This is a genomic window from Flavobacterium sp. NG2 (assembly GCF_034119845.1).
Classification (GTDB): domain Bacteria; phylum Bacteroidota; class Bacteroidia; order Flavobacteriales; family Flavobacteriaceae; genus Flavobacterium.
In genome coordinates this window covers 1,135,760-1,366,445 of sequence record NZ_CP139420.1, presented here as the reverse complement: position 1 = coordinate 1,366,445, position 230,686 = coordinate 1,135,760, and the positions used below count along the sequence as shown (strand labels likewise).

Here is a 230,686-nt window from a genome sequence, read left to right as displayed (position 1 = left end):
TTATTTACTCCTTTATTTAGTTGTGCATCTTGGATTATTACTGTCTTCCATATAGAATCGCTCGCTGTGGCGGGTAATATTATACTTGATTTCCTTTTGTTATTTATTTCAAAAAATAATTTCCCATCTTTTTTTGCATTTGAATAGCGAATGGCAACATCATAAGTATCAGCTGTTTTTGATTCTACTGTGTATTGCAGCCACTCACCGTTTTCGATAAAAGAAACTTGAAAGCCATTTGAAACTTCATCGGTAGAAGGCAAAATATCAACGCCATCATTTCGCATGGTATCTCCTTTATTCCAAGCTTCAAAAATTCCAGTATCTACTTTGTAATTGGCTACATCTTTATCGAAATAAGCAAAGCCATTGGTACCCAAATCATAGTCCGTAGCAAATACTTTAGCTGGTAAAATATGTTTTTTATAAGCTTTGGTTTCATTTGTTTGGACTTGCCTGAACATCGCGTCAATAACATCACGCTTGATGGTTAGGTTTTCCATTTTGTAATTATCCGCCATTTGCATCAAGGCATTTTTAGCAAAATCTGGACTCGGTTTCTCACCACCATTTTTCCAGTATTGCAATAGGACTTCATAATCAGGGGTTTTAGTCACTGATGTAATTCCCGCTGTATTTTCTATTTTCTTCATTGGCCAAAAAGCCCATCCAATATTATTTGATTCTACTAATGAAATAGCCTCTTTGAACCATACATTCGAATTTTCGCCACTTTCTCCCAACCAGATTGGAACGTTATATTGCGCTCGGTAATCCAGCATTTTTTGAATAGCTTTTTGATTGTTGTAATTCCAATATTTATGAAAACTTAATGCCATATTATCATCCCAAAGCGGAAAGATTCCATTGTAATTATTTCCCCAGCAATTACCCTCAATAAAAATTATATGATTCGTGTCGACTTCTCTTATTGCCTTTGTAATATTAAGTTGAAGCGCTCTTAAAGGTGCATTTGACGTTTCATCGCATCCATTATCATTGGTTCCTGTAAAGTTCCAATTGGGTTCATTGATAATGTCATACCCCCCAATCCATGGATTATCTTTATAACGAAGGGCTACTTTTTTCCAAAAAGCAATCATTTTATTTTGATTGGCTTTGCTTTCCCATAAAGAAGGTTTAGTGGTGTCGTAATCCGATATATTAGCATCTTTTCCTTGACCTCCGGGAGCAGCATGAAGGTCTAAAATCAAATAGAGTTTATTAGCTTCACACCATTTCAATAGATTATCTGTCATGGTAAACCCCTCTTCAAGCCAGGTGTTTACTCCTGCTACTTTTTCCTGTTCGATTGGTAAAGTATAGAGATTATAATGCATAGGCAATCGAACAGAGTTAAATCCCCAAGCTGCTAGCGAATCGAAATCTCTTTTTGTAATCCCATTTTCTTTGTACGCTTTATAGAAATCATCAGTAGCTTTTTCACCAATTAAATCGGCAATTTTTTGTTTGATAGCATATTGTGGTCCGGCAAATTTATCGGTCTTCAGCATATAGCCTTCTTGAACCATCCAGCCTCCTAAACCTAGGCCTCTCAGAATTATATTTTGCTCATTTCCATCTACGATATTTTGCCCCTTTCGGTGCAAGAAACCTTGACCAAAAGAGCTAATTGAAAGGAATATGGATATGAATAAAGTTAATTTCTTCATTTTTTTTTAATTTATTGTGGTTGCCATGTCATCACCAAGTGTAAGTGCCTACTGAACCCCCATCTAAGGAAGTGGTAATCCATTTTCCATTAGACTTAATATTAAATACCTCAGTGGTAGTCCCGTCATTTTCTACTAGTAGCACTTTTTTTCCTGTAGGCGTGAGAAAAGCTACATTGTTTAAGTTTCCACTTACATTGCTACCTATTCTGATAGAACCAGCAGGAACAAATTTTGAGGCATGAGCAATAATGTAATAAGCCACATTGCGTTCAAAGTTTTCGCTAGAATGTATTGTCAAAGCTCCTTTGCATGTGGTACAGCCGCCAGGCGTATGTGGACCAAAAGTGCGCGAATTGGCTAAATTCCATTCCAATGCATTTTTGCTCCAATTACGCATAGAACCAATAATCACATTTTTTAAATGCCATTTTAAATCCCCTTTAAAATCGCCATTGGAAGCGGTGAATTGTTCCGTGAAATATACATTCTTAGCAGGAAACGCATCGTGAAGCGCAGTTAAGGCACTAATGTCACCAGCGTATAAGTGAAAAGCCGTTCCATCTACAAAAGTGGATGCGCTTGTATCACTCAGCACTGCAGTAGCATATTGAATCGTATCACAATTGTGATCGTAAGCAATAATTTTTGTATTAATATTTGCTGCCCTAAAAGCAGGCCCTAAATTGTTTTTTATAAAATTGGTCTGTTCTAACGCAGACATCTCCATGCTCGGATTATTACCGCCGTGCAAAGGTTCGTTTTGAGGTGTAACAGCATCTATGGTTATACCCTCGGCTTTCATTTGTTGAATGTATTTTACAAAGTATTGGGCATATACCTCGTAATATTTTGTTTGCAAATGACCTCCAATAAAACTAGCATTATCTTTCATCCAAACAGGGGCAGACCAAGGGGTCGCTATTATTTTAATAGTTGGATTAATCAATAGAATTTCTTTTAACAGTGCAATAACCCCAATTCTGTCAGGATCTAAACTAAATTTTGATAAACTCAAATCCGTTTCTCCATTAGGTAAATCATTATACGTAAATGGAGAGGAGTTCAAGTCTGAAGCACCAATACTAAGTCGGAGATAACTCACCCCAATTGAATTGTCATTGTTACCAAATAATTCTTGAAGAAGCTCTTTTTTCTTAATAGCCGTTAGTTGGTTAATCACTTCAGCGCTTCCGCCTGTTAGTGTGTATCCAAATCCATCAACGGTTTGGTATTTTTGTGATTCATTTACTTCGATAGTGGCATAACCATTCACACTATTGCCAAAACCCAAAACTCCTGATTGTTTGCTCAGTTTTACGCTTTGATCTCCTTTAGTTAACCAAAAATCAACATCATTCGTTATTGTTACAGGAGGGATAGTCTCTACGATAGTATCACTAGCAGATGAGCAGTTTATTTGCAAAAGGATAACTCCTAGAAATAAGGTTTTTCTAAACAACAGACTTAGATTTTGATTCATTTGGATAGTTTTTAGTAAATTAAAGTTTGAATGGCATGTGCTGGAATCTCTAGCACCGTTTTCTCAGAACCAACAAATAAACTATAAGTGATTTTTTTATCAGATTGATTCATTACTACAGTAACCATTTTACCATCAGTATTAAGGAAAGACGTACTTAACAAACTACTTCTACTAACTGCCGAGTTTACTCTTTTGGCATTAGGACGAATGAATTTAGAGAAATGACCTAAATAGTAATAAGAAGGAGTATAGATTAATTCTCCCGTGTTAGTATCAGCATGAATAGGTGCGAAACATAAATTACCTACATGATTTGGACCTCCGTTTTGGTCTAATAAAATATTCCAGTCTGTCCAACCTACCGTTCCGTTATTGAAATCATTAATCATATCAGTACCGTATCGCTCTGCATTAGGCCAGTATTGGTATTTTTTTGCATCAAATTTTTCGATACATCCTTCGGTGAATAAAATATTTTTTGATGGAAAAGCTTCATACACTGCTCTCACATTGTCAAACATTTGTGTTCCACCTGACCATTTTTCATACCAATGGTACCCAATTCCCCAAGCGTACTTTGAAGCTTCAGGATCAGAAAAAATAGTATTGGCTCTGTGAGTCATCAAGTCGCGGTTATGATCCCAAACAATAATTTTTTTATCTGCCAAACCTTCTTTTTTCATGGTTGGCCCTAAATGATTTTTAAGAAAATCTCTTTCAGCCTCAGCACTATAAATGCAAGACTCCCAGATTTGAAGAGCCATTGGCTCATTTTGAATGGTAAGCCCCCAAATTGGTACGCCTTCTTTTTCATAAGCCTTGATAAATTTAGTGTAGTAGTTAGCCCAAGTTTGGTAATATTCCGGTAACAATGTACCCCCTTTTAGCATATCGTTATTGCTTTTCATAAAAGCAGGTGGACTCCATGGCGAAGCATAAGTAAGTAATTTTCCGCCAGCAGTTTTTATAGCTTCCTTAATCATCGGAATGCGATATTGCTTGTCATGCTCTATAGAGAAGGTTTTCAATTCTTTATCACCTTCTTTTATATAGGTGTGACTATGACTACTGAAATCTGAACTGTGGATGGTTGTTCTTAATAAAGAATATCCAATTCCTTTTTCTTTGTCATAATAGGCATTTAATAATTCTTGTTGTTTGGCTTTGTTTAGTTTGGCAAAAACTTCTGCACTAGCATCAGTTATGGCACCACCAATTCCTAAAAAAGTTTGGAATGTTTTTGACGGCTCAACAAAAACACAAACCTCTGTTTCAAGTGGCTGTTTTGCCGGTGTAAAAACCAGATTGTCAGTATGAGCTAATCTTAAGTTTGTGCTATCTGCAGTGGTATAAACAGTTATTTTTTTTCCATTAATAACATAAGCTTGCTGTTCCTTTTTAGACAATTGCTGTTGAGCAAAAGCACTAAAGGAAAAAAGCAATACCATGATTTTTAAGCTATTATTTTTCATTTATTTTAAATTTAACACCTAATTATTCGTTTGTAAAATTTTGTAAACGAGATATTTAGTGTATGGTTAAATGTTAATGAGTCGTTGAATTTTGAAAATAGCCTATATCTAAAAAGAGTATAGGCTATTTAACCAACTAACCACAAACTAACTAATCTTAATTACTACCTCTCATTTCAACATTAGTAATTGAAATTCCTGTAGTACCTATGTTTTCACCTCCGCATTTAATGACTAAATAAACAGTTCCTGCTTCTGTAAAACGAACGGTGTTTCCAGATCCAGTACAACCCACTACGGATAATTTTCCTGAAAATGGAGCATTACCACATCCGTCCCAAGTACTTAGTCCCATTCTTTTACCATCGGCACTATAATCCGAATTTTGAACAGGAGCCGTTTTGGAAACAAATACTTCAAACCAAGTGTTTGATGCGCCACTACCAGATACTTTCATATCAATTTTGTAATCTTTATTGGCCTGAACTTGAACAGCTTGGTAAATCCCTTGTTGACTCCAACCTCCGCCTTTTATGGTAGCACTACCATTATTAAACGTCCAAGCCGCTCCTGAAGCACTTATGTTCAAAATTGTCCATTTAGCATGGTCTGTGGCGCTTTCAAATTTTCCTCCTTGAATTATATTCCCAGCCACAGGATCTGAAGTTGCCACTACAATCTGCTTAGTAGCTGTTTTTGTTGCTCCACCTTTACCAATTGCAGTATGAACGATTGTATAAGTACCAGCGTCAGGGAAGGAAACGGTTTCAATCATTTTACCTGCATATTCACCCTCGCCAACATCCCATTTTGAAGCCAGTACATTATTAGTCTGAGCACTTAGAGTATATTTATTTACTGCTCCCGCAACAGGAGTTATAGTGAATGAGGCATCCACATTAGCATCTGTTAACCCGTTGCCATTACCTACTTCATCAGGTTGACAACTATTAAGTATACCTAATGTTGCCAAAGCAAACATTAGGTAAATTCCTTTATTTAAAACTATTTTTAATTTCATCTTCTTTAATTTTTACGATTAGTTGTAATTAGGATTTTGAACAATTTTAGTGTTTTCCAATTCTTTTAAAGGAATAGGCCAAATTTCATTTTTCCCAGCTGTAAAACCTCTACTTGCTAATGCTGTAGCTGCTTTTCCTGTTCTCACTAAATCAAACCATCTATGACCTTCTCCTGCCAACTCTAATCTTCTTTCTGCTAGGATAGCATCCATAGAAACAGGTACAGATGACAAACCAACTCTAGCTCTAACAGCATCTAACAAAGCCTGTGCTCTTGTTCCTGTTGCACCAAGCGCTTCGGCTTCCATCAAATAAGTATCAGCCAAACGCATAGCGTATATATTTTGCTTATAATTTAAAGCAGAGGCTCCACCACCTGTTGAAACATCAGAGTTTAATGGCATAAATTTTTTCAAGAAGTAACCTGTATCTTTATACCCAGGAGAATAATCTGCTTGTCCAGCATCTTTTAATGCTTTCATATCCATAATAGTCGCATCAAAACGAGGATCTGATTTTAAAGCATCGTATAAATTTTGAGTTACAGGGTTAAAACTCCAACCTGAAGCATAGTCTGGTGCAGTAGAGCCTGATGTTCTAGAATAACTTCTAGGTCCTACCATTACATTTACAGTATTTCCTTCATCGGCTCCTGATCCCCAAAAGCCCCAATCAGCATTACTTTTGTCAGTATGAGTAATTTCGATAATAGATTCAGTATTAAACTTGTTGCTAATAGTCCATAAATCCGAAAATTTGCTCAACAATTTATATCCATATTGACTGGTACCACCTGGTGTTCCATTTACAGCAGCTAAGGCAGCAGCAGCTTCAGTCTTTTTCCCTTCATACAAATACACTTTACCTAATAAAGCTTGAGCAGAACCTTTAGAAAAACGTCCCCCTTCAGTAGCTACATTAGTGATGGTGTTAGGTAAATTAGGCAATGCTTCATTCAAATCTTTCTCTATTTGAGCATATACTGCAGCAGGAGTTGCTTGTACAACATTGTATATTTCAGTCGTTGCAATTGGCTCTGTAATTAAGGGTACATTTTTAAAAGTTCGAACCAACTCAAAGTAATAGTAGGCTCGCAATACTTTAGCTTCAGCCGTAAATCTTACTTTAGTGGCCTCATCCATTGGTACATTTGGCAATTTTTTAAGCAAAATATTGGCTCTAAAAATACCTTGGTAAAAATCATTCCAATAACTTGCAGGAATAGTAGATGGACTAATAGTATAATCAGAAAAAGATTGAATTCCTGTTCCGTCAGTAGCACCACCACCACCAGCAAAAAAGTCATCAGAACCTGCATTTAACATGGTAAGCATATTTTCAAATCCCCTAGATTGTTTTCCTATAACATCATAAACGGCAATAAGTCCAGAATAAGCTTCCGATTCGTTTGTATAATAATTGTCCTCTAATGCAGTCCCTTTTGGCTCCACATTCAAAAATTCCTCACTGCATGAAGTTGCTGTAAAAAGCACAACAGAAGCAATAAGTGAAAATTTTATATTTTTAAGTTTCATAATATTATCTTTTTTAAAATTGTAAATTAACACCCAACATAAATGTTCTAGCTTGCGGATAAAATCCTCTATCAATTCCCATTACACTTCCTCCAATTTCAGGATCATATCCAGAATATTTTGTAAAAGTGAATAAGTTCTCCGCTGTTAAATAAATTCTAGTTTTATTCAAACCTACTTTGCCAATTGCATCTGTTGGCAAAGAGTATCCTAATTGAATCGTTTTAAATCTTAAATAATCACCATCTTCTAAATAAAAATCTGACGGGTTATTAAAGTTTTTATTCGTGTCATTAGTTGTTAATCTTGGAAAAGTATTTGAAGTTCCTTCACCTGTCCAACGTCCTAAAGCAGTAGTTTGATAATTAGCATTTCCAATATCTAGTCTGCGCAATCCTTGAAAAATTTTATTTCCACTAGCCCCTTGAGCAAAAACTAGCAAATCGAAATTTTTATAATCTAAATTGATTGTGAAACCAAAAGTATATTTAGGTATTGGACTTCCTAAAAATTCTCTATCATCAGATGTGATTTGACCATCTCCATTAACATCTTTCCAACGGAAATCTCCAGGAACTGCATTTGGTTGAATCAACCCACCAGATGTATTTTTGTATTCGTTAATTTGTGTTTGATTTTGAAAAATACCTTCTGTTTTAAAACCATAAAAAGCATTATAAGGCTGTCCTACTTGAACTCTTGTAATAGGATAAGTACTCGATTGAATGGTTTGTCCACCAGATAAGAAATCAATACCATTTCCTAAGTTAGTCACTTTGTTTTCTAAATAAGATACATTGGTATTAACCGACAGATTTACTTGTCCGATTTTTTTTCGGTAACCCAATTCTAAATCAATTCCTCTGTTTTGCATGTCGGCAACGTTCCCAACAGGATTTCCAGTTGAACCAACATAACCAGGGATGGTAACATCTTGCAAAATTCCGCTAGTTTTTTTATCATATAAATCTACTGCTAGATTAAAATCATGAAAAAGTGTAGCATCAAAACCAATATTAGCTTGACTAGTCTCTTCCCATTTCAAGTCAGGATTTGAAGGAGCATTAGGGCTGTTTCCAATAGTTACAGATCCAGAAGTACCAATGGTGTAATTTCTTCCTCCACCTACAGTAGCTAAATATCTAAAATCTCCAATAGCATCACTACCTGTAACTCCATAACCTCCTCTAAATTTCAATTGATTGATTACGTCATTATCTTTCCAAAATGCTTCTTTTGAAGGCACCCATCCTAATGAGAATGATGGAAATGTCCCGTACTTATTATTTGATCCAAATCGTGAAGACCCATCTCTACGAATAATACCTGTAAACAAGTATTTTTCGTTATAATCATAATTTAATCTTGAAAACAATGATGTCACTATGTGCTCTGAACCAGTATAGGCATAAGCGCTAATTTGATCTGTTGGAACACTAAAATTAAACGAAGCATCTTCATGACTAGTAACTGGAATATCAAAATAAGTTACACCACTACCGCTTGTAATATTATCAACATAAGCACCTTGACCTACTAAGACACTAAAATTATGATCTTTAATACGTTTTGAATACGAAGCGATATTTTCTATATTCCAACCAAAACCAGTATTTGTGTTTCTTGAAATATTATTTTGGGCTGTAATATTTGTAGCGTTTAAGTAGGATACAGGTGTAAAACTTTCACCACCCCAATACGCTAATTTCCCTCCAAGAGTAGACCTGAATTTCAAGCCACTTATTGGCTCATATTCTAAATATGCATTTCCAACAAAATTATCAGACCATCCGTAGTTACCTAATCTAGTTTGAACATACGCCAGTGGATTTGACATTTCTTGACCAACAAGAGACGAAATTCCGTAAGGATTACCATTAGCATCTCTAATAGCACCATTATTAGTATACGGTGATTGATTAGCAACAACAGGATCTGTCACTACAATAGGAGTTAATGGATCAAGATTAATTGCAGAACTCAATGGACCTCCAAACTCACTATTGGTATTCCCTAATCCAACATTTTTTTCTCTAGAATACCCTAAAGTTTGTCCCAAAGTAATTTTTTTACTGATTTTGTGAGTAGAGTTCAATCGAATGTTTTTTCTGATATAATTTGAAATATCAGTAGTGACAATACCTTCTTGGTCTAAAATCCCAAAAGACAAATAGAATGTTGACACATCATTTCCACCACTTAAACTTAATTCATGTCCAACTCGTTTGGCACTATTGTTAAAAATAGCGGACTGCCAATCCGTTCCTTCACCATAAGAACTTGGGTTTGGGAATTTTATAGCTCCACCACCTGCAACCGAAGCCTCATTCATCAAAGTAGCATACTCACTTCCATTTAACAAGTTTAATTTCCTAGCTGGAGCAGATACTCCAGTATAGCCACTGTAACTCACATTGATTTTTCCTGATTTTCCTTTTTTGGTTGTTACAAGTATAACACCAGCCGCAGCTCTTGCACCATAAATAGCTTGCGAAGCAGCATCTTTTAATACTTCTATCGAAGCAATATCCGATTGATTAAGGAACCCAATTCCTCCAGCATCAACAACTACTCCGTCAACAACCCATAATGGTTCATTGCTTCCAAAAGTAGTAACACCTCGAACCCTAATGGTTGAAGACGAACCTGGTTGCCCCGAATTAGCAGCAATTGTCAAACCTGAAACCCTTCCTTGTAAGGATTGCTCTACTCTAGTAATTGGTAGATCTTCTAAATCAGTAGCTTTTATACTAGAAATAGCTCCAGTTACGACACTTTTCTTTTGAGTTCCATAACCTACAACCACAATTTCCTGTAAACTTTCGGTTGATGGTTTAAGTTTGATGTCAATCTTAGTTCTTCCATTGACTACCTCTTGGGCTTTGTTGTAACCCAAATAAGTAAATTCTAAAGTTGCTTTTGCTAAAGCTTTAATCTTATACACTCCATCAAAATCAGTTATTGAACTGGTAGAGGTTCCTTTCACTAATACCGTTACACCTGGTATAGGAAATCCGTTTTCGTCATAAACTTTCCCGCTTACAATTACGTCCTGCGCATGCAAGTAAACTGAGAATAGAATAAATAAATAGCAAAAGAAGTGCTGTTTTGTAAATTTCATATTCATAAGAATTTTGGTTAATTATTTAGTAATTCCTTGCAATACTACATGCTTTTTTACGGAATAAGTAATTTTTAAATATTACAAAAACACATCAAAAGCAATTTTTAAACCATACAAAAACACATCAATTAAATTACAAAACACTGTTTAACAATATATTATATATTTACAAGCATTGTTATTAATTTGTTAATAGTCAACAAAAAACACTACATTTATCTAATACTTATAAAATCTCGATTTTGTTCATAATGAGTAATGATATAGTAACAAAACCCGATTTTTTTAATTTTCCAAACAACAACTCAGTCATTGAATTATAATTTAATTATGCGTTTATCTGTATTTATCATTTTACTTCTAGTAAAAACAACTTGCCTTTTTAGTCAAATTAAAAATATTGGCTTGCCTGAAATAACAAACTATAAAAGGTCTGAATTTAAGGGGGCAGCACAAAATTGGAATATCAACCAAGACAAAAACGGCAATTTATATTTTGCCAACAATAGTGGGCTATTACAGTTTGACGGAGTCAGGTGGACCAAATATCAATTACCAGTAATACCTGTTGTGAGAAGTTTAAAAATAGCTCCTTCAGGAAAAATATTTGTAGGGGGATATAATGAATTTGGATATTTTGAATCAAATTCGAATGGAAAATTAATATACCAGTCTATTTCAAATTTGATAAAAAGCAAAAAAAACGAAGTACTTGATATGATATGGAAAATACATTTTTACAAGGATGAGGTGATTTTCCAGACATTTAATGCAATCTACATCTATAAAAATAATAAGTTACGCACTCTAAAAGCACCCAATAAATTTCAGTTTTCCTTTCAGCTAAAAAACAAAATTTATGTTCAAGATGTCGTTCAAGGGCTAATGGAATATAAACAAGGTATCTTATTTCCTTTAAAAGGCACTACAGCATTAAACAATACTGAGATATGGGGAATATTCGAACAGCCAAATAATGAATTATTAATAGCTACACTTGATAGAGGGCTTTTTACATATAAAGATTCCAAGATAGAACCTTGGAATACAGATGTCAATGCATTCATCAAAAAGAACAGCTGTCTTGGAGGTGTTAGAATAAACAAGAATCAGATTGTGATCAATTCTATTTTAAATGGTGTTGTCATTTGTGATAATAACGGAAAGATAATTCAACATATCAATCGCGAAAAAGGGCTTCAAAACAATACAGTACTTACTTCATTTGTTGACAATAGGAATAATTTATGGCTGGGTCTCGACAACGGAATATCCTTTGTAAATGAAAGTTCACCCTTTACTTTCATGGACTATAGTTTCGGAATCAGTACTGTTTATGCTTCGGTGCTTCATAATGGATATTTGTATGTAGCAACTAACCAGGGGCTTTTTTATCATTCTTGGAACGAACAGTTTAAGGAAGACGGTTTTGTTCTTGTAGAAGGAACCACGGGACAGGCATGGAATATTCAAGTAATAGACAACCAATTAATATGTGCTCATAACAGAGGTGCCTTGGTTGTTTCGGGGGGAAAATCGACTAAAATAGGTGATGATGTCGGTTATTGGACATTTAGAAAATCGGCAAATAATCCTAATTATTTAATAGGCTCGTCTTATAATGGCTTCTCTGTATTCGAAAAAAAATCAAATGGTTGGGTGTTTAAAAACAGAATAAAGGGATTCAACAAATCAGTTGAAACTTTTGAAATTGATGAGAATAGTATTTGGTTAAAAAAAGATGATATTGTTTATCAACTTATGTTAACAGCTGATTTTAAAATTAAATTAGTCAAAAAACACCAAAACCTATCGCCTTCCACAAGAGGCATTCAAAGTTTTCAACGATTAAATGGAGCTATCTGTTTTCAAAAAAACAATCAATTTTTCAAATATTCGTATGAACAAGAATTATTCTACGAAGACAAGGGCTTGACTAAATTATTCAAAAATATTTCCCCTATAGATTATTTTCATGAAGACAGACTAGGTAACATATGGTACATTTTTAAACAGTCATTAGGGGCATTGATGAAGAAAGAAAAAGGAATTTATAAAAATGAACTCGTTCCCTTTTCAAATCTTACAGGCAATCTAGTTCCGGATTTTTTATCCGTAAATACTATTGACCCAGAGAATATTTTAATAGGTTTAACCGATGGTTTAGCACATTACAATTCTAAGGCTTCAAATAATTTTATTGCAAAACCCAAAGCTTTTATACGTACGCTTACCGTTCCTTCAGATACGTTATATCTAAGTAATATTAACCCAAAAATGGAAGACTTGAAGTTTCCATATAGTTCAAACCAAGTTAAATTTACCTTTTCCTCACCTGCTTTTGAAAACCTTCAAAACATTGAATTCTCATATAAATTAGTAGGTTTTGATAAAAAATGGAGTGCTTGGTCAACAAATTCAATTAAGGAATATACTAATTTGAGAGAAGGTAATTATTTGATGAAATTGAAAGTAAGGAACAGTTATGGTATTCAATCGGATGAAACTACTGTTGAATTTGCAGTTTCCCCACCTTGGTACCGACATTTTTTGGCTTATATACTCTATTTGGGTCTTGCCGTAGCTGCAGTAATTCTTATTCGTAAGCGAATAAAAATGAAAATAAGGAAAAACAAATATTTTGAAAAAATAGAACAGCGAAGATTATATTTGGAGAAAGAAACCAAAATTTTACAGGAGCGCTACAAGCTTGTCAAGGAAATTGAAAAATTGGAAAACGAGAAACTTCAGATGAAACTTCTTGCGAAAGACAAGGAGCTCGTAATGAATTCATTACAGTCAGTTAAAAAGAACAAAATCTTGAATGGCATCATCAGTAAGCTAAAAGATTTTAACATAAATTCCTTTGATGAATCAACCAAAACTCAATTTAGCAGATTAAATAAAAGTATTGTCAAAGAGGTTAATTCAGATAAAAGTTGGAAAGATTTGGAAAAACATATTAAAAATGTACACTTTGATTTCTTAAAGCGACTAAAAGAAAAATATCCAACAATTTCACCTCGTGAATTAGATCTTGCTACCTATCTACTCATGAATATGTCAACCAAAGAAATTGCCGATGTGATGAATATTTCGACTGGTGGTGTAGAATTGGCGCGTTATAGATTAAGAAAAAAATTAGAACTCAACAAGAAGGAAAATCTAACCGGATTTTTAATGAGTATTTAACCTCTAAAAAAAATGGGTCCTTTATTTAAAAACAAAAGACCCATTTTATAACTAAAAGAAATATCTATTCTCCTAAAAATTCCAATGTGCGTTCTAATGCCATACCTCTAGAACCCTTAATTAAAATTATACTATTTGTTATCGAAGTATTTTGAAGATACTCTTTAAAGTCTGAAAAAGTCTTGTAAAATTTAAAATTAGGTTTGCTATTTCTACTTTCATAAAAAGCTTCACCTATAAAATAACATCCAATTTCTCCGTCAATCAAATCGGATTCGACAATAGCCTTGTGTTCTTTTAGACTATCGACACCTAATTCAAACATATCCCCCAGAATCATCACCTTATTTGATTTTCCTAGCTGAACAAAATTTTGAATAGCAACCAACATACTACTAGGATTTGCATTATAAGCATCCAAAATAATTTCATTCGAACCCTTAGTTAATAATTGCGAACGATTATTCTCAGGAACATACCCTTCTAAAGCCTCTTTTATTGCCAAATCATCCACCTTAAAATACTTTCCTATAGTTAGTGCTGCATTTAAGTTGTTTGCATTATACAAGCCAATTAAATGAGAGGTGATTTTTATATCTGAAAAAACTACTTCTACAAACGGATTGGCTGCAACCGAATCAATATTAACATCTGCATTCTTCTTCCCTACTCCAAAAGTGTATGAATTTAAATGCCTTGTTTTTTCAACCTGAATAGTGTCTTCTAAATTTACAAATGCAAGAGCTTTACTCTTCAATAAATATTGATACATTTCACTCTTCCCCTGAATTACTCCTTCAACACCACCAAATCCTTCCAAATGTGCTTTCCCAAAATTTGTGATATATCCATAATTAGGCTTTGCTATCTCACAAAGAAATTCAATCTCTTTCTTGTGATTTGCTCCCATTTCGACAATACCAATTTCAGTTTCAGAGTTAAAACTTAGCAAAGTCAATGGTACACCAATATGATTATTTAGATTGCCAATTGTTGCTTTTGTATTATACTTTTTCGAAAGTACTACTTGAATTAATTCTTTAGTTGTTGTTTTACCATTACTTCCTGTAAGGGCTATAATAGGTAATTTCAAAAAATCTCGATGAAAACTAGCCAACTGCTGTAAAGCAACCAAACTATCTTCAACTAGGATTGTTCTCTCATCAATATAATAGGACTCATTATCTATTATTACAGATGACGCACCTTTTTCTAAAGCTTCTTTCGCAAAAGTATTAGCATCAAAACGCTCACCCTTAATAGCAACAAACATTGAATTCACTGCAATTTTACGCGTATCAATTGAAACCCCACTAGATTCCAAAAACAAACCATGAATGTAATTAATATCCATTTAAAACATATTTAAAAAAATAAAAGCCCTAATCAAAGGGCTTTTTATTAATACTATTGTCTAACTTATTTTAATTTCTAGCAGACTTTCTTTTTTCAGACTTAGGTCCTACTTTAGACATCGCACATCTAAATCCGATATAATCAGTAGCCATATCTTGAGGGAAATACCTTCTTTGTGCAGGATCTAACCAATAGGCTCTATCTCTCCATGAACCTCCCTTATAAACTCTTACTTCATCATTTATTAAAGTTGTTCTTTTACTAGACCTATCATACTTCCTAACCATTGACCCTAAACTATCTACTGTTACATTATGCTTAGGAGAATTATACATGTCTGTTTTTGACTTGTCAGTATTAGCTTCAGAAGATCCAAAATTATAATATATTGAAGATTGTTTATCTCCATCTCTATAATTAATATTATTACTTCTGTCAAAATTTTGTCTCAAGTAAGTTTCTTGTTCATCAACCGGAACCTGTGCAATTTGACCTGGAAAACTTCTTGACATAATTTTTCCGTTACTCAAAGTATCGTACTTAATACTCTCCTTAGTTACGATTTCAACTTTTCCATCTTTACCTATTTTATTTTTGGTATACATATTACCTCTAAAATAGTTAAAATCATTAGCTTCGTTATCAATAATAGGACGATAAACATCCGCAACCCATTCTGCAACGTTACCAGCCATATCATATAAACCAAAATCGTTTGCTGGATACTTTTTTACCTCATTAGTAATATCCGCACCATCATCAGACCATCCAGCTATACCACCGTAGTCACCATTACCTTGTTTAAAATTGGCTAACTGATCACCTTTTGATTGTCTTTTTCCTGAGCGAGTGTAACTTCCAGACCAAGGATATTTTTTCTGACCTTTATATGTATTGTATTCTCTTTGACCTACATCTGCAGCTGCGGCATATTCCCACTCAGCTTCAGTTGGCAACCTATATTCAGGCAAAACAATTCCTGAAGAACGAGTTGCATATACATTCTTTTGCTCTTCTCCTTTTTTGACCTGTCTTCCTTGTGGTCTCTTTAACACTACCCCATCATTCTTAGCTCCATAAGCTGAAGTCGGACTTATTATATAGGTTTCTGTATCAAATATACTTTCTGCATCAACTTCATCTGTTTTTGCATTTTTCTTCAGATAACCACTTTTTTCTAAAATCGCTTCATTTACACGATTAGTTCTCCATTTACTAAACTCTACCGCTTGAATCCAATTAACTCCAACCACCGGATAACTAGCATAAGCTGGATGCCTTAAATAATTATTAGTCATCGTTTCATTATAACCTAAACGATTTCTCCAAACTAAGGTATCAGGTGATGCTCCAAGATAGATATGCTTATAGCCTTCTTCAGTTGGTGGAAACACTTTTTTAACCCAATCCAAATATTCTAAATACATGAAATTTGTAACTTCAGTTTCATCCATGTAAAAAGACTGAACGTGCTGTTGTGTTGGAGTATTATTCCAATCATGCATAACATCATCCTGAACTTTACCCATTGTAAAAGTTCCTCCTTCAACAAACACTAAACCAGGACCAGCAGTTTGTTTTTTGCTACTAGCCACTTTTTTCCCACTAACATCCCATCCAGTCGCTCGAGAAGCACTACTAGAACTTGACTTTTTACTACAACTAGAAAAGCCTACAACAATCAGCGCCATAGACAAAACAAATCGCACGATTACATTCTTGTTTACTTTCATACTTTATTAAGGTAATATTTTAATGTGCTGCAATATAATAATTAACCATTAACTGACAACACTAATAAAAAAAAATTATCAGCTATACTTTGATAAATCAAAATACACTAAAACAACGCAAAAATATACTATTTATTATTTAATTTCACATTAAATGATTTATTTTTACCCATTATTATCATTTAAGAACAACAATAAATTTAACGGTAAAATGAGAAAATTACTCACTATATATATATTCTTCTTCACATTTTCTGTTATTTCACAGTCAAAAGGAGATATTAACATCAATTGGCTAGACAATACAGAAGTAGATTACGGTCAATTCAAAATTAATATACCCAATTTTTCAGGAAATAATTTTCAATTTGATTTTACCAACAAATCTATCCATTATATATTAAAACTACCTGAAAACGTAGCATTTGACGAAAACAACATACAAATAACGAACTTAAGTTATGAAAACATTAGTCTTTCCCAACTTGGCGAACTCAATCTTGAAAACATACCTACCAAAGTATCCGCTACTATAAACAACACAATATCAAGAGATATCATTCAATCTTTTTTATCTATTTCACCTATTATAAAAGACGACTTTGGATATAAAAAAATAACATCTTTTACCTATAATGTAAATATACAAAACTCTTTTTCAAAAAACAGCCTAACCAACAAAACAACCACCAGCAATATCATTACAAACTCAGTACTAGCATCCGGAGACTGGTACCGTTTTTATATTGAAAAATCAGGGGTATACAAAATAGACAAAAACTTTCTTCAACAACTTGGCATCAACTTAAACAACGTAAACCCAAAAAACATTAGATTATTTGGTAACGGAGGAAGAATGCTCCCTTTATCAAACCAAACCTTTTACCCATTAGACCTAACAGAAAACGCCATCCAAATTATTGGAGAAAATGACGGTAAATTCGACAATGATGACTACATACTTTTTTACGGAGAAGGAACAGACACCTGGAATACTGAAAGCCAAACATCAATAAATATCTACGACAACAAATCCTATTACTACATAAATATTCAAGGAGAAGAAGGCAAAAGAATACCCGAAACCACACAACCTACAGGTAATTCCACACTAAATATAACCAACTTTGATGATACACAATATCATGAACTTGATTTAGTTAATATTGCTAATTTAGGACGACAATGGTTTGGAGAATCTTTCGAAATAAAGAACACTCAAGAATTCTTATTTAACTTCCCAAATATTGACAACTCAACACCCGTAAGTCTAAAAGTTTCTGTAGCTGCCGTAGCATACACCGCCACTTCATTTAAAGTTTCAGCTAACAACACTGACATTGGAACGATTAATTTATCGTTGATTTCAGGTCCATTTAGCGATACTAAATACACATTCAACACACTTAGCTCCTCCTTTAGTGGAACTGAAAACGTAAACATAAAACTCACCTACAACAACAATAATGCTGCAGGTTCTAAAGGTTATTTAGATTACATCCAACTTACCGCCAAAAGAAATTTAACTGGAATTGGAAAACAATTTCATTTCCAAAACAATTCATCAAGTTCAAATTTAGGTATTGCAAACTACATCATCTCGAATGCAAAAACTATTTCACAAGTTTGGGACATTACAGACATCTACAATGTTAGCAAATACAGCAACAACAACCAAGAATCCTTTTCTTTTAAGTCCAACATGGGAACACTTAAAAAATTCATTGCAGTTGACAATGATTTCTTAACTCCATTAAAAGAAAATAACTCAAAAATTACAAACCAAAACATTAAAGGAACTATATTCTATGACAACAAGGGACAATTTCAAGATATTGATTACGTTATAATAACACCTAATTTCCTAGTTAACCAAGCTGAAAAACTTGCTAATTTTCACCGTTCTTACTCTAGTTTAAACGTAAAAGTCATTAGCTTAGAATCAATTTATCAAGAGTTCGCCTCAGGCAAGCAAGATATCGCAGCTATACGTAATTGCATAAAATACATTTACAAAAACAGCTCTTCAAACAATAAAAGATTAAAATACATTAACTTATTTGGAGACGCCTCTTATGACTATAAAAACAGAGTTTTAAACAATACAAATATCGTCCCAATATACCATGCTTTAAGAGGACACACAATTGGCGAAGCTTCATTTGCCTCTGATGACTTTTACGGCTATATGGACGACAACGAAGGAAATGTAACCAATTCATTTGGAGGTATCGACATCGCTGTAGGAAGAATGATTTTTTCTGACACAAAAACAGCAGAAGAAATGGTAAACAAAGTAATTGAATACCATGATGAAAAATCATATGGTAACTGGAGAAACAATTTCGTAATGATTGCCGATGATTCAGACAGAACAACCGATATTACATTACAATCTCGCCAAAATAACCTAACAGATGTTATTAGCTCAAAAAAACCTTTTTTAAACCCTACTAAAATATTTTTAGACTCCTACACACAGGAAACTTCCTCTGGAGGAAATAGATACCCTAAAGCAAGAACCGAATTTTACAATGCTTTCGAAAAGGGAGCACTAATATTTAACTACCTAGGACACGGAGGAGAAGACGGTTTAGCAAGTGAAAGAATCTGGGAAAAATCAGACGGTCAAAACTTACACAATCAATACAAATACCCATTATTCGTTACAATCACTTGCGATTTTTCTAGATTTGACAATCCAAGTCGACCTACTGCAGGTGAATACACTTATTGGAACCCTAAAGGAGGAGCAATAGCTATGCTTACCACTATCAGAGCAATTTCCCAATCAACAGCTGAAAACTTTAACGACATCATATTCAAATATCTTTTATCCTATGATTCTGATCAATATACAACTATTTCAGAAGCCTTACGATTAGCGAAGAACAGCAGCCCAAGCTCTTCTTCAAATGTTGTTTTTTACATTGGAGACCCTGCTCTTATGCTAGCTATACCAAAACCTAAAATTCGATTAACAAAAGTAAACGACGTACCAATTTCACAATCTACAGAAAATTTTAAATCATTAGACAAAATTAAAATAACTGGAGAAATAACCGACGAAAACAACATCCTACTTTCAAATTATTCCGGGGAGGTCTTTACTAAGATATTCGATAAAACAATCGTAAAAAAAACACTCAACAACGACGGAAACAGCCCCCCTATAAACTTTAACACCCTAGGTGAAACTATCTTTAGAGGAAACTCATCTATTTCAAATGGACAATTTGAATTTAGCTTTATAGTCCCTAGAGACATCCGGATTCCAATTGGAAAAGGAAAAATTAGTTTTTATGCTAAGAAAAACCAACAATTAGAAGACAAAGTAGGCTACGACTCTACTATTAACATTGGAGGAGTAAACGAAAATGCACCTGCGGACAATATTAATCCAGTTGTTAAGTTATATATGAATGATCAATCTTTTGTTTCTGGTGGAATCACAAACTCATCTCCCTTTATATACGCTATACTTGAAGATGAAAACGGAATAAACACAGCAAGCGGAATTGGTCACGATATTACAGCCGTTTTGGATGGTGATGTAAGCAACCCATATATATTAAACGATTATTATCAAACTAATTTAGATGATTACACAAAAGGCTCTGTTCGATTCCAGTTGCGTGACCTCGCCCCAGGATTGCATACAATTACATTTAAAGCTTGGGACGTCTATAACAATCCTACAACTACAGAAATACAATTTCTAGTAGTAGGTGACGAAACAATAACATTAACTAATGTATTGAATTACCCAAACCCTTTTGTAAATTATACTGAATTTTGGTTTACACACAATAGACCTTTTGAACCTTTAGAAGTTCAAATTCAAATATACACCATAACAGGAAAAGTAGTCTGGACAAAAAACCAAATCATCACAACTCAAGGTTTTTTATCAAAAGAAATCACTTGGGATGGTAAAGACGATTTTGGTAACAAAATAGGAAAAGGTGTATACGTTTATAAACTAACTGTTAAATCAAGTTTGACGAATAAAAAAACTGAAAAAATCGAAAAACTTGTGATACTTTAATAAAATACTATATTTGTCAAATAAATTTTTACATTAAAATGAGAAAATTAATTCTTCTAACTACTTGCTTATTTGCCTTTTCATTCAATTATGCTCAAGACAACAGGGTAATCACTACAGGTGTTCCATTTTTACTAGTATCAGCAGACGCAAGAGCCGCAGGTATGGCAGACATAGGAGTTGCAACTTCCGCAGATGCATTTTCTCAACAATGGAATCCTGCAAAATATGCTTTTGCAAGAGACAAACAAGGAGTTTCACTAAGTTACACTCCATACCTAACTGATTTAGCTAACGACATCGCTCTTGGCCAATTAACATACTATAATAGAATCAATGAACGTTCTGCTTTTGCGACTAGCCTTCGTTACTTTAGTTTTGGAGAAATTGAATTAAGACAAACTGGAGAGCCTAATGAAATTACGAGAAACGTTTCTCCAAATGAATTAGCGCTTGACGGATCTTACTCATTAAAACTAAGCGAAACTTTCTCTATGGCTGTAGCTGGTAGATACATTCGTTCAAACCTTAAAGTTGCCGATGCAAACAATGATGCTTCTGCCGCAAGTTCATTTGCTATAGATGTAGCCGGATTTTATCAATCCGAAGAATTGGCTTATAGCGATTTTAACGGAAGATGGAGGGCTGGTTTTAACATTCAAAATTTAGGCCCTAAAATAAGTTACGATAACGACGATATAAGTTCTAACTTTTTACCTGCAAATTTAAAACTTGGAACTGGTTTTGATTTTATTTTTGACGATTATAATAAAATTGCATTAAATTTAGAATTCAATAAATTATTAGTACCAACTCCACAATTTGGCATTGACTTAAACAATGATGGGATTGTAGACTCTGAGGATACTATAATAGCAAATGAAAATTACAGATCAATTGGATGGTCATCTGGAATCTTTAAATCATTTGGAGATGCTCCTGATGGAATTAAAGAAGAGATGAAAGAAGTAACTTACGCACTTGGTGCTGAATATCTATATCAAGACTCATTTGCAATGCGTTTAGGATATTTTAACGAAAGCGCTGTAAAAGGTGCTCGTAAATATTTCTCGCTTGGAGCAGGTTTTAAATACACCACTGTTAAAATTGATGTTTCTTATTTATTCTCAGCTTCAAAAGTTAAAAACCCACTTGAAAACACCTTGCGTTTTTCTTTAACACTTAACTTCGGAGACAAATACGATGAGTATTAATCTTAAAGGATAAAACGAATTCAAAATCCAAATTTCACATAAATGAAATTTGGATTTTTTATATACTTAAATATGAAAGAATTAAACATCAATAGCCAGTTTACCATCTACGAAAACATTAATGAATTACCAATCCAAGTTCAAAACATATTAAAAGAAGCTGTCAAAATAAGAGAAAAAGCGTACTCACCCTATTCACAGTTCAAAGTAGGAGCAGCAATTTTATTAGAAAACGGAAAAATAATTCTAGGTTCTAACCAAGAAAATGCCGCTTACCCTTCAGGTCTTTGTGCTGAACGTGTTGCCATTTACCAAGCAGGCTCCCTTTACCCCGACATAACAATTAAAACCATAATAATATCTGCCGCTTCTGACACAAAAGAAACATCCACACCTATCCCACCCTGTGGTGCTTGCAGGCAAGCAATTGCAGAATACGAAATAAAACAAGAGGAACCAATTGAAATATATTTTACTGGAGAAACAGGTGCAATCTACAAATCTGCATCGCTAAAAAACTTACTCCCGTTATTATTTAACAAAAACCTCTTGTAATAATACTAAAAATCAGCATTAAAATTTTAGTTCTTAATTGTAATGTCCTATTTTTGCAATTCGCAAATTTGTTCGATTAAACTATTTTGCGATATGTTTAACAATTGACAACACAATAAAAACTTTATCAAAAGAATAATTTAGATGAAAGAAGTTACAAAAGAGGTTTATTTAAAGTGGTATGAAGACATGCTACTTTGGAGAAAGTTTGAGGACAAACTTGCGGCATTATACATTCAACAAAAAGTTAGAGGTTTTCTACACTTATACAATGGTCAAGAAGCAGTACTTGCTGGAGCTCTTCACGCAATGGACTTAACCAAAGATAAAATGATTACCGCTTATAGAAACCACGTTCAACCTATCGGAATGGGTGTTGACCCAAGAAGAGTAATGGCTGAACTTTTAGGAAAAGCAACGGGTACTTCCAAAGGTATGGGAGGTTCTATGCATATTTTCTCTAAAGAACACCGCTTTTACGGAGGACACGGTATCGTTGGAGGACAAATTCCTGTTGGAGCTGGTCTAGCTTTTGGTGACAAATACAACAACACTGGAGGAGTAACAATGACCTATTTTGGGGATGGAGCTGCTCGTCAAGGTTCTTTACACGAAGCTTTCAACATGGCTATGCTATGGAAATTACCTGTAGTTTTTATTGTTGAAAACAATGGTTATGCTATGGGGACATCAGTTGAAAGAACTGCCAATCATACAGACATTTGGAAATTAGGATTAGGATACGAAATGCCTTGTGGTCCAGTTGACGGAATGAATCCTGTAAAAGTAGCTGAAGCTATGACAGAAGCTATCGAAAGAGCTCGTCGTGGAGATGGCCCAACTTTCTTAGAAATGAAAACATACCGTTACAGAGGACACTCAATGTCTGATGCTCAATTGTATCGTTCTAAAGAAGAAGTTGAAGAATACAAAAAAATAGATCCAATTACACAAATATTGGATGTTATTAAAGATAAAAAATACGCTACAGAAAGCGAAATCGAAGTTATTGACCAAAGAGTAAAAGACTTAGTTCAAGAATGTGTAGATTTTGCTGAAAACTCACCGTATCCAGAAATACAACAATTATACGACGTAGTGTACGCACAAGAAGATTATCCATTTTTACCTCATAAACTATAAAATCAATTATGGCTACAATTATAACAATGCCTCGTTTGAGCGATACAATGACGGAAGGAACGGTAGCGACTTGGCTTAAAAAAGTAGGTGATAAAATAAGCGAAGGAGATATCCTAGCTGAAATTGAAACTGACAAAGCTACTATGGAATTTGAGTCTTTCAACGAAGGAACTCTTTTACACATTGGTATTCAAGAAGGAGAAACAGCTCCTATCGATTCATTATTAGCAATAATAGGAAGCGAAGGCGAAGATATTTCAGCTCTTATTGCAGGCGGCGCTTCAACTGAAGCAGCTCCAGCAGCAGTCGTTGAAGAAACAAAACAAGAAACACCTAAAGCTACTGCAGCTCCTGCGTCTTTACCAGCAGGTGTAGTGGTAGTAACCATGCCTCGTTTGAGCGATACAATGACGGAAGGAACAGTTGCTACTTGGTTAAAAAAAGTAGGCGATACTGTAGCCGAAGGCGACATTCTTGCTGAAATCGAAACAGACAAAGCAACAATGGAATTTGAGTCTTTCAACGAAGGAACTTTATTATACATTGGAATCGAAGAAGGTAACAGCGCTCCAATTGATAGTTTATTAGCTATCATAGGACCTGCTGGAACTGATATTTCTGGCATAGCAGAAGGATTTACTGTAGGAGGTGCTGCACCAGCAGCTACTGCTACCAAAACAGAGGAAGTAAAACCTGTAGCTACTGCTGCAAAAGCTCAAGAAACTACACCAGCAGCAAACACAACTACTAATGGAGGAAGAATTTTTGCTTCACCATTAGCTAAAAAAATTGCAAGTGACAAAGGTGTAAATTTAGCACAAGTAAAAGGATCAGGTGAAAACGGACGTATTGTAAAAAGCGACATCGAAAACTTCACTCCTGCTGCCGCCGCTCCTGCTGCACCAGCAAAAGGGGAAGCTACTTCTGCTCCACAAGTTTACGTTCCTGCTGGAGAAGTAGTAACCGAGGAAATTAAAAATTCACAAATGCGTAAAATCATTGCGAAACGTTTAGCTGAATCTTTATTTACTGCTCCTCACTATAACTTATCTTTAGAAGTTTCTATGGACGAAGCTATGAAATCAAGAGCTATTATCAACACAGTTCCTGACACAAAAGTTTCATTCAATGATATGGTAATCAAAGCTTGTGCAATGGCTTTGAAGAAACACCCAAAAATCAACTCTCAATGGAGAGAAGATGCTATTATCATCAACCACCACGTAAACATTGGTGTTGCTGTAGCTGTTGAAGACGGTTTAGTTGTCCCTGTATTGAAATTTACAGACACCATGAGTTTATCTCAAATTGGCGGAAACGTTAGGGATTTAGCAGGAAGAGCTAAAAACAAAAAACTAGGACCTGCAGAAATGGAAGGAAGTACGTTTACTGTTTCTAACCTTGGAATGTTTGGTATTACTGAATTTAATTCAATCATCAACCAACCTAACTCTGCAATCCTTTCAGTAGGAGCTATCGTGGAGAAACCAGTGGTTAAAAACGGCCAAATTGTAGTAGGAAACACAATGATGTTATCATTAGCTTGTGACCATAGAACAATTGACGGTGCTACTGGAGCTCAGTTCTTACAAACATTAAAACAATACATCGAAAATCCAGTTACTATGCTAGCTTAATTTTCAATTAATATTCTTAAAAAGCCGTTTTGATAAATTCAAAACGGCTTTTTTATTGCCATTATTTTCTGTTTTTTTCTTCAATCCATCGAGACATATACTTCGTACTTTGCAACGAATGATGCATCAACATAGTACCCATAAAATTTTGCAAACGGTGAGTTTCCATATTTTCTAGCAACAAACTAATCGTTGACATAAAATTAGTGACATAATCAAGCTTAGAATAACAGTGATTCACAATATCAATTCCTTTTTTCTGACTTTTTAACCACAAATATTCATCCTCATATAAAGCTATTGCCGCTTTCGCAAAAGACTGACTTTCATCTTCAATAAAACCATTCCAATCCAAATTACCTCGCATAGCCTCAGCTCCAACTGAACTCGTTAAAGTAGGCGTTCCATAAAGCATCGCTTCGACCAATTTCCCTTTGAGACCTGCCCCAAAACGGATGGGAGCCAAAAGCACTCTTGCTTTTTGAATCACTTCTTGGGCATTTTCCGCTCTTCCTTTGATATAAAATCCTTCTTTAGGATTGTGTAACTGTAATACTTTTTGTGAAGGATAAGCCCCGTAAACATTTAATACAGCATCAGATTTTTGCTTTCTAATTAAAGGCCAAATTGTTTCTTTCAAATACTGAACTGTATTCCAATTCGGTTCATGCAAAAAGTTACCTATAAAAACAAAATCTTTTCTATCGTGAAATGAAGGTAGCTTTGCTAAATCTTTTACATTCATAGTATCCAACAGAAAAGGCATATAAAACAATAAGCCAGAATCAATATTAAAAATAGTGGTCAATAATTCTATTTCGTACTTTGAAATCATAATCGATACATCTGAACGCAAAATACTCGCTATTTCACGTTTAGCAACCTCTTCTTTCAATAACAAATCAGTTGTAAACTTTACATTCGCTTTGAATGCTTTTTGTCTTGCTAATCGCAAGCAATGCAAATCTTCTGTATCCAATATTCGTAAAGCTTTAGGGCAATTCTCGGCTACTCGCCAACCAAATTGCTCTTCAGTCATAAAACGATCAAATAAGACCACTGAAGGCTGTAAATCTTTTATAAAAACATCAAAACTAGAAGCATTCAATTCGATCGCTACTTTTTCAATTACAAAATCATCAAGTGCAACCATGTGCTCACTATCAGAGGCAGCACTTGCAAATACTATCTTATACCCATCTTGTTTGAAACATTGTATAATTTGTAGCATTCTTGTTCCGGCAGCAGAAGAATTTGGCTCTGGCCAAACAAAACCTATTACTAAAAGCTTTTTTTCTTGAGTCATAAAAATCAATTAATTCGAATACAAAATAATGCTATTTATATCGTAATACTCACTAATCAACTATTTTTATCTAATAAAACCGTAATTTTGCAATTACAAAAAACAAAATATGTTAGGATTAAAACTAGCTACAGATCCAAGATGGGTCAACATTGTAGAGTCAAATATCGAAGAGATTTTAACCGACCATGCTTGGTGCGAGCAAAAAGCGGCCTCAAACGCTATAAGTCTTATTACCCAAAACTCAGAAAAAGAAGAATTGGTTACTGAGCTAATGCTTATTGCTCAAGAAGAAATAGAGCATTTCAAAATGGTTCATGATCTTATCAAAGAAAGAGGACTTATTTTTGGACGCGAACGCAAGGATAGCTATGTAAACGAACTTTTTAAATTCATGAAAAAAGACGGAAGCAGAAATGACGCCCTATGTGAGCGCTTACTGTTTTCTGCCATGATAGAGGCACGAAGTTGTGAAAGATTCAAAGTACTATCAGAAAACATAAAAGACCCTGAATTAGCCAAATTTTATCGTGATTTAATGATAAGCGAAGCAGGACATTATACTACTTTCTTAAATTTCGCAAGAAAATATGCTGACAATGTAAATGTAGACAAAAGATGGAAAGAGTGGATTGATTTCGAAACCTCCATAATTACCAATTATGGAAAAAGCGAAACAGTTCATGGATAACAAAAAAAAGGCGAATTCTAATTTTAGAATTCGCCTTTTTCATAAAAATAATAAAACTATTTTTTCACGATAATAAATTCGGAACGTCTATTAATAGCGTGCTGTTCCTCGGTACAATCTTTACAATCTATTTTTAACTCTGATTCACCAAATCCTTTCCCTGAAATTCTATCTGTACTAATTCCTTTTGAAATCACATATTGCACTGTAGAAATCGCTCTACGCTCAGATAGATTTTCATTGTATTTTACAGAACCTCTTGAATCCGTATGAGATTTAACAGATATAACTAAGTTTTTATTTTGTTGCATCACATATACCAACTTATCCAATTCAGCAGCCCCTTCACGAGTAATATTGTTTTTATCAAATTCAAAATAGATTGGATTCAATACAATTTCTCCGTCCTTAACAATAACATCAATCGGTTCTAAAGCAACATTAACAACCACTTTACCTTCCATAATTTTATCAACAGAAATAGCTTTATAAACAAAGCCATCTTTATATGCTTCAAGTTTATATGATTTTTGTGTATCAACATCGTATAAAACTTCACCTACTCCTGATGTAAACTTATTATCTAATACATTATTAAACTCATCTAAAATCACCACTTTAACATCCGTCAAAAGCTCCTGGGTTTTAGCATTAGTTACAACAGTTAATATTTGTGCGCTTTTTACAGGGACAGAACTATATATATGATCATTCCCTAAACGATTACTAGATAAAAACCCAATGTTTTTTTCTTTATTAAAAGTAAAAGCGAAATCATCTTTCTCTGAATTAACAGGTTTACCTATATTTAATGGCATCCCATTATTATTTAAATCAACCGAATAAACATCAAATCCTCCAAACCCTATCAAACCATTAGATGCATAATATAAAATATTATCATCTGATATGAAAGGGAAACTTTCATCTCCAACTGTATTAATCTTATCACCTAAATTTTGTGGTACACCATAACTTCCATCAGCACCGATAGTCACTTTCCAAATATCAATCCCTCCTATTGAACCAGGCATATTAGAAGAAAAATAGAGAGTTTCACCATCATTACTTATAGAGGGATTACTTGTTGAATACTTACTACTATTAAAAGGAAGAGGCTCTACTTTTGACCATTTTCCATTAACTTTTGTTGCTTTAAATAAATTAACTTGTCCAATCTTTAATTTTTTTAATTTATCTTTTTCAAACAATTTATCATTAAAACTTTCACTTGAAAAGTAAATTGTATTTCCATCTTTAGAAATTGAGACAGGACCCTCATGATATTTTGTGTTTAATTCATTTACTAGCGAAGGACTTCCAAAACTTCCGTCCTCATTATAACTAGAAAGATAAATATCTAAATAGGGCTCATTTTTCCAACCATAAACAGCATTGTTTTCATTTCTTGAACTCGCAAAATACAATTGGTCCCCAAATAACAAAGCACCAAAATCTGACTTGTCAGTTGAATTAATAGCAATTTTTTCAATATCAAATAATTTATGAATATCCTTTAGCTTAGGTAAATAATCTGGATTCTTATTAAAATCAATTGCTCTTTCATCTGTTGGTTTCATCGATGCAAAAATTTTCATTTGCTCATTAGATTCAGCATATTTTAAATTTGACTTCAAAATTTGAGCGTAACGGTAATAGGTTTCTGCATCCTGTTTTGACTGCAATGCTTTTGCATACCAATTCTCGGCTTCAACCGTATTGTATATATTATAATAGCAGTCTCCTAATCTTTTATAGACATAACTATCAGCCTTACCCTTTTCAGTCAATTGAAGATATTCATTAATCGCATTTACATATTCAAACCTGTCAAATAATTTATCTGCAACCTTTGTATCTTTATTTTGTGCTGAAATTATATTTATAAAAAGCACAAATAACAATAGTAGTATATTTTTTTTCATTAATTAGAATTTTAAATATTAGAAAAACCTAGGAGAACGAGATACTTTTTTAGATGAAAATATATCATACAAAATAATAAACTCATGTGATGAAGGTGCTGTTGTTTTTAGATCAGATATAATATGATCATAAGCATAACCTATTCGTAACTCTGGAGATACTGCAAAATTAACCATTGCTCCATAACTATCTTGAAGTCTATATGTTGCTCCAATTTCAATTTTTTCATTATATAAAAAATTAGCAGAAAGATCTAAAGATGGAGAAACATTAAATGCTGATTTCAACATAAAAAAGGGCTTGAATTTTAAATTACTATTCAAATCAAAAACATATCCCCCTGTTAAAAAATAATGTAATACATCTGAGCCATATTCCCTACCATTGTAATCAAGATGAGCTGAAGCCATCATATTAGGAATAGAAAAACCTAAATAATATTTTTCAGCATAATAAAACACCCCTGAACCAAAATTAAAAGTAACATCATTTATATCTTGACCAAAAATTCCCTCGTTGGGATCTGGCAAGGTAGATTGAATATCCCTTAATCCAACTCTTTGAAAAGTAGCTCCCGCTTTTAATCCAAAAGCTAAACGATGCGTATCATTAAGTTTTAGTGTATATGAAAAATCCCCATAGACATTTTGTTCTTCAATAGGACCAATTTTATCAGAAATAAATGAAACTCCTAAACCTACATTACGTCCAGCTTTTCCATGTCCTGCAAAAGTAAAAGATGTTGGTGCATCTTCTATATTAACCCACTGTTTACGATATAACATCCCAAGTGAGATTGATTCTTTTGAACCTGCATAGGCAGGATTCATAACATTCATATTATACATATACTGAGTATAATGCGGTGTTTGCTGTGCCATTCCTTCGACATAGCTGATCAGAACCAATAATGAAATTAATAATATTTTGTTCATACCAATTTGTTTATTCATTTTGTCAACATCTACTTATTAACATAAATCTATTTAATTCACTTTTATCTTATCAGATATATCCAACCTGTTCTAGATTTTCCATTATTGAAATCAATCACATAGTAATAGGTAGCACTTGGCAATTCCTCTCCTTTATTTGATTGCCCTTTCCATTGATCTTTATAATTATGTTGATCATAAACTCGAATACCATATCTATCAAATATCTGTAAATAACTAACATCCATAAATTTCAAATCAAAGAAATCATTTGAACCATTACCATCAGGTGAAATACCTTTTTGAATATTACAAAATACAGATTCGATTGTAACATTATTTACTGTTGAACACTTGGTCAAATCAGAACTAACCTTTAATGTAAAAGTCAAAGGATAATTTACCGCCCCCGACATAGAATTCACCACATCGGTAGCATTCAAAACATTTGAATTAGTACCAACTATATTTCCTAAATTATCCTTCCACTCATAATTAACGGTACTCGCATCATATGAATTATTGAATGGACTAGCTGTCAAAACATAATCTTTATCTATACAATCTCCTGTGGATTCAAATTGAATTTGTGGAGGAACTGGATTAACAGTAATAGTTGCTGAAGAAGAACAAGCTCCTGACGTAGCCGTAACAACATAAATACCTGAAGGTGCAGTTACCATATCAACAATCCTTACAACTCCTGTTGATGGGCTTATTGTATACGAATAAGACGCATTATAATTAGTAATCTTAAAACTTCCAGTTGAAGCAATACAGCTTGGCTGAGCATCAACACTTAAAATTGGCTGAACTGGCAAAGGAAGTACCGTATTAGTTATTGCCGTACTTATCGATGTACAACCAGAAGCATTAGTAACAATCACATCTACAAATTGACCATTTGTTAAGGTTGATGTAGTGTAAACAGCTGAGGCTCCATTTTGAACACTTGAATTATTCACTCTAAAATTATAATTAACACCTCCACTAGCCGTAAAAGCAACCGATGTACCTGAACAAAATGTATTATCAGAATCATTACTAGATAAAGTAGCTATTGGCAAAGCATTCACAGTAACTGTTTGTGTGATTTTACAGCCGCTACTATTGGTATATGTGATCAAACTCGTACCAACCGAAACTCCTGTTACAACTCCAGAATTATTTACAGTAGCCACACTCGGAGAAGCAGATACCCATGGATTAGTAGCATTAGGTGTACCTGATCCTGTTAATGCCGTTGTTAGACCAATACAAACGTTTGGAGTTCCTGTTATTGTAGGTAACGCATTTACTGTTACTGTTTGAGTAGTGCTACAACCATTACTATTTGTGTAAGTAATTACACTCGTACCAGCTGAAACTCCTGTCACAACCCCTGAACCGTTAACTGTAGCTACACTTGGAGAAGCTGACACCCATGGATTTGTTGCGTTTGGTGTAGCCGAACCTGTTAATGTTGTTGTTAAACCAGCACAAACAATTGGATTACCTGTAATTGTTGGCAAAGGATTTACTGTTACTGTTTGAGTTATTGTACAACCATTATTATCAGTATATCTTATTATACTTGTTCCTGCAGAAACCCCTGTTACAACACCGGAACTACTTACTGTAGCAACACTTGGTGAAGCTGATGTCCAAGGATTTGTTGCGTTTGGAGTACCTGAACCTGTTAACGAAGTTGTTAAACCAATACAAACAGTACTATTACCTGAAATCGTTGGTGTAGCATATACCGTAAAAATTTGATTCACTGAACATCCATTACTATTGGTATAGGTAATTACACTCGTACCGCCAGAGACTCCTGTAACAACTCCTGAATTATTTACAGTAGCCACACTCGGTGTCGCTGACACCCAAGGATTTGTTGAACTTGGTGTACCTGAACCTATCAATGCCGATGTAAACCCAATACATACTGACGGAGTACCAGTAATCGTTGGCAACGCATTTACTGTTACTGTTCGATTTACTGTACATCCATTGCTATTCGTATAGGTTATTACACTTGTACCAGCTGAAACTCCTGTTACAACTCCAGAATTATTTATTGTTGCAACTGATGGGTTAGCTGAAACCCATGGATTAGTTGGATTTGGCGTACCAGAACCCGTCAATGTAGTTGTTAGACCTACACAAATAATTGCATTACCTGTAATAGTTGGTAAAGGATTTACAGTAAATGTTTGAGTAGTACTACAACCATCACTATTAGTATAGGTTATAATACTCGTTCCCACAGACACCCCTGTTACAACTCCAGAATTTGTAATATTAGCTACACTAGGCGAAGCAGATACCCACGGATTAGTTGCGTTTGGTGTACCTGAACCTGTTAATGTCGTTGTTAAACCAACACAAACGTTTGGTGTACCTGTTATTGTTGGTAACGGATTTACTGTTACTGTTTGAGTAATGCTACAACCATTACTATTTGTGTAAGTAATTACACTCGTACCAGCTGAAACTCCTGTCACAACCCCTGAACTGTTAACTGTAGCTACACTTGGAGAAGCTGACACCCATGGATTTGTTGCATTTGGTGTAGCCGAACCTGTTAATGTTGTTGTTAAACCAGCACAAACAATTGGATTACCTGTAATTGTTGGCAAAGGATTTACTGTTACTGTTTGAGTTATTGTACAACCATTATTATCAGTATATCTTATTATACTTGTTCCTGCAGAAACCCCTGTTACAACACCGGAATTATTTACAGTAGCTACACTCGGTGAAGCTGATGTCCAAGGATTTGTTGCACTTGGAGTACCTGAACCTGTTAACGAAGTTGTTAAACCAATACAAACAGTAGAACTACCAGAAATCGTTGGTGTAGCATACACCGTAAAAATTTGATTCACGGAACATCCATTACTATTGGTATAGGTAATTACACTAGTACCACCAGAAACTCCTGTTACAACTCCAGAATTATTTACAGTAGCCACACTCGGTGTCGCTGACACCCAAGGATTTGTTGAACTTGGTGTACCTGAACCTGTCAATACCGATGTAAACCCAATACATTCTGACGGAGTACCAGTTATCGTTGGCAACGCATTTACTGTTACTGTTCGATTTACTGTACATCCATTGCTATTTGTATAGGTTATTACACTTGTACCAGCTGAAACTCCTGTTACAACTCCAGAATTATTTATTGTTGCAACTGATGGGTTAGCTGAAACCCATGGATTAGTTGTGCTTGGAGTACCCGAGCCACTTAAAGTTGTTGTCAAACCAACACATACAGTCAAAGTGCCTGTAATCGTAGGTAAAGGATTCACTGTAAATGTTTGAGTGATAGAACAGCCTTCACTATTAGTATAGGTTATCAAACTCGTTCCTACTGACACTCCTGTTACAACTCCAGAATTACTTATAGTTGCAACTGACGGAGAAGCAGAAACCCAAGGATTAGTTGCGTTTGGCGTACCTGAACCTGTTAATGTTGTTGTTAAACCAACACAAACGTTTGGAGTACCTGTTATTGTTGGTAACGCATTTACTGTTACTGTTTCAGTAGTGCTACAACCATTACTATTTGTATAAGTAATTACACTTGTACCAGCTGAAACTCCTGTCACAACCCCTGAACTGTTAACCGTAGCTACACTTGGAGAAGCTGACACCCATGGATTTGTTGCATTTGGTGTAGCCGAACCTGTTAATGTTGTTGTTAAACCAGCACAAACAATTGGATTACCTGTAATTGTTGGCAAAGGATTTACTGTTACTGTTTGACTGATACTACAACCATTACTGTTCGTATAAGTAATTACACTTGTTCCAGCTGAAACTCCTGTCACAACCCCTGAACTGTTAACCGTAGCTACACTTGGAGAAGCAGACACCCATGGATTTGTTGCATTTGGGGAACCCGAACCTGTTAATGTTGTTGTTGAACCAATACATACAGATGTTGTACCACTAATAGTTGGTAGAGCAACAATATTCATCACCATACTATCTTCGCTATAACAAGGTACTAAAGCATCAGAAGAAACAACAACTGGATTAGGAGTTGCAAAATTATAATCTACAGGAACATTTCCATAATCAGAACCATTTGTTCGTTCAGGACTTAAAAAAGAATTAGTAACACTAAAGTTAGCTTCATTATCATCTCTAACTGTGAAACCAAAGAACTTAATATCTCCTACTGAATAACCTAATAGCGTTTTCAAAACGCCTATTTCAAAACCTTTATCATAATCTGAAACACCAGCATTTGTTGCATCTACCCCAAATAAAGAAGGAAGAGAATTTACAGCAGTATTTCCTAGGTTTATTTTAGTTGAACTACCCGTTTTTAATTCGATTAGATCTGCAAAATAACCACTACTACTAACATTAGGGGAAATTGCCAAACAATAATCGGCAAAGAAATAAGAATCAAAAGTACTAGGTGTGGTTGGATTATTATTAAAATAGTTAAATCCATTCACAACAGAAGAACTAGTATCATCACCAAAATTAGACACATTAAAACCTCCTGGTTTTGTATCTAAAAACAACAACATACTTCTACCAGTACCTAATTTACCAGAAATACCAAAGACTAATTTATCTTCAGTAGAACTAATTTTTATCGAGTTCATATACCCATCAATAGCCGAAGATGATAAAGATGCAGAAAGCATATTGTCTTCCATATTACCAGTACCCCATGCAGCCTCTGTTATCAAACCATCATAAGAAACATCATATCTAGAACGAACTTTTACAGTTTGACCATTTGTCAAAGTACTTGTGGTATAGGTTCTTGATGTAGACATTGGCTGGACAACCACCCCATTAACAGAAAACTCAAACAAATCTGCTCCGCCAGAGGCCGTAAAAGTAACAGATGTACCTTCACAAAGAGGAATCGTGGACGGATTAGCAGTTAAAACAACAGGAGATGGATTTGTATACACTGAAGCAACTACAGGAACCCTTATACTAAAATCAGGGCCAGAATGCGTTTGAACATAAAAAGTAGTTGTCTTAGCTACTTTGGCTCTATAAATAGAACCAGTATACAAAATAGTTGTAGATGTTTGACTATCGAACCACTCAATTAAATCACCGCTACCACCCGAAGCGTTTACAAACACATCAACAGTAGCATTAGCTGGTAGAGAAGCATCTTTACATGCACTTCCAGCAGTAGTCAAAGGAGGCGGAATAATAGCATTAGTTTTAGCTGTTATCCCTTTCTTTTTCACGGTGTCTAAAGAAACTAAACCAACTACATTATCACTAATGTATTTTTTTGAATTGAAAATATTACTCGAAAATTTAGCATTTAAAATATTTCCAAAAAACGTACAAACAAGTAAAAATAATAGTAATTTATTTTTCATAAAATGAAGTTTATTATTTAATGTAATAAATTTAACATTATAAACCATCAATAAAACCCAAATACAATAAAAAACTTAACAAATAAATGTTAATAACATTACAGCATAAAAAATCAACAAACCGAGAATCTTGTCAAAATGTTTAGAGAAATATTAAAATGTAATAATTATGTTTTAAAATAAATACAAATAAAAGACTCCTTTGCTGATCTTTTCAAGTTATTGTTACTAGAAATTGTCGTCTACCAGCTTGAACTTGTTCTGACAAAACAAATAATCCTCATCAAATACATAATAAGGATTAATAATACTTCCGTTTAACAAAAATGCTATAAAACAAAAAACCCTGTTTCGTTAAAAACAAGGTTTTCAAAGACTCGAGGGCTTATCCCTACTTCCCTTAAAAGAAAGGCAACGATATACTATCCCACAAAATGCAATACAATCTGCGCAGGCAGACATAACTACTCTGTTCGGATTAAATTTTACCGGATCAAGTCAAAAAGTTGTGGGGAAATATTAAATTTCGATATTTGTGTTTTAAATTAAATGCAAATGAAAGATTCCTTAGTTGAACTTCTCAAGTTATTGTTGCCAGAAATTATCGTTGATTATTTTGAACTTACTTCTTATGAAAAAGGTGAAGAAATTCTTCATTTATACTTAAAAGAGATTAATTCGATTCCAAAAGAATACCGTCAAAACAAATTAAGTTCAAAAGGTTTTTTTGATGAGATAACTGTTCAAGATTTTCCAATACGTGGACATCAAGTGTACCTACACATTACTCGTAGAAGATGGCTTAACGAAGATACTGGACAAGTTGTATTTAGAGATTGGAATTTAGTAGCAGACGGAACTCGGGTAACACAGGAGTTTGCGTCTTTTTTAAAAGAAATCAATAGATTCAAAGCCTAATGATTGTAATGCTATCGCCTCTTTCTATGGTGTCAAAGGCAAAAACCTACTATATCAATACAAGGATTTCTTAAGTGATTTTAAAATCTGGAATCAAAAAGCACATGCGAAACAATGGCTTATTTTTCCTGAAAACATTGGAAAACGGTTATCTATTGATGAAACCTCTCTTTCTAATGGCGAGCTTTACACCGTTTTAACAAACAAAGCTGCTAACGGTAGAAAAGGCACTATAGTAGCGATGGTTGCTGGAACAAAAGCAGAAACAGTAATTGCAATTATTGAAAAAATCCCTCTTAAACAACGAAACCTAGTTAATGAAATAACATTGGACATGGCTGGTAATATGGGATTAATTGCTAAAAAATGTTTTCCTAAAGCAATACAAGTGACCGACCGCTTTCATGTTCAAAAACTTGCCACTGAAGCTTTGCAAGAGATCAGAATTAAACACCGATGGAAAGCTATAGACCAAGAAAACGAAGCAATGGAACAAGCTAAAAGCAGCAAAACGAAGTATGAACCAAAAATATTAACCAACGGCGATACCCTCAAACAACTACTAGCTAGGAGTCGTTATTTTTTATACAAAAACAAATCAAAATGGTCTCAGAACCAAAAAGAACGTGCGGACTTATTATTCAATTTATATCCCGATATTCATAAAGCATACAATCTAACACAAGACTTACGCAATATCTTTGAAAACACAACTGATAAAATAATTGCTTTTACTAGACTGGCCAAATGGCATGAAAAAGTAAATCAATCAGGATTTAAGTCTTTCAACACAATATCTCGAACCATAACCAATCATTATCAAAACATATTAAACTATTTTGACAACAGAAGTACTAATGCTTCGGCAGAATCCTTCAATGCCAAAATAAAAGCTTTTAGGTCGCAGTTTAGAGGAGTTAGAAACATTGAGTTTTTCCTTTTTAGGCTAACTAATATTTATGCTTAATTTTTGTCGCTCCACAGGTTTTAGGATTGATCCTTTTTACCTTATTTTTTTAAAAAATAAAACAAAATGCTATAAAACAAAAAACCCCGTTTCGTAAGAAACAGGGTTTTCAAAGAAAGGCGACGACATACTCTCCCACAAAAATGCAGTACCATCTGCGCTGGCGGGCTTAACTACTCTGTTCGGGATGGGAAGAGGTGAGCCCCGCCGCAATAACCACCTTAAGGTCGTTTTGCAATGGGTAACTAGCTTGAGCTAATCAACATTACACAATATCTTAACATACTGAGATAAAGAAAAAAGTATTTGTATTATTAGAAAGTTTCCCCAGTCCGCCTTAGCGGACTGGAAAGGTGTACATAAGCTTACGGATTATTAGTACTACTCGACTATGACATTACTGCCTTTACATCTATAGCCTATCAACGTGGTCATCTCCCACGATCCTTAAAAGAAATCTCATCTTGTGGTGGGTTTCGCGCTTATATGCTTTCAGCGCTTATCCCTTCCAAACGTAGCTACTCTGCAATGCCACTGGCGTGACAACAGATACACTAGAGGTTTGTCCAATTCGGTCCTCTCGTACTAGAATCAGATCCACTCAAATTTCTTGCGCCCACAGTAGATAGAGACCGAACTGTCTCACGACGTTCTGAACCCAGCTCGCGTGCCACTTTAATGGGCGAACAGCCCAACCCTTGGGACCTTCTCCAGCCCCAGGATGTGACGAGCCGACATCGAGGTGCCAAACCCCCCCGTCGATATGAGCTCTTGGGGGAGATCAGCCTGTTATCCCCGGCGTACCTTTTATCCTTTGAGCGATGGCCCTTCCATGCGGAACCACCGGATCACTATGCTCTACTTTCGTACCTGATCGACCTGTATGTCTCTCAGTCAAGCTCCCTTATGCCATTGCACTCTTCGCACGGTTACCAAGCGTACTGAGGGAACCTTTAGAAGCCTCCGTTACTCTTTTGGAGGCGACCACCCCAGTCAAACTACCCACCAAGCAATGTCCTCCGCATCGCGGAGTTAGGCCTCAGATAAACAAAGGGTTGTATTTCAACAATGACTCCACAACGCCTAGCGACGCCACTTCACAGTCTCCAACCTATCCTACACATCATTTATCCAAGGTCAATACTAAGCTATAGTAAAGGTGCACAGGGTCTTTTCGTCCCACTGCGGGTAAACGGCATCTTCACCGTTACTACAATTTCACCGAGCTCATGGCTGAGACAGTGTCCAGATCGTTACACCATTCGTGCAGGTCGGAACTTACCCGACAAGGAATTTCGCTACCTTAGGACCGTTATAGTTACGGCCGCCGTTTACTGGGGCTTCAATTCAATGCTTCTCCGAAGATAACATCTCCTCTTAACCTTCCAGCACCGGGCAGGTGTCAGGCCCTATACTTCATCTTACGATTTTGCAGAGCCCTGTGTTTTTGATAAACAGTCGCCTGGACCTCTTCACTGCGGCCAGCATTGCTGCTGGCGACCCTTCTCCCGAAGTTACGGGTCTATTTTGCCTAATTCCTTAGCCATGAATCTCTCGAGCACCTTAGAATTCTCATCTCGACTACCTGTGTCGGTTTGCGGTACGGGTACTATTAACCTGAAGTTTAGAGGTTTTTCTTGGAAGCCCTTAGGTACACTATCTCTTTGTCCGAAGACGCCGAGTACTATCGTAATTCCCCAAGCCGCGTGGATTTGCCTGCGCAGCCTATAGGTACATACTTCAACGAACTATTCCGTCAGTTCGCGGTACTTTCATCACTCCGTCACCCCATCACAGTTAACAGTAGTACGGGAATATTAACCCGTTGTCCATCGACTGTCCCTTTCGGGTTCGCCTTAGGTCCCGACTAACCCACAGCTGATTAGCATAGCTGTGGAAACCTTAGTCTTTCGGTGTGCGGGTTTCTCGCCCGCATTATCGTTACTTATGCCTACATTTTCTTTTCTAACCAGTCCAGCATGCCTTACGACACACCTTCAACCCTGTTAGAATGCTCCCCTACCACTTTGTATTACTACAAAATCCATAGCTTCGGTAATATACTTATGCCCGATTATTATCCATGCTCGTCCGCTCGACTAGTGAGCTGTTACGCACTCTTTAAATGAATGGCTGCTTCCAAGCCAACATCCTAGCTGTCTAAGCAGACAAACCGCGTTCTTTCAACTTAGTATATATTTGGGGACCTTAGCTGATGGTCTGGGTTCTTTCCCTCTCGGACTTGGACCTTAGCACCCAAGCCCTCACTGTCGTGAAACATTATATAGCATTCGGAGTTTGTCAGGAATTGGTAGGCGGTGAAGCCCCCGCATCCAATCAGTAGCTCTACCTCTATATAACTTATGCACGACGCTGCACCTAAATGCATTTCGGGGAGTACGAGCTATTTCCGAGTTTGATTGGCCTTTCACCCCTACCCACAGATCATCCCAAGACTTTTCAACGTCAACGGGTTCGGTCCTCCACTTTGGGTTAACAAAGCTTCAACCTGTCCATGGGTAGATCACACGGTTTCGCGTCTAACACTACTGACTAAAGCGCCCTATTCAGACTCGCTTTCGCTACGGATCCGTGGCTTAACCACTTATCCTTGCCAGCAACGTTAACTCGTAGGCTCATTATGCAAAAGGCACGCCGTCACCCAACGAATGGGCTCCGACCGCTTGTAAGCGTATGGTTTCAGGATCTATTTCACTCCGTTATTCACGGTTCTTTTCACCTTTCCCTCACGGTACTGGTTCACTATCGGTCTCTCAGGAGTATTTAGCCTTAGCGGATGGTCCCGCCAAATTCAGACAGGGTTTCACGTGCCCCGCCCTACTCAGGATACCACTATCCTTTACAGTCATTACTTATACAGGGCTATCACCTTCTTTGGCTTTACTTTCCAGTAAATTCTAATTCTTCATGCAAGAAATGTCGTGGTCCTACAACCCCAGCATTGCCGTAACAACACTGGTTTGGGCTAATCCGCGTTCGCTCGCCACTACTTACGGAATCACTTTTGTTTTCTTCTCCTCCGCCTACTTAGATGTTTCAGTTCAGCGGGTTTGCCCACCTATCGGTGTACTATGTCTTCAACATAGTGGGTTGCCCCATTCAGGTATTTACGGATCAACTCTTGTGTGCAGATCCCCGTAACTTTTCGCAGCTTATCACGCCTTTCATCGCCTCTGAGAGCCTAGGCATCCCCCATACGCCCTTATTTTGCTTATTGTACCAATCATAAATTTAATTATGACCGTTTTTGTTTGTTTTCTACTATAAATAGTAAAAACGCTTTCTACTTTTTATATTTTTCTTATCTCAATATGTCAATGAACTTTTTTCTAGTGTTCAGTATTCAGTTTTTAGTATTCAGTTAAACTGATTACTATCTTTCTGTGGACTGACCACTGAAATTGTGGAGAATAACGGAGTCGAACCGTTGACCTCCTGCGTGCAAGGCAGGCGCTCTAGCCAGCTGAGCTAATCCCCCATTCTTTAGTGTACAGTTAACAGTTCTCAGTTAACAGTACTTAGGACGGTTAGCCAACCTCTAAAATTTCCTTTTCTTAAGTTTAAATAGTAGTCCCGGGCAGACTCGAACTGCCGACCCCTACATTATCAGTGTAGTACTCTAACCAGCTGAGCTACGAGACTCTGTTTTACTTAAGTTTTATTCTTTTTTTTTAAATTAACAGCAAGAGTAATATAATGTCTAAATCTAATCCCAATAGTTCTTTTCGTCTTTTTCCTTAGCGTGCTTACGCTAACACTAAGGCTCTAGAAAGGAGGTGTTCCAGCCGCACCTTCCGGTACGGCTACCTTGTTACGACTTAGCCCTAGTTACCAGTTTTACCCTAGGCAGCTCCTTGCGGTCACCGACTTCAGGCACCCCCAGCTTCCATGGCTTGACGGGCGGTGTGTACAAGGCCCGGGAACGTATTCACCGGATCATGGCTGATATCCGATTACTAGCGATTCCAGCTTCACGGAGTCGAGTTGCAGACTCCGATCCGAACTGAGAACGGTTTTATAGATTCGCTCCTATTTGCATAGTGGCTGCTCTCTGTACCGTCCATTGTAGCACGTGTGTAGCCCAAGGCGTAAGGGCCGTGATGATTTGACGTCATCCCCACCTTCCTCACAGTTTACACTGGCAGTCTTGTTAGAGTTCCCGACTTGACTCGCTGGCAACTAACAACAGGGGTTGCGCTCGTTATAGGACTTAACCTGACACCTCACGGCACGAGCTGACGACAACCATGCAGCACCTTGTAAATTGTCTTGCGAAAGTTCTGTTTCCAAAACGGTCAATCTACATTTAAGCCTTGGTAAGGTTCCTCGCGTATCATCGAATTAAACCACATGCTCCACCGCTTGTGCGGGCCCCCGTCAATTCCTTTGAGTTTCAAACTTGCGTTCGTACTCCCCAGGTGGGATACTTATCACTTTCGCTTAGCCACTGAAGTTGCCCCCAACAGCTAGTATCCATCGTTTACGGCGTGGACTACCAGGGTATCTAATCCTGTTCGCTACCCACGCTTTCGTCCATCAGCGTCAATATATTAGTAGTAACCTGCCTTCGCAATTGGTATTCCATGTAATCTCTAAGCATTTCACCGCTACACTACATATTCTAGTTACTTCCTAATAATTCAAGCCCTACAGTATCAATGGCCGTTTCCCCGTTGAGCGGGAGATTTCACCACTGACTTATAAGGCCGCCTACGGACCCTTTAAACCCAATGATTCCGGATAACGCTTGGATCCTCCGTATTACCGCGGCTGCTGGCACGGAGTTAGCCGATCCTTATTCTTACAGTACCGTCAAGGCTCTACACGTAGAGCGGTTTCTTCCTGTACAAAAGCAGTTTACAATCCATAGGACCGTCATCCTGCACGCGGCATGGCTGGTTCAGACTTGCGTCCATTGACCAATATTCCTCACTGCTGCCTCCCGTAGGAGTCTGGTCCGTGTCTCAGTACCAGTGTGGGGGATCTCCCTCTCAGGACCCCTACCCATCGCGGTCTTGGTAAGCCGTTACCTTACCAACTAACTAATGGGACGCATGCTCATCTTTCACCGTTGTGACTTTAATTATAAAATGATGCCATCCTATAATACTATGAGGTATTAATCCAAATTTCTCTGGGCTATCCCTCTGTGAAAGGTAGATTGCATACGCGTTACGCACCCGTGCGCCGGTCTCTAGTTCCGAAAAACTATACCCCTCGACTTGCATGTGTTAGGCCTGCCGCTAGCGTTCATCCTGAGCCAGGATCAAACTCTTCATCGTATATTGTGCGTCCGCCGTGGCGGACTATTTATTTTTGACTGAAGTTCTAGTGGTTCGTTTCAAATCTATCGATTCTATTACTCTTATTCTTTTGTTCTTAAAATCTCTTCTAAGAACGGCTGTCAATTCAATATGCCTAGGAACGTGTTCTTCTTATTTTCTCTTCGTTTTCACAATATTTGTGTTTCTCGAAGCGGGTGCAAAAGTACAACTTCTTTTTAATCTCACAAGAAAAATTTAAAGTTTTTTTTATTCTTTTTTCAAAGATTAAAACCTTATTTCTCTTGTCAGTATTTCAAATAACTTAACGCTTTTGCGGGGTGCAAATGTAAAACGTAAATTCTTTTCTCACAAGCTTTTTTTGATATTTATTTTCAAAGATTTTATTCCTCTTTAACATCAATCGCTTGTCAGTATATCAGTGAACGTCTTGCTTGTTGCGGGTGCAAAAGTACCGCCTTTATTCAATTAAACAATACCTTTTCGTAACTTTATTTTAACCTTTTTTCCAACACACTGAAAATGTGAATATTGTTTTTAAAGAGAATTATGGTTTTGTAAGAGTTTAGGCTTACTTAAACACAAAGAACACCAAGGAAGCACTAAGATCACAAAGCAATTAAACACAGATGGCTCAGATTGAATACACTTTAATAGGGATTTCACAAAGATACACAGAGGAAACAGGAAAGATATGAATAGTTTGAACACAGATGGCTCAGATTAGCACAGATTAAAGACACTATAAAAAGGGATTTTATGAAGATGCACAGAGGAAACAAGGAATACATGAATAGTTTGAACACAGATTTCTCAGATTAGCACAGATTAAAGACACTATAAAAAGGGATTTCACAGAGAAAACACAGAGATACACAAAGGTTTTAACGCAGATTTCGCAGATTGGCACAGATTAAAGGGATACTGGAGCGGATTTTACTAAGATTAACAAAGAGACGCACTAAAATTTTAATACAATATAATAAAGACACTCTTTCGTATCTACATATAGTATCAAACACTCTTAATAACGGAATCTTCCTGAAACCACCTCTGCCCTAGCCCTGATAGTAGCGGCATCCTTGTGGCGGCGGGCATTTATGCCGCCACAAGATATAGCGGAAGATTGACACAGATTGAAGGGGCACTGGAGAGGATTTCACTGAGATTAACAAAGAGTCACACAGAAATCTTAATACAATATAAACGAGACTTCGGGACATACACTATAATACAGACACCCTTTCTTACCTATATATAGTAGCAAACACTCTTAATAACGGAATTTTCCTAAAACTACCTCTGCCCTAGGTACTATCTTTAAAACCTAATTTATTTTGATTAATTTTTCAATATATTTGTTTTAGCAGAGAGGAAGCATACTGCGGTTTTTCGTTGAATGTTTACCTTGTTTAGCCTCAACTTGTTTGGGGCTAATTTTTTTATCCATTTTTGCGTTTGTGCCTTTTTCAAAGGCAAGCAGAGAAGAAAGCTCCTGTTCCTTTTCTTGAATATTTATTCGATAATCAGTATCGTATCGTTCATTTTTCTTCCACAAATGATAGACCATTACTAATAATTTTTTCTGTACCGCTACATAACTTTTCATTTTTATGGCGTGTTTTTCAAAAGTCCTATTATACAAATCTAAAAACGGTTTTTCTTTACATGTTATAACTATTAAAGACGGCATATGAAGAGCTCTTCTTATTCTTGAATTCCCTTTTTTAGATATCTTAGTCTTTCCAACCCTAGTTCCTGATTGAGCTTCAACAACATCATAACCAGCATAAGAAACTAATTGCTTATAGTTTTTAAATAGCTCAAAACCATTAGTTTCTGCTATTAGAGTTGCTATAGTTAAGTATCCTATTCCTTTAATTGCCAAGATATTTAAGCATTTATTATAAACTACAGCATCAGATTTAAGATGTAATTTCATTTTTTTATCTAATTCTTTCAACTGAGCATCAAACAGAGCTATAGTGCTTTTAAGTTGATCAATCAATAAATCGGAACGATACATCGAGTGTTCTAATGCATGGATTTGATTACTTATGACCGTTTTTAATTCTTGTATATTTTGATGCTGTCTGGTGTAGTGACGTAATTCATAATAGTAGCGTCCTAATGGCTCCCAAAGGCTTAAGCATTGTTCAACTCCCATTTGTGCCAATCCTCTAGCGTCAATACTATCATTCTTAGATTTTAAACCCAAACATTCTAAGTATTTCTTTGCCTTATTAGGTAAAACTATAGATAGTTTATATCCTTTTTCAAATAAATATAACGCACAATTTTCATGATAGACACCTGTGGCTTCCATACAAACAACCAAAGGCAAATCCATCTCTTTATGCCATTTTGTTATCCAAGAGTCTAAACTTTCAAAACCAGAAACAGTGTTGTTAAAGGTTATTTTTGACTTAAACTGAACTTGTTGGTTCTCATCAATGACACAAATTGATCCATCAATTTTGCTACTAGAAACATCTAATCCCACAGAATACTTTAAAATCATAACTTTTTGATTTTTAGATAAACAAAAAACTACATGGGTCTTGGCTCATTAGTTATACTGCATCTAAATTAAAAACCTAGTGCTTAAGTACTATTGCGACTTGAAATGTAATTAAAATGAAGTTGATTAACCTAGCTTACAATATCGTATTAAACGTATCTGGCCCCGATAGAATTTTGCAACTTCATTTTGTTTATCAATTATTACTATTTTAAAGATACGTATTTTATCATTTTGTAACTATAACAAAGATATGAGCCCTGATAGTAGTGGAAATCCTTGTGGCGGGGGGATTTATCCAGCCACAAGATTGTAACGAATAGCAGGATTAGCTCCTAAAAAAAACTAATCGAAACGAATCGCTTTGACTGGAGATATCTTGGTAATAATATACGAAGGAATTAACAGAACAACAAAACACACGCCAACTGTAAGCAGATTCAACAATAATATATAGACTATGTTGATATACACAGGCGCTTCGTTGACATAATAGTTCTCAGGATTGAGTTTTATCACGCCAAAATACTGCTGAGCTAAAAGGAATCCGATGCCAATTAGGTTTCCCCAAAACAGTCCTCGGAAGATTAGATAGGTTGCGTTATAAAGAAAAACCTTTCGGACACTCCAGTTATTTGCACCTATTGCTTTTAATATACCAATCATTTGAGTACGCTCAAGAATAAGGACCAACAAAGCCACCACCATATTGATGGTTGCAACAATAATCATTACTACTAAGATAACAACTATATTGAAGTCAAATAGTTTCAACCACTCGAAGATGTAGCTATACTTTTCGACAATTGTTTTTGAATTTAAAGTAGAGCCTATGTGTTTGTAAACTGCTTCGCCAATCTGTTCAATCTGGTCAAAATCTTTAACAAAAATTTCAAACCCACCGACTTGTTCCGCAGTCCATTTATTAATTCGTTGAATATGCCTAATATCACCTATAATATAAGTCGCATCGAACTCCTGAAAACCTGAATTAAAAATCCCGACAATTTCAAACCTTCTACTATTAGGCATTTTGTTTTGACCGTCTTTCATAAAGAAGGTATTAAAAGAGTCCCCAACTTTGAAATTAAGTCGTTTTGCTAAATATTGAGAAATTACAATCTCCTCATTTAGACTTCCAGAAAAATCAGGTAATTTACCTGAAATCAAATACTCTTTAATATTATCCCATTTATAATCTCTACCCACTCCCTTATAAACGATACCTTCGAAAGCATTTTCGGTTCTTATTATACCTGCTTTACTAGCTACGCCTTGAATATGCTCAACATCTGGAACAGAAGAAAATTTTGGGTAAAAATCCTGCCTGATTGAAATAGGCGTAAGTGTTGCGTCATATTCGTTGGTATCAAAATTTGAAATCAAAATATGTCCATTAAAAGCAGATACTTTTTCACGGATTTTTTGCTGCAATCCAATACCTGTTGCTACAGAAACAATCATCATAATCATTCCGATTGCAATAGCAGAGATGGCAATTTTGATTATGGGAGCTGAAATACTGCTTTTGTTATCTTTTGCAGTTACAAGTCTTTTGGCAATAAAGTATTCTAAATTCAAAATAATATTGGTTTAGTAATGTAGAAATAATTGATATGACTAAGAATATTCATGAAAAAGTCAAGCACTAATTACACAAATAACAACTTCTTCTAGCGAATTAAAGTGGTAACTTTTTCTTCATCTCTTCAACTATATTATAAGCTGCTGGACAAACTGGAATATTCTTCAAAGTAAGATCTGTTATTTGCTGAAACTTTTTTCTATCTGTATGAGGGAATTCGCGACACGCTTTTGGCCTTACATCATAAATAAAACAAGTGTTATCTGTATCCAAAAAATGACAAGGCACCGTTTGCAGCACATAATCTTTATCTTCATCAATGCGCAAGTATTGCTCAATGAACTGTTGTGGTTTTTGTTTGAGATATTTTGAAATTCGCTCAATATCAGCCAATGTAAATAAAGGCCCTGTCGTTTTACAGCAATTGGCGCAATCCAAACAATCTGTTTTTTTAAATTCAGCCTCGTGAAGATCCTGCATTATATAGTCCAAATTTTTTGGAGTTTTCTTTTTAAGCTTATCAAAATACTTTTTGTTTTCTATATGCTTATCTTTGGCTAGCTTTTCAAGTTCGTTTAATGCTGGTTTCAAAAGTGATTTTTAAAAGTTACTTTGCAAAGTTAAACACTTTTTGAGCTTGTACTTCAACTTTAAAACAAAAATAATGAAAGACCTTTTTGGCCAAGCCATATATGATTTTCAAACCAATAATAATCCAGAAGACTTAATCACCTCGACTTCGATATCCGAAGAAGACGAAATGAGTGTTGCTTATCTTTTTAGGACTTTTAGTGAAATGCCGAAAATCGAACAAAAGGCATTACAACTAGCCAAAGGAAAAGTACTCGATATTGGTTGTGGCGCGGGGAGCCATAGTTTGTATTTACAAAATGAACGTAAACTAGAAGTTACTGCTATAGATATTTCAGAGAAAGCAATTGAAACTTGCCGACTTCGAGCTGTTAAAAATGCTTTCGTCCAAGACTTTATGTTGCTAGAGAACCAAAAATACGACACCATATTATTAATGATGAACGGAACAGGAATATGTGGGAAACTCAAAAAACTTCCTGTATTTCTAAATAAACTAAAATCATTATTAGCACTAGGTGGACAAATACTAATTGACAGCTCTGACATTATTTATATGTTTGACGAAGATGAAGATGGCGCTTATGAAGTACCCGCTAATGGATATTATGGAGAACTTATTTTTGAAGTTTCCTATAAAGGACAAAAAGAACTTCCTTTGGACTGGCTGTACTTAGACTATAATACACTGCAAAATGCTGCCTATGCAAATGGATTTCAGCCAGAGTTAATTCTTGAGGGAGAACATTATGATTATTTAGCGAAACTTAGCATCTAAACACTAGCTTTAAAAAAAAAGCCAGACACAAATAGTATCTGGCATTATATTTTTAAGGTATATTTAAGTACTTATGCGTCTGTAAAGAGACTCTCCACTTAGGATGAGCCATTACATAATCAACAATTAAAGCGGTCATTTCTTCTTTTTTACTCCATTCTGGTTGTAAAAAAAGAATCGCATTATCATTTACAAGTTCAGCTTGTTCTTCTGCAAAAATGAAATCATGCTTGTTATGAATAATAACTTTCAACTCATGTGCAGCTGCATAGACCGTATCTGTAGGTAATTTATTTTTTTTGGGAGAAAGACATATCCAATCCCAATCACCAGTTAAAGGATAAGCACCTGAAGTTTCAATATGTGTTTTACGATTGTTTTTCTTTAATTTTTGAGTTAACAAACCCATATCCCATGTTAAAGGCTCTCCTCCTGTCACAACAACAGTTTCAGAATATTTACTTGCATTTTCGACAATAACATCAACTGCCGTAGGGGGATGCAATTCGGCATTCCAGCTTTCTTTAACATCGCACCAATGACAACCTACATCACAACCACCAATTCTTATAAAATAAGCCGCAGTCCCTGTATGATAGCCTTCGCCTTGGATCGTATAAAACTCTTCCATCAAGGGCAACATAGCTCCTTTATTAACTTCTAATTGTACTTCTTTTGATAGCATTCTAAAATTTTGAATGGCAAAGATAGGCATAAAAAATAAAGTAGTTTGAAATAAAAAAACCGATAACAAATGTTACCGGTTTTAAACCTATAAAATACAAGCTCTTATTTCAATGCTTTTATTGACTGATTAGCATAAGCATTATTAGGATCTATCGCTAGAGTTTTATTAAAATATTCAATAGCTTTCGGCTTATCAGTATTAGCATAACCAGCTGCCATTGTATTAAAAGCTTCTATTAATTTTGACTTAACATTTGCCTTAGACATTTCTTCAGGACCTTTTTGAGTCACTAAATCAACATATTGTTGGTAATATTTAATCATCATTTCATCATTATCTAATAACGTTTGCGTTCTTGCACGATACACATACGCATCAAGAGTAGCTGGCGAAGCTTCGATTACGTTTCCAAAAGCAATATCTGCTTTTTTAAGAGCAATAGTATCTTTTACAGCGCCGCTTCTTGTATTATCAAAGTAAATTGAATTCCCTAAATAAAAGTTATCCAATAAAAAGCTTTTAGATTGTTTGTTAGATGTAGCAATTTCAAAAACGGCAGCAGCTTCTTTAAACAATTTTTGTTCATATAATTTTTTACCAATATCACCTAAATCACTAGTAAGAGTTGGCTCCATATCTACACCTTTTCTCATAAATTCAATACCTTCATTAAAAATAGGTAAATCTAAAGAACCGTCAGCTTTAGTTGCTTTATTGATTTTTGCCAAACCTAAATACATCCAATCTTGAGCAATAACTTTATTAGCCGGATTATTTACAAAAGTATTTAAAGAATTTATTGCTGAATCAATATTACCATTCTCATAAGCAGAATACCCTAAATATCTATAAATTCTAGGATTTACTTTATCTAACTCCTTCATTTTATTAGCTTCAATTTCTAACGCTTTGTAATCTTTAGCTAGGATAAGAAAATCTGCATGTCTCATACGTGAAGCCAAAGAATAATCTGTAAGACTCATATACTTTTCATAAAAACTCAAGGCTTTCTGTACATAAGAATCATAGTTTTTAGGCTCATTAGCTCCCCAATAATAATAAGTTTCGGCTAATTCTCTGTAAACTGGACCATAATTAGGCTTAATAGCAATTACTTCATCAAAAGCACTTACTGCTTCAGTATAAGCCTTAGCTCCTTTTAGCAACACCCCTAATTGCATTTTGGCCCTAATTAAACTTGAATCGTTTTGAAAAGCAGCTCTATAGTTTTTAAAAGCATTATTTTGATCTTTATTCCCATAATAAGCATCCCCAAGTGCCAACAAAACCTGAGCCTCTTGACTACTTCTTTCGTTTACTGAGTTTAAAACATTAATAGCCTCTTGGAAATTTGGATTAGAAACATTCATATAAGCACGAGCAATATAAATTAACTCCTCATAGTCTCTTTTTCTCATTTCATTTTTAGCCAAATCAAACTTTGCTTTAGCCTCAGCAACATTACCTTTCTCAAGGCTAACTTGACCTAAACCAATATGATTGAAATGTTGGTCATCTTTTGCCTTTAAACCGTTATTGTATGCGATTTTAGCTGAGTCAATTACATTTTGATTCATGTAAACATTTCCTAGTAAAAAGAAAGCTTTACCATTACCTGCATCATTTTTAACAATTGACTTTAAAGTATTCTTAGCTTTTTCGAACTGCTCTGCATCTAACTCTGACTTAACTTGATTTATATCTTGAGCTTGAATTACAGACATTGTCGCAAAAAAAGCAACGCTTAAAAATTTAAATTTTATCATTTTAACATTATTTAATTTATTCATTTTCATTTTCACTTTATATTTTTCCATTGATGAGAATCTTACGACCTGGTACACGAACAGGTAATAGACCTGACTTTAGAATAATCCTTTGACCAATATCACCAGCTACAAAAGATGCAAATCCCATTCCTAATCCAGAATACCCTTGACAATTGATAATATACAAATCTCTAGACATAGGATAAGTACCTTCGGCAATGTTATTCTGAGTAGGAGCATAAAACTCTTTTCCTCCAATCCCTTTTAAACTCATCACACTTACATTCTTCAAATACTCTTTGACATCGGCCGTGGGTTGATATAACCAATTTAATCCAACAACGCCAATCATTCCATCATTTTCAGCAACAAACTTGACAACTTCACTATTGTTCTTAAAAGAATAAACATTCTTTTCAGGTAAAGATGTGATTCCTGACAATTCATTCAAATACCGTACCGTACTTGAATTTGGATTGTCAAAAACAATACCTTTAACCCTATTCTGAGGAGTTCCTTTCAAAAACTTAACCACATCTTCTAGTGCTAATAAAGTATCTTTATTTTTTTTATTTGTAATAAATGTAATAGCATCAGTCCCAATCTTAGTAGTCTTTGGAGTTATTTTTAATTTTTCAAAATATTTTAATTCGGAATCATTTAAAGTTCTAGACAAAACAATTATTCGAGAAGTATCTTTAATAAAAGCTAAAGAAGCTTCTTTTTCAGATTTTGCATCTAAAATTATTTTGGCGTTATACTCACTTTCAAAAACGGCAATTTGATCTTCAATAATTGGTGCTAAAGTCTCATCTACCAAAATAGTCACACCCCCTTTTAATATTGTTTCATTATCACTAGTAGCTTTTTTACAGCAAAAAAACAAACTTGTAAGAACAACAACAAATACAAGAGTAAAACTTAACGGTAATTTCATAAAGGTAAAATTTATTTTTATAGGGAATTATTTTTTCGCCATCTTTAATTATTGAGATGACCCAAAGAAACTTAACATCAATCTACACCTAATATTCAATCTTTATTATCACTAACAATACGTACAAACCTTATAAAAGCATAAACAATCAATAATACTCCAAAGGCTATTCTATAATTAATGCTCATATTAATTGGAAATTTATCGATAAATATAATAAATAATCCCAATACAAAGTATAGTAAAAAAAACAAAACACCTATAAAAAAAAGAAATCGCTCTTTGAGCGATTTCTTCTTAATATTTCTAAAAATTTTACTCAACATTAGTCAGCAGTTTGAATGGTAATTGGCAAAGAATAAAGTACCCTTACCGGCTTTCCATTTTGCACTCCAGGGTTCCATTTAGGACATTTACTTAAAACTCGAATTGCCTCTTTTCCTGTTCCATATCCAATATCTCTTAGTACTTTAATATCAGTTAACGAACCATCTTTTTCAACAACAAAAGTCACATAAACTTTTCCTTTTAAACCTTCTTCTTCAGGAGCTCTGTAATTTTTACCTACGTATGAATAAAACTTATCCATTCCTCCAGGAAATTCAGGTTTCACCTCAATACCAGCAGTGTTGTAAATTTGATTATCTTCCTCAACAACTTGAGCTACTTTTGGTCCTGTTCCAACAGGAGCAACAGTCAAGACCGCATCAGGATCTCCTTTGATTGTTTCACTACCAATTTTCTTTTCTTTGATCTCAACAATCTTAGGCGGTTCTTCGGTAACCTCTTCTGCCTTAGCCACAACTGGCTTAACAAATTTCACCTGATCTACTTTTGGAGGAGGTGGTGGAGGCGGTGGAAGTAATTTTTTAATTTCTTCTTTTGGCTTTGGAGGCAATTTTACTGCCGTGATTTTGATATCTCTATCAATATCTTCCTCTTGCTTCTCAGGCAGTAAACTCATCAGTAATGGTGTACTTATAGCTAAAGCAAAAAGAACAGCACCTATAATAAGCGCTTTAATGGTAGTTTTACCATTTTCTTTTCTTAAAACATAAGCACCATAACTTTTATTACGCCCTTCAAAAACAATTTCCAGCCAATGGTTTTTTAATATATCTAATTTCATTTTTCTTAATTATTAGGTTATAAAGAAAGTAAGATTACTCTTGTTTTCCTTCTAACAATTTTGTTTCCTCAGGCGTAAAATCGTTAACAATTGTGTAAGTAGGAATACTAGAAATTGCCATCTCATCTAAAATATCAATTACATTTCTGTAATTTGATTTTTTACTAGGCTTGATAATAACAATCATTCCTTGATCAGGCTTTCCTTTTGCTGTTGAATAAGCTAAAACTTCCTTCTTTCTTTTGATTAACTCTTTACGAATCCCATCTTTTCCGTAAGCAATATCATCAGGACCAGCAATAGGATTATTTAACAATCCCATATAAAAAACTAATTTATCATTATCCCCCAACATAATAGTCATAGTTCGATTTTCATCAACTTTCATGTCTTTGGAATCCTCTTTAGGATCTTTATCTGGCAACCCCAAGCTCATCGATTGAGGTTTTGACAACGTAGTAGTAAGCATAAAGAACGTGATTAATAAGAAAGCCAAATCCACCATAGCAGTTAAATCTACTTTCGAGTTTTGCTTTTTACTTCTTACCTTGCCGCCTTTACCACCACCACTGTCGCCGGTATTTAATTCAGCCATTTTAGTGTATTTTTTTTAATTAAAAATCTTTACCTCTTAAACCAGTAACTAAACTAAAGCTATTGATTTTTTGATCTTGTAAAATATCCATCACTTTTCTAATAATAGGATACTCTTCTTTTGCATCACCTTTGATAGCAATTTGCAATTCTTTATCATTCACCTCAATATTCGCTATACGCGCATTATAAACCCATTCTTTCAATTGGTTATCTAATGAATCTAACGGAATACCAGGTTGTCCTGCTTTGTTTCTCTCAGATGATTTCATCTCTATAATTTGTTTTAAATTTAGAATTGGAACTCCAAATCCATCCATTAAAGCAAATTTAGCTTTCTCATCTTCTGAAAACTCAACATTATATTTCTCCCCCATCAACTCTAAAGTCCTAACACGAACTTCTCTTCCTTTCAAATCAAAAAAGACTTTTTTATTACCACCAATTGTTAAAGTAGCAAGGTCAGTTTCTGGTAATTTTGTTTGAACTGTTGAAGAAGGCGTATCCACTGGTAATGCCTCTGGAACTTTAGCAGTAGCAGTCAAAATAAAGAATGTAAGCAAAAGGAACGCAACATCACACATGGCAGTCATGTCGATTGATGTTGATTTTTTTGACATTTTTTTAGCCATAATTTCTTTTATTTTTATTTTGATATATCCCTATATCAAAAATTATTATTGTTTCAAACTTCCTCTAAAGTGTCTGTAGGTATTTACAATTGTAGTACCTGCCTCATCGATAGAGTAAGTCAAATCATCAATTTTTGAAGTAAAGAAATTATAAGAAATAATTGCCAATACAGAAGTAGAGATACCAGTAGCAGTATTAATAAGTGCTTCAGAAATACCATTCGCAAGAGCAGCTTGATCAGGAGTACCAGCAGAAGCTAATGCACCAAACGCTTTAATCATCCCCGTTACTGTTCCTAACAAACCAGCTAAAGTCCCCAAAGATACTAATGAAGAGATAATAGTCATGTTTTTCTCTAACATTGGCATTTCAAGAGATGTAGCCTCTTCGATTTCTTTGTGAATTGTTTCAGAAGCTTCTTCACTATTGAATCCTTCTTTTTTAACATCTTGATATTTAACTAAAGCTGACTTAATAGCATTTGCTACAGAACCTTGTTGTTTATCACAACTAGCAATAGCCTCATCAATATTACCTGCTTTAATGCTTTTTTGTACAGCATCCATAAACTTATCTAAGTTTCCTTTTCCTGCTGCTTTTGTAATCACAAAGTATCTTTCAAAAGAAAATACAATAGTCATCAATAACAATCCCATCAAAACTGGTACAATTGGACCTCCTTTGTATACCATCGCCAAATAGTTTCCTGGTAGTGGGTGACCTGTATTAACACCACCTTCAAAATTCGCTCCATTACCCATAATAAAATTCCAAATCAACCATCCAACAAATACACATGCCACAATGATGATTCCCGAAACCATTCCTCCACCTTTTGAAGTGTTTTCCTTTTTAACTTTAACGTTTGCCATTTTTTTTTAAATTTTAATGTTTTAAATAATTTATTTCAGTTGTAATTAACTTGTCGTGTAGCAAATTTATATGTTTAGTTCAAATAAAAAAATTTTTTTTTATTTAAAATGTAATTTTTCAACCGTAAAAAAAAAGATTTTATCATATTACAAGACATTTAAAAAGATATTCACAATATACATTCAATATAACCGCAAATACGCTACTTTTTTGAGCATTTTTACACTAATTCAATAAAAAATACATCCCTTGTTAATTAACCCATAATTTTTATTATTAATAATAAAAAACAATAAAAATTGCAGTAAACACTAAAATTACCTATTTTTAAAATCTACAAAATCCATGTTAACACAACATTAAATTTACATTATGAATAGAAAAGATAGCTTCTCAAAACATATAAATGACGGGTATTCTAGCAAGGGTGACAGCATAACAATTGGGGGAGGAATCCTGGATAATGAACCTATTCTTGACACCCATGTCAAAATCCCTCTAAAGACATTAAATCGACATGGTTTAATCGCAGGTGCAACTGGAACAGGTAAAACCAAAACTATCCAAGTCCTATCCGAGCAGCTATCTTTGGCAGGCATCCCAGTTCTTATGATGGATATCAAAGGGGATTTTAGTGGAATAGCCAAAGAAGGGGAAGAAAAAAGCTTTATAACAGAGCGCCATACTAAAATCAATCTGCCTTATACTATTGCAAAATTCCCAGTAGAATTACTTACTCTTTCTGAGCAAAATGGCGTACGACTTCGTGCCACCGTCTCTGAATTTGGACCAGTATTATTCTCTAGAATTTTAGATTTAAATGACACCCAATCAGGTGTTGTTTCCATCATCTTTAAATATTGTGACGACAACAAAATGCCTTTATTAGATTTAAAAGACATTAAAAAAGTCATTAACTACATAACTGAAGAAGGGAAAGAAGAAATTACAGAGAGTTATGGTAAAATATCTACATCGACCACAGGAACTATTTTAAGAAAAATAATCGAACTAGAACAACAAGGGGCAGAATTGTTTTTTGGAGAAAAATCATTCGAAATTGATGATTTAATGCGTATTGACGAAAACGGAAAAGGCTACGTGAATATCATGAGACTTACCGACATCCAAGACAAACCCAAACTATTCTCTACATTCATGTTGAGCCTAATGTCTGAAATATACCAGCAAATGCCTGAACAAGGAGATTCTGGAAGACCGGAACTCGTTATTTTTATTGACGAAGCACATCTTATATTTAAGGAAGCCAGTAAAGCTTTATTAGATCAAATCGAAACTATTGTAAAATTAATTCGATCAAAAGGCATTGGAATCTACTTTATCACCCAAAACCCTATGGATGTTCCTAGTGGAATCCTAGCGCAGTTAGGACTAAAAATTCAACATGCTTTAAGAGCTTTTACAGCAAATGACAGAAAAGCAATTAAACAAACTGCTGACAACTATCCTAGTTCAGAATTTTACGATACTAGTGAAGTATTAACGAGTTTAGGGATTGGAGAAGCATTGGTGACTGCACTAAACGAAAAAGGAATTCCCACCCCACTAGTTGCTACTATGCTAAGAGCTCCAATGAGCAGAATGGACATTTTAACTGAAAGCGAAATCCAAGAAATAAACAATCAGTCAAAACTGGTTAGAAAATACAGCGAACTCATTGACAGAGAAAGCGCGTATGAATTACTAAATAAAAAAATCACAGCGATTGAAAAGGAAGCTGAACAACAGGCACAAAAAGAGGCCGAAACTAAAGTTGTTAAAAGAAAAACATCAGCTGGCCCAAGTACTACTGAAGTCGTAGGGAAATCTGTTTTAAAAGTCTTAACCAGCGCTACTTTTATAAGGGGCTTTTTTGGTGTTTTATCTAAAGTAATGAAAAAATAAAATTTTCTATCCAAACAAAAGACCGATATCTTCTTTCAAAACATATCGGTCTTTTTGTTTATTATTGAATTTTACAATTCTTCCATTAATTCTAAAATCTTATTCTCTACCAACTCACTATCCCAGAGCTTTTCGATATCTTTCATTTCGAGAATTTTTTTCATTATCTCATCTTGCCTATCTCCAATTGCAAGAGCTTCAGTATAAGGCCTATCACTAAAAGTAACCCTACTATAAAGAGGCACCCATTTTTCTGGATATTTATCTGAGAAACGTTTTTCTATTTTTTTCTGTAAAAGAAATTTTTCGTCAGCGGTTTTGGTACCCATCTCAATAAAATTGCGATAAGACAATTCAGCTATAGCATCGGCATCTGGTTTTCTAATATTTTGATATTCAGAAAAAATCATTTCCCAGTCATCACCATATTTTTCAATTATTTCATACAGAACTGTAATATCCTCAAATCCCGCATTCATCCCTTGCCCATAAAAAGGAACAATAGCATGACAAGCATCACCAATTAGAGCCACTTTATCACCATAAGTCCAAGGAAAACATTTCATTGTTACTAATGTACTTGTTGGGTTTTTGAAAAAATCTTCTGTTAACTTAGGTATCACTTCAATAGAATCAGGGAAATTCTTAGCAAAAAATTCAGCTACATCTTTTTTATCTTTAAGCAAATCAAAAGAATTCTCTCCCTCAAAAGGCATAAAAAGGGTACAAGTAAAGCTTCCATCTAGATTTGGCAAAGCAATCAACATATAATCACCACGTGGCCAAATATGAAACGAAGTACTATCTAACTTATGAGAACCATCTGGATTAGCTGGAATATTCAATTCTTTATACCCCAAATTCAAAAATTCTTGTGAATAGTTGAACATACTTTGGCGTTGCATACGATGACGAATTCTTGAAAAAGCACCATCAGCACCAAAAACGACATCATATTTAAGTTCGTCCCAAATACCTCTTTCTGTTTCACCTACATGTAAAGTGGCTTCTTTTAAAGTAACATCCCAAATTTTTTGTTCAAAGAAAAATTCCGCACCGGCTTCTTCTGCCAAATCAATCATCTTACGATTCAATATTCCTCTAGAAATTGAATAGATTGCTTCTCCTTCTTGTCCGTAATTTTGAAAATTAAGTTTGTCGACCAAGTGAATAGCCCTTTTATCCATAGGCAAAGCTATCTCACGAACCGCATCTCCTACTCCCACACCATCTAAAGCTTTCCAGCCACGATTAGACATCGCTAGATTAATAGATCGACCTGAAAATTCTATTTGTCTAATGTCAGGACTTCGGTCGTAGACGTGTATAATATGACCGGCTTTACGTAAGTAAATAGCTAGTAAGGAACCTACTAAACCCGAACCTACAATAGCTATCTTTTTGGGAGTTTGCATTATTTTAATTAAAAGTTAAGCAAAATTACAATTTTTAATTTTGAAGGGTTTACAAATGTCTTGTTTTTATAAAGTTTAATTAAGAATTTTTGTTTCGATTTTCACATTTTCACTATTATCCAATTCTAAATTGCGAAATAATCATCAATTTTAAAAGCAAAAAGTGTTTAAATCTCAAAACAAGACTTAAACACTCTTAATAAAATCAGTTAAAAAACTTTACTTCTTTTTACTTTCATCGATAATAGCTCCTGTACCAGCACCAACACCAGCACCAGCCAGACCTCCTATTATAGCACCTTCTCCTTTTTTATCACTAATAGCTGCTCCTGTTACAGCTCCAACACCTGCCCCAATTAAGGCTCCTTTAGCGGCTCCACTCATTTTTTTTCGTTCGGTAACAGTAGTTGTAGCCGTAGGCTGTTTAACTACAATAACTTCTTTCTCAGCTTTAACTTTATTCATTTCAATTTGCATGGAATCAATCACTCTTTGCTTTTCAATAGCAATTTTCATTGAATCTACAGTTGCCTGTTTTGCTTCTTCAACGCTCATTTCTCCTTGATTTTTACAAGAGAAAATAACCAACGACAATAAAGTAATATACAATAGTTTCATGATTTATAATTTTTAAAATTGACACCTATAAAATTACATCATATTTCGACTATTTTTTTATACTATTAATGCTCATTTTTATATAATTACAACCTCTCAAAAACTGTCAATCTATTTATTGATTCCTTCTTTTAAAATCTGACCAAAATCATACATATCTTCAAAAGAACAATATAATGGTACTGGTGCTAAACGAATCACATTGGGCTCTCGCCAATCGACAATCACACCATTCTTCATTAAGTAATCAAACAAATCACGTCCTTCTCCATGAAGAAATACTGATAACTGACAGCCTCTTTCCTGTGGATTTGATGGTGTAATAATTTCAAAATTACTTGCAACCTCTTTGTCAATTTCGCTAAGTATAAATTCCAGATAGGAAGTGATTTTATCTCTCTTTTCAATTAAAGCTTCCATTCCAATTTCATCAAACATTTCGACTGAAGCCAAATAAGGTGCTAGTGAAAGCACAGGCAAATTACTTACTTGCCAACCATCAACCCCTTCAATAGGGTCAAAAACAGGCTCCATTTTGAAACGCCTTTCTTTATTATGTCCCCACCAGCCCGCAAAACGAGGCAATTCTTTATCCGCATGGTACTTTTCATGCACAAAACAACCCGAAGCATTTCCAGGCCCTGAATTCATATACTTATAGCTACACCAAGCTGCAAAATCGACATTCCAGTCATGTAATTCTAATTTCACATTCCCAGCAGCATGGGCTAAATCCCAACCAACTTTGGCACCTACAGCTTGACCAGCAGCAGTAATTGCTTTCATATCAAAAACTTGACCCGTATAATAATTAACTCCTCCAATTAAAACCAAAGCCAACGCATCGCCTACTTCATTAATTTTAGCAATGACATCCTCTGTACGAATGTTGTGCTCTCCATCACGACGTTTTATTTCGACAATAGCATCTTCTGGCTTATACCCATGAAAATGCACTTGGCTTTGAAACATATATTGATCAGAAGGAAAGGCTTTTTCCTCACAGATAATTTTATATCGTTTTTGAGTAGGACGATAAAAAGATACCATTAATAAATGCAAATTAACTGTCAATGTATTCATCACCGTAACTTCAGAAGGTAAACAACCTACTATTTTACTTAGTGGTTTTGCAAAACGTTCTTGATAATCCCACCAAGGTTTGTGGGCGTAAAAATGTCCTTCGACACCAAGCTCCGCCCAATCCTTCATTATTTCGTCTATATAAGACTTGGTTCTTTTGGGTTGTAAGCCAAGAGAATTTCCTGTAAAATAAATCACCTTCTTTCCATCTACTTTTGGAAATATAAATTCATCTCTATAGTTATGAAGTACATCTTGGGAATCGAGTTCTTGTGCGAATGCTTTAGTATTTTCGAAAGTCATTTGTGTTTATTTATATAGGTAAAAATAGTGAAGATTTTTGATTGTTGATTAACGATTTTTGTTTTTTGATTTGCAAAAGACCGCCCATCTGAAATGCTTCGTCAGTTCTAGCTCTGCTCTCGTTTCAAAAACCGTCAATCAAAACTCTAAATCATTGTACTAGAAAAGGAATTGCGTTAGGGATGGAAATGGAAAGCTTTATGGTGTAAATCTTTAGCAATACAGCAAGGAGGAAGCGACCAACGGAAGCTACCGGACTGCTAGTATTACTTAGATTTACATCATAAACTTGAAATGTACAGCCCGTAAACGCCCATAAAAAAATCTCGCCATTGCTGACGAGATTTAGTGAATTAACCTTTAGGTGTTTGATTAGATGATTAACATCGCATCACCATAAGAGTAAAATTTATATTTTTCGGCGATTGCTTCTTCGTAAGCTTTCTTCATTAAATCATGACCACAAAATGCTGAAATCATCATTAACAAAGTTGATTTTGGTGTATGGAAATTTGTAATCATACAAGTTGCCAAACTAAAATCATGTGGAGGAAAAATAAATTTATTTGTCCATCCTTCGAATGGATTTAAGGTCCCATGAGAAGAAACTGAACTTTCGATAGCACGCATAGAAGTGGTTCCAACGGCACAGATGCGTTTCTTTTTGGCTTTGGCAGCGTTTACGACATCACAAGCTTCTTGAGTAATTTTCAACTCTTCAGAATCCATTTTATGTTTCGACAAATCTTCAACTTCGACTGGATTAAAAGTACCTAAACCTACGTGTAAAGTTACTTCAGCAAAGTTCACCCCTTTAATTTCAAGTCTTTTCAACAAATGTTTAGAGAAGTGCAATCCAGCAGTTGGAGCCGCAACAGCACCTTCTTCTTTGGCGTAGATTGTTTGGTAACGGTCTGCATCTTCAGGAGTAACCTCTCTGTTGATGTATTTTGGAATTGGCGTTTCACCAAGCTCAGTCAATTTATTTCTAAATTCCTCGTACGAACCGTCATATAGGAAACGTAATGTTCTACCACGAGAAGTCGTATTGTCAATCACCTCCGCCACTAATGAATCATCATCACCGAAATACAACTTGTTTCCGATACGGATTTTACGAGCTGGATCAACTAATACATCCCATAAACGCTGTTCTGCGTTTAATTCTCTAAGTAAAAAAACTTCAATTCTTGCTCCCGTTTTTTCCTTGTTACCGTATAAACGTGCTGGAAAAACTTTGGTATTGTTCAGAATCATTACATCACCATCATCAAAATAATCGATAACATCTTTGAACATTTTGTGTTCGATAGTTTGTTTTTTACGATCAATAACCATTAAACGGGCTTCGTCTCTATTTTCAGCTGGAAATTCAGCTAATAGTTCTTTTGGTAAATCAAATTGAAAATGTGATAATTTCATTCTTAAATTTTTAAATTTTAGATTTAGGAGTCAGGATTCTTTATATAAATCCTTACTAACTTTTAAATCGTGTACAAATATACTATTGTGAGATAGGCGTTGTCAAGTGTTTTGAAGTTTATTTTTGTTAAAAGACACTTAATCAATCCTAAACAGTCCAAAAGACCAACAAACTATCCTTTTTATTTTTAAATTTCGGTTTCGTTAAAACCTAGTTTTTTCATATCCTCCCAGAAATCAGGGTATGATTTTGAAACTACTTCGGCATTTTCGATGATGATTGGCACTTTTAAAGCTAAAGGTGCAAAAGCCATTGCCATACGGTGGTCATTATAGGTTCCGATTTTGACATTGTGATTGATCGTTTTTGAAGCTACTAAAGTCAAACTATCATTAGTTACCGAAATGTCAGCTCCTAATTTAGTCAACTCGATACGTAATGCTTCTAGTCTATCGGTTTCTTTAATCTTTAAGGTATGTAAACCTGTCAAGTGACACCCTATTCCTAAACCTAAACAAGTAACTACGATGGTTTGTGCAATATCTGGTGTGTTGTTCAAATCAAAGTTTAAAGTTTCAGGTTTAAAGTTAGGCTCTTTGGTCAAGGTTAACGTATTGTTTTCAAAGTGCGACTTTACACCCATTTGTCTGTAGATTTCAACCAAAGCTGAATCTCCTTGCAAACTATTTTCTTTATAACTACTAATGGTTATCGAAGCTGTTTTAGACAAAGCCACTAAACTAAAAAAGTAGGAAGCTGAACTCCAATCTGATTCTACCACCATTTCTTTGGAAGCAACTGTTGCCTTAGGAAACACTTTGATAGTATTACCTTCGAAACTCGTTTGAATATCCAAATCGTTTAGCAAAGCCAACGTCATTTTGATATAAGGGATTGAAGTAATTTCTCCAACTAAATTAATTTCGATTCCGTTCTCTAATTTTGAAGCGACTAATAAAAGTGCTGAAATATATTGACTACTTACATTAGCTGGAATATTCACTTTTGAAGCAGTGATTTTTTGTCCTTTGATACGAATTGGCGGATACCCCTCTTCTTTCTCATACGTTATTACAGCGCCCAATTGTGTTAAGGCTTCTACCAAAACTTTAATCGGTCTCTCTTGCATTCTTTGAGAACCAGTTAAAACCACTTCACGTCCTTCGTTTACAGCAAAATAAGCTGTTAAAAAACGCATAGCTGTACCTGCATGATGAATATCTACTATTTCATCATTCCCTTTTAAGGCTTTTTGCATCACTTCGCTATCATCAGAATTGGAAGTGTTTGCCAAACTAATATTAGGAAATAAAGCTTGTAATAATAATAAGCGATTTGTTTCGCTTTTGGAACCAGTTACTGCAATAGTAGCTTGTAAATCAGCATGTGAGGTTTGTAACAGTAAATTCATTGTGAAAGTTATGAGTTGTGTGTTATGTATTAAAGGCTAAGGATTCTGTATCAACTAAAACCTAAACAATTAAAACAAATATTTTCGGGGCGCAATTTACCACTCCTCCTTCACAAATCATAATTCACAACTCAGAATTATTTTAATTTTTCATTGTTTTTGTGTCGGTCTTTATCTCTAACCGATTTCAAATCCATTTTTTTATCAAAAGCGGCTTGTAAATCAATCCCCGTTTGATTAGCCAAACACAATACCACAAAAACCACATCGGCTAGTTCTTCGCCTAGATCTTTATTTTTATCGGATTCTTTTTCTGATTGTTCTCCGTAACGACGAGCAATAATTCTAGCGACTTCGCCTACTTCTTCGGTAAGTTGTGCCATGTTTGTCAATTCGTTAAAATAACGAACACCATGTTCTTTTATCCAAGTATCTACGTCGAGTTGTGCGTTTTTAAGATTCATTATTATATTTTTTTTGCGGTGAAAACAACTTAATTTAAAACCTTTTTTTGATTATAAATCACTCATCAAATAGCAGTGTTTACTATTTAATCTTTTAATCTAATATTTAGAATAAACCCTAAGTGAATGAATGTAGTGCCTACAAAATTATTAAATAGCCGATGATTGTTCGTTTTTTTTCCTTAATTCCCTTAACCAAATTATAGCTTCTTCTTTACTTGTAAACCCCTTCAAAGGAACTATAGGTTTTTTCATTAATATAAACGTATTAAGAATTATTTTAGCTATTAGAGTGTTTAATACTACTGCACAAGCATATAAATGATCTTGACCATATTTATCAGCATAATCACGAGCAGCTTTATCATGTGATTTTATTCCATTAAAATCATAGCACCAATATTGTTTTTTACCTTCTGATATTTCTGTACGTAAATCAATAATTTTTTTTAGCGTTTCCTTGGTACCGTTTATTGGTTTTTTAAATTTAGAATAAAGTATATCATCTTCTATCCAAAATTTAACAAAATCATTTTCAACTACTTTCATATTCAATAATTATTTATCAAAATCTCACTACAACCTAATGAAATATTGTCACGCCAAATAAACAGCATTTACTCTCGACTCATACTATCCATTACAATAGTCACGGGACCATCATTAACGAGACTAATCTTCATATCAGCACCGAAGATTCCTGTTTGAATTTTTTTATTCATTTCAGATTCCATTTTCTGAATAAACTTTTCATACATGGGAATGGCAAAATCAGGTTTTGAAGCTTTAATATAGGAAGGACGATTTCCTTTTTTTGTTGCAGCATGAAGTGTAAATTGACTTACTACGATAATATCTCCATCAACCTCTTGAACCGAGCAATTCATGACACCATTCTCATCACCAAAAATTCTCATCTTGGTAATCTTGCCAACTAACCAATCAATATCGTCATGAGAATCGGCATCTTCAATTCCCACTAAAACCAATAACCCTTTTTGTATAGAAGCTACAGTTGTATTATCTACTTTTACAGAAGCTTCAGCGACTCTTTGCAAAACAACTCTCATTAGCCTCTCAATTCATCACTCTGTTTACGATCTTCATCATAAATATCAGTACGGTAATGTTCATCATCACCTTCTAATATTTTCAAATAACTATTGTATCGCGACCATGCTATATCATCGTTTTCCAAAGCTTGTTTTACAGCACATTTTGGTTCTTCTTTATGCAGGCAGTTGTTAAATTTACACTTATCTTTTAATCTAAAAAACTCAGGAAAATAATCACTAATTTCAGATTTCTCCATATCTACAATCCCAAAGCCTTTAATACCTGGCGTATCGATTATTCGAGCGCCAAAAGACAAATCATACATTTCAGCAAAAGTAGTGGTATGCTGTCCCTGTTTACTTGCTTCCGAAATATTTTTGGTTTTCAAATGTAAAGAAGGCTCCATTGCATTCACTAATGTTGATTTCCCAACACCCGAATGCCCTGAAAACATACTCACTTTATCTATCATTAATTCTTTTAGCTCTTCAACTCCTTTTCTTTCTGTTGATGAAACGCGAAGGCATTGATATCCTATTTCCTGATAGACATGTTGCATATACAATTGTTCATCAAGGGTAGCCTCATCAAAAGTATCAATTTTGTTGAAAACTAAGACAGTTTCGATACCGTAAGCTTCCGCCGTGACTAAAAATCGGTCAATAAAGTTAAAAGTGGTAGGTGGATTATTTATGGTAATTAATAAAAACACACAGTCAATATTAGCCGCAATAATGTGCATTTGATGTGATAAATTCACTGATTTTCGAACAATATAGTTCTTCCTATCATGGATTTTATGAATAGTTCCAGTAATTGCATCCGAGGACTCTTCTAATTCATAATCAACAAGATCGCCCACAGCTATAGGATTAGTACTCTTAATACCTTTCATCCTAAACTTTCCTTTTATTCTACACTCTATAAAATGGCCTTTATCAGATTTTACAGTGTACCAGCTTCCTGTTGATTTATATACAATTCCTGTCATAGGACAAAGATAAAATATTGTTTCAAGTTTAAAGTTTAAAGTTTAAAGTTTTTCGAAGTTGACAAATGCATAAAAAAATCCCCATACTCAAAAGCATGGGGATTAGAATTTTTAAAATCAAAACAGAATTATCCGTTGATGATTTTTTCTTGGTGTTCGATACTTTCTTGGTGAATACCTTTGAATAATTTTACAATAAATTCTTCAGACAAACCTTTTTTAGCACCTGCAGCAACCATTTTCTCTTGGATTTCATTCCAACGGCTATGTTGTAATACTGCCACGTTATTCTCTTTCTTAACTTGACCAATTTCGTCAGCTACAGCCATACGTTTTCCTAACAAATCCAAAAGGTTTTGATCCAATACATCAATATTAGCTCTCAATTTTGTCATTTTGTTTTCGAAATCGCTATCACCGCTTACTTTTCTAACTTTCAAATCTTTGAAAATTTGTTTCAAAGCATCTGGAGTAACTTGTTGTGCAGCATCACTCCAAGCGTTGTCTGGATCGATATGCGTTTCGATGATCATACCATCATAGTTCAAGTCCAAAGCTTCTTGAGTAACTTCAAGAATCATTTCACGGTTTCCAGTGATATGAGATGGGTCAATGATTAATGGTAAATCAGGGAATTTATTTTGTAATTCAATAGCAATTTGCCATTCTGGAATGTTTCTGTATTTAGTTTTTTGGTAAGTAGAAAAACCTCTGTGGATTACTCCTAGATTTTTGATACCTGCCATATACAAACGCTCTACACCACCTAACCATAAAGCCATATCTGGATTTACTGGGTTTTTGATCAAAACGATTTTATCAGTACCTGCTAATGTATCCGCAATTTCTTGAACTGCAAATGGATTAGCTGTTGTACGAGCTCCAACCCATAATACGTCGATATCATGCTCCAAAGCTAATTTACAGTGTGCTGCAGTAGCTACCTCAGTACCCATCAACAATCCTGTTTCAGCCTTAGCTTTTTGTAACCATTTCAATCCAATTTCTCCAACACCTTCAAATCCTCCTGGACGTGTTCTTGGTTTCCAGATACCTGCTCTGAAAACACTTACATCAGAATCTTTTAATTCATGTGCAATTTTCAATACTTGATCTTCAGTTTCAGCACTACATGGTCCTGCAATTACAAATGGGTGATCCAATTTGAATGCATCTAACCAATTTCTCATTTCTTTTTTATTCTCCATTTTTTCTTGTTTTTAGTTCTCCTTTACATCCCAAATTCGATGAAAAGGGACACAAAAGTATTATTATTTATTTGATTATTTTATTTATTCTACTATTATCTAGCTATTAAGCTTTATTTTTTTAATCCGTTAAGGATTTCTTTTATTTTATTTACACTTTGCATTTCGCTGAAAATGGCCTCATAATTTTCCTGAACCAAAAGCTCCTTAAACTGTGTCAGATTTAAAATATACTCTTCCAAAGTTTCAATTACCTGTTCCTTGTTTTGCTTAAAAATAGGTGTCCACATCGCTGGGGAACTTTTGGCCAATCGCACCGTACTTTCAAAACCAGAACCCGCCATATCAAAAATATCTTGCTCGTGCTTCTCTTTTTCGATTACCGTTTTCCCGAGCATAAACGAACTGATATGCGATAAATGCGACACATAAGCAATGTGTTTGTCATGTGATTTTGGATCCATATATCGAATGCGCATTCCCATCGCCCTAAACAAATCCAAAGCTTTCTCTTGTAATTTAAAAGTCGTTTTCTCGACCTCACAAATTATATTTGTTTTTCCTTGAAACAATCCTTTGATTGCCGCTGAAGGTCCTGAAAACTCAGTACCTGCAATAGGATGTGCTGCAATAAAATTTCTTCGTTTAGGATGATTTTCCACCGCTTTGCAAATCGGATTTTTAGTCGAACCAACATCAAAAACAATCGATTGTTCTCCTACCAAGTCCAAAATTTTTGGTAACAAACTCAAAGCCACATCCACTGGAACCGATACAATCACAAAATCAGCATCGGCAACTGCTTCTAGGCTTGCCACTTCATCTACCACTCCCAAAGCCAAGGCTTCTTTCAAGTGATTTTCATTACTATCCACTCCATAAACTGTAGCTTCTGGGTATAGCGCTTTGATGTCCAATACCATCGAACCTCCAATCAATCCAATTCCTACTACGTATACTTTCATCAAATTCCAATATTTTAAATTCCAAATCTCAACTTGAAATTTCATTTGTAGCTATTCCTGCTATCCGCTATATCTCTTGTTCCGCTATCGCTTCACAAGAGGATGCCGCTTCTATCAGGGCTAGGCATCTCGTAAATCAACACATTTTATTTCTAAATTCAAGATTTTCAAAAATCTGCAATCAAAAATCGTTACTCTAAAATCTACTAATCGCTTCTTGAATCTTTTCTTCTTTCACACACAAAGCAAATCGAATGTATCCTTCACCATTACTGCCGAAAATCGTTCCTGGCGTGATGAAAATTGATTTTTCGTGTAATATCTTATCAATAAAATCCTCCGATGATGTGATTCCTTCAGGCAATTTTGCCCACACAAATAATCCAACACCTTCTTTATAAACTTTACAATTCAACTTCTCAGCTAATTGCTCTGTTAAAATTCTTCGTTTAGCATAGACCGCATTCATCGAATCAAACCAAGTCTTGTGACTTTTCAAAGCTTCAATCGCTCCTTTTTGAATCCCGAAGAACATTCCACTGTCCATATTACTTTTTACTTTCAACACAGCATCAATACATTCCGCATTTCCTAACACCATCCCTACTCGCCATCCTGCCATGTTGAAGGTTTTAGACAAAGAGTTCAACTCTAATGCTACATCTTTTGCACCTTCTACTTGCAACAAGCTCATTGGATTGTCATTTAACACAAAACTATATGGATTATCATTTACCAATAGTATGTTGTGTTTTTTGGCAAAAGCAACCAATTTTTCAAACAAAGCCAAACTTCCTCTTGCTCCTGTAGGCATGTGCGGATAGCCTATCCACATGATTTTTACTTTCGATAAATCTAATTTTTCTAAAGCGTCAAAATCAGGTTCCCAATTATTAGTTTCTTTTAAATCATAATACACTGGAACGGCACCTACTAAATTCGTTACCGAAGTATAGGTTGGATACCCTGGATTTGGAATTAAAACTTCATCTCCTTCGTTCAAAAAAGCCAAAGAAATATGCATAATTCCTTCTTTTGACCCCATTAAAGGCAAAATTTCATTGGTTGGATTTAATGCAACACCAAAATTATTTTGGTAAAAATCAGCCATACTGCTACGCAATTCTGGCAAACCCTGATAACTTTGATACCCATGTGCATTTTCATCTTGCATCGCCAACTGAACCGCATCAATCACTGATTGTGACGGATTCAAATCTGGACTTCCAATTCCCATATTGATAATTGGTTTCCCTTCAGATGCTAATTGCCTTACCTCTCTTAATTTAGAGGAGAAATAATATTCTTCAACAGTATTCAGACGTTTTGCTAATGTGATCATTGATGCTCTTAATTTCTTTTGTAACTCTTAATTATTAGCCGTTAACGGCTTTGTATTTTTATATTCCCCTAACACTTTGAAATATTCTGCCATGATGGTTATCAACGATTTTGCCTTGGCAAAATCAGCATAATCTTCAAAAGTCACATCTACAAAAAATGAATATTTCCAAGGGGTTTCAATTTTTGGCAACGACTGGATTTTGGTCAAATTCATTTTGCAATCACTCATCACATTCAAAACCGCAGCTAGACTTCCTCTTTTATGATCCAATTCAAATTTGATAGAAGCACGATTAATATCCTTTTCAGCCACAAACGAATTTTCTTTATTAATAATCACAAAACGTGTCATGTTATTTTTTATCGTTTGTATTTCAGGAGCTAATATCTCTAAATCATACATTTCAGATGCAACTCTACTTCCTATTGCCGCAATACCTTTCAATTGATTCGTTTGAATTCTACGAGCAGTTTCGGCCGTATCCTTATCCTCAACAATCTTAATATGTGGATAGGTTTTTAAAAAATCCATACACTGCAATAACGCCATAGGATGCGAATGAACTTCAAGAATATCTTCCATTTTTTGACCTTTCAAAGCCATCAAATTTTGATGAATACTCAAATAATGCTCTCCTATAATGTGTAAATTATTCTTATCTATCAAAGCATAATTTGGAATAATTGGCCCTGCAATTGAGTTTTCAATCGCCATTACCGCTTGGTCCGACTTCCCTGAAAGCAAGCTACTTACTAATTCTTCAAAAGACAAGCATTCGTCAATTTCAACAGCTTCATCATAGTACTCACGTACCACCTGATGATGGAAAGAACCTTTTATTCCTTGTATTGCAATTTTTGCTCCCATAAACTCAAAAAAAAATCCTGATTTTCATCAGGATTGTATATTATTTTTATTTGTTTTTTTACTTTTCAAATAACCATAGCACAACCCTTACTTCTCGTTAAAGAAGAAAAAATAAGTGTTGCTAAAATAAAATCGGTTATTAGACATTACTATCTTTTTTATTAAAAATTCTACGCAAATGTATAAATAATTTTTTATTAACCCAAAAAAAATATTTTTTTTATCATTCTAAAAAAACAACTACCATTTACCATAGTTGTTAGCTATAAAAAAACTAAAAATTAAAGATTAAACTTCAGTTGATCTAACTGTTTTTTAATAATGAATTCTCCAAAATCAACTTTCTTTACCTAGTCACCCTTGAAGGACTATCTTCTCCATTAATTATACTTTGCGAACTAAGTGCTATCGCTTCGATTATTTCAGTCATATTATCTAAATCCAATGTCCCTACCTCATCTGACACCTTATGATAATTAGGCTCAATATCCATTTTAGATGTTGATATTGTATGCGCTGGCACACCTAAGGCAGCCAACCTAGCATTATCAGATCGATAAAAGAGTTGTTCTTTAGGATAAGGGTCTGGATAAAACTTAAAATTAGAGTTTAATAAATTCCGCTGTAAAATTAAACCAAAATCAGACTTTTCAAAACCTGTTATATATGCCGATTTTTTACCCCATTTACTTTCAGTTCCTATCATCTCAATATTAAACATCGCCACCACCTTCTTAGCATCTATGCTTTTTGAAAAAAAATTTGAACCTAACCCTCCTATTTCCTCACCTGTAAAAGCTACAAAAATAATCGTCCTTTGATTTTGATTCTTCTCTTTAAAATAATTCGCCAAAGCGATGACAGCCGTCGTTCCTGAAGCATCGTCATTGGCTCCGTTGTAAATCCTATCTTTCCCACCTTCTTTTAATCCTAGATGATCATAATGAGCCGAAAAAATCACATATTCATCAGGCTTCGTTTGTCCTACGAGTACGGCTACTACATTATTTGCAGATTTCCCCTTGACATCAAACTCTTGTCGATAGCTTTGCAAATCTTTATAAAAAGAAAGACCAATATTCTTAAATTCATTTTCAATAAAAGCAGAAGCTTTTGCTATCCCAGGTGTAAAAATCGCACGACCTTCCATATCATCAGAAGCTAATATGTTTTCTATCCTACTAACATTTACTTTTTCAATCTTTGCTTTTTCTTGTGCTTTTGAATAAAATACCAAAAAGAAAAACAATAAAACAATTGATTTTTTCATATTCAAAACTTTGCTTTTAAATTAACATAATGAACCAAATATACAAATCCAATCAACAAGCTTTAAAAAAAAATAAAAATATATACAGCAACAAGCTTCATTAGCATCTAAAAACAAGAAAGCAAGCAATTTTCTTTTTACTTTTGCAAACAAATAGGATAGGATGTCAATAGCAGTAAATAATATATCTAAAAGTTATGGTGCTCAAAAAGCACTTGACAGTATTTCATTCTCAGTACAAAAGGGAGAAATCGTGGGTTTCTTAGGCCCTAATGGCGCTGGAAAATCGACTTTGATGAAAATATTAACCACTTATATTGCTGCTGATGAAGGCGAGGCTAAAGTAAACGGACAGGATGTATTGGAAAACCCAAAAGCAGTTCAACTTTCCATTGGTTATTTACCCGAACACAATCCCTTGTATTTAGATTTATACGTTCGAGAATATCTAGAATTTAACGCTGATGTTTATAAGGTTCCCAAAACCCGAATTGAAGAAGTAATACAACTCACAGGATTGAGTCCTGAAAGTCATAAAAAGATTAACCAACTTTCCAAAGGGTATCGCCAACGTGTGGGATTAGCCAATGCTTTGTTACACAATCCTGATGTTTTGATTTTGGATGAACCTACCACAGGACTCGACCCTAACCAATTGATGGAAATACGTAATGTAATAAAGAATGTAGGTAAAGATAAAACGGTTTTTCTATCCACACATATCATGCAAGAAGTCGAAGCTATCTGTGATCGCGTCATTATTATTGACAAAGGAAAAATCGTTGCCGATAAAAAATTAGACCACCTCATCTCCACAGACAAACAACAAATCATCGAAGTCGAATTTGATTATAAAATCGAAGAACAAGCGATTGCTAAAATTGAAAATTTGGTTTCATACAAAAACACCCACGACATGACTTGGGAACTGACTTTTCAATCTGAAAAAGACATGCGTCCTGCTGTTTTTGACTTTGCTACCGAAAATGGACTTAAAACCTTGCAATTGAATCAGAAAAATAAAAATTTGGAAGCTATTTTTAGGGAGATTACGAAGTAAATACTTTATGTTCAGAATTTAGTCTTCAGCTAGCAACTATATTAAAACGAAAAAGCATCGTTCCTTTATCAGGACGATGCTTTTTATATTATGATAATACACTATTAAAAAACCTCTTTAGCAATATTATAAATATTATCCGATTTTCCCATCGAATAATAATGCACACAAGGCACACCAAACTCAATCAATTCCTTAGATTGTTGAATGGCAAACTCAACACCTATTTGACGAACAGCTGTATTATCTTTGGCTTGTTCGATTGAAGTTATCAAACTCTCAGGCATGTCTAACCAAAATACTTGTGGTAATAATTGCAAATGACGCTTCACAGCAACAGGTTTAATTCCTGGAATAATCGGCACTGTGATTCCGATGGCGCGAGCTGCTTCGACAAATTTAAAATAACGTTGGTTATCAAAAAACATTTGCGTCACCACATAATCGGCACCCGCATCTACTTTTTCCTTTAAGCGTTTCAAATCGGCTTCCAAACTTGGTGCTTCGATATGTTTTTCTGGATAACCTGCTACACCCACACAAAAATCAGGGGCACTCGCCATAGGCAAAGTATCATGCAAAAACTTCCCGTTATTCATCGCTTTGATTTGTTTCACCAATTCAGAGGCATAGGCATGACCTCCCTTTGCAGGTTCAAAATATTTTTCGCCTTTCATTGGGTCTCCACGAAGGGCAACCAAATTGTCAATTCCTAAGTAATGACAATCAACCAATAAATATTCTGTTTCCTCTTTAGTAAATCCACCGCACAACACGTGCGGAATAGCATCTACACCATATTTGTGCTGAATAGAAGCGCATATTCCCACCGTACCCGGACGCATACGCGTAATGCGACGGTCAAAAAGTCCGTCCTTTTCGATATAAACAAACTCTTCTCTCGAAGTTGTGACATCAATAAAAGGAGGTTTAAAATCCATCAAAGGATCGATATTGGCATACAAATCATTGATATTGCTGCCTTTTTGTGGTGGTACTATTTCAAAAGAGAACAACGGCTTCCCTTTGGCGTTTTCTATGTGTTGTGTTACTTTCATTATATATGTTTCAAGTTTCAGGTTTCAGGATTCAAGTTACTCGAGCAACTTGAAACCTGAAACCTGAAACAAAATTCTTAATCTGCTATATTAGGACTCAACCATTTTGTGGCTTTGTCAGTCGAGATGCTTCTACGTTTTGCGTAATCAATTACTTGGTCTTCTTTGATTTTTCCAAGTCCAAAATACCTACTTTCTGGATTGGCAAAATAATAACCTGATACAGATGCCGCTGGCCACATCGCCATACTCTCGGTCAAAGTTACACCAATTTCTTCTTCTACTTTTAATAATTTCCAAATCGTTGGTTTCTCCAAGTGATCCGGACAAGCTGGATATCCTGGTGCAGGACGAATTCCAGCATAAGTCTCTTCAATCATCGCCTCAGTTGTCAAAGCTTCATCAGGAGCGTAACCCCAAATTTCTTTACGAATTTGCTCGTGCAAATATTCCGCAAAAGCTTCGGCTAAACGGTCTCCTAAGGCTTTCACCATAATCGAATTGTAATCGTCTAAGTTATCTCTATATTCATCCGCCCATTCATCAACCCCAAAACCTGTTGTTACACAGAAAGCTCCCATATAATCGGTTACGCCATTGTCTTTGGGTGCAATAAAATCAGATAAGGCGATATTTGGTGCTCCTTTGGTTTTTTGTGCTTGCTGACGTAAGGTCAAGAATTTCTCCAATTCTTTTCCGTTTTCGTCATACAACTGAATATCGTCATCGTTCACCTGATTCGCTGGGAAGATTCCGTAAATTCCTTTGGCTACAAATTTCTTTTCTTTTAAGATAACTTCCAACATCGCTTTAGCATCTGCAAAAACGGATGTTGCTTGTTCTCCTACTACTTCATCAGTCAAAATCGCTGGGTATTTCCCAAACAACTCCCAAGTTCTAAAAAACGGAGTCCAGTCAATATACGGCACTAATACCTCTAATTCCACTTCAAAACTTTTTGTCCCGATGAAATTTGGTTTTTTAGGGGTATAATTTGCCCAATCCAACTGCAATTTGTTCTTACGAGCATCTTCAATTGTCAAGAAATTTTTATCTCTCGAACGGTTCAAGAACGACTCTCTAAAAGCATCATAATCGGCACGAATTCCAGCAGTATAGGTTTCTTTATTATCATCCAATAAATTCCCTGCCACCGTCACCGCTCTCGAGGCATCATTTACGTGCACTACTGTTGCTTTGTATTGTGGTGCAATTTTCACTGCAGTATGCGCGCGCGAAGTCGTTGCTCCACCTATCATTACCGGAATATTCATTCCTCTTTTGTCTAATTCTTTGGCCAAAAACACCATTTCGTCTAGCGAAGGTGTAATCAAACCACTTAAACCAATAATATCTACCTCATGTTCAATAGCTGCTGCGATAATTTTCTCAGGCGCTACCATCACACCCAAATCTACAATCTCATAATTATTACAAGCCAATACCACCGAAACAATATTTTTCCCAATATCGTGTACATCCCCTTTTACGGTTGCCATCAATATTTTTCCGTTTCCTTCTTTGTCTCCTGCCTGTTTCGAAGCTTCAATAAATGGCAACAAATACGCCACGGCTTTTTTCATCACACGTGCTGATTTTACTACCTGTGGCAAAAACATTTTACCTGAACCAAATAAATCCCCCACGACATTCATTCCTGCCATCAAGTTGATTTCGATTACCTCGATTGGTTTGGTTGCCGCTTGTCTTGCTTCTTCCACATCTTCTTCAATAAAGGCATCTACTCCTTTTACAAGTGAGTGTGTGATTCTTTCTTGAACCGTTCCCAAACGCCATTCTTGAATTTCTTTCTCAGTAGCTTTTGGACCGCCTTTTACGTTTTCAGCAAAATCTAACAAACGCTCTGTAGCATCATCACGGCGATTTAGAATCACGTCTTCCACATGCTCTAATAAATCTTTTGGGATATCGTCATAAATCGTCAACATCTCTGGATTCACAATTCCCATTGTCATTCCTTCCTTGATGGCATGGTACAAGAAAACCGAGTGCATCGCCTCACGTACTACATCATTTCCTCTAAACGAGAACGACACATTACTCACACCACCACTAATGTGTGCGTGTGGCAAATTCTCACGAACCCATTTGGTTCCTCTAAAGAAATCCAATGCGTTCAAACGGTGCTCTTCCATTCCCGTTGCTACCGGAAATATATTCAAATCGAAAATAATATCCTGCGGAGGAAAGTTTACTTTATTCACCAAAATATCATACGAACGTTGACAAATCTCTACTCTACGCTCGTAATTATCGGCCTGACCTACTTCGTCAAAAGCCATGATAATCGCCGCAGCTCCGTAGCGCTTAATCAATTTGGCATGATGGATAAACTGCTCTTCGCCTTCTTTCAACGAAATTGAGTTCACCACACATTTTCCTTGTGCTACTTTCAATCCTGCTTCGATAATATGCCATTTCGAACTGTCAATCATAATTGGCACACGAGCAATATCCGGTTCAGCGGCAATTAAGTTCAGGAATTTCACCATCGCATATTCACCATCAAGCATTCCCTCATCCATATTAATATCGATGATTTGCGCTCCACCTTCAACTTGCTCCTTCGCAATACTCAACGCCTCATCGTATTTTTCTTCCTTGATTAATCGAAGGAATTTTCTAGAACCTGTAACATTCGTACGCTCTCCAACGTTCACAAAAACACTGTCCGGCGTAATAATCAACGGTTCTAATCCCGATAAAACTAAATTTCTTCTTGGTTCTACTGCTGCCATTTTTTTTATTTTGAGTTACTAAGGTTCTAAGATTCTTAGGTCCTAAGTATTATTCTATTCTTATTTTTGGGCGTGTCCCTCCCGAAAAAGGTCGGGTCGGGCTATCCGCTACAAGTCCTCGCTCTTCCTTCGTCAGGCTGTGGGCTTTTCGCTGCTATCCCTCACGCGGGCATTGTGCATTACATCAACTTCTTTTGTTCTATTTTCAAAAGCGAAGTCATTTGTTCAATCCCCATTTTATTTAATCTTAATGCTCGTTCGTTTTGAGACAATCCTAATTTGATTAACTCTGCATTCATACTTTCCATATTTACCAAAACAATCAACTGATGATAGCTTGCCTCATCACGAATATTTCCTTTACTATCAGGATTCTGTTTTCTCCAATCTTTGGCTGTAATACCAAACAAGGCTACATTCAACACATCAGCTTCACTTGCATAAACAATGCCTTTGAGTTTTTTACTAATATCAGATGGAATTATATTTTCTTTTATTGCATCTGTATGAATTCGATAATTTATCTTAGATAACTCTCTACTCAAATTCCAACTTAAAGATAACCTACTATTTTCATCTCCCTTAAGCCTTTGATAATCTTTAATTATATACAATTTAAACTCTGCCGATACCCAAGAAGCAAACTCAAAAGCGATATCCTTGTGAGCAAAAGTCCCACCATATCTCCCCGACTTTGATACTAACCCAATAGCATCTGTCGTGCTTATCCATTTTTGAGGTGACAAAGTAAATGCATTTGTTCCCGCTTCGTTTTTAAACCTATCGAATTCGATAGGTTTAAAATTAGGATTGTTCAATTGTTCCCAAAGACCTATAAAAAGGATTGTATCCTTACTCCTTAGCCAATTGTTAACAACAATAAAAGCATCATCTGGATTTTTAAACTTAGCAATATCGGTCAATGAAAGATAATCATTATCATCTCCAAAATGCAAAACAGCAATATTTGCTCCATTGGCATTCAATATTACTTTTTGTTTAATTTTATCCATAGATTACTTTTCTATATTTCGCTTTGTTCTGATCTAATCTGTCCAACGGGTTAAAACCCGTTGCTACAAAATGTATCGTTCCTACGGCCAACGGGTTAAAACCCGTTGCTACAAAATGTATCGTTCCTACGGAACTATTATATTTATTTTATTCGCTAGTGCGAGCGTCACGTTCGTACACATTCCTATTATTAATATTAAAAAATAACAAGACAAGGGGATAAAACCTTGCAGAAATGTACTATAACGTCGCCGTTGAAACCCTAGGCTTATATTTTGCCGCAGCCTCAGCAATCAAACGGATATGATCTGGAGTCGTACCACAACAACCACCAATGATGTTTACCAAATTATCATCTAAATATTCTTTAATGAAAGCTTGCATTTGTTCTGGTGTTTCGTCGTATTCTCCAAAGGCATTTGGCAATCCAGCATTTGGATGTGCGGATACGTTGAATGACGTATTTTGAGACAAGGTCTGTAAATACGGTTTCAATAAATCGGCTCCTAAAGCACAATTGAATCCCACACTCAATAATGGAATGTGCGAAACAGCAATCAAAAACGCTTCTACCGTTTGTCCAGAAAGGGTTCTTCCTGAAGCATCGGTAATGGTTCCTGAAACCATGATTGGAATATCAATGCCGCGTTCTTCTTTTACTTCTTCGATAGCAAAAAGGGCAGCTTTAGCATTTAAGGTATCAAAAATAGTTTCTACCAATAACAAATCACTTCCGCCATCCATCAACGCTTCCACCTGTTGCTTGTAAGCAATACGCAAATCATCAAAAGTTACGGCTCTGTATCCTGGGTCGTTTACATCAGGTGACATACTTGCTGTTCTGTTTGTTGGTCCGATAGAACCGGCAACAAAACGAGGTTTGTCTGGATTTTTGGCGGTGAATTCATCGGCTACTTGACGGGCAATTTTTGCCGACTCGTAGTTCAACTCATACACCAAATCTTCCATATGATAATCCGCCATACCGATAGTGGTCCCTGAGAAGGTATTGGTTTCTACAATATCTGCTCCTGCTTCAAAATAAGCAGCGTGAACCTCAGCGATAGCTACGGGTTGTGTTAACGACAATAAATCGTTATTCCCTTTTAGAGAATGAGGAAAATCCTTGAAGCGTTCGCCTCTAAAATCTTCTTCGGAAAAATTGTAACGTTGCAACATGGTTCCCATGGCGCCATCGAGAACGAGGATTCTTTTTTTGATTTCTTCTTGAATGCTTGGCATAAGTTTCTTTTTACCGCTAAGACGCTAAGGCGTGAAAGCTTTTTTTTATATTCTATTTTTTTTAAACCGCTAAGGCACGAAGGCGCTAGGAGTTTTTTTTTAATTTTCCTTAAAAGCACTTTCGTGGCTCTTTAGCCCCGATTGAAGCGGAAATCCTTTTTATTTTGTCATACTGAGCTTGTCGAAGTACAAAATAAAAAGATTGCAGCGAAAAGCGGGAACTGACTTCACTAAAAATGCCTAATGCTGTGCTCCTTATCTTTCGTTTTTTAGGAAATGCAAAGTAAAGCAATAGCCTTACCACTTGCAAGTTTTTTTAAGTTGCTAAGTTTCTAAGAATCTAAGTTAGAAGTTAATTAAAAAAAGGCTCTAAGCAAAAACTTAGAGCCTTAGTAACTTAGTATCTTAGCTACTTTAGTTTATCGCTTTTACGACTGCTTTTGGCGCTTCTTTACGAGTACCATCGAATCCGTCAACACCTGATACAGTTGTGTATTTCAATACATAACGTTTTCCTGGGTTGATGATTTGGTACGCTGCTTGACACATCAAAGTAGCTTCGTGGAAACCACAAAGAATCAACTTCAATTTCCCTGGATAGGTATTGATATCCCCAATAGCAAAAATTCCAGGAATGTTAGTTTGATAGTCTAAAGCATTGTTCACTTTGATCGCATTTTTCTCGATTTCTAATCCCCAGTTTCCGATAGGACCTAATTTAGGAGTCAATCCGAAAAGTGGAATGAAATAGTCACAAGGAATGTTACGGTGTGCTCCGTTTTCGTCCAAATCGATAGACTCCACGTGCTCTGCTCCTTTGATTCCAACTACCTCAGCTGGAGTAATCATGTGGATTTTTCCAGCGTCTTTTAATTCTTGTACTTTTTCAACAGAATCCAAAGCTCCACGGAATTCGTTACGACGGTGAATCAAAGTCACTTCAGAAGCTACATCAGCCAAGAAGATACTCCAATCCAAAGCAGAGTCACCTCCACCTGCGATAGCTACACGTTTTCCTCTGAATTCTTCTGGGTCTTTGATAAAATATTTTACTCCTTTATTTTCGTAGAACTCGATATCTTCAATTAATGGTTTTCTAGGCTCAAAACTTCCTAATCCACCAGCAATAGCGATTACTTTGGCATGAAATTCAGTTCCTTCGTTAGAAGTTACGATAAATGTACCATCTTCTTGCTTAACGATAGTTTCTGCACGTTCTCCCAAAGTAAACCCTGGCTCGAATTGTTTGATTTGTTCCATCAAATTATCAACTAAATCTCCTGCTAATACTTCTGGAAATCCAGGAATATCATAGATAGGTTTCTTTGGATACAATTCAGACAATTGCCCACCTGGCTGTGGCAATGCATCAAGGATATGACATTTTAATTTCAATAATCCTGCTTCAAAAACGGCAAATAAACCAGTTGGACCGGCTCCTATAATAAGGATATCTGTTTCAATCATTTTGTATTGACTTTGGGCTTTGGCTATAGGCTCTTTGCTTTGGGCTGTGAGCTGTGAGCTTTGGGCTATTGTTTATTTATTAACTTTATTCTTTTTCTTTATTTTTTAATGAGGCTGTAATCTCATTCATCTTTTGCACTTTCTCTTCAAAGTCACCTTTGAGTGTGTTGCGATAATCGTTTAGATTTTGCACCATTTGATTGATGTTTTCTGGAATTACTTCTTCGAAAAATTCTCGCAATCGCTTAGCCGTTGTAGGTGATTTTCCGTTGGTCGAAATCGCAATCTTGACATTGCCTTTGGTTACAATTCCTCCTAAGTAATAATCACATAAATCAGGTGTATCAGCGATGTTGCAAATCAAATATCTTTTTCGAGATAATTCATACACTCTTTTATTGACCTTCAAAACATCTGTACAAGCAATGACCATGTTGCGTTTCTTCAACATTTTTTTCTTGAATCTTTTTTTAGTCAATTTTACTGTGGGATGAGCCTCAGCAAGAGTAACCAATTCAGGAATAAAACGTGGTGCTACCACTTCAACATTCGCATTAGGACTTGATTTGAGTAAAAAAGATAGCTTTTCTAAACCTACATTCCCTCCACCTACAATAAGTACACTAAGGTTGTGTAATTTTAAAAATATAGGATACAACTCGTTGCGCTCTTGCGTTTCGACTTCTACACTATTGTTGTTTATCTCTTTGTTTTCACTCATGATTTTATGATTATGCTTTAGCTAAATCTGCTGCTCTGTATGCTTCTAATTTTTCAAAAAACGTAATCGCTTCTTGAATATATTGTTTAGCAAACGCTTCTGTTGGTTCGTTTTTGTTGATTTGGTACACTAATTCTTTGAAAGAAGTTCCCAATTCAATTTTATTACTTTCTACAAATACAGTCTCAAATGAATCAATGATTCCTGCATGAGTATTTGTTTTTTGTTTTTCAGCTAATAATAAAGCTTTCGCTCCATTTACAAAACCTGCGTAAGCTTGGTAGATTGTGTCTGACCATTTTCCTTCTGCAAATGATTCTTCAGCATTGGTTAGTTTATCTTTAGCTTCGTACAATAAAGTAGCAACTAAGTCGATAACTACACCTGCACATTCTCCAACACCAACAGCTTTCACATAGTTATCAGCATTACCCCAGTCAACAAAATCAGCTTCGGTAAGGTTGGTAACATCCGCTAATGGTTTCAAAAATTCGTAGAAATACTTTTCTCCTTGAGCATCATAATAATCTAAGAATTTGCTTCCGTTAGCATTTGCTTCAAAATCATTCAAGATTAAACGCAAGGCTTCTGGTCCACGACGGCTAGGGATTTTGATTACTTTATCGGCAAAACGACCGTTTCCGTTTCCTAAAATTCCACCACCTAATAATACTTGTAACGCTGGCGCAACTAATTTCCCAGAATTGATTGACATTCCCTGGAAACCTATCTCAGCCATATTGTGTTGTCCACAAGCATTCATACAACCACTAATTTTGATTGTAATTTCTTTATTATCTGCAAATTGTGGGTATTCTGCTTTAAGTACTCTTTCTAATTCATCAGCAATACCAGTACTAGATGCAATTCCTAAGTTACAAGTATCTGTACCAGGACAAGCGGTGATATCACCAATGGTATCATAACCTAACTGAACCATGTCTAATTTGGCTAACTCTTGGTAGAAGAATGGTAAGTTTTCTTCTTTAATGTTACGAATCACAATGTTTTGACGCAATGAAAAACGCAATTCATTTGCTCCGTAGTTTTTAATCAAATCAGCTAACAATCTTGCTTTATCCGTATAAAAATCTCCTAAAAGTACTTTTACACCAATCGCTACATATCCAGCTTGTTTTTGAGCAATTACATTTGATTTTTTCCAAGCTTCGAATGCTTCAACATCATCAATAGTTACTGTTGGCACTTCTAATAAAGGCTCTGTGATTGGTCCTTCAAAAGCAGTAGTATCTATTTCATAAGAATGGAAAGGCAAGGCTTTTTTCTCTTCTTCAACCAAACGCAAGAACTCATCACGTCCTAAATCTTTAATCAAGAACTTCAAACGTGCTTTTAGACGTTTTGCTCTTTCACCGTAACGGTCAAAAATACGAATCACTCCTTCGGCAGTTGGAATAATTTGGTTTACAGGTACAAAATCAGAAAGCAATTCGGCATGTGCAGGTTGAGAACCTAATCCACCACCTAACATGATTTTGAATCCTTTTTGCCCATCTACAATTTTAGGAATGAATCCTAAATCGTGTAAATAACTCAAGGCTGTATCTTTATCAGAAGATGAGAAAGAGATTTTAAATTTACGTCCCATTTCTTGACAGATCGGGTTACGCAATAAATATTGGAATAATCCGTGAGCATAAGGAGTTACATCAAATGGCTCATCAGTATCAACACCTGCTAGTTCACTTCCTGTAATATTACGAACTGTGTTTCCACAAGCTTCTCTCAAGGTAATATCATCTTTGGCTAATTCAGACCACAACTCAGGAGTTCTATCTAAACTTACGTAGTGAATCTGAATATCTTGACGCGTTGTAATGTGCAAACGACCCGTAGAATATTTATCTGAAACCTCAGTAATTCTTTTTAGTTGTTCACTCGTTACTTTTCCGTAAGGTAATTTAATACGAATCATTTGCACGCCTTCTTGACGTTGACCGTAAATACCACGAGCTAAACGAAGACTACGAAAACGCTCGTCATCTATTTGTCCACCACGGAAGGCGTGAATTTTTTTCTCTAAATCGATAATCTCTTTTTGGACAATCGGGTTTTCTATTTCTGATCTAAAAGTTTCCATATCTCTGATTTTCCTCCCCCTAGCCCCCTCCGTAGGAGGGGGAAACTTGGTGGATGTTGATTGTGTTATAATCTGACTTTAAACTTCATTTACAAAGTTTATTTATAATCTCTCCCTCTTCGCCAGAGCGAAAGGGAAGGGACGGGTATTATTATCTAATAAATCCTACTCCAGCGGTTGTATTTGTTGCTGGATCGATTAAGATAAAAGCTCCATTTGATTTGTTATCATCATAAGCATCAAAATATAATGCTTTACTTAACTTAATAGACACTTCACCTATTTCATTAATTGCCAACTGAGTAGCGGGTGTAGTTCCAGAATAATCCGTTGCAATTACATTCTTAATACTATCCACTTTTGCTAAAACTCTATTAGTATTGTGTTGTACTAAATATTTAGTTCCTGCTACTAATTTTTTGCTATCCATCCAACAAACAGTTGTTGTGATTTCTTTTTCAACTTTTGGCAATTCATCTGATTTTACAATCATATCACCTCTAGTTACATTGATGTCATTTGCTAATTCCAAAGTAATAGAAGAACCTGCCACTGCCTCATCAAATTGCTTGTCAAAAAAGTGAATATTAGTTACTGTTGATTGTGTCAAAGAAGGCAATACCGTCACTGCATCTCCTACTTTAATATTATTTCCGTATAATTTACCTGCGTATCCTCTAAAATCGTGATATTCCTCAGTTTTAGGACGAATTACCGTTTGCACAGGAAAACGTGCCTGACCTTTTTCATACACATCCTTTGGCTCTAAATCCTCTAAATGCTCTAAAATTGTTTGCCCTGTGTACCATGGCATAGCAGTTGTTTTCTCAACCACATTATCTCCTGTCAAAGCACTTAATGGAATATAGCTCACCACTTGCTCTTTGAAAGTACTTTTAGCATTCAATGCTTCAAAATCAGCTTTGATTTTATTGAAAACCTCTTCTGAGTAATCAACTAAATCCATTTTGTTTACTGCCACAATCACTTCTTTTACTCTCAACAAATTATTGATAAAAAAGTGTCGGTATGTTTGCTCAATAACTCCTTTACGAGCATCAATCAAGATGATAGATACTTGTGAAGTTGAAGCTCCTGTTACCATGTTACGTGTATATTCTACGTGACCTGGAGTATCAGCAATAATGTAACTTTTCTTAGCAGTAGAAAAGTAAATATGAGCCACATCAATAGTGATTCCTTGTTCTCTTTCAGCAACTAATCCATCAGTAGCCAAAGAAAAGTCTAGATAATCATATCCTTTTTGCTTACTACTTTTTTCAATTGCTTCTAATTTATCTGTTGTTAACGATTGTGTATCGTATAATAACCTTCCGATTAGTGTACTCTTTCCGTCATCTACACTTCCTGCCGTTGCTATTTTTAAAACTTCCATTCTTGTTTATAGTTTAAAGTTTAAAAGTTTAAGGTTTCAAGTTTTTATATCGACCTTTTGAATAAACTTCTAAATCTGAATATTTTTTTTAACTTCTAAATTTTACTTATAACTTATTTACTAATAACTTATAACTTCCTATTAAAAGTACCCTTGTTGTTTTCTTTTTTCCATGGCTGCTTCCGAACGTTTGTCGTCAATTCTAGCCCCTCTTTCAGAGATAGTTGAGGATCTAATTTCGCCTACTACTTCAGAAATGGTAGCTGCATAAGAATCAACCGCTGCTGTACAACTCATATCTCCTACCGTTCTAAAACGTACAATTCTTTCTTCAACAATTTCGTCTTCTTCTTGATATACGTGTGGAGAATGTGACCAAATCATTCCATCTCTCAAAAACACCTTACGTTTGTGTGAAAAATAAATCGAAGGGATTTCAATTTGTTCTTGTTCTATATAACTCCAAACGTCTAATTCAGTCCAGTTTGAAATAGGAAATACACGTACGTTTTGTCCCATCTCAATTTTTCCATTCAATAAATCAAACAGCTCAGGACGTTGATTTTTTTCATCCCATTGACCAAAATCATCACGAACAGAGAAAATACGTTCTTTAGCTCTTGCTTTTTCTTCATCACGACGCGCACCACCAATACAAGCATCAAATTTAAATTCTTCGATAGCATCTAACAGAGTTGTTGTTTGCAAACTATTTCTACTTGCATATTTTCCTGTCTCCTCAACCACTTTCCCTTGATCGATAGCATCTTGCACATTACGTACTATAAGCTCCAATCCTAATTCTTTTACCAATTTATCTCTAAACTCAATAGTTTCAGGAAAATTATGCCCCGTATCTACGTGTAATAACGGAAAAGGAATTTTGGCTGGAAAAAAAGCCTTTTGTGCTAATCGCACCAAAGTAATCGAATCTTTTCCTCCTGAAAAAAGCAACACTGGCTTTTCAAATTGAGAAATCACTTCTCTAAATATGTAAATCGCTTCGCTTTCTAAAGCATTTGTTTTTAAAACTGAACTCATTCTTTTTTTTGTTTAAAAGTTTAAGGTTTAAAGTTTAAGGTTGTTACTCCTTTTCTATAACCTCTTAACATTTTCTATTTTCTATGTATCTCTTCTATTTTTCAACTAACCGATTAAACAACTAACCGATAAACTTTTATTTTCCGTGCAAACCACATTCTTTATGACTTGATTCCCACGACCATCTTCCTGCTCTGATATCTTCTCCAGGAAGAATCGCTCTTGTACATGGGGCACAACCTATACTTACAAATCCTTTTTTATGCAAGCTGTTTTGTGGCACATTATTATCGTCAATGTATTTTTGAACCTCTTCTAATGACCATTTTAACAAAGGATTGAATTTAATGATTTGGAAATTAGCATCGTATTCAAATAAATGTAAATCACTTCTGTTCTCCGACTGCTCTGCCCGCAAACCTGTAATCCATACTTCATTTCCCGCCAAAGCTTTCTTAAGCGGTACTACTTTACGAATAAAACAACATTCTTTTCTATTCTCAACTGATTCGTAAAAGCTATTTGGCCCTTTCTTCTCTAATAATTCCTCTACTGCTTTCGCTTCCGGAAAATATACTTTAATTGGTGTTTTGTATTTCTTTTGAGTTCTATGAAAAACATCATAAGTCTCTTGAAACAAACGACCTGTATCTAAAGTAAAAATTGTCACTGGAGCACCACTTTTTTCAATTAGGTCAGTAATCACCTGATCTTCCTGCCCAAAAGAAGTGGAAAAAACCACTTTATCTTTATATTCATTTGCTAAAAAAACAAAAGCCTCTTCAATGGAAAAGTCTTTTGTTTTTTCAATTAATGCATTCACTATTGTTGTACTCATTTGTTTTCTTTTTCTATAAAATCTATTACCCTATCGGTTTAGTAGATTACTCCGCAAAATTACTACTTATTTCCAAATAACAAAACATTATATTCATTTTTTTTAATCACCCTAGATTCTAATGTATTGAAAATCCGAACTTAAGCCTAATACCACTTCTCAAAACACCAATTTCAAATAAAACTCAACTTTAACATAGCTGCTCAACCCTTGCAAAACCTCAAATTCTGCGCAAAGATACATTAATTTTTTTTAATTTATTTTTTAAACTCTACTTTACCTATAGGATTATTATAAAATAGTTATTAGATTTGCCAAAAAATATATCAATATGGACTTTCAATTAGGATTAGTTATTGCTGGTTTAGCAGTAGGATTTGTAGTAGGATTAACAGGTGTAGGTGGTGGTTCCTTAATGACCCCTATTTTATTGTGGTTTGGAATTCCTCCCACCACAGCTGTAGGTACGGATTTATTATATGCGGCATATACTAAAATGGCCGGTATATTTGTACATCATAAAAAGAAAAACATCAATTGGAAAATTACTGGATGGCTTTCCCTAGGAAGTATCCCTGCGGCGCTAATCACATTATGGATTTTAGATAGCATCAAAACCGATATTTCGGCCGTGAATGCTGTTATAAAATACAGCTTAGGTTGGGCTTTGCTGTTCACATCAGTAGCAGTGCTTTTCAAAAAGAAAATCATGGACTTCTCTAAAAAACACTCTGGTGATAAATTCCACAAGGAAAGTAACACGCAAAATATGTTAACTATTGCAATAGGCGTAATGCTTGGTGCAACAGTAACTTTAACTTCGATTGGTGCTGGTGCATTAGGAACAGTAACCTTATTTTTCCTTTACCCTCTTTTACCCACTCCCAAATTAGTAGGTACCGAAATTGCTCACGCTGTACCCTTGACCTTGGTAGCAGGTCTTGGACACGCCACAATGGGAAATATCGATTATTTGCTATTAGGACAATTGTTAATGGGTTCTTTACCTGGTATTTTTATAGGAAGTATGTTAAGCGGTAAAATTCCTGATTTGTATTTAAGAAATGCTATCGCCATCATGTTGTTTTTTGTGGGATACAAATTAATTTTTTAAATATATAAATTTGTTACAATTTAGCAAAACAAACAAAAACGACCCTTTCCAAATGTACAGTGGAAAGGGTCGTTTTTTATTTGGGACTAAAACTTTTAAAAAGCAATATCAGCTAAACTATTATTTTCTAAAATCATCAAAGTATTATCACGTACTTCAGTCATCAATTTTCGAACCGCACAACTGGCTTCATCTGTGCAATCATCGCAAGGCTCATAAAAGTTATGACTAGCACATGGTAATAAGGCTATTGGCCCTTCAAGAATGCGATATACCTTAGCCATGTTAATATCCTTAGGTTCTTTGATTAAATAGTAACCGCCACCTTTCCCTTTTTTGGCTCCTAAAAAACCTGAATGACGCAACAACAACAAGATACTTTCCAGAAACTTAATCGAAATGTTTTCAGACTTTGCAATATCAGCAATAGCCACAGGTGTTTGATCTTCCTGTCGTGCCAAAAAAGTCAACGCTTTGATTCCGTATTTTGTTTTTTTAGATAACATTTTGAATTAAGGATTTTTTATTTGGAAATTAGCATTTAAGATATCCATGTATCTTCAATTTTATCAATTTCCCAAACACCATTTATTTCTTTTACATAGACATTGTAACCTCGTCCACATCTTCCACAATAACTAAAACTAGCTTTAAATAAACCTTTCGTTTTTTCTTTATCAAATTGAATTCTAGAAATAGTAAAAATCCCAGAAAACACAAAGTTATAATTTCGTTCAAATAGAAGATAAGGATGATTGTCTGTATTAGGAAATTCTGAAATATTTTTTAATTTAAATTTATTATTTAGCTTGATTTTACTATAATCAAACAGAAATTGCCTTAAGGTATCTTTACCTTTGACTGAAAATTCTGAAATTGAAAATTCCTCTAATAACTTTTTGTCAAAATAAGGATTAAAATCGTTTTTAATCCAAGGATTGAAGGCTAAAATTATTTCAGAAGTATCTTTTTTTGCAACTTCTCTCCTTGTTTCCCATTTTTTATACCTAATTTCTTGCTCTTCTGTTATTTTAGTAGAATCCAAAAAAACATCTCCTTTTTTATCAGTAACAAATTCACCTAACATTGGAGAAGGTTCCACCATCCTACTATCTACACAAATAGAATCAACTAAACTCGGCAAAATTTGAGTTAAAACCGCTTTTTCTAATTCAAATTCATCTTTGTTACTTTCACAATATACAGTTGACAAAAATAAAAGTAAAGTACTAATTGAAACAACAATTTTAATCATAGTAGAATAATTAAAATCAAATATGATAAAAAAATATGAATAAAAAAAAAACGATTTTTGATTTACAGAAAATCTGCAATCAAAAATCGTTAATCTACAATCTCAAATATTTATAACAATGCCTGCTCCAAATCAGCAATTACATCTTTTACGGTTTCTAAACCAACAGAAACACGTACTAAACCATCGGTTATACTAACTGCTAATCTTTCATCTACAGACAATTTACTATGTGTTGTAGACGCGGGATGGGTTACAATCGTTCTAGTATCTCCTAAATTTGGCGAAAGCGAACACAATTTAATTTTATCTAAAAATGCTCTTCCTGCTTCCAATCCTCCTTTAATCTCAAAAGCTACAATATTACCACCTGCTTTCATTTGTTTTTGAGCAATGGCATATTGAGGATGCGACTTCAAGAACGGGTATTTGACTTTATTCACATTAGGATGTTTTTCTAAAAACTCCGCTACTTTCAAGGCATTCTCACAATGTCTGTCTAAACGAATAGACAATGTCTCTAAGCTTTTGGACAATACCCAAGCATTAAAAGGCGATAATGACGGCCCTGTAAGACGTGAAAACAAATAGATTTTCTGAATCAATTCAGCACTTCCTACCGTTACCCCACCTAAAACTCTACCTTGTCCGTCCATTAATTTAGTTGCAGAATGCACTACTAAATGCGCGCCCCATTTGATAGGCTGTTGCAAATAAGGTGTTGCAAAACAGTTATCAATAATTAAAATCAAGTTATGCTTTTTAGCAATATCCCCTAGTAATTCCAAATCAATAATATCTACCCCTGGATTTGTTGGTGACTCTGCAAAAAGAATCTTGGTATTGGGTTTGATGCAACTCTCAATAGTCTCCGGCTTATCAATATCAAAATAGGTCGTTTCTATTCCCCATTTTGGAAAATAATTAACAAACAAAGAATGTGTAGCTCCAAAAATACTTCCTGCTGACACTATATGATCACCTGAATTCAATAAAGCAGCCAAAGTCGAATAAACAGCAGCCATACCTGATGCAAAGGCAAAACCTGATTCGGCTCCTTCCATTTTGCATACTTTCTCAACAAACTCGTTGTTGTTCGGGTTGCTGTAACGGCTGTATATATTTCTATCTTTTTCATCCGCAAACGAAGCACGCATGTCTTCGGCATCTTCAAACACAAAACTGGAAGTCAAGTACAAAGGCACTGAATGCTCTAAATATTGCGTTCTTTCTAATTGGGTACGTATCGCTTCGGTTTCAAAACCAAATTCTTGTTCGTTCATTCTATTATTTTTAAACACGAATTGCACAGATTTGCACAAATTCTAATTGTTGTAAATTTCACTAACTAATTCATTAGTTAATCTATAATCCTATTCGATTTCAATAAAAAAGCTAAAATTAAATCTTCGCTAATTCTGCTCCATTCAAAACCACTTTGTAATGAATAGTTGCTGTAGGTTCTACTGTTTTAGAAACCGAGCAGTATTTTTCAAAAGACAATTGTGCCGCTTTAGCCGCTTTGTCTTCTTTGATGTTTCCTTCTAAAGAGAAAACCAAGTAAATATTTTTAAACGGTTTTGCATCTCCTACTTGTTGACGTTCTCCCTCAACCTCAGCTTTAAAAGAAGTGATTTCTTGACGTTGTTTTTTCAAGATCGAAATCATATCAATAGCACTACATCCTGCTACTCCCATTAATACTAACTCCATTGGACTTGGTCCCATATCATTACCTCCAAAATCTGGACGCGCATCTACATTTACTATATGTCCACGATCGTTTTTTAATTCGAAGTGGAAGTTTTCATTTACTCTGTTTAATGTTATTTTCATATTTCCCCTCCCCAACCCTCCCCAAAGGGGAGGGAGCCAAGACCGAAGGTAAGTCCCTTTTAAAATTATATATTTACTAAATGCGGATGAAACGGATTTTATTTTCTTTTATATAAAATGCTCAAAAACTGAATACTAAAAAAATTCTTCCTGAACACTGAATACTACAAAACTATCCTTTATCCGAGATTCTCAAAATATCTCCAAAAACACCTCTTGCTGTAACAGCCGAACCTGCTCCTGCTCCTTGAATAACGATTGGACGATCTCCATACGATTCGGTATAAATTTCGAAGAACGAATCCGAGCCTTTCAAACCGCCTAACGCAGTATCCATTGGAACAGAAACTAATTTCACCTCTAAAATCCCTTTATCGTTTTGTAAATCTCCAGACAATTCCCCTATGTAACGCAATACGTGATTGGGTTCTTGTTCTGATTTAATTTTGTTGTAAATTGGGTCAAACTCTTTTAACTTGGTCAAGAAATCTGCCGCACTACCTTCACGTAAATGTTCCGGAATTAAATTTTGAATAGCAATTTCTTCAAATTCATTTTGCAAGTCTAATTCACGAGCCAAAATCAATAATTTTCTACCTACATCATTTCCGCATAAATCCTCACGAGGGTCTGGCTCGGTATATCCGTTATCAATTGCTTCTTTTAATATTTCACTAAAAGGAACATCTTTTGCTGAAAAATTATTAAACAAATAACTCAATGTTCCAGAGAACACCCCTTTGATTTTAGTAATATTCTCACCCGAAAGATGTAATAATTTGATCGTATCAATTAATGGTAAACCTGCACCAACATTGGTTTCGTATAAATAGCTTTTTTGATTTGTTTCCAAGGTGTTACGCAATTCTCTGTAGAAATCATAACTCAAAGTATTAGCTACTTTGTTTGACGAAATCAAATCAAAACCATTTTCAGCCAAAGAAATATAATTTTCAACGAAAGCCGCACTTGCCGTATTATCTACCGCAATTAAATTTGCCAGATGATGCTCTTTTGCGTAAGCGATAATATCGTCGATCGTATAAATGACACCATTATTTTGAATTTCATTTTTCCAATTTGGTGAAATCCCGCTTTTATTCAATAGAACATTATTTGAATTTGCTATAGCAAATATATTCAAGCGTACTCCTTTTCTTTTTTCAATTGCATCAGCAGACTCAAGGATTTGATTAATCATTGTTCCTCCCACTAATCCATGTCCAAAAACAGCTATATTGATTTTTTTAGCAACACCAAAAATCTCTCCGTGTATTACATTTAGAGCTTTTTTAAGTTCTGATTTTTGAACAACCAAACTCACGTTTTTACCCGTTACGGTATTATTAAATAATATAGGCACAATGTTATTGCGAATCAAAGCGGTATAAGGCTTGTGAAATGTACTCAAATCTTGACCAATAATCGAAATCACCGAAACATCATCAGTTACCGATATTTTGTTGACATCCTTAGAATAAAAATCATTTTCAAACTCTTTTTCTAATTCAATCATCGCTTTGGTTGCTTTATCAGCATCAACCACCAAACCTATTCCTCTTTCAGACGAACCTTGCGAAATGATACTCACACTGATATCATTATCGCCCATTACTTTAAAAATACGGGCATCAACACCTGTTTTCCCAAGTAATCCACGACCTTCTAGGTTTACCAAAGCCACATTTTCTAATACTGAAAGTGTTTTAATCCCTTCTTTATTAGACTTGGCAGTAATAAGAGTTCCTTTGTTTTCATTGTTAAACGTATTCAAAATACGCAAAGGAATGTTTTTTTCTAATAATGGAATAATCGTTTTGGCGTGTAATATATTCGCACCAAAATTAGCCATCTCATTCGCTTCATTGTATGATAAATGCTCAATCTTTTGGGCATCTAAAACCAGTTCAGGATTAGCAGTGTATATTCCATCAACATGCGTATAGTTTTGTAATTCCTCCGCATTGATATAATTAGCTATCAATGAAGCCGTATAATTACTACCATTTCTACCCAAAGTAGTGGTTTCTTTCTTGGTGTTTGAGCCAATAAAACCTGTCACTACAAGAACAGCATCCTTGTTGTCTTTGAAAATCTGGATGACATTCTTCTTTGACACAGCATCCAAAGGTTGTGCATCTCCAAAATTAGAATCCGTTATAATTAATTCTCTTGTATCTGCTAACTTAGCAGGAATGCCTTTTTTATTCAACAAAAACACCAACAACTTAGCCGAAAGCAATTCACCTTGAGCTAATATTTGGTCTTGAATCTTGGCACTAAAATCACCAATCAAACTAACTCCTTCAAAAAGTTTATCTAGCTTATCAAATTCTTGTGAAAAATCAACATCGTCAAAACCATCTTTTTGATAGGCTTTAAAACTTTCTAGTAAAGGCTTATAATTTCCGTTTTTGGCAGCAATTGTAAGGATATCATCCAACTCATCCGTTGCATTTCCTCTTGCAGAAACCACAATAGCAATCTTTTCCTCTTTCTCTATTTTACCAACAATAATATCCAAAACTTTATTGATACCTTCACCGTTGGCCAAAGATTTACCGCCAAATTTTACTATTTTCATCTGTTTTTTATTTTTGAAAACAACTTCTAATAAATTGTCTAATTGTTCGTATTCCATCAAAAAGGCATCGTGCCCGTGTTGTGAATCAATCTCACTATAGAATACATTATCTTTAAATTTTTTAATCTCGTTATAGGTCTCACGATTCTCCTTTGCCGTAAAAAACAAATCCGAATTGATTCCTACAATGTATATATTAGCATCTACTTTTGAAATAACCGATTCTAATGACTCTCGATTCCGAGTTATATCAATCGTTTTCAAAAGCTGATTCATCATTTTATAAGCCGAAAGCTGAAAACGCTTTTCTAATTTCTCACCATGATAATTTAACCAACTTTCAACCTGAAAGGTTTCCAGTTTTTCAGTGGTTAATCTATTGAATTTTTCTTTGAAAGATTCCGGCGTTCTATAACACAGCATAGCGTGAATACGCGCATCTTCGATTGGTTTTTTTGAATTGTTAAGAATTTGCTCTTGCAAATAACAATTAGCAATTAACCAATCCGTCGATTTCCAATCTGTAGCAATAGGAATAAAGTTTTGTGCCAATTTAGGTTCCAAAGCCAAAATTTCCCAAGCTATTCCACCACCTACAGAGCCTCCAATAAGTGCAAACAAATCATCTATTTTCAAAAACCGAAGTCCTTCGATAAAAATACGAGCGATGTCTCTTGCGATAAAATCTCTATAATTCTCTATTGTATCTGAGTTGAAGCCATTTCCTGGTACATCAAAGGAAACGATGGTGTACTTTCTAACATCAATCGTTTTATCCACTCCAACCAAATCGTTCCACCAACCTGTTTCTCCGATGACTTGTGAATTTCCTGTCAAAGCATGATTGATCAAAATAATGGGTGCTGTATGCAAAGGCGCACCAAAAATTTGATACGAAAGATTTAGAGACGGATATTTTGCACCGCTTTCAGTGACAAAATTAAATATGGTAAGGCTTGATGGTTTATTTTCCAACTTCAAATCGTGTTATTAATGATTTGTATTGGAAATATTGTAAAGAAAATTGAACATAAACTAGAAGATTTTGCGTTGTTATCTGCCCACAAAGTTGCGGTAGAATGCAGCACCTTCTTCGATGAATCGAAGGGTTGCTAAGGCATCATCGGGTCTAATCCCTCGTCCTTTCTTTATAACATTTCAATACGTTTATGAACATTCAAGGCACAAAGAAACTACTATTTTTTCAAACAAACAAATTTTGCTGGTTCAGATTTACTGCTACAGCAAAGCAAAGCAAAAAACGCAAGTCAAAACTGAATAAAACCACTCAGAGATCACTTGCGTTTGCCATTTACTTTTTCGAAATAAGAACTATATAAACAATGTTTCATTTTCTTTAGAGTACATTAATAAAAGTGAATTCACTACATTTTTTTGTTTTTCTAAACTTGCTCCTCTAGTGGTGCTAAATCTAGTATTTGTCAATTCTTCTTTGTTTCCAGGAGCTGGAGTTGCACTTCTTCTATTCCTTAAAAATCCTAAGGCGCCAGTAATAATTCTTCTTGTGTTCATGATTTTAATTTTAATTTGTTTGACTTTATTTATTTGCTTATTATTTTTTTATTATGATGTATAAAAAAACCCTTTTGGTTTATTTCCAAAAGGGTTTATGCTATATATAAACGATACTTTTGGATATCAACAGACTGACACTTGTGCACAAAACACAATCATCGATACTTGTTTCAATTTTTTAGTGGTATTACTATTCATTTTTATTGTTTTATGAATCTTATTTTTTGTTCCTATTTATCAAAAAAGCCTCCTAATTTCTTAGGAGGCTTTTGCTATATTTTAGTCTTATTTGAATAAAAATATTAAGCTATCGCACTCCTGCGGATTTCTTTAGATTGAACCATAGATTTTATACAAATAATAAAATTCATTTTTGTTTTTTTTTACAGCCACAAAGATAGAAATTTTCTTTGATTCTCCAAGCTGATTTTTTACTATTTTTTGGTTACTAACCAAATTAACAGTTAATTATGATTTATAAATTGATTTTAACATTAAATTCTAAAAAGCAAATCAGACAAGAGCTTTTTCTGCAAGCCGATTTAAAAAAATCAACTCTATTCCACTCTTATGATTTGACATGTCAAAGATACAATCGAAATCCAATTTTGATGTTATCACAATCTTAAATAAAGATTATTATAAAGTATCAAAAACGGCTTTTAAATCTGCTTTCAAGTCATCGATATCTTCCAATCCTACTGAAAGACGGATTAAATCTTTAGTAACACCTGAAGCGACCTGTTGATCGTCTGACAACTGCTGGTGTGTTGTGCTTGCTGGATGAATGATTAATGACTTTGTATCTCCAATATTTGCTAAAAGCGAAAACAATTTAGTATCATCAGCAACTTTTTTAGCAGCATCAAAACCAGCTTTCAAACCGAAAGTCACTAATCCGTTTTGTCCTTTAGGTAAATATTGTTGTGCTAAATCATAATACTTACTTGATTTTAATCCTGGATAGTTTACCCATGCTACTTGATCTTGAGATTCTAGCCATTGTGCCAATGCCAATCCATTTTCACTATGTTTTTGAACACGCACCGCCAAAGTCTCTAATCCTTGAATAATTTGAAAAGCATTATACGGACTCAAAGCTGCTCCATAATCACGTAATCCTTCGATTCTCACTTTGGCAATAAAAGCGGCCGCCCCTAACGCATCGTGATAAACTAATCCATGATAACCTGGATTTGGCTCTGTAAACTCAGGAAAACGCCCACTGCTCCAGTCAAAAGTTCCTGCATCAATAATAACACCTCCTAATGAAGTCCCGTTACCTGCAATGTATTTGGTCAAAGAATGAATCACAATATTAGCTCCATGCTCAATAGGATTCAATAAATATGGTGAAGCAACGGTATTATCAACAACGAAAGGCACCTTTAAAGAATTAGCCACTTTTGAAATTGCTTTTAAATCCAATACATCTAATTTTGGATTCCCTAAACTTTCCACAAAAATCACTTTAGTATTTTCGTTCGCTGCTTTTTCAAAATTCGCTGCATCAGAAGGATCCACAAATGTTGTTGTAATCCCTAATCTTGGCAAAGTTGAATTAAACAAGTTGAATGTCCCACCATACAAACTACTCGAAGCCACAATATGATCTCCAGTTTTCAACATGCTTAATAATCCTGTAGCGATTGCCGCTGTTCCAGAAGCCGTAACAACTGCTGCAATACCACCTTCAAGAGCCGCCAAACGTTGCTCTAAAATATCATTTGTTGGATTATTTAATCGCGTGTAAATGTAACCTGATTCAGCCAGTCCAAATAAATTAGCCGCGTGTTCTGAATTGTTAAAAACATACGATGATGTTTGGTAAATTGGAACAGCTCTCGTTCCTGCATGTTTAGTTACATCATGCCCTGCATGCAATGCATTCGTTTCAAATTTTAAAGTGCTCATGTTTATTTATTTTAATTATTTATTTGATAAAAAAAGCCTCCCAATTACTCGGGAGGCTTTGCTAAATTTATTATTAAAGTTTATGCAATAGAGTACCCGCAGAATAATTTCTGTTTTATCATACACATATTTGCTTTAAAAAAATACATTTTTCTTTTTTTGGGTTATCAAATTTGAGAACTAAATCTGATTTTTCCAAATCATTACAGATTAATTAACATTTGCGACTTTCCAATTTTCGACCTACTAGAAGAGCAAACGCTTCTTTGTTTAAGATAATATAAAAAATTAGTTAAGTTTAATTTACAATTCAAAATGGTTTCATACCTTTGCACCTCAAAATACAAGAGGAAAAATTTGAACTGATTGCAACCTCTTCATAGTGAACATTATTCATTATGGATGCTGAAAATTTTTCAGTAGAAAAAAATGCTAAAGCAGAAACTCTCCTTTAGTCCATTTTGCAATTACTTTTCCTCGCCTAATTTAAAAAAAAATTATATTATGGCTTATTTATTTACGTCAGAATCTGTGAGCGAAGGACATCCAGACAAGATTGCAGACCAAATCTCAGACGCATTAATTGACAACTTTTTAGCATTTGATGCTGATTCGAAAGTAGCATGTGAAACTTTAGTAACTACTGGTCAAGTAATTTTGGCAGGAGAAGTAAAGTCAGACACTTATCTTGATGTACAGCAAATTGCTCGTGATGTAATTAGAAAAATTGGTTACACTAAGAGCGAATATATGTTTGAGGCTAATTCTTGTGGAATTCTTTCGGCTATCCACGAGCAATCAGCAGATATCAATCAAGGTGTTGATAGAAAAAACCCTGAAGAACAAGGAGCGGGTGACCAAGGAATGATGTTTGGTTATGCTACTAATGAAACTGAAAACTTCATGCCATTGGCACTGGATTTATCTCATAAATTACTACAAGAATTAGCCGCTTTAAGACGCGAAAATAATGAAATCACTTATTTACGTCCAGATGCTAAATCTCAAGTAACTTTAGAATATAGTGATGACAATGTACCAGTACGTATTGATGCAATTGTAATCTCTACTCAACACGACGATTTTGACGCTGAAGAAGCAATGCTTGCTAAAATCAAAAAGGACATCGTTGAAATTTTGATTCCAAGAATTATTGCAAAGAATCCAAAACACGCCCATTTATTCAATGACAAAATTCAATACCATATTAACCCAACTGGGAAATTTGTGATTGGTGGTCCTCACGGAGATACTGGTTTAACTGGTAGAAAAATCATTGTAGACACTTACGGTGGTAAAGGAGCTCACGGTGGTGGTGCTTTCTCTGGAAAAGACCCATCTAAAGTAGATAGAAGCGCCGCATATGCAACACGTCATATTGCTAAAAACTTAGTAGCTGCTGGTGTAGCTGATGAGATTTTAGTACAAGTATCATACGCTATTGGAGTTGCTCAACCAATGGGTATTTTTGTAAATACCTATGGTAAAGCTAAAGTAAACTTAACCGATGGTGAAATCGCTAAAAAAGTAGAAGCTATCTTTGATATGCGCCCTTACTTTATTGAGCAACGTTTGAAATTAAGAAACCCAATATACAGCGAAACTGCTGCTTACGGACATATGGGACGTACGCCTGAAACCGTTACTAAAACATTCTCTGCTCCAGGTGGCGAATCTAAAACTGTTACTGTTGAATTGTTTACATGGGAAAAATTAGATTTTGTTGACCAAGTAAAAACAGCTTTTGGATTGTAATCCAATTGCTTACTAAATATAAAAACCGGACTAAATTTGATTTTAGTCCGGTTTTTTTTAGCCTTGATAAAAGAAGCAGCCTTGTGCGGTTCGAATTTATTCCGCCACAAGATCTAACTGCCAACACATAGGTATAGCTGCCAGCAGGATTCGCTACAAATTATACTTCATCGAAAAAATCACATATCGAGGTTGCACGGTATATTGTGCTGTTCTAGTTGAAAACTGAGAAAAACTATCATCGTTTAACGAAGTCGTATTTAAAATATTAGTCGCTGAAAGTTTGTATTCCATTTTAGCATTTTTCTTTTGGTAAATCATACTCGCACTCAAGAAATCATACTCGTTTTGAACAGTTCTCGAATCATTGCGATAGTTAAAAAATTCATATTCCGAAACAAAAGAAAAGGCATTAAGAAAGTAATAATCTAACTTAACTGATGGTTTATCAGTATAAAATGTAGTTCCGTTATACTCATTGATTGTATACGCATAGCCTAGTTCTAAGTTGGGCAACTTTTTATAATTGGTAGAAGCTTTAACAGAATAATTCTGCGTAAGACTTTCGGTTGTAGTAGGTCTATTGTTTTGAATATTGTTGAATTTAGACCAATTGACACTGGCACCAATACTAGCCTTGTAATTCTTTAAAAATGAACGGCCATAATTTCCAGAACCTGACAATGTCTCATCGGCTAAATTTGAATTGTAGGGCAATGAGGTTTGATTAATCCCTGAAAAAACAGAATTAGTTTTTACAGCGTCTACCTTCTTTGTATAGGTCGCATTTGCGAAAATATTTTCTAGATTATACATATTGTACTTAAAATAACGCAATGAATGCACTTGCGAAGTCGCATTCTCAAGTGTTCTATTTCCTAATGAAAGACTGTTATAATTTGAAAAAACATAACCTTCGACTAGCTTATTAATATCCGTAAAACTATTGGTTAAGGAATAATTATAGGTCAAACTTTCGGATTTCTTGATTTGGTACAAAGCAAAAACATCTGGTAAAACTCTAACAAAGCTTTGTTGAAAATCTGTTCCTAATTGCTGATTATTCATATCATAATAATGCAAACTAACTCCGGGATTGAAAGTGAATTTCCCTGTCAAAATCTTATAATGTAAGCCTAAATAGACATCGTTAAAAGCATAATTGACTTGGTTATTATTTTCGACAGCGTTCAAATCATTAACCGACTGATTGTCGAGTATTTGAAAAATATGAGAGTTAAAATTTTGGTACGAATAGGTATCTCCTATCGTTAAATTGATATTACTCTTAGGTGTTACCATATAGTAGTAATCTAATTTTGCATCTATTTTATTTGTTTTCACAAAACGATCTTGATTCAAATCATTCCGATTTTGCCCAGATACATAATCAGTTAAATTAAAGGGCTGACTTTGTAAATTCGCATTATAAAATGGGTTTTCGTCTTGATATAAATGTTGTGCTTCAAAAGCCAAAATATTTTTATCATTTAAGGTATAATACAAATTCAGGTTTTGATTATACGATATAGGGTCTTGCTTTTTGGTGGTAAAAATATCCTCTGTATCCGAAACTGAATTCACTATCGATTCTCTATAAAGTGAAGCAAACTCATCTTGTTTTGAAATCTTAGCCAAGACATCATAATCAAATTGCAATTTTGTATTGGGCTTATAGCTAGAACTTAATTTAAATAGTCCAAAATTACTTTTTTGAGCGGCTACCTCTTGACTTTTTTGTTGGTCACCAGAATCCAATATGGTCGTCTGTGATTTGGTTTCTAAATCAGTAGTTGAACTTGTGAAAATCCCAAAACCACTAAGATTCCATGTCTTATTTACATTATAAGAGAAATTAGTCGCACCAAATTTGGTCTCAATAACTTTGGCTCTATTATTTCGCAAAAGCGAGATTCCTAAATTATTAGAAGAAACATCAAAACTACTACCTCCTTTATTAGAAACACCTCTAAAACCACCTGTCATTTTGAAATAATCTTGAACAGTCAAAGGCAGTTCGCCTATATTATTAAAGTTTGAAATCACATTAACACTATATGTAGGACTGTAATAAAATAATTTTGGATTAATCAGATAGCGACTTTCTTCATGAGCAACTCCAATTCCAGCATTTATATCACCAAACCAAAAATTCTTTTTACCAGATTTTAGCTTGATATTCATCGCTACATTATCCTGATTATTCTCGACTCCCTTAAGCGCACCTACTTCACTGTAGTTACGCAATACTTGGATTTTATCAATAGCATCTGCTGGAATATTCTTAACCCCTAATTTAGTGTCTCCGTCAAAAAAATCTTTTCCTTCTACCATTAATTTGGAAACTTTTTTTCCCTCTACTTCAACTTCACCATCATCATTTACCTCAACTCCAGGTAATTTTTTTAAAACATCTTCTAGTTTACGTTCCGTTCCTGATTTGAAAGAATCAGCATTATAAACAATTGTATCTCCTTTGATAGAAACAGGCATTTCACGAACTATTTCGACACCTTCTAGTTCAATTCCACCAGCTTCCATTTCAACAGTTTTGGTGATGTTTTCCTGAGCTGTAACAATTTCGACAATTCTGCTTTTCATCCCTAGATAACTAATATTAATACTATAAGGAGTATTCATATTCAGCGAAAGGTTAAACTTTCCTTTATCATTTGTAATTGCATAGGAGTCCATCGCATTAGTATTACGATTTACAGCCATAATATTCGCCATTTCTAGAGGATGCCCCTCAGTATCTTTTATAAACCCATCTAATCGAATGGATTGTGCAACAGAAATCAAGGAGCACATAGACAAAACCACCAAAAGTGCTTTTTTCATAAGTTATTGTTTTTAGTATTGTATTTATTGATGAATTCATAAATTAACCTCTTCCGCCACCAGGTCCTCCTGGGCCTCTACCACCACCAGGTCTTTGATTAGACTCCATAAATTCTTTTGTCTTTTTGACTACTATTTCATCATATTCTTTTTGGGAAACAACCTTTCCAGAGGTTGATGGTTTTATGACTGTTTTTTCTTTAGGGTTTAAAACAATTTTAGAACACAGAATAACCGTCTTACCATCATTTATTTCTAAAATCAAACCTGGCAATCCCCAATATTTATCTGGCCCCTGATTTACTGGAATCTCAGGAGTATACCATGCCGTTATCACTGCTTCTTTTGGCACCATTAAATTATCGAATAGGTTTGTTTTCTTTTCTTTAGCTTCTTGCTCTTCTTTCTTTTTTTCCTCATCTGATTTTGGTCTTAATGCATTAAAATCCAACTCTGTTACTGACAAAACTGCTGTGGCTTTAAAACAATTATACCCTCCAATTAATCTTGTTTCACCCTCCATTTTCCATTGTAACTTAGGTAGAGAATCTTTAACCAAAAACTGCTTACCCATAAATTCTTTATCGATGGTATAGGTCTTTTGTTTTACGTTTTTATAGTAAGCACCGCCTGTCCCCATCATCGAACTCATCATTCTTGCCCTACCTCCGCCACCATCTTGACCTGGAGTTTCTAGTTTTTCTTCCTCTTTATATAGTGATGCCGATTTATCAAAATTAAGAATGAATGTTTTTTCAAACATAGATTTCATACGGTCCTCCATCCTTTTTTGCATTTCAGGAGTAATATCTTTATTTCCCTTCATTCTCTCTTTGAACTCAGCCGAACTGGTTTTGGATTGATACACCGCCATTCCCTGAAATTCCTGAGCTTTCACGCTTAAATAAGCAGTCAAAACAAAAACCAGTAGTAAAACTCTTTTCTTCATCATATTTTTATTTATTGTATTTTCAATTAATTTCTGTTTCTTTTTTATGTTTCATATGTACCGTTTTTTTGTAATTTGCAACGCTATGAAAAATACTTTTTTACTTATCTTATTCTTTTTATTTTTTTCAATTAGTGCTCAAAATTCTAAAATAATTGCTTCAAAAATCAATTCGGTTTCAAGCAACAATAAAGAATTTGTGGGCAGAGACCAATTTGGTTATAACTACTATATAGACAATGCTATCTTTTACAAAATAAAAAACCAAGAACACTGGGAATACAAAAATGTATCTTTAGGTGCTTTAACTAAAGTTGACCTCAACAACCCATTAAAAATTGTTCTTTTTTACGAAAACTTTAATACTGTTGTTATTTTAGACAATCAATTGAGTGAGACCCAAAAAATAAATTTTTCAGAAAACACAAATCCTATTACTGTTACAGCAACTGGAATTGCTGGACAAAATCAGTTATGGATTTACAATCGCTTAAACCAACAAATAGGTTTTTATGATTATTTAAAAAACACTTATAGAACAATCTCGACTCCATTCCCTGAAACGATGATTTATTATCAATCTGATTTCAATCACTTCTATTGGATAGACGATAAAAAGAATGCGTTCGTGTGCTCTATTTATGGAAAAATTTCGAATTTAGGAAAAGTCTCTGATTTTGAATGGTTTGAATTCATCAATGAATTTCAATACATCTATAGCAAAAACAAGCAATTATTTCTGGTAGATAGCACGAAAAACAAAAAATACGAAATCGAAATTTTAGAAAAAACGTTTGATAAATGCTATTACAAAGACCAAATTTTATCTATTTTTACAACAGAAGGAATTACAAATTATAAAATCATAACACCGTAATGCACATAGCAATAGCAGGAAATATAGGTTCAGGAAAAACAACATTAACACAATTACTCTCCAAACATTTCAAATGGGAGCCTCATTATGAGGACGTGGTTGACAACCCTTACCTAGACGACTTTTATCATCAAATGGAGCGTTGGTCATTTAATTTGCAGATTTACTTCTTAAATAGCCGTTTTCGACAAGTAAAACAAATTCGCGAAAGCGGAAAAAAAGTAATCCAAGATCGTACGATTTATGAGGATGCTCATATTTTTGCGCCCAATTTATTTGCCATGGGATTAATGACTCATCGTGATTTTGACAATTACACTTCTTTATTTGAATTAATGGAATCGACAGTTAAAGCTCCAGATGTATTGATATACCTGAGAAGCTCTATTCCGAATTTGGTAGGACAAATACACAAAAGAGGGCGTGAATATGAAACCTCAATTTCTATTGACTATTTAAGTCGTTTGAACGAACGATACGAAGCTTGGATTCAATCTTACGACCGTGGAAAATTATTAATTATAGATGTAGATAACATAAATTTTGTAGACAACCCTGAAGACTTAGGAAACATTATAAATAAAATTGATGCCGAATTAAATGGATTATTCTAAAATACAGATAATTACGGTTTATCCATATAAAAATGCCTCGCAATTTCCGAGGCATTTTTATTTTTCACTACCTTTATATAAACCTTAATCTATTATAGTAAGAGTCACCTATTAATTGGTTTTCTGAATAATAATTTAATTCAAAAAATCATGAAACGCTTTGACTTTAAAAAGAGAACAATTTGCCATTTATTGGCTATTTTATTTACATTACAAAGTTGTAGTATTTATAAAAAAACATCCATAACATTAGACGAAGCCGAAAGGACAAATCTAAAAACCTTAGTTGTTACTTCTGATAATAAGAAGAATGAATATTTTCAAATCGTCAAGATTGACAGCAACTATTATGGTGAAAAAAAATTAAACGGTAAAATTGAAAAAATACCTTTATCAAAAGCAGAAATAAAAAATATTCGTGTACTTAATAAAACAGCAACTGTTCTTGTGAATACTGCAATTTTGGCGGGAACAGCAGGAGCTATTCTATTAATTATTGCTCTAAAAGAACTTGATGATTGGAATCCAGGGGGATTTGGAGTTAACAGTTATTAATATAAATTAAAATGCCCCGCAATTGCGAGGCATTATTTAATTGTAATCAAAGATATTATTCCCAACTAAGGCTATTATAGGTAAGCTTAGCTGTTCCATCAGACTGGCAATACACACCTGTTTTAAAATAATAGGCATTATCAAAAGCAGATCCCCATGCATCTTCAATATAAAAAGTACGTTTTTCACCATTCACAGTAGCACTAATATATTTATTTCCTGTAAGTTCTAAGGTAATTTGCAACAACTTACTTGAAGGCAAAGTAGTTGTAAAAGCACCATTGTTAGTCAATGAAGTCCCCTTTACAGGTTCTTTGTTCACTTTATAATAAATTGTGTTACCCGTAACTGAAACTCTTAAAACAGGCAATGTTGCATTTTGATTGTGTAATTGAGCTAGTGTAACTTCACCTGTAGGCTGGCTTACTAAGTTAGCACTAATAGTCATTTTACGTACAGATGTTTTATTAAAATTATCCGTTCTACGAAGTTCAGTTCTAGTTGAAGCCCCTCCATTATTATACAGTACCATCTTGCCGCTACTTAAATAGAAAAAATAAGAAGCATAAGAAGATAAATCTGTTACATCTGAGGTAAGATAATCCGTCTGTAATTTACATTTTGCCAAAGCTGCTGAAAAAGTACTGCTTGAACCAGGCGCAACATACGTTTTAGCCGTTAAACTTGTTGTTGACTCCGTTAGAACTTCAGATGATTCTACTGCACTAGACACTTCACTATCCGAAGTACAAGAAAAAGTTGCAGCCAATGCTGCACAACAAATAGTCATTTTTACTGACTGTAAAGAAATCATTTTTTTAATCATTTTAATTTGGGGTTAGGTTAGTCTTATTGGTTCACCATTTTGGTATACCAATTGTTGGTTCAGCAAACATAACTAAAATTATTAATAATACGATATATTAACATTAAAAATATAATTTACACATAGCAAAACCCCTTATAACAAAGAATGCCTCACAATTGCGAGGCATTCTTTGTTATAAAAAATATTCTGTATTTTACTATGAAGCTTTTAAATTTTAGTACAACATGATTTTCCTTTTGTATGAACAAACTTTCCATTTTTATCAAAATGAGACAAACATACTTTCTTTTCTTCAGCAGAACATCCATTATCATCACACATTTTAGCACATTCCTCTTTGGTCATTTTTTCACATTTTGACATATCGCAGCCTGTAACCTTAGCAGGATGATGTTCGCATTTTTTATTAGTACAACCATTTGCCACACATTCTTCTTTTGACATCGAAGTACATTTACCATTTGCTGCACAACAAGCAGCCATTTCTTGATGATGTTCGCAATTTACATTAGTACAACCTTTAGCTACACATTCCTCTTTAGACATTGACGTACATTCACTAGCAGTAATACAACAAGAAGCCAAATCACGGGATACGGTATGACTACCATTTCCTAATATCGGAGCCATCACCAATCCAATCAAACAAGTCAATTTAATCAATATGTTCATAGAAGGCCCTGAAGTATCTTTGAATGGATCACCAACTGTATCACCAGTTACGGCCGCTTTATGCGCATCTGACCCTTTATAGGTCATTTCTCCATTAATCATTACCCCAGCCTCAAAAGATTTTTTAGCGTTGTCCCAAGCTCCCCCTGCATTATTTTGAAAAACAGCCCATAATACTCCTGAAACCGTAACACCAGCCATATAGCCCCCTAACATTTCAGCAATTAATTGATTGTTATCACTATAAACCAACTTTCCGAGAAGCACTACCGCAATAGGAAAACCAATAGTCAAAGCACCCGGCAACATCATTTCGCGTAAAGCTGCCTTAGTCGAAATATCAACACATTTGGCATATTCAGGCTTACCAGTCCCTTCCATTATTCCTGGGATTTCCTTAAACTGACGACGCACTTCGTAAACCATATCCATTGCAGCCTTCCCTACTGAATTCATCGCTAAAGCTGAAAAAACAACTGGTATCATCCCACCCACAAAAAGCATCGCTAAAACAGGCGCTTTAAAAATATTAATTCCGTCAATTCCTGTGAAAGTCACATAGGCCGCAAACAAAGCCAAAGATGTTAAGGCTGCCGAAGCAATTGCAAAACCTTTACCTGTTGCTGCAGTTGTATTACCGACAGAATCTAAAATATCGGTACGAGTACGTACTTCTTTTGGTAATTCACTCATCTCAGCAATTCCACCAGCATTATCTGAAATAGGACCAAAAGCATCAATAGCTAATTGCATGGCAGTAGTTGCCATCATAGCCGAAGCTGCCAAGGCAACCCCATAAAATCCTGCTAATGCATAAGAAGACCAAATTGCAGCTGCAAACAACAAAACCGTTGGAAAAGTAGAAATCATTCCCGTTGCCAATCCTGCAATTACATTGGTTCCCGCACCTGTACTAGATTTTTGAACAATAGCCATTACTGGTTTCGTCCCCAGACCCGTATAATATTCCGTAACCGAAGAAATCACACCACCCACTATCAAACCAATAATAGTTGCAAAAAACACTCGCATCGATGAAATATCTTGAATCCCTTCGCCAAAAAATTCCATTTTCATATTTTGAGGCAACATATATTCCACCAGAAAAAAGCATGAAATTGCAGTTAAACCAATCGAAACCCAGTTCCCAATATTTAAAGCCTTTTGCACCTCGGCTTCCTTAGCATCATCATTTGATATTTTAACTAACATTGTTCCAATGATGGAAAATAAAATTCCAAAACCAGCAATTGCCATAGGTAATAGAATTGGACCAATTCCACCAAAAACATCTTGAATCGAGCCTCCCATGTCTTTAATCACATAATTACCCAATACCATAGCCGCCAAAACTGTCGCTACATATGACCCAAATAAATCGGCTCCCATACCCGCAACATCCCCTACGTTATCACCCACGTTATCCGCGATAGTTGCAGGATTACGTGGATCGTCTTCAGGGATTCCTGCTTCGACCTTACCTACTAAATCAGCACCGACATCGGCAGCTTTAGTATAAATACCTCCACCAACACGAGCGAATAGCGCAATCGATTCTGCTCCTAAAGAAAAACCTGCTAATGTTTCAAGTACGATGGTCATTTTTTCGGTCCCATCAACTCCCCAGACACCATCCATAAAATAATGAAAAAAGAAAATAAAGAAACCGGTAAGCCCTAAAACAGCTAATCCTGCTACGCCAAGCCCCATCACCGTACCTCCACCAAAAGAAACTTGTAAGGCTTTTGGCAAACTAGTTCGTGCCGCTTGCGTAGTTCTAACATTTGTTTTGGTTGCTATCTTCATTCCCATATTCCCAGCAAGAGCTGAGAAAAAAGCTCCAAATACAAAAGCAACCACAATTAATATATGAGTAGTAGGAACTATGAAAGATATTATTGATAGTGCGATACTTGCACCAATAACGAAGAAAGTTAATAATCGATATTCGGCTTTAAGAAACGCCAAAGCACCTTCATAAATATAATCTGAAATAGAAGCCATTTTTCCATCACCTGCATCTTGCCTTAAAACCCAAGCTCTTTTGACTCCCATAAAAACAAGTCCAATAATCGCCATGATTATTGGTAAGTAAATCATAATTGTATTCATAAATTGGTTCGGTTAAATGTTAATACTAAATTGTGTACCGAACGAATTTAACAAAAAAAGCAATACTCTTTTAGGAATATTGCTTTTTTATTTATGTTTTAAAGAGAAATTTACAATTTAATAGTAAATAAACCTTCTGGTTTGTTAGGAATATCATTAAAACGTTTTTGACATTCTTTGATAATTGCGAATGCCTCATTTACATCTCCCCAACCTTCAACATCAACTTTCTTGTTCTCTAAATCTTTATATACTTGGAAGAAATGTTCGATTTCTTTCACTAAGTGAGGATTGATGTCAGATAAGTTTTCTAATGAATTCCAAATTGGGTCAGAAACGGGTACACAGATAACTTTTTCATCTGGTCCTTTATCATCTGCCATGTGGAAAACACCAATTGGCTTCACTTCCATTACACAACCTGGAAAAGTTGGTTCGTTTACTAAAACCAATACATCTAATGGATCTCCATCAAGAGCTAAAGTTTCTGGAATAAAACCGTAATCGGCTGGATACATCATCGAAGAGAACAACATTCTATCAAAACGCATTCTTTTAATTTCGAAATCATATTCGTATTTATTTCTACTTCCTCTTGGAATTTCGATTAATACATCGAAAGTGGTTATTTTGTCTGCAGTCATTTTTTAATATCTTAAGTTCTTTTTTATGCGTTGGCAAAAGTAAGCAAAAACATTTTTATTACAAGAAATATCTCCCTTAAAACACTTGATTATATCTGGTTTACAATTCACTTGTAAATCAGCTATTGATTTATCACTAAAACAATTAGGCATTAGAGCAAAAAATTCTAGAAATAAAAACCAAAGGAACCTTTAATTGTGAATTTTTGAGCATCAGGTGTATTCAAATAATTTCCTCTCCAAGCAAAATCAATTCGAAATACTTTAAAAATATTACCAATACCAACATTATACTCCCAATATCCATTTTCAGGAGCAACATACACTAATCCTGAAGCATTAATTGCCTTAGTTTCATCAGAGACAGAACCATACACTGTTTTCACTCCTACCATCTCCCTCCAATTCAATTTTCGTAAAAACGGAACCCTTCCTAACAAACGTCCCCCGAAATTATGATTCCACTGGATTGTGGCATATTGATCCGTTACAAACTCATAAAAATTCAAGTTGCTAAAAGTATTTTCAATAGTAAAATAAGTCTGATTACCCGGAACCACACTCAATAATCCTAATGGAATTTGCCCAAAGGTCTTTCCAACTTCAACAATAATATTAGTCCTTCCTAATGGCCCAATAATAATAGGTTGCTTATAATACAACTGTACTTTTTCATACTCAAAATCACTATCAAGCAATCCTTTAAAACCATGGCTGTAATTCACAAAGAAACGACTAAAAGGACTGTCCACCTCTCTTCTTTCAACACCGAAACCAATGGTTTTACGATTAGGCGTGTATTCTACCTGCAAATTAACTTCCGATTGTTTTACTTCACTTTTTGTCGTCGTCTGACTTGCATCTGTATAATAATCCAAGCTAAAAGTATTAGATGCTGACTCAAGTGTACGGTATGAAAATCCGGTTTGAAAAGTCAAATTCTTAACAGGCTCAATCTCAACAGAAATATTACTTAAATTAATATTTGTTAATTTTCCATTATTCCCTGTTGAAAAAAGTGCCGACGAGGCAAAACTTCTACCCAATACATCATTTGTACTTGTCAAACTTGCACCAATTTGCTCTACATCACGCCTATTCCCTCCAGAAAGAATAAGCCTTTTTTTCTTGTTTACCATCCATTTTCCTGATAACCCATACTTGAATTTATCATCTTCAAATCCATAAGCAGTATACCCTTGTAGTCTCCATGGGTCATCAGGCCCAAAATAGGTTCTTCCTCCAACTCTCAACCGAATTCCTTCGACATCATTGTTACCAAATGTTGAAAATATAGGTCCATAATCAAAATTTCCAAAAGGAACATAACCACTCCCTATAATAGAAACGAAATTGTACAATTGCTTGAATTTCTTGACTGTTTGCAAAGTATCAAGCATTTTATAAATCCCTCTTTCGTCTTTATTTAGATTCTCAAAACGATTTTTATCCCAAAACTCCTCTGAGCGATTATAAACTTCATTATCAATAAAGTTTACTTTTTCTTTATAAAAGCTAGCAGGTTTTTCGATATTGAATTGATGATTTTGGTACAATGTAGTCCTCTTACCGTACATCCCTTTAGATTCTTCTTTTTTATTTAAAGCAAAATCCGACATCATATAATCACGAGTCAACAAAAAGATAGAATCATTTTGAACCTCAAACTCTTGTTCTATATAAATATCTTTTACCCAGTTAATATTAGCACTTTTGGTAACTGCCATATTAATTTTCTTGATTGCAAAAGTGGTATCGCTCACCCAAAAATCACCTTTAAAGGTCAATTCATTTTTACGACGTGGATAAAACAATATATTATAACACCATTTTTTATCCACAAAGGCACTGTCTCTCAATACATAATTGTAGACATCTATCCCTGTTCTTGACAATGGACTAGTAAAACTTTTATCAAAAAAAGTCATATGATTATTATAAATGTCGTAATCAGAATACAAATCTTTTATAAAAGACAAAATTTGCTGATTCTCACTAAACCCAGAATTTTTATTCGCTTTTAAATTCTCTTTTACTTTCTTTTCTTTATTATTACCATAAACATCATATAGCGATTCATTTATAAAAATAGGCAAATAGGTTTTCCCAGTAACTCTCGAAGTATCAATATGATTAAAAATGAATTCCATCCCTTTAAAAAACTTTCTTTTCATGAAAGCGCTATCAATAGTATTCATATCAAACTCGACTTTCTCATATTTTTCCATTTGATAATAATCAAATTGAGTTAGTCCGTTTTTACGTTTTCTTTCCCATATTTTTCGAAGAATTACTAATGCTGGATTATCTTTTTTAGACGTTTTCCCTGTATAAATAGTAACTTCTTTTAAAATTTCGGCCGAGTTTAGCACAACTTTAAAATCATAATTGATAGGTTTCAACAAAGTTATTTCCTTATCAGAATACCCTACAGAGGTGACAATTAAACCCGTATAATTTTTAGAAGATTCAATATAAAAACGACCATCTTCATTAGACATTGTTCCTATATTCGAATCTTTAAAAACAACATTAGCAAAAGGAATAGGCTGATTTGTATTATCCAACACCATACCACTGACTTTTGTTTGAGCCAAAAAACTATTAGTAATTCCAAAGAAAACTAACATTAAATATAATATCCTTTTTTTCATAATTGTCTTTAAAAAAAAACTTCATCATACAAACGCATGATGAAGCCTTAATAGTATTAGTATTAAAATTTATTTATTCAATACTTTTTTAACCGCTTTTACAACATCAGCAGCATTTGGCAACCACTCTGCTAATAAAACAGGAGAATATGGCGCTGGTGTATCAGCTGTAGTAATTCTTTGGATTGGTGCATCTAAATAGTCAAAAGCACGCTCTTGTACTAAATAAGTGATTTCAGAAGAAACACTTGCAAATGGCCAAGCTTCTTCAAGAATTACCAATCTATTTGTTTTTTTAACCGAAGCTAAAATAGCATCAATATCTAATGGACGAACTGTTCTTAAATCGATAATTTCACAAGAAACACCTGCTGCAGCTAATTCTTCAGCAGCAATAAAAGCTTCTTTGATAATTTTACCAAAAGAAACGATTGTTACATCAGTACCTTCACGCTTCACATCAGCAACTCCAATTGGAATAACATATTCTCCGTCTGGCACTTCACCTTTGTCACCGTACATTTGCTCTGATTCCATGAAAATAACTGGGTCATTATCACGAATAGCTGCTTTCAAAAGTCCTTTTGCATCATAAGGAGTAGATGGAACTACTACTTTAAGACCTGGAGTGTTTGCAAACCAGTTCTCTAATGCTTGTGAGTGTGTTGCTCCTAATTGCCCTGCAGAAGCAGTTGGCCCACGGAAAACGATTGGCACATCAAATTGACCACCTGTCATTTGACGCATCTTAGCAGCATTATTTATAATTTGATCTATACCAACTAAACAAAAGTTGAAAGTCATATATTCTACAATTGGACGACAACCGTTCATTGCTGAACCTACTGCAATACCTGTAAAACCTAATTCAGCAATTGGAGTATCAATTACTCTTTTTTCTCCAAATTCTGCAAGCATACCTTTTGAAGCTTTGTAAGCACCATTGTATTCGGCAACTTCTTCACCCATCAAGTATACAGACTCATCGCGACGCATTTCTTCACTCATTGCTTCACAAATAGCCTCTCTAAATTGTATCGTTCTCATATTATATCTTGTATATGTATATTTTTCGAAAAGCAAAAATAAATATTTAAAATCATTTAACAGCTCATTTCTATTAAAATAATGATGTGTTATTTCCAGTTATTTGTTATATCTTGCTATTTCTGTTAAAGAAAAATCAATCCTTTTAAACTTCAAAAACAGATTTCTTTAATTATTTTATTCTAATTTTGTAAATGAAATCAAGAAATATAAAAACTCATCAATATGAAAATATTAGTTTGCATCAGTCATGTTCCTGATACTACTTCGAAGATTAACTTCACCAATAACGACTCTGAATTCGATACTAACGGTGTACAATTTGTAATAAACCCAAATGACGAATTTGGATTGACACGTGCCATTTGGTTTCAAGAAAAACAAGGAGCAACCGTTACTGTTGTAAATGTGGGCGGACCTGAAACTGAACCTACTTTAAGAAAAGCTTTAGCTATAGGTGCAAATGACGCCATACGAGTTAACACTACACCTACTGACGGTTTTTATGTTGCTAAACAATTAGCCGAAGTAATCAAAAACGGTGGATACGATTTGGTTATCGCTGGAAAAGAATCTTTAGATTATAATGGCGGAATGGTTCCTGGAATGATTGCAGGCTTATTAGGATTCAATTTCATCAATGCATGTACTGATATCTCAGTTGAAGGCACAAATGCAAAAGCAGTCCGTGAAATCGATGGCGGTAAAGAAACTGTTTCAACATCACTTCCTTTAATCATAGGCGGACAAAAAGGATTGGTTGAAGAAAAAGACTTACGCATTCCAAATATGAGAGGAATCATGACCGCAAGAACCAAAGTCTTGACTGTCGTTGAACCGATTGAAGCTGCTACGAATACCAAAGCAGTAAAATTTGAAAAACCAGCGCCAAAATCTGCAGTTAAATTAATTCCAGCTGATAATTTAGATGAATTAATCAACTTATTACACAACGAAGCCAAAGTTATCTAGTAAACAGCATCCAGTTTTTAGCTTTCAGTTCCAAAAACTGAAAACTAAAATCATTAATCTAAAATCTAAAACCATATGTCTATATTAATATACGTAGAATCTGCAGAAGGAAAATTCAAAAAAGTAGCTTTTGAATTAGCTTCATACGCAAAAAAAGTAGCAGAAACTCTTGGAACAACCGTTACAGCTATCAGTTTCAACACAGCTGACGTTTCTGATTTATCAAAATACGGTGTTGACAAAGTACTAAAAGTAAACAACGAAAAACTAACAAACTTTAACGCAAAAGCCTATGCAGATGCGATAAAACAAGCTGCTGAAAAAGAAAGCGCTAAATTAATTTTACTTTCTTCCACAACCGATAGCAATTACTTATCACCACTACTAGCTATTTCACTTAATGCTGGTTTAGCAACAAATGTTGTAGGATTACCTATTAGTACTTCTCCTTTTCAAGTAAAAAGAAATGCTTTTTCAAACAAAGCATTCAACACTACTGAAATCAGCACTGACATAAAAATACTTGGATTAGCTAAGAACTCATTTGGAATCATAGAAACCTCTTCGACTCTTGCAGAAGAAGACTTCACTCCAAGCTTAAATGACGCTGATTTCAACATCCAAATAGAATCTACAGAGAAAGCATCTGGAAAAGTATCCATAGCTGATGCTGACATTGTAGTTTCAGGAGGACGCGGTCTAAAAGGCCCTGAAAACTGGGGATTAATAGAAGACTTAGCCGCGGTTCTGGGAGCAGCAACTGCTTGTTCCAAACCCGTTTCAGACTTAGGATGGAGACCTCACGGAGAACACGTAGGACAAACGGGAAAACCAGTAGCAGCAAACTTATACATTGCAGTAGGTATCTCTGGTGCCATTCAACATATTGCTGGTATCAACGCGTCTAAAGTTAAAGTTGTTATCAACACAGACCCAGAGGCACCTTTCTTTAAAGTAGCTGATTACGGAATCGTAGGAGATGCTTTTGAAGTTGTCCCTCAATTAATTGAAAAATTAAAAGCATTTAAAGCACAATAAGTTTCAAACTTATACTGCCATACTATTTAAAAGAGCTATTATGATTAATTTCATAGTAGCTCTTCTCGCTTTAAATATCCACTTATTTTTTTCCTTTTATACTCTAGTTTACTTTTGAAGCTACGAAAAGTTTTTGTTTCTTTGTAGGCTAATCATTTCCTTTTTTGTACTTTCAACTAAGAAAGTAATTATTGGAATAATTCTTTGATTTTAGTATCTAAAATCTAAAACATAAAATTAACATGAGCTTAGTTAAACTATCTATAAAAGGCATTTCATACAGTCAAACTCAAAACGGAGCATATGCTTTAATTTTGAATGAGGTTGACGGAGAAAGAAAACTACCTATAGTCATAGGAGCGTTTGAAGCACAATCTATCGCTATCGCTTTAGAAAAAGAAATCAAACCACCACGTCCTTTAACCCATGATTTATTCAAAAATTTTGCCGAGCGATTTGATATAATAGTAAAACAAGTAATCATTCACAAACTTGTAGATGGTGTATTTTACTCGAGTATTATTTGCGAAAGAGATAAAATAGAAGAAATAATAGACGCTAGAACTTCGGATGCCATCGCATTGGCATTGCGTTTTAATGCTCCTATATTTACTTATAAAAATATTCTTGACAAAGCCGGAATTTATTTAAAAGCCAACCCCCAAGAAACAGACAAAGATTCTCAAGAAATTGACGATGTCCTTTCTAATCCAGAAACTTTCGGAAACGAAGACGAAAGCCAGACTTCTGGACGCCCTTATATCAAACACAGTCTTCAAGAACTAACCGAACTATTAGAACAAGCGGTAAGACACGAAGACTACGAAAAGGCTGCCAAAATCAGAGATGAAATTTCAAAAAGAGAATCTTAATCGATAAATTATCTTTTTGACCTTAGACTTAACAGAATAACCAAAAAACTCATGAAGCAGTATTTAGATTTAGTACAACATGTAATGGAAAACGGAAACCAAAAAGGAGACCGTACAGGAACAGGCACTAAAAGTGTTTTTGGCTACCAAATGCGTTTTGATTTAAATGAAGGTTTCCCTATGGTTACCACCAAAAAACTACATCTAAAATCTATCATTTATGAATTATTATGGTTCCTAAAAGGAGACACTAACATTGAGTACCTTCAAAAAAATGGAGTTAAAATATGGGATGCTTGGGCTGACGAAAATGGCGATTTAGGACCCGTTTATGGACACCAATGGCGCAACTGGAATAGTGAAGAAATAGATCAAATCAAAGACCTAATCAACGAGTTAAAAACCAACCCGAACAGCCGTAGAATGTTGGTTTCGGCCTGGAATCCATCCGTGTTACCTGACACAACAAAGTCATTTTCAGAAAATGTAGCCAACAACAAAGCCGCACTTCCACCCTGTCATGCTTTTTTTCAATTTTATGTTGCAGACGGAAAACTATCTTGTCAATTATATCAACGAAGCGCCGATATTTTTCTTGGTGTTCCATTCAATATTGCATCATATGCATTACTCACCATGATGATTGCTCAAGTATGCAACCTTGGTCTAGGTGAATTCATTCATACCTTTGGAGACGCACACATCTACAACAACCATTTTGAACAACTTGAATTACAATTATCACGGGAACCAAAACCATTACCAAAAATGATACTGAATCCCGAGATAAAAGATATATTTGATTTTGACTTTGAAGATTTCACCTTAATAGGTTACGAACCTCATGCCGGAATCAAAGGAAATGTAGCAGTATAATTAAACTACTAAAACTCCATTTTCAGTACCAGCAAATTCATTCCATTTAAAAGAATCAGCTTCTTCATCATTTATATATGCACCATCAACTACATATTTAAACTCATATGAAGCATTAGTATCTAAATTAAATACACCCTTAAAAGTTCCGTTTTTTAGTTTATTCAAAGCCCCTTCTTCGATGCTCCAATTGTTAAAATCTCCAACTACAGATGCACTAGTAGCATCTTTAGCCTCGATAGAAAAAGTAACTTTACAAACTGGTTTTGACTTTATAAATTGTTTCTTGATTGACATAACTATTTCATTTTTAATATTATGAGACAAAGAAAATAAAATAATTTTAACTTTGCACAAAAGTTAGTCGAATTAGGAGAATGGCATTCAGTATGTTAAATTTTAACACATTCAACAAAAATTACTAACTAAATTTTAACATCTTAAAAAAGAAATCGTTTTCTTAATAATTAATAACTATCCAAAAGAGCATCTTATCAAATTATATTTTACCTTTATGCTTTAAATTTCAACCTATGGAAAGAGAACAACACGAATTATATGAATACGCACGCAGACGAATACAACAAAAAAAAAGGCTTTATTTCCATTTTGTTATCCTAATATCTTTCAGCTTATGTCTCTTTATATCTACTAAAATATTTACAACCGAAATAAACCAAAACTGGCTTATTTTTGGAATTACATTTTGGGCATTCTTATTCCTACTACATTTCATAAAAGTTTATATTACCGATAGATTTATGAATAAAAATTGGGAACGCGAACAAATTGATCGTTTAGTGAGCTTACAAGAAAAAAAAATAAACGAATTACAAAAAAAAATAAACGAAGATCCTACTCCATAAATTAACATCAAATGACAATAATGATTGCTGCTGCTGCAGAAAATAATGCTTTAGGAAAAAACAACGAACTTGTTTGGCATTTGCCAAATGACTTTAAAAGATTCAAATCACTTACCACTGGACATCACATTATTATGGGTAGAAAAACTTTTGAAAGTTTTCCAAAACCACTACCAAATAGAACACATATTGTCATCAGTCGTCAAAAGAATTATAACCCTGACGGCTGTATTGTAGTAAAAGACATTAAAGAAGCGTTAGCAATCTGTCCTGAAAATCAAGATAATTACATCATTGGAGGTGGTGAAATATATGCATTAGGATTACCATATACTGACAAAATCGAACTAACAAGAGTACATCATAGTTTCGAAGCAGATGCGTTTTTCCCTGAATTAAATGAGTCTGAATGGGAACTAATTCAATCCGAATTCAACCCTAAAGATGAAAAACATCTTTTTGAATACACCTATCAAACCTACATTAATAAAACAAAAACACCCTAGTATAACTAGGGTGCTTTATTTCAATGATTAAGATTAACAGTCAATCTTATAATAGTATTTGACAACTTAATATAAATATCACAAATGTTAAAATTGCTCCAGTAATGAAGATAATAACATTTGATGTTTTTTGAGAGTACATCTCAAAGTAGCCTTTAATACCAAATACCACGAAGATACTAAAGACAAAGAAAATTAAAATTTCCAAAAACAAATTTAATCCTAAGAACGTATTTTGCGTCAATAACATACTACTGCTTCTAAAAACAGCACCGTCAAAACTACTTACAAGAACAAACGATATAATTAACGCAAAAATCAACCATTTAATTCGACTTGTAAACCTTTTTAAAATCATTGAAAATAAATATTAATATTTACACTGTAAAAGTCGGCATAATTATAATAGTGCACAATACCCACTTTTAGTGATTTTTTCAATTATTTAAAACTTTTATTTTTATAGCTAATTCCAACTCTAAAACAAAAGTTCGAAATAGATTGTATTATATTTGTGAAAAATTACCAATACAATGTCAAAAAACATAACTCCCTATAAAAATTCAACTTTAAGCAAAAAAGAACAGGTCGCAAAGATGTTCGACACTATATCAGGAAATTACGATAACTTAAATCGTGTAATTTCATTTGGAATAGATGTAAAATGGCGCAAAAAAGTATTGAAAATTGTAAACAATGCTAACCCTTCAACAGTTTTAGATATTGCCACAGGTACAGGTGACCTAGCCATATTGATGGCTCAAACTAATGCTGAAAAAATAATAGGACTTGATATTTCGGCTGGAATGCTCGAAGTTGGAGAAAAAAAAATCGAAGCAAAAGGACTTTCGAAAACTATCGAAATGGTATTAGCAGATTCTGAAAACATTCCATTTGAAGATAATTTTTTTGATGCCATCACAGTCGCTTTTGGAGTTCGAAATTTTGAAAACCTTGAAAAAGGGCTATCTGAAATACTTAGAGTACTAAAGCCGAATGGTGTTTTTGTAATTTTAGAAACTTCAGTACCAGACAAAACTCCCTACAAACAAGGTTATAATTTTTACAGCAAAAACATTTTACCATTAATTGGGAAGTTATTTTCAAAAGACGATGTTGCTTATGGCTATTTATCAGAATCAGCTTCTCAATTTCCTTATGGCGAAGAACTAAACAATATTTTACGAAAAATTGGGTTTATAGATGTTGTAGCAATGCCTCAAACTTTTGGCGTAGCAACAATTTATTCAGCATCAAAAAAATAAACAGACCATTCATTAGGCAATAACATGAGAAAAATAGCGACATTTTTACTTTTAATCACTTTATCGCTTAAAGGAATGGCTCAATCAGGCACCAATATATTTGGAAAAGATCCAATAATCCACCTAGAAAACTTCCAGAAACAAAGACTCTATTTTGGGTACTACCTTGGCTTCAATTCATTTGATTTCAAAATAGACTATAAAAATGTTGGACCCGACATTCAAACGCAAAAAACAACAGGTTTTAACGTGGGAGTTGTGGCTGATGTAAAACTCCAAGAATATATTAACTTGCGATTTGAACCAGGATTGTATTACGCTAAAAGAAATTTATCTTTCCCAGGTTTTACCAATCAAATTGACATCCAAAGAGAAGTCAACAGTACTTATATCCACTTTCCATTATTATTGAAATTTTCATCAATGAGAACAGGAAACATAAGACCTTTTTTGGTAGGTGGTGTTTCAACAACCTTAAATTTATCAGGAAACTCTAAAACAAAAGATGACAATTACGAGCAAAAATTTAGAGTAAAGCCATGGACTACTAATTACGAATTAGGATTTGGTATTGATATATTTTCAGAGTATTTTATTTTCTCTCCCTCTGTAAGAGGCGTTTTCGGACTTAAAGACGAATTAATTCGAGACAACGACCCTAACAGCCCTTGGACAAGCAATATTGAATCTTTAAAAAGCAGAGCCATTTTAATCAACTTTACTTTTCATTAAACCATCACCCACGTCTAAATTCGCTTAAAATAATAGCTGTAGCAGTTGCCACATTCAAACTTTCAGTTTTTTGAAGATCTCCAAATCGAGGAATAGTAAGCTTGTCTGAAACTATTTTCTCCAACTCAGGTGAGATTCCATTCGCCTCATTTCCCATAATAATGATTCCTTCTTGAGGCAAACTCGTTTTATAAATATTTTCCCCATCCATAAAGGTTCCAAAAACAGCAACTTTTGATTTTTCGATATAAGATTTCAGATCTATATAATTTACATTAACCCTCGCTATAGAACCCATTGTTGCCTGCACTACTTTTGGATTATAAATATCTACTGTTTCCGTTGTACAAACTAATTGCTTAATTCCAAACCAATCACAAAGCCTTAGAATTGTCCCCATATTTCCTGGATCACGAACAGAATCAAGCGCCAAAATTAACTCTGACTCTACAATTGGCTTTTCAGTTGCCATTTTAAAAACTGCCAAACAACTGTTGGAGGTTGCTAATGCAGAAATTCTCTTCAAATCTGTTTCCGAAATAATTGTTTTTTTAGAAGAGTGAACTTCTTCGAAATCATTCTTTGTAGTGTACAAATTAACCAATTCAAAATTAGAGTTCAATAATTCTTGAATCACTTTTATCCCTTCAGCAAAAAACATTTGATGCGCTATTCGATACTTTTTCTGCTGTAAACTAGTTATAAGTTTTATTTGGTTTTTACTAACCATAAAAATATGTACTTTTGAATTAAATATTTTAGAACCCTTGAAAAAAATTTCAACAAAAATATCACTTATTATTCTAATTGGGATAATTATATCTGCATGTAACGCTGAAAAAAGAGTTCCACAAGACAAACGCTTACTTACCAAAAATAAAATCATCGTAAATGGGAAAAAGACAACAGAAGAAAGTGTAACTGATCAACTGTATCAAAAACCTAATGGTACCCTACTAGGATTCAAGCTAAGACTTAACCTATACAACTTAGCAAACCTAAACCCTGACTCTACCTATCAGGCTAAATTTATTGCCAATCCCGAAAAATACAAACGTAAATCCAAATGGCTATCCGCCAAACAGGTCAACCAACTAGGTAAATCATTTTGGTATCATGGCATCCACGATTTCTTAAAAAAAACAGGTGAACCTCCTGTAATTATTGATTCAACCAAAACTGAAAAATCGGCCTCTAGACTTAAATATTACTATTTCAACAACGGTTATTTCAATATTAAGGCGAACTATAACATAGACAGCATTAAACCTAAAAGAGCTCAAGTAAGATATCATATCACCACTGGAAAGCCCTATATTCTAGACTCCATTAGTGCTTCCATTGCAACCCCTATTTTGGACTCTTTATACCAATCTAGGCAAAATTACAGCTTCATAAAATCTGGAAAACAATATAAAACAATTGATTTCGAAGAAGAAAAAAACCGAATCGCTACTCTTTTTAGAAATAATGGAATTTATTATTTCCAACCCACCTATATCAATTTCAATATAGATACTATTCAGAAACAAAACAAGGCCAACGTAAACCTAATCATCAACGACTACTCCTATCAATCAAAAGACTCTACCATAACTGAGCCTTTCAAAAGATACAAAATAAGCGATGTAAACATCTACACTGATTATAGCTCGAATAACAACAATAAAAAAATCACTGACAGTACTACTTACAAAAACTTCAATCTATACAGTCATAGCAAATTAAAATACAAACCTTATGCTATAACAGATGCCGTTTTCATAACCAAAGGGAGTTATTTTGCAGACAACAAAACTGTTCTAACAGCTCGTTACTTAAGTAATCTTAAAATATTTAACTACCCAAGTATTCAATATGCAGTTGACAAAAGAGACAGCACTTACAGTTCATTGATTGCAAATATTTATTTAACACCGAGAAAAAAATATAGTTTTGGTTCATCGGCTGACGTAACACATTCCAACATTCAAGATATTGGTATCTCTTTTAGCCCTTCGCTAAATATTAGAAATATATTTAAAGGTGCCGAAACATTAGAGATTTCCGCTCGTGGAAACATTGGTTCTTCAAAAAGCTTAGCCAATCCCAACAATCAGTTTTTTAATGTTTCAGAATATGGTTTAGATTTCAAATTAAGCTTCCCTAGAATACTGATCCCATTTGGTACTGAAAAAATAATTCCAAAAAGCATGATTCCGTCTACACTTATAACCACTGGTTTTTCAAGACAGAAAAACATAGGTCTAGACAAAGAGAATTTTACAGGGGTATTTTCATACAATTGGACACCTAAAAAGAACAACACAGCACGTTTTGAATTGCTTAACGCCCAATTTGTTCGAAATTTAAATCCACAAAATTATTTTAATGTATATAGCTCCTCATATAGTGCGCTAAATGAAATTGGTAAAAACTATAATATTAATTCTTCTTATGTTGATTCAGATGGAGATTTAATCATCCAAGACGGAACTTCAGGATTCACTAATGATGTTATTGCTGGAAACACGCAATTAAATTCTGATGACGATGATTACAAAACAGTAAAAAGTATCGAAGAAAGAAGAGTCCGACTAACAGAGAATGACTTTATTTTGTCCACAAGCTTTACTTTTTCAAAAACTACTAAAACGGATTTACAAGATAACACCTTTTACCTTTTTAAAACCAAAATAGAATCGGCAGGCTCCCTATTATCAATATTTTCAAGAGCTACAAAACTAGATTCAAATTCAAATGGAAAGTATGAAATATTCAATCTAGAATACTCCGAATACATCAAAACCGAATTCGATTACATCAAACATTGGGATCTAACAAAAGAAAAAGTACTTGCCGTGCGTTCGTTTTTCGGAATCGCCATACCTTTCGGAAATGCGAGCAACATCCCCTTCTCACGAAGTTATTTTGCAGGAGGCTCAAATGACAATAGAGCTTGGCAACCTTATAGCTTAGGTCCAGGAAGCAGTGGAGCAACCAATGATTTCAACGAAGCCAACATGAAAATTGCTTTAAGTTCAGAATTTAGATTTAAAATTCTAGGACAATTAAAAGGAGCAATTTTTGCTGATGCTGGAAATATTTGGAATATAAATGACAATGTAGAAGACGAAAAATACATATTTAAAAACTTTTCAAGCTTAAAAGACATAGCGCTAGGAAGTGGATTTGGTCTTAGATACGATTTAAGTTTCTTTATTATAAGATTTGATTTTGGTTTCAAAACCTACAATCCTGCCAATAAAACAGGGGAAAAATGGTTCAATGAATACAATTTTTCCAACTCTGTTTTAAATTTTGGTATAAATTACCCTTTCTAATGCTATTTAATTCTTATTTTTGCTGTCTTAAACTAAAAGCTAGAAATAACTAAAAACAATTAAAATGGGACACAACATTAAACCGGGCGTAGCTACTGGAGATCAAGTTCAAGAAATTTTTAACTATGCAAAAGAAAAAGGTTTTGCACTTCCAGCGGTAAACGTAACTGGTTCAAGTACTATAAATGGAGTTCTTGAAACAGCAGCAAAATTAAATGCTCCTGTTATCATTCAATTCTCTAACGGTGGTGCACAATTCAATGCAGGTAAAGGATTATCAAATGCAAACGAAAAATCAGCTATCGCTGGTGGTATTGCTGGAGCTAAACACGTTCACGCTCTTGCAGAAGCATACGGAGCAACAGTTATCTTACATACTGACCACTGTGCTAAAAAATTATTACCTTGGATTGATGGTTTATTAGATGCTTCAGAAGAACATTTTGCAGCAACTGGAAAACCGTTATATTCTTCTCATATGATTGACTTATCAGAAGAGCCAATCGAAGAAAACATCGAAATTTGCAAAACATACCTAGAAAGAATGAGCAAAATGGGTATGACTCTAGAAATAGAACTTGGAATTACAGGTGGTGAAGAAGATGGTGTTGACAACTCTGATGTTGACAGCTCTAAACTATACACTCAGCCAGAAGAAGTAGCTTATGCTTACGAAGAGCTTTCTAAAATAAGCCCTAAGTTTACCATTGCTGCTGCATTTGGAAACGTTCATGGTGTTTACAAACCAGGTAACGTAAAATTAACTCCAAAAATCTTAAAAAACTCTCAAGAGTTTGTTCAAGAAAAATATAAAACAGGAAACAACCCAGTTGATTTTGTATTCCACGGTGGATCAGGTTCTACAATTGAAGAAATTAGAGAAGCTATTGGATACGGAGTTGTTAAAATGAACATTGATACTGACTTACAATTTGCTTACACAGAAGGTATTCGTGATTATATGATAAAAAATATTGAGTATTTAAAAACTCAAATTGGAAACCCAGAAGGTGATGATGTTCCTAACAAAAAATACTATGACCCAAGAAAATGGGTACGTGAAAGTGAAGTTACATTCAACACAAGACTTGAGCAAGCATTTGCTGACTTAAACAACGTGAATACACTATAATAAATTGTTCCGTATACAGTTTTAAGTATTCAGTAATCATTACTGAATACTTAAACTGAATACAAACACTGACCGATTACTTGATTACTGAACACTGAACACTTAAGAAATGGCTTGGTTTAAAAGAAAAGAAAAAGGAATTACTACGGCTACCGAAGACAAAATGGATGTTCCAAAAGGTCTATGGTACAAATCTCCAACTGGAAAAATTATCGACGCTGATGAGCTTGAACGCAACTTATTCGTAAGTCCAGAAGATGGTTTTCACGTTAGAATTGGTAGTGCTACCTACTTTGAAATTTTATTCGACAACAATGAATTTGTTGAATTGGATAAAAACTTAACATCCAAAGACCCTTTACACTTTGTAGACACAAAGAAATATGTAGATCGTCTAAAAGATGTTATGGAAAAAACCCACCTTAAAGACGCTGTTCGTACAGGTGTTGGTAAATCTAAAGGAAAAGAATTAGTAGTTTGCTGTATGGACTTTGCCTTTATTGGTGGATCTATGGGGGCAGTTGTAGGTGAAAAAATCGCTAGAGGAATTGATCACGCTATCCAAAACAAACTTCCATTTGTAATGATTTCAAAATCAGGTGGAGCAAGAATGATGGAGGCTGCTTATTCTTTGATGCAATTAGCTAAAACCTCTGTAAAACTGGCACAATTAGCCGATGCAAAACTTCCTTACATTTCTTTATGTACAGATCCAACGACAGGAGGAACAACAGCTTCATACGCTATGTTAGGAGATATTAATATCGCTGAACCTGGAGCCTTGATTGGCTTTGCTGGACCTCGCGTTGTACGCGATACCACTGGTAAAGATTTACCTGAAGGTTTTCAAACAGCTGAGTTTTTATTAGAGCACGGTTTCTTAGACTTTATAACTGCTAGAAAAGAGTTAAAAAACAAGATTAACTTGTATATCGATTTAATTCAAAACAACGAAATTAGATAGTATACAACAATCATAGAATTACAAAAAATCCCAAGGAAAATCATTTCTTGGGATTTTTTTTTGGATCATACAGGTACATTCAGAAGTAAGTCTACTTTTTTCAAACCCTTCCCAATTAGTTTGTTTAATTAGTATAATCTTAATTTGAAAACCAACTCAAAAACTACAACCCCGTTCTAATAGCCTCAACAGGATCTAATTTTGAAGCCGTGATTGCAGGAATGATTCCTGAAATCAAACCTATCAACGCAGCTAATCCCGTTCCTAACAACACATTTCCCAGCCCCAGCACAAATTCAAAATCAACAACCTTTGTCATGACAATTGAGATAACCCATACAAAGAACAAACCTATCATTCCTCCAAATAAAGAAAGTAAAATAGATTCAAATAAGAACTGAAACAATATAAAATGATTTTTAGCTCCCAATGATTTTTGAATACCTATCAAATTCGTCCTTTCCTTTACAGAAACAAACATAATATTAGCAATTCCAAAACCGCCAACAAGCAACGAAAACCCACTAATAATCCATCCCACAACATTCATTTGACTAATAATTCCGTCAATCAAATTAGTAAAACCTGAGAACACATTAATAAAAAAATTATCAATTTCACCATCTTTAACCCCTCTAAAATTCCTCAATTTACTCGACAACTCTACCTTGTAAGCCTCCATATCTACACCGTTTTTTGGTTTTAAAATAATTACCGGAGTCATCGCATCATTATTATCCCCATACATTCGTCGTAAAAAATTAACTGGCAAAAAAACAGAAGTATCATTACTATCCCCAAATAAACCTGCACCTTGTTTTTTCAACACACCAATAACCGTAAAGCGTTGTCCATACAGGCGAACCTTCTTCCCAATAGGATCTTCCGTTCCAAAAAGATTTTCTGAAATATTGGCACCTATTACAACCACGGCCTTTCCAGAATTTGCTTCTGATTCATTATAAAACCGACCATTATCAAATTCTAATCCTTGAATTTTAATAAACTCGGCAGAAACAGGTACTACATTAATATCACTTACTATTCGATCCTCATATTTCACTGATTCACGCCCCACAAACAACTGAAAACCTACCTGCTCTGTATTATTCAATGAACTTTTTAAATATACATACTCATCGTATTTTACATTTGGAAATTGTTCCCTTTTCCATTGAGGGATTTCCGTTGGACCAAATGAAAAACGCATCAAATAAATTGTATTCTTATCTAAATTACTCAAGTCCTTCGTGATTTTTCTATCTAATGAATCCACTGCAGCAAGCACTGCAATAATCGAAAAAATTCCAATAGTAACCCCAAGCAATGACAATAACGTTCTTAACTTGTTATTTGTCAATGCATGTAAAGCAAACACAAAGCTTTCCCTTAACAACTGGAGATATAGAAACATTTTTTGTAGAATTTTTAAGATTAGTAAAATTCAACAAATTATAATCAAAAACCTAAAAATAAATACAACAACAGCAGAATGAAAAACTATACACACAAAATCAAAAAAAATTAATCAAAAATCCAATTTATCTTTTTCTTCAAATAGCTTAGTTTTCAGTTTAAAAAACTATTTTTGCACTTTCAAATAATAACTTAAGATGAGCACAACAAAAACAATTCAATCAGCATTAATTTCCGTTTTTTCTAAAGATGGCCTTGAACCTATTGTAAGACAACTACACAGTCAAAATGTAACAATTTACTCTACAGGTGGAACAGAAGATTTTATAAAAAACTTAGGAATTCCTGTTGTACCAGTTGAAGATGTTACTTCTTATCCATCTATTTTAGGAGGAAGAGTAAAAACATTACACCCAAAAGTTTTTGGAGGAATTTTAAATCGCCAAGACCATGAAGGAGACATTCAACAAATGGAAGAATTCAACATTCCTCAAATTGATTTAGTTATTGTTGACTTATACCCTTTTGAAAAAACTGTTGCTTCAGGAGCAAGTGAAGCTGATATTATCGAAAAAATTGATATTGGTGGAATTTCATTAATTCGTGCAGCTGCCAAAAACTTCAAAGACACTGTTATTGTTGCATCGATGAATGAGTACAACTTATTCCTAGACATGATTACAAAACAAAACGGAGGAACTACACTTGAAGACAGAAAATTATTAGCAACTAAAGCTTTCCACGTTTCTTCTCATTACGATGGTGCTATTTTCAACTACTTTAATACTGACGAAACATATTACAAAGAAAGTATTGAAAATGGGCAAGTATTAAGATACGGTGAAAACCCTCATCAAAAAGGATTTTTCTTTGGTGATTTTGATGCTATGTTCAAAAAACTACACGGTAAAGAATTATCATATAACAATTTATTAGACGTAGATGCAGCCGTTAATTTGATTAACGAATTTAAAACAGACGGACCTACTTTTGCGATTTTAAAACACAACAATGCATGTGGATTAGCTTCAAGAGAATCAATTAGCGAAGCTTACAACGCTGCTTTGGCCTGCGACCCTACCTCTGCTTTTGGTGGTGTATTGATTGCAAACAAAACAATTGATGTTGCTACTGCTACTGAAATCAACAAATTATTCTGTGAAGTTGTAATTGCTCCTGCCTATGAAGATGCAGCACTAGCAATCCTTCAAGAAAAGAAAAACAGAATCATATTAGTTCAAAATGATATCGAATTACCACAAAGACAAGTAAGAACTTGCTTAAATGGATTATTAATTCAAGACAGAAATAATATCACAGACAATAAAGCCGACTTAAAAACCGTTACAATAACAACTCCTACTGAACAAGAGATAGAAGATTTAATTTTCGCTTCAAAAATTTGTAAAAACACTAAATCAAACACGATTGTTTTTGCCAAAAACGGAACATTAATATCTTCTGGAACAGGTCAAACTTCAAGAGTTGACGCCCTACAACAAGCGGTAGAAAAAGCAAAGCATTTTGGTTTTGACTTAACAGGTGCTTCAATGGCGAGCGACGCTTTTTTCCCATTCCCTGACTGTGTAGCTCTTGCAAAAGAAGCAGGAATCACAGCTGTTATTCAACCAGGAGGTTCAATTAAGGACGAATTAAGCATTAATTATTGCAATGAAAATAATCTTGCAATGGTATTTACTGGAACTCGTCATTTCAAACATTAATTTGTTTAACTTTGTGCGCAATTATATTTATAACTTTTAACCCAAAATAGTATATGGGATTTTTTGATTTCATGACCGAGGATATCGCGATAGACCTTGGTACCGCTAATACCTTAATTATCCATAACGACAAAGTTGTTATTGACAGTCCATCGATAGTTGCTAGAGATAGAATTTCAGGAAAAATTATCGCTGTTGGTAAAGAAGCCAATTTGATGCAAGGTAAAACACATGAAAACATTAAAACAATACGTCCTTTAAAAGATGGTGTAATTGCAGATTTTGATGCTTCAGAGAAAATGATAAGTATGTTCATCAAAAGCATACCAGCATTAAAGAAAAGAATGTTTACACCTGCCTTAAGAATGGTAGTTTGTATTCCTTCTGGTATTACTGAAGTGGAGATGAGAGCCGTTAAAGAATCTTGTGAGCGAGTAAATGGTAAAGAAGTTTACCTAATCCACGAACCAATGGCGGCAGCAATTGGTATTGGAATTGACATTATGCAACCAAAAGGGAATATGATTGTTGATATCGGTGGTGGAACAACTGAAATTGCAGTTATTGCTTTGGGAGGAATTGTATGTGATAAGTCTGTAAAAATTGCAGGAGATGTTTTCACAAATGATATCGTTTACTATATGCGTACACAACACAACCTTTTCGTTGGAGAAAGTACCGCTGAAAAAATAAAAATCCAAATAGGTGCAGCAATCGAAGACCTAGAGACTCCTCCTGAGGATATGTCTGTACAAGGTCGTGATTTGCTTACGGGTAAACCTAAACAAGTAGAAGTGTCTTATAGAGAAATCGCAAAAGCATTAGACAAATCAATTCAACGAATTGAAGATGCTGTAATGGAAACTCTATCTCAAACACCTCCTGAACTAGCAGCAGATATCTACAATACTGGTATTTACTTAGCAGGTGGAGGGTCTATGTTAAGAGGTCTAGATAAAAGAATCTCTCAAAAAACAGATTTACCAGTTTATATTGCAGAAGACCCATTAAGAGCAGTTGTTCGTGGTACGGGAATGGCACTTAAAAACATAGGTAGATTTAAAAGCATCTTAATTAAATAAGATTTTCTTATATGCTACTGAATTTTATACAGCTTACTTAAGTGGTTATAAAATTCAGTTGCTTAAGCCTATTTCGAAACACATAATCAAATAAGAGAATGCAGCAAATCTTTAATTTTATATTCAAAAACAGTAATCGACTACTGTTTTTGCTGTTATTATGCATTTCGTTATTGCTTACGATACAGTCGCACTCCTACCATAAAAGTAGAATCATTAGTTCAGCGAATTTTCTAAGTGGTGGTGTGTATGAAAAAATGAATAATATAAGCGAATATTTGAATTTAAGAACTCAAAATGAGGCTTTAGCTTTAGAAAACGCAAGGCTAAAAAGTATCTTATTTAACACAAAAGATACAACTGAGATTAAAAAAATAGAAAATCTTAAAGGTGTCGCTCCTGATGATATTGTAGTTTCAAAAGTCATCCACAACGTATATAATCAACACGAAAACTACCTGACATTAAACTCTGGTTCACTTGAGGGCATTAAGACTGACATGGGGGTAATAAACAATCTAGGAATCGTAGGTATCGTTGACAAAACCTCACCAAATTACTCGACAGTCCTAAGCATCCTGAATGTACGTTCACAGATAAATGCAAAAATCAAAAAATCAAACCATTTTGGTTCTTTAGTTTGGAATGGAAAAAGCACTGGTTTTGTCCAATTAATTGACGTTCCTAGATTAGCTTCAGTGAGAAAAGGTGACACTATCGTAACAGGAGGACAATCGGTAATTTTTCCTGAAAACATTAACATTGGAACGATTGACAAAATTTATATTGACAATCAAACGAATTACTACACATTAAACATCAAACTTTTCAATGACATGACCAATTTAGGCCATGTATACATTATAAAAAGTAAAAATAGAGACGAACTGAATAACCTAGAAAAACAAAATATAAAAAATGAATAGCACTTTGTTAGTCAATGTTTTTCGGTTTATATTATTATTAGCCGTTCAAATTGTTATTTTTAACAACATGACCTTTTTGGGATTTATCATGCCGCTTCCCTATATTTTGTTCATATTGTTATATCCTGTCAATGGAAATAAATCAGGTTTACTTGTCGCAAGTTTCTTATTGGGAATAACGATGGATTTTTTTTCAAATTCTGGTGGAATTCACGCTACAGCTTGTTTGATATTAGCCAACTTTAGACCCTCTATCTTCAAGTTTTCCTTTGGTGTAAGTTATGAATACCAAACCATCAGAATAAATGACTCCTTAACACCTGAGCGATTTTCATTCATATTATTAGCGGTATTAATACACCATACTACCCTGTTTATTCTTGAAGCTTTTCAAGTAAGTTTTATTTGGGACATCCTTCTTAGAACCTTATTAAGTGCCTTATTCACTCTTATTAGTTGTATTATTTTAATATACCTTATTAAGCCTGTAAAACGATGAGAAAACTACTGCTGCCTTCATTAATTATCATTGCAGCATCATTGCTTGTAATTCGCGTATTTTATTTGCAAGTTATCAATGATACCTTCAAATTAAAATCAGAAAACAACGCGATAAAAATTAAATATGACTATCCTGAGAGAGGCTATATTTTTGATCGAAATGGTAAATTATTAGTAGCCAACCAAGCTTCTTATGATATCATGGTTATTCCTAGAGAAATGAAAAACATTGATACTCTAGAATTTTGTCACCTTTTAAACATTACCAAAGAAGATTTTATCGAAAAAGTTGAAAAAGCGAAGGTCTACAGTCCTAGACTCCCGTCCGTTTTTTTACCTCAATTAAACAAAAGTGAATTTGCCGCTTTTCAAGAAAAAATACGAAAATTTGAAGGTTTCTATTTTCAAAAACGTTCCTTACGTGATTACGAAGTTGACTTTGGAGCCAATATTTTTGGTTTTATTACCCAAGTAAACGAAAGAATCATTGAAAAAAATCCGTACTACAAAAGTGGAGATTTAATTGGACGACAAGGTGTTGAAGAATCTTATGAAGAAATTCTTCGAGGAATCAAAGGAGTAAAATACATCCAAAAAGACAAATACAATAGAGAAATCGGCTCATACAAAGATGGAAAATACGACACTATCGCTGTACAAGGTGAAGATATAAACCTAACCATTGATGCTGAAATTCAAAAATATGGCGAGCAATTAATGAACAACAAAAGAGGAGGTATTGTTGCCATAGAACCTAAAACTGGTGAAATATTGGCTTTAATTACAGCTCCATCTTACGACCCTTCCATCTTAGTAGGAAGACAACGTTCAAAAAATTACACCTTATTATATCGTGACTCTATCGCAAAACCACTCTATGACAGAGGACTTTTGGCTGAGTATCCTCCTGGATCACCTTTTAAGATCTTAACTGGTTTAATTGCGCTTCAAGAAGGTGTGATTGATGAGCAGACAACTGTAATGTGTCACCATGGTTTCAGCTATGCTAGAGGTAGATTCATGAAATGTCACGGTTTCGGACCACATCAATTACATAATGGTATGTACAATTCTTGTAACGCCTACTTTGGAACTGTTTATATGCGAACTATAAACAAATACAAGAGTCCACCTTATGCTGTTGATGTATGGAGCAAACATGTTAAAAGCTTTGGACTTGGGCAATTTATGGGATACGATCTACCAACTGGAAAAAGAGGAAAAGTCCCTGATTCAAAAACATATAAAAGAATGTACCCAGATTGGCGTTGGGATAGCAAAACAATTGTATCGAATGCCATTGGTCAAGGTGAGGTGCTGATGACTCCTATTCAATTAGCTAATATGATGGCGGCTGTAGCCAATGAAGGCTATTACTATACCCCTCATATCATCAAAAAAATCAAAGGGGGAACTATTGATAAAAAATTCACGACTAAGCACTATACTACAATTGACAAAAAGTACTTCAAACCAGTTATAAGTGGGTTATTTGATGTTTACAATTTAGGTACTGCTAGTTCCCTCCGTGTTGAAGGAATCGATATCTGTGGTAAAACAGGAACTGCTGAGAACTTTGCCAAAATTAATGGCGTCCGAACAAAACTAGAAGATCACTCTATCTTTGTCGCTTTTGCACCCAAAGACAATCCAAAAATCGCCATCGCTGTTATGGTTGAGAATGGAGGATTTGGAGCAACAATAGCGGGACCTATTGCCAGTTTAATGATTGAAAAATATCTAAGACACAAAATAACGCGAACAGATTTAGAAAAGAGAACTTTAGAAAGAAGTTTACAAGATCGATACGCTAAATTAGGTGGACTTTCAGAGGCCGTTAAAATGCAATTAAGAATTAAAGATTCTATTTTGAAAGCGAAAAACACTATTCCAGTTGTAAAAAAGGATACTATTAAGAAAACTAACTAGAGATTCATTTCAATGAAAAATCAAAGTTTAACAAGCAATATTGACTGGATTTCCATAATCATCTATAGTTTATTAGTAATTATGGGATGGCTAAACATCTATTCTTCTTCGTTATCCTCTATGGAAGGAACTTCTGAAAAACAACTTCTTTTCATTATTTTAACAATACCCTTAATTTTCATTTTACTTTATGTAGACGGTAAATTGTACGAAAAATATGCTAGTTTGATTTATGTAATTGGATTATTATCGCTAGCAGGTTTATTTGTATTTGGTAAAACTATTAAAGGGCAAGCAAACTGGTATTCCTTTGGTTCCTTCGGAATACAACCTTCTGAATTTGTTAAAACTGCCACAGCATTAGCCTTAGCCAAATATTTGAGTGATGCCCAAATCAACCTAAAGGATACAAATAGGCAAATACAGGTTTTAGGCATTCTAGGCTTACCCATTATGCTTATTGTACCTCATGACCCTGGAAGTGCTTTAATCTATTGCTTTCTTATTATAGTATTGTATCGTGAAGGCTTACCTGCTTGGTATATTTGGACTGGATTTATTGCCATAGTATTGTTTGTTATGACCTTAATATTAGAACCTCAATATGTTATTCTTATTGCTTTATTGGCAATTATATTAGTCTATTTTAAATCCCGATTAGGCGATAGAAACATCGTTTTAAGCTCCATTATTTTTATTTTAATTTCTGGATTTGTATTATCTGTTAGTTACGTTTTTGAAAATGTTTTTAAACAACATCACCGAGACCGTTTCAATATATTATTAGGTAAAACTGTCGATATGAAAGGGATTGGTTATAATACAAATCAATCTGAAATTGCTGTTGGCTCCGGCGGCTGGTTTGGCAAAGGATTTCTTGAAGGAACACAGACAAAAGGAGGTTTTGTTCCCGAACAACATACTGATTATATATTTACTACTGTAGGTGAAGAATGGGGATTTGTTGGCTCATTATTTGTCATCATCATGTTTGTTTGTCTACTACTACGTATTATATACTTAGCAGAGCGTCAAAAAACGAAATTCAGCAGGGTTTATGGCTATTGTGTAGCAAGTATCCTATTTATCCACTTCTTTGTAAATATCGCAATGGTATTAGGGATATTCCCCACCATTGGAGTTCCTTTACCTTTCTTCTCGTATGGAGGATCTGGACTTTGGGGTTTTACAATTTTGCTTTTTGTTTTTATTAAAATGGATGCCAATAAAGTAAATGAGTGGTAAAATAAATCGATTGTTAATTAAAAATCCAAGATTTATAATCTGTACTTTTCTCTAGGCTGTTTTCAATTTTATCATCTAAATTTGGAAAGAAGTCAATTCCTGTTATTTTTTCGATACTATCAACTGGAACTACATATTCATAAAGGGCTTTATTGCTTTTAACTGCTGGCATCAAAAAGGCAATCATCTTATGCTTGCCTAACTCATTTTCAAAAATAATTTTATAAAAGTAATTTGGCACAACTACCTTTTCATTACCAATAGTTTCCGATGTATTCTTTAATACACCACCAGTAATTACGACAACACCATCATATTTTTGAGCCCAAAATCGAACTTTTTGCTCTAACCTATTCCAAATTCCAGAATTAAATTCGTGGTTTTGAGGTGAAATATTTGAAGTATAAAAAGTGTCGTTATAAGCCTTTAAATCAAACTCCATATCACCCGCTGGACAGAGATGACCTTTATCATAACCTGAATTTTTATAATTCCTCCAATCAGCTGATTGAGTTACAACTTTGGGATCTTCGATAAAATAAGGCCTTTTAAAATCATTATTTTTCACATATTCCTTTTTCAACTCATATGCAACCCATTCTGCTTGTTCTGCTTTCTCATTATATGACAAACTATAATATTGATGATGCACTAGTTGATTCGTATTTTTTTTGGGTAAAAAATAGGTCCAACTCTTCTCTTTACCTAAATCTACCGCTTGAAAGTCTTCAATTGAATTGGCAACGACCTTAGTTTTAGTTTCACTTTTACAAGAATATAAAAATGTAAAACTAAAAACGCTCCAAAAAATCAGGCAGATTTTTTGGAGCGTCAAAGCGAATATTGATTCGGTTATATTATTCATTCAAAACGTTATGATTTTACTAATTTATCTTTTTTCGAACTTACATTTTTTTTAGAAATGGGTTTTGTTTGCAAATCATCCAATACATTTAATGCTTCTTCAACATAAATATCTTTGGACAATGCTTCATGCCATCTTTCTCTTTTCTCCTTCAAGACTACATCCTTGTTTGTCTGCTCAACTTCATAAGGCAATGAATAAAACTCTAAATTGTTCTTATACTGAGATATAGGCTTGTACTTTTTAGCTTTTTCCTCAATCTCTTTTTGAGCTGCTCTAAATTTATCCAAATTCAAACTATAAGTATTATCTGCAGAGCGACTATCAATCCATTTAGCGTTTTCATCAATTAACTTGAAATTTTCACTAGTTGCAATACGGTTTCTACTATTTGTAATAGCCTTATTGAAATTTTCATTCTTATCCCAAACTTTATATACCGCAGCATCGATTTTATCCCATGGCATGGCGTTTTCAACATCACGCTCACCCATCTTAAGATAAGCATATCTATCAGGCATAACCACATCACTGCTCACTCCTTCCAATTGAGTAGACCCCCCATTAATTCTATAAAACTTTTGAGTAGTTGTTTTCAATGCCCCTAGGTCACCAACAGAACTATTACGTACAAACTGATTTAAATCTATCACATTTTGAACAGTACCCTTACCATATGTTTGCTTGCTACCAATAATGACACCTCTTTTATAATCTTGAATAGCTGCTGCCAAAATTTCAGAAGCTGAAGCTGAAAAATTATTGACCATAATCACTAAAGGTCCATCCCATTCAATTTTATTATCTCTATCGTATAACACTTCTTTTTTTCTACCAGCCGATTTGATTTGAACTATTGGTCCTTCATCTATAAATAACCCCGCTATATCAACAACTGTTGACAATGAACCACCTCCATCATCACGAACATCAAGAACAATTCCGTCAATTCCTACCTTTTTCAATCTATCAACTTCTAGTGCGATATCTTTACCAGCATCTCTACCGTTTTTGTTTTCAAAGTCAATATAAAATTTAGGCAAATATATTACACCGTATTTAAGACCGTTCTTAGTAACGATACTAGATTTAACATAGGTTTCCTCAATTTCAACAATATCTCTTATGATTGAAATAACCGTAATTGTACCATCCACTTTCTTTACCGTCAAACGAACTTCAGAACCTTTTGGCCCTTTTATTTTTTTAACGACATCGTCCAAACGCATTCCTACAACATCAACAGGCTCTCCATCACCTTGAGCAACTTTCATAATAACATCACCAGCCTCTAATTTTTTCCCTCTCCAAGCTGGACCTCCTGATATCAATTCAGAAATCTCAGTGAAATCATTTTTCTTTTGTAGTCTAGCACCAATACCCTCAAGCTTTCCACTCATACTTACATCAAAACGCTCTTTTTCATCAGGAGCAAAATAATTTGTATGTGGATCAAAACGAGCCGTAATCGAGTTGATATAAACCGAAAACCAATCATTTCGATTCAAATCCTTCATGAAACCAAAATATTCGTCTAAAGATTTTTTAGAACTTTCTCTAGTTTCTTTCTCTAATTCCGCGAAACTTTTAAGTTTTTCATGGTCTTTTGTTACTGGTTTTTGTACCGTTTTTGGCGCTTCTTCAATTGATAACTGTCCATCCTCTACTTCATCTTCTGACTTTGCTTCCTCAACAATTCCTTTGGCTTTGTTTTCTTGAATCTTTATTCTATCAGTCAATGATGAAAGTGTAGATAATTTAATTTGCTTGCGCCATCTTTCCTTAAGCTCAATTTCGTTTTTTGCATAAGGTGCCTTTTCGTAATCTGTATTAAAGCTTTCATCAATTGTAAAATCAAAAGGTACCTCCAAAATTGCTTGATACAATTTCTTGCTCTCCTCCATACGCTTCATCAAACGCTCATAAGTCAAACTAAAAAAAGTTAAATCTTTGTTTAGTATTTGGTCGTCTATTTGTGTTTCATATTTAGAAAACTCATCAATATCTGATTGTAGAAAAAAACGTTTAGAGGGATCCAAAGCTTGAATATAATCTTTATAAACTCCTTTTGAAAAGCTATCATCTATGGCAGCTGGACTATAATGTCCTTTTTCAATCACAAATGTTAACAATTCCAAAAGCAACCTGTCTTTATCAGGATCAGATTCGTTTTTAGATTTAATATTAAAGGCAAACAACGTCACTGAAAGCACGACAATTGTAAGAAGTATTTTATAATGTCTTTTCATAAAGTTAATTATAGCATTCATTCAAAATTTTTAAACTAAGTTAAAGGAAAAACTATGCCATCATCGGTAAAGCTTACATAATTTTTTGTTAAAGATATAAAAATGTTTTTTGTTTCAGCTTTCACTAACGAAATCAAGAAAATTCGTTTCCTTTGTTTATTCGAAGAAAATAACAGCTTTAGATTATTTTTCCATTCAAAAACAAGATAGAAAAACAAAACCATGAATAATTCGAGACCTTTAATTTTAGTTACAAATGATGACGGGATATCAGCACCTGGAATAAGAACACTAATTGCTGTCATGTCCGAAATTGGAGACGTTGTAGTTGTTGCTCCAGACAAACCTCAGAGTGCTATGGGGCACGCTATCACAATCAACAGTACTTTGTATCTAAATAAAACATCAAAAGAAGGAGCAGAAATACTAGAATACAGCTGCTCTGGGACACCTGTAGACTGTGTAAAATTGGGAGTTAATGAAATTTTGAAAAAAAAACCAGACCTATGCGTTTCGGGCATCAATCACGGCTCCAATTCCTCGATAAACGTCATTTATTCAGGAACCATGAGTGCCGCTGTTGAAGCAGGTATCGAAGGCATTCCTGCTATTGGATTTTCGCTTTTGGACTACAATTGGGATGCTAATTTTGAAGAAATAAAACCATTTATCAAAAAAATAACAATTGAAGTTTTAGAAAAAAAACTCCCTAAAGATGTGGTTTTAAATGTCAATTTACCCAAATTAAAAAGAGACGAAATCAAGGGCATTAAAATTTGCCGTCAAGCCAAAGCTTTATGGGTAGAGAAGTTTGACAAACGTACTTCTCCTTTTGGTAAGGAATACTACTGGCTCACTGGTGATTTTGTAAACGAAGACAAAGGCGAAGACACTGACGAATGGGCCTTATCCAATGGCTACATCTCTATTGTACCCGTACAATTTGATTTGACTGCTCATCATGCCACACAACAATTAAACACTTGGAACTGGAATGAATAAAAGCCATTTACTTTTAGGTATACTACTTGGTTTTATAAGCACTTTTATTGGTAGTTTTATCTTTATTACCTTTTTTACTGATTGGGACTTTATAACAGGTATCCAAGTCATGCAACAAAAAGGACACTTAGGTAAAATTATTACTTTAGGCTCTATCCTTAATTTGGTTGTTTTTGCGCTTTTATTAAAAGTAAAAAAAGACATGATAGCAAGAGGTATCGTTTTCTCGATTATTCTAATGACCATTTTAACTTTATTTCTATAAAAACAAATCATTATTTTTGAATTTAGTTATTATCCCAACTTTCACATATTCATAACGAATGAAATATTATATCATAGCTGGAGAAGCATCAGGCGATTTGCACGGTTCTAATTTGATCAAGGAAATCTTGAAACAAGATAAAGACGCTCAGGTTCGTTGTTGGGGAGGCGATTTGATGAAAGAAGCTGGTGGCGATCTTGTTTCGCATTACAAAGACAGAGCCTTTATGGGATTTGGTGAGATTATCAAAAACCTCTCTAAAATCCTTGGCTTCATCAAAACATGCAAAGAGGACATAGCCGCTTACCAACCCGATGCTTTGATTTTTATTGACAATTCTGGATTCAATCTCCGAATTGCCAAATGGGCCAAACCAGCTGGATTCAAAACTTTTTATTACATCAGTCCACAAGTTTGGGCCTCAAGAGCTGGGAGAGTCGAAACCATTAAAGCGACCATTGACCATATGTATGTGGTATTGCCTTTTGTAAAACCCTTTTACGAAAAATATAATTATGAGGTAACCTACGTTGGCCATCCTTTAATCGACGCCATTGCGCAACGTCCTAAAATTGACACAGCCACTTTCAAAACTGAAAACCAATTAAGCGACAAACCAATAATCGCCTTATTACCAGGAAGCCGACAACAAGAAATCACCAAAATGCTTTCGGTGATGCTTAGCGTTGTAGATGACTTTCCTGATTATCAATTTGTCATTGCAGGTGCTCCAAGTCAAGAATATTCGTTTTACGAACAGTTCATATCTAAGAAAAATATCAAATTCATTTCGAATAAAACCTACGGATTGTTACAAAACGCAACCGCAGCGCTAGTAACTTCTGGAACAGCAACACTAGAAACCGCTTTATTCAAAGTTCCTGAAGTTGTCTGCTATAAAGGGAGTTGGCTTTCGTACCAAATTGCAAAACGCATCATTACTTTAAAATACATCTCGCTTGTCAACCTGATTATGGATGAAGAAGTCGTAACAGAATTGATTCAAGACAATTTAAACACCGCTAACATCAAAAAGGAATTGACAAAAATCCTAGAGCCTCAGTATCGCCAGAGCTTGCTTGAAAAATACGACTTGCTAGAACAAAAATTAGGTGGTGAAGGTGCAAGCGAAAAAACGGCTAGGTTAATTGTAACAGAATTAAAAAAATAAATTTTCAAAACACAGATTGCACAGATTATCACAGAAAATTTGTGTTTAAAAAAGCTTAGTGACCTTAGTGTCTACTTTGTGCACTTTGTGGTTAAAAAAACTTTGTGGTTAAATCTTAATAACGCTCTTTTGAAAAAAATTATCCCCATCCTCCTTTGCATAGTTTTATTCGCTTCTTGTAAATCGACTTCGAAAATTGTTACTAAAAAAAGTAACACACTAGCCGACCAAATCATAGATACTGCGATAGAAAACATTGGTGTACCTTATAAAATGGCAGGTACAACTAAAGCTGGTTTCGATTGTTCTGGACTGGTTTACAACACTTTTGGACAGTTTGACATCAAACTTCCAAGAACTTCCTATGACCAAGCCAAAACTGGAATTGATTTAGGGAAAAATACTTCTAAAGCGCAAAAAGGAGACTTAATTTTCTTTAAAACCAATAACAGTTCCCGCATCAATCATGTTGGGATAATAACCGAGGCTAACGATGATGAAATAAAATTCATTCACTCCTCTACTTCAAGAGGGGTCATCATTTCTTCGACTAAGGAATCCTACTATCAAAAAAGTTTCACTCAACTGAATAGAGTTTTAGAATAAAAAACGAGAATTTTATAAATTACTATTAGACACTCATCTGTGAATATCTGCTAAATCTGCGTAAAAAAAAAGCACGCAGATTTAGCAGATATTCGCAGATTTTAAAAATTGATGATACTCTAAAAGAGTTTGATTAAATCAAAGCTTATTTGAAATATATCAAAGCTTATTCTGATCAAAAAAAGAATAATGACCACGATTATATTCAGAAAATTAGTACTTTAGAATTATGAAAGTACTGCAATTCCCTTTAACCCGAGTTGTGATTGGATTCGTTCTCGGAATCCTATTCGCTTTTTATTCCAAACCCAGTATTACGGAGGGATTTGGAATGATTATTATCTGTTTTTCGGTTTTCCTTATTAGCTATTTGTTCCAAAAAAACAGCTCAAAAAAAGGAATATTTTTCGGTCTAGCGACTTTCTTCCTATCGTTTTCCATTGGTTCAACTAGCCTAGTCACGCATAACGAATCCAATCAAAACAACCATTACACCCATAATTCAAATTACTTTGAAACCGAGAATTTAATTGCGGTAACCATTCAAGAAAAAATAAAAAGCACTACTAAGAATGACCGTTATATAGCAACTGTTTCTACCATCAACGACAGTATTGTTACGGGCAAAATCTTATTGAACTCACCTAAAGAAATTGCAATTCAAAAACTCGAAATAGGAGCGCAACTACTCATCAAAGGCAGATTAATCCGAAATAAAATTCCCTTCAACCCCAATCAATTTGACTACGGAAAATATTTAGAAAACAAACAAATCTACAGCCAACTCTATTTGAATAACAAGAACCACCTTGTGAGTCCCGTTGTTCACAAAGACCTTAATTACTACACGGCTAAACTTCGTTCGACTATCATCCACAATTTGGAACAAGCAGATTTCAATCCCAAAGAATTGAATGTTGCTGTCGCACTCATCCTTGGACAAAAACAAGACATCTCACGCGAGGTCATGCAAGATTACCAATTTGCGGGAGCCATTCACATCTTATCCGTTTCAGGACTCCATATTGGATTCATTTTACTATTCTTAAACTTTGTTTTAAAACCCATTCCCAATACTAAAAAAGGAGCGTTTTTAAAACTAGCACTCACAATTGGTTTATTATCTCTTTTTGCCTTAATCGCAGGATTAGCACCATCAGTAGTTCGAGCTGTGACTATGTTTTCGTTTGTCGCCGTGGGCTACTACCTCCGTCGCAGTACTTACATTTACCACACCATAATCGTTTCTCTCTTTCTAATCTTACTATTCCAACCTTATTTTCTGTTTGACGTAGGATTTCAACTGAGTTATATCGCCTTGTTTTTCATTCTTTGGCTACAGCCTTTAATTGTAAGTCTTTGGAAAACTGAAAACCGAATCCTAAAAGCTGGTTGGGAAATTATGAGTGTTTCAATAGCCGCACAAATTGGAACATTGCCTCTGAGTTTATATTATTTCCACCAATTTCCAGGGTTGTTTTTCATTACTAACCTTATTGTGATTCCTTGTTTAACTATCATCATGATTTATGGAATTGTCGTCATGATTTTGGCTGCTTTTCATATTACACCTACTTTTATCATCAAACCTTTCGAATGGAGTATTTATGGGCTCAATCAAGTCATCAACTGGATCGCATCCTTCAAATCCTTTGTCCTTCAAGACATCCCTTTCAATATTTATCTTTTACTAAGCACTTATTTGTGCATCATAACGATAACACTTTGGTTCCAAAAACCAAAATTTAACCGTCTGGTATGGGCGTTAATTGCAATCATCAGCTTTCAATTGGTACATATCAAAACGCAATGGGAAATACAAAACGGACAAGAATGGATTGTGTTCAACCAAAACTACAATAGCTTAATTACTCAACGAATTGGCAAACAAATTACCGCTTTCACCCAAGACAGCCTTGCAAGTCGCAACAATATTCAATCATACCTAGTTGGTAACTTTAGCGAACTAAAAAACACCTCCAAAATCAACAACTTCACTTATTTTAATAGAAACAAAATCTTAATTCTGGATAGTACTGGTGTTTATCCACCCAACAGTCGTCCCGATATTCTGGTTTTAACGCAATCGCCCCCAATCAATCTAGAACGCATTATCAAAACCACCCAACCCAAAATCGTAGTTGCCGATGCTACCAATTACAAAACCATCCAAAAAGCATGGAAACAAAGTTGTGAAAAACAAAAAATCCCTTTCCACGCCACCGCGGAAAAAGGATATTTTATACTTCATTAAAAAAGAAATCCAGAGGATTTCAATGTTTATAGAATAGATTTAATAGCATGATATACGACCCCAACGGGGTCGAACAAATCTGCTAACCGTTTTTCTATAAACATTTGACCTTTCCAAGGTCAACAACATCTTTAATGTATAAGTCATCTGCTGTTCACTTCATTCCAAAAAAAAATCCCATTTCAAAGCTGAAAAGGGATTTTACTATATATAAAATAATCGTTTATATTTTATTCTTCAAAAAACCATTGGCTTCAGCCAACCAAGCTTTAGGACCTCCAGCAACATAACCTGTTTTTCCTAAGGCGATGAAATTCAACCTACCATCTTTATTTTTTTCTACATTCGTAAAAAATACTGTTGGATACCCTTGCACTCCAAAAACTTGTTGTAATTCAGCGTTTTGTTGTTTGATTTCAGGTAATTGTGGCGTTCTTTGTGGAAAATCTAGTTCGACTAAAACTACATTTGTTTTTGCCCAAGCTTTAAATTCAGGTGTCAACAAAACTTCTTTTTGCAAACGAATACACCAACCACACCAATCACTTCCCGTAAAAAACAACATCATTGGTTTCTTTTCTTTATTGCTTACCGCAATCGCATCTTTGATATTTGTATGCCATTTTAATTCTTGTGCTTGACTACTTACCGTAAATAGGATAAGAAACGCTAGTACTATTTTTTTCATCTTCTTGATTTTTCTAAACAATTAAACAAATATAATGCCTTAATTCTATTTTACACCGTGCATTAACTTTTTCATAAGAGGATTTAATGCAATTACTAACAAACCCGCCACGGTAGGAACAATCGTAAAAATTAAAAAGAAAGTCGATAGCGAATAGGCATTAGTTATATTTTCAATTTGTCCGCCTAGTACTGCTGCCAATTTATTCCCAATAGCAATCGCTAGATACCACATCCCAAACATAAAGGCTATCATTCTTGCTGGAACTAATTTGGATACATAGGAAAGCCCTACTGGAGACAAAAATAATTCCCCAAGCGTATGAAATAAATATGCCAAAACCAACCAGAGCATCGAAACTTTGACACCAGTAGCCACACCATAAGAACCATAAGCCAACAATCCAAAACCGATTGCCATAATGATTAAACCCAATCCGTACTTAACCGCTGCTGATGGATTGTATTTACTATCCCAAAGTTTTGAAATCGTAGAAGCCAAAGCTATAATAAAAAAGGAATTCAAAATAGAAAACCAACTCGGGTCAATTTCTGAAGAGTCTTTACTAAACTCGTTATTCAACATCCATAGTGAAATTGCCCATACTATAACGAAGGTTATTGCCAAAACAATATTGGAAGCAGTAATCTTTTTCCAAGTTTGTTTTGCCAATAAAAACAAAACCCATGAAATAATCACCAAAGGAACAACGGTCAATAACGTATTAATCGTATTAAAAACCGTCAAAGAAGTTCCTACTAACGTTCTATCCACATTATCACGTGCAAAAATCACTAATGAAGAGGCTCCTTGTTCAAAAGCCATCCAGAAGAATATCGTAAAGAATGCAAATATGATTACGGCAATCATTCTGTCTCTAACAACCGTAGTATAGCGTAACAAACGAGAGATAACCAAATATAAAAACAATGCCAATCCCACAAGCACAACAAAAACAGAACCATCAAGTCCCCAAACTGTAAAATCAAAAAGATCGAAACCTCCAATTTTAGAAACTGGATCATTGAAAGCGTATAACAATCCAATTATCGTACTAATCCCAATTAGTGAATAATCGATAAGAGTATAAGGATTTGGTGTATCTTCAGGATTGTTTGAAATGTCTGTTTTTGCAATTGCGGCTTCTCTTTTTTCTTTGGTTGGCACATCACCTACGCTTCCAAACAAAGGTTTTGCCATCCAAAACTGAAGCGTTCCCAATAACATAAAAATACCTGCTAAACCAAAACCCCAACGCCATCCTAAATTAGAAGCCAAATACCCGCAAAGCATCATCCCAAAGAACGCACCAGCATTTACTCCCATATAAAAAATAGTATAGGCTCCGTCTTTTTTATCAGGATATTCTTTGTACATCTCAGACAAAATCGAAGTCATATTTGGTTTGAAAAAACCTGTTCCAATGACTAGTAAGCCCAATCCCACATACAACATAAAAGGTGTTTCTAAAAACATGGCAACATGCCCCAACGTCATTATAATCGAACCTACAACAACCGCCCAACTATAGCCAATATACCTGTCGGCAATGATTCCTCCAAAAATGGGTGTGATATATAACAACAACGCATAAGTTCCATATAACGAACCTGCATTTTCTGCATTCCACCCCCAACCTGGATTATCTCCTGTTATAGAAGCCGTCAAAAACAAAATCAATAATATTCGCATTCCATAGAACGAAAAACGCTCCCACATTTCAGTAAAAAACAAAACGAACAATCCTGCAGGCTGTCCTAATACTGGGTTTTTAAAAAATTGATCTTCTGATGTATTTTGAATCATAAAATGGAATATTAAATTTTATATTTTACACAAATTGACACGAAACACAAATTATTTAAATTCCACGAATCTGCCGTCGGCCGATAAAAATTAGTGCAATTCGTGTCTAATTATTATAGTTGAGTCGTAAATTTAATTTAAAAATTAGATTATAAAGACTCTTTGATAAAATTTGTCATTTTAGTATACAATTGAATTCGGGTCATTCCACCATAAATGCCGTGATTCTTGTCTGGATATATCTGGGAATCAAATTGTTTATTGGCCTGAATCAAAGCTTCGGACATTTGCATCGAGTTTTGAAGGTGTACATTATCATCAGCACTTCCGTGAATGAGTAAATATTTGCCTTTTAACTGAGAAGCAAAATTAAGAGGCGAATTGTTATCATAACCCGTTGGGTTTTCCTGTGGGGTTTGCATGTATCTTTCGGTATAAATAGTATCGTAAAAACGCCAATTGGTCACAGGAGCAACTGCTATCGCCATTTTAAAAACCTCATTTGCTTTCAAAATACAATTCGATGCCATAAAACCTCCATACGACCATCCAAAGATTCCAATCCTACTCCCATCAACATAAGGATAAGAAGCCAAAACTTTAGCTGCATCAATTTGATCTTCAACCTCGTATTTTCCCAATTCTTTATAGGTTACCTTTTTAAAAGCTTCACCTTTAAAACCAGTTCCTCTGCCATCCACACAAGCCACAATATACCCTTGTTGCGCTAGCATCATAAACCAATAATCGTCATAACTATTCCATGAATCTTTTACTTGTTGGGAACCTGGTCCTGAATATTGATACATTAAAACTGGATATTTTTTAGTAGCATCAAAATTTTTAGGCTTAATCATCCAAGCATTTAATTCGTTTCCTTTGGCTGTTTTTAAGGTAAAAAAAGACTTTGAAGGCAAATCATATCCTTTCAAACTTGACAATAACATTTGGTTATTTTCAATCAACTGCAATTCGTTCCCGGATTTCGATTCATTCAATGTAAAAACTGAGGGTTGTAAAGCAGCTGAATAATCATTTATGAAATATTGAAAATTAGGACTAAAAGTCGCTTTATTAGTTCCTAGTTTTTTGGTCAAACAAACTTTATTCTTCCCATCCAAACCAATGCGATACACATCACGATAAATAGAGCCTTTTTCCACCGATTCATAAAACACTGTATTGGCATTTTCATCAAAACCATAAAATTTGGTGACTTCCCAATTTCCTTTGGTGACTTGGTTAATTAATTTCCCTGCCTTATCATACAAGTAAATATGATTAAAACCATCTTTCTCACTCGTCCAAACAAAACGATTATCCGTAAGAAAACTCAAATTGTCAGTATCTACAAAATCGATAAAGGTTTTACTTTTTTCATTCAAAACAACTTTTGTATTTCCTGTTTGAGCATCGATAAATAGTAAATCCAAATTGTTTTGATGACGGTTTAAGATTTTGGCCGACAATACAGCACCATCATTCGTCCATTTAATTCTAGGTATATAAAAATCAGTGTAGTGGTCTAAGTTTATTTTTGTTGAATGAGCCGATGCCAATTCGTAAATATGTAAAGACACTTTTGAGTTTTGCTCACCAGCTTTTGGGTATTTGAAGGTTTCTATCGAAGGATACAAATTCTTGCCATAAACTACCATCGAATAGTCAGGCACTTTGCTTTCGTCAAAACGGATATAGGCAATTTTTTTACTATCAGTACTCCAATCAAAAGCACGAACAAAAGAAAACTCTTCTTCATACACCCAATCCGAAATCCCATTGATAATTTCGTTTTTCTTGCCATCAGTAGTGATTGCCGTTGTGGTTTTGGACGTTAAATCGTATACATAAAGATTATTCGCTTTTGCGAAAGCGATTTTCTTCCCATCGGGAGAAAAAGTAGGTTCTTGAACAGGGGAATCAAATAATTTTGATAATTGTTTTTTAGCAATATCATATAGAAAGTAATCCGCAGTAAAGGAGTGACGGTAAATGGAACGCTTATTTGCAGCCATTAAAATTAACTTTTCCGAAGGATCAAAGGAATAGCTTTCAATTCGAGGTAAACGACTGTAATTCTTGGTATCAAATAAAGTAGCTACTTTTTTTAAACTAGCGAAATCATACAAATTGATTTGAATGCTTGGATTATTTTCATCCTCATTCAATACGGTGTATTGGTTTGTTTTCTTTAACGATTGCAATTCCATCATTCCTTCTTCCCGAAAAACACCACTATAAATATCTTCAACACTTATTTTTTGTTGCGCCAATAGGGAAAGACCCAAGAACAAAAACATTCCCAAAAACCGACGATTTGCCATAAATAATATTTTAAATTTTAAATGTTTTTTAAAACACATAGATTCATAGTTCTTCTTAAGGCAAAGGCGCTACACTAACTTTAATGAAACATAGCTTTAAAAAACTATACTTGTTTAAACGCATTAAAATTATTGCCATTTTTCATGTCCAATTTGCCTAAGGCAGATAAAATTAGTGTAATTTAATTTTACAGTCTTCAAATTTGTGATAATTTGTCCAATTTGTGGTTAACTTTTAACCTTATTTAATATCGAAAGAGTTTCTTTTAATCAAAAATAAAACAGCTAAAAATGTATCTTTGCAGCAATTTACAACATAACACCTTGACAATGAATCAACCTTTTTCAGGATTTTCAAAATTATCCAAAGAAGACAAAATAAACTGGATTGCTGACGCTTATTTTTCGACTCCAAATGAAGCCATTTCTCTTTTAAAGAAATACTGGAATTCGGATGCAAAAATTCAGAAACTCCACGATGAATTCATTGAAAACACGATTACTAACTTTTATATTCCCCTTGGTGTTGCGCCTAATTTCTTAATCAATGGCAAATACAATACCATTCCGATGGCGATTGAAGAGAGTTCCGTTGTGGCAGCAGCTTCCAAAGCGGCAAAGTTCTGGTCCACTCGTGGCGGATTCAAAACCAAAGTGATTAACACGGAAAAAATAGGTCAAGTTCATTTTCTTTACAAAGGAGATGAATCCAAACTTGATTTATTTTTCATCCAAACCAAAGCCAAATTTTTCACTGACACCGATAGCATTACTACCAACATGCAAAAACGTGGTGGTGGTATATTAGATATTGAATTGAGAGATAAAACCAATTTAATTGATAATTACTATCAATTGCATGTGACTTTTGAAACAAAAGATAGTATGGGTGCTAACTTCATCAATTCATGTTTGGAGCAATTTGCAAAAACGCTGAAAGAAGAAGCACAAAATTTCGATTTATTTTCAGAAACTGAAAAAGAAATTGAAGTCATCATGAGCATACTTTCAAACTATGTCCCTAATTGTCTCGTACGTGCCGAGGTATCTTGCCCAATTGAAGACCTAGAAGAAAAACACATTCCAAATCCTAAAGAGTTTGCAGAACGATTTGTACAAGCTGTACAAATTGCTGAAGTAGAACCCTACCGAGCCGTAACGCACAACAAAGGAATCATGAACGGAATCGACGCTGTGGTGATTGCTACAGGGAATGATTTCCGCGCTGTCGAAGCGGGAGTTCACGCCTATGCTGCACATAAAGGACAGTATTCTAGTTTATCTCACGCTAAAATCGAAAACGGAATTTTTTCTTTTTGGTTAGAAATACCATTGGCCTTAGGAACGGTTGGGGGCTTGACAAGCTTACATCCATTGGTAAAACTATCCTTAGAAATGCTAGAAAACCCATCTGCCGAAGAATTAATGCAATTTGTAGCGGTTGCCGGTTTGGCTCAAAACTTTGGCGCATTGCGTTCCTTAACGACTTCTGGAATTCAAGAAGGACATATGAAAATGCATTTGAATAACATATTGAATCAATTTGAAGCAAATGAAGAAGAAAGTCATGAAGTTCGCAAATACTTTAAGCACCATGTCGTTTCCCATAGTGCAGTAGTCAACTATATCGAAAGTTTACGGAAATAAAAAAGTATCCACAAATTACACAAATTATCACAAATTCATCAATCTTAACTATATCCGTTAAGACCTATATATAAGTTAAATTATTTTGTCAAATCGAGCGCATTCGAGATACTTTACTGGTTCTCGACTTTAGCCTGTCCTGAGCGAAGCCAAAGGACTCGAACTAACAATAAACTAATTTATATTTCCAATAAAATAATCTGTGTTAATTTGTGAAATTTGTGGTCAAACAAAAAACTATAAATAGGATTGTATTCCATGAAAAAAACCTTTTACAGCAACGGAAAACTATTGATTACAGGAGAATACCTTGTTTTGGATGGTGCCAATGCTTTTGCCTTACCAACTAAATTAGGGCAAAACCTAATCATTGAAGATGGCGAAAAGCAAAAAATAAACTGGAAAAGCCAGGATGCAGATGGCAGTATTTGGTTTGAAGACACGATTTTATTTAGTGAAATAACTGATTACATCCCAAATGAAACAGAAACAGTTCGAAACACTTTAATTACGATACTATACCAAGCCTATCTCAAGAACAATAATTTCCTAACTAAAGATAAAGGATACAATATTACCACCCAATTGACTTTCGCTAGAAAATGGGGATTGGGAACCTCCTCTACACTTATCAATAATATTGCACAATGGCTGGATATTGATGCTTTTGAATTGCTAAATACTAGTTTTGGCGGTAGTGGTTATGATATCGCTTGTGCTAAAAACAATGGTCCAATTATCTATCATCTTGAAGAAGGAAAACCTATTATAGAAAAAACAACATTCAATCCTGAATTTACAAACCAAATCTATTTTGTCTACCTCAATAAAAAACAAAGTAGTAAAACGGCAATTGCGAATTACAATAGCAACAAACATCATAACTTAGATAGAAATATTGCTAAAAACAACCAAATAACACTAGAAGTTCTCGAAGCAACCTCTGTAGAAAATTTTAGGACTGCTATTGAAAAACACGAAGCAAGAATGAGCCTCATCTTAGAAAACAATACTGTAAAAGAATTACTTTTTTCTGACTTTAAAGGAAGCATCAAAAGCCTTGGTGCTTGGGGTGGTGATTTTATAATGGTGGTTTCAAATGAAAACCCTAGCACCTATTTTAACGCAAAAGGTTATGAAACTATTTTCACTTTTGAAGAGTTGATTTTAAATTCCAAATCATAAAAAACTCCAAAAGGCAATCACTTATTTGTTACGAAAGTACCAATTGTATTAAAACAAAAAAATCCGATACAAATTGTATCGGATTTTTTTTGAAATTAATAATTACTAAATAAGATTAGAAATTAAATTGTCTTCTATTGTCTTTTATTTCAGCAACATCTTTCAATGCTGGTAATGCTCTTCCAGCATCATTAGCAGATTGTGCTTTTAATTGAGCTACATAAGACGAAAAATCTTTTATTGCAGGAGCCTTAACTGTTTTAATGTTTTTTACAACATAAACACCCATATTCCCTTCAATTGGTGCAGATAATTTATTTGCTGATAGAGCAAATGCATTTCCAACAACTTTTGGCTCTTGACCTACATTATCCAACATAGGATTTGCTTTTGTTACATCAGTAGCTTGTTGTACTGGCGCACCAACTGCTTTCGCAATAGCTTCAATTGAAGTTCCAGTCATTTTAGCTTTAATCAATTCAGCCTTTTTCTTGTTTTTCAAGATAGACTCTACATAAGGTTTTGCTTGACTCAAAGCAACTAAACCAGAATCATCAATACTTTTTACTCTTGCGATAACGTGACCTACATTAGCCACTTCAAAACGTTTTATTGAACCTACTTTAGAGTCGTCTTCAAATCCCCATCTTACAATAGCTCTTTGATTTCCTAATCCTCCAAAACTTTCATCCATTGCTTTTACAGCTACTGCAGGATTCACAGTAAGCCCCATACTTTTGGCAACTTGGTAAAAATCTTTATCAGCCGCTCCCATTTCAAATTGAGTAGCTTGTGTAAATATTTTGTCAGAAGTAGCTTCTGATGGTTGAATTTTTTGAGCGATAGTTGCCAAACGAACACCGTCTTGTTTGTCAGTTACTTTAATGATATGGAAACCAAAGTCAGTTTCAACTAAACCTACTTTACCAATTGAATTATTGAATACAAAATCATTGAATGGTTTTACCATTTGGTTTGGACCAAAATATCCTAAATCACCACCTTGTTGTGATGATGAATCATCAGAGCTAGTATAAGCCAACATCATGAAACTTTCTGGATTAGCATTTACTTGTTCTAAGATACTTTCAGCTTTAGCTCTTGCTTGATCTTTACTTCTTTTTTCTTTTTGGTTTGGAACTTGAGTCCCTTCATAACTAATTAAGATATGACTTGCTTTAGCATTAACTCCTGATTTTTTTCCAAAAGATTTAGAAATACAGTAGTAACCACCATTTACATAAGGACCATAAATTTCGCCTGGAGCTAAGTTGAATAATTTATCAGCATCAACAGCTGGCAAACGATTTTTAGCAATATAAGTTGAATCATAAGGAATGTCCGAATTTGAATTTACAAACTCAGCAATGTTTTTAGCTGATCTGAATCCAGCTAAAGTATCGTTTTTTCCTGTTGCTTGGTTATAAACCACACTACCAGATAACAATCCAGTAATTTTAGCTTTTACTTCAGCCTCATCTTCTTTTGAAGCTTTATCTTCAATCAATACGTATTCAATTTCACGAGTTTCTTCAGACTTGAATTTTTTCTTGTTTTTCTTCATATAATCAAGAACTTCAGCATCCGTAACTTTTACATCACTATCTTTAACTGTTGAGAACAAACCTGCAACATAAGCAAAGCTTACTTTATCAGATTCCATTTCGTATTGTAATTTCCCTTCAGCTTGAGTAGTATAACTTCCCGCTTTAACCAAAGTAGTATAAATTTGAAATTTTGCATTCAAATCAGCACTTCTTTCTCTTTCTTTTAAGCTTTCAGCTAAACTTGGATTAGCTTTGAAAAACTCTTTAAATTTAGCAATATCAAAAACTCCAGCAGCATTTAAAAACTGAGGATTTTGTCCAATATTTGGATCTGATTTCAAAACTTCAAGTAAATGCTTTTCACCTACTCTTAAACCTAATTTTTCGAATTCAGTACTCAACAAAGCGATAGACACTTCTTCTTCCCAAACTCTATTAGCTGCAGCCGTTGAAGATATTCCTTGTCCTCCTTTTTCAACATTGCTTACTTTGATTCTAAAATCTTCAAATGAAATATCCTTTCCATTAATACTTCCTACATCTTTGGAAGTACTACTGAAGCTACCACTTTTGAATAAATCACCAATGATAAAAGCAAATAAAGCTAATGCAATAACTGCAATCATTAAGGCGGAACGTTGTCTAATTTTTGATAAAACTGCCATTTTTATTATTATTTATTTTGTATTCAGTTTGCGAAAATACAATTATATGATTAATATTTACAATTGTACCCTTTTATTTTAGAAAAAAATTGCTAGAATAAAAAAAATTATTCTTTAAGCGTCAATTTTACTAATTCAATTTTTTTATTTGTTGCCTCTTCAATCACAAAATGATAGTCTCCAATGACGATTACATCGCCTTGTTGAGGAATGTCACTTGTATGATTGACTATAAATCCTCCTAAGGTTCCATAAGAATCACTTTCAGGAATATTCAACTTATAGGTCTGATTCAAATATTCTACATCAAATCGGGTAGAGAATAAATAAACCCCTTCTTTTAACTCCTTTTCAATCAACTCCTCATCCGAATCATGCTCATCTTCAATCTCACCAAAAAGCTCTTCAACAATATCCTCTATTGTAATAATTCCTGAAGTCCCACCGTATTCATCAATAACGACTGCAACACTTTTTCGTTTCTTGGTCAACAAATCCATAACATCTTTGATGAAAATCGTCTCAGGAACAAACTCAACTGGGATAATGATGCTTTTTATGTTTTTTGGTTTTTTAAACAAATCAAACGAATGCACATACCCCACAATATCATCAAACGAATTTTGATACACCAATATCTTCGAATAGCCCGTTTCTATAAACAATTCTTTCAATTCTTCAATCGAATCAAATAAATCAATCGCTACAATCTCAGTTCTAGGACTCATAATATCTCGCGCTTTGACACTTGAGAAATCTAGAGCATTTTGAAACATCTGAATCTCAGAATCTACTTCTTCATCATCTTCAACCGTACTCATCTGCTCCGTGATGTAATCTCCTAACTCTCCTTTACTAAAAAACAACTGGACTTGATCGCCTTCTGTCCTAAAAAAACGTTTTAAGATAAAATCGGAAATCCAGATAAAAAATGAAGAAATAAAATAAAATAACTCATAAAAAACATATGCTGGTATGGCAAAAAACTTAATTAAAAAGTTGGCATAAATTTGAAAAAAAACTTTTGGCAAAAACTCTGCAGTAATTAAAACCAACAGAGTTGACAAAAGAGTTTGCAAAAACATACTGGAAAGATTAGACAAGGAATAGCCCAAAGTACTAATATATTCAATCAACAAATCTCCCATAAAAAATCCATAAACAACCAATGCTATATTATTACCAATAAGCATAGCTGCAATAAACTTTGAAGGCTTTTCAGTAAGTTTAGTCAGGATTTTAGAAAGAAAATTATTTTGTTTTTTTTCTATTTCTAAATAAATCTTATTAGATGAGATAAATGCAATCTCCATCCCTGAAAAAAATGCACTTAGTATTAAACACAATATTATAATACTAATTTCCATGGATTACGATTTTTTATTTCGGTCGTTAAATTTATTGGCAAATTTTCTACGAAAGAAAAACATAAAAACAGCCATAGCCGCAATCATAAAATGCAACCAAGGTTTATCTTCAGATTCATTCCATTTTGAGATTCCTTCATAAATAAAGAAAACCGCAAAAACTAGATAAACGTATTGTGTATATTTTAAGTAATTCATATAGAATGGTATTTATTTATTTTTTAAAACGTGCAAAGTTCTGCATCTACTCCTCAGATTCGACTTCGCCTGTTATTTTTTGAGAATTAATAATTTTAAAGTCTTTACTAAAGTCTATTCCTTGACCATTTGAAACTCCTTTGATATCGGTAAATTTAAACTTTTTTTCAGTAAAAAACCATTCGTTCTTTTGATCATAAAACAACTGTTCCGTTTCCATTGTCTGACCTTCTTGGGAAACAATCTTAACCTTACCTTGAAGATCTATAATGTTAGTTTGTCCGTATGAGACTGCGTAGTTTGCAGTTATACGAGTCGTCTTGGCTTTATCATCATAAAGTGTCAGGTCAATCCCTTTAGGGAATTCGGTAAAAGGAAAATCAACATTTGAATAATCCAACATTTTGGGACTTACCAAAATCACCTTAATCAAACCTGAATCGGTATATTTCAAATTGACCTTATCTGCATCCCCACCGGGTATAAAGTCGGAGTAATTACTTTTTTGAACTTCTTTGAAATTACTTTCACACCCAAAAAATAGAGTCACAGCAAAGACTGTGACTACACATATAGGACTATTTTTTTTAAAAAAATTCATAGATTAAAAGATACGAATAAAAAACGCTTTAGTTAAACTTACGTTTTTCAAACCATTTATCATTTAGTGATAAACCTACACTTATATTAGCATAATTCTCTTGAATAAGTCCTGACGATGTTGTCCCTTTTTTACCCAATTCAAAACCAATATTAATATTCGAAAAAGTACCTGTAATAGGCATCCCTAATCCTAATGTTAAACCTAAATTATTTATTGATTCAGAATTAACTACTAAGCCCGTTTTTTCAAACTTCAATCCCCCTCTATATACAATACGCTTAGCGTAATTTGTAAAAGAAGCATAATCTGGAATATAATAACCTCCTACATTATAACTTTCAGCTCTTTCATAACTCACATTAGACAAATCATTATAACTATTTGATATATCTGAAGCACCCTGAACCGCTATTTTAGCAGCCAATAACCATTTTTTGGCCTGCCCAATACCAGCACTCAAACTCACTTTAGAGGCAAAAGGCAATGTTCTATCCGCTTGCTCAACAGTCACAGATTCTGAAGATGTTACAATAACTCTTGAATTCTCAGAATTTAGATCATTTGCAAAAGTATAGTTCAAGCTACTATAAAAATTCAGCGTCTTAGTCAATTTAGCTTGATACATAGTACCAATATTAAAATTAACCCCAGACATTTTTGCCGAATTGGTCTCACGAGTACCTGATTGAACATTTTCAATCAACTGAGAATTTATAACTTCAATAGTTCCAAAATTATAATTAACATCAGCACCGATACTTAATTTAGAACTCAACTTATATCCTAATCCCAAAAAAACTTTATTCACCCCACCTGTACTAGTGTAAGTAGACCCGGTAGTCGAACTTTCATCTGTGAATTTTCTTATTTTATACCCTACAGATGAATAAGGAATCAATCCAAAACCAACTCCAAATTTCCCCAATGGCAATCCCACAGCCATATAATCCAAAGTACTGCGTTGAGCACTCTCAGATTTTGAATCTGTTTTTAAAGTTGACGTATTGAAAGTACCACCCAATGTAAAAGAAGTTAACTTTAGACTGGCAAAACTTGCTGGATTTTGTAAGTTGATATGAATACTATCTTGTTCTACTGCTATACCAGCCATCGCACGATTTTCAGCAGTTCCTTTAAACCGAACTTCTCCAATACCATAAAAAGAATAAGGCGAAGACGAACCTTCTTGAGCAAAAGACAAAAGCCCTAAAAACAAACAAAGACTGGTTACTATTTTTTTAATCATTTTTGATTTTATATTGAAAAGTTTGATTCAAACTCTCTAAAAGGAAATTTGAATTGGCAAATATGGTATTTTTTAATCGTTTAGCCAAAAAATCTGCATCACCACCAGTTAAAATTATGATAAAGTTTAAACTCAGTTGCTTGTATTTATCTATGAAACCATCTATTTCATATACCAATCCATTTACAACTCCTGAATGTATTGATTCTGCCGTCGAATCTCCAATCACTCCTTTGGGAGTTTTCAATTCCAGCAATGGTAGCTTAGACGTATAATCATTCAATGCTTTATATCTTAAATTTAAGCCTGGTGTTATTGCCCCACCCAAATAATTATCAGCTGCATCAATAAAATCATAGGTAATACAAGTTCCTGCATCAATAACCAATCGATTTTGTTTTGGATACTTCAAAACAGCTCCAGCAGCCAATACCATACGATCAATTCCTAAAGTATGAGGCGTTTCATATTTATTAATAAATGGAAAAGCATCATTATGCGATACAAAATGCACTTTCAACCTATTTTCAAACGCTAAAAAATCACTTTTTGATAGATTTCCAACCGAAGCAATTACCAAATCACTTATTTTTTGATGCTTTTGAAAAATATTTTCAATTTTTTTTTGGAGCTCTTTTTTCTCAAAAACAAACTGCTCAATGAGGATATCACACTCAAATACAGCACCTTTAATTCGAGTATTCCCTATGTCGATTGTTAAAACCATGATTCAAATTTTGATTTGGCGAAGATACGAATTGATTTTTTTTTAAAATTGTTTTGGTGGAACTAAAAAACATCCTATATTTGCACTCGCAATAAGCACGGTACCTTAGCTCAGATGGTAGAGCAATGGACTGAAAATCCATGTGTCCCTGGTTCGATCCCTGGAGGTACCACAAAAAAATCCCTAATCCTTTATAAAATGAGGCTTCAGGGATTTTTTGTTTTTACAAGAAATTTAAAATCAAATCTAAAAGTTTTAAAAAAACAAAAAAGCCTTTCATTTCTGAAAGGCTTTCCCAATATTCGCGGTCTGGACGGGACTCGAACCCGCGACCCCATGCGTGACAGGCATGTATTCTAACCAACTGAACTACCAAACCTGCTGCGTTATTGCGGTGGCAAAGATACAATAGAATTTCATTGGATCAAGTCAAAAAGTTGTGGGGAAATATTAAATTTCGATATTTGTGTTTTAAATTAAATGCAAATGAAAGATTCCTTAGTTGAACTTCTCAAGTTATTGTTGCCAGAAATTATCGTTGATTATTTTGAACTTACTTCTTATGAAAAAGGTGAAGAAATTCTTCATTTATACTTAAAAGAGATTAATTCGATTCCAAAAGAATACCGTCAAAACAAATTAAGTTCAAAAGGTTTTTTTGATGAGATAACTGTTCAAGATTTTCCAATACGTGGACATCAAGTGTACCTACACATTACTCGTAGAAGATGGCTTAACGAAGATACTGGACAAGTTGTATTTAGAGATTGGAATTTAGTAGCAGACGGAACTCGGGTAACACAGGAGTTTGCGTCTTTTTTAAAAGAAATCAATAGATTCAAAGCCTAATGATTGTAATGCTATCGCCTCTTTCTATGGTGTCAAAGGCAAAAACCTACTATATCAATACAAGGATTTCTTAAGTGATTTTAAAATCTGGAATCAAAAAGCACATGCGAAACAATGGCTTATTTTTCCTGAAAACATTGGAAAACGGTTATCTATTGATGAAACCTCTCTTTCTAATGGCGAGCTTTACACCGTTTTAACAAACAAAGCTGCTAACGGTAGAAAAGGCACTATAGTAGCGATGGTTGCTGGAACAAAAGCAGAAACAGTAATTGCAATTATTGAAAAAATCCCTCTTAAACAACGAAACCTAGTTAATGAAATAACATTGGACATGGCTGGTAATATGGGATTAATTGCTAAAAAATGTTTTCCTAAAGCAATACAAGTGACCGACCGCTTTCATGTTCAAAAACTTGCCACTGAAGCTTTGCAAGAGATCAGAATTAAACACCGATGGAAAGCTATAGACCAAGAAAACGAAGCAATGGAACAAGCTAAAAGCAGCAAAACGAAGTATGAACCAAAAATATTAACCAACGGCGATACCCTCAAACAACTACTAGCTAGGAGTCGTTATTTTTTATACAAAAACAAATCAAAATGGTCTCAGAACCAAAAAGAACGTGCGGACTTATTATTCAATTTATATCCCGATATTCATAAAGCATACAATCTAACACAAGACTTACGCAATATCTTTGAAAACACAACTGATAAAATAATTGCTTTTACTAGACTGGCCAAATGGCATGAAAAAGTAAATCAATCAGGATTTAAGTCTTTCAACACAATATCTCGAACCATAACCAATCATTATCAAAACATATTAAACTATTTTGACAACAGAAGTACTAATGCTTCGGCAGAATCCTTCAATGCCAAAATAAAAGCTTTTAGGTCGCAGTTTAGAGGAGTTAGAAACATTGAGTTTTTCCTTTTTAGGCTAACTAATATTTATGCTTAATTTTTGTCGCTCCACAGGTTTTAGGATTGATCCATTTCATTTCTACAAGTACTTTTTCTATTTCTCTAAAATTTTTACAAAACACTCAAACAGTAATGCCCTAAAATCAAAAAAGCCATTCCCTAAATTTTGAAATAAATTCAAAATAAAGTGAAAAGCTTTCCATTGGTCTAACTACTAAACCCGAAGATCAGATAACTAGTCTGATCAACAACACAACTATTTTAAGTACCGTTTATTGGAAAAAAAAGCCTTTCATTTCTGAAAGGCTTTCCCAATATTCGCGGTCTGGACGGGACTCGAACCCGCGACCCCATGCGTGACAGGCATGTATTCTAACCAACTGAACTACCAAACCTACTGCGTTATTGCGGTGGCAAAGATACAATAGAATTTCATTTCCGCAAGCCTTTTTATTGTTTTTTTTCAAATTATTTCACGACACTTATCCAAAGTTTTGTTTTTCAGCTAAATAAGCAAGTAAAATCTTTTCAAAACTCTCTCTCACATCAACAGGGACGTACTTAATTCGGTTTTGAGCACAAGCCAAACTTAGCTTTTTAAAATAACTTTCCGCCTCCTTCTCATATGCCTCTTGAATATTTTCAGCAAAAAGAGCCACTTCTTCGCCTGTTTCTACATCCACAAACTTTCGGGGCGTTGTGTCAAAATCAAAATGAAGCTCGGTTTTATCATCAATAACATGAAATAAAACTACTTTATGTTTATTATGTCTTAAGTGTTGCAAAGCATTAAACAAAGCCTCCTCATCTTCATGCTGAAACATATCCGTAAATAGAATAATCATCGATCTACGATGTATTTTCTCTGCTATTTGATGCAAAAACGAAATTGTATTAGTTGTTTTTTTAACCTTAGGCTGCTTCAACAGATCCTCTAATACATGCAACACCATTCGATGATGCCTGTCACTGCCTTTTTCAGGCGCGTAATAGTCGTATTGATCCGAAAACACACTCAAGCCTACTGCATCGCGTTGTTTCTTTAAAAGATTCATCAGTACAGCTGATGCCAAAACAGAAAACCCAATTTTATTTTCGTAAAAATTTTGAGTCGATTCCAATTTTGGATAATGCATAGAGGACGAATTATCAACAATAATATGACAACGCAAGTTTGTTTCTTCCTCAAACCGCTTGGTAAACAATCTATCGGTCTTAGCGTATAACTTCCAGTCAATATATCGCGTACTTTCACCTAAATTGTAGAGTTTATGTTCAGCAAATTCAGCCGAAAAACCATGAAACGGACTTTTGTGCATTCCTGATATAAAACCTTCAACAATCTGATTTGCCAGCAAATCCAAATGCTGGAAACTCGCAATTTTCTCTAATTGTGTTTCAATCTTCATCTCTCAAATATATAAAAAAGTTTCTACGCAAATTTACATGTCAATAAACTTAACACCTTAATAGTGAAGAAAATTAAAACCACAAAAAAAGGCTTGACTAGCGCCAAACCTTTTTTATATAAATCATAATCTTACGATTACAACAAAGCGTCTAAACTATCTGCGTAAGTTTGTTTTGGAGCTACCCCTACTTGCTTACCTACAACTTCTCCGTTATGAAAAACCAATACCGTAGGTATGTTTCTCACTCCGTATTTTGCAGCAAATTCTTGGTTGGCATCTACGTCTACTTTTCCTACTACAACTTTACCTTCGTATTCGTTGCTTAATTCATCGATGATTGGACCTACCATTCTACATGGCCCACACCAAGCTGCCCAAAAATCTACTAAAACTGGTTTGTCTGACTTCAAAACTACTTCGTCAAAAGTAGCATCTGTTATTGCTAATGCCATACTATATCTTTTTTTAAAGTTAGCCCTGCACTTCTTCAGGGACAAAAATGATTGAGTTCTTTAACTCGATTACAAATTTAGAAATTTAAAATAAACCAAACACTATTGTTAAATTAGATTTAACTATTTATGCATTGATAATTATTATTAGGAGCTAGTTCCTGCTATCCGTTACAATCTTGTGGCGGGATAAATCCCCCGCCACAAGGATTTTCACTTCTATCAGGGCTAGGGCCTACATTTTCAAATAAAAATCCTTAGTCAAATTCACGTAATCCTCCGTATAATCGTGTCTTGCTATTTCAATAATCAATTCATCAACAACAACTTTTACATCCTCATTTCGAGAAAAAGCCAGCAAACTCCTTTTGGTGATGGTTGTCGGTGTTCCTTTTACACGGGTGATTTTCATTGGATATAATTCAAATTCCTTAGCCAAAGCCACAAAACGCTCCTCTTCACTAAACGGAATAATCACTGCAAAAATACCATTTTCAGACAACAACAAATCAGCAGCTTCAACCAAATCTTCAAATGGCAAAGCATCCTGAAAACGCGCCATATCCCGCTGTTCGTCCTTTGACTTGTAATCCTCATTATAAAACGGCGGATTAGAAACAATCAAATCATACTCATCCTCTGGCTCATCCATAAATTCGTCCAAACCCGCATGATAACAAAACAATCGGTCACCCCAAGGAGAATTTTCAAAATTATCAACGGCTTGTTCGTATGCTTCTTCGTCAATTTCCAAAGCATCAATTTGCTCTGCATTTGACCGTTGTGCCAGCATTAGCGCAATAAGCCCTGTTCCTGCACCAATATCTAAAATGCTAAACGGATGATGATCAATAGGAGCCCAAGCGCCTAGTAATACGCCATCTGTTCCTACTTTCATGGCAGAGCGGTCTTGATGAATGGTGAATTGTTTAAAATTAAATGTAGACATAATTAAAAAGAAATTCCAATATTTTAAATTCCAAATTCCAAGAGCAGGGGGTAAATTCCAAAGCTTAAAACCCAAATTTCAATACTCGTTTTAAATTTCAAAATTAAAGAAAACAAACGTACCAAAGATTAAATACTCAGAAAACAATTGGGTTTTGGTGTTTAAAATATTGGAATTTTATTGCTTTGTTGTTTTGGTAATGATTGCCGAAATAATTTTTCGCAATTCTTCGGCTTCCAAAAGCAATTCTTCTGAAATTGATTTCAAATCAGGGTTTAACTCCTGTAACAATCGAAGCCAATATCGCGATTCTTTTGCTTCTTTTCTGGATATCTTCAAGCGAAACGATAAGTCTTTATCCCCGAGCTTTTCATTGGCTTCAATATAATTAGCACCAACAGAACCAGAAGACCTAACTAACTGCCTTCCATCTTCAATGTTTGAAATAGTTTTTGGTAATTTATTGATATAGAATCTACAGTCTTTTGCAAACAAAAAAGTTCTTTCTTCTAAGTTATACGGCTTCTCCATAAATAAAAAGTTTAAATCAAATTTAAATAAAAAAAGCATTTTTCTTACTTAATATAAAAATGATAGAACTTAAAATTTACTTTTTTCGTTTTGAAATTTCTATTATAAGTGATTAGAATTTTCGTGACGTTTTTGGAATTTGGAATTTTAAAATATTGGAATTTCTCCTTTTACAGGTACATCTCAACAAGTCCTTCCGGAAGGTTCATGATGATTTTTTTGTTTTCACGATCTACTTTAACCAAGAAATGGTCAATCATTGGGATTAAAATTTCGACATTTCCGTTTAATACCTCAAAGAGTGGTTGAGCTGTTGTATCGTTTACAGATTGGATGATACCGAAAACGCCTAGACGTTGATCTTCGATTTCAAATCCTATAACTTCGTGAAAATAAAATTTGTTACCGCTAAGTTTGGGTAACATATTTAAAGGAAGGTAAATTCCGTTGCCTATGATAGCATCGGCATCTTCTTCGGAGTTTACTTCTTCGAAACGAATTCGTAAGAAATCATTTTTATGAAGTGAACAGTTTTCAATAAAAAAAGGAATCAAGTGTCTGTTGCATTCAACAAACACTGATTCCAAGTTTTCGTATAACTCAGGTTCGTCCGTGTCTAGATAGGCTAGAACTTCCCCTTTGAAACTAAATTTTTTAGCGATTTTACCTAAATAGAAACAATCTTCTTTACGCATTATCGCAAGTAAATTAAGCTTGAGTTTCTTCGTTAGTTTCTTCAGCAGCCTCTTCAGATGAAGCTTCTACTTCGGCAACTTCTTCAGCAGGTGCAGCGGCAGCAATAGCATCAGCTTCTGCTTGAGCAGCAGCAGCTAAACGTTTTGCGTTAACTTCTTGTTCTGCTTTCAAAGCTTTAGCTTTAGCATCAGCTTGCGCTTTTGATAAACCGTCTTTTTTAGCATCAACTTTACCAGCTTTTGCTTCTAACCAAGTAGCTAATTTTGCATCAGCTTGTTCTTGAGTTAAGGCTCCTTTACGAACTCCTCCATCAAGGTGGTGTTTCAATAAAGCTCCTTTGTAAGAAAGGATTGCTTTTGCAGTATCAGTTGGTTGAGCACCATTGTGCAGCCATTTTACTGCGCTATCAAGGTTTAAGTCGATAGTTGCTGGGTTAGTATTTGGATTGTAAGTACCGATTTTCTCTAAGTATTTACCATCTCTTTTTGAGCGTGCATCTGCAGCTACTACCCAGTAAAAAGGTTTTCCTTTTTTACCGTGTCTTTGTAATCTAATTTTTACTGACATAATCTTATGATTAAATTTTGAGGTACTCGACCTCTGTTAATTGAGGGCGCAAAGATATATTATTTTTTTTAAAAAAACTAACTGATTTATACTAGGTTAAATATTATTATATTTACTTCTATTAATCTATTTTTGTATATATATTATTTTATTTTTGTTAGGTAAAAATTATTTTCATGAAAAAATACTTCCTTTATAGTGTATTGTTATTTTGTCTAAACTCTTGCGAAGAAAATGTAAAATTCAACAATCCTTCCTTTCAAGGAGTTAAAGACAACATTTTTTGGCGTGCAATAACAACATCTGCAACAGTTAACACTGCTGGTGTCGTAACCATTAATGCTTACACCAGAGACGAACAAGTAACCTTAAAAACCAATGGTTCAGCTGTAAAAACATACGAATTGGGAGTCAACAATGCTATAACAGCAACTTATGTACAAACAAACACATCAGGGAATTTAAGTTATGCAACAAGCACAGGAAAAGGTGACGGACAAATCATCATCACTGAATACGACAATATCAACAATACAATCTCAGGCACTTTTAGATTTAATGCAGTAAATACTGTCGCAAACTCAACAGCAGAGCCTGTATTAAATTTTCAGCAAGGCGTTTTTTACAAAGTTCCAGTTCAACCTTAATTCTTTCACTTTAATTTATTTTAACAACTAGAACAAAGTCTATAGAGTTGGAATTAAAAATAAATGATTAAATAAGCTAATTTATAGTAGATTAGAAATAAATTAAACTACATTTGCTTCATTATTATAAATAAGCACATATGAATATTTTTGTTGGAAGCCTTCCATTCAGTATTGAGGAAGCAGATTTAAGAGAGTCTTTCGAGGCTTACGGAGCAGTTGATTCAGTTAAAATTATCACGGATAAATTTACAGGAAGAAGCAAAGGATTTGGTTTTGTTGAAATGCCAAGTGACGAAGACGCTCAAAAAGCAATTGACGAATTGAACGGAGCGACTGTTCAAGGACGTACAATTGTAGTTAACAAATCTGAGCCAAAACCAGAAGGCGAAAGAAGAAGTTTCAACAACAACCGTAGCGGAAGTTATGGTGGTGGAAACCGTGGTGGAAATGACCGTGGTGGAAACAGAGGAGGATATTAATATTTTTTCTTGAAATAATAAAGAGGCTGCCTTTTCGGGCAGCCTCTTTTGTTTTAGATATATCCCGCCCTGTAAGACTGTAAAAAAGAAGCGAACATTGAGATAGAATTAAATTTCAAACAAAAAACAACAAACAAACATTTCAAGCTAAGAATAAACAAAAAATATTTTTTATAGGACTTGACACTACAAAAGAATTAGATTTGTATACAATTAAAAATAACCATTGAATCATTAGAAAATTTGACAAAAAACTAATCGATGGTAAAATGAATCTACCACAATGCCAAACGAGCGTATTATATTAGGAATTGACCCAGGAACCACAATTATGGGATTCGGATTGATAAAAGTCGTCAACAAAAAGATGTCTTTTGTCCAATTAAATGAATTGCAATTATCCAAATATGACAATCACTACCAAAAATTAAAAATCATTTTTGAACGCACCATCGAACTAATAGAGACCCACCACCCAGACGAAATAGCTATTGAAGCTCCGTTCTTTGGAAAAAACGTGCAGTCCATGTTAAAATTAGGACGAGCCCAAGGTGTTGCTATGGCAGCAGGCCTATCAAGAGGAATTCCAATTACGGAATACGAACCTAAAAAAATAAAAATGGCGATTACTGGAAACGGTAATGCCAGCAAAGAACAAGTTGCCAAAATGCTGCAACAACTTTTAGGATTGAAAGAACTACCTAAAAACCTCGATTCTACCGATGGTTTAGCAGCTGCGGTTTGTCACTTTTTTAATTCAGGAAAAGTGATTGGAGCCAAGAGTTATTCGGGTTGGGATGCTTTTGTGAAACAAAATGAAGAACGAATTAAGAAATAAGTAAGCAGTGATCAGATTTTTAGTGGTCAATTATGAAGCATTAGAAAAAGTAATCAGTTTTCAGGTTTTTAGTATTCAGTTAGTAGCTTAAACAGAATTATTCAATATTAATTTTAAAAAGCCATTATGAGATTTCAAGATTTATTAGCTTATAAAAAATCATTTGCATTGGCAATGAAGATTTTTGAAATATCTAAAGCATTCCCAAAGGAAGACACCTACTCTCTGACGGATCAAATTCGTCGTTCTTCAAGAAGTGTTCCTGTTACAATTGCAGAATCATATCGAAAAAGGATTTATCCAAATCATTTTTTCAGCAAACTAACAGATTCTGATGGAGAAAATTCAGAAACTCAAGTTTGGCTAGAATTTGCTTTAGCCTGCAAATATATTACAGAACCGATTTACCAAGAACTTATTTCAGAAAGTCTAGAAATTGGAAAACTGATAAACTATATGTTATTAAATCCAGAGAAATTTGGATCCAAAAAAGAGTAAAAATGTAGTGGTCAGTTATTCTGAATACTAAAAAAACTGAACACTGAACACTTTTCAAAGACTGAACACTGAACACTAATTTATGTCTGGCATCTACATCCATATCCCCTTCTGCAAACAAGCTTGTCATTATTGCGACTTTCATTTTTCGACTTCTATGAAAAAGAAAGACGAAATGGTTTTGGCTTTGGCCAATGAAATTCGCTTACGCAAAAGTGAATCTGCAACCGAGAATATTGAGACTATCTATTTTGGTGGCGGAACGCCGTCAGTGTTGAGTACAGATGAAATTAATTTTCTGATTACAACGGTTTACCAAAATTACACAGTTGTAGAAAATCCCGAAATTACACTCGAAGCCAATCCCGATGATTTGTCCAGCGAGCGTATTCAAGCACTTTCGAAAACTAAAATAAATAGATTGAGTATTGGAATTCAATCTTTCTTTGAAGACGATTTGCAAATGATGAATCGTGCGCATAATTCGGCTGAAGCCAAAAAATGTCTAGAAGAAGCCACTCAATATTTTGATAATATTTCACTCGACTTGATTTATGGCATTCCAAACATGAGCAACGAAAAATGGAAACAAAATATCGAAACGGCTTTGTCTTTTGGAATTCCACATATTTCAAGTTATGCTTTAACGGTAGAACCCAAAACTGCATTGAAAAAATTAATTCAAACAGGCAAAGTAGCCGAACCTAATGACGAAGTAGCACAGGAACATTTCATGATTTTAGTCGAGATGCTAGAGGCGAATGATTTCATTCATTACGAATTGTCGAATTTTGGAAAAGAAAACTATTTTTCTAAAAACAATTCGTCGTATTGGATAGGTAAAAAATACATCGGAATTGGGCCTTCAGCACATAGCTACGACGGTATTTCACGAAGTTGGAATATTGCCAACAACACACTTTATCTAAAATCCATTCAAGATAATCAATTGCCAAATGAAGTTGAAAGTTTAACTTTGACTGACCGTTACAATGAATATATCATGACGGGCTTACGCACTATTTGGGGCGTTGATTTAAACCGAATTGAATCTGAGTTTGGAGAAACCTATTTGGATTACCTTATCAAACAAACAGAGAAATTCCTCAATGACGAATTAGTCTCCATCGAAAACAACATCTTAAAACCTACTAAAAAAGGAAAGTTTTTAACAGATGGAATTGCAAGTGATTTGTTTTACTTAAATTTGGAATAACTAATTCACCGCTAAGGCGCAAGGACGCAAAGAAAATAGCACCTTAGCGGTAAAAAAACAATAAGGTGTTAGCAACAATCAACAACTTCCAAGTCGACTTATCAAAACCTATCGATATTTCGATTCCGTTAACCAATACAGATGAAAACCCAATTGCCTGGTATTTAGACAAACCCATTATTGAACCAGTGCGAGTTGAAAACTGGATAGGAAAAGTTTCAGAAGGGAATTCATCAACCAATTTCAACAATATTCAATTCAATCCACATGCTCATGGTACGCATACGGAATGTTTAGGACATATAACTCGTGATTTTTATAGTATCAACCAGTCACTGAAAACCTTTTTCTTTATAGCTGAATTGATTTCGGTTGAACCAGAAGCACAAGGAGAAGATTTGGTGATTACTTTAGACAACTTATTGACTGGACTTGATTTGACGTTAAAATTAGGCAATCCTAAAGAAGCTATTATAATCAGAACACTACCTAATTCTGATTCAAAAAAATCAACTAACTATTCGAATACCAATCCACCCTACTTATCTGAAGAGGCTGCGCGATTCATTCGCGAAAGCGGCATCAAACATTTGCTAATTGACCTTCCTAGTGTTGATAAAGAAAAAGACGGAGGAAAACTATTGGCTCACAAAGCTTTTTGGAATGTTCAAGACACACATCGATTGAATGAAGATGCCCGTTTGGACTGCACCATTACCGAGATGATTTTTGTGCCAAATGAAATCCAAGACGGCAATTATTTGTTGAATTTACAGATTGCCTCTTTTGAAAATGACGCCAGCCCTAGCAAGCCTATTTTATATAAAATACAATGAAAGCGATTATTAAACTCGAAGAATTAGGAATGTTTATCCTTGGTATTTTCCTTTTCAGCCAACTGGATTATGCTTGGTGGTGGTTTTTGGCTTTGCTGTTAACACCCGATTTTTCAATGCTAGGATACCTTTTCAATAATAAAGCAGGCGCATTTTTATACAACCTATTTCATCATAAAGGAATTGCTATTGGTGTATACTTGACAGGGATATCTCTCTCAAATGCCCCAATGCAATTAGCTGGAACTATCCTTTTCTCTCACGCCTGTTTTGACAGGGCATTGGGTTATGGCTTAAAATACGAGACTGGATTTAAGTTTACCCATTTAGGTGAAATAGGAAAAAAATAGTAATTTAACCCATGGGTAAAATTAATCAGATTCACTTAAAAAAAGGCAATTCTAATTTAAATCTAAAGTTATTTAAACCCAATAGTCAGTCTGAGCCTGTCGAAGACCTCATATATGATACATTTCGACAAGCTCAATGTGACAATAAGTGTAAAATTAACTATTAAATTAATTTCACCCCACGGGTTAATTTAACTTATTCAAACAAAAAGCATTATGAATTTAGAAACTTACTATGAATATTGTTTAGCTAAAAAAGGAGTGACCGAACACTTCCCTTTTAATGAAGACGCTTTGGTATTTAAAGTTGGCGAAAAGATGTTTGCTTTAAGCTCGTTGGAACAATGGGAAAAAGGGAGCCCTTCTGTTAATTTAAAATGTGATCCTGAACGCGCATTAGAACTTCGAGCACAATATGATGCCATCCAACCTGGTTACCATATGAGCAAAGTCCATTGGAATACTATTGCAATCAATCAGGAAGTACCAGACGATTTGATTAAAGAATTAATCGATCATTCTTATGATTTAGTTTTTAAAAGTTTAACTAAAAAAATACAAGACTTGATTTCTAACTCTTAATATAGCATTCATTCATCGATACTTTTTTACCATTCAACTAAGTTTATTAAAATGTCGGCGAAATTCCGTCTTAATTCTATTTAATTTATCTATTTTTAAAAATCAAATTATATCCAATCAAAATGAGCAAACCACTTAACATACTACTTATTGAAGACGATGAAATTGAGGTAATGAAATTCAATAGAGTTTTAAGCACCTTAAAGATGAGTCACAAAATCATTGAAGCCAACAATGGTGAGGAAGCAATAGAAATATTGAAGGTAAGAGAGATTGTTCCCGACATTATAGTTTTGGATTTAAACATGCCCAAAATTAATGGAATCGAATTTTTAGGCATATTAAAAGCTGATGAGCATTTAAAATACATTCCAGCAATCATACTAACTACATCAAACAATCATACAGATGTTTTAGAATGTTATCGAATAGGAATCGCTGGCTACGTAATAAAGCCTTTGAAATATGAAGATTACGTTGACAGGATAAAAAAAATGATTGAGTATTGGAGTTCAAATGAATTAATAACGAGCTAAATTTATGTACGGAATAGTTAATAAATCTATTGAAGACTTAGTCATCTCTAATTTTGGCGAAGAAAAATGGCAGGCCATTCATAAAAGAAGTGGAGTAGAAGATGATTTTTTTCTTAGCAATGAAGTGTACGATGATGAAGTGACCTTTAAATTAGCAATAGCAGTATCAGAAGAAATGGATATGTCTCTTGATGCCGTTTTAGTTACATTTGGAGAATGGTGGGTTGTAAAAACAACTAAGGAAAAATACCCCGGATTAATGGAGTCTGGAGGTAACAATTTTAAAGACTTTTTAGTGAATTTACCTAACTTTCACAACAGAGTGATGTTAATTTACCCTAAATTAAGCCCTCCTGAATTTAAAGTTAGCGATATAGCCGAAAGTAGTTTACACCTACATTATTTTTCACATAGACAAGGCTTACAAGCATTTGTCAAAGGAATTATTCAAGGCTTAGGAATTGTATATAACACTCCCGTTGAATTGGAATTAATACAGTCAAGAAACACTGGACACACACACGAAATATTTAAAATAAATTGGTAAATGACAAAGTTAGAATTAAAATTTAATGAAGATAGTTTTAACAGATTGTTTCCGTTTTATATTCTAATTTCACCTGATTTACAAATTATAAGTTACGGTAAAAGTTTATCAAAAATAGGTTCAGAACTACGCAATAACTATTCTTTTTTAGATTTTTTTGAAATAAAAAGGCCGTTTTTAATCCAGCCTACTTTTCATGAAATTATTAAAAATAACGACCAGCATATCCTACTTGAATACAAACCTAACGGAGTTTCACTTCGTGGCCAGTTTGAAGAAATTGATGGAAATTTATTATTTGTAGGAACTCCATGGTTTACCTCCATGAATGACGTTATTGAAAAAAAACTAGTACTTGACGATTTTGCTCACCATGACCCTCTTCTAGACTTACTTCATGTACTTAATAACTCTGAAAATTCTTCTAAAGAATTAAAAGAATTATTATTAACAATCAACAAACAAAAAAACCAACTCAAGAAAGACAAAGAAGAGTTAAACCGACTTTCCTATGTAGCTAGTGCTAATCCGAATGGTGTTGTATTTACAAAACTTGATGGTACTATTTTTTGGTGTAATGATTCCTTTTTAAATCTAACTGGATATAGCAGAGCAGAAATTATTGGAAAAACTCCAATTGAAATTGGGAAAACCCCTCAAACTGATAAAGAAGAAATACGAAGAATGGTCAACGCCTTTTATACAGGAGAATCATTTGAAGTAGAATTATTTCATAACCACAAAAACGAAAAGAACTTTTGGTCTAGAGTCAAAGGACAACCCATAAAAGACCATAATGGCAAAGCAACTCAATATTTTGCAATTCTTGAAGACATTTCCCTAAAAAAGAAATACGATGACAGTTTGCAAATCGAAAAAGAAAAATACCGAAACATTATTGCCAATATGAATTTAGGCTTACTCGAGGTAAACTTAGATGATGTCATAACAATGGCTAATCAAAGTTTTATTGACATGAGCGGCTATTCACTTAAAGAATTAATTGGAGCTAAAGCAGGGGAATTATTTTTAACTCCAGAAAGCCAAAAAATTGTAGAGTCGAAGGAAAATTTACGACGAGAAGGCATAACAGATTCATATGAAGTAAAAATTATTAATAAAAACAACACCCCTAAAACTTGGCTAGTAAGCGGTGCTCCAAACTATAATATGAACGGGGAATCCATTGGTTCGATTGGGATACACTTGGATATCACTGAACAAAAGGAACAAGAGGAAAAGCTATACCTACTATCCTTAATTGCCGAAAAAAACATTAATGCCGTAATTATTTGTGATGCTGAAGGAAAAATTGAATGGGCAAATACAAGTTTTCTAAAAATGGCAGGCTATAACGCTGAAGAAATCACAGGTAAAAAACCGGGACACCTATTACAAGGAGAAGAAACCAACTTGGAAACGGTTCATTATATGAAAGAACAAATATCCAAAGGATTACCTTTTAACTGTGAAATCATTAACTACTCAAAAGACAAAAAGAAATATTGGGTACGCATTCAAGGACAAGCATTGTACAATAAAAAAGGTGAGATTATTAAATTTTTTGCTATTGAAGAAGATGTTACAAAGAAAAAAGAACTTGAAGAACAAAAAGAAATTTTACTTGAAGATTTAGCAAAAACAAATAAAGAATTGGAGGATTATGCTCAAATTGTATCACATGATTTAAAATCACCGTTACGAAGCATGAATTCTATAATTTCGTGGATAAAAGAGGAAAACGAAAATAACTTTGATGCACAAACTGTGAAATACTTTTCATTGATTGAAAACAAAATTGAAAAGATGGATCACCTGATCGAAGGAATTCTGACTTACTCTAAAATTGACAAAGAAGAATCCAAAAATGAGAATGTGAATGTACATGATATTGTAAAAAGTATTATTGATATTATTCATATCCCCGAACACATAACAATTACCATAAATAATGAATTACCTATCATTAAAGCAGACCGTTTTAGAATTCAACAGTTATTCCAAAATTTAATAGGGAATGCGGTTAATTATATTGACAAAAAAGAGGGGCTAGTAGTAATTATGTCAGAGGAATTTGAAGATCATTATGTTTTCCAAGTGAAAGACAATGGCGTAGGGATGCCTAAGGATATTCATGAAAAAATATTCGAGACCTTCAAAGCCTATACTAACAGTAAGCATTCAACAGGACTAGGGTTATCTATTGTCAAAAAAATTATAGAATTCTATAAAGGTAAAATATGGATTGAAAGCGAAGTAGGAATAGGCACTACTTTTTTTGTAAGATTAAACAAATAGACCGATGAAAATTATTCAAGCATATAAAGTAGAAAATCAAGATTGGAATTACTATCAGGAAAAAAGTACCCTAACAAATCCATTAGTTTTAATTTTTGGAAATCGCTTTTTGTTAGAAAAACCTGAAATTATTGCTGATATTCGACAAGAATTTCCATATGAACATCTCGTTTTTGGTTCTTCGTCTGGGGAAATACTCGGTTGTAATGTACATGACGAATCTATTTCCGTTACAGCAATTGAGTTTGAAAAAAGTAACTTTATTGTCGAACGACAAAATATTTTAGATTTCAATAAAGATGGGAAAAAATTAGGCGAAACATTATATAATAAAATTCCCAAAACAAATCTTAAACACTTATTTGTTTTATCTGAAGGAAGTTTTGTAAACGGAAGTTCATTAATTAATGGTTTAGAATCCAAAATTGATTCAAATATTTCTATAACTGGAGGAATGTGTGGTGATGATGCACGATTTGAAAAAACTATTGCCTCCTATAAAGAAGACCCTAAAGAAGGCGAAGTCATTTTGATTGGACTGCATGGCAATAGCTTAGACATATCGTATTCTAGTTTCGGAGGATGGATCCCATTTGGACCCGAACGAGTAATCACTAAATCAGAAGAAAACATATTATACGAAATTGATGGACAACCAGCACTAGATTTGTATAAAAAATATTTAGGTGACAAATCTAACGAATTACCTCAAGCGTCATTATTGTATCCTTTAAATGTTACCCCTGAAAACAAAAAAACACCTGTTGTACGTACTATTTTAAATATCAATCATAAAGAACAATCCATGATATTAGCAGGTGATGTTCCTGAAAACTCACGAGTTCAATTGATGATGGCCTCAGTAGACGGTATTGCGCAAGGAGCTCATAAAGCCGCATGTTACGCAATGGACCATAGGGTTACAAAACCAGAATTAGCTATAATAGTAAGTTGTATTGGACGAAAATTAGTCATGAATCAGCGTGTTGAAGAAGAGTTAGAACAAGTAAGAGATACCATCGGAAAATCAATCCCCATGACTGGTTTTTATTCTTATGGCGAAATGGCTCCTTTTAATGGAAACCAAGCCTGCGAACTTCATAATCAAACAATGACACTTACCTTAATCAGCGAATAATGAACCCATTATTAAAACGACAAATAGATAAAAAATTAAAAGGTGGCCTGAACGATTTGGATCTGTTTTTAGAGGCTGTGAACGATTCATACCAAAATTATGAAAGTCAAATCGATATGCTTCAACGTGCAATGAAAATTAGTTCTGACGAACTTTTTGAGGCAAATCAAAAATTGAGAGATGAAGCTGAAAGTCTAAAAGAAATCAATCAAAATTTACAATCTATATTAGATTCCATGAATTTTGATGTAGAATTATCGATTAAAAAAGAAAATTTTGATTCATCAGAGTATATTAAAAAGCAATCTCTAGAAATTATAAAAATCAACAAACAAAGAGAAGAATTGCTTTTGAACCTTGAAAAACAGAATAAAGCTCTAAATGAATATGCCCATATGGTATCTCATGACCTAAAAGCACCATTGCGTAGCATTGACACACTTATCAATTGGTTTATTGAAGATAATGCTAATTTGATGAATCAAGAAAATTTAAAATCTTTGAATCTCATTTTATCGAATGTAGAAAAGATGGATTTACTTATAAAAGGAATATTAAACTATTCTTATATTGAAAAACAAGTTGACGATATTTTTATTGATTTAAATGTTTTAGTTTCAGACATAATTAACACCCTTCAAATATCAGAAAACACCACAATTACAATAAATAATCCATTACCAAAGCTAAAAGGAAATGATTTTAGATTCAGACAATTATTTCAAAATTTAATTCAAAATGGAATTAAATACAATAATAATGACATCATTAAAATAGAATTAGGCGTTACTGAAAACGAAGATGCTTTTACCTTTTATGTGAAAGACAATGGTAATGGTATACCCGAAGCATATCATAACAAAATATTTGATATCTTTTCAAAATTACAAAATGACGCTACTTCTTCAGGAATTGGCTTATCAATAGTAAAAAAAATTATAGAATATTATTCTGGAAAAATTTGGCTTGAAAGCCAAGAAAATTCAGGAAGTACTTTTTACTTTACAATACCTAAAAAATAATGGAAACTCCAAATTTAGAATACATAAACAACTTATCTGGCGATAATATTGAATTTAAGAACAAACTAATTTCAATTTTAAAACGAGAACTCCCTATTGAAATAGAAGTGTATCAAAATGAAATTTTAAACAACAAGCATATTCAAGCTGCTCAAGCTGTGCACAAACTCAAACATAAAGTTTCTATTCTTGGTCTCGAAAAAAGTTATTATATTGCTTCTGATTTCGAAGAAAATTTAAAACAGAATTCTTTGACGCTGCAAGATGAATTTGAAACAATATTAAATCTCATGCAGGAGTTTGTGAAAGACTTATAAAAACACTGCCTAAATGAATTGCATTATTGTAGATGACGAGGAATTAGCTAGAGCCATAATTGCTCAGTTCATTAACTTAAATCATCCTGAAATAAATATTTTGGGAGAATTTTCAAATGCAATTGAAGCAATCAAATTTTTAAATCAAGAAACTGTTGACTTAGTTTTTTTAGACATTCATATGCCTAATTTCACAGGTATTGACTTTGTACAAACTATTAAAGATCCTCCTCATATTATTCTTGTAACTTCTGACAAAAACTTTGCAATTGAAGCTTTTGAATACAAATGCATTATTGACTACTTAGTTAAACCAATCACTGAAGCTCGTTTTATTAAGGCCATTGAAAAAGTACAAGCCTTAGCTTCATCAACTACTAGTTTTACTAATACCTCAACAGCAAAAGAAGAACCTACAAGTGACTTTTACATTAATGTAGACAGACGTCTAATTAAAATCAATTTAGAAGAAGTAACCATTATTGAAGCCAAAGGGGATTATATCCACATTAAAACCGAAGCTAAAAATTATATTGTCCATTCGTCGTTAAAAAAAATTGAAGAAAAGCTCCCGGTTGATTTATTTATAAAAGTACATCGTTCCTATATCATTAACATCAAAAAAATTATTGATATTGAAGACAATAGCATCCTAATTGGTAAAGAAGTCGTTCCAATAAGCCGTTCAAACAGAAGTGAATTATTAAACAGAATAGATGTTTTGTAGTTCTTAACCTACTAAATAAACAAAAAACAAGTCGTTCATCGATAAATATTGCCGTTTAACCTAATTATCTCTATATTAGCTATCTAATATTAGACTAAATATTATGGGAGTGATTATTACAAATACGGGATTTTCTTCTAATGACAGTTTTTTACCTGAAAACCAAAGTGGTTATTATTTAATATCTCTTAGGTGGTCAATGATTAACGATAAGCATATTACTTTTGTCCGAAAAAATAAAATTGGCTACTGTTATAATGCAGCTTGGGCAGGTCCTATGAGTAAGTACGAAATACAACGTTTAAAAAAAGATGAAACTTCGATTATCATTCATAGCTCTTTAATCGAAGATCATTTAATTCGATCAAAAGAAGAGACATTCCTACCTAACACCTATGAAATAAGGACATTAATAGGATTTAAAGAAGATAATTTGCAAATGGCAAATTAATATTTTCTTCCTATCTTATAATAAAAGCCTATTTTGAAGCAATTCAAAATAGGCTTTTATATTTTACCTATTAAGGTAATCTACATTAAATAACCATTCGTCTATCGTAAATTGGATTCTGACGAAAAATCTTATTTTCCTTCCATAATCACCATACCTTTACACTATATAATAAAAAGGAAATTTAAAAACCATACCATTTCACACTCTTTTTGACCCAAAATTATAATTAAGACAACACGTTTTCAAAAACTATAGCTATTATTAAATATTAAAATACCTGATACATTGAAATAAAAGCAAACAAACAATTCCAAAACAAATTAATTGTTAACTATTGTTTAGTTGGAAAAGGCTGCTACCACGAGCAGTCTTTTTTTTACTAAAAAAGGAGCCATCAAACATGATGGCTCCTTTTCTTTCATAATGGATAATCATTATTTCAGTCTAAAAATAGGCTTCTGAGTAAGATTCCATTTTAGACGAAGACCAAACTCATTAAATGTAAATCCAGCAGCTGTAGTAGATGCAATATTACTTCGAGTTCCATATAAATTTGCTAATAATCTATCATTAAATCTATATCCAAATTTAGCTTGAATACGATAAGTCCATTGCTTGCTATTATCTTCAATAAACTGATAACCTGTGGCTAAATTAGCATTGTAAAACCAGCTTTTTACTTCAGTTATTTTTTCGTCTTTTAATAATTCGATAAAAAGTTCCACAGCATTAAATTTCTTTGGACTAAAATAATCCGCAGGTACACGGTCTTTAAATGCAATATATTGATAATTTAATCCTCCTTTTAAAACAGGATTTGACATGAAGTTATAATAAAAAGAAGTAAACAATAAATTACGACTATTGTTATCTGTTTGAGAAGTGAAAAAATATTGAGTAAACCATCCAAAATTAAAATTAGTACTCAGATTATAATTCATGTAATAATTATTAGTAGCAATTTGCTTGTCAATCAAATCTGAATTAAAATTTTGCATTTCTCTTTTATATCCTAATTCTAAATCTTGCAACTTAAAAGGTTTTATTTTAAAATACGTATTAATTAAAGCTTGATTATAGCTCACAGTCGTAGAGTTTGCGGAATTAATTCCAGCTTCAAAAGTATAGCTAATCTTAGGGTGAAATTGATAACTCGCTCCTACTATAAAATCATTACTCCTAGCATCTACTTTGGTTACTGTATTTTCAGTCTTTCTAAATTGATAAGTTGTATTAACAGTCCATTTAGTTGACAAAGGAAAACTAATTAAAGTCCGAGAAGCAAGAGCAGTGTTGTTTCCATTATCAAAAGAATAGCTAAATTTCTCTTCTACAAAGGGTGTAAACTCATCCTCAATTTTTTTAACAAAATTAAGCGCATCCCCTTGATTATTAAAAATACTTAAAGTAGTTAATGCTGCTTGATAAGCTTTCGATATCTTACCCGAAGCATAAAAGGCATTTGCAATTCCTAAATTCCCATCAAATGATTTAGTATCATTTTCTAGAATAGTCTCATAATACTTTATACTTTCAGGAAAGTCACTCTTATAAATTGCCAGTGTAGCAGCCAACGATAAAACCCAATTTTCATTAGGAAACTTTTTTTCTAAACTACTGATTTCAGTTCCAGCTTCTTTGTATTTCTTATTCCAAATTAGCGCTTGTACATAACGTTCTTGCGTTTGTTTCTTCAATGCCTCATCTTCTAATGCTTTAGATATCCCTATAGACTCCGACGCTAACTCAAGTGCTTTTTTATCTTTCTTATCGTTATGTTCTAACAATGACAATCCGTTCAATGCAATCACTGGCTGATCTTTAGCCAAAAGACCATATACAGCTTTACCTTTTTCAATGTCCTTTGTAACCAAATACATGTTCGCTTTATTCATTAAGGTCTCCTTATCCAATGGAAAATCAGTTAAGATTTCATCATAAAAAACTTCTGCTTCAGCAAATTTCTTTTCTTTTACATATTGGTAAGCAAATCCCAACTTAATATATTTTCTAGATATCAATGCGCCAGGATTATTTGGCGAAAGAGTCAAAGCTTTATTTACATTTGCTAAAGCCTCAGGATATTCTTTCAGATTGGATAAAGTATTGGCAAAACCTAAATGGGCTACAAAATTCGTTGGATTTTTCGCTACTAGACTACTATAAAACACTTTAGCATCACTAAATTTCTTGTTCCACAATAAGGCTTCAGCATAATTCAGTTCTATTTCTAAATCTCCAGGATATTCTTTTTTTAATTCAATAAAATTAACCAAAGCTTTTTCTGCTTGCTGATTTAGTCCTATAGCCCTAGCATAACACAAACGAGCGGTTTTATTGTCAGGATATTCTTTTAATATGTTTTTAAAAAAAACTTCGGCTTTTGCAAACTCTCCTTTTTCAAGATGTTCAAATCCTGTCTTCATCTCTTGTGCTTGTAATGAAAAACTTAAAATAAATATCAATAAAAAAAAGAGGCGTTGTGATAATTTCATGGTTATTAAATTCTGGGGTTCAGTGATGCAAGTTAATGATAATATCGTAATATTTCATCTACAGAAACAGTCCATTCGTCTATAATAAAATTAAGAAATACATTAAAAACTGATATTTGTAAATTAAATATTAAAACAAGAATTATGGCTTTTCAAATAACTGATACTGGAGGAGTATATGAAATAAAAGGTTTGTTAAATTCTCAAAATTATGTATATTTAGAAAATCATTTAACTCATGTTCTAACAATATCTAGAGGTGTTGTTTTGTCATTAGAAAAAGTACATTCAATTGACAAATATGCAGTAAGGAGAATGGTGATGTTGCAAAATAAAATTCAGCCTACACAAAAAATGTTTTTTATCATTGGAAGAAAAAACAAAAAGGTAAGCAAACAATTTAGTCAATTGCAACTAGAGGAAATATTATTGTAAATATTATATCAAAAAAAAAGATAAAAGAATGAAGATATCCCCAAATCTACTATCTTCTATTACTAAAAAGTTAGGACCCGAACAGCTGTTTATGTTGACGATATTATTAGTCAACGGCGGAAATTATCTCTACAATTTATTATTAGGCCGCATTTTAGGACCTTCTGAATTTTCAGATGCAGCCATTTTAATAACACTATTACTGATTCTCTCGTTTGTAGGGATGACTTTTCAAATTGTAACAGCCAAGTATACCGTATTATTTGAAGAAAACGAATTATTAAGTTTCATCAAATTAATCACAAAATACGCAAGTTTCCTAGGGGTCTTATTTGGAGTTTTAATCGTCGTTTTTTATCAAGAATTGCAAACTCTTTTTCATACTCAAACAGCATCAATGTTCTTTATTTTTGGAATAGGCATCCCGCTCTACTTTATGATGAGTGTTAATAGAGGTTTGTATCAAGGTCAAAATGTCTTGAATAAACTAGCTACTACTTATCAAACTGAAATGGCCAGTAGATTACTACTTACAATATTAGGTCTTTATTTATTTCCTGCTGTTCCAAGTTCTATCATTGTTGCCTCAGGCATCCTTATTTCATTTGTATTTGGAATTTTCCCTTTTCAAAAAATACTTTTTAAAGGCTGGAATACCATAGCCACAACTGAAATTGATACTCGATCTATTACTATCTTTTTTGCGTTGACTGCGTTTTATGAGCTCACACAAATTATCATTAATAATAGTGACATTATACTCGTAAAACATTTTTTTGACAATGAACAAGCAGGATTATATGCCTCATTAGCACTTATAGGTCGTGTTGTTTATTTTGTAGCTTGGATGTTTGTAATGCTACTACTTCCTAAGGTAATCCAAATGAAAAAGGACAAGCAAGACACCTTACCTATTTTATTAAAATACGTAGGATACATTGTGTTGTTATCTTCTTTTATCGTAGGTTTTACCGCCTTGTTCCCTGAATTTGTAGTCAATGTAATGTTTGGAAAGCAATATGTTTCTATTTCTTTTCTATTGTGGAAATATGCTTTGGCCACTTCTCTATTTGCGGTAGCTAATATCTTTGCTTATTATTATTTATCACTCAACCAATACATGCCTGTAGTGGTATCGGCTATTTTAGGTTCTACACAAATAGGTTTAATCATACTCAATCACAACTCATTAGAACAAGTAGTACACATGCAAATTATTGCTATGGTTATTTTGTTATTTTTTCAACTTTGTTACTTCTTTTATAAAAATAAAAAGTAATAATCTAAAATTTCATTTTATATTTAACTAGTCAATCCCAAATCTAAAATATATGAAAATCGCTGTAATCACTGCTTTTCCACCTAGTAAGGTAACATTAAATGAATACGGTTACCACTTAATTAAAAATTTTGCCCAAAAAGATGAAGTAAGCCAAGTAGTTGTTTTAGCCGATAAGACAATCGAACCCAAACAATTAGATTTTGAAAATAGCAACAAAATAAAAGTAAATGAATGTTGGTCTTTTAATAGTTACGGAAATATTCTCTCAATAAACAAAGCTATTCAGGAAGAAAAACCAGATGCTGTTTTAATCAATCTTCAATTTATGAAGTTTGGGGACAAAAAAGTTCCTGCAGCTTTGGGATTGATGATTCCTGCTGTTCTACGAATGAATGGAATTCCAACTGTTTCATTATTACATAATATTTTAGAACAAGTAGATTTAGAAAGCGCTGGATTTACAGATAATAAACTCGCACAAAAAGTATATAATTTTATAGGAACAACACTTACTCGTTTTGTATTAAAATCGGATATTGTAGCCGTTACCATCAATAAGTATGTTACCGTTTTACAAAACAAATACAAGACTAACAATGTTAAAGTAATTCCCCACGGTACTTTTGACAGTATTGAAGAACCATCCTTTGAATTGGCTCCTGGGCCAAAACAAATCATGGCTTTTGGGAAATTTGGCACCTATAAAAAAGTAGAAATCCTTATCGAAGCAGCTGTCTTAATTAGACAACGCAGTTCGGAGAAAATTGAAGTAGTCATTGCAGGAACCGATAGCCCAAATACTCCAGGATATCTTGCTGCTGTGCAAGAAAAATACAAAGACGTTGAAGGAATTCGTTTTACAGGTTATGTTGAGGAGAAAGATGTTCCCGTAATCTTTGGCGATAGTACTGTAGTTGCTTTTCCATATACCTCAACAACTGGTAGCTCAGGAGTTTTGCATCAAGCGGGTAGTTATGGTAAAGCGGTGGTTATGCCTGATTTAGGCGACCTCGCTTTATTAGTAGAAGAGGAAGGCTATAAAGGCGAATTCTTTGACCCTGAAAGCGCTGACTCTTTGGCTCAAGCCATAGAGAAGATCATCAATAATGATGACAATCGAAAAGCGATTGCCATTCAAAACTTTAAAGCAGCCAGTGCTTTATCCATGGATAAAATTACAGATATGTACATGGATACTTTCAAAGAAATTATCCAATCTAAAAAATAATTTTTTAGTTAGAAATATACTTAAATGCGGGTTTGTTGACTCCTTTTTCATCAATAAACCCAAATTTTGTTTGCCTGTTTTTTTGCCAAGGCCATCTACCTGCCACCTGATCCGGAACATGTGGAAAATCGTAAAGAGTCCAAGACATAAAGGAATAGTTGTTTTTCTTGAAATAAGCCTGCATTTTCTGATGATAAGCGGCTTGTTTTTCGAGACTTCCCTCCCAAAAATTCCACACTCCCCCATAAGACGGCACCCCAAATTCTTGAATAACGACTGGTTTTTTAGTCGTCTTTAAAAGCAAATTGGTCTCATATTCAATGTGCTTTATATCATTGTAAAAGTGATAGGATATAAAATCCATTTTATAGGCCAAATTGATTGCTTCAACCGAATTTGACCAACCTATGGTAACCAGATGATTCGGGTCATTTTCCTTAATGACAGTTTCCATGTGGTCTAACCAACTCAATACATTGTCTTTGCCTCTATTTTCAAAATCTAAATTGGGCTCGTTTTTTAAATCCCAAGCAAGTATGGCTTTATGTTCTTTAAAAGCAGAAACAATTTGCTCAGCATGACGATGCGTTAAAGTCCAGCTATCCAGAGAGTAATCACTATAAAAATCAAAAAGGGTGACAATTACTGCTAGTTTTTTGGCTTCCGCCAAATCTAAAAAGATTTTCAACTTCTTCATTTTCTCAGGGATAATCTTAGCTTTCCCAAAATCATCATACTGAATAAAAATCCGAATCGTATTTAGTTTCGCTTTTTTAATAATATCAAAATCAGCTGCAATGGTGTCCTTATTAAACAATTCTCCAAAGGTATCCCAAGCTGAATTTTTAGGATAATAATTAATGCCTTTGATGGTGTAGGGTAATTTATTTTGAAGAATTTGGTTGTTTTTGATTGTATACACAGGATGCGCCTTTATAGTATCAGGAGCAAAAGCTTCCGGTTTCATTTTCAAAACATGGCGCACACGCCAGAAACCATCTTCTAGTAACATCATTACTTTATACGTTGCTGTGTCTTGTACCGTGGTAAGCAACTCCTTGTTTTGATACACTTTTTGATATTCAATTACATTTTTATCTGTAAAAACGACTAGTTGACCGTCTTCACTGTAAAATTGTAGTTTAGGAAAATGCTTTATTGTAGTGTTTTCAATACTTATTTGATGTTCTTTATTGTATTTAATAGTACGATACAAATTCAAACGAGTATTAGTAGTGTAGTAATCATCTATTCCTTCGGAATTATTGGTTTTTAAGGCCGTGTTTTTTACATACCAAGAAAAAAGATAATCTCTCTCGAGCTTCCCTAATGTATTTTTCTCCATCTCACGAGCTGGATTATCTAGACTTGTCCAAGTCACTTTAGGCAAATAAACATCTTCACTTTCGGTTTCGAGATGTAACATCGAAGTTCTCTCTGCACCAGTATTTAGATAATCCAATATTTTAGCCATACCCAACATCGTAAAAACACTAATCACAATAAAGGAAAGTATGAATGCAGCTTTGAAAATATTTCGGTTGTTAATTAGTTTCATATTTCTTTACTTCTGTTTTTTGAGTGATACCTAAAGTGGTAATTTCAAATTGATATTCTGATTTTTTATAAAAAGGTGTCAATAAATAAAATTTGGCAATCCCTTTTTGGGTCTCAACAATTTTAGTTTCAATCAGTTCATCTTTATGGAATATGTTCAATTCTACTTTTATACCATCAGGAACGATTTGTTTCATAAAACTTCGTAACGGACCAACAGTTATTTCTCTATTTTTTTCGGTGAATTTATAGGTAAAATGGTCAATGAGGGCGTTATAACTTATCTGAATAGGTTTACTCTCGGCTATTCCTACTACATATCCTTTAACTGTATAAGTATCTTGATGATCAGGATGCAAAAGTTGCCCTATTGCAATACCATTTATCGTTGCGGCATAAGTCTTAAGCAAAATATTATTTTGAGTAGTGACTTGAAAAGTAACTAATGTTCCATCGCCCACTAGATTCCCATATTTGTCTCGTATGACTGAAGTTTCTATGAAGGTGATTTGATTGCCATCGGCAAATTTATGTGGCCGACTATACTTGATAGTGAAATTTTCACTAGGCGACGGTTGAATATCTGTTTCAAATTCCTTTGAATCAGTAGTATTACAGGCTGTTGAAACCAACATCTTACCTGCTTTTGTCCTAGAATAAATATTTTTCCAAGCTATAAAATTATCTGTCTTTTTTTCGGTTGCAGTGATATCTTCTAAAAATTGATCTTTGATAACAACGGTAGTATTGTCTTGCTTTGGGTTGTCATAGCTATCCGTTGGAATAGCCACCATCATTGTGAAATGTTCTGTTCCAGTCAATAAACTTGGCGGGCCTAGATAATTTTCTAATACTGTAGGCGTGGCGTCATTGGGTACAATTGTAAAATTACCCGAAGCAACATTCTTTTTATTTTCTACTAAATACCAAGAAACAACCCCTGTTTTTAAACTATAAATCGAGGGGATTTTAAAAACTAGTTTGCCATTGTTATTTTCAGTATTCAATACTGTTTTGCCATAGGTATGAATCAGCAATAGTTGTGGTTGATTCGATTTTGAAGGAGTTGAAAAAGTTAATGCAATAGGCCTTCCAGCCACAAAACTTTCTTGAGTTGTTTGTAAGCGAAAGGTTGTTCTTTCGGTACTTATTTTTGAAGCTGCAAAAACAAATAGGAAAAAGAACAAAAATGGCAGCACACTATGTATCGCTTTTTTTATCATTTTGGATTACCTATATAATTATTCATTTCTATTTTAATATAACTAAACCCCTTGCCATTTACTTTTTGAAGCAGTTCTTTTTCAACAGCTTTATTTCTTATTGGGATAATCGTTCTAGCAAGGTTTCCACTTGGCAAACCGTTTACAAAGCAAGTTTCTAAGGATGATAAAATAATACGGCAACTTGATAAATCTAACAATTCATAATCAAAATATTGCTTGCGTTGCACCCGAATTCCTTCTCTTAAAAAGTAATGATCTACATATAATAATTCTTTTTCAGCAGTGTAATACGATATTATTAACTCGGGAACAGTCACCTCTTGAATCCCATAATTAAACAAAGTTCCTTTCAGACGGTTCCTTTCAATGGTTAAATCAGACAAGGCTACTTGCGTATAAAAATCGGTTATAGCCACATTTCCTGCAGATTGAATATCAAAGTTAGCCGGCGTTTCATTGATATCTTTAGGTGTAAATTCGTTTGGATTAAAAGTTGTAGGTTGCACCACATCCTTTTTTAGCCATGAAACCTCCTCAAAATTCACTTTGAAGCTAGTTGTTTCCTTGGGCATTATTTTATGCTTAATAACATCTTTAGCATTAAATGTTGCCAATACTTGATCATATTGATTGTATAAAGTTGATTTAAGCACCACATCAGCAGGGAAGTTGTCAATGTTTTGTAATTCTCCAATAATTATGTATTCATTTTTATATCGAATAAGTTTAGCCGACAAGATTTCCAGTTCTGGTTGCTTTAAAACATCCTCATGATAGGTTTGTTGGGTAGTTATTTTACGTCTTCCTTGCTTAAAATAAGAGGTGGTATTGTCAAATAAAAATTGATCCGGTGGAATGTCCAATGGCTGTTTTTGAGGCAAAATGTACCATTTCCCTTTTCGTTTTATCGTTTCGTGATAAAAATCTTTATTGATGATTTGCAGCGGAGTAATCCATTTCGTTTTAGCAACAAGAGTCGCTCTATTTTCAGCACTTTTGATGATTTCGATATCAATAGCATCTAATTTTGCATAAGAATTTAAAATCCCATCTGCTACAGAAGTCTCTAGCATAAATTGCGAAATGGACAATTTACTTTTGGGGTCTATAAAAGAATGTGCTTTTTCATAATACTTATAATCTAGAGCATCATAATAGGATTTAACTACATTTGTGGGTGTAATTTGTGTCGCATTGTATATATAGAATTGATACATTGCATAGCCTATAACGCCTAAGAGCAGAACAACCCAAAGGTGTAAAACAACGATTAACTTAAATGGAAAGTTTTTATAAGGCACCACAAACTTGAAAAAATCAGGCTTTATTTCGTTTTTTATTTTTAACGCTTTATAAAAAATGCTTTGTACATTAATTACAAAAGCAATTATGATAGTTAGTATCGGAATGATGCCCCACATCAATTTAAGATAAACAGGAACCTCATCTTTTGGAAGCACTTTGGGTAAAGGGGCAACATTTAGTTTTTCCCATACCATAATTCCGTTTTCTAGTAATGACAGTCGGTGCCACCCACAAAAATAAAGTATGGGGTCATAAAACTTATCATTCGAAAAAACATATTTTAAATTGTACTTTTCAGGAACAGTCAAAAATTGTTGCAGCGAACCAATACCTTCCATTCCTCTAAATTTTGAATTCTCAAGTCGTTCAATAGCTCGTGTTGTCAATTCAGGCAATCTTCTGGCAGAGTGATAATTTCCATCAACAGTTTTAGCCTTAGTTTGCGAGGAAAGCGTAGCCATTTGATCACCAAAACCCAGAGGCAAATAGCGCCATTGATCGTGCTGATCCTGATTTAAAAAGTTTACTAAGGGTAGCGTGTTTATTTTTTGGGGCTGAAAAGGTCTAAAATAACCCAACGTAATGGTAAAAGCCGCAAAAAACAGAAAAGAACCCGCAAAACAAGCGCCTAGAATACGATGATATACACTCCCAAAACGGTTTTGAATTGCTACTTTTAAATCGCCTTCAATCAAACGAAAGACAAATTCACCAAACATAGGCAAACTCATAATCGATGCCCAAAGCGTAAAACGGTCCAATGTTAAAATATTAAAAGCAGTCTCACCTAATACTTTCAAAGGGATAGGCGTTGTTCCCCCCGTACCGAGAATTATTAACAATGAAATAGACAATCCAAAACAAATGTATCTTTTGCTATAATAACGGTAAAGAATGTAGGGTAATATAAAGAACAATATCCCCCATGGAATAACAAAAAACATCAAACCAGAGGAAGTCACTTCGATAAAATTGTCTCTACTCCCATGTGGAATAGGAACTTGTGTAATTGGATTTGCTTTTGAATTTACCCAATATGGAAAAATACAAAAGATGATTAAAAACAAAGCACCTGCTCCAAAACTTATAATTCTTTTGAATAATTTAAAAAAGGTAGCTAAAAACAATTTAAACTTAATTTCCTTATAAGACGCTACTTGTTCCCTTGAAACATCCATTATCACCATTCCGATTAATGGAAAAATAAAGAAAATCATTCCAAAAATAGGCGTCACATGATGTGACGTAATGGTTACTGCTAATAATGACAACGATCGAAAAAGATATTTCAACCTTCCTGTTTTTATCCAAAGGTAAATTTCAGGCATACAATGCATCAAAATAGAAACTCCAACAATACTAGGCAATTGACCAAATATATGAAGCGTTTCTACAAAGGATGACGAGAAAACTGACACAATGGAAGCATACCCTGCCACATTCCTATCCCCAGTAATCATCAAAGTGTATCGATAAACACCCGTTATGAATAAAATAATTCCAATGATAGCAACAGAAAACATTCCGAATTTTAATCCCCCTATAAGCGACAACAAACCAATACTTTGATGTACCAAGGGAGGATAACCCATAACCGTAAATCCTGTGTACCAACTATAATTCCATGGCTCAAACCAACTTGTTGCATAATGTTGTGCAAAAAACATATGAATTAAAGCATCGTAAGTGCTTTCTAAAGTAAAAAAAATAGCACTTGAGTGAAAGACTACTCCTATAAGAAGTGCAACAATTAAGTATTTATTTGTTTTTTCTTTCACTAAAAATTCGGGTTTTATTATAGGGTAAAAGTAAGCATAAAAGTATTTATAGTAAATTAAGAAAAAAAATATGTTTAACCTTCATTTTTAATTGAAAAAAAATTGCCACTAGGTACGATTATTAATATATTTACTAAACCAAGTCTACTAAAAAATAATACACATGAAAATTTTAATCGTCGATGACCAAGAATTAGTTTTATTATCTCTAGAAAAATGCCTTTTAGATCTAGGATACGAAGTTGTAAGTTCCAAAAATGTATCCGAAGGAATTCAGAAATATGACCAACACTCCCCTGATTTAGTAATTGCTGACATCAACATGCCTTTTAGCGAAGATTCCGAAACAAGGGATATCAATGATAGGTCTAACGTTGATGGAAACGGGTTAGAGATTGCCAAATACATTAAAAAAACCAAAGGACACAAAACTCCAGTGATGATATTATCTGGTAATACAGATGAAGATATAATTGTCAAAGGATTTGATCTAGGAGTTGATGATTACATGAAAAAACCTTTGAGTTTAAGCGAAATAGGCGCCAGAGTTAAAAGACTGATTGGAGCAGGAGAAACTGCTTCTACAAACACTAAGAAAAATCAAATCATACAAAATAACTGTATCGGAGTTGTAATACCTTGTTACAATGAAGAAACACGATTGCTAAGTGATGAGTTCAAAACATTTGTAAATTCAAACTTAGGATATCATCTTTGTTTTGTAAATGATGGGAGCAAAGATAAAACACTTGAAGTTTTAGAAAAATTACGTGTAGGTAATGAAGATCACATTAGTATTTACGACTGCGAAAAAAATGGTGGTAAAGCCGAAGCTGTACGTTTAGGCATGCTCCATTTAGCTAAACAAGGACAATACAACTACATTGGTTTTCTTGACGCCGATTTATCAACTGATTTTGAAGACTTCAATGATCTTGCGACCACAATATCCAACTCAAATTTTAAAATAGTAAGTGGTTCTAGAATGGCTCGTATGGGTGCTGATATTACTAAGGAATCTGCCCGAGCAATAATTAGTAAAATGATTAATTTTATTATTCGAAAAACGATTGGAATGGAATTTAATGACACCCAATGTGGCGCTAAAATCATGACTAAAGATGTTATTGACAACACTTTTCAAACCAAATTCTTGACAAAATGGCTTTTTGATGTCGAAATTTTCATGCGAATGAAAAAAATATATGGTGATGAAGAGACTAAAAAATTAGTTTGCGAACAACCTTTAAAGAGATGGATTCATGCCGATGGTTCTAAATTATCATTTAAAGATTCCCTAAAAATTGTTTTTCAAATTGGACAAATAGCGATTTCATATAGATAAAAAAATTACACAACAATAAAAACTAGCTTTAGTTCAAATGAGAGACCAAATAAAAAAGTTTTTGAATGAAGACCAAGATCCTAAGGCAATTGAGAAAATAACCTCAAAATTGCAGGATTTATTAATGAAAAATGAAGAAGTGGGTTACATTGGTGTTCAAAAAAAACCAGCGATAACCGTTTTTCCAGATAGTATTGTTTTAACCAACAAACGAATCATTTTGTGTAAGCCCAAAAACTTGGGGTTATCCATGGATTTTGTGGATTATGATTGGGAAGATGTTACTGCTTCATTTGTTAAAGAAAATTTATTAGGCTCTGAGTTCTCGTTTTCAACTAAAACTGAATTGACGATTTCGATTGATTATATTCCGAAAACACAGGCGAGAAAATTATACACCTTTGCCAAAGAACAAATGGATAATTTGAAAAATATAACATATACTGTAAATTCGCCAGTTGAAATAGAAGACGAAACAGCAACCGATGTTGAAGAAATGGAAACCGAAGAAGTAACCCATTTTGCTGAAATCGTATCGGCGAATCCGCCCGAATTCCATACGAATGAAATCCATACGACAACCAAAGAAAGACCTTTGAGCGAATTATCACAAGATGAGTTGTTCGAGAAATTACAGAACTATAAAAAGCTACTCGACAATGGATTGATTCTTCAAGGCGAGTATGACGCCCTTAAAAAAGAAGTTTTGAGTTATATGTAAACTTTCGAAAAAAGACACAGTTTAAAAAGTCTTCTAATTGGTTCTCAATTACAAGACTTTTTTATTGTTTTAAAGGCACATTCAGAAGTAATCCTATTTTTTCCAAGAAATAAAAAAAATGACCAAATTTCAGTTTCAAAATTGGTCATTTTTATTTTTCACGGACTCTGATGTATCAAAAAAGTCTTTTTTAGGTATTGACTAGATGCACGTTCTCCACGGAGGTGTTTTTTGTTTTTTTAGGCTGCTAAAATTTGTTGCTGCTTGAGAATTCTTCTTCCTATTTCCAGGGCATTTCCTGTATGTATTCCGAAGAAGATCCAAAGCATTTCACTTTTTTGGGTTTTGGCTTTTATCTTTTTTAGATTGTAATGTTCTTTCTCTTTTCCAAAACTTCCTTCTAATCGAGTGGAGCGTTCTTTTTTGATTTCTTTAGCTAAGATTTTACGCTGTTCTTCATTTTTGCCAGCTTTTCCTTTTCGCACAAAATCGGTTTGGATGTTGTTTGAAGTGGTGAATGTTCGATTTTTATTGGTGGCATAAATTGCATCAGCACCAAGCATTTTTACTTTAGTTTTGGTTAAGTTTTGAGCGCAAAAAACCGTGCTTTGAAGACGTGTACCTTCATTGAAAGCTCTGTACTGAATATGTTCTATAAAATTAATTCCATCAATTTGGATTTTGTTGACTTTGGCTCCAAATTCAACTTGTTTTACTTCCTTACCTCTTACAATAGGTCTAATATAGCTTTTACTAATACTTATTATTCTATCTGGAACACTTTTGCCTGTTTTAAAAATTTGAGACTGTTGTTGATACACCTTAGCGATTAGAGAACGTTGGTTTTTGTATTTTTTAGTAGCTTCAAAAGAATTTTGATTCTCAATTTTATTGAGTTCAGCGTTAAGTTTGTACAATAATTTCAACAGTCCTCTGGTTACTTTTGTACGGTGTTTTGATTGCTTTTTTCTTTTTTTAGAATATTCATTATAGCGTCTACACCAATCCAAATACTTGGTTCTTGGTAACTTGATTTTTAACATGCCGCATAAGGCTTCCATTTGTTTGTAATTCCATTGTACGCATTCCCATAGTAGTTTTTGATTAGTAGGAAAACGTACTTCACTTTCGTAACAAGTAGCATCTGTAAAAATTTTATCCAAATCACTCATATATGGAATCCAGTTTTTAGCTAATATTTCTTGACTCTTTCGAATATTTAAGCCTTTGGAGAGTTCCATTCTGATTTGGCTCACGATTTTAAAATTAGTCAGGGGTTTGTCTATAGGGATTAAAATGTCGCAAAAAAACTGCATAAAAATATTACCGTTCAAAAGTTCGATAAGTTTTTTATCTGAGCAACCGTAGTAATTTTTTAACATCATCAGGGCAATCTTACCCTTGGGACTAAAATAACAATGAGTCCCTTTGTTAGAATCTTTCAATTTGAAGGCTTGACTAAGCTCAGAAAAAGGCATTGAAAGGTATATTTTACCCAAATCCGTTTTTAAAAATTGGGCGTAAAAACTATCAAAATTTTCATTGATAGTAAAAATTGAAAATTTGTATTGAAATTCGCTTAAACGTACTATTTTTGCCATCACACTTTAAAAGAAAACCCCGTTTTTGACTCGTTTTGAGCAATTTCGGGGTTTGTTTCTTCTAAAATAACATCTATTTTACTGAAAAACAACTTTTTGTGTTATTATGAATGTGCCTTTAAACTTTCGGCGCTCCTGACAAAATTTCGTCGTTGGCAAACTCCTTGAAAGGAGCAAAATTAGCTTTAAATTTTTCTGCTAATGCTATGCTTTTTATATCATACAATTCCTTATCGTTCCAAGTGTCTCTAGGATTTAATACTTCACTCGGTACATTAGGACAAGATTGTGGAATCGCAATACCAAATACGGGGTGATTTTGATAATTAACTTGGTCCAATTCGCCACTCAAAGCAGCATCAATCATAGCACGAGTGTATTTTATTTTCATTCTGCTTCCAGTTCCATATGGACCTGCTGTCCATCCAGTGTTTATTAACCAAACCGTTGCCTCATCTTCTTTTATTTTTTGACTTAACATTTCGGCATAGCGTGTGGGATGTAATGGCATAAAGGGTGCGCCAAAACAAGCTGAAAAATTAGGCTGGGGCTCAGTAATTCCTGTTTCGGTACCCGCTATTTTAGCTGTATAACCAGATATAAAATGATAGGCAGCTTGACCAGGAGTCAAACGCGCAATGGGAGGCAAAATTCCAAAAGAATCAGCAGTTAAGAAAAAAATATTCTTTGGATTACCTCCAACAGAACCTGGCTGAATATTGTCAATATGTTCAATAGGATAGCTCACACGAGTATTGGGCGAAATAGAAATATCGCTAAAGTCTACCTCATTAGTTCCTGTTTTAAAAACTACATTTTCGATTAAAGCTCCTTTTCGTATGGCTCTATAAATATCAGGTTCATTTTCTTCAGACAGGTTGACAACTTTGGCATAACAACCCCCTTCAAAATTAAAAACAGTATTTTCTTTAGTCCAGCCATGTTCGTCGTCACCTATCAATTTTCGTTTAGGATCAGCCGAAAGCGTCGTTTTTCCAGTTCCTGATAAACCAAAGAAAATAGCAGTTTCACCATTTTGCCCCACATTAGCACTGCAATGCATCGATAAAATTTTTTCTTTAACAGGAAGTATAAAATTCAAAGCCGAAAAAATTCCTTTTTTGATTTCGCCCGTATACCCCGTTCCTCCAATCATTACAATTTTTCGACTGAAATTCAATAGCGTAAAATTTCCTTGACGGGTTTTGTCTATTATCGGATCAGCTAAAAAACTCGGAGCGCAAATTACGGTCCAATCGGTTTCAAAATGCTCTAATTCGTCCTCATTTAATCTTAAGAACATGTTATGACAAAATAAATTTGACCAAGCTGTTTCGGTAATAGCCCTAACATTCAGTCGGTATTTAGGTTCTGCACACACATAAGCATCTCTTACAAATAATTCTTTATTTGATAAATAGGAAGTGAGCTTGTCATACAAAGCGTCAAAATCATCAGATTCAAAAGGGATGTTAACATCTCCCCAGCAAACTTCATTTTCAGTAATGGCATCTTTGACGATAAAACGATCTTGAGGCGACCTTCCGGAGAATTTACCGGTATGGATAGCGAGTGCTCCAGTTGAAGTTTCCTTTCCTTGTCCTCTAGCGAGGCATATTTGATGTAAGTCTTCGGCAGATAATTGATAATGTATTTTGGCGTTTAGAATCCCTATTTTATCCAAATCAGGGATTTTTTTGGTGGTATTGCTGTCCATAAATAGTACCTTTTAAGAATGAGAATTCATACTTTAAAGATAAGGATTTATGAGCAGAATAGCTTATGATTTGCTCTTAAAATAATTGTATGCCAGCATTCCCCAACCAATAATTATGAATAATCCACCAATGGGAGTTATGAATCCGATAGTCTTAAAATCAAAAGGAGTTAAGTAGTTTGTAGCCAAACCATAAATAGAACCCGAGAAGAAAATTACTCCTATAACAATCAGGTAAAAAATAGTTTTTTTGGTCTTTTCAGTCAGTATTTTAAAACTTGGCAGCAGTAATAAAAAAAACGCTTGATACATTTGATAGCGAACACCTGTTTCAAAAGTAGCCAACAATTCAGGAGTTAAGATTTTCTTCAAAGCATGAGCGCCAAAAGCCCCTAAAATTATTGCTATCATTCCCATTAATGCACCAGTGCCTATTATCTTTTTATCAATCATGATTTTTACTTAATTTGAATAACAAAAGTATTGTTTTTACCGCAAAGACGAAAAGAAAAATTTTACCGCTAAGACGCTAAGACACGAAGAGAAAATAAGATAGCTATTCAAAAAACTTTGTGTCCTTTGCGCCCTTTGTAGTTAAACCCCAAAACTTATTTTGTATTTTTGTTAAAAAGGCAATTCCATGATACAATCCAACCACAGAACTATTTTAATCATCGGTGCAGGGAGATCAGCTTCTTCTTTAATTCGGTATTTATTAGAGAAATCAGATGAGGAAAACCTGCATCTCGTTATTGGCGATTTATCATTGAAACTAGCCCAAAAAAAGACGTTAAATCATCCTAATGCTTCAGCGATTGCCTTAGATGTTTTTGACGAAAGTCAACGCAAACAAAACATTCAAAAAGCCGATATTGTTATCTCCATGTTGCCAGCACATTTACATATCGAAGTGGCGCGAGATTGTATTTTATATAAAAAACATTTAGTTACCGCTTCTTATATAAGTAACGAAATGCAGGCTTTGGATAGCCAAGTAAAAGCCAACAACCTGATATTCATGAACGAAATTGGGCTTGACCCAGGAATCGATCATATGAGTGCCATGAAAGTAATTGATGAAGTACGTGAAAAAGGCGGAAAAATGCTATTGTTTGAATCTTTTTGTGGCGGACTTGTAGCCCCCGAATCCGATACCAATTTATGGAATTACAAATTCACTTGGGCACCACGCAATGTGGTTTTGGCTGGACAAGGCGGGTCGGCAAAGTTTATACAAGAAGGGGCTTATAAATACATCCCCTATTGTAATTTATTTCGAAGAACCGAATTTCTTGCCGTTGAGGGTTACGGCAAATTCGAAGCTTATCCTAATCGCGATTCCTTAAAATACCGTTCCGTTTACGGACTCGATGATGTCCTGACCTTATACAGAGGCACTATTCGACGTGTTGGATTTTCCAAAGCTTGGCATATGTTTGTACAACTCGGGATGACTGACGATAGCTACACCATGGAAAACTCTGAGAACATGACTTATCGCCAGTATGTCAATTCATTCTTGCCTTATCACCCTACCGATTCAGTCGAAATCAAAATGCGTCTCATCCTTAAAATTGACCCAGACGACATTATGTGGGACAAACTTGTAGAGCTCGATTTGTTTAGCCGTACTAAAAAAGTAGGCCTAAAAAATGCTACACCTGCCCAAATTCTCGAAAAAATCCTCAGCGACAGTTGGACCCTCAAACCGACTGACAAGGACATGATTGTGATGTATCATAAATTTGGTTTCGAACTCTACGGTAAAAAACAACAAATAGATTCCAAAATGGTTTGCATTGGCGATGATCAAACCTATACCGCCATGGCAAAAACCGTTGGACTACCTCTAGCCATGGCCAGCCTACTCATCCTTAATAAAAAAATCACCACTCCAGGTGTGCAACTGCCCATACATAAAGAAGTTTACCAACCTATTCTCAAAGAACTAGAAAACTACGGCGTTATTTTTCACGAAGAATATATGCCGTATTTTGGGTATCAATTACAGTAAATTTTCTCTTGGGCGTGTCACCATTCTATCAAGGGGCCACTATCCTTTATGCTTATAAGGCCCCTTGATAGAATGCTGTCGGGCTATCCGCGCTACTTTGGTAGCCAGCTCCTATCCCTCACGCAAACGAATGGGTTATCAACTACTTTCAGTATTATTAAATTGTTTAACTACCTAAGCAAACGCTGTTAGACCTAAATTAGCATTAGAACTCGAACCTGTTAACGTAAAAAATCAATATAAACCAATACGTATTTTGGATTAAAAAAGCTACAAAAACACCCCCCTTTTCATTTATAATTTTAAATTTGTAGGATGAAAATTATATATTTGCCCAGTTGACAGCGCTATAAGGCACTTAATTAGCTAATAAAGAGTGAAAAACTAATTTCTCAGAATGAATTCTTCAAAAAAAATCCTATTAGTGGGTCGCGATAATTGGCAAAATGACGATGAATTAAACTTATTGCTATATGAATATTTAAGTAAATCAAAGCATGAAATTATTTGGGAAGACCCAGCTGGAAATTTACTTTATCAATTTATACATATTATAGACCAGCAAAAATCGATACCTACTACTATTAAAAAAATTCTAATCCACTGGACTCAGTTTATTTATCGAGCTTTCTATCATAGTTTTATAATTATCACAAGGAAAAACGTAATGGTCCATCGTTCTCAAAAATTAAAAAAAGTTATTTCGAAATTGGGAGATGAAAAAGATATTGTCATCCTTTCAAGATCATCAGGAGGCCGACTTTCTTCCCTAATCGCTGATGAATTAAAAGTTAAACACATTATCTGCCTTGGCTATCCTTTTCAACATCCTGAAAAAGGAGTAGAACCCGAACGATATGAACACCTAAAATATTTAAAAACTCCAATGTTAATTCTTCAGGGAGAACAAGATGAATATGGTGGAATTGAAATTAAAAACAAGTACGAACTAAGCCCTAGCATTAAAATGTCTTACGTGGCTACTGACCATGAATTTAAGTTGTGTGGAGACGGCTGGAATGAGGTTTTAACTCAAATCAACCATATTTTAAATTAAAGACTACACTATAAAAATAGCTATTTACAAATATTTTTAAGTTTTTTTTAAGGTCGCTCTTAAGCTATATTGAAGTTTTGACGAATACTTTCGTTAAATAAATTATTCATTATGCGCTTATTACATTTTACATGCTCAACTGTCTGGAGAGGTCATGAGCAAATGATTATAGACATTTATGAGTCATTAAGAGACCATGATTTAGTAAATAACCAAGTGATAGTGTGTCCTAAGAATTCCAGAATATTCGAAGTAGCCACACAACGGAATTTACAAGTTGTAGGCATTGATTATAAATCTCAATTTAGTATAAAAACAGCAAAACAATTAAAGAAGATTACAAGGGATTTTAATGCAAACATAGTACTTCTCCACAATAGTAAATCACATACTTTAGGAGTTATTTCATCTTTATTTTGCGGTCTAAAAACTCCAATGATTTTGTTCCGAACAATGATTAAAAATATTGGAACCAATTTTTTAAACAAATTCAAATACAATTATAAAGGAATCTGTAAAATCGTTTGCATATCTGACCCTGTAGTTACTGAGTTAAAAAAGGCAATAAAAAAGAGTGAAAAACTAGTAGTTGTAGGGAGCGTTGTAGATACAGATAGGTTTATTGGAGAACATAAAACAGGATTTCTTCATAGAGAATTAGGCATACCATTAGACTATAAAATAATAGGAAATGTTTCGGCCTTTGAAAAAGTTAAAGACCATTACACATGGATTAATGCCGTTGAAGAACTTCACAAAAGAGGACTAAAAGCAAAATACGTACTAATTGGCGAAGGCTCACTAGAAACTTCAATCAAAGAACTAGTAATTTCAAAAGGATTAGAAAAAGAGGTTGTATTTGCTGGTTTCAGAAGCGATATACATAAATGCATACCCGAATTTGACTTATTTTTATTTACCTCAAAAAATGAAGCCACTGGCGGGGTGATTTTAGAAAGTTACGCCTCTAGAGTTCCAGTTGTAGCCGCAAGAGCCGGTGGAATACCCACTGTTTTAATAGATAATGAAACTGGCTTACTCGCGGAAGTTGGAAATCCAATTGATTTTGCCGACAAAGTAGAACAATTGCTAAACTGCGAAGTATCACAGCAAAAGTATATTCAAAAGGGATTTGATTTCTTAATGAACACCTCAACCCGAGCAATTATAGGCAATAAAATTAATGACATTTTAAATCAAGTAGTAATAAGAGAGTATTCTGGCGCATAATTTAATAGGTATGTTGTATTTTTTAAGTGGGTTATTTTTATTGGTCGTTGTATCATTTTTATTTTTTCTAAATATTCAATTCAAGATATTTTATTTGTCAAGACAAAAATTAAGGATTCTCGAGTATCATTCTATTTCAACAAATGGTTTTGTAGATCAAATCACAATAAGAAAAGAGGATTTAATAGCACAATTTGATTATTTAAAAAAGAATAATTTCACAACATTGTGGCTGTCTGAAGTAGATGAATTTATTAGTAAGCAGAAGCCTTTACCACCTAGATCAGTAGTACTTACTTTTGACGACGGTTTTTTGGACAATTATACGATTTTGTATCCATTACTTAAACAGTACGACTTTAAAGCTGTTTGCTTTGTTGTTTTAGGAAGAATAGGCCAAAAAATAGATTGGAGTGGCAAATTTATAAATGAAAATGAAAATATGGTTCTAATGAATAAAGAGCAATTAGTAGAAATAGGCTCTCATATAGAACTAGGGTATCACTCTTTCAAACATGATAATTACGCCTTACTTTCTTTAGAGAAAATCGAAGAAGATTTACAACTTTGTCAAGAGGTAATAGCGAGAGAACAATTAAATATATTTCCTGCTTTAGCTTATACTTATGGCGGATATTATAGAAAAAACAGCGGTTACCAATCTGATTTTTTCAAACTATTAAAAAAGTACGGCATTCGCTATGGATTAAGAATAGGAAATAGAATTAACATATTACCCTTTAAAAATAATTATGAAGTACAACGTATCGACATTAGAGGTTTTGATAGTTTAGCGGTTTTTAAACTAAAAGTTTGGTTGGGAAGAAAAAAGTTTTTTTAGAAGCCGCAAAAAAATTCCGCTCAATTTGAGCGGAATTTTAATTTATAGCTAGTTTATTTACTCAACTCAACAAAGTATTTATAAAACAACGGTATGGTTTCAATTCCTTTTAAGTAATTAAAAATCCCAAAATGCTCGTTGGGAGAATGTATTGCATCACTGTCGAGCCCAAAGCCCATTAAGATGGTTTTGCTTTTTAATTCTTTTTCAAATAGAGCTACAATTGGTATACTTCCTCCAGAACGTACAGGAATAGCAGGTATCCCAAAAGTTTCTGTATAGGCTTTATTTGCGGCTTGATATCCAATACTATTAATTGGAGTGACATAGCCTTGACCTCCATGATGTGGAGTTACTGTAACAGTAACACCTTCAGGAGCAATATTTTTGAAATGTTTGGCAAATAAGGCCGTGATTTCCTCCCAGTCTTGATTGGGCACTAATCGCATCGATATTTTGGCGAAAGCCTGACTCGGAATCACTGTTTTTGCACCCTGTCCAGTATATCCACCCCAAATCCCGTTTACATCTAATGTTGGTCGAATAGAGTTCCGTTCATTTGTTGTATAACCTTCTTCGCCATAAACAGCCTTAAGATTTAGCGCTTTTTTATAATCTTCGATATCAAAAGGAGCTTTAGCCATTTCAATACGCTCATCAATTGGCAAATCTTCCACTTTATCATAAAAACCAGGTATCGTAATATGGTTATTTTCGTCATGAAGGGAAGCAATCATTTTGGATAAAATATTGATAGGATTAGCAACTGCCCCTCCGTACAAACCTGAATGCAAATCGCGGTTTGGTCCAGTTACCGCTACCTCAACATAACTCAATCCTCGAAGTCCCGTTGTAATTGAGGGCTGCTGATTCGAAATCATTCCTGTATCCGATATCAGAATAACATCATTTTGAAGTTTTTTAGTATTGTTTTCGACAAATGTTTTTAGGTTTACGCTCCCTACTTCTTCTTCCCCTTCAATCATGAATTTCACATTACAGGGCAAGCAGTCATTTTGCACCATATATTCGAACGCTTTGACATGCATATACATTTGTCCTTTGTCATCACAAGCACCACGTGCAAAAATAGCTCCTTCAGGATGGATTTCAGTAGTTTTTATTTCTGGCTCAAAAGGGGGCGAAGTCCAAAGTTCAATTGGATCAGCAGGTTGCACATCATAATGCCCATATACTAATACCGTAGGTAGCTTTGGGTCAATCATTTTTTCGCCATAAACAATAGGATAACCATCTGTTTCACATATTTCGACACTATCACAACCTGCTTTTTCGAGACTTATTTTTATGGCTTCGGCTGCGTCAATAACATCTTGGTTGAATGCGGGATCCGCACTAACCGATGGAATCTTTAATAATTCAATTAATTCGGCGATAAAACGTTCTTTGTTTTGGAGTATATACGTTTTGATGTTTTCCATTATTAAGTAAACTTTAGGTACTTTCAAAAATACAAAAAAATGATAACTATTTTTTTTTAATAAATTGCTTTGTAATTCGGAAGTTATGATTATATTTGCACCCACAAACGGTAGTTCACCGAACACCTCTTAAAAAAATTAAATTTTTAGCGAGGTAATTAAGCGGATATGGCGAAATTGGTAGACGTGCCAGACTTAGGATCTGGTGCCGCAAGGCGTGTAGGTTCGAGTCCTATTATCCGCACAAAAACCCTAACTATCATGTAGTTAGGGTTTTTTATTTTAAAACTTGCCCAACCGTTACCCAACGGATTAAAAAAGGATCAATCCTAAAACCTGTGGAGCGACAAAAATTAAGCATAAATATTAGTTAGCCTAAAAAGGAAAAACTCAATGTTTCTAACTCCTCTAAACTGCGACCTAAAAGCTTTTATTTTGGCATTGAAGGATTCTGCCGAAGCATTAGTACTTCTGTTGTCAAAATAGTTTAATATGTTTTGATAATGATTGGTTATGGTTCGAGATATTGTGTTGAAAGACTTAAATCCTGATTGATTTACTTTTTCATGCCATTTGGCCAGTCTAGTAAAAGCAATTATTTTATCAGTTGTGTTTTCAAAGATATTGCGTAAGTCTTGTGTTAGATTGTATGCTTTATGAATATCGGGATATAAATTGAATAATAAGTCCGCACGTTCTTTTTGGTTCTGAGACCATTTTGATTTGTTTTTGTATAAAAAATAACGACTCCTAGCTAGTAGTTGTTTGAGGGTATCGCCGTTGGTTAATATTTTTGGTTCATACTTCGTTTTGCTGCTTTTAGCTTGTTCCATTGCTTCGTTTTCTTGGTCTATAGCTTTCCATCGGTGTTTAATTCTGATCTCTTGCAAAGCTTCAGTGGCAAGTTTTTGAACATGAAAGCGGTCGGTCACTTGTATTGCTTTAGGAAAACATTTTTTAGCAATTAATCCCATATTACCAGCCATGTCCAATGTTATTTCATTAACTAGGTTTCGTTGTTTAAGAGGGATTTTTTCAATAATTGCAATTACTGTTTCTGCTTTTGTTCCAGCAACCATCGCTACTATAGTGCCTTTTCTACCGTTAGCAGCTTTGTTTGTTAAAACGGTGTAAAGCTCGCCATTAGAAAGAGAGGTTTCATCAATAGATAACCGTTTTCCAATGTTTTCAGGAAAAATAAGCCATTGTTTCGCATGTGCTTTTTGATTCCAGATTTTAAAATCACTTAAGAAATCCTTGTATTGATATAGTAGGTTTTTGCCTTTGACACCATAGAAAGAGGCGATAGCATTACAATCATTAGGCTTTGAATCTATTGATTTCTTTTAAAAAAGACGCAAACTCCTGTGTTACCCGAGTTCCGTCTGCTACTAAATTCCAATCTCTAAATACAACTTGTCCAGTATCTTCGTTAAGCCATCTTCTACGAGTAATGTGTAGGTACACTTGATGTCCACGTATTGGAAAATCTTGAACAGTTATCTCATCAAAAAAACCTTTTGAACTTAATTTGTTTTGACGGTATTCTTTTGGAATCGAATTAATCTCTTTTAAGTATAAATGAAGAATTTCTTCACCTTTTTCATAAGAAGTAAGTTCAAAATAATCAACGATAATTTCTGGCAACAATAACTTGAGAAGTTCAACTAAGGAATCTTTCATTTGCATTTAATTTAAAACACAAATATCGAAATTTAATATTTCCCCACAACTTTTTGACTTGATCCTTAAAAAATCTATTTTTTCCTTAATAAATGCTTTTTATTTTTTGTAAGTTTCAACAAGGGTTCCTTCATTCGGTATGATGCTTTTTAAAACAAATTTGACAGATGTTAGTTCTATAATTTGATAATTGGTTGTAGTACCTGATCCATACCATGAAATTTTTAAAGTTGTATTATTCAATAAATAGGGGCCAGTTTCAATAGTATCCGGACCATAGGTTGTGTTAGAAGTTTTATTTTGATAATAAAAATTTGCTATATTATCTGATGTTAATACTATTTTATAAGAAGAACTAACATTTTCCCCATCTAGTTTAGCATTATCAAGTAACCATGTGCCTGATAGTTTACTTACATCGACAGTTGATGAAGTTGTAGAATCGTTGTCATTGTTTGAACAAGAGAAAAGTGTAAATATTAAGAAAGCGAAAATTAAAATTGATTTTTTCATAATTACAAGAATTTAATTTTAAGTTATTTAATATGTTCTCTTGTAAATATTTGATTATTAAACGACAACTACAATACCCACTTTTAGTGATTTTTAAAAACTTAAATCAGAAAACATATTAATTTGTTGAAGAGGATAAATTCGATCTTGTTTGCGTTTTTGATTGCTTTTTGCGTTCCTGATATTATGTGCGATCTCTTTTATCTGTGTTTCGTAGTCCGACGACGACCAACGTTTTGAAAGATAACACCGTTTGATTTGTTCAAATACTTTCGGATCATTTTTATAATAGTGTTTCAGTCCTGTATGGGATAGTAAAACACTATTGTCTTTCTGCATAGAAATATTAATTTTTGTTACCTGACAAACTACACGATTTGACAATATAGTTAAAGGGTCAATTTGCGTAGTATTGATATTTAGTAAATCTATTTTTTTGCTTAATATTTCGGTGGTTTGAAACTGTAATTTGTCAGAACTTCGAGCAGTTAAATTTTTAAGTTGTTTTCTATGGTAATTAAATAAGTCCTTTTTGTTATAAGAAAGTAATTCAGTCCAAAAAAGTGGGTTTTTGTAATTGCTTAAACTTCTACTTTGTGAGTTAATTGTATTATCATAGAAAAGTATATTATTGAACTCTTTTAGTAATTCATTTTTGAACTTATATAATCCGTAATTTTTTAAATTGTTGAGGTTGTAAATACCTAAATTATTTAATTTTTCCATTTTGGTATATTTAATCTCAAAGCGCATTATTTCAGTTTTAATCTCAAACCCTTTTGATTTGTAATGTAGTGCCTTATTGTAGATTTTTATAATATATTGCGAGTGTTGAGCCTGTTTGTATTTGCCTTCGTCTGAATTATGTTTGTATTCAAATGGTAAGGTTTTGTGTAGGAAACAATAGTTTAGTATTTCGTTTGTTGCTATTGGGGGGATTATGTTAATTCCTATTTCAAGACACTTCAAAATGCAGTTTTCTAGTTGTATCTTAAATTTGTTTTCCAAGTCTTTTAATACCCATAAAAAAGCTTCAAAATTGAAGTCATTGAAATTATGCGCTCCGTCGTTCCAATACTTATGTAAACTGCCTGAAAGTGTAATTGTGCCAGTATCGTATATGATGAACTCTAAACCGTTATAAAATGCGTTTTTAAAGGGTGTATTCTTATTGCCGTACCTGTTTACTGTCTTAAGTTCTCCCGTTGATAAATTGATATTATCATAGAAATCCAATAAGGGATTTGCCTCTAAAATAGAGTGAAGCTGATCCTTAATAATAATTTTTATGAAGTCTACCAATTGATTATATTTGTAGTATGTTTTGATATTGCCTGTTGGAACGAACTTTTGAACAAAGTATAAAACGAGAGCCTGAACAACTCTCGTTTTTTTGTGTTTTCTCTTGGCTGAAAAAATGATTAGTTAGAATTGATTCCTATTCGTTTAAGTAATCTTATCTATAATTTATCTGATATTGGATTGCATTGTTTTAATCCAGAAATAAGGTGTTGAATAGGGGGTTTGTTGCTATAACGTTCCATAGTCTTAATCGTTTAAAGGTTTAAGACTGGACTCTATTTCAGAACGTAAATAATATACACGTCCTGAAATTCCATAAGCACGGATTTTGCCTGAACGTGTCCAATTATGGACGCTACTTATGTCTACACCAAACATATTGGCTACATCTTTTCTGGAAAGATATTCTTTTTGGGGTTCGGGTTTGAAGTGTTTTAGAAATTCGTCTAAATGGGCTTTTACCTCGTTGGCGATTTCTTTTTTAAACTCGTTGGGTGTTGTGATGATTTGAATTGCTTCCATTTTACAAAGTGATTTATAGTTTTACATTGTAAAATTCATTCTAATTCAATTGAACCTCGTTATTGCACTAGTGCAGGTTTTGGTGCAGGTTTTTATTAGTGTCTAGATTTGAAGAATTCGTAGTGTTTTTCTAAGAAATAAGGACTCATTTGTATGTTTTCCAAAGTGCAATAATCATATACATTTTGCAATGTTTTTTCACTTCTGAAAATGTTATGCTTGGATTCTATATCATTTAGACTATCGTTAACGTATTGCCTCGACAGGTCTAAGTATTTAGCTAGTTGGGTAGGATTTTTGAATTCTTTTTCATCATAAAAATATTTTGTAATATGATAACCTTTTGATTTATCAACTTCCCTTTTGATTTGATCTTTGGCGAGTAATAAACCGACTTTAAAGGGAATAGTTTCTGTATCTATGGTTTTTTTTATAATTAAAGAATTTAAATTTGTTTCAATTTGATTTAGTGTCTCTTTTTTGTTCTCTAGATACTCAATTTTACGAACGAGATTGTTTATTATAACTCGTTTGTTTTCACTATCTACTTCTTTGTTTAATATTTCCTGCTCTAAGGATTTTTTACAATATTCTACTTTATTTATTAAAATAGAATTGTTTGGCTTTTCATTCCAGTTTAAATAAAAATTTTCTAATTGTTCTTTAAAGAAAATAATTTCACCATCACATTTTTGTTTTTCATTTATAGTGTTTTCTCTAGCTGATAAAAACCTACTTTTCTCGCTAAGTATAAAATCAATTTCATCTACATTACCATATTTGGAACTAAACTCATTTAAAATCTTATTATAGATGTATTTATATTCATTAAGAGTCAAAGGTGTGGCGTCTGTTAAATTGTCTAAGTAGGTTTTTATAAAACCGTATTTGTCTTTTGAAAAATCTAATGTACTCATTTATTTGTCAGAGATATATTTGAAAATTTAAATGTCTTTCTTTTCTTGAATACACATTTTTTCTACTCATTAATATCAATTTTTGTCTGTTGGTTTGTTATTGAAAATTTCAATCATCTTGTTTTTTTAACATGCTAGGAATTAGAAATAGTATTATTAGAGAAGAACTTGCAATAGCCCCGTAAGAAAAACCTAGCTCTTTATTAAAAGATGTTTTTTTATTTACGAGACTACCATTTTTATTGAATTCATCATACTTTTTCTTCGGAATTTCAAAACCACCCCCATCTGTGATAACAAAATAGGTTGTTGTTTTGTTTTGTTGTAGGTTTCCTGTAATAGTGCCTGTTAACATGCCTATTGCAAAAGCGAAAATTATTTTTGTGACTAATTTGTTCATTCTGTAGTTTATTTTGTTCTTAAAGCTGGTGAGATATGGTTATACACTATTTTTAGGGGCTTCTTTTGATAAATGAAAGTCCTTTTGTTTAAGGGGGTGGATCTGTTTTTTAGTTTCTATTTTCAAAATATTTTCAACTTTTAAGTGTTTCTATAGGATAGTCTCATAAGGTGTATTAAATATGTTATTCAAATCTAATGAATTTGTACCATTTAAGAATAAAGGTAAAACATATTACTTTCATCAACCTATTATATCTATTAAGAGTAACCCTTTTTATTGCTATTGAGTAATAATCTTTGCTTTAAGACTTTTTGTATGTCTATGCTAGTTTTATGCATTTTTTTACCACATCATTTGCAACGTGGTAAATTTTCGCCATTTTTTTACCACGTTATTTGAGTTGTGGTAAATAATAGCTGTTTTTTACCACGTTAGTCATTCATCAAAACTTTGATTAATGCGTTATTCATGTAATAGTTTGATTTGCCTACTTTTGTTTTTTCTAAAAATCCTAATTCGGCAATTTTATCTAAATAATTTTGTGCCGTTCTTTTGTTGATCCTCAATTCCTTCTCTAGAAATTCAATCTTGGTGTAAGGATTTCTAAAGAGGTTGTTTATTAAATCTTGACTGTATATTTTAGGTAATTGGGTTTGAATATCGGTTTTGTAATCCTGCATTAAAGTATTAATATTCGTAATTAAATTAATAGTTTGTATTGCTGTAACCTCAACGCTTTTAAGAAAATACAAAATCAAATGTTCCCAGTCGTTTTTGGTTCTTACATCTTGTAAAACTTGGTAATATTCCGCTTTATTTTGGGTAATGTAACGGCTTAAATACAAAATAGGAATATCTAACAATCCTTGTAAAACTAAGTATAGAATGTTTATAATCCTTCCAGTTCTACCGTTACCATCATAAAATGGGTGTATGCTTTCAAATTGATAGTGAATAATTGCCATTTTTATTAATGGATCAATATTTGAAAATTCATTGTCATTTATGAATTTTTCTAGGTTGCTCATTAAGTCCAAAACTTCGGTTGCACTTTGTGGAGGCGTATAAACGGTTTGCCCTTGTGAGTTTACTAATTTTGTACCGCCTTGGGTTCTAAATCCAGCGTTATTTTCTAATAACTCTTTTTGAATGGTTAGAATGTGCTTGTTTAATAAAAGTTGCTCTTTACGGACTATTTCAAAACCTAACTTTAAACCCTGTGCATAATTGTAAACTTCTTTGGTTGCTGGGTTGGTATGAATTAGTATGTTTTCCTTATATAAATCATCGTGAGTAGTTACAATGTTTTCTATTTCACTACTGTCTTTTGCTTCTTGTAATGTCAAAGTATTAATCAAAATACTTTCGTTTGGGATAGTCTTTGATGTTCCTTTTAATTCGGCTAAATAACGGTGTGACTTTGCAAGTTGTTTTAATATTGCAATGGTTTCCAATTCTTGCGGTGGTGGTAAAGGTGGCAAAGTAAAGTTTTCGTTAGTCATTTGTTCCGTTTTTTATAACTTTTAGTTGAGGCTCTTTGTCTTTGTTTATTTTCTCGTAAAACTGCATGAATAAATCGGCGTTTGCATCTTTATCTTCTCTTTTATTAATGTAAGTCAAAAATAAACTTTCTTTTGAATGTCCTGTAATATTTATTAAAATTGGTGTAGGTATCTTTTTATAATAGTTTGAGGCAAAGGAACGTCTGAAACAATGTGAAGCAATTAATTCATACTTCGGGTAGTTTCCTAATTCCTTGCGGTTAGTTTCAATATTTAATTTAGTTCCTTTTACAACTTCAATAATTCCTGCCAATTTGCAAATGACTTTTGCATATTCGTTTAGTTTTTGGTGTGGAATTTTTTTAGGTAAGTTGTTTTCGATAATATCAATCACATGAGGTGCAATTATGCCAATGGTTACACTTTTATTTGTTTTCTGTTGTACGATGTCGATATAATAATTTTTGCCGTTATATCGAATGTTTTCGTTTGTGATTTCTAATAAGTCGCCACCACGTTGCCCAATCTCACAACCTAACAAAATCCAGTTTCGAACATTGCTTAAACTTTCGGGTGTAATGGATAGGTTTTTTGTTAGTTCGGGATTTTCTTTTTTGAATTTGTTAAGTTGTTCAATATTTGATAAATCTACATTTTTGATTAGTTCTAATTCGTCAAACGATAGGGTTTGAATGTATCTGTCTTTGTCGCTTTCTCTAAAGAATGGAATTATTTTGGAATAAGGTGTTACTTGTATTTCGTTCTTTTCAGCATCGATACAAACAGTTTTTAAAATTTCTAATTGTTTGCCTGCGTAATTAGTAGAATAGTTTTTAGTATTAATAAGCCAGTTAGTAAATTTGTCAACAAAAGGTTTTGTGATCTCTATAAACAGGATTTGCTTTTTAATCTTCTTTTGATATTCTAAAATGATGTTTCGGAATAAAGTGTAGTTTTTAATAGTACTAGGGCTTAAACCAATTTTGTTTTTTACTTTGCGAGTGTTTGCGTTATCTATAATGAATTGAATGTGATTTACTAATAAGCCTGTGTCGGTTTTGATAACTCTACTGAAACAATCATTAATTTTTGATTCTAACCAATTAGAATCAATCAAAATACTTTTGCCTAAATCCGTGTTGAGGTTATTAGTTATAAAAGAATCTAATTTTTTGAGGTCGCTAGATAATAGTTTGTTTTCGGGATTGTTTTGTTTTGGTAGTCCTGTTGCTTCGCTCCAGTCTTTGGGGTGTATTGCAAAGCCTGTATTTAATTCAAATACATTATTTCGGTCTATTGATAAACGTACTTTTATAGAGACGTTTTTGTTTGCCTTACTTCTTACTCTAAATTGTATTGTTGCCATTTTGTGAACTTTTGAACTTTGAACAATTCAAAAGTAATAAATTTTGTAATACGTTTCACAAAGTTGCCCAACCGTTGCCCAACCGTTTTAAGATTCTATTCAATTTTATTCATTTTTATTCTATTGTGAAATATTGTTTTAATATCGTGTTAAGTGTTGAATTTATTAGGTTTTTGATGTGTTTTTGTAGAGTTTTTGGGAGTTTGTAAAAAATGCCAAATTGAGTGTGTAGGCGTGTAGGTTCGAGTCCTATTATCCGCACTTTGAAAAACCCAGAATACTCAGTATTTTGGGTTTTTTTATGCCTTTTATTGCCGAAATATTTATGTTCATTTCATTTTAGGATCAAGTCAAAAAGTTGTGGGGAAATATTAAATTTCGATATTTGTGTTTTAAATTAAATGCAAATGAAAGATTCCTTAGTTGAACTTCTCAAGTTATTGTTGCCAGAAATTATCGTTGATTATTTTGAACTTACTTCTTATGAAAAAGGTGAAGAAATTCTTCATTTATACTTAAAAGAGATTAATTCGATTCCAAAAGAATACCGTCAAAACAAATTAAGTTCAAAAGGTTTTTTTGATGAGATAACTGTTCAAGATTTTCCAATACGTGGACATCAAGTGTACCTACACATTACTCGTAGAAGATGGCTTAACGAAGATACTGGACAAGTTGTATTTAGAGATTGGAATTTAGTAGCAGACGGAACTCGGGTAACACAGGAGTTTGCGTCTTTTTTAAAAGAAATCAATAGATTCAAAGCCTAATGATTGTAATGCTATCGCCTCTTTCTATGGTGTCAAAGGCAAAAACCTACTATATCAATACAAGGATTTCTTAAGTGATTTTAAAATCTGGAATCAAAAAGCACATGCGAAACAATGGCTTATTTTTCCTGAAAACATTGGAAAACGGTTATCTATTGATGAAACCTCTCTTTCTAATGGCGAGCTTTACACCGTTTTAACAAACAAAGCTGCTAACGGTAGAAAAGGCACTATAGTAGCGATGGTTGCTGGAACAAAAGCAGAAACAGTAATTGCAATTATTGAAAAAATCCCTCTTAAACAACGAAACCTAGTTAATGAAATAACATTGGACATGGCTGGTAATATGGGATTAATTGCTAAAAAATGTTTTCCTAAAGCAATACAAGTGACCGACCGCTTTCATGTTCAAAAACTTGCCACTGAAGCTTTGCAAGAGATCAGAATTAAACACCGATGGAAAGCTATAGACCAAGAAAACGAAGCAATGGAACAAGCTAAAAGCAGCAAAACGAAGTATGAACCAAAAATATTAACCAACGGCGATACCCTCAAACAACTACTAGCTAGGAGTCGTTATTTTTTATACAAAAACAAATCAAAATGGTCTCAGAACCAAAAAGAACGTGCGGACTTATTATTCAATTTATATCCCGATATTCATAAAGCATACAATCTAACACAAGACTTACGCAATATCTTTGAAAACACAACTGATAAAATAATTGCTTTTACTAGACTGGCCAAATGGCATGAAAAAGTAAATCAATCAGGATTTAAGTCTTTCAACACAATATCTCGAACCATAACCAATCATTATCAAAACATATTAAACTATTTTGACAACAGAAGTACTAATGCTTCGGCAGAATCCTTCAATGCCAAAATAAAAGCTTTTAGGTCGCAGTTTAGAGGAGTTAGAAACATTGAGTTTTTCCTTTTTAGGCTAACTAATATTTATGCTTAATTTTTGTCGCTCCACAGGTTTTAGGATTGATCCTCATTTTACATCACAAACCCCATTTTCATCTTAGTAAATCTTATATTTGTAATTGATTCTAAAATCAGAATCATAAAAACATAAGTCTCCATCTAAATCTAATAAGAAAATGCGATTATTTTTTAGCTGCTTGTATTTGTTATCGTTTTTTAGTTTGGCTGCACAGGAGGAAATAAAGACTCAAAAATCACCTATTATTGCCGTTGATTCCTTATACCGAGAAGACCAATTTTATTTTGGATTCACCTATAACACCTTACAAAACAAGCCCGATCAATTAGCACAAAACAAATTTTCCACAGGATTTTCGGCTGGATTTCTAAGAGATATGCCTGTAAACAAAGCACGAACAGTAGCCATTGCTCCAGGACTTGGAATTACCTACAACAACTACATTCAAAATTTAAGTATCCAAGAAAACGGTTCTGATATCGATTACAGCATTTTCACCACAACCGATTATTCAAAAAATAGATTATCCCAACTTTTTATAGACATCCCTATCGAATTTCGTTGGCGCACATCAACTTATACTTCGTATAAATTTTGGCGCGTTCACGGAGGTGTAAAATTCAGCTATTTAGTCTACGACCGTTACATATACAAAAACGGTAACGAAAAAACGATAATAACTCAAAATCCCGATTACAACAAACTGCAGTACGGTGTTTATCTTGCCACTGGTTACAACACCTTCAATCTATATGCCTATTATGGATTAAATTCACTGTTTAAATCAGCACAAATTGAGGGTAATAAAATTGACATGAGCACCTTAAACCTAGGGCTTATTTTCTACATTTTATAACCACAAATACATCAAAAACATTTGCGGAATACTGCCTATCAAAAACCCTAAAACCAATTCTTTAGGAGTATGAGCACGCATTTCCAATCGTGATGCCGCTACCACAGCATTCATCACAATGAGAAAGCTAATCCAAAATGTATTATCAGTCTCAAAATGCCTATTCAAACCAAAAACAAACATCGTTAAAGCACTAATCCCAAGCATGTGTAAACTCGCTTTTGTCCTAACAAATAAAAGCAGCAACGCTATCAAAGTACTCAGCAATGCCCCTAGAAAGAAAAAATGAAACTCTGGATAAAGCTCTATTGTAATCCCTTTTTTTACCAATAAAATAATCAAAAAACATTGAATTACTAATGGCATTTTGCGCTCGCCCAATTTAGGCGCCATCATCGAACTAATCTTCCCAATAGAACGTAACAATAAAAAAATCAACAACGGGAACACCATCGTAACAACGATAACCTCAGCAAAAACAATGATTTTCTCTCTATTGATAGCATACGATTGATCTGCAAATAGGTAAAAAAAACAGGCATATAGAGGAATAAAAAGCGGATGAAAAACATAGGAAAAGGAAACAAGAAACTTTTTCAAAATGGTTATTTAGCGGTTAGTCAAACAAATATACTAAAATTGTTTAGCCAACCATAACCCAAATTACAAGAAACAAAACCCTACTAACAGTACTATATCCTTATATTTGGGCGTGCCACCACTAGGAAAAGGGGCAAACTTTTGATTGCGGTTATGATGCCCCTTTCCCTACTGCTGTCGGGCTCTCCGTGCCGCTATGGCGACCTACTTCGATCCCTCACGCAATCCCTGCACTCTTTCACCAAAAGGACAACAGTTACTTTTTATTTCCATAAATTAAATAATTCCCTTCTTAATAAGGAAATGAATAAGAAATAGTAATTTTGGTAAACATTGCATAAATTTAACTCCAAAGCATTTAACCTATACATAAATGAGCATACCACTAAAAAACATTATTTCGGCCATTGACACCAAATCATATGATACTGTAGATGATGATGTAATTATCGATCATGTTTCCATTGATAGCCGTTCATCACACAATAGCCCAAACACCTTGTTTTTTGCACTAATTGGTCCCAATAACGATGCCCATACTTATATCCCACAACTAATTAACGAAGGTGTTCAACATTTTGTAGTAAGCTATATCCCAAAAGATTTAGAAAAAAAAGCCTCATTTATTCTAGTAGAAAACACGCTTGAAGCTTTACAAAAATTTGCTGTTTATTATCGAGAATTATTCGACTTTCCCGTAATAGGAATAACTGGCAGTAACGGAAAAACCATTGTCAAAGAATGGCTTAATTTTCTACTTAGCCCTGATTACAACGCCATTCGAAGCCCGAAAAGTTTTAATTCGCAAGTAGGTGTTCCACTATCAGTCATCGCCATTAACGAGAAACACAATCTGGGTATTTTTGAAGCAGGAATTTCCACGGTTAATGAAATGGAAAAATTAGAACCTATTGTACAACCTAGCATTGGAGTGCTAACCAATATTGGTTCTTCTCATGACGAAGGCTTTGAAAATACAGACCAAAAAATAAAAGAAAAACTATTGCTTTTTAAGCATTCTAGCATACTCATTTATAAAAAAAATGAACGTGTAGATGCTTTATTACCCAAAAATATCCCAACCTTTAGCTGGAGTTTTGATGATGCAACAGCAAACCTCTTAGTCTATAAAACTGAAACGCAAAACCAAAAAACAACTCTTTATTACCAGTACCAAGAAAAGTCATTTCAAATCGAAATCCCTTTTGAAGACTATGCTTCCATTGAAAATGCAATTTCATGCTTGATGGTGTTACTGTATTTCAATTATAGCAACAGTGTCATTCAATCGCGAATGCATTTACTATACCCGGTTGAAATGCGATTGAAAGTTAAAAACGGAATCAACAATTGCAGCTTGATTGACGACAGTTACAGCTCTGACTATCAATCCTTAAAAATAGCCTTGGACTTTCTAGACAGTCAAAATAAATTCCAAAAGAAAACCCTTATTTTGTCAGACATCCTTCAAAGCGGATTATCAAACGAAGAGTTGTATAGTCGGGTGGCAAAATTAGTGGTTTCAAACAAAATTTCGAGAGTTATTGGTATTGGTGAAACGATTACCGCTTTCCAAAACAAATTCACTAATTGCATCACCTACCCCAGCACAATTGATTTTTTGACCGATTTCGAAAATTTAGACTTCTCCAATGAAACCATCTTAGTCAAAGGAGCACGTTCATTTGAATTTGAAGAAATCATAGCCGTTTTGGAAGAGAAAAAACATGAAACGGTGTTCGAAATCAATCTCAATGCGTTAAGTTATAATCTGAATTTTTTCCGTTCTAAATTGCAACCCAATGTCAAGATTATGGTAATGGTAAAGGCATTTGGTTATGGCAATGGCGGACTGGAAATCGCTAAATTATTAGAGCACCATAAAGTAGATTACTTAGGAGTCGCTTTTGCCGATGAAGGCATCTCATTAAAAAATGGAGGCATCCGCTTACCTATTATGGTCTTGAACCCTGAAAGTACAAGTTATTCTTCGATAATTCAACATCAATTAGAACCCGAGATTTACAACCTCAAAGGACTTCACAATTTCATAAAAATAGCCGAGCAAAAAAAATTAAAAAATTTCCCCATTCATATAAAAGTAGATACAGGTATGCACCGTTTGGGCTTTGAACGCAACGATATCGATGAATTAATTCAAACGCTTAAAGGCAATACTTCTGTTCAAGTCAAAAGTATTTTGTCTCATATGGCAACTAGTGATGACGCCAAACATTATGATTTTGCCTTAAAGCAAATTAATCTTTTTGATGAATTATCGTCTAAAATCATGACCGAACTACAGATACACCCAATAAGGCATATTTTAAACACTTCAGGTATAAGTAATTTTCCCGAAGCACAATTCAATATGGTCCGTTTAGGAATCGGAATTTACGGCGTCTCAAATGACACCGAAGAGCAAAAATACTTAGAAAATGTAGGCACTTTAAAATCCATTATCTCTCAAATTCGCACCATTCCCGCAGGAGACAGTGTCGGTTACGGCAGACGCTTTATGGCCGAAAAAGAAACTAAAATTGCCACAATCCCCATTGGTTATGCCGATGGAATTTCGAGAGCCTGGGGTAATGGCGTGGGTTATGTAACTATAAAAAACCAGAAAGCCCAAATTGTAGGAAGCGTGTGTATGGATATGCTTATGGTGGACGTATCAATCATTCCATGCAACGAAGGAGATGACGTTATTATCTTTGGCGAAAGCCCAACCGTTTCAGAAATGGCACACCATCTAAATACAATACCATATGAAGTACTTACAAGCATTTCTCAACGTGTAAAACGTGTCTTTTACAGATAAAAATGGTTTTTTCATCCAAAAAACACTAATTTATCTTACTATTATTTGTACATTAGTTTTCAAGTTTAACTTAACAAAAATTAATATATGGGATTTTTCAGCGATTTTAAAGCTTCTTTGATGAAAGGAGACGTTTTAAGTTTAGCAACCGCCGTAGTAATTGGCGGAGCTTTTGGTAAAGTTATTGGTTCAGCAGTTGAAGATATCATCATGCCAATAGTAGGTTTACTTACAGGTGGTGTCGATTTTACAACTAAATTTATCTCACTTGATGGTAATTCATATGAAACTCTTGACGCAGCCAAAGAAGCAGGCGCAGCAGTATTAACTTATGGAAACTTAGTGCAAGCTGTTATCAATTTTGTAATTATTGCTTTCTTTGTATTTGTTGTTTTAAGAGCAGCAGAAGCAATGAAAAAGAAAGAAGAAGCGGCACCAGCCCCTCCAGCAGGTCCAACACAAGAGGAATTGCTAACTCAAATTAGAGATTTATTAAAAAAATAATTTCCGCTACATTATATATTCTAACTAAACCGCTTCTTAATGGAGGCGGTTTTTCTTTTATAAAACTACTAATTAGTACCAATTAGAAAGATTCTAAAACAAAAAGTATCTTTATACAATTTGCGACTAATAAAATAATTGTATTTTTATACTTTAATATTCCAATTGAAATTCAACACCTTGAAGCATTATTACATTTTACTATTAATCCTGTTTTCATCTTGTCAATATTTTGACAAGCAATTACCTTCAGAAAAGGAATTATTACAAAAGGAATTAAAATCCATTAATTGGAAAGAAGTTGATGAATATCCTTCGTTTGTAGACTGTAATAAAGTTGAAGGAAAAATAGAACGTCAAAAATGTTTTTTTCAGTTTTTAACGGAGTTAATTCAGGAAAAAATCCAAATTGACACTCTTTCCATATTATACCCAGAATTAGATACGATCGAGGTCAAAGTGACCGTGTTCCCTAATTCAAGAATACAATTTGAACCTTTATTTCCTAAAGATTCTGTCACCTACGATACCGTAAAAATAGATAGCATTCTAAAGCGAAGACTCGTTGGTTTTCCAAAAGTAAATCCAGCTATAAAACGTGGTATTCCTGTTAAAACACAATTCATATTACCTGTAATCATTAAAGTCGAATAATGCCATTTACATTTTCACATGCAGCTGTTGTTTTGCCTTATTTAAAAAACAAAAAACTGTCTGCAACAGCTTTAATAGCAGGCACGATGTCTCCTGATTTTGAATATTTTTTTCGAATGAAAATGCAAAGTCAAATCAGTCATACATTTATAGGTATATTTATACTCGACTTGCCCTTAGCCCTAATGGTCATGTTCTTATTTCATCAAATTATTAAAAGAAGCTTAATTCAAAACTTACCTGCTTTTTTTCAAAAAAGAATGTATGAACTAGCAAATTCAAACTGGCTAACCTATTTCAAAAACAATGCTTTCATTGTGTTTTATTCTTTTATACTCGGTACATTAACCCATATTTTATGGGACTCAATAACGCATTGGGATGGTTTTTTGGTCCAAAGGTCAACATTTTTAAGCAGCTCACTTTATGGCATCCCACTATATAGTTTAGCACAACATCTGAGTTCTTTGATAGGAATGATTTGCATACTATATTTTTTCTATCGACTCCCAGAATCAAAAGAAGATACACATCTTATAAATTGGAAATACTGGCTGTGGAGTTTGTTTAGCACAGTAGTATTCTTCGCTATTCGTTTGTCTTTTGGAATTCAACAAGATGAGATTGCCACAATCGTAGTAAGTTTGATATCTTCAGGAGTTCTAGGACTTTCAGTGGGAGGATTAGTATTCAAAAACAATAGAATAATTACTTCTTAAAAACTCTTCCTTTCCATTCATACTTCCCAAACAAAGAGTATAATGCCACGCTTAGATTAAAAAAAGGATAAATCAGGCTACTTAAAAGCAAATAACGAATTTTGTCACCACTCAAAAAACGATTAGCATCATAAATCATAATACTGTCAACAATAAATTTTGACAAGCAGACAAAAATAAAACTTTGAAAAGTAAACAAACCCAAAGTCAAAAATAGAATTCCCAAAACAATCGCAAAATTTCCAGCGATAACAGCAAAACCCAATCCTATAGCAAACCGACTTTGATAGGAACTCGCTTTAGAAGCCCATCGCACTCTTTGATAAAATAATAACTTCCAACTACTTACCGGCTGCGTACTAACAATAGCTTCTTTAGATTTCAAATAATGAACCTTTTCTGCTGACTGAATAATTGCCTTTTGTAACAAAAAAACATCATCTCCACTAGCAATTTTATCATTCCCATCAAAACCGTTGAGTTCATGAAAAAAAGTTTTAGTATACCCAAAATTAGCCCCATTACACATAAATCCATGCCCCAAGCCAAAACCACCAATGGTAGCAGCTTGTAAACTCGCCAAATCTAGTTGTTGAAAATGATGTAAAAAGGAATCCTGAACTTGGTGAGTAACGGCTCCTGCGAGCATTTCTAACTCATTTTGTTGAATATAATTATCATAAGTCAACAACCAATTTTGTGGAACAATACAATCAGCATCAGTTGTAATTACCCAATTTGTAGTCACTAATTCCATCGCGGTCCTAATTGCATCTTTCTTAGGAGAATTGGATTTTCGAACATTATTTATAACTGAAATCTGGAATTTGAAATTTGAAATTTGAATCTTTTCGGTTGAATCATCATCAACTAAAATAACTTCAAACAAATCTAGAGGGTAATTTAATTTTGAAATACTTTCCAAAAGAATAGGCAAATTAGCTGCTTCATTACGAAAAGGAACTATAATGGTGAATTTTGTTATTGGCTTTAAGCCAAAGGATTTAAAATGTTTTATTTTGAAAAAACCATAATACAATGCTATGATAGAGAGAATATAAAGCAGACAGTTTAAAAATAAAACAATTGAAATCATAGTATTGTATCCAGTTAATCGGTCAGTATTTCAGAAGTCTTAAAATTGAGTACATAAAAACTACCTATAATTACAGGAATGACTACATTCAAAAACCACATCAGTGTTGAAACAAAGATGATAATCCATTCGTTAACTCCCAAAATACCAAAAAAGAATAAAGCCACACTGCCTTTAACTGCAAATTCTAAAAACTGAAAACTTGGCAATGAAGAAGCTAAAAAATAAACCGTTGTAACGGCTGACATCAAGGTTAAATAAGGCAATTCAACATCAAAACCTAAAAACAAAAAATAATATTGATGCGAGAATACCAGATAACGGCAAAAACCAAGTAGAATATTACGTTGGTGAATTTCTTTCGGAATTGCATTAATTTTTCCAATTAACTTTTCAATCGAATATCCTTTAATATTTATCTTCTTTGAAAAAAATAAAACACCGACGATTGAAACACAAATTCCAAATAGTATCGCAACTGTTTTTGAGGTAATAACATGGTACAAAGCATTAAAATACAACAACCCAAAGAGTCCAAAAACCACCGTCAAAACCATTTGAATTCCGTTACAAATAAGGTTTAAAAAAACAACCTTTTTTGCATTTGATTTACTAAAATACAAAGCTTTACCCGCATATTCTCCTACACCATTGGGCGTAAACACACCTGCGGTTAAGGCTGCGAGAACTTGTTTTGTGGATTCAGTAATTGTAATATGGCGAATTTGAGAGGCTAGATTTTGCCATTTCAATATTTCGAAATATCTGTTTAGCACACTAAGCAACAAAATAAAACTAACTCCAAGTACGGATTGATTTTTTTTAAAGACAGACTTAAATTGTACCCAATCTAGTTTATCATTGTTTGCCAATTGATTGTAAATAAAATAAAACGCACCTACTACAATCAAAATTTTAATTAGAAGTACTACGATTTTTTTGGCTTTATGTGAAATCGAAATCATGAATGCAAAGAAACAAATTAAAATCGAGTTTGGAATTTAAAAAATACCAAACAAAAAAGGCTGTGCATATTGCCAGCCTTCACAAATTCTATTAAGATAAAACTAAAATATCAATCCTTTATTTTTTGCCGCTTTGACAAGATCTTCATCGCTACCTTCACTTATGTTCAATAATTCTTTTAAATTTAATTTTCGAACTTCAATGGCATTCAAAGAAATCGGAATATATTGAGTAAGAGCATTGGTCTTAGTACCTTTTGACAAATGAAATAATATTTGTTTATCAAATAAATCTATTTCAATAGTATTATCATGAGACTCCAGCATCTCCAAAATAGACTTACTATAGTATACCTGGTTCTTTATAACTTTATCAAAAGCAAGCAGTAGTTCATCAAAAGTCAAATCATTTTTGATGACTAACCCTCTTGGATTTACATTGCAAATCAAGGTCTTTAACTTCAAAAATTCAGTAAACATGGTTAGCATAATAATCTTGCAATTGGGCATATGATCCAAAATCAACTTTGCTAAATCTTCCCCAGAGTACAAATTCTTTTCTTCATATGAAGGCATACTGATATCTAAAAAAGCGATATCAAAGGAAGACTCAGGATTTGTAATTACATGATAAGCTGATTCACAATCTTTAGCTTCGGATATTGTAAATTCATAATTATCAGGTTCATACCTAGTAATTGCATTTTTATATCCTTGGATAATAAACGGATGATCATCAACAATTAAGATGTTGTTTTTAATTTTAGTTGTGGTAGTAGAATTCGATCCCATTGGCATTATTAAGATGGTATTTGTTTTTCGATTGGAACAGTTATAGTAATTTCTGTACCCTCACCTTGTTTTGATTTTATATTAAATTCACCTTTGCATTCTTTAGTTCTAGAAATCATATTTTGAACTCCAATGCCTTTCTTTTTCAATTTGGTATTAAAGCCAATCCCATCATCCTTTACTATCAGTCTTAAATCACCTTTTATTTTTTTCAATTCAACCGTAATGGTTTTTGCATTGGCATATTTATTAATATTCTGAATTGATTCTTGAATAATTCTAAATACATTAATCTTAATCGCATTCGACAATAAGTCCCATTTAATAGATGAATCAATATTGGAAATTAATTTTGAAGCAAAGGTTTTACGTTGTTCTTCGAATAAATTATCTACGATTGCAACGAAGTTATTAATTAATTCTGATTTTTCCCTATTCAAGTCATGAGAAATTTCACGAATATCTTGTTCAATATTTTTTAATTCGGTTATATAGGCATTTCTTTGTTCGATTGCCATATCATCATTAAACCTATTCAAGCTATCTAAATTCATTCGAACACCAAACATTCTGCCCAAAACTCCGTCATGTAATTCTTGAGCAACCCGTTTTTTCTCCTCTACTCGATTGGCATCGATTGCATTTTGCTGATTGATCATCAAGTTATAAATATCTTCGTTTGCTTTTTGCTGTTGTTGTTTGTAAAGCAGCTCTCTAGTTTTAGTTTTTTGTGCTTTAATAATGTATAAGAACATTCCAAATATGATTAAACCACTAAAAACATATACCAAATTTCGATTTTTTACCTCTAAATCTGAATACTCTCCTTTTATCTTATCCGTTTCATATTCGATTCTAGTGAATTTATTCCCCATACTCCGTTCTATCTTCTGTAGACTATCATTCAAACGTAGGTATTCTTTGGTATATTCAGCTGCTCGCTTAGGTTCTAAAACAGCCAGTTGTTTTAAAGGCGATAAAAAATTCCTAGGATTTTTTGAAATTTGAGCTGTCTTTAAGGCCTCATTTGAAAACTGTAACGCTTTGAGGGTATCCTTTTTATAGGCATAAAACTCCGATAAATGCAATAAACTTGTGATTTTTCCATTTTGAAGATCTAAACTATCTCTTATCTTTAGTGACTTGTAAAATAATTCTGGAATCTCATTAAACTCATTCAATTTAAATTTTGAATAAGCAATATTATCTAATAAAGTAGCATACGTTGAAGGATTCCCAATTAACAGATCCTTTTGATTTAAACCTTGCTCAAAATAATAAATTGCCTTACGGTGATTTTTCATTCGTTGATAAACTAATCCCGTATTATTCAAACTCATAGATTTTGCTTGAAATATACCTGAAATAACGGCATTATCAATTGAAGCATATGCCTTGTCATTATATTCAATAGCTTTATCAAACTCTTCTAATTCACTATAAATCAAACCTAGTAAATTATAGGATTCAAATAACAATTCTTTAGCTTCAATCCCATTAATCCCTCTAATAACGTTGAAAACAGCTATTTCACTACCTGAATAGTCGCTTTGATTGTACTGCAATCCAGCTTTATTCAATCTCGTACGCCCTAGATTATAGGCATCATTAAGCAACAAAAATGATTTTTCCGCCTTAAAATAGTACATATACGCACTATCCGGCATCATTATACCTCCGTAGTAATCTCCTAAATAAGAATAGGATTTGGCAATATAAGTAGTGTCTTTTGCAGCTAAAGACTGTTTTAACAAGACTCGAACTGATTTTTCAAATTCGCCCATGTCGCCCATATTATAATATCGATTGGCAACACGAAGTAGATTGACACGATGCATCGAATCGTTTGTCTGATTAACAACTGTTAGAAATGCCTTCTTGGCATATAATTGCCTGTCAGACGTAGCTAGTTTTTCATCATTAGCCAAATCAAAATATATAGCTAAACTATCCGAATTGGAATCAATAGGCTTATAAGTCGTTTTCTTTTTAGAACAACCTATAATAATAAACAAAAACAATATTATGTATAAATATCTTGACAATCTTTTTTTTGATTTACACCAAAAATAGTAAATTATACATACGAACATAAAAAAAGGCTATCAAATGATAGCCTTTTTTTAAATAACAATCCAATTAAATTTGAATTGCTTATTACTTGATAGTTTATTTAATGAATTAATCTAGCTTTCTATTACTTACAATTCCTCCACCATTTAAATCTAATTTTCTATTGCTTACAATTCCTCCACCATTTAAATCTGATTTTCTATTACTTACAATTCCTCCACCATTTAAATCTGATTTTCTATTACTCACAATTCCTCCACCATCTAAATCTAATTTTCTATTACTTACAATTCCTCCACCATTTAAATCTAATTTTCTATTACTTACAATTCCTCCACCATCTAAAGTAGTTTCAGGAGTTGTGAATGAAGTTAAAACCATTACTAATGCTAATAATCCGATTGATGCGATTGACTTTTTCATAATTTGGGGTTTTTATGTTTTTATACTGTTTTACTTGTTTAAGTGACTAGCGGTTACTGCTTTATCACGATGTAAAACTACACAAGAACCCACTATTCACCTTACAAAAACAGGCGTTTATGGTGGAATGCGCTCATTTGAGAGTGGATGGATATCAAATCTGGGTGGATGGATGGATTTTAAATTTCTAGGTAGTTACCACTTGAAATTTCAGCTATAATTAGGTCGATATTTCCCTTATAAGATTTAGAGAAAGGTAGTTTTATAGCAGTATTTTTAATATAACACACTGAATTTCCGGTATGTATCCTCGAAATACAATGACTATTCACAATATAACTGTTATGAATGCGCACAAAAGGATACGATAACACCCCTTCAAAATGCTTTAAAGTTTTAAAAGCAGTAATCATTTCGCCATTATTCAAATGGATATCGGTCGAATTATTATCCGCTTGGAAATAAGCGATGTCTCGCGTATCGATATACCTATAGTCTCCGTACGACTTAATACATAATATAAGCGGTTCTTTTTGAGCTGTTGTTTCTTGTTGAACTACAGGAACAATAGGCGGCTCAATTGCCAGTTGCGGTAATACTGTTACCGATTCCTCAACTGCACTTGATTTTTCTAACTTGAGAATCGTTTTAATTAAATGAACCCTAGAAACTGGCTTTATTATATAATCCGCTACTTCGTACTGAATAGCATCAAATGCCAAATCTTTTTTCTTTGTGGTAACTATTATTTTGGGAACTACTTTGAGGTAACGATACAATTCGTTAATAAGTACTAAAGAAAGATTACTCTTTTTATCAGCGGGATCAATTTCAAGAAAAACCAATTGTGGATTGTGTTCTAATATTATATTCAACCCTTCTTCGTAATTATTTGCTGAAGCCAAAAAAGTAAGCTCCGAAAAACCATCCGCAACTGCTTTGGTTTCTAAGACACTCTCTTGATTATCGTCAACAATAACGTACGAGTAATTCATGTGTGGTACTTCCTAAATTAAATTAGACCGCACAACTTTAGTTATAGCCGAATATTTCTTTCAACTACTATTAGGTTTAGTATAAATGATAGTTTTGGGGAAACTATATCAAAAAATTGTTTATTCAGCAAAAAAAACAACTTTTTAACAAGCTAAAAATAAACATTTAACTTATTTATTTGTTTACTTAATAATAGAAATCGACGAAATGTTAATAGTCATTGATAAAGGGCAAAAAAATCCGATTAAAAGCGTAAACCATTATTATTCAATACCTAATTTATACCATTATTTCCTACATAGGGATTTTGAAAACAAAAAAAGCCCTCCGAAATGGAAGGCTTTTTAGTATTATATAGAATAGAAAATTACATTTTCATTAGCCAATTTTTCACAGCTACTTCATTTTCTATTATTGATTTCAAATCAGCAATATTAACTCGATCTTGCTTCATTGTGTCTCTATGACGAATGGTTACCGTTTGATCCTCGATAGTCTGATGATCTACTGTGATACAAAACGGCGTCCCTAAGGCATCTTGTCTTCTGTAACGTCTTCCTACCGCATCTTTTTCATCATAGGCTACATTGAAATCCCATTTTAAATCTGCGATGATTTGATGCGCTATTTCAGGTAATCCATCTTTTTTAACCAATGGTAGAACTGCCGCTTTAGTTGGCGCTAAAACTGATGGCAATTTTAAAACAGTTCTTGACGAACCATCCTCTAATACTTCTTCTTTTAATGAAGTAGCAAAAACAGCCAAGAACATTCTATCTAATCCTACTGAAGTTTCTACAACATACGGCACATAATTTTTATTTAACTCTGCATCAAAATACTGTAATTTTCTACCAGAATATTGTTCATGTGCTTTTAAGTCAAAATCAGTACGAGAGTGAATTCCTTCTAATTCTTTGAAACCGAAAGGGAAATTAAATTCAATATCTGCTGCAGCATTAGCATAATGCGCTAATTTCTCATGGTCATGAAAACGGTAGTTCTCTTTACCTAAACCAAGTGACAAATGCCACTTAAGTCTTGCTTCTTTCCAAAACTCGTAATGTTTCATCTCTTCACCTGGACGCACAAAAAATTGCATTTCCATTTGTTCAAACTCACGCATACGGAAAATAAATTGTCTCGCAACAATCTCATTTCGAAACGCCTTACCTGTTTGAGCAATTCCAAAAGGAACCTTCATTCGCCCTGATTTTTGAACATTCAAGAAATTTACAAAAATACCTTGAGCCGTTTCTGGTCGTAAATACAAATCCATTGCTGAATCAGCCGAGGCACCTAATTTGGTTCCAAACATCAAATTAAATTGCTTCACTTCGGTCCAATTACGTGATCCCGAATCTGGACAAGCAATTTCCAATTCTTCAATCAAAGCTTTCACATCAGCCAAATCTTCATTGCCAAGAGAACGAGCCATACGTTCAAGAATCTCTCTTTCTTTGGCTTTGTATTCAACTACTCTTGCGTTTGTAGAAACGAATTCTTGCTCATTAAAAGCCTCTCCAAAACGAACTCTCGCTTTTTCGATTTCCTTGATTGCCTTTTGATTCAGCTTTTCAGCATAATCTTCAATCAAAACATCCGCTCTATATCGTTTTTTTGAATCTTTATTATCTATTAACGGGTCATTAAAAGCATCTACGTGACCTGACGCTTTCCAAGTAGTTGGATGCATCAATATTGCAGCATCTAGTCCTACAATATTATCGTTCATTTGAACCATGGCCTTCCACCAATATTCACGTATGTTCTTTTTTAACTCAACTCCGTTTTGTGCGTAATCATATACAGCACTTAAACCATCGTAAACTTCGCTAGACGGAAAAATAAATCCGTACTCTTTTGCATGCGAAACTACATTCTTAAAAATATCTTCTTGTTTTGCCATGATGCAAAAATATAAAAAGTGAACATAAAAAAAAGAAAATACCTAAAGTTTGAAGCATTGATTTTTATATTTTTATAAATAAATCCCAGAGCCTATGTTACAACCCTTTATAAACCTATTCTTCCCTCCAATTTGTGCGGGCTGTAACGCACTGCTCTTTACCAATGAAAACATCGTTTGCACACATTGTCGCCATGAAATCACAATGACAAACCATCATGAAACTGTAGAAAATGAAGCTTACAAAAAATTTTATGGCAGAATAGCAATCGAACACGCTTCGGCTTTGTTTTATTTCCATAAAAAAGGAATAGTCCAAGAACTCATTCATAATCTAAAATATCGAGGTCATGAAGAAATTGGTACATTAATAGGAGAATGGTACATTGACGACTTGAAAAACATTCCGACATTAAAAACAGCACAATCCATTATCCCTGTTCCACTTCACCCTAAAAAACTTCGCGAACGGGGCTACAACCAAGTTAGTACTTTTGGAAAAGCACTAGCAAAAGGATTAGATATCGAATACAATGACCAATTATTGTTACGAAAACTATACACAAAAACCCAATCAAAAAAAAACTTACTAGGCAGGACAGAAGGAATAGAAACACTATTTGATGTAAACTTCACAGAAAGCGACCATAATAAACATTATATTTTAATTGACGATGTTATCACTACTGGAGCTACACTTGAAGCCTGCTGTAGGGCATTGCAAAAAATTCCCAATATCAAAATTAGTATAATATGTATGGCTATGGCACAATCATAAAATTCTTAATCATTAAATATCAACACTAAAGAATAGCATAACTTAAATAGAACTAAATAATAACAAAATAGAATTTTCTATTCCAAAGTTAAATGTTTAAATTTGGATAAAATTTTATAAATCATTAAATAAAAAACGATATGGCTTTTGAATTACCACAATTACCTTATGCATATGCAGCTTTAGAACCACATATTGATGCAAGAACAATGGAAATCCACCATTCTAAGCACCATAATGCTTATACTACCAATTTGAATGCAGCTATTGCTGGAACAGATATGGAAGGAAAAACAATTGAAAACATCCTTATTAATCTTGACATGAGTAATGGAGCTGTTCGTAACAATGGTGGTGGTTTCTACAACCACAACTTGTTTTGGTCAGTAATGGCACCAAACGCTGGTGGATTACCTACTGGAGAATTGTTAGCTGCTATCGAAAGTGCTTTTGGTTCTTTTGAAGAATTTAAAGCTAAATTTAGCAAAGCAGGAGCAACACAATTTGGTTCAGGATGGGCTTGGCTATGTGTACAAAAAGGTGGAAAACTAGATGTTTGTGGAACTCCAAACCAAGACAACCCTTTAATGCCAGGTGTAGGTTGCGGTGGAACTCCAATCTTAGGAATGGACGTTTGGGAGCATGCTTACTACTTAAACTACCAAAACAGAAGACCAGATTATATTGAAGCTTTTTTCAATGTTATTAACTGGACTGAAGTAGCTAGAAGATACGCTTCAGAGAAATAATCTTTTTTTCTAAAGAAAATAGAGAATAGACAGATAACTGAAAAGTTGTTTGTCTATTTTTTTTGCTCAAAAACCAGTTTCTTCACTTTTCTATAAACCCAGATTACGCATTGAAACACCTATAACATAGATGAAACGGATTTACACAGACTTTTTAATTGTTTTGAAACAAAAAATCAGCAGATATGTCACGTGAAAAAATCAATAAAATCCTAATGCTGATTTTGGGATAAAAAAATTAATTCCAATAAAAAAGACGAATAAACTAATTAGCTCATTCGTCTTTATTCTATATTCTATTCTCTTTTCTCGAAACTTTATTCTAATAAAAAAGGTGGAATTTCTTCCACCCTTTTTGCCCCAAATCTACCATAAACTTAACCTACTAATGTTATGGTGAGTCAAATTTATAGCAGTAATTCATTTTAAACAAAAAATTCAGATGAACAACTAATAAAACCGATTAATTACCTAAATCCGTATTAGTATGCTCTTGCATCTTTTCCTTCATAGAAATTCATGAATGCTCTATTCACTACTCTATTTCCTCCAGGCGTAGGATAATCCCCCGTAAAATACCAATCCCCAAGATTCTTAGGACACGCAACATGCAAGTCTTCAACCGTTTGGAATATAATCTTAACTTCTGCCTTAATTTCAGGCGAACTTAACATTTCAGCGATTTTATTAGAAACTTCTTGTGGTTCGAACGGCTCATAAATAGCTGTAACATAATTAACTACATCAGTATCTTTAAAACTTTCTTGTGCTTTACATTTTGCATACACTTCATCAACGATATGATACATATTTCTTTCTTTTAAAAGCTCTAAAGCAGCTCTAAAAGCAACCAATCCTTCCAATTTAGCCATATCAATTCCATAACAATCTGGAAAACGAATTTGTGGTGCCGAAGAAACAATAACAATTCGCTTTGGATTCAAACGATCCATCATTTTGATAATACTCTTTTTAAGAGTAGTACCTCTTACAATACTATCATCAATAATTACCAAGTTATCCGTAGGCTTAATAACCCCATAGGTCACATCATAAACATGCGCTACTAAATCGTCACGACTACTATCTTCGGTAATAAAAGTTCGAAGTTTCGCGTCTTTAATGGCTACTTTTTCCGTTCTAATTTTTACAGCAAGAAGTTCTCTTAAACTATCTTCAGTAAGTGTATGTCTATTCTTTAAAATATAGTTATTCTTTCTTTGATTCAAGAAATCTTGAGCCGCTTCTACTAAACCATAAAACGAAGTTTCAGCCGTATTAGGTATATATGAGAACACCGTATTATCAGTATCCTGATCAATCGAATCTAAAACTGCAGGCAAGATTAATTTTCCAAGATTTTTTCTTTCTTGATAAATCTCAGCATCACTTCCTCTTGAAAAATAAATACGTTCAAACGAACATGATTTTTTTACAGTAGGAGCTAAGATTTCTTTCATAGAAACGCTTCCATTTTTCTTAATAATCAATGCATTTCCTGGGTCAATTTCTTGCACCTTTTCAAATGGAATATTAAAAACCGTTTGAATCACTGGTCGTTCCGAAGCTACTACAACAACTTCATCATCTTGGTAGTAATAAGCAGGACGTATTCCAGCAGGGTCTCTAAATACAAAAGCATCTCCATGACCTAAAAGTCCCGCCATTGCATAGCCTCCATCTAAATTTTTAGCAGAACGAGCCAAAATTTTAGCAACATCTAATCTTTCAGCAATTATAGGCGACGCTTCTTGTTTGTTATAACCTTCAGCCTTACAATCTTGGTACAATTGCATCACTTCTTTATCTAAAAAGTGACCTATTTTTTCCATCACAGTTACAGTATCCGCCATTTCTTTTGGATGTTGTCCTAACTCAACTAAATTTTGAAAAAGCTCTTTAACATTCGTCATGTTAAAGTTCCCTGCCAAAATCAAATTACGGTGCATCCAGTTACTTTGTCTTAAGAAAGGGTGAACGCTTTCGATACTGTTTTTTCCAAAAGTTCCGTAACGCACATGTCCTAAAAACAATTCACCTATATAAGGGATATTCGCTTTTTGAGCAGCCACATCATCAGCATATTCTGGATGATTTGCCATTTCCTCATTAATCCTTTCATTAATCTGAGTAAAAACATCTTGAATAGGTTGGGATTGATTAGAGCGCACTCTACTGATGTAACGTTCCCCTGGCTCTACATCCATTTTTATACTCGCAAAACCAGCCCCGTCTTGACCACGATTGTGCTGTTTCTCCATCATTAGATACATTTTTTGTATTCCGTAGAATGCTGTACCGTACTTCTCTTTGTAAAATTCAAGCGGTTTAAGTAGTCTAACTAAGGCTATTCCACACTCATGTTTTAATGCGTCGCTCATTGTTGTATTATTTGTAGTATTATTATTTAAAAATCCAATCTCTATTGAAAGTGTACCTTCACTAATTCAATAAATTTTTACAAAACAAAAAAGCCCCATATCATGGGACTTTAAAGCATTATATTTCTATATCAAACTGAGTCAACGATTTAAACTGTTTTAATCTTGACGCTACTTCTTTTTTATCTAAAGCTACCATTCTGTCTGTTCCAAATTTTTCTACACAAAAGGAAGCCAAATTAGAACCATAAATAATAGCGTTCTTCATATTCTCGAACGACACATTTTCGCTTTGGGTAATAAAACCTGTAAAACCACCTGCAAAAGTATCTCCAGCCCCTGTTGGATCAAAAACTTCTTCTAACGGTAAAGCTGGTGCAAAAAACACTTCTTTATCATGAAACAATAAAGCTCCGTGCTCACCTTTTTTTATAACCACATATTGTGGCCCCATAGCTTGAATTTTAGCTGCCGCCTTTACTAACGAATATTCACCTGACAATTGTCTTGCTTCTTCATCATTAATAGTAATAACATCTACACGTTTAATTACTTCCAATAATTCAGGCAGAGCACAATCCATCCAAAAGTTCATCGTATCTAAAACCACTAATTTAGGTTTAGACTCCATTTGATCTAAAACACTACTTTGTACTAACGGATGTAAGTTTCCTAACATCACTACATCAGCATTTTTAAAATCTTGCGGTACTTTGGGTTGAAAATCAGCTAATACATTTAACTGAGTATCTAGGGTGTCTCTAGTATTTAAATCGTTATGATAACGACCACTCCAAAAGAAAGTCTTACCTCCTTTGACAACTTCAAGGCCTGAGATGTCAATATTACGCTCAATTAATAAATCTAAATATTCTTGCGGAAAATCATCTCCAACTACAGAAACTATTGCTGACTGCAAATTAAAAAAAGCAGCCGAAAGTCCAATATAAGTTCCTGCACCTCCTAAAATTTTATCTGTTTTACCAAAAGGAGTCTCAATTGCGTCGAAAGCGACCGTTCCAACAATCAATAATTTGTTCATTATATGAGTTTCGAATTAAAGCGCAAAGATAGTTCATAAGTTTGAAGTTGCAAAGATTCAAACACGCAAAGTTTTCATAAAAATTTCCCCTCTTCTTTTTCATAAAAAGCATCAATAGAAAGCGAGTTATTTTCTGATGCCATAACCGCTAATTGATCACACCTCTCATTTTGAGGATGGTTATTATGCCCTTTAACCCATTTAAAATCAACCTGATGCTTCCTGTAAATAATTAAGAATCGCTTCCACAAATCGGGATTCTTCTTTCCAACAAAACCTTTTTTCTCCCAACCAAAAACCCATTTTTTAACAACCGAATCGATAACATATTTAGAATCAGAAATCACTAAGACTTTAGTATTAGGTGTTTTCAATTTCTCAAGTCCTACTATCACTGCGAGTAACTCCATTCTATTGTTAGTGGTATAACGGAAACCTTCATAAAATTCTTTTCTATAAGAAGTTCCTACTTTTTCCATAACAATCCCATATCCTCCTTTACCAGGATTTCCCTTAGCAGAACCATCTGTATAAATATGAACTTCGTAATTCAATGTATCTTAAAATTTAGGAGTTTTACTTTTGACATTTAAATGAAGTGTAACAATTTTAGATTTGAAAAACTTTTGACAATCAATGACTTTTATAAACTTTTACAAAATCTGAAATCAAAAAATAGTCAATCAACAATCTTAAATTAAACAACTTCAACCAATAGTTTTTCAATCACTTCAGGAAAATGCTTATGCTCTAATTCGTGAATTTTATTAGCAACATCCTCTGGAGTTTCAGAACCTGAAAGCTCAAAGCTCTTTTGAAAGATAATCGCTCCTTCGTCGTAATTTTCATTTACATAATGTATGGTAATTCCAGTTTCTGATTCTTTATTTTGAACAACTGCATTATGCACATGCATACCATACATTCCTTTTCCTCCATATTTAGGCAATAAGGCAGGGTGAACATTTATAACTTTATTAGGATAATCCGCAATAATTGTTTCAGGAAATTTCAATAAAAAACCAGCCAAAACTATTAAATCAGGCTGTATTGAATTTATTTTGTGTAGGAATTCGTTTTCAAATAATTGCGATTTAGAAAATATTTCTGTCTTTATTCCATATTTTTTCACTCTCTCAATCACACCTGCATTTGGGTTATTTGTAAAAACCCCTACAACTGTAACTTTATCACCAGAAGTGAAATATTTTATAATATTTTCGGCATTAGACCCCGATCCAGAAGCAAAAATCACAATTTTTTTCATCATTAATCAAATTATATTTAACGCAAAAAAAGGAATAAAAATCGAAAATAAATAACTTAATAAGGTCTTTATTTCAATTTATTTTTTAAATTAGTTCACACATTTATTAACTAATTGATTGTTTTAAAATAAAGTTTTTTATTTTTGCCGTCAAATTAAATTCTAAAATTAAAGATTATGTCAGACATTGCATCAAGAGTAAAAGCGATTATCGTAGACAAATTAGGCGTTGACGAAAACGAAGTTGTAACAGAAGCAAGCTTCACTAATGATTTAGGAGCTGACTCGTTAGACACAGTTGAGCTTATTATGGAATTCGAAAAAGAATTTGATATTCAAATTCCAGACGATCAAGCAGAGAACATTGCGACTGTTGGTCAAGCTATTTCTTACATCGAAGAAGCTAAAAAATAATAAATAATACACCCGTTTACAAATAAGTATTCGGGTGTTTTTATTATTTCAAATCAAAAATCAAGATTGAAATTCAATCAAAACGATATATAAAATGTAATACCCACTGCTTTTTTGTACCATTACAAAATTTAAAGAGTGGGTTTTATTTGTTTAAAGATAACAAAACACACAAGTTATGGAATTAAGGCGAGTTGTTGTAACAGGTTTAGGTGCTCTTACTCCTATTGGAAATAATATTGAAGAGTATTGGAATGGGCTTATCAATGGTGTTAGCGGAGCTGCTCCCATCACTTACTTTGATGCTTCAAAATTCAAAACTCAATTTGCATGCGAACTAAAAAACTTTAATGTTGAAGATTTTTTAGACCGTAAGGAAGCTAGAAAAATGGATCGTTATGCTCAGTACGCCATGGTCTCCTCAACTGAGGCGATGGAAGACGCTAACTTCGATTTAGACAAAATAGACAAAGACCGTGCAGGAGTGATTTGGGGTTCAGGTATTGGAGGTTTAGAAACTTTCCAAATCGAAGTATTGAACTTTGCTGCGGGAGACGGTACACCTAAATTCAACCCTTTCTTTATTCCTAAAATGATTGGTGACATTGCATGTGGACATATTTCTATTAAATATGGCTTCAGAGGACCAAACTTCGGAACTGTTTCTGCTTGTGCTTCTTCAACTAACGCAATTATCGACGCTTTCAACTACATTCGTTTAGGTCATGCTGACATTATGGTAACAGGTGGCTCTGAAGCTGCTGTAACTATTGCAGGTATGGGAGGTTTTAACGCTTTGCATGCCTTATCGACTAGAAATGACGATCCAAAAACCGCTTCAAGACCTATGGATAAAGACAGAGATGGATTTATTTTAGGAGAAGGAGCTGGAGCTTTAATTTTAGAAGAATACGAACACGCGATAGCTCGTGGTGCCAAAATTTACTGCGAAGTAGGTGGTGGTGGAATGTCTGCAGACGCTCACCACATTACCGCACCTCATCCTGAAGGATTAGGAGCTAGAAATGTAATGTTAAACTGTTTGAGAGACGCTGGTCTTAAACCAACAGATGTAGATGGTGTAAACATGCACGGAACATCGACTCCTCTAGGAGACATCGCTGAATCAAAAGCTATTTTACAAGTATTTGGTGAACATGCTTATACCATGAACCTTAACTCTACAAAATCAATGACTGGTCACTTACTAGGTGCTGCTGGTGCTATTGAAACAATTTCAACTATTCTTTCTATGAAACACGGTATTGTTCCTCCAACAATAAACCATTTCACAGATGACGAAAATATTGATTCAAAATTGAACTTTACTTTTAACACAGCTCAAAAAAGAGAGATGAAAGTCGTAATGAGTAATACTTTTGGTTTTGGTGGTCACAATGCTTGTGTATTGATGAAAAAATTAGAATTGTAATTATTTGTATGCGTATTCTAAAAAAAATATTCTCAAAATCCCGTTCTCAAGAAGACGGGATTTTTTTTGATGCCATTGAAAAAATACTTGGGTTCAAACCAAATAATATCGAGCATTATGAAAAAGCATTTACGCATCGCTCGATAAATAAATTAAGTAACGACGGGAATCCAATAAATTATGAGCGTTTGGAATTCTTAGGAGACGCCATGCTCAGCTCTGTTATTGCCGCACACTTATTCAACAAAGCACCTCTTGGTGATGAAGGATACTTAACCAAAATGCGCTCTAAAATCGTGAGTAGAGAGCACCTAAATGAACTAGGCAAAGACCTTAATCTCATCCGATTTGTAAAAAGCAAAGTTCCAGTAAATCATTTTGGAGAAAACATTCATGGCAACATCTTTGAATCATTGATTGGGGCAATCTACCTTGATAGAGGCTATATTTACTGTGAGAAATTTATACAAAAAAGAGTAATCATTCCTTATGTTGATATTTCAAGACTTGAAGGTAAAGTAATCAGCTACAAAAGCTTAATAATCGAATGGTGTCAAAAAGAAAAGAAAATATTTCATTATGATATTTTTGAAGATAACGCCATTGACGGACAACGCCTATTTGGTGTAAAACTTAGCATCGACGATAAAGTGGTTGCCAAGGCCAGGGCCACCTCAAAAAAGAAGGCAGAAGAAAAAGCATCACAGCGTGCTTATTTCGCTTTTCAATCACAAATGAACAAAAAGTAGGAAAAACAAACCAAAACTACAACGTTTGCGTTTAGAAATTAACTAAATCATTACAATATCAGTACTTATACTTAGATAGAAATGCTATATTTACATCTTGATT

At 34.0% G+C, this 230,686-nt stretch carries 190 protein-coding genes, 6 tRNA genes, 3 rRNA genes and 1 riboswitch (1 of these 200 only partly in view); of the genes, 82 read left to right on the top strand and 117 right to left on the bottom strand.

Features of this window, described 5'->3' with window-relative positions; translation table 11 throughout:
• From SLW70_RS05840 to SLW70_RS05815, 6 genes are all read right to left on the bottom strand, one after another.
• On the bottom strand, positions 1 to 1,673 hold the 5' portion of the coding sequence (locus SLW70_RS05840; protein ID WP_320891115.1) for a cellulase family glycosylhydrolase. Its footprint begins 70 nt before the window's first position; only the first 1,673 of its 1,743 coding nucleotides appear in the window; the start codon lies at positions 1,671 to 1,673; the stop codon falls past the left edge of the window.
• Between the two features lie 31 nt (positions 1,674 to 1,704).
• Positions 1,705 to 3,156 carry a glycoside hydrolase family 30 protein gene (locus SLW70_RS05835; protein ID WP_320891114.1) on the bottom strand — a complete coding sequence of 484 codons (1,452 nt, stop codon included), beginning with the start codon at positions 3,154 to 3,156 and terminating at the stop codon, positions 1,705 to 1,707.
• Between the two features lie 11 nt (positions 3,157 to 3,167).
• Positions 3,168 to 4,631 (bottom strand): glycoside hydrolase family 30 protein, encoded by a 1,464-nt coding sequence (locus SLW70_RS05830; RefSeq protein WP_320891113.1) that lies wholly within the window; start codon positions 4,629 to 4,631, stop codon positions 3,168 to 3,170.
• A 157-nt stretch (positions 4,632 to 4,788) separates the two neighbouring features.
• Entirely contained in the window at positions 4,789 to 5,652 is an 864-nt protein-coding gene (locus tag SLW70_RS05825) for a hypothetical protein (RefSeq protein WP_320891112.1), read from the bottom strand.
• 18 nt (positions 5,653 to 5,670) lie between these two features.
• Complete coding sequence (locus SLW70_RS05820; protein WP_320891110.1) at positions 5,671 to 7,188, bottom strand: RagB/SusD family nutrient uptake outer membrane protein; 1,518 nt, start codon at positions 7,186 to 7,188, stop codon at positions 5,671 to 5,673.
• 13 nt (positions 7,189 to 7,201) lie between these two features.
• Positions 7,202 to 10,309 (bottom strand): TonB-dependent receptor, encoded by a 3,108-nt coding sequence (locus tag SLW70_RS05815; protein ID WP_320891109.1) that lies wholly within the window; start codon positions 10,307 to 10,309, stop codon positions 7,202 to 7,204.
• 333 nt (positions 10,310 to 10,642) lie between these two features.
• Between SLW70_RS05815 and SLW70_RS05810 the strand changes: the two genes are divergently transcribed.
• On the top strand, positions 10,643 to 13,504 hold the full coding sequence (locus SLW70_RS05810; protein ID WP_320891108.1) for a triple tyrosine motif-containing protein: 2,862 nt from the start codon (positions 10,643 to 10,645) through the stop codon (positions 13,502 to 13,504).
• Between the two features lie 64 nt (positions 13,505 to 13,568).
• On the opposite strand, the gene SLW70_RS05805 is transcribed toward SLW70_RS05810, so the two are convergent.
• Both SLW70_RS05805 and gldJ read right to left on the bottom strand, forming a co-directional pair.
• The gene (locus tag SLW70_RS05805; protein WP_320891107.1) at positions 13,569 to 14,858 is read right to left on the bottom strand and encodes a UDP-N-acetylmuramoyl-tripeptide--D-alanyl-D-alanine ligase; all 1,290 of its coding nucleotides are present in this window, start codon (positions 14,856 to 14,858) and stop codon (positions 13,569 to 13,571) included.
• A 70-nt stretch (positions 14,859 to 14,928) separates the two neighbouring features.
• Positions 14,929 to 16,593 (bottom strand): gliding motility lipoprotein GldJ, encoded by a 1,665-nt coding sequence (gene gldJ, locus SLW70_RS05800; protein ID WP_320891106.1) that lies wholly within the window; start codon positions 16,591 to 16,593, stop codon positions 14,929 to 14,931.
• 211 nt (positions 16,594 to 16,804) lie between these two features.
• Between gldJ and porU the strand changes: the two genes are divergently transcribed.
• From porU to SLW70_RS05775, 5 genes are all read left to right on the top strand, one after another.
• Positions 16,805 to 20,641: a type IX secretion system sortase PorU gene (gene porU, locus SLW70_RS05795; RefSeq protein WP_320891105.1), complete on the top strand. Its 3,837-nt coding sequence runs from the start codon at positions 16,805 to 16,807 to the stop codon at positions 20,639 to 20,641.
• 38 nt (positions 20,642 to 20,679) lie between these two features.
• Positions 20,680 to 21,855, top strand: coding sequence for a type IX secretion system outer membrane channel protein PorV (porV, locus tag SLW70_RS05790; protein WP_320891103.1), 1,176 nt, complete (start codon positions 20,680 to 20,682; stop codon positions 21,853 to 21,855).
• Positions 21,856 to 21,927: 72 nt separating this feature from the next.
• Complete coding sequence (cdd, locus tag SLW70_RS05785) at positions 21,928 to 22,410, top strand: cytidine deaminase (protein ID WP_320891759.1); 483 nt, start codon at positions 21,928 to 21,930, stop codon at positions 22,408 to 22,410.
• A gap of 144 nt (positions 22,411 to 22,554) precedes the next feature.
• On the top strand, positions 22,555 to 23,553 hold the full coding sequence (gene pdhA / locus SLW70_RS05780) for a pyruvate dehydrogenase (acetyl-transferring) E1 component subunit alpha (protein WP_320891101.1): 999 nt from the start codon (positions 22,555 to 22,557) through the stop codon (positions 23,551 to 23,553).
• A gap of 8 nt (positions 23,554 to 23,561) precedes the next feature.
• Positions 23,562 to 25,190, top strand: coding sequence for a pyruvate dehydrogenase complex dihydrolipoamide acetyltransferase (locus SLW70_RS05775; protein WP_320891100.1), 1,629 nt, complete (start codon positions 23,562 to 23,564; stop codon positions 25,188 to 25,190).
• Between the two features lie 61 nt (positions 25,191 to 25,251).
• On the opposite strand, the gene SLW70_RS05770 is transcribed toward SLW70_RS05775, so the two are convergent.
• Positions 25,252 to 26,496, bottom strand: a complete 1,245-nt coding sequence (locus tag SLW70_RS05770) for a glycosyltransferase (protein WP_320891099.1) — start codon at positions 26,494 to 26,496, stop codon at positions 25,252 to 25,254.
• Between the two features lie 109 nt (positions 26,497 to 26,605).
• Here SLW70_RS05770 and SLW70_RS05765 point away from each other — a divergent pair, with 109 nt between their 5' ends.
• Complete coding sequence (locus SLW70_RS05765; RefSeq protein WP_320891098.1) at positions 26,606 to 27,187, top strand: tRNA-(ms[2]io[6]A)-hydroxylase; 582 nt, start codon at positions 26,606 to 26,608, stop codon at positions 27,185 to 27,187.
• Between the two features lie 56 nt (positions 27,188 to 27,243).
• On the opposite strand, the gene SLW70_RS05760 is transcribed toward SLW70_RS05765, so the two are convergent.
• From SLW70_RS05760 to SLW70_RS05750, 3 genes are all read right to left on the bottom strand, one after another.
• On the bottom strand, positions 27,244 to 29,082 hold the full coding sequence (locus tag SLW70_RS05760) for an OmpA family protein (protein WP_320891097.1): 1,839 nt from the start codon (positions 29,080 to 29,082) through the stop codon (positions 27,244 to 27,246).
• Between the two features lie 48 nt (positions 29,083 to 29,130).
• The gene (locus SLW70_RS05755; RefSeq protein ID WP_320891096.1) at positions 29,131 to 30,048 is read right to left on the bottom strand and encodes a type IX secretion system membrane protein PorP/SprF; all 918 of its coding nucleotides are present in this window, start codon (positions 30,046 to 30,048) and stop codon (positions 29,131 to 29,133) included.
• Positions 30,049 to 30,110: 62 nt separating this feature from the next.
• Positions 30,111 to 35,405, bottom strand: coding sequence for an Ig-like domain-containing protein (locus tag SLW70_RS05750; protein ID WP_320891095.1), 5,295 nt, complete (start codon positions 35,403 to 35,405; stop codon positions 30,111 to 30,113).
• Between the two features lie 555 nt (positions 35,406 to 35,960).
• Here SLW70_RS05750 and SLW70_RS05745 point away from each other — a divergent pair.
• Together SLW70_RS05745 and SLW70_RS05740 are read left to right on the top strand one after the other, a co-directional pair.
• On the top strand, positions 35,961 to 36,323 hold the full coding sequence (locus tag SLW70_RS05745) for a transposase (protein ID WP_320888229.1): 363 nt from the start codon (positions 35,961 to 35,963) through the stop codon (positions 36,321 to 36,323).
• Positions 36,324 to 36,336: 13 nt separating this feature from the next.
• Positions 36,337 to 37,290, top strand: coding sequence for a transposase (locus SLW70_RS05740; protein WP_320891742.1), 954 nt, complete (start codon positions 36,337 to 36,339; stop codon positions 37,288 to 37,290).
• A gap of 114 nt (positions 37,291 to 37,404) precedes the next feature.
• Here the strand turns inward: SLW70_RS05740 and rrf are convergent.
• The 8 genes from rrf to SLW70_RS05700 all read right to left on the bottom strand — a co-directional run bounded on the left by rrf (position 37,405) and on the right by SLW70_RS05700 (position 47,290).
• Positions 37,405 to 37,514: ribosomal RNA gene (gene rrf, locus SLW70_RS05735) — 5S ribosomal RNA — on the bottom strand.
• 131 nt (positions 37,515 to 37,645) lie between these two features.
• Positions 37,646 to 40,528, bottom strand: a 23S ribosomal RNA gene (locus SLW70_RS05730).
• A gap of 187 nt (positions 40,529 to 40,715) precedes the next feature.
• A tRNA-Ala gene (locus SLW70_RS05725) sits at positions 40,716 to 40,789 on the bottom strand.
• A 90-nt stretch (positions 40,790 to 40,879) separates the two neighbouring features.
• A tRNA-Ile gene (locus tag SLW70_RS05720) sits at positions 40,880 to 40,953 on the bottom strand.
• A 127-nt stretch (positions 40,954 to 41,080) separates the two neighbouring features.
• Positions 41,081 to 42,593 (bottom strand): 16S ribosomal RNA (locus tag SLW70_RS05715).
• Together the 16S, 23S and 5S rRNA genes with 2 tRNA genes alongside form the textbook arrangement of a ribosomal RNA operon.
• 1,363 nt (positions 42,594 to 43,956) lie before the next feature.
• Positions 43,957 to 45,114 (bottom strand): IS110 family transposase, encoded by a 1,158-nt coding sequence (locus SLW70_RS05710; RefSeq protein WP_320891094.1) that lies wholly within the window; start codon positions 45,112 to 45,114, stop codon positions 43,957 to 43,959.
• A gap of 345 nt (positions 45,115 to 45,459) precedes the next feature.
• Positions 45,460 to 46,695: an ABC transporter permease gene (locus tag SLW70_RS05705; RefSeq protein ID WP_320891093.1), complete on the bottom strand. Its 1,236-nt coding sequence runs from the start codon at positions 46,693 to 46,695 to the stop codon at positions 45,460 to 45,462.
• A gap of 100 nt (positions 46,696 to 46,795) precedes the next feature.
• Positions 46,796 to 47,290: a YkgJ family cysteine cluster protein gene (locus SLW70_RS05700; protein WP_320891092.1), complete on the bottom strand. Its 495-nt coding sequence runs from the start codon at positions 47,288 to 47,290 to the stop codon at positions 46,796 to 46,798.
• Positions 47,291 to 47,363: 73 nt separating this feature from the next.
• On the opposite strand from SLW70_RS05700, the gene SLW70_RS05695 reads away from it, so the two are divergent.
• The gene (locus SLW70_RS05695; RefSeq protein WP_320891091.1) at positions 47,364 to 48,068 is read left to right on the top strand and encodes a class I SAM-dependent methyltransferase; all 705 of its coding nucleotides are present in this window, start codon (positions 47,364 to 47,366) and stop codon (positions 48,066 to 48,068) included.
• Positions 48,069 to 48,120: 52 nt separating this feature from the next.
• Here SLW70_RS05695 and SLW70_RS05690 read toward each other — a convergent pair whose 3' ends face one another.
• The 7 genes from SLW70_RS05690 to SLW70_RS05660 all read right to left on the bottom strand — a co-directional run bounded on the left by SLW70_RS05690 (position 48,121) and on the right by SLW70_RS05660 (position 54,690).
• Positions 48,121 to 48,753: a 7-carboxy-7-deazaguanine synthase QueE gene (locus SLW70_RS05690; protein WP_320891758.1), complete on the bottom strand. Its 633-nt coding sequence runs from the start codon at positions 48,751 to 48,753 to the stop codon at positions 48,121 to 48,123.
• A gap of 104 nt (positions 48,754 to 48,857) precedes the next feature.
• Positions 48,858 to 50,522 (bottom strand): hypothetical protein, encoded by a 1,665-nt coding sequence (locus SLW70_RS05685; RefSeq protein WP_320891090.1) that lies wholly within the window; start codon positions 50,520 to 50,522, stop codon positions 48,858 to 48,860.
• Between the two features lie 37 nt (positions 50,523 to 50,559).
• Positions 50,560 to 51,462 (bottom strand): substrate-binding domain-containing protein, encoded by a 903-nt coding sequence (locus tag SLW70_RS05680; RefSeq protein WP_320891089.1) that lies wholly within the window; start codon positions 51,460 to 51,462, stop codon positions 50,560 to 50,562.
• 325 nt (positions 51,463 to 51,787) lie between these two features.
• Positions 51,788 to 52,591 carry an energy transducer TonB gene (locus tag SLW70_RS05675; RefSeq protein WP_320891088.1) on the bottom strand — a complete coding sequence of 268 codons (804 nt, stop codon included), beginning with the start codon at positions 52,589 to 52,591 and terminating at the stop codon, positions 51,788 to 51,790.
• 34 nt (positions 52,592 to 52,625) lie between these two features.
• Positions 52,626 to 53,186 (bottom strand): biopolymer transporter ExbD, encoded by a 561-nt coding sequence (locus SLW70_RS05670; RefSeq protein WP_320891086.1) that lies wholly within the window; start codon positions 53,184 to 53,186, stop codon positions 52,626 to 52,628.
• Between the two features lie 19 nt (positions 53,187 to 53,205).
• Positions 53,206 to 53,817: a biopolymer transporter ExbD gene (locus tag SLW70_RS05665; protein ID WP_320891085.1), complete on the bottom strand. Its 612-nt coding sequence runs from the start codon at positions 53,815 to 53,817 to the stop codon at positions 53,206 to 53,208.
• 45 nt (positions 53,818 to 53,862) lie between these two features.
• Entirely contained in the window at positions 53,863 to 54,690 is an 828-nt protein-coding gene (locus SLW70_RS05660) for a MotA/TolQ/ExbB proton channel family protein (protein ID WP_320891084.1), read from the bottom strand.
• Positions 54,691 to 55,063: 373 nt separating this feature from the next.
• Between SLW70_RS05660 and SLW70_RS05655 the strand changes: the two genes are divergently transcribed.
• A complete protein-coding gene (locus SLW70_RS05655; protein WP_320891083.1) occupies positions 55,064 to 56,596 on the top strand; it encodes a helicase HerA-like domain-containing protein in 1,533 nt (510 codons plus the stop codon).
• 71 nt (positions 56,597 to 56,667) lie between these two features.
• Here the strand turns inward: SLW70_RS05655 and SLW70_RS05650 are convergent, their stop codons facing one another.
• The 14 genes from SLW70_RS05650 to SLW70_RS05585 form a co-directional block, all read right to left on the bottom strand.
• The gene (locus SLW70_RS05650; protein WP_320891082.1) at positions 56,668 to 58,011 is read right to left on the bottom strand and encodes an NAD(P)/FAD-dependent oxidoreductase; all 1,344 of its coding nucleotides are present in this window, start codon (positions 58,009 to 58,011) and stop codon (positions 56,668 to 56,670) included.
• A 219-nt stretch (positions 58,012 to 58,230) separates the two neighbouring features.
• On the bottom strand, positions 58,231 to 58,629 hold the full coding sequence (locus SLW70_RS05645; protein ID WP_320891081.1) for a glycine zipper family protein: 399 nt from the start codon (positions 58,627 to 58,629) through the stop codon (positions 58,231 to 58,233).
• 111 nt (positions 58,630 to 58,740) lie between these two features.
• Positions 58,741 to 60,015, bottom strand: a complete 1,275-nt coding sequence (kynU, locus tag SLW70_RS05640; RefSeq protein WP_320891079.1) for a kynureninase — start codon at positions 60,013 to 60,015, stop codon at positions 58,741 to 58,743.
• Between the two features lie 372 nt (positions 60,016 to 60,387).
• Positions 60,388 to 61,437 (bottom strand): tRNA preQ1(34) S-adenosylmethionine ribosyltransferase-isomerase QueA, encoded by a 1,050-nt coding sequence (gene queA / locus SLW70_RS05635; RefSeq protein WP_320891078.1) that lies wholly within the window; start codon positions 61,435 to 61,437, stop codon positions 60,388 to 60,390.
• Positions 61,438 to 61,625: 188 nt separating this feature from the next.
• Positions 61,626 to 62,849 (bottom strand): 3-phosphoshikimate 1-carboxyvinyltransferase, encoded by a 1,224-nt coding sequence (gene aroA, locus SLW70_RS05630; RefSeq protein ID WP_320891077.1) that lies wholly within the window; start codon positions 62,847 to 62,849, stop codon positions 61,626 to 61,628.
• Between the two features lie 137 nt (positions 62,850 to 62,986).
• Positions 62,987 to 63,313, bottom strand: coding sequence for a nucleotide pyrophosphohydrolase (locus SLW70_RS05625; RefSeq protein ID WP_035661076.1), 327 nt, complete (start codon positions 63,311 to 63,313; stop codon positions 62,987 to 62,989).
• 150 nt (positions 63,314 to 63,463) lie between these two features.
• On the bottom strand, positions 63,464 to 63,862 hold the full coding sequence (locus tag SLW70_RS05620; RefSeq protein ID WP_320891076.1) for a hypothetical protein: 399 nt from the start codon (positions 63,860 to 63,862) through the stop codon (positions 63,464 to 63,466).
• Between the two features lie 68 nt (positions 63,863 to 63,930).
• Entirely contained in the window at positions 63,931 to 64,383 is a 453-nt protein-coding gene (dtd, locus tag SLW70_RS05615; RefSeq protein ID WP_320891074.1) for a D-aminoacyl-tRNA deacylase, read from the bottom strand.
• The gene (gene rsgA, locus SLW70_RS05610; protein ID WP_320891073.1) at positions 64,383 to 65,360 is read right to left on the bottom strand and encodes a ribosome small subunit-dependent GTPase A; all 978 of its coding nucleotides are present in this window, start codon (positions 65,358 to 65,360) and stop codon (positions 64,383 to 64,385) included. Before rsgA ends, dtd begins: the two co-directional genes overlap by 1 nt.
• A 128-nt stretch (positions 65,361 to 65,488) precedes the next feature.
• Positions 65,489 to 66,568, bottom strand: a complete 1,080-nt coding sequence (locus SLW70_RS05605; RefSeq protein WP_320891072.1) for a bifunctional 3-deoxy-7-phosphoheptulonate synthase/chorismate mutase type II — start codon at positions 66,566 to 66,568, stop codon at positions 65,489 to 65,491.
• Between the two features lie 113 nt (positions 66,569 to 66,681).
• On the bottom strand, positions 66,682 to 67,533 hold the full coding sequence (locus SLW70_RS05600; protein ID WP_320891757.1) for a prephenate dehydrogenase: 852 nt from the start codon (positions 67,531 to 67,533) through the stop codon (positions 66,682 to 66,684).
• 196 nt (positions 67,534 to 67,729) lie between these two features.
• Complete coding sequence (locus SLW70_RS05595) at positions 67,730 to 68,875, bottom strand: pyridoxal phosphate-dependent aminotransferase (protein ID WP_320891071.1); 1,146 nt, start codon at positions 68,873 to 68,875, stop codon at positions 67,730 to 67,732.
• A 27-nt stretch (positions 68,876 to 68,902) separates the two neighbouring features.
• Positions 68,903 to 69,745 (bottom strand): prephenate dehydratase, encoded by an 843-nt coding sequence (locus SLW70_RS05590; protein ID WP_320891069.1) that lies wholly within the window; start codon positions 69,743 to 69,745, stop codon positions 68,903 to 68,905.
• 346 nt (positions 69,746 to 70,091) lie between these two features.
• Positions 70,092 to 71,015: a M20/M25/M40 family metallo-hydrolase gene (locus tag SLW70_RS05585; RefSeq protein WP_320891067.1), complete on the bottom strand. Its 924-nt coding sequence runs from the start codon at positions 71,013 to 71,015 to the stop codon at positions 70,092 to 70,094.
• Between the two features lie 163 nt (positions 71,016 to 71,178).
• On the opposite strand from SLW70_RS05585, the gene gldA reads away from it, so the two are divergent.
• Positions 71,179 to 72,075: a gliding motility-associated ABC transporter ATP-binding subunit GldA gene (gldA, locus tag SLW70_RS05580; protein ID WP_320891066.1), complete on the top strand. Its 897-nt coding sequence runs from the start codon at positions 71,179 to 71,181 to the stop codon at positions 72,073 to 72,075.
• Between the two features lie 104 nt (positions 72,076 to 72,179).
• Here the strand turns inward: gldA and metF are convergent, their stop codons facing one another.
• The 10 genes from metF to SLW70_RS05530 all read right to left on the bottom strand — a co-directional run bounded on the left by metF (position 72,180) and on the right by SLW70_RS05530 (position 85,712).
• Positions 72,180 to 73,133: a methylenetetrahydrofolate reductase [NAD(P)H] gene (metF, locus tag SLW70_RS05575; RefSeq protein WP_320891065.1), complete on the bottom strand. Its 954-nt coding sequence runs from the start codon at positions 73,131 to 73,133 to the stop codon at positions 72,180 to 72,182.
• Between the two features lie 77 nt (positions 73,134 to 73,210).
• Positions 73,211 to 75,892, bottom strand: coding sequence for a methionine synthase (gene metH / locus SLW70_RS05570; protein WP_320891063.1), 2,682 nt, complete (start codon positions 75,890 to 75,892; stop codon positions 73,211 to 73,213).
• 179 nt (positions 75,893 to 76,071) lie between these two features.
• Positions 76,072 to 76,905: a KilA-N domain-containing protein gene (locus SLW70_RS05565; RefSeq protein ID WP_320891062.1), complete on the bottom strand. Its 834-nt coding sequence runs from the start codon at positions 76,903 to 76,905 to the stop codon at positions 76,072 to 76,074.
• Positions 76,906 to 77,146: 241 nt separating this feature from the next.
• Positions 77,147 to 78,148 carry a homocysteine S-methyltransferase family protein gene (locus tag SLW70_RS05560; protein ID WP_320891061.1) on the bottom strand — a complete coding sequence of 334 codons (1,002 nt, stop codon included), beginning with the start codon at positions 78,146 to 78,148 and terminating at the stop codon, positions 77,147 to 77,149.
• Between the two features lie 414 nt (positions 78,149 to 78,562).
• On the bottom strand, positions 78,563 to 79,615 hold the full coding sequence (locus SLW70_RS05555) for an NAD(P)/FAD-dependent oxidoreductase (protein WP_320891060.1): 1,053 nt from the start codon (positions 79,613 to 79,615) through the stop codon (positions 78,563 to 78,565).
• Between the two features lie 85 nt (positions 79,616 to 79,700).
• Positions 79,701 to 80,336, bottom strand: coding sequence for a bifunctional precorrin-2 dehydrogenase/sirohydrochlorin ferrochelatase (locus tag SLW70_RS05550; RefSeq protein WP_320891059.1), 636 nt, complete (start codon positions 80,334 to 80,336; stop codon positions 79,701 to 79,703).
• A gap of 10 nt (positions 80,337 to 80,346) precedes the next feature.
• Positions 80,347 to 82,437: a nitrite reductase gene (locus SLW70_RS05545; protein WP_320891057.1), complete on the bottom strand. Its 2,091-nt coding sequence runs from the start codon at positions 82,435 to 82,437 to the stop codon at positions 80,347 to 80,349.
• 151 nt (positions 82,438 to 82,588) lie between these two features.
• Positions 82,589 to 83,833, bottom strand: coding sequence for a sulfate adenylyltransferase subunit 1 (locus SLW70_RS05540; protein ID WP_320891056.1), 1,245 nt, complete (start codon positions 83,831 to 83,833; stop codon positions 82,589 to 82,591).
• Between the two features lie 141 nt (positions 83,834 to 83,974).
• The gene (gene cysD, locus SLW70_RS05535) at positions 83,975 to 84,874 is read right to left on the bottom strand and encodes a sulfate adenylyltransferase subunit CysD (RefSeq protein WP_320891055.1); all 900 of its coding nucleotides are present in this window, start codon (positions 84,872 to 84,874) and stop codon (positions 83,975 to 83,977) included.
• Positions 84,875 to 85,010: 136 nt separating this feature from the next.
• On the bottom strand, positions 85,011 to 85,712 hold the full coding sequence (locus SLW70_RS05530; RefSeq protein ID WP_220763095.1) for a phosphoadenylyl-sulfate reductase: 702 nt from the start codon (positions 85,710 to 85,712) through the stop codon (positions 85,011 to 85,013).
• Between the two features lie 331 nt (positions 85,713 to 86,043).
• Here SLW70_RS05530 and SLW70_RS05525 point away from each other — a divergent pair, with 331 nt between their 5' ends.
• Positions 86,044 to 86,826 (top strand): sulfite exporter TauE/SafE family protein, encoded by a 783-nt coding sequence (locus SLW70_RS05525; RefSeq protein ID WP_220763098.1) that lies wholly within the window; start codon positions 86,044 to 86,046, stop codon positions 86,824 to 86,826.
• Positions 86,827 to 86,921: 95 nt separating this feature from the next.
• Here SLW70_RS05525 and SLW70_RS05520 read toward each other — a convergent pair whose 3' ends face one another.
• The 7 genes from SLW70_RS05520 to SLW70_RS05490 form a co-directional block, all read right to left on the bottom strand.
• Positions 86,922 to 87,332 (bottom strand): RrF2 family transcriptional regulator, encoded by a 411-nt coding sequence (locus tag SLW70_RS05520; protein ID WP_220763100.1) that lies wholly within the window; start codon positions 87,330 to 87,332, stop codon positions 86,922 to 86,924.
• Between the two features lie 35 nt (positions 87,333 to 87,367).
• A complete protein-coding gene (locus tag SLW70_RS05515) occupies positions 87,368 to 88,081 on the bottom strand; it encodes a hypothetical protein (RefSeq protein ID WP_320891054.1) in 714 nt (237 codons plus the stop codon).
• A 110-nt stretch (positions 88,082 to 88,191) separates the two neighbouring features.
• Positions 88,192 to 89,364, bottom strand: a complete 1,173-nt coding sequence (locus SLW70_RS05510; RefSeq protein ID WP_320891053.1) for a trans-sulfuration enzyme family protein — start codon at positions 89,362 to 89,364, stop codon at positions 88,192 to 88,194.
• A gap of 118 nt (positions 89,365 to 89,482) precedes the next feature.
• Positions 89,483 to 89,917 (bottom strand): OsmC family protein, encoded by a 435-nt coding sequence (locus SLW70_RS05505; RefSeq protein WP_320891052.1) that lies wholly within the window; start codon positions 89,915 to 89,917, stop codon positions 89,483 to 89,485.
• Positions 89,918 to 90,089: 172 nt separating this feature from the next.
• Entirely contained in the window at positions 90,090 to 93,476 is a 3,387-nt protein-coding gene (gene thrA, locus SLW70_RS05500) for a bifunctional aspartate kinase/homoserine dehydrogenase I (protein ID WP_320891051.1), read from the bottom strand.
• A 75-nt stretch (positions 93,477 to 93,551) separates the two neighbouring features.
• Positions 93,552 to 93,658: riboswitch (SAM riboswitch) on the bottom strand.
• A gap of 175 nt (positions 93,659 to 93,833) precedes the next feature.
• Positions 93,834 to 94,034 carry a hypothetical protein gene (locus tag SLW70_RS05495; protein WP_320891050.1) on the bottom strand — a complete coding sequence of 67 codons (201 nt, stop codon included), beginning with the start codon at positions 94,032 to 94,034 and terminating at the stop codon, positions 93,834 to 93,836.
• A 642-nt stretch (positions 94,035 to 94,676) separates the two neighbouring features.
• Positions 94,677 to 95,951, bottom strand: a complete 1,275-nt coding sequence (locus SLW70_RS05490) for an O-acetylhomoserine aminocarboxypropyltransferase/cysteine synthase family protein (RefSeq protein WP_320891049.1) — start codon at positions 95,949 to 95,951, stop codon at positions 94,677 to 94,679.
• Positions 95,952 to 96,455: 504 nt separating this feature from the next.
• Between SLW70_RS05490 and metK the strand changes: the two genes are divergently transcribed.
• Positions 96,456 to 97,706, top strand: coding sequence for a methionine adenosyltransferase (gene metK, locus SLW70_RS05485; protein WP_320891048.1), 1,251 nt, complete (start codon positions 96,456 to 96,458; stop codon positions 97,704 to 97,706).
• 153 nt (positions 97,707 to 97,859) lie between these two features.
• On the opposite strand, the gene SLW70_RS05480 is transcribed toward metK, so the two are convergent.
• Both SLW70_RS05480 and SLW70_RS05475 read right to left on the bottom strand, forming a co-directional pair.
• Entirely contained in the window at positions 97,860 to 100,547 is a 2,688-nt protein-coding gene (locus tag SLW70_RS05480) for a carboxypeptidase regulatory-like domain-containing protein (protein WP_320891047.1), read from the bottom strand.
• A gap of 43 nt (positions 100,548 to 100,590) precedes the next feature.
• Complete coding sequence (locus SLW70_RS05475) at positions 100,591 to 101,496, bottom strand: GLPGLI family protein (RefSeq protein ID WP_320891756.1); 906 nt, start codon at positions 101,494 to 101,496, stop codon at positions 100,591 to 100,593.
• Positions 101,497 to 101,581: 85 nt separating this feature from the next.
• Between SLW70_RS05475 and SLW70_RS05470 the strand changes: the two genes are divergently transcribed.
• From SLW70_RS05470 to SLW70_RS05460, 3 genes are all read left to right on the top strand, one after another.
• Positions 101,582 to 102,373 carry a hypothetical protein gene (locus SLW70_RS05470; RefSeq protein ID WP_320891046.1) on the top strand — a complete coding sequence of 264 codons (792 nt, stop codon included), beginning with the start codon at positions 101,582 to 101,584 and terminating at the stop codon, positions 102,371 to 102,373.
• A complete protein-coding gene (locus SLW70_RS05465) occupies positions 102,373 to 102,987 on the top strand; it encodes a deoxynucleoside kinase (RefSeq protein ID WP_320891045.1) in 615 nt (204 codons plus the stop codon). Before SLW70_RS05470 ends, SLW70_RS05465 begins: the two co-directional genes overlap by 1 nt.
• A 150-nt stretch (positions 102,988 to 103,137) precedes the next feature.
• Complete coding sequence (locus tag SLW70_RS05460) at positions 103,138 to 103,542, top strand: hypothetical protein (protein WP_320891044.1); 405 nt, start codon at positions 103,138 to 103,140, stop codon at positions 103,540 to 103,542.
• Between the two features lie 55 nt (positions 103,543 to 103,597).
• Here the strand turns inward: SLW70_RS05460 and SLW70_RS05455 are convergent, their stop codons facing one another.
• From SLW70_RS05455 to SLW70_RS05435, 5 genes are all read right to left on the bottom strand, one after another.
• Complete coding sequence (locus tag SLW70_RS05455; protein ID WP_320891043.1) at positions 103,598 to 104,356, bottom strand: polysaccharide lyase family 7 protein; 759 nt, start codon at positions 104,354 to 104,356, stop codon at positions 103,598 to 103,600.
• 222 nt (positions 104,357 to 104,578) lie between these two features.
• Positions 104,579 to 107,155, bottom strand: a complete 2,577-nt coding sequence (locus tag SLW70_RS05450; RefSeq protein ID WP_320891042.1) for a sodium-translocating pyrophosphatase — start codon at positions 107,153 to 107,155, stop codon at positions 104,579 to 104,581.
• Between the two features lie 110 nt (positions 107,156 to 107,265).
• Positions 107,266 to 107,799 carry an inorganic diphosphatase gene (locus SLW70_RS05445; RefSeq protein ID WP_320891041.1) on the bottom strand — a complete coding sequence of 178 codons (534 nt, stop codon included), beginning with the start codon at positions 107,797 to 107,799 and terminating at the stop codon, positions 107,266 to 107,268.
• Between the two features lie 167 nt (positions 107,800 to 107,966).
• A complete protein-coding gene (locus SLW70_RS05440; RefSeq protein ID WP_320891040.1) occupies positions 107,967 to 110,453 on the bottom strand; it encodes a DUF5686 and carboxypeptidase-like regulatory domain-containing protein in 2,487 nt (828 codons plus the stop codon).
• Between the two features lie 69 nt (positions 110,454 to 110,522).
• On the bottom strand, positions 110,523 to 111,500 hold the full coding sequence (locus SLW70_RS05435) for a pyruvate dehydrogenase complex E1 component subunit beta (protein ID WP_320891039.1): 978 nt from the start codon (positions 111,498 to 111,500) through the stop codon (positions 110,523 to 110,525).
• Positions 111,501 to 111,725: 225 nt separating this feature from the next.
• Here SLW70_RS05435 and SLW70_RS05430 point away from each other — a divergent pair, with 225 nt between their 5' ends.
• From SLW70_RS05430 to SLW70_RS05415, 4 genes are all read left to right on the top strand, one after another.
• Positions 111,726 to 112,472, top strand: coding sequence for an electron transfer flavoprotein subunit beta/FixA family protein (locus SLW70_RS05430; RefSeq protein WP_320891038.1), 747 nt, complete (start codon positions 111,726 to 111,728; stop codon positions 112,470 to 112,472).
• Positions 112,473 to 112,547: 75 nt separating this feature from the next.
• Positions 112,548 to 113,510, top strand: coding sequence for an electron transfer flavoprotein subunit alpha/FixB family protein (locus SLW70_RS05425; protein ID WP_320891037.1), 963 nt, complete (start codon positions 112,548 to 112,550; stop codon positions 113,508 to 113,510).
• Between the two features lie 242 nt (positions 113,511 to 113,752).
• Positions 113,753 to 114,382, top strand: coding sequence for a bifunctional nuclease family protein (locus SLW70_RS05420; protein ID WP_320891036.1), 630 nt, complete (start codon positions 113,753 to 113,755; stop codon positions 114,380 to 114,382).
• A 51-nt stretch (positions 114,383 to 114,433) separates the two neighbouring features.
• On the top strand, positions 114,434 to 115,258 hold the full coding sequence (locus tag SLW70_RS05415) for a thymidylate synthase (RefSeq protein WP_320891035.1): 825 nt from the start codon (positions 114,434 to 114,436) through the stop codon (positions 115,256 to 115,258).
• Here SLW70_RS05415 and SLW70_RS05410 read toward each other — a convergent pair whose 3' ends face one another.
• Positions 115,259 to 115,555, bottom strand: coding sequence for an isoamylase early set domain-containing protein (locus tag SLW70_RS05410; protein WP_320891034.1), 297 nt, complete (start codon positions 115,553 to 115,555; stop codon positions 115,259 to 115,261). It abuts the gene before it with no gap.
• A 236-nt stretch (positions 115,556 to 115,791) separates the two neighbouring features.
• On the opposite strand from SLW70_RS05410, the gene SLW70_RS05405 reads away from it, so the two are divergent.
• Both SLW70_RS05405 and SLW70_RS05400 read left to right on the top strand, forming a co-directional pair.
• Positions 115,792 to 116,124 (top strand): 2TM domain-containing protein, encoded by a 333-nt coding sequence (locus tag SLW70_RS05405; protein ID WP_320891033.1) that lies wholly within the window; start codon positions 115,792 to 115,794, stop codon positions 116,122 to 116,124.
• 11 nt (positions 116,125 to 116,135) lie between these two features.
• Entirely contained in the window at positions 116,136 to 116,630 is a 495-nt protein-coding gene (locus SLW70_RS05400) for a dihydrofolate reductase (protein WP_320891032.1), read from the top strand.
• A 46-nt stretch (positions 116,631 to 116,676) separates the two neighbouring features.
• Here SLW70_RS05400 and SLW70_RS05395 read toward each other — a convergent pair whose 3' ends face one another.
• On the bottom strand, positions 116,677 to 116,988 hold the full coding sequence (locus SLW70_RS05395; RefSeq protein ID WP_320891031.1) for a hypothetical protein: 312 nt from the start codon (positions 116,986 to 116,988) through the stop codon (positions 116,677 to 116,679).
• A gap of 175 nt (positions 116,989 to 117,163) precedes the next feature.
• Between SLW70_RS05395 and ubiE the strand changes: the two genes are divergently transcribed.
• A complete protein-coding gene (ubiE, locus tag SLW70_RS05390; protein WP_320891030.1) occupies positions 117,164 to 117,895 on the top strand; it encodes a bifunctional demethylmenaquinone methyltransferase/2-methoxy-6-polyprenyl-1,4-benzoquinol methylase UbiE in 732 nt (243 codons plus the stop codon).
• 24 nt (positions 117,896 to 117,919) lie between these two features.
• The gene (locus SLW70_RS05385) at positions 117,920 to 118,627 is read left to right on the top strand and encodes a porin family protein (protein ID WP_320891029.1); all 708 of its coding nucleotides are present in this window, start codon (positions 117,920 to 117,922) and stop codon (positions 118,625 to 118,627) included.
• Positions 118,628 to 118,631: 4 nt separating this feature from the next.
• Here the strand turns inward: SLW70_RS05385 and SLW70_RS05380 are convergent, their stop codons facing one another.
• On the bottom strand, positions 118,632 to 119,357 hold the full coding sequence (locus tag SLW70_RS05380; protein WP_320891028.1) for an RNA methyltransferase: 726 nt from the start codon (positions 119,355 to 119,357) through the stop codon (positions 118,632 to 118,634).
• 37 nt (positions 119,358 to 119,394) lie between these two features.
• Between SLW70_RS05380 and SLW70_RS05375 the strand changes: the two genes are divergently transcribed.
• From SLW70_RS05375 to accD, 3 genes are all read left to right on the top strand, one after another.
• Positions 119,395 to 121,950, top strand: a complete 2,556-nt coding sequence (locus SLW70_RS05375) for a BamA/TamA family outer membrane protein (protein ID WP_320891026.1) — start codon at positions 119,395 to 119,397, stop codon at positions 121,948 to 121,950.
• 64 nt (positions 121,951 to 122,014) lie between these two features.
• Positions 122,015 to 123,082, top strand: a complete 1,068-nt coding sequence (gene fbaA, locus SLW70_RS05370) for a class II fructose-bisphosphate aldolase (protein WP_320891024.1) — start codon at positions 122,015 to 122,017, stop codon at positions 123,080 to 123,082.
• A gap of 109 nt (positions 123,083 to 123,191) precedes the next feature.
• Positions 123,192 to 124,046, top strand: coding sequence for an acetyl-CoA carboxylase, carboxyltransferase subunit beta (gene accD, locus SLW70_RS05365; RefSeq protein WP_320891023.1), 855 nt, complete (start codon positions 123,192 to 123,194; stop codon positions 124,044 to 124,046).
• 163 nt (positions 124,047 to 124,209) lie between these two features.
• On the opposite strand, the gene SLW70_RS05360 is transcribed toward accD, so the two are convergent.
• The gene (locus SLW70_RS05360; protein ID WP_320891022.1) at positions 124,210 to 125,460 is read right to left on the bottom strand and encodes an ABC transporter permease; all 1,251 of its coding nucleotides are present in this window, start codon (positions 125,458 to 125,460) and stop codon (positions 124,210 to 124,212) included.
• Positions 125,461 to 125,659: 199 nt separating this feature from the next.
• On the opposite strand from SLW70_RS05360, the gene purH reads away from it, so the two are divergent.
• From purH to rodA, 6 genes are all read left to right on the top strand, one after another.
• The gene (purH, locus tag SLW70_RS05355) at positions 125,660 to 127,186 is read left to right on the top strand and encodes a bifunctional phosphoribosylaminoimidazolecarboxamide formyltransferase/IMP cyclohydrolase (RefSeq protein WP_320891021.1); all 1,527 of its coding nucleotides are present in this window, start codon (positions 125,660 to 125,662) and stop codon (positions 127,184 to 127,186) included.
• Positions 127,187 to 127,239: 53 nt separating this feature from the next.
• The gene (locus tag SLW70_RS05350) at positions 127,240 to 128,268 is read left to right on the top strand and encodes a rod shape-determining protein (RefSeq protein WP_320891020.1); all 1,029 of its coding nucleotides are present in this window, start codon (positions 127,240 to 127,242) and stop codon (positions 128,266 to 128,268) included.
• Between the two features lie 98 nt (positions 128,269 to 128,366).
• The gene (mreC, locus tag SLW70_RS05345; protein WP_320891019.1) at positions 128,367 to 129,194 is read left to right on the top strand and encodes a rod shape-determining protein MreC; all 828 of its coding nucleotides are present in this window, start codon (positions 128,367 to 128,369) and stop codon (positions 129,192 to 129,194) included.
• Entirely contained in the window at positions 129,187 to 129,693 is a 507-nt protein-coding gene (locus tag SLW70_RS05340) for a rod shape-determining protein MreD (RefSeq protein WP_320891018.1), read from the top strand. Before mreC ends, SLW70_RS05340 begins: the two co-directional genes overlap by 8 nt.
• Complete coding sequence (gene mrdA, locus SLW70_RS05335) at positions 129,690 to 131,624, top strand: penicillin-binding protein 2 (RefSeq protein WP_320891016.1); 1,935 nt, start codon at positions 129,690 to 129,692, stop codon at positions 131,622 to 131,624. The genes SLW70_RS05340 and mrdA overlap by 4 nt, the downstream gene beginning before the upstream one ends.
• Before the next feature lie 12 nt (positions 131,625 to 131,636).
• Positions 131,637 to 132,869 carry a rod shape-determining protein RodA gene (rodA, locus tag SLW70_RS05330; RefSeq protein ID WP_320891013.1) on the top strand — a complete coding sequence of 411 codons (1,233 nt, stop codon included), beginning with the start codon at positions 131,637 to 131,639 and terminating at the stop codon, positions 132,867 to 132,869.
• Positions 132,870 to 132,882: 13 nt separating this feature from the next.
• Here rodA and SLW70_RS05325 read toward each other — a convergent pair whose 3' ends face one another.
• Together SLW70_RS05325 and SLW70_RS05320 are read right to left on the bottom strand one after the other, a co-directional pair.
• Positions 132,883 to 133,734: a DNA/RNA non-specific endonuclease gene (locus tag SLW70_RS05325; protein ID WP_320891012.1), complete on the bottom strand. Its 852-nt coding sequence runs from the start codon at positions 133,732 to 133,734 to the stop codon at positions 132,883 to 132,885.
• A gap of 8 nt (positions 133,735 to 133,742) precedes the next feature.
• Positions 133,743 to 136,004 carry a carboxy terminal-processing peptidase gene (locus tag SLW70_RS05320; protein ID WP_320891011.1) on the bottom strand — a complete coding sequence of 754 codons (2,262 nt, stop codon included), beginning with the start codon at positions 136,002 to 136,004 and terminating at the stop codon, positions 133,743 to 133,745.
• A gap of 201 nt (positions 136,005 to 136,205) precedes the next feature.
• Here SLW70_RS05320 and surE point away from each other — a divergent pair, with 201 nt between their 5' ends.
• The 5 genes from surE (at position 136,206) to SLW70_RS05295 (ending at position 141,281) form a co-directional block, all read left to right on the top strand.
• Entirely contained in the window at positions 136,206 to 136,985 is a 780-nt protein-coding gene (gene surE, locus SLW70_RS05315; RefSeq protein ID WP_320891010.1) for a 5'/3'-nucleotidase SurE, read from the top strand.
• Positions 136,978 to 137,250, top strand: a complete 273-nt coding sequence (locus tag SLW70_RS05310) for a hypothetical protein (RefSeq protein ID WP_320891008.1) — start codon at positions 136,978 to 136,980, stop codon at positions 137,248 to 137,250. Before surE ends, SLW70_RS05310 begins: the two co-directional genes overlap by 8 nt.
• Before the next feature lie 58 nt (positions 137,251 to 137,308).
• Entirely contained in the window at positions 137,309 to 138,421 is a 1,113-nt protein-coding gene (gene lpxB / locus SLW70_RS05305; RefSeq protein ID WP_320891007.1) for a lipid-A-disaccharide synthase, read from the top strand.
• Between the two features lie 129 nt (positions 138,422 to 138,550).
• Complete coding sequence (locus tag SLW70_RS05300) at positions 138,551 to 139,027, top strand: C40 family peptidase (protein WP_320891006.1); 477 nt, start codon at positions 138,551 to 138,553, stop codon at positions 139,025 to 139,027.
• Between the two features lie 229 nt (positions 139,028 to 139,256).
• Complete coding sequence (locus SLW70_RS05295; RefSeq protein WP_320891005.1) at positions 139,257 to 141,281, top strand: ComEC/Rec2 family competence protein; 2,025 nt, start codon at positions 139,257 to 139,259, stop codon at positions 141,279 to 141,281.
• 223 nt (positions 141,282 to 141,504) lie between these two features.
• On the opposite strand, the gene SLW70_RS05290 is transcribed toward SLW70_RS05295, so the two are convergent.
• The 3 genes from SLW70_RS05290 to SLW70_RS05280 form a co-directional block, all read right to left on the bottom strand.
• Positions 141,505 to 141,969 carry a thioredoxin family protein gene (locus tag SLW70_RS05290; RefSeq protein ID WP_320891004.1) on the bottom strand — a complete coding sequence of 155 codons (465 nt, stop codon included), beginning with the start codon at positions 141,967 to 141,969 and terminating at the stop codon, positions 141,505 to 141,507.
• Between the two features lie 45 nt (positions 141,970 to 142,014).
• Entirely contained in the window at positions 142,015 to 143,775 is a 1,761-nt protein-coding gene (locus SLW70_RS05285; protein ID WP_320891003.1) for a peptide MFS transporter, read from the bottom strand.
• Positions 143,776 to 143,924: 149 nt separating this feature from the next.
• A complete protein-coding gene (locus SLW70_RS05280) occupies positions 143,925 to 146,099 on the bottom strand; it encodes a S9 family peptidase (RefSeq protein ID WP_320891002.1) in 2,175 nt (724 codons plus the stop codon).
• 330 nt (positions 146,100 to 146,429) lie between these two features.
• Between SLW70_RS05280 and SLW70_RS05275 the strand changes: the two genes are divergently transcribed.
• Both SLW70_RS05275 and SLW70_RS05270 read left to right on the top strand, forming a co-directional pair.
• Entirely contained in the window at positions 146,430 to 147,746 is a 1,317-nt protein-coding gene (locus SLW70_RS05275; protein WP_320891755.1) for a hydroxymethylglutaryl-CoA reductase, degradative, read from the top strand.
• Between the two features lie 258 nt (positions 147,747 to 148,004).
• Entirely contained in the window at positions 148,005 to 148,931 is a 927-nt protein-coding gene (locus SLW70_RS05270; protein ID WP_320891001.1) for a GYDIA family GHMP kinase, read from the top strand.
• A gap of 115 nt (positions 148,932 to 149,046) precedes the next feature.
• On the opposite strand, the gene SLW70_RS05265 is transcribed toward SLW70_RS05270, so the two are convergent.
• The 6 genes from SLW70_RS05265 to SLW70_RS05240 form a co-directional block, all read right to left on the bottom strand.
• Complete coding sequence (locus SLW70_RS05265; protein WP_320891000.1) at positions 149,047 to 151,143, bottom strand: peptidylprolyl isomerase; 2,097 nt, start codon at positions 151,141 to 151,143, stop codon at positions 149,047 to 149,049.
• Positions 151,144 to 151,250: 107 nt separating this feature from the next.
• Complete coding sequence (locus SLW70_RS05260; RefSeq protein ID WP_320890998.1) at positions 151,251 to 152,510, bottom strand: hemolysin family protein; 1,260 nt, start codon at positions 152,508 to 152,510, stop codon at positions 151,251 to 151,253.
• A gap of 3 nt (positions 152,511 to 152,513) precedes the next feature.
• Complete coding sequence (locus tag SLW70_RS05255; RefSeq protein ID WP_320890997.1) at positions 152,514 to 152,708, bottom strand: hypothetical protein; 195 nt, start codon at positions 152,706 to 152,708, stop codon at positions 152,514 to 152,516.
• Between the two features lie 46 nt (positions 152,709 to 152,754).
• Complete coding sequence (lptC, locus tag SLW70_RS05250) at positions 152,755 to 153,309, bottom strand: LPS export ABC transporter periplasmic protein LptC (RefSeq protein WP_320890996.1); 555 nt, start codon at positions 153,307 to 153,309, stop codon at positions 152,755 to 152,757.
• Positions 153,310 to 153,337: 28 nt separating this feature from the next.
• Positions 153,338 to 154,558 carry a hypothetical protein gene (locus SLW70_RS05245; protein WP_320890995.1) on the bottom strand — a complete coding sequence of 407 codons (1,221 nt, stop codon included), beginning with the start codon at positions 154,556 to 154,558 and terminating at the stop codon, positions 153,338 to 153,340.
• Positions 154,551 to 155,285, bottom strand: a complete 735-nt coding sequence (locus SLW70_RS05240; RefSeq protein ID WP_320890994.1) for a type III pantothenate kinase — start codon at positions 155,283 to 155,285, stop codon at positions 154,551 to 154,553. Before SLW70_RS05240 ends, SLW70_RS05245 begins: the two co-directional genes overlap by 8 nt.
• A 99-nt stretch (positions 155,286 to 155,384) precedes the next feature.
• On the opposite strand from SLW70_RS05240, the gene SLW70_RS05235 reads away from it, so the two are divergent.
• Positions 155,385 to 155,457, top strand: a tRNA-Phe gene (locus SLW70_RS05235).
• A gap of 133 nt (positions 155,458 to 155,590) precedes the next feature.
• Here the strand turns inward: SLW70_RS05235 and SLW70_RS05230 are convergent.
• Positions 155,591 to 155,664 (bottom strand) — tRNA-Asp (locus SLW70_RS05230).
• A gap of 107 nt (positions 155,665 to 155,771) precedes the next feature.
• Between SLW70_RS05230 and SLW70_RS05225 the strand changes: the two genes are divergently transcribed.
• Together SLW70_RS05225 and SLW70_RS05220 are read left to right on the top strand one after the other, a co-directional pair.
• Positions 155,772 to 156,134: a transposase gene (locus SLW70_RS05225; RefSeq protein WP_320888229.1), complete on the top strand. Its 363-nt coding sequence runs from the start codon at positions 155,772 to 155,774 to the stop codon at positions 156,132 to 156,134.
• Positions 156,135 to 156,147: 13 nt separating this feature from the next.
• Positions 156,148 to 157,101, top strand: a complete 954-nt coding sequence (locus tag SLW70_RS05220) for a transposase (RefSeq protein WP_320891742.1) — start codon at positions 156,148 to 156,150, stop codon at positions 157,099 to 157,101.
• A gap of 284 nt (positions 157,102 to 157,385) precedes the next feature.
• On the opposite strand, the gene SLW70_RS05215 is transcribed toward SLW70_RS05220, so the two are convergent.
• The 7 genes from SLW70_RS05215 to SLW70_RS05185 all read right to left on the bottom strand — a co-directional run bounded on the left by SLW70_RS05215 (position 157,386) and on the right by SLW70_RS05185 (position 161,671).
• Positions 157,386 to 157,459, bottom strand: a tRNA-Asp gene (locus tag SLW70_RS05215).
• 87 nt (positions 157,460 to 157,546) lie between these two features.
• Entirely contained in the window at positions 157,547 to 158,473 is a 927-nt protein-coding gene (locus tag SLW70_RS05210; RefSeq protein ID WP_320890992.1) for a DUF58 domain-containing protein, read from the bottom strand.
• A gap of 137 nt (positions 158,474 to 158,610) precedes the next feature.
• On the bottom strand, positions 158,611 to 158,928 hold the full coding sequence (gene trxA, locus SLW70_RS05205) for a thioredoxin (RefSeq protein ID WP_320890991.1): 318 nt from the start codon (positions 158,926 to 158,928) through the stop codon (positions 158,611 to 158,613).
• A 235-nt stretch (positions 158,929 to 159,163) separates the two neighbouring features.
• Positions 159,164 to 159,877, bottom strand: coding sequence for a tRNA1(Val) (adenine(37)-N6)-methyltransferase (locus SLW70_RS05200; RefSeq protein ID WP_320890990.1), 714 nt, complete (start codon positions 159,875 to 159,877; stop codon positions 159,164 to 159,166).
• 177 nt (positions 159,878 to 160,054) lie between these two features.
• Positions 160,055 to 160,408 carry a four helix bundle protein gene (locus SLW70_RS05195; protein ID WP_320890989.1) on the bottom strand — a complete coding sequence of 118 codons (354 nt, stop codon included), beginning with the start codon at positions 160,406 to 160,408 and terminating at the stop codon, positions 160,055 to 160,057.
• Between the two features lie 170 nt (positions 160,409 to 160,578).
• Complete coding sequence (gene rimM, locus SLW70_RS05190) at positions 160,579 to 161,103, bottom strand: ribosome maturation factor RimM (RefSeq protein WP_320890988.1); 525 nt, start codon at positions 161,101 to 161,103, stop codon at positions 160,579 to 160,581.
• Between the two features lie 13 nt (positions 161,104 to 161,116).
• Positions 161,117 to 161,671 (bottom strand): 30S ribosomal protein S16, encoded by a 555-nt coding sequence (locus SLW70_RS05185; protein ID WP_320890987.1) that lies wholly within the window; start codon positions 161,669 to 161,671, stop codon positions 161,117 to 161,119.
• 176 nt (positions 161,672 to 161,847) lie between these two features.
• Between SLW70_RS05185 and SLW70_RS05180 the strand changes: the two genes are divergently transcribed.
• The 16 genes from SLW70_RS05180 (at position 161,848) to SLW70_RS05105 (ending at position 174,156) form a co-directional block, all read left to right on the top strand.
• Positions 161,848 to 162,318 (top strand): DUF6252 family protein, encoded by a 471-nt coding sequence (locus SLW70_RS05180; protein WP_320890986.1) that lies wholly within the window; start codon positions 161,848 to 161,850, stop codon positions 162,316 to 162,318.
• 140 nt (positions 162,319 to 162,458) lie between these two features.
• On the top strand, positions 162,459 to 162,800 hold the full coding sequence (locus tag SLW70_RS05175) for an RNA-binding protein (protein ID WP_320890985.1): 342 nt from the start codon (positions 162,459 to 162,461) through the stop codon (positions 162,798 to 162,800).
• Positions 162,801 to 163,083: 283 nt separating this feature from the next.
• Positions 163,084 to 163,638 carry a crossover junction endodeoxyribonuclease RuvC gene (gene ruvC, locus SLW70_RS05170; RefSeq protein ID WP_320890984.1) on the top strand — a complete coding sequence of 185 codons (555 nt, stop codon included), beginning with the start codon at positions 163,084 to 163,086 and terminating at the stop codon, positions 163,636 to 163,638.
• 126 nt (positions 163,639 to 163,764) lie between these two features.
• Positions 163,765 to 164,136 (top strand): four helix bundle protein, encoded by a 372-nt coding sequence (locus SLW70_RS05165; protein ID WP_320890983.1) that lies wholly within the window; start codon positions 163,765 to 163,767, stop codon positions 164,134 to 164,136.
• An 82-nt stretch (positions 164,137 to 164,218) separates the two neighbouring features.
• Positions 164,219 to 165,352: a radical SAM family heme chaperone HemW gene (gene hemW / locus SLW70_RS05160; RefSeq protein WP_320890982.1), complete on the top strand. Its 1,134-nt coding sequence runs from the start codon at positions 164,219 to 164,221 to the stop codon at positions 165,350 to 165,352.
• 65 nt (positions 165,353 to 165,417) lie between these two features.
• The gene (locus tag SLW70_RS05155; protein WP_320890981.1) at positions 165,418 to 166,188 is read left to right on the top strand and encodes a cyclase family protein; all 771 of its coding nucleotides are present in this window, start codon (positions 165,418 to 165,420) and stop codon (positions 166,186 to 166,188) included.
• The gene (locus tag SLW70_RS05150; RefSeq protein ID WP_320890980.1) at positions 166,185 to 166,538 is read left to right on the top strand and encodes a DUF4260 domain-containing protein; all 354 of its coding nucleotides are present in this window, start codon (positions 166,185 to 166,187) and stop codon (positions 166,536 to 166,538) included. Before SLW70_RS05155 ends, SLW70_RS05150 begins: the two co-directional genes overlap by 4 nt.
• A gap of 216 nt (positions 166,539 to 166,754) precedes the next feature.
• Complete coding sequence (locus tag SLW70_RS05145; protein ID WP_320890979.1) at positions 166,755 to 167,120, top strand: MmcQ/YjbR family DNA-binding protein; 366 nt, start codon at positions 166,755 to 166,757, stop codon at positions 167,118 to 167,120.
• Positions 167,121 to 167,242: 122 nt separating this feature from the next.
• A complete protein-coding gene (locus SLW70_RS05140) occupies positions 167,243 to 167,656 on the top strand; it encodes a response regulator (RefSeq protein WP_320890978.1) in 414 nt (137 codons plus the stop codon).
• 4 nt (positions 167,657 to 167,660) lie between these two features.
• A complete protein-coding gene (locus SLW70_RS05135) occupies positions 167,661 to 168,203 on the top strand; it encodes a heme NO-binding domain-containing protein (RefSeq protein ID WP_320890977.1) in 543 nt (180 codons plus the stop codon).
• Positions 168,204 to 170,501 (top strand): PAS domain S-box protein, encoded by a 2,298-nt coding sequence (locus tag SLW70_RS05130; protein WP_320890975.1) that lies wholly within the window; start codon positions 168,204 to 168,206, stop codon positions 170,499 to 170,501.
• A 4-nt stretch (positions 170,502 to 170,505) separates the two neighbouring features.
• The gene (locus SLW70_RS05125) at positions 170,506 to 171,639 is read left to right on the top strand and encodes an FIST signal transduction protein (RefSeq protein ID WP_320890974.1); all 1,134 of its coding nucleotides are present in this window, start codon (positions 170,506 to 170,508) and stop codon (positions 171,637 to 171,639) included.
• Between the two features lie 77 nt (positions 171,640 to 171,716).
• The gene (locus tag SLW70_RS05120; protein WP_320890972.1) at positions 171,717 to 172,661 is read left to right on the top strand and encodes a sensor histidine kinase; all 945 of its coding nucleotides are present in this window, start codon (positions 171,717 to 171,719) and stop codon (positions 172,659 to 172,661) included.
• Entirely contained in the window at positions 172,661 to 172,978 is a 318-nt protein-coding gene (locus SLW70_RS05115) for an Hpt domain-containing protein (protein WP_320890971.1), read from the top strand. Before SLW70_RS05120 ends, SLW70_RS05115 begins: the two co-directional genes overlap by 1 nt.
• A gap of 13 nt (positions 172,979 to 172,991) precedes the next feature.
• On the top strand, positions 172,992 to 173,705 hold the full coding sequence (locus tag SLW70_RS05110) for a LytTR family DNA-binding domain-containing protein (RefSeq protein ID WP_320890970.1): 714 nt from the start codon (positions 172,992 to 172,994) through the stop codon (positions 173,703 to 173,705).
• 199 nt (positions 173,706 to 173,904) lie between these two features.
• Positions 173,905 to 174,156, top strand: coding sequence for a hypothetical protein (locus SLW70_RS05105; protein ID WP_320890968.1), 252 nt, complete (start codon positions 173,905 to 173,907; stop codon positions 174,154 to 174,156).
• A gap of 437 nt (positions 174,157 to 174,593) precedes the next feature.
• Here the strand turns inward: SLW70_RS05105 and SLW70_RS05100 are convergent, their stop codons facing one another.
• Positions 174,594 to 176,654: a hypothetical protein gene (locus tag SLW70_RS05100; protein ID WP_320890967.1), complete on the bottom strand. Its 2,061-nt coding sequence runs from the start codon at positions 176,652 to 176,654 to the stop codon at positions 174,594 to 174,596.
• A 144-nt stretch (positions 176,655 to 176,798) separates the two neighbouring features.
• On the opposite strand from SLW70_RS05100, the gene SLW70_RS05095 reads away from it, so the two are divergent.
• From SLW70_RS05095 to SLW70_RS05085, 3 genes are read left to right on the top strand one after another with little or no spacing between them, the layout of a single operon-like run.
• On the top strand, positions 176,799 to 177,089 hold the full coding sequence (locus SLW70_RS05095; protein ID WP_320890965.1) for a hypothetical protein: 291 nt from the start codon (positions 176,799 to 176,801) through the stop codon (positions 177,087 to 177,089).
• Positions 177,090 to 177,117: 28 nt separating this feature from the next.
• Entirely contained in the window at positions 177,118 to 178,368 is a 1,251-nt protein-coding gene (locus SLW70_RS05090; protein ID WP_320890964.1) for a sugar isomerase, read from the top strand.
• Between the two features lie 52 nt (positions 178,369 to 178,420).
• The gene (locus tag SLW70_RS05085) at positions 178,421 to 179,599 is read left to right on the top strand and encodes a glycosyltransferase (protein ID WP_320890962.1); all 1,179 of its coding nucleotides are present in this window, start codon (positions 178,421 to 178,423) and stop codon (positions 179,597 to 179,599) included.
• A gap of 4 nt (positions 179,600 to 179,603) precedes the next feature.
• Here SLW70_RS05085 and SLW70_RS05080 read toward each other — a convergent pair whose 3' ends face one another.
• The 3 genes from SLW70_RS05080 to SLW70_RS05070 are packed head-to-tail and all read right to left on the bottom strand — an operon-like array spanning position 179,604 to position 185,465.
• Positions 179,604 to 181,157: a glycoside hydrolase family 2 TIM barrel-domain containing protein gene (locus SLW70_RS05080; RefSeq protein ID WP_320890961.1), complete on the bottom strand. Its 1,554-nt coding sequence runs from the start codon at positions 181,155 to 181,157 to the stop codon at positions 179,604 to 179,606.
• Entirely contained in the window at positions 181,144 to 182,379 is a 1,236-nt protein-coding gene (locus tag SLW70_RS05075) for a hypothetical protein (RefSeq protein WP_320890959.1), read from the bottom strand. Before SLW70_RS05075 ends, SLW70_RS05080 begins: the two co-directional genes overlap by 14 nt.
• A complete protein-coding gene (locus SLW70_RS05070) occupies positions 182,376 to 185,465 on the bottom strand; it encodes a hypothetical protein (protein ID WP_320890957.1) in 3,090 nt (1,029 codons plus the stop codon). Before SLW70_RS05070 ends, SLW70_RS05075 begins: the two co-directional genes overlap by 4 nt.
• 163 nt (positions 185,466 to 185,628) lie before the next feature.
• Here SLW70_RS05070 and SLW70_RS05065 point away from each other — a divergent pair, with 163 nt between their 5' ends.
• Together SLW70_RS05065 and SLW70_RS05060 are read left to right on the top strand one after the other, a co-directional pair.
• Positions 185,629 to 186,810, top strand: coding sequence for a glycosyltransferase (locus SLW70_RS05065; RefSeq protein ID WP_320890956.1), 1,182 nt, complete (start codon positions 185,629 to 185,631; stop codon positions 186,808 to 186,810).
• A gap of 37 nt (positions 186,811 to 186,847) precedes the next feature.
• Entirely contained in the window at positions 186,848 to 187,531 is a 684-nt protein-coding gene (locus tag SLW70_RS05060; protein ID WP_320890955.1) for a PH domain-containing protein, read from the top strand.
• A gap of 239 nt (positions 187,532 to 187,770) precedes the next feature.
• Here SLW70_RS05060 and SLW70_RS05055 read toward each other — a convergent pair whose 3' ends face one another.
• The 3 genes from SLW70_RS05055 to SLW70_RS05045 all read right to left on the bottom strand — a co-directional run bounded on the left by SLW70_RS05055 (position 187,771) and on the right by SLW70_RS05045 (position 191,299).
• Positions 187,771 to 189,132, bottom strand: coding sequence for a transposase (locus SLW70_RS05055; protein ID WP_320889800.1), 1,362 nt, complete (start codon positions 189,130 to 189,132; stop codon positions 187,771 to 187,773).
• A 118-nt stretch (positions 189,133 to 189,250) separates the two neighbouring features.
• A complete protein-coding gene (pckA, locus tag SLW70_RS05050; RefSeq protein WP_320890954.1) occupies positions 189,251 to 190,849 on the bottom strand; it encodes a phosphoenolpyruvate carboxykinase (ATP) in 1,599 nt (532 codons plus the stop codon).
• Between the two features lie 63 nt (positions 190,850 to 190,912).
• Complete coding sequence (locus SLW70_RS05045) at positions 190,913 to 191,299, bottom strand: DUF423 domain-containing protein (RefSeq protein ID WP_414458246.1); 387 nt, start codon at positions 191,297 to 191,299, stop codon at positions 190,913 to 190,915.
• Between the two features lie 190 nt (positions 191,300 to 191,489).
• Between SLW70_RS05045 and SLW70_RS05040 the strand changes: the two genes are divergently transcribed.
• From SLW70_RS05040 to SLW70_RS05025, 4 genes are all read left to right on the top strand, one after another.
• A complete protein-coding gene (locus tag SLW70_RS05040; RefSeq protein ID WP_320890952.1) occupies positions 191,490 to 192,863 on the top strand; it encodes a saccharopine dehydrogenase family protein in 1,374 nt (457 codons plus the stop codon).
• A 397-nt stretch (positions 192,864 to 193,260) separates the two neighbouring features.
• Entirely contained in the window at positions 193,261 to 193,920 is a 660-nt protein-coding gene (locus SLW70_RS05035; protein WP_320890951.1) for an alpha/beta family hydrolase, read from the top strand.
• Positions 193,921 to 194,136: 216 nt separating this feature from the next.
• Positions 194,137 to 195,150 (top strand): glycosyltransferase, encoded by a 1,014-nt coding sequence (locus SLW70_RS05030; RefSeq protein ID WP_320890950.1) that lies wholly within the window; start codon positions 194,137 to 194,139, stop codon positions 195,148 to 195,150.
• Between the two features lie 94 nt (positions 195,151 to 195,244).
• Positions 195,245 to 195,991, top strand: a complete 747-nt coding sequence (locus tag SLW70_RS05025) for a polysaccharide deacetylase family protein (protein WP_320890949.1) — start codon at positions 195,245 to 195,247, stop codon at positions 195,989 to 195,991.
• Positions 195,992 to 196,044: 53 nt separating this feature from the next.
• Here the strand turns inward: SLW70_RS05025 and SLW70_RS05020 are convergent, their stop codons facing one another.
• Positions 196,045 to 197,433 carry a dipeptidase gene (locus SLW70_RS05020; RefSeq protein ID WP_320890948.1) on the bottom strand — a complete coding sequence of 463 codons (1,389 nt, stop codon included), beginning with the start codon at positions 197,431 to 197,433 and terminating at the stop codon, positions 196,045 to 196,047.
• A gap of 162 nt (positions 197,434 to 197,595) precedes the next feature.
• Between SLW70_RS05020 and SLW70_RS05015 the strand changes: the two genes are divergently transcribed.
• Positions 197,596 to 197,677: transfer RNA gene (locus SLW70_RS05015), tRNA-Leu, on the top strand.
• A 109-nt stretch (positions 197,678 to 197,786) separates the two neighbouring features.
• Here the strand turns inward: SLW70_RS05015 and SLW70_RS05010 are convergent.
• The 9 genes from SLW70_RS05010 to SLW70_RS04970 all read right to left on the bottom strand — a co-directional run bounded on the left by SLW70_RS05010 (position 197,787) and on the right by SLW70_RS04970 (position 205,641).
• Positions 197,787 to 198,740 (bottom strand): transposase, encoded by a 954-nt coding sequence (locus tag SLW70_RS05010; protein WP_320891742.1) that lies wholly within the window; start codon positions 198,738 to 198,740, stop codon positions 197,787 to 197,789.
• A 13-nt stretch (positions 198,741 to 198,753) separates the two neighbouring features.
• Positions 198,754 to 199,116, bottom strand: a complete 363-nt coding sequence (locus SLW70_RS05005; protein WP_320888229.1) for a transposase — start codon at positions 199,114 to 199,116, stop codon at positions 198,754 to 198,756.
• A 99-nt stretch (positions 199,117 to 199,215) separates the two neighbouring features.
• A complete protein-coding gene (locus SLW70_RS05000; protein WP_320890947.1) occupies positions 199,216 to 199,629 on the bottom strand; it encodes a lipocalin family protein in 414 nt (137 codons plus the stop codon).
• 93 nt (positions 199,630 to 199,722) lie between these two features.
• A complete protein-coding gene (locus SLW70_RS04995; RefSeq protein ID WP_320890945.1) occupies positions 199,723 to 200,931 on the bottom strand; it encodes a hypothetical protein in 1,209 nt (402 codons plus the stop codon).
• Between the two features lie 246 nt (positions 200,932 to 201,177).
• Positions 201,178 to 201,453 carry a helix-turn-helix domain-containing protein gene (locus SLW70_RS04990; RefSeq protein ID WP_320890943.1) on the bottom strand — a complete coding sequence of 92 codons (276 nt, stop codon included), beginning with the start codon at positions 201,451 to 201,453 and terminating at the stop codon, positions 201,178 to 201,180.
• A gap of 95 nt (positions 201,454 to 201,548) precedes the next feature.
• On the bottom strand, positions 201,549 to 202,370 hold the full coding sequence (locus SLW70_RS04985) for a hypothetical protein (protein ID WP_320890942.1): 822 nt from the start codon (positions 202,368 to 202,370) through the stop codon (positions 201,549 to 201,551).
• A gap of 109 nt (positions 202,371 to 202,479) precedes the next feature.
• Positions 202,480 to 202,770, bottom strand: a complete 291-nt coding sequence (locus SLW70_RS04980) for a hypothetical protein (protein ID WP_320890941.1) — start codon at positions 202,768 to 202,770, stop codon at positions 202,480 to 202,482.
• A gap of 434 nt (positions 202,771 to 203,204) precedes the next feature.
• Positions 203,205 to 204,275: a Fic family protein gene (locus SLW70_RS04975; protein WP_320890940.1), complete on the bottom strand. Its 1,071-nt coding sequence runs from the start codon at positions 204,273 to 204,275 to the stop codon at positions 203,205 to 203,207.
• Positions 204,268 to 205,641: a phage integrase SAM-like domain-containing protein gene (locus tag SLW70_RS04970; protein WP_320890939.1), complete on the bottom strand. Its 1,374-nt coding sequence runs from the start codon at positions 205,639 to 205,641 to the stop codon at positions 204,268 to 204,270. Before SLW70_RS04970 ends, SLW70_RS04975 begins: the two co-directional genes overlap by 8 nt.
• A 407-nt stretch (positions 205,642 to 206,048) precedes the next feature.
• Here SLW70_RS04970 and SLW70_RS04965 point away from each other — a divergent pair, with 407 nt between their 5' ends.
• From SLW70_RS04965 to SLW70_RS04955, 3 genes are all read left to right on the top strand, one after another.
• Positions 206,049 to 206,411 (top strand): transposase, encoded by a 363-nt coding sequence (locus SLW70_RS04965; protein WP_320888229.1) that lies wholly within the window; start codon positions 206,049 to 206,051, stop codon positions 206,409 to 206,411.
• Positions 206,412 to 206,424: 13 nt separating this feature from the next.
• On the top strand, positions 206,425 to 207,378 hold the full coding sequence (locus tag SLW70_RS04960) for a transposase (protein WP_320891742.1): 954 nt from the start codon (positions 206,425 to 206,427) through the stop codon (positions 207,376 to 207,378).
• A 142-nt stretch (positions 207,379 to 207,520) separates the two neighbouring features.
• Positions 207,521 to 208,219 carry a porin family protein gene (locus SLW70_RS04955; protein ID WP_320890938.1) on the top strand — a complete coding sequence of 233 codons (699 nt, stop codon included), beginning with the start codon at positions 207,521 to 207,523 and terminating at the stop codon, positions 208,217 to 208,219.
• Here SLW70_RS04955 and SLW70_RS04950 read toward each other — a convergent pair.
• Positions 208,214 to 208,819: a hypothetical protein gene (locus tag SLW70_RS04950; protein ID WP_320890937.1), complete on the bottom strand. Its 606-nt coding sequence runs from the start codon at positions 208,817 to 208,819 to the stop codon at positions 208,214 to 208,216. The genes SLW70_RS04955 and SLW70_RS04950 overlap by 6 nt on opposite strands.
• A gap of 373 nt (positions 208,820 to 209,192) precedes the next feature.
• Between SLW70_RS04950 and SLW70_RS04945 the strand changes: the two genes are divergently transcribed.
• The 4 genes from SLW70_RS04945 (at position 209,193) to SLW70_RS04930 (ending at position 213,517) form a co-directional block, all read left to right on the top strand.
• On the top strand, positions 209,193 to 211,640 hold the full coding sequence (locus tag SLW70_RS04945; protein WP_320890936.1) for a bifunctional UDP-N-acetylmuramoyl-tripeptide:D-alanyl-D-alanine ligase/alanine racemase: 2,448 nt from the start codon (positions 209,193 to 209,195) through the stop codon (positions 211,638 to 211,640).
• A gap of 87 nt (positions 211,641 to 211,727) precedes the next feature.
• Complete coding sequence (mscL, locus tag SLW70_RS04940; protein WP_320890935.1) at positions 211,728 to 212,144, top strand: large conductance mechanosensitive channel protein MscL; 417 nt, start codon at positions 211,728 to 211,730, stop codon at positions 212,142 to 212,144.
• A gap of 165 nt (positions 212,145 to 212,309) precedes the next feature.
• Positions 212,310 to 212,798 carry a hypothetical protein gene (locus SLW70_RS04935; RefSeq protein ID WP_414458240.1) on the top strand — a complete coding sequence of 163 codons (489 nt, stop codon included), beginning with the start codon at positions 212,310 to 212,312 and terminating at the stop codon, positions 212,796 to 212,798.
• Positions 212,798 to 213,517, top strand: coding sequence for a DUF4184 family protein (locus SLW70_RS04930; protein WP_320890934.1), 720 nt, complete (start codon positions 212,798 to 212,800; stop codon positions 213,515 to 213,517). Before SLW70_RS04935 ends, SLW70_RS04930 begins: the two co-directional genes overlap by 1 nt.
• Here the strand turns inward: SLW70_RS04930 and SLW70_RS04925 are convergent.
• The 7 genes from SLW70_RS04925 to SLW70_RS04895 form a co-directional block, all read right to left on the bottom strand.
• Positions 213,507 to 214,613, bottom strand: coding sequence for a glycosyltransferase family 2 protein (locus tag SLW70_RS04925; protein WP_320890933.1), 1,107 nt, complete (start codon positions 214,611 to 214,613; stop codon positions 213,507 to 213,509). The genes SLW70_RS04930 and SLW70_RS04925 overlap by 11 nt on opposite strands.
• Positions 214,614 to 214,627: 14 nt before the next feature.
• Positions 214,628 to 215,578: a hypothetical protein gene (locus SLW70_RS04920; RefSeq protein WP_320890931.1), complete on the bottom strand. Its 951-nt coding sequence runs from the start codon at positions 215,576 to 215,578 to the stop codon at positions 214,628 to 214,630.
• Positions 215,579 to 215,680: 102 nt separating this feature from the next.
• The gene (locus SLW70_RS04915; RefSeq protein ID WP_320890929.1) at positions 215,681 to 216,370 is read right to left on the bottom strand and encodes a response regulator; all 690 of its coding nucleotides are present in this window, start codon (positions 216,368 to 216,370) and stop codon (positions 215,681 to 215,683) included.
• Positions 216,371 to 216,378: 8 nt separating this feature from the next.
• Positions 216,379 to 218,415, bottom strand: a complete 2,037-nt coding sequence (locus SLW70_RS04910) for a tetratricopeptide repeat protein (RefSeq protein ID WP_320890928.1) — start codon at positions 218,413 to 218,415, stop codon at positions 216,379 to 216,381.
• Between the two features lie 136 nt (positions 218,416 to 218,551).
• Positions 218,552 to 218,866, bottom strand: coding sequence for a 3-oxoacyl-ACP reductase (locus tag SLW70_RS04905; RefSeq protein ID WP_320890927.1), 315 nt, complete (start codon positions 218,864 to 218,866; stop codon positions 218,552 to 218,554).
• Between the two features lie 179 nt (positions 218,867 to 219,045).
• Positions 219,046 to 219,861, bottom strand: coding sequence for a LytTR family DNA-binding domain-containing protein (locus tag SLW70_RS04900; protein WP_320890926.1), 816 nt, complete (start codon positions 219,859 to 219,861; stop codon positions 219,046 to 219,048).
• A 368-nt stretch (positions 219,862 to 220,229) separates the two neighbouring features.
• Positions 220,230 to 221,771: a glycine--tRNA ligase gene (locus SLW70_RS04895; RefSeq protein ID WP_320890925.1), complete on the bottom strand. Its 1,542-nt coding sequence runs from the start codon at positions 221,769 to 221,771 to the stop codon at positions 220,230 to 220,232.
• A 94-nt stretch (positions 221,772 to 221,865) separates the two neighbouring features.
• Between SLW70_RS04895 and SLW70_RS04890 the strand changes: the two genes are divergently transcribed.
• Positions 221,866 to 222,549: a ComF family protein gene (locus SLW70_RS04890; protein ID WP_320890924.1), complete on the top strand. Its 684-nt coding sequence runs from the start codon at positions 221,866 to 221,868 to the stop codon at positions 222,547 to 222,549.
• Between the two features lie 140 nt (positions 222,550 to 222,689).
• Positions 222,690 to 223,298, top strand: a complete 609-nt coding sequence (locus SLW70_RS04885) for a superoxide dismutase (protein ID WP_320890922.1) — start codon at positions 222,690 to 222,692, stop codon at positions 223,296 to 223,298.
• Between the two features lie 482 nt (positions 223,299 to 223,780).
• Here SLW70_RS04885 and SLW70_RS04880 read toward each other — a convergent pair whose 3' ends face one another.
• The 4 genes from SLW70_RS04880 to SLW70_RS04865 all read right to left on the bottom strand — a co-directional run bounded on the left by SLW70_RS04880 (position 223,781) and on the right by SLW70_RS04865 (position 227,988).
• The gene (locus tag SLW70_RS04880; protein WP_320890920.1) at positions 223,781 to 225,679 is read right to left on the bottom strand and encodes an amidophosphoribosyltransferase; all 1,899 of its coding nucleotides are present in this window, start codon (positions 225,677 to 225,679) and stop codon (positions 223,781 to 223,783) included.
• A 118-nt stretch (positions 225,680 to 225,797) separates the two neighbouring features.
• Positions 225,798 to 226,721 carry a PfkB family carbohydrate kinase gene (locus SLW70_RS04875; RefSeq protein ID WP_320890919.1) on the bottom strand — a complete coding sequence of 308 codons (924 nt, stop codon included), beginning with the start codon at positions 226,719 to 226,721 and terminating at the stop codon, positions 225,798 to 225,800.
• A gap of 74 nt (positions 226,722 to 226,795) precedes the next feature.
• A complete protein-coding gene (rnhA, locus tag SLW70_RS04870; RefSeq protein WP_320890917.1) occupies positions 226,796 to 227,275 on the bottom strand; it encodes a ribonuclease HI in 480 nt (159 codons plus the stop codon).
• A 143-nt stretch (positions 227,276 to 227,418) separates the two neighbouring features.
• Positions 227,419 to 227,988 carry a phosphoribosylglycinamide formyltransferase gene (locus tag SLW70_RS04865; protein WP_320891753.1) on the bottom strand — a complete coding sequence of 190 codons (570 nt, stop codon included), beginning with the start codon at positions 227,986 to 227,988 and terminating at the stop codon, positions 227,419 to 227,421.
• A 177-nt stretch (positions 227,989 to 228,165) separates the two neighbouring features.
• Here SLW70_RS04865 and SLW70_RS04860 point away from each other — a divergent pair, with 177 nt between their 5' ends.
• The 3 genes from SLW70_RS04860 to rnc all read left to right on the top strand — a co-directional run bounded on the left by SLW70_RS04860 (position 228,166) and on the right by rnc (position 230,583).
• A complete protein-coding gene (locus SLW70_RS04860; protein WP_007137004.1) occupies positions 228,166 to 228,402 on the top strand; it encodes an acyl carrier protein in 237 nt (78 codons plus the stop codon).
• 178 nt (positions 228,403 to 228,580) lie between these two features.
• The gene (fabF, locus tag SLW70_RS04855) at positions 228,581 to 229,834 is read left to right on the top strand and encodes a beta-ketoacyl-ACP synthase II (protein WP_320890915.1); all 1,254 of its coding nucleotides are present in this window, start codon (positions 228,581 to 228,583) and stop codon (positions 229,832 to 229,834) included.
• An 8-nt stretch (positions 229,835 to 229,842) separates the two neighbouring features.
• Positions 229,843 to 230,583, top strand: a complete 741-nt coding sequence (gene rnc / locus SLW70_RS04850) for a ribonuclease III (RefSeq protein WP_320890913.1) — start codon at positions 229,843 to 229,845, stop codon at positions 230,581 to 230,583.
• Positions 230,584 to 230,686: the final 103 nt, after the last annotated feature.

What these genes read in the sequence shown, in the direction of transcription:
- rimM (WP_320890988.1), bottom strand. Translation starts at nt 161,103, where the DNA reads ATGCGTAAAGAAGATTGTTTCTATTTAGGTAAAATCGCTAAAAAATTT.
- SLW70_RS05490 (WP_320891049.1), bottom strand. Translation starts at nt 95,951, where the DNA reads ATGAGCACTTTAAAATTTGAAACGAATGCATTGCATGCAGGGCATGAT.
- SLW70_RS05325 (WP_320891012.1), bottom strand. Translation starts at nt 133,734, where the DNA reads ATGAATAATATAACCGAATCAATATTCGCTTTGACGCTCCAAAAAATC.
- SLW70_RS04915 (WP_320890929.1), bottom strand. Translation starts at nt 216,370, where the DNA reads ATGGGATCGAATTCTACTACCACAACTAAAATTAAAAACAACATCTTA.
- SLW70_RS05080 (WP_320890961.1), bottom strand. Translation starts at nt 181,157, where the DNA reads ATGAAACTAATTAACAACCGAAATATTTTCAAAGCTGCATTCATACTT.
- SLW70_RS05505 (WP_320891052.1), bottom strand. Translation starts at nt 89,917, where the DNA reads ATGAAAATAACATTAAACAGAGTAAATGAAAACTTCCACTTCGAATTA.
- metK (WP_320891048.1), top strand. Translation starts at nt 96,456, where the DNA reads ATGGCTTATTTATTTACGTCAGAATCTGTGAGCGAAGGACATCCAGAC.
- ruvC (WP_320890984.1), top strand. Translation starts at nt 163,084, where the DNA reads ATGCCAAACGAGCGTATTATATTAGGAATTGACCCAGGAACCACAATT.
- SLW70_RS05420 (WP_320891036.1), top strand. Translation starts at nt 113,753, where the DNA reads ATGAGCTTAGTTAAACTATCTATAAAAGGCATTTCATACAGTCAAACT.
- SLW70_RS05405 (WP_320891033.1), top strand. Translation starts at nt 115,792, where the DNA reads ATGGAAAGAGAACAACACGAATTATATGAATACGCACGCAGACGAATA.
- SLW70_RS05435 (WP_320891039.1), bottom strand. Translation starts at nt 111,500, where the DNA reads ATGAGAACGATACAATTTAGAGAGGCTATTTGTGAAGCAATGAGTGAA.
- porV (WP_320891103.1), top strand. Translation starts at nt 20,680, where the DNA reads ATGAGAAAATTAATTCTTCTAACTACTTGCTTATTTGCCTTTTCATTC.
- SLW70_RS04945 (WP_320890936.1), top strand. Translation starts at nt 209,193, where the DNA reads ATGAGCATACCACTAAAAAACATTATTTCGGCCATTGACACCAAATCA.
- SLW70_RS05175 (WP_320890985.1), top strand. Translation starts at nt 162,459, where the DNA reads ATGAATATTTTTGTTGGAAGCCTTCCATTCAGTATTGAGGAAGCAGAT.
- pckA (WP_320890954.1), bottom strand. Translation starts at nt 190,849, where the DNA reads ATGGACAGCAATACCACCAAAAAAATCCCTGATTTGGATAAAATAGGG.
- SLW70_RS05555 (WP_320891060.1), bottom strand. Translation starts at nt 79,615, where the DNA reads ATGATTGAAACAGATATCCTTATTATAGGAGCCGGTCCAACTGGTTTA.
- pdhA (WP_320891101.1), top strand. Translation starts at nt 22,555, where the DNA reads ATGAAAGAAGTTACAAAAGAGGTTTATTTAAAGTGGTATGAAGACATG.
- SLW70_RS05430 (WP_320891038.1), top strand. Translation starts at nt 111,726, where the DNA reads ATGAAAATATTAGTTTGCATCAGTCATGTTCCTGATACTACTTCGAAG.
- SLW70_RS05395 (WP_320891031.1), bottom strand. Translation starts at nt 116,988, where the DNA reads ATGATTTTAAAAAGGTTTACAAGTCGAATTAAATGGTTGATTTTTGCG.
- SLW70_RS05240 (WP_320890994.1), bottom strand. Translation starts at nt 155,285, where the DNA reads ATGGTTTTAACAATCGACATAGGGAATACTCGAATTAAAGGTGCTGTA.
- SLW70_RS05165 (WP_320890983.1), top strand. Translation starts at nt 163,765, where the DNA reads ATGAGATTTCAAGATTTATTAGCTTATAAAAAATCATTTGCATTGGCA.
- SLW70_RS05685 (WP_320891090.1), bottom strand. Translation starts at nt 50,522, where the DNA reads ATGATAAAATTTAAATTTTTAAGCGTTGCTTTTTTTGCGACAATGTCT.
- SLW70_RS05645 (WP_320891081.1), bottom strand. Translation starts at nt 58,629, where the DNA reads ATGAAACTATTGTATATTACTTTATTGTCGTTGGTTATTTTCTCTTGT.
- SLW70_RS05360 (WP_320891022.1), bottom strand. Translation starts at nt 125,460, where the DNA reads ATGTTTCTATATCTCCAGTTGTTAAGGGAAAGCTTTGTGTTTGCTTTA.
- trxA (WP_320890991.1), bottom strand. Translation starts at nt 158,928, where the DNA reads ATGGCATTAGCAATAACAGATGCTACTTTTGACGAAGTAGTTTTGAAG.
- fabF (WP_320890915.1), top strand. Translation starts at nt 228,581, where the DNA reads ATGGAATTAAGGCGAGTTGTTGTAACAGGTTTAGGTGCTCTTACTCCT.
- SLW70_RS05185 (WP_320890987.1), bottom strand. Translation starts at nt 161,671, where the DNA reads ATGTCAGTAAAAATTAGATTACAAAGACACGGTAAAAAAGGAAAACCT.
- SLW70_RS05540 (WP_320891056.1), bottom strand. Translation starts at nt 83,833, where the DNA reads ATGGAAGTTTTAAAAATAGCAACGGCAGGAAGTGTAGATGACGGAAAG.
- kynU (WP_320891079.1), bottom strand. Translation starts at nt 60,015, where the DNA reads ATGACTTTCGAAAATACTAAAGCATTCGCACAAGAACTCGATTCCCAA.
- SLW70_RS05545 (WP_320891057.1), bottom strand. Translation starts at nt 82,437, where the DNA reads ATGGAAACTTTTAGATCAGAAATAGAAAACCCGATTGTCCAAAAAGAG.
- SLW70_RS05825 (WP_320891112.1), bottom strand. Translation starts at nt 5,652, where the DNA reads ATGAAATTAAAAATAGTTTTAAATAAAGGAATTTACCTAATGTTTGCT.
- SLW70_RS05115 (WP_320890971.1), top strand. Translation starts at nt 172,661, where the DNA reads ATGGAAACTCCAAATTTAGAATACATAAACAACTTATCTGGCGATAAT.
- SLW70_RS05755 (WP_320891096.1), bottom strand. Translation starts at nt 30,048, where the DNA reads ATGAACAAAATATTATTAATTTCATTATTGGTTCTGATCAGCTATGTC.
- SLW70_RS05465 (WP_320891045.1), top strand. Translation starts at nt 102,373, where the DNA reads ATGCACATAGCAATAGCAGGAAATATAGGTTCAGGAAAAACAACATTA.
- SLW70_RS05680 (WP_320891089.1), bottom strand. Translation starts at nt 51,462, where the DNA reads ATGAAATTACCGTTAAGTTTTACTCTTGTATTTGTTGTTGTTCTTACA.
- metF (WP_320891065.1), bottom strand. Translation starts at nt 73,133, where the DNA reads ATGAAAGTAACACAACACATAGAAAACGCCAAAGGGAAGCCGTTGTTC.
- SLW70_RS05515 (WP_320891054.1), bottom strand. Translation starts at nt 88,081, where the DNA reads ATGATTAAAATTGTTGTTTCAATTAGTACTTTACTTTTATTTTTGTCA.
- cdd (WP_320891759.1), top strand. Translation starts at nt 21,928, where the DNA reads ATGAAAGAATTAAACATCAATAGCCAGTTTACCATCTACGAAAACATT.
- SLW70_RS05820 (WP_320891110.1), bottom strand. Translation starts at nt 7,188, where the DNA reads ATGAAACTTAAAAATATAAAATTTTCACTTATTGCTTCTGTTGTGCTT.
- SLW70_RS05775 (WP_320891100.1), top strand. Translation starts at nt 23,562, where the DNA reads ATGGCTACAATTATAACAATGCCTCGTTTGAGCGATACAATGACGGAA.
- SLW70_RS05260 (WP_320890998.1), bottom strand. Translation starts at nt 152,510, where the DNA reads ATGGAAATTAGTATTATAATATTGTGTTTAATACTAAGTGCATTTTTT.
- mrdA (WP_320891016.1), top strand. Translation starts at nt 129,690, where the DNA reads ATGAGAAAACTACTGCTGCCTTCATTAATTATCATTGCAGCATCATTG.
- SLW70_RS05180 (WP_320890986.1), top strand. Translation starts at nt 161,848, where the DNA reads ATGAAAAAATACTTCCTTTATAGTGTATTGTTATTTTGTCTAAACTCT.
- SLW70_RS05245 (WP_320890995.1), bottom strand. Translation starts at nt 154,558, where the DNA reads ATGATTAAAAAAATAGTAACCAGTCTTTGTTTGTTTTTAGGGCTTTTG.
- SLW70_RS05620 (WP_320891076.1), bottom strand. Translation starts at nt 63,862, where the DNA reads ATGAAAGTAGTTGAAAATGATTTTGTTAAATTTTGGATAGAAGATGAT.
- SLW70_RS04985 (WP_320890942.1), bottom strand. Translation starts at nt 202,370, where the DNA reads ATGAGTACATTAGATTTTTCAAAAGACAAATACGGTTTTATAAAAACC.
- SLW70_RS05110 (WP_320890970.1), top strand. Translation starts at nt 172,992, where the DNA reads ATGAATTGCATTATTGTAGATGACGAGGAATTAGCTAGAGCCATAATT.
- SLW70_RS05530 (WP_220763095.1), bottom strand. Translation starts at nt 85,712, where the DNA reads ATGAGTACAACAATAGTGAATGCATTAATTGAAAAAACAAAAGACTTT.
- SLW70_RS04905 (WP_320890927.1), bottom strand. Translation starts at nt 218,866, where the DNA reads ATGAAAAAGTCAATCGCATCAATCGGATTATTAGCATTAGTAATGGTT.
- SLW70_RS05150 (WP_320890980.1), top strand. Translation starts at nt 166,185, where the DNA reads ATGAAAGCGATTATTAAACTCGAAGAATTAGGAATGTTTATCCTTGGT.
- SLW70_RS05065 (WP_320890956.1), top strand. Translation starts at nt 185,629, where the DNA reads ATGAAAATTTTAATCGTCGATGACCAAGAATTAGTTTTATTATCTCTA.
- SLW70_RS05560 (WP_320891061.1), bottom strand. Translation starts at nt 78,148, where the DNA reads ATGCCAAGCATTCAAGAAGAAATCAAAAAAAGAATCCTCGTTCTCGAT.
- SLW70_RS05090 (WP_320890964.1), top strand. Translation starts at nt 177,118, where the DNA reads ATGAAGATATCCCCAAATCTACTATCTTCTATTACTAAAAAGTTAGGA.
- SLW70_RS04965 (WP_320888229.1), top strand. Translation starts at nt 206,049, where the DNA reads ATGAAAGATTCCTTAGTTGAACTTCTCAAGTTATTGTTGCCAGAAATT.
- surE (WP_320891010.1), top strand. Translation starts at nt 136,206, where the DNA reads ATGAATAATTCGAGACCTTTAATTTTAGTTACAAATGATGACGGGATA.
- ubiE (WP_320891030.1), top strand. Translation starts at nt 117,164, where the DNA reads ATGTCAAAAAACATAACTCCCTATAAAAATTCAACTTTAAGCAAAAAA.
- SLW70_RS05460 (WP_320891044.1), top strand. Translation starts at nt 103,138, where the DNA reads ATGAAACGCTTTGACTTTAAAAAGAGAACAATTTGCCATTTATTGGCT.
- SLW70_RS05470 (WP_320891046.1), top strand. Translation starts at nt 101,582, where the DNA reads ATGAAAAATACTTTTTTACTTATCTTATTCTTTTTATTTTTTTCAATT.
- SLW70_RS05665 (WP_320891085.1), bottom strand. Translation starts at nt 53,817, where the DNA reads ATGGCTAAAAAAATGTCAAAAAAATCAACATCAATCGACATGACTGCC.
- SLW70_RS05815 (WP_320891109.1), bottom strand. Translation starts at nt 10,309, where the DNA reads ATGAAATTTACAAAACAGCACTTCTTTTGCTATTTATTTATTCTATTC.
- SLW70_RS04895 (WP_320890925.1), bottom strand. Translation starts at nt 221,771, where the DNA reads ATGGCAAAACAAGAAGATATTTTTAAGAATGTAGTTTCGCATGCAAAA.
- SLW70_RS05350 (WP_320891020.1), top strand. Translation starts at nt 127,240, where the DNA reads ATGGGATTTTTTGATTTCATGACCGAGGATATCGCGATAGACCTTGGT.
- SLW70_RS05745 (WP_320888229.1), top strand. Translation starts at nt 35,961, where the DNA reads ATGAAAGATTCCTTAGTTGAACTTCTCAAGTTATTGTTGCCAGAAATT.
- SLW70_RS05055 (WP_320889800.1), bottom strand. Translation starts at nt 189,132, where the DNA reads ATGGCAAAAATAGTACGTTTAAGCGAATTTCAATACAAATTTTCAATT.
- SLW70_RS05770 (WP_320891099.1), bottom strand. Translation starts at nt 26,496, where the DNA reads ATGACTCAAGAAAAAAAGCTTTTAGTAATAGGTTTTGTTTGGCCAGAG.
- SLW70_RS05710 (WP_320891094.1), bottom strand. Translation starts at nt 45,114, where the DNA reads ATGATTTTAAAGTATTCTGTGGGATTAGATGTTTCTAGTAGCAAAATT.
- SLW70_RS05075 (WP_320890959.1), bottom strand. Translation starts at nt 182,379, where the DNA reads ATGATAAAAAAAGCGATACATAGTGTGCTGCCATTTTTGTTCTTTTTC.
- SLW70_RS04890 (WP_320890924.1), top strand. Translation starts at nt 221,866, where the DNA reads ATGTTACAACCCTTTATAAACCTATTCTTCCCTCCAATTTGTGCGGGC.
- SLW70_RS05650 (WP_320891082.1), bottom strand. Translation starts at nt 58,011, where the DNA reads ATGCAAACTCCCAAAAAGATAGCTATTGTAGGTTCGGGTTTAGTAGGT.
- SLW70_RS05280 (WP_320891002.1), bottom strand. Translation starts at nt 146,099, where the DNA reads ATGGCAAATCGTCGGTTTTTGGGAATGTTTTTGTTCTTGGGTCTTTCC.
- SLW70_RS05060 (WP_320890955.1), top strand. Translation starts at nt 186,848, where the DNA reads ATGAGAGACCAAATAAAAAAGTTTTTGAATGAAGACCAAGATCCTAAG.
- SLW70_RS05625 (WP_035661076.1), bottom strand. Translation starts at nt 63,313, where the DNA reads ATGAATCTTAAAAACGCACAACTCGACGTAGATACTTGGATAAAAGAA.
- SLW70_RS05275 (WP_320891755.1), top strand. Translation starts at nt 146,430, where the DNA reads ATGAATCAACCTTTTTCAGGATTTTCAAAATTATCCAAAGAAGACAAA.
- SLW70_RS05135 (WP_320890977.1), top strand. Translation starts at nt 167,661, where the DNA reads ATGTACGGAATAGTTAATAAATCTATTGAAGACTTAGTCATCTCTAAT.
- SLW70_RS05255 (WP_320890997.1), bottom strand. Translation starts at nt 152,708, where the DNA reads ATGAATTACTTAAAATATACACAATACGTTTATCTAGTTTTTGCGGTT.
- SLW70_RS05590 (WP_320891069.1), bottom strand. Translation starts at nt 69,745, where the DNA reads ATGGGAGCAAAAATTGCAATACAAGGAATAAAAGGTTCTTTCCATCAT.
- gldJ (WP_320891106.1), bottom strand. Translation starts at nt 16,593, where the DNA reads ATGAAAGTAAACAAGAATGTAATCGTGCGATTTGTTTTGTCTATGGCG.
- SLW70_RS04920 (WP_320890931.1), bottom strand. Translation starts at nt 215,578, where the DNA reads ATGATTTCGATTTCACATAAAGCCAAAAAAATCGTAGTACTTCTAATT.
- SLW70_RS05600 (WP_320891757.1), bottom strand. Translation starts at nt 67,533, where the DNA reads ATGAAAGTATACGTAGTAGGAATTGGATTGATTGGAGGTTCGATGGTA.
- SLW70_RS05400 (WP_320891032.1), top strand. Translation starts at nt 116,136, where the DNA reads ATGACAATAATGATTGCTGCTGCTGCAGAAAATAATGCTTTAGGAAAA.
- SLW70_RS05000 (WP_320890947.1), bottom strand. Translation starts at nt 199,629, where the DNA reads ATGAAAAAATCAATTTTAATTTTCGCTTTCTTAATATTTACACTTTTC.
- SLW70_RS05415 (WP_320891035.1), top strand. Translation starts at nt 114,434, where the DNA reads ATGAAGCAGTATTTAGATTTAGTACAACATGTAATGGAAAACGGAAAC.
- SLW70_RS05410 (WP_320891034.1), bottom strand. Translation starts at nt 115,555, where the DNA reads ATGTCAATCAAGAAACAATTTATAAAGTCAAAACCAGTTTGTAAAGTT.
- SLW70_RS05835 (WP_320891114.1), bottom strand. Translation starts at nt 3,156, where the DNA reads ATGAATCAAAATCTAAGTCTGTTGTTTAGAAAAACCTTATTTCTAGGA.
- SLW70_RS04930 (WP_320890934.1), top strand. Translation starts at nt 212,798, where the DNA reads ATGCCATTTACATTTTCACATGCAGCTGTTGTTTTGCCTTATTTAAAA.
- SLW70_RS05695 (WP_320891091.1), top strand. Translation starts at nt 47,364, where the DNA reads ATGAAAGACCTTTTTGGCCAAGCCATATATGATTTTCAAACCAATAAT.
- SLW70_RS04975 (WP_320890940.1), bottom strand. Translation starts at nt 204,275, where the DNA reads ATGACTAACGAAAACTTTACTTTGCCACCTTTACCACCACCGCAAGAA.
- SLW70_RS05035 (WP_320890951.1), top strand. Translation starts at nt 193,261, where the DNA reads ATGAATTCTTCAAAAAAAATCCTATTAGTGGGTCGCGATAATTGGCAA.
- SLW70_RS05425 (WP_320891037.1), top strand. Translation starts at nt 112,548, where the DNA reads ATGTCTATATTAATATACGTAGAATCTGCAGAAGGAAAATTCAAAAAA.
- rsgA (WP_320891073.1), bottom strand. Translation starts at nt 65,360, where the DNA reads ATGACAGGAATTGTATATAAATCAACAGGAAGCTGGTACACTGTAAAA.
- SLW70_RS04900 (WP_320890926.1), bottom strand. Translation starts at nt 219,861, where the DNA reads ATGAATTACTCGTACGTTATTGTTGACGATAATCAAGAGAGTGTCTTA.
- SLW70_RS05140 (WP_320890978.1), top strand. Translation starts at nt 167,243, where the DNA reads ATGAGCAAACCACTTAACATACTACTTATTGAAGACGATGAAATTGAG.
- SLW70_RS04875 (WP_320890919.1), bottom strand. Translation starts at nt 226,721, where the DNA reads ATGAACAAATTATTGATTGTTGGAACGGTCGCTTTCGACGCAATTGAG.
- SLW70_RS05480 (WP_320891047.1), bottom strand. Translation starts at nt 100,547, where the DNA reads ATGAAAAAAGCACTTTTGGTGGTTTTGTCTATGTGCTCCTTGATTTCT.
- SLW70_RS05750 (WP_320891095.1), bottom strand. Translation starts at nt 35,405, where the DNA reads ATGAAAAATAAATTACTATTATTTTTACTTGTTTGTACGTTTTTTGGA.
- SLW70_RS04925 (WP_320890933.1), bottom strand. Translation starts at nt 214,613, where the DNA reads ATGATTTCAATTGTTTTATTTTTAAACTGTCTGCTTTATATTCTCTCT.
- mreC (WP_320891019.1), top strand. Translation starts at nt 128,367, where the DNA reads ATGCAGCAAATCTTTAATTTTATATTCAAAAACAGTAATCGACTACTG.
- SLW70_RS05525 (WP_220763098.1), top strand. Translation starts at nt 86,044, where the DNA reads ATGGACTTTCAATTAGGATTAGTTATTGCTGGTTTAGCAGTAGGATTT.
- porU (WP_320891105.1), top strand. Translation starts at nt 16,805, where the DNA reads ATGAGAAAATTACTCACTATATATATATTCTTCTTCACATTTTCTGTT.
- aroA (WP_320891077.1), bottom strand. Translation starts at nt 62,849, where the DNA reads ATGAATTTACTGTTACAAACCTCACATGCTGATTTACAAGCTACTATT.
- SLW70_RS05475 (WP_320891756.1), bottom strand. Translation starts at nt 101,496, where the DNA reads ATGAAGAAAAGAGTTTTACTACTGGTTTTTGTTTTGACTGCTTATTTA.
- metH (WP_320891063.1), bottom strand. Translation starts at nt 75,892, where the DNA reads ATGGCAGCAGTAGAACCAAGAAGAAATTTAGTTTTATCGGGATTAGAA.
- gldA (WP_320891066.1), top strand. Translation starts at nt 71,179, where the DNA reads ATGTCAATAGCAGTAAATAATATATCTAAAAGTTATGGTGCTCAAAAA.
- SLW70_RS05660 (WP_320891084.1), bottom strand. Translation starts at nt 54,690, where the DNA reads ATGGCAAACGTTAAAGTTAAAAAGGAAAACACTTCAAAAGGTGGAGGA.
- SLW70_RS05440 (WP_320891040.1), bottom strand. Translation starts at nt 110,453, where the DNA reads ATGAAAAAAAGGATATTATATTTAATGTTAGTTTTCTTTGGAATTACT.
- hemW (WP_320890982.1), top strand. Translation starts at nt 164,219, where the DNA reads ATGTCTGGCATCTACATCCATATCCCCTTCTGCAAACAAGCTTGTCAT.
- SLW70_RS05385 (WP_320891029.1), top strand. Translation starts at nt 117,920, where the DNA reads ATGAGAAAAATAGCGACATTTTTACTTTTAATCACTTTATCGCTTAAA.
- dtd (WP_320891074.1), bottom strand. Translation starts at nt 64,383, where the DNA reads ATGAGAGTTGTTTTGCAAAGAGTCGCTGAAGCTTCTGTAAAAGTAGAT.
- SLW70_RS05655 (WP_320891083.1), top strand. Translation starts at nt 55,064, where the DNA reads ATGAATAGAAAAGATAGCTTCTCAAAACATATAAATGACGGGTATTCT.
- SLW70_RS05265 (WP_320891000.1), bottom strand. Translation starts at nt 151,143, where the DNA reads ATGGCAGTTTTATCAAAAATTAGACAACGTTCCGCCTTAATGATTGCA.
- purH (WP_320891021.1), top strand. Translation starts at nt 125,660, where the DNA reads ATGAGCACAACAAAAACAATTCAATCAGCATTAATTTCCGTTTTTTCT.
- SLW70_RS05295 (WP_320891005.1), top strand. Translation starts at nt 139,257, where the DNA reads ATGAAAGTACTGCAATTCCCTTTAACCCGAGTTGTGATTGGATTCGTT.
- SLW70_RS04990 (WP_320890943.1), bottom strand. Translation starts at nt 201,453, where the DNA reads ATGGAAGCAATTCAAATCATCACAACACCCAACGAGTTTAAAAAAGAA.
- SLW70_RS05675 (WP_320891088.1), bottom strand. Translation starts at nt 52,591, where the DNA reads ATGAAATTAGATATATTAAAAAACCATTGGCTGGAAATTGTTTTTGAA.
- SLW70_RS05690 (WP_320891758.1), bottom strand. Translation starts at nt 48,753, where the DNA reads ATGCTATCAAAAGAAGTACAATTAGAAGTTAATAAAGGAGCTATGTTG.
- SLW70_RS05810 (WP_320891108.1), top strand. Translation starts at nt 10,643, where the DNA reads ATGCGTTTATCTGTATTTATCATTTTACTTCTAGTAAAAACAACTTGC.
- SLW70_RS05495 (WP_320891050.1), bottom strand. Translation starts at nt 94,034, where the DNA reads ATGAACACAAGAAGAATTATTACTGGCGCCTTAGGATTTTTAAGGAAT.
- SLW70_RS04865 (WP_320891753.1), bottom strand. Translation starts at nt 227,988, where the DNA reads ATGAAAAAAATTGTGATTTTTGCTTCTGGATCGGGGTCTAATGCCGAA.
- SLW70_RS05670 (WP_320891086.1), bottom strand. Translation starts at nt 53,186, where the DNA reads ATGGCTGAATTAAATACCGGCGACAGTGGTGGTGGTAAAGGCGGCAAG.
- SLW70_RS05605 (WP_320891072.1), bottom strand. Translation starts at nt 66,568, where the DNA reads ATGGAGAATAAAAAAGAAATGAGAAATTGGTTAGATGCATTCAAATTG.
- SLW70_RS04880 (WP_320890920.1), bottom strand. Translation starts at nt 225,679, where the DNA reads ATGAGCGACGCATTAAAACATGAGTGTGGAATAGCCTTAGTTAGACTA.
- SLW70_RS05520 (WP_220763100.1), bottom strand. Translation starts at nt 87,332, where the DNA reads ATGTTATCTAAAAAAACAAAATACGGAATCAAAGCGTTGACTTTTTTG.
- lpxB (WP_320891007.1), top strand. Translation starts at nt 137,309, where the DNA reads ATGAAATATTATATCATAGCTGGAGAAGCATCAGGCGATTTGCACGGT.
- SLW70_RS05270 (WP_320891001.1), top strand. Translation starts at nt 148,005, where the DNA reads ATGAAAAAAACCTTTTACAGCAACGGAAAACTATTGATTACAGGAGAA.
- SLW70_RS05125 (WP_320890974.1), top strand. Translation starts at nt 170,506, where the DNA reads ATGAAAATTATTCAAGCATATAAAGTAGAAAATCAAGATTGGAATTAC.
- SLW70_RS05130 (WP_320890975.1), top strand. Translation starts at nt 168,204, where the DNA reads ATGACAAAGTTAGAATTAAAATTTAATGAAGATAGTTTTAACAGATTG.
- lptC (WP_320890996.1), bottom strand. Translation starts at nt 153,309, where the DNA reads ATGAATTTTTTTAAAAAAAATAGTCCTATATGTGTAGTCACAGTCTTT.
- SLW70_RS04970 (WP_320890939.1), bottom strand. Translation starts at nt 205,641, where the DNA reads ATGGCAACAATACAATTTAGAGTAAGAAGTAAGGCAAACAAAAACGTC.
- SLW70_RS05020 (WP_320890948.1), bottom strand. Translation starts at nt 197,433, where the DNA reads ATGGAAAACATCAAAACGTATATACTCCAAAACAAAGAACGTTTTATC.
- SLW70_RS05595 (WP_320891071.1), bottom strand. Translation starts at nt 68,875, where the DNA reads ATGATCACATTAGCAAAACGTCTGAATACTGTTGAAGAATATTATTTC.
- SLW70_RS05095 (WP_320890965.1), top strand. Translation starts at nt 176,799, where the DNA reads ATGGCTTTTCAAATAACTGATACTGGAGGAGTATATGAAATAAAAGGT.
- SLW70_RS05450 (WP_320891042.1), bottom strand. Translation starts at nt 107,155, where the DNA reads ATGAATACAATTATGATTTACTTACCAATAATCATGGCGATTATTGGA.
- SLW70_RS05340 (WP_320891018.1), top strand. Translation starts at nt 129,187, where the DNA reads ATGAATAGCACTTTGTTAGTCAATGTTTTTCGGTTTATATTATTATTA.
- SLW70_RS05105 (WP_320890968.1), top strand. Translation starts at nt 173,905, where the DNA reads ATGATTAACGATAAGCATATTACTTTTGTCCGAAAAAATAAAATTGGC.
- SLW70_RS05320 (WP_320891011.1), bottom strand. Translation starts at nt 136,004, where the DNA reads ATGAATGCTATAATTAACTTTATGAAAAGACATTATAAAATACTTCTT.
- SLW70_RS05200 (WP_320890990.1), bottom strand. Translation starts at nt 159,877, where the DNA reads ATGTCTACATTTAATTTTAAACAATTCACCATTCATCAAGACCGCTCT.
- SLW70_RS05380 (WP_320891028.1), bottom strand. Translation starts at nt 119,357, where the DNA reads ATGGTTAGTAAAAACCAAATAAAACTTATAACTAGTTTACAGCAGAAA.
- SLW70_RS05765 (WP_320891098.1), top strand. Translation starts at nt 26,606, where the DNA reads ATGTTAGGATTAAAACTAGCTACAGATCCAAGATGGGTCAACATTGTA.
- cysD (WP_320891055.1), bottom strand. Translation starts at nt 84,874, where the DNA reads ATGAGTTCAGTTTTAAAAACAAATGCTTTAGAAAGCGAAGCGATTTAC.
- SLW70_RS05225 (WP_320888229.1), top strand. Translation starts at nt 155,772, where the DNA reads ATGAAAGATTCCTTAGTTGAACTTCTCAAGTTATTGTTGCCAGAAATT.
- SLW70_RS05210 (WP_320890992.1), bottom strand. Translation starts at nt 158,473, where the DNA reads ATGAAGATTGAAACACAATTAGAGAAAATTGCGAGTTTCCAGCATTTG.
- SLW70_RS05100 (WP_320890967.1), bottom strand. Translation starts at nt 176,654, where the DNA reads ATGAAATTATCACAACGCCTCTTTTTTTTATTGATATTTATTTTAAGT.
- rodA (WP_320891013.1), top strand. Translation starts at nt 131,637, where the DNA reads ATGAAAAATCAAAGTTTAACAAGCAATATTGACTGGATTTCCATAATC.
- rnc (WP_320890913.1), top strand. Translation starts at nt 229,843, where the DNA reads ATGCGTATTCTAAAAAAAATATTCTCAAAATCCCGTTCTCAAGAAGAC.
- SLW70_RS05040 (WP_320890952.1), top strand. Translation starts at nt 191,490, where the DNA reads ATGATACAATCCAACCACAGAACTATTTTAATCATCGGTGCAGGGAGA.
- SLW70_RS05510 (WP_320891053.1), bottom strand. Translation starts at nt 89,364, where the DNA reads ATGAACGAACAAGAATTTGGTTTTGAAACCGAAGCGATACGTACCCAA.
- SLW70_RS05455 (WP_320891043.1), bottom strand. Translation starts at nt 104,356, where the DNA reads ATGATTTCTTTACAGTCAGTAAAAATGACTATTTGTTGTGCAGCATTG.
- accD (WP_320891023.1), top strand. Translation starts at nt 123,192, where the DNA reads ATGGCTTGGTTTAAAAGAAAAGAAAAAGGAATTACTACGGCTACCGAA.
- SLW70_RS05565 (WP_320891062.1), bottom strand. Translation starts at nt 76,905, where the DNA reads ATGGATAAAATTAAACAAAAAGTAATATTGAATGCCAATGGAGCAAAT.
- SLW70_RS05005 (WP_320888229.1), bottom strand. Translation starts at nt 199,116, where the DNA reads ATGAAAGATTCCTTAGTTGAACTTCTCAAGTTATTGTTGCCAGAAATT.
- SLW70_RS05830 (WP_320891113.1), bottom strand. Translation starts at nt 4,631, where the DNA reads ATGAAAAATAATAGCTTAAAAATCATGGTATTGCTTTTTTCCTTTAGT.
- queA (WP_320891078.1), bottom strand. Translation starts at nt 61,437, where the DNA reads ATGAAATTATCACATTTTCAATTTGATTTACCAAAAGAACTATTAGCT.
- SLW70_RS04955 (WP_320890938.1), top strand. Translation starts at nt 207,521, where the DNA reads ATGCGATTATTTTTTAGCTGCTTGTATTTGTTATCGTTTTTTAGTTTG.
- SLW70_RS05585 (WP_320891067.1), bottom strand. Translation starts at nt 71,015, where the DNA reads ATGAAAAAATCAATTGTTTTATTGTTTTTCTTTTTGGTATTTTATTCA.
- SLW70_RS05805 (WP_320891107.1), bottom strand. Translation starts at nt 14,858, where the DNA reads ATGGATATTAATTACATTCATGGTTTGTTTTTGGAATCTAGTGGGGTT.
- SLW70_RS05310 (WP_320891008.1), top strand. Translation starts at nt 136,978, where the DNA reads ATGAATAAAAGCCATTTACTTTTAGGTATACTACTTGGTTTTATAAGC.
- SLW70_RS04885 (WP_320890922.1), top strand. Translation starts at nt 222,690, where the DNA reads ATGGCTTTTGAATTACCACAATTACCTTATGCATATGCAGCTTTAGAA.
- SLW70_RS05445 (WP_320891041.1), bottom strand. Translation starts at nt 107,799, where the DNA reads ATGACTGCAGACAAAATAACCACTTTCGATGTATTAATCGAAATTCCA.
- SLW70_RS05145 (WP_320890979.1), top strand. Translation starts at nt 166,755, where the DNA reads ATGAATTTAGAAACTTACTATGAATATTGTTTAGCTAAAAAAGGAGTG.
- SLW70_RS05550 (WP_320891059.1), bottom strand. Translation starts at nt 80,336, where the DNA reads ATGAGTGAAAACAAAGAGATAAACAACAATAGTGTAGAAGTCGAAACG.
- SLW70_RS05285 (WP_320891003.1), bottom strand. Translation starts at nt 143,775, where the DNA reads ATGATTCAAAATACATCAGAAGATCAATTTTTTAAAAACCCAGTATTA.
- SLW70_RS04860 (WP_007137004.1), top strand. Translation starts at nt 228,166, where the DNA reads ATGTCAGACATTGCATCAAGAGTAAAAGCGATTATCGTAGACAAATTA.
- SLW70_RS05290 (WP_320891004.1), bottom strand. Translation starts at nt 141,969, where the DNA reads ATGAAAAAAATAGTACTAGCGTTTCTTATCCTATTTACGGTAAGTAGT.
- mscL (WP_320890935.1), top strand. Translation starts at nt 211,728, where the DNA reads ATGGGATTTTTCAGCGATTTTAAAGCTTCTTTGATGAAAGGAGACGTT.
- SLW70_RS05085 (WP_320890962.1), top strand. Translation starts at nt 178,421, where the DNA reads ATGAAAATCGCTGTAATCACTGCTTTTCCACCTAGTAAGGTAACATTA.
- fbaA (WP_320891024.1), top strand. Translation starts at nt 122,015, where the DNA reads ATGGGACACAACATTAAACCGGGCGTAGCTACTGGAGATCAAGTTCAA.
- SLW70_RS05195 (WP_320890989.1), bottom strand. Translation starts at nt 160,408, where the DNA reads ATGGAGAAGCCGTATAACTTAGAAGAAAGAACTTTTTTGTTTGCAAAA.
- SLW70_RS04980 (WP_320890941.1), bottom strand. Translation starts at nt 202,770, where the DNA reads ATGAACAAATTAGTCACAAAAATAATTTTCGCTTTTGCAATAGGCATG.